We start from the raw sequence: 203,838 nt of genomic DNA, 5'->3' as shown, positions 1-203,838 counted from the left end.
CAGAAGGAATGAAGGATCTCTATTCTCACAGAAAAGAAACAATAGAGAGAATCTTTGGAACAGCAAAAGAGAACCACGGATTCAGATATACGCAGATGTATGGCAAGGCGCGGATGGAAATGAAGGTCGCGCTTACCTTTGCGTGTATGAATCTAAAAAAGCTTGCAAGAATCAAGCATGAATGGCGGTTAGAGATGGCCTGATAGAGGCCGTTTCTATCCTTTATTATCAATAAAACACTCGCGAAAAAGAAAAATGGTCTTGAGAGCTACGCTCTCAGGACCACTTTGTCTACAGTCTGAATCGGAGACAGTTTTCTGTCTCCGATTTCTATTTACATTCGCTTAGGCAAACTTGTTAAATTCCGGCTTGTATTCGTATCCAAGGTCACGCAACTTGATAACAATTGCCTCCATCTCATCGCTACTGATATCAAGTCCTTCTGCCAGTGCATCAAGACTTCCGTATTCATCGCGAAGCTTCATGTTGATAAAGCTTAATAACATCACTGGATCCTGTGGTATCATTTCGTCTCCCTTTTCATGATCAATCCATTTACAGTAATTATCAGTTCTTGGATGCTCTGGCTGTGAGCTCGCCACCTTCTACATCAAACTCTATTGCATCATGAGGCTGAACTCTGTCTTCCAGGATAAGCTTAGCTGACAGCGTCTCTACATACTTCTGAATGTATCTCTTAAGCGGACGAGCTCCATAAATAGGATCATACGCATTCTCTATGACATAGTCCTTGGCTGCAGGAGTCAGACGAACTGTAATCTCTCTGTCTGCAAGACGCTTATTAAGGTCATCTATTACAAGATCAACAATGCCACCGATATTATCCTTGGTAAGAGGCTTGAACATAATGATCTCATCAAGTCTGTTGAGGAACTCTGGCCTGAAGTGCGCTCTAAGGTCCTCCATTGTCTCTTTTTCCGCATCCTCACTAATTGTACCATCGTCCCTGATACCATCAAGAAGGTACTGAGCACCGATGTTTGAAGTCATGATAAGGATTGTATTCTTGAAGTCCACAGTTCTGCCCTGAGAATCCGTAATACGGCCATCATCCAGCACCTGCAGAAGGATATTGAATACATCAGGGTGAGCCTTCTCTACCTCGTCAAAAAGAACTACCGCATAAGGCTTACGTCTTACAGCTTCTGTAAGCTGACCACCCTCATCATATCCTACGTATCCGGGAGGCGCTCCGATAAGACGGGACACGCTGTACTTCTCCATGTACTCACTCATATCGATACGTACCATATTGTTCTCATCATCAAACAATGCCTGGGCAAGACTCTTGGCAAGCTCTGTCTTACCTACACCGGTAGGACCAAGGAACAGGAATGAACCGATCGGCTTGGTAGGATCCTTGATACCTGCCTTTGATCTCATGATAGCTTCCGAAACCTTGACCACAGCATCGTCCTGACCGATTACTCTCTGGTGAAGTTCATCCGGAAGGTGAAGAGTCTTATTTCTCTCACTCTCTGTCAGTTTACTTACAGGGATTCCTGTCCATCTGCTGATAATGCCGGCAATTTCTTCATCCGAAACTCTCTCATGAACGAGGGTTGTTTCAGACTCTCTTTCTCTTACTGCAGCCTCAGCTTCTTCCAGTTCTTTTTTAAGTGCAGGAAGTTTGCCGTACTGAAGTTCTCCGGCCTTCTCATAATCACCGTTTCTCTGAGCTATAGCTATCTCAGAGTTGATGGTATCTATCTGTTCACGCATGGCCGCAAGCTTATCCACAGCCTCTTTTTCATTGGACCACTGAGCCTTCCTAAGATCGAACTCTTCCTTGAGCTCAGCCAGCTCTTTCTGAAGATTGGATAATCTCTCCTTACTAAGGGAATCATCCTCTTTCTTAAGGGCAGCTTCTTCTATCTGCATCTGCATGATCTTACGATTTAGCTCATCAAGTTCAGCCGGCATGGAATCCATCTCGGTCTTGATAAGAGCACAGGCTTCATCCACCAGGTCAATAGCCTTATCAGGAAGGAACCTGTCTGAAATATATCTGTTTGAAAGAACTGCTGCACTCACCAGGGCGCTGTCCATTATCTTAACTCCATGGTAAACTTCGTATCTCTCCTTGAGACCACGAAGAATACTGATGGTATCCTCAACTGTAGGCTCATCCACCATTACAGGCTGAAAACGTCTCTCAAGAGCTGCATCCTTCTCAATATACTGTCTGTACTCATTGAGAGTTGTGGCACCTATACAGTGAAGTTCTCCTCTTGCCAGCATAGGCTTGAGCATATTGCCGGCGTCCATGGCACCGTCAGTCTTGCCTGCGCCAACAATAAGATGAAGCTCATCTATGAAAAGAATTATCTCTCCGTCTGATTCCTTAACATCCTCAAGGACTGCCTTGAGTCTTTCCTCAAATTCGCCTCTGTACTTGGCTCCGGCCACCAAAGCACCCATATCCAGTGAAAAGATCTTTTTGTCCTTAAGGGCTGTTGGCACATCTCCGCTGGCTATTCTCTGAGCCAAAGCCTCAACAACTGCCGTCTTACCAACACCGGGTTCACCGATAAGTACAGGATTATTCTTGGTCTTACGGGAAAGAATCCTGATTACATTTCTGATCTCAGTATCCCTTCCGATAACAGGATCAAGCTTCTGGCGTCTTGCCTTCTCGACCAGCTCAGTTCCGTACTTGTTAAGTGTGTCATAGGTAGCCTCAGGGTTGTCTGTAGTAACGTTTCTGTTACCTCTTACCTCTGATAAAACCTGAAGGAATCTGTTCCTGTCGATGCCGAACTCTCTTAGTATCTCTTTGACCTCTCTGTTGGGCTTCTTGATAACAGCCATAAACAGATGCTCAACAGATACGTACTCATCTCCGAGGGCCTTGGCCTCGTCCTCTGCAGATAAAAGAGCCTTATTAAGCTCAGGTCCTACATAAGGATTACCGCCCTGAACTTTGGTGCGCTTGCCTATTCCCTGCTCAATTCTGTTAAGGAAGGATCCTGTATCAATTCCCATTCTCTCAACGAGCTTGGCTATAAGACTGTCCTCTATAGTCATAAGAGCATACAGAAGGTGCTCCTGTTCTATCTCCTGATTGCCATAATCAAGTGCAACCTTCTCGCAGCTGTTAACTGCCTCTATAGATTTCTGTGTAAATTTCTGTATATTCATAATGCCTCCTCTCCCGTGTAATACACGTAATCAGGCTTTTATTACGCAATAAAGGATTGTTATTGTTGTTCTATTACAACTATAACAATCCTTTTTTCTTATGTCAACACCCTCACGAAAAAATATTCTCTGTATAACAGCTGCAAAGCTTGCCATCCTGCATTTCATCGGAGGTTTCAGTACTCTATGCCGATTCGGGCTTCTACGCCATTATCATAAGGGTGCTTCACCTTCTGCATCTGAGTGATATAATCAGCAGCCTCTGTCATAAAATCCGGCGCATTTCTGCCGGTTAATACAATCTCCATATCCTCCGGCTTATCTTTGATAAGAGCCTTTAGTCTGTCCTTGTCGATAATCCCATAGTTATATGGATATGTAACTTCATCCAGAACAAGAACATCGCACTGCCCGTTCATGATAAGTGTCTCTATTTCAGATAAAATCTCGTTATGAGCCTTAGTGTAACTCTCTATCTGCTGCTGATCATCCTTCCGAAACCATCCAAGGTCTATATTATTCCTAACAATGGTGATTCCAGGGATGTTGCACAGGCTCTTAAGCTCAGAAGTATCCCTGCCCTTCATAAACTGGGAAAAGACAACCTTTTTACCGGCTCCTGCTGCCCTTACAGAAAGGCCAATTGCTGCGGTGGTCTTACCTTTCCCGTCTCCGGTATATAAATGGATCAAGCCTTTACATTCAGACATCTTCTCTCCTCACGCCGTTTCTCTCATGCTGCACTTCGTATTACTGCATGCAGCACACCTTGCATACTTTCTAATTTCTTCTTCCAAAAGAGGTGTGATAAACACCACGCTCTTTTTAGGAATCAGCACATATGCCTCATTGTAAGTTACCATCTTCTGTCCAAGCCGATTCATAAGCCTTGGTAAATCTGTTATAGGAAGTTCCTTATCTCCTGCAAAGGTATAATTTCCAAGAAACTTGCCTGTTAGCTCATGTATCTTTTTATCTATGTCTTCATAGGCCGCCCACAATAGTTCCAGCCCAATGCAATCCAGAATATATCCCTTATGGATATCACCTTTATTCAGAAAGCTCTCCTGATACTCATCAAAGGCCTGTCCAAGAGTAACCAGTACAATTGCCCTTTCCTGTTTCCCATCATTACAATTACTATCCGTGTTTGCATCTACCACATAATGAAACTCGGCATGCACCCTGGGGCTTACACATTTATATAGTCTTGAAATTTCCGCTATATCTTTTTCTTCAAAATGATATCGCCTGATGAAATCAGGCAAACACTTTTCATCAAGCGATACGTTAAGTGGAATAAAATTCATTATTTCTTTTCTTCCTCAACAACTACTGCTTCAACATCTATTGCATTCTTTTCCTGCTCTACCCTATTTGCTGCAGCACCAACCAGTACTGCAGTCACGAGGTTTGTAGCACCATCAACAATAAGAAATACTCCAATAAGGGTTACCGCGATTTCCTTGGCATCTGTCGGATTAAAGAAAAGGAATGCGCCAAGTCCGATGGTTATAATGGCAATGATCAGTGAAATCCACCATTTAGTCGATTTGTACTTAATAAGTGAAGCTGTCTGGCCAAGATTACTAAGCCCGCTCACCAGGATAAATATACCAAAAAGCTTAGGAATGAAGTCTGTAAACTTTCCGGGATTTGCAAATATCCAGGCACCAACTGCAGCTATAATTATGCCGGCTACAAAACCACCTGAGATAGTCAGGCTCTTTTCCTTGCGGAACAAATATCCACCAATTAAGATTATTCCTATAACAATCAAAAGAACTGCCAAAGTCCTGGCAATGACATCAAGGCTTGCCGCTGTCCACACCGCCAGCACTATTCCCACTACTATAAGTACTGCCGCACGAATCAGATAATCAGGTCTTATATTCTTTAATATTTTCATAATAAACTTCCCTTCCAATGCCTATTTCTTTATGTACTGATTGCACTTCGGTCAATCATCTACGAAACATTATACTCCCATCATCTCCAATGTGCTCTTAATTTCTTTGAAATTCACTTTGATTTTCCCATCATATATAGCAATTGGCACTACATCATCAAAAGTATAAATGGTCGGCGTTACTTCTTCTGCAAAAACGTAGGATATAACTATCCTTTTCTTGGGATCAACTATCCAATACTCTCTTACCCCTGCATCTTCATATTTCGCCAGTTTCACTGTCATATCCTTTTTCTTGGTGGAATCAGATATAATCTCAACAATGAAGTCCGGTGCCCCCATAATATTCTTTTTGCCATAGTATTTATCTTTGTCGCACACTATTATAATGTCAGGCTCCACCATAGTCTTATCATCCTTATTAAGTTGAACACCAAGCGGAGAAAAGAAAACCTGACATTTACCTTTTCGAGATGAAATTGAATTAATGAGTGTATTGGATATTTCTCTGGCTACTATCTGATGGTCTAAACCTGGAGCAGACATATCATAAAACTTACCATCGATAAGTTCCTTTCGATTGCCCTCCGGAAGAGCCCAATAATCAGAAACTGTATATTTATCACTTTTCCCTTTTGAACCATATTCTATCTCCGGTTCACACAGCCCATTTTCGCCAAAAGAACTATTTCTTTGCGTAAGTGCAATTTCCTTAGACTCTCTGAGTGTTTCAAATGCTTTCTCGAGAGCTACAATAGTATCATGCCTGGGAGATTTGGTTTTCCCTGTGAATATCTTCTGAATCACAGCCGCCTCAAGGCCTGACAAATTTGCCAACAGTTTGTAAGAATATCCACCGTGCTTTTTTATCTCAATCATCTCTTCGATTGTCATATACATTATTCTCCTTAATGACTAGCCTAATGTTAAATAAATCGTTTTCTTCTCGTAGAATATATGACATTTTCATGTATCTTACTTGATATTATGTGACATTTTTTGACATTTTGCAATCCTAAGCCATTTCCATTACAATAGTGGTGAAGTACGGCAACGTCATCAAAAGAGCGTCAATAAACAACAAAAGAAAGAGATAGATTATGGTAATTAAAAATGTAAACCTGGAAACAGTATGTGGAATAACCAGCACCCTTCCGGAAAATATCCATCCGGAATTCGCCTTCGCAGGCAAAAGTAACGTAGGTAAAAGTTCCCTTATAAACGGCATCATGAACCGTAAGAACTATGCCAGAACTTCACAGGAACCCGGTAAAACTCAGACCATCAACTACTACAACATTAACGACGAGTTCTACCTTGTGGATCTTCCCGGCTACGGCTTTGCAAGAGTGCCCGAAAAGGTCAAGGAGCAGTGGGGCAAGATGATTGAGAATTATCTTCACACCTCCAAGCAGCTCCTCAGAGTGTTCTTGTTAATAGATATCAGACATGAGCCTTCAGCCAACGATGTTCAGATGTACAAGTGGATTGTTCATCAGGGCTTCCAGCCTGTCATCATCGCAACTAAATCAGATAAGATAAAAAAATCCCAGCATGAGAAGCATCTTAACATGCTCCGCAACACACTGGGACTTCCTGATGAAATTAAGATTTTCCCTTACTCAGCCCTTTCAAAAGAAGGTCGTCAGGAAATATATGATTTCATGGATGAACTTTTGGCAGAAGCCAAGGGCATATCAGAAGAATAAAAAATACGCCACCGAGTAATCGGTGGCGTTTACTTTACTATTTACTTTGCCTGCTTAAGCTTCTTCTGATCCTTGTGAACGATCAGTGGCTGACTTGTTCCATCCACGGACGCGTCTGTAATAACGCACTCGCTGATGGTCTCATCTGATGGAATCTCATACATAACATCCATCATAGTCTTCTCCATGATTGAACGAAGACCACGGGCTCCTGTTTCTCTCTCGTAAGCCATCTGAGCAATCTTGTGTACAGCCTCATCCTCGAAGGTAAGCTTTACATCATCGAAATCAAAGAGCTTCTGATACTGCTTAACAAGAGCATTCTTGGGTTCAGTTAAGATTCTCATAAGAGCTTCCTTGGAAAGTCCCTCAAGTGTTACAGTGATAGGCACACGTCCTACAAACTCAGGGATAAGTCCAAACTTAACAAGATCCTGAGGAGTAACCTCTTTGAGTACCTCTCCGATCTCTCTTTCTGACTTATCTGCTATCTCAGCGTTAAATCCAATAGAGTTGCGGTCAAGTCTTGCCTCAACAATCTTATCAAGGCCATCAAAAGCACCGCCGCAGATAAAGAGAATATTGCTGGTATCAATCTGGATAAGCTCCTGATGTGGATGCTTACGTCCGCCCTGAGGAGGAACGCTGGCAACAGTACCCTCTACAATCTTAAGAAGTGCCTGCTGAACACCTTCACCTGATACATCACGTGTAATAGAAACATTCTCGCTCTTCTTGGTAATCTTATCTATCTCATCGATATAGACAATACCGTACTGAGCTCTCTCAATATCATAGTCTGCATTCTGAATAAGCTTAAGAAGAATGTTCTCAACATCTTCACCTACATATCCGGCCTCTGTAAGAGTTGTAGCATCTGCTATAGCAAACGGAACATTGATAATCTTGGCCAAAGTCTGTGCCAGATATGTCTTACCTGAACCTGTAGGTCCAATCATAATGATGTTACTCTTCTGAAGCTCAACATCATTCTTGTCATCATTTTTGGGAGCAAGGACTCTCTTGTAATGGTTGTATACTGATACAGCCAAAACCTTCTTGGCCTCATCCTGACCGATTACATACTCATCAAGGAAATTTCTGATCTCAACAGGCTTAAGAAGATTTATCTGCTGAGCTCTGCCTGTGACTGGCTCGTCCTCAAACTCTTCCTCAATAATATCAGCACATATATCTACACACTCGTCACAGATATACACACCTGCAGGTCCTGCTATTAACTTTTTAACCTGATCCTGTGTCTTGTTACAAAAAGAGCACCTGATCTCTCCGGAATTCTTTCCTGCCATATTACTCCAATCTAAAACTTATATTATTACTATCTCACAAGATAAATACTGACCTTATGGCATCAGTCTTTCTTTTCGCTAGGACGATTCTCGATAATAGAATCGATAAGTCCGTAGTCAAGTGCTTCCTGAGCTGAAAGCCAGTTGTCTCTCTCAGTATCGGCAGCAACCTGCTCGTAAGTCTTGCCTGTGTTTGCAGCAAGCATTCTGTTCATCTTCTCTTTGGTCTTCAAGATGTGCTTGGCAGCAATCTCAATTTCTGTAGCCTGACCCTGCGTTCCGCCAAGAGGCTGGTGAATCATAACCTCTGCATTAGGAAGAGCCATTCTCTTGCCCTTTGCACCGCCTGCAAGAAGGAAAGCGCCCATGCTGGCAGCCATACCAATGCAGATTGTGCTTACATCACACTTGATGTAGTTCATTGTGTCATAAATAGCCATACCGGAAGAAATCTCTCCTCCCGGGCTGTTGATGTACATATGAATGTCCTTATTAGGATCTTCAGCTTCAAGGAAAAGGAGCTGAGCTACAATTGTGCTGGCTGATGCAGCGTTAACTTCTTCCCCAAGGAATACTATTCTCTCTTTTAAAAGTCTGGAATAGATATCGTAAGATCTCTCTCCACGGCTTGTTTGTTCAATGACATAAGGTATTAAACTCATTTCAATCATCCTTTCTAAAATAATGCATAGTAATGCACATACCAACTACATTATAATGCTTTTTTGTACTTTTTTAAAGTTTTTTAGTATAAGTACCAATTGTATCACGCAAATATGTTTTACACAATCTATTTTATGTAAAAAAGGTGCGGGGACGCATATGCATCTCCGCACCTTGAATTTACAAAGAATAATGGATTAAGCCTCTTCCTCTGTCTTCTTCTTTCTAGTTGTTCTCTTTGGCTTCTCCTCAGCATCATTGTCAGCTGCTGCCTTCTTAGTTGTTGTCTTTTTTGTAGTTGTCTTCTTAGCTGGCTTCTCCTCAGCGTCCTTGTCAGCTGCTGCCTTCTTGGTAGTAGTCTTCTTAGCTGCTGCCTTCTTAGCGCCTTCCTTAACGTTCTCTACAAGGAAGTCTGCTGCCTTCTGAACTGTAAGGTCCTCACGCATTGTCTTGAGTTCGCCTTCGCCCATAAGACCCTTAAGCTTGTCAGCATCCATCTTGTACTGCTCAGCCATCTTAGCAAGCTCTGCATCGAAATCATCATCAGATACTGTGATCTTCTCAGCCTCAGCAACTGCCTCAAGAACGAGTCTAGCCTGAATTCTCTCGATAGCCTGTGGTCTAACCTGCTCAAGCATCTTGTCTACAGTGTTACCTGTGTACTGCATGTACTGATCGAAGTTCATACCCTGCATCTGAAGTCTCTGTGCAAAGTCGTTAACGATCTGTCTCTGCTGAGTCTCGATCATAGCCTCAGGAAGCTCCATCTCTGAATCTTCGATAACAGCCTTAACTACGAGATCCTCTCTCTTAGCCTTCTCATCAGCTGTCTTGCGCTCTACGAGCTTATTCTTAACATCTTCCTTGTACTCAGCAAGTGTCTCGAACTCTGAAACTTCGCTAGCGAACTCATCGTTAAGCTCAGGAAGCTCCTTAGCCTTGATAGCCTTAACTGTGCACTTGAATGTAGCAGCCTTACCAGCAAGGTCCTCAGCCTGGTAATCCTCAGGGAATGTTACATTAACATCGCCTTCCTTACCAATTTCAAATCCAACAAGCTGCTCCTCGAATCCAGGAATGAATGCACCTGAACCGATTGTAAGAGGATAATCTGTTCCCTTACCGCCCTGGAAAGCAACTCCGTCTACAAATCCTTCAAAATCAAGAGTTACGATATCGCCATCCTTAACAGCTCTATCTGTAACTTCTACTGTTCTAGCGTTTGTGTTACGCTGCTTGTCGATCTCAGCGTCAACATCCTCATCAGTAACCTCTACGTCCATCTTAGGAACTTCTACGCCCTTATATTTACCGAGCTTAACTGGTGGCTTAAGAGCTACTTCTGCTGTGAAGATGAAATCCTTACCAGCCTCAAGCTGCTCTACATCAATCTTAGGTGAAGATACAACGCTCTCACCGCACTCTTCAACTGCCTTAGGATATTCCTCTTCGATGAGCTCGTTAGCTGCATCCTCATAGAATACTCCCTTACCATACATCTGCTCGATCATCTTACGAGGAGCCTTACCCTTACGGAATCCAGGAAGCTGGATCTTGTTCTTATTCTTCTCATATGCCTTCTGCATAGCCTTCTCAAGCTGATCTGCAGAAACTGTGATTTTAAGCTTAGCCATGCTCTTCTCGAGCTTTTCTACTGTTACGCTCATGTTACTTTTGTTTCCTCCTAAAAAAGTCTTAGCCCCATTTGGGCACAATCGCTTAACATTTTAACATAGAGATTTATTAATTTCCACACTTTTTTGATTAATCTATTGTCTCTCTACTCATTTGTGAATTAGAATATCTGCGATCTCCGGTAACATCCTCATCAAACCATTCTGCAGACCTATAATTTCTTGCAGCTTCTTCACTTGGGAACTCAACTTCTGCCAAAATCCTGCCTTCGAAAGGGGCATGGAACACATCCAGTTCAATCTTGATCTCGCCCTTTTTCAGCATTTCTTTTGTCACCTGGTCTTTTTCCAGATATTCTACAGAAAAAGCGTCTTCGTTAAGGGGAATCAAATATCTCCTCTTTCTAATGACGTTGCCATCTGCCTTGGCCGCCATGTGATCATAGCTTGTCTTATCCAAAGGCATATTATACTCGACCTGTCCGATTTCCCCGGTATTGTTCTCGATATCCTCAAAAGGAGAACCTTTGTATGTCATATAATAAATATCATCTTCTCTTCTGACTCTGATAGCCGGATGCACATTTAAATATCCCTGCTCAATATCATGGTAGGAATATTTTTCCAAATCAAACGGTATTTCTTTAACCGTGAACTTCTTTTCTATCTCAATTCCCATACTCTTGCTCCTTTAATTTTGCAAAATAACCCGCCCCCAAAAATGTATAACTCAATTTACTCCCATAATAATACCCCTGCAATTATCTGTATATCCCTCTCCGAGAATATGCTAGAATAAATCTGATATTACTTATATAAACAACGTGGAGGATACTATGGCTAAAACAGCTATTTTTCTTGCAGACGGATTCGAAGAAATCGAGGCTCTTACAGTGGTTGACCTTCTCAGAAGAGCAGGCATAGAGATAACCACCGCTTCCATAATGGGAAGAAAAGAGGTAACCGGTTCCCACAACATCACTGTAATTGCCGATGCACTAATAGAAGACATCGACTTTGATGACATTGACATGCTGATACTTCCAGGCGGCCAGCCCGGCACCACCAATCTGTTTAATTGTGAACCATTAAAAGAAAAAATCAAAGAATTTGATTTTAAGGACAAAATGCTCTGTGCAATCTGTGCTGCCCCTACCGTATTTGGCAGGATGGGCCTTCTTAATGGCAAAAAAGCCTGTTGCTATCCGGGCTGTGAAGTGGACCTTAACGGCGCTGATGTTCAGACTACTGCTGTTACAGAGGATGGACATTTTATTACAAGCCGCGGAATGGGAACAGCTATCGAATTTGGTCTTGCAATCATCGCGCATTTGCTTGATGGAAATGCGGCTGCAAATATGTCTTCCAAGATAGTATATAAATAACAAAAAGGCGGTTCCGGATTCATTCTGGAACCGCTTATTATTCATCACTTCTCAAATACTTTCTTAACATTCTCATAGCTTTCTACATCACCGATATCATATCTCTTTCCCGGCATAACAAAAGCGTACATTGTCTTTTGTCTGCTAAGCCATGCTGCAAAGCTGCCTGGTGCATCATATCCGCAGCCATCATCCAAAGCATCCTGAATGCTACCCAGATCCTCTGCTTTGTAGAAATAGAACGGCGGAACAGCGTGATTTCCCTTGGGCTCCATGGGCTTTTCTTCGTAAGAAGTAATCTTTCCGTCCTCTTCCATAGTTATAACCGCAGTTTTCCTCAGGGCTTCCAGTCGGTTTTCTTCATGGCACATAACACAGGAAGCATCCTTACTTACTGCAAAATCCACGAATTTCTGCAAAGAGAAATCCAAAAGATTATCCCCTGCCATAACAAGACAATCCTCTTTAATATTAGCCTCTTTGGCCGCAAGCTGAATATCTTTAACTGCGCCAAGTCTGGTTTCGTTACTGATAGTGCCATCATCCACAATAGTAATATTGCCGCCTCTTTCTCTGGCCCATTCCTCGAATATGCCTGCAAACTTATGATTAGAAACTACAACAAATTCGTCTATCTGGTCCTTAATATCATCAATAAGCCAGTCCAGAATTGCCTTATCACCAACCTTAAGAAGTGGCTTTGGAAAATTCTCTGTAAGGGGATACAGCCTTGTAGCATATCCGGCTGCTAAAATAATACACTTCATAGTTTTACTCCATCCGCAATATCACAAATATATGATGAGTACTTGCCTTCTAATCCGGGGTACTCTGAAAGATAATTCTGCTTCACAAAGGCTTCAATTGAATCCGCCTTATCAGGATCTATCAAGGCCATACAACAGCCCTTAAAGCCTGCTCCGCTAAATCTTCCTCCGTAAATACCTTCAGTCTTTGTCATTATGTTATACAAAGATATTAGTTCAGGGCATCCGCATTCATAGTTTTCTACAGAGCTCTTTCCGCTGGCAAACACCAGCCTTCCGTACTCCTCAAGGTCTCCGTATTTCCAAGCTTCCGCTCCTGCCTGAGCTCTTTCTATTTCAGTAAAAAAGTGCTCTGCTCTTCTTCTGAACTTCTCCGGAAGTCGATCTTTATAGCTGTCATAGACTTCTCTTGGCACGTCACGAAGCCTGGTATCAGCAAACTTTCCGTAGGGCATTCCTGCATAAGATAAAAGACTATATGCAGCCGCCTTACATTCATCCTGTCTAAGGTTGTAGTCACTGTTAGCAAGAGATCTCTCAAGTCCGCTAAAGAATATTGCAACCTTGAAAGGCTTCATGGCATCATTTCTTGGGATTAGTTCAAAGCTGTCATCTGCACAATCAAGATAAAGAAGATGATTCTTTTTGCACAGAACCTCGCAGGACTGATCCAACTTACCGCAGTTAACGCCAACATATTTGTTTTCGGCAGCTTTCGCCATCATAATGGCTTCCCACTGACCAAGTGATATGTTATTAACCTTGGCAAGGGCTGACAAAAAAGCTATGATAACCGCTGCTGAAGAACTAAGTCCTCCGATAGGGAGGGATCCTTCTATTACAGCTGATAAGCCGATTCTAAGAGGATACTTCTCTGAAAGCTCTCTGGCAGCACCTCGTAAATGGTCTGCCCAATCTCCCACTTTTTCATCAGGAATAGACATAACATGGAACTGAGCTCTCTTGGGAAAATCCACTGACTGGACTTCTATTACTCCATTCATCTTGGCTGAATAGGCCATGTGAATGCCTTTATCAATTGCAAATCCATTGATCTTACCATACTGATGATCAATGTGAGCCCCAAGTGGTGATATTCTGTATGGACAAAAAGATATCCCCTCAGGCTCTTTATGATAAAACTGGTTGTAAACCTCAATACATTTCATGTAGTTATATTTCCTTTTTCATCATATTTTTCTGGTGGATTCAGCCTCAATAAGCTCTCCAGGGAAAATAAGATGCTTGTGGCCTCTCTTTTCCTCAATGAGGTCAAATATTAGTCTCATGGTCTCCTCTGAAATGTCAGAAAGAGGCTGACGTATTGTAGTAAGTCTTGGAATAGAGAAGGTTGCTATATCCTGGCCGTCAAAGCCAGCTACAGAAACGTCTTCAGGAACTCTGATACCTGCATCAGCAAGTGCTCGCAGTGCTCCCACAGCCAATACATCCGAGATGCAGAAAATAGCCGTAAATTCTGCACCTGATTCTATCAGTGATTTAGTAGTCTCATAGCCGTTCTGCATAGCATAAATCCTACGATCTACGTATTTGACCAATCTTTCATCCAGTTCTATACCGTGTTTTCTGAGAGCGTCGCAGTATCCATCATAGCGAAGTCTTACAACAGATGGCTCATCATTACCCTCTGTAAGAATTGCAATTTTCCTGTGCCCCAGGCCTATAAGATATTCAACCATCTTACGGCTTTCTACGGCATCATCAACTGATACTGTGGAATATGCGTTTCTTCCGAGATTATCTGAAATATCAGATCCAATGGTTGCAAAAATAACAGGAACATTAAGTTGCTTCAATCTGTTAGCATCCTGTTTGGAACTTCCGCCAAGGAAAATTATTCCGCGAAGTCTTTTTTCTTTTTCCAGCTCAAGAGCAACATTAACCTCGTTCTCATAGGCTTCAACGTGTCTAAGGACCACGGCATAACCCTTATTCTCTGCCTCCTGCTCAATCGTTTCAATGATAGGAGTAAAGAATGGGTTCGTAATACCCTTTACCAGAACTCCGATACACTTAGCATCGGTTCTCTTAAGGTTTCGGGCACTATTATTTGGAATATACCCTGTTTCCTTTATCACATCCATTATTCGCTGCTTGGTTTCAGGATTGATATCCGAGTGGTTATTGATTGCTCGTGATACCGTGCTGACTCCGACGCCGCAGCGCTTTGCTATTTCTCTGATTGTTATCTCCGCCATTTGTTTTCCCTTTATAAAATAATAAGTTTCCATGCATGCTTATATCCACACACATGGAAACTCTTAATTTACATTCACACAATTTGTCTGTGATATATATGCAAAAACAAGTACAAGCCTATTTATAATATCAGATATCACTTAAGTCTGCCATAGATTCTGGCATAATCATGCATTTTACTGCAAAGTTCGTCAGTAAGTGCATTCTTATCCATTCTCCATACCCAGTTTCCTCCAAGAGTTGAAGGAGTATTTATTCTGGCTGACATGTCGAGTTCAAGATAATCCTGCATAGGAATAATTGCTGTATCCGAAACAGATGCAAAGGCTGCTCTTATACACTCCCAAACAGCATCCTTGGCATAGTGAATTCCCAAATACTCCTTACAGAATTTTTTATCATTCTTGGGAAGACGGTTGTACCAACCTCTTGTGGTCTCATTGTCATGAGTTCCCGTATAAACAATACAATTCTTGGTGTAGTTATGAGGAAGGTAATCACTCTCCTCACGGGAGTCAAAGGCAAATTGCAAAATCTTCATTCCTGGGAAGCCGGTTCTCTTAACAAGCTTGATAACAGAAGGTGTAAGATAACCAAGGTCCTCAGCAATAACCTTCTTTTCACCGAGCTCTTTTTTCATAGTATCGAAAAGATCATATCCTGGGCCCTTTCTCCACTCGCCGATCTCAGCAGTTGGATTTCCGTATGGTATTGCGTAATACTCATCAAAGCCTCTGAAATGATCAATTCTGACTACATCGTAGAGCTTATAGCAGTGAGCAATTCTCTTCATCCACCACTTGTAGCCTGTCTTCTTGTGATAATCCCATCTGTAGAGAGGATTGCCCCAAAGCTGACCTGTTGCAGAGAATGCATCAGGAGGACATCCTGCCACGTCGATAGGTGTATTCTTCTTATCAAGCTGAAATAACTCAGGGTTAGCCCAGGTATCAGCACTGTCAAAGGCAACATAAATCGGGATATCACCGATTATTTCAATTCCCTTGCCATTAGCATATTCCTTGAGCGCGGTCCACTGTTTAAGGAACATAAACTGAAGGAATGAATAAAACTCAACCTCAGCTGCATACTTAGTAAAAGCAGCCTTCATAGCAGCGCTCTTACGAAGTCTGATATCCTCATCCCAGGTAATCCAGGATCTGCCGCCATTTGCATTTTTAAGAGCCATGAAAAGAGAATAATCCTTAAGCCAGTCATTGTCAGGGCTCTTCTTGAATGCCTCAAATTCCTTTTTAAGAGTCTTGGCATTCCTCGCCTTATCCAGATTCTCAAAAGCCTTCTGCAGAAGTTTATATCTTGATCTGTAAAGTTTCTCGTAATCTATATACTCGTCAGAGCTTCCAAAATCATATTTGTCAGCTTCTGCCTTGGTCAAAAGACCTTCCTCAATAAGTTTGGTTATATCTATGAAATATGGATTTCCGGCAAATGTTGAAAAAGACTGATAAGGAGAATCGCCATAGCTTGTAGGTCCCAAAGGAAGGATCTGCCAATAGCTCTGTCCGGCCTTTTCCAAAAAGTCCACAAACTCATAAGCCTGCTTGGAAAATGCTCCTATGCCATATTCAGATGATAATGAAAAAATAGGAAGGAGAACACCACATGCTCTTGTCTGTTTCTGTTTACTCTTTGCCATTTTTTACCCTCTCATTCTATTAAAAAATAAGACTATATATCTAGAAAATATAAATCCGGAAATTATTGCATATTCCCGGTAACGTTTCCATAAACTAACTTTACCACCATTCATGGTCCATCGCAACAACTATTTTAAGTGCCTTCAACGTAAAAGAGAACAATGTCGAATCCTCTGAATAGCACGAAATAAAACATTGTTCTCTTTTTGAATGCATTATGAGTTCTCTTCAAATACGTTCTTCTTGATGCCCCAGATAAGGTTTCTCCACTGTTCAAGCTGATCTGTTGTCATAAATCCGTTTGATGTTCCCATGTAACCGATCTTGTAGGATGCAAAAAGAAGTGCATTCTTTATAGCATTTACACTATCCCCAGTTTCCATGTAATAGTGAAGGAAACATGCAAACAGCGCATTACCGGCACCGATTGTATTTACAACCTCATTGGTCTTAACGGTCTTGTAGTGAACCCTCACATTCTGAGTCTTATCAAATAGTATAAGTCCTTCGCTACCCTGCCCTAGAATAATGATCTCTGTACCGTAGGTTCCCGACATTCTGTCGATGAACTCATATGGGTCCTCAGCGAGAGTATCATCACTAAAGTAAAGAACCTTAGCAGGCTCAAGGAAATCTGTATTATATTTTTCCTTTTCAGGCTTATAGTTTCTGATATTTACAGCGATAGGTTTTTTCCTTGCCGCTGCCTCCTTGGCAAAAGGTCTGCAGAAATTAGCATTAGCAAGAACCATCATGTCACAGCTCTCAGCAATAGGCGCCACCATGGACATATCGTAAACATTGTCACGAAGATCCTTGATATCCTCAAAGATCTGCTGCTTTCTGTTTTTATCATACAGAACAACCTCAGTAGGCGTTTCCAGCATCTGTGGGACAATATATTCTGTGGAAAGAGTAATCTTTCTGTCAGGAGGATTGATCATGCCCAAATCCTGGTTTCTTCCAACTATGGACATAAATGTAACATCGTCTCCAAGCCATTTCAGCGCCAGTGATTCATTGTAAGCATCTCCGCCCATGGCTGTAAAAATCGAGTCAGTGGCACTTGTAAGCGGCGCATAGCTAACCGGAATATTATCCACTCTGACGATTGTCTCGATCTGTGTTACTCCTGCTACTAAGAACTTGCTCATGTATTTGCCTCCTTATTGAATAGACATGCTCCTGATCATGTCTATATACTCTAAAGCTTCCTGCATAAATATATCTGCTCTAAAAACCTCACTTTTAATATTCTCTCTCAATAGGCCATCAACTGTATAATCCAGTATGTAGCCAACTTTTTTATAATCAACTCCCGGGGCAAACCTGGTTATATCAGCTCTTTCCCGAAGAGCCTCCATTATTCCATGATACTTATCCCTTCTCTCGCTGATTTTTCCCACAGCTTCGAGATAATCCTCCTCATCAGCCTTATTAAGGAAAAGAAATATATAGGGATACTTATTCATTGCTGCCACTTTGGCCGCAAGTATCTGATTATAGAGTTCAAAATAATCGGTTTCATTTTTTTCTACATTATTGGTAAGCTCAAGTGCGACAAATCTTGTGGCATAGTCATACAAAAAATCGTACACTCCTATTTTGCTTCCAAAGTAATGAAAAAGCAGACCTTTACTGATTCCTGCAGTCTTAACGATTTCATCGGTACTGGCATGATAATACCCATACTGAGAAAAGACCTTAAGCGCCGCATTTATCATTCTGTCCTGCTTTTCTTTTTTTAAATCCCAAAATTTTTCATTCATTCTTAGAGCCCACCATAGAAGTCCGTAGTTGACCATACCAGTCTAAAACTAATATATCATTTTTAAAAAGTCACTTCAAACGATTTACCGTTATTTATCAAATTTTAATCAATAATGCTTTTATTTGTGATTAAATTGTATTAAAATTATTTTATCGCTTGATAGGAGGGGCTTTTACATGTCCAAGAATAATGGATTTGGTAAGTTTATTGTATTTTGCGCTGCGATAGGTGCTGCTGCAGCTGGAGCATATTACTACTTGTCCAAGAGAGACGAGGCAATTGCTGACGATTTTGACGATGACGATTATGAGGATTTCGATGATTTTGAGGATGACGATGACTATACCTCAGAGATCAAATTTGGTCGTAAGTATGTAGACATCAGTCCTTCAGATGACAAAGAGGATTCCAAGGAAGACCTTGATGAAGACGACAGCAAGGAAGAGACACCTGAGAAATCAGAAGAATTCTTCGACGACGAAAAGTAAATAACAATTATTAAAGCCCCGTATCTTCACGATACGAGGCTTATTATTTGTAATCCTTATTCGGGGCTCACACCCTTCTTTTCTGCAATCATATCCTTGAGGAGCCTTGCCTTATCTTTTATACGGCTATTGGCAACTCTGGATGTGAGGAGCTCAGAAACCATCTTGCTGGCTACATCATACTGATCAGTCTCCACCGCCAAAGCAGCAATAAGATAATCCAGTGTAGATGAATCCATTCCGGCAATAGGAAATTCCTCAGACTGTCTTGCCATTACAAATCCATCAAGGGCATTGGAAAGCAGCTCTTTTTCCTGGGCATCATTGTCCGCCCTCTTCTGATCATAGCCTTCTTCCGCAGGGTCAAGACGCTGCGTCTCTCCTCTGATTACCCATGCAGTCTTAAGACATATGTACGCCTTCTCGCTATTCTTGGCCTTCTTGACAACTGCATTTGCCAGTGCCAGCTGATACAGGCTTCTAGCATATTCATAGCTGTAAGTAGGATCTTTATAATCCTGCTTCCTGTAGTTCATGCTGATCTTAACTCTGATATCCTCAATCTGATACTTATTAAGTGTAGCAAAGTATCTGCCAAGAGCTGCATATCCACAAGAAGGACAAGCTATGACATCGTATTTATTCTGGTCAAGTTCATCATAATCAGGACGAAGATCTATATCTACATTCTTCATCCTAACCTTACCCGTTCTAACGGTCTTGGTTTCAAATTCGCTCTCACAAACAGGACATTTATACTTTTTCAGAAAAAGATAATCCTCTTCATTAACAAGCTGTAGTTTAGGTTTTGGAGCTTCCTTTTTTACAGCAGTTTCCTTTTCCTTAGGATCCTCGAAAAGTTTACCACCGCCAATGTTTCCAAGTCCAAGTTTTTCAAGTCCAGAAAAAATACCAGCCATAACATAACCTCTCTTTAAGCGAAAATTTGTTTTGGTGACATTACTTCCATTACTTCTGTTACTTCTACTTCTAAATCACTTCTTAGGTACTACAAATGAGCTCTTAAGTGAAACTATTCTGTTAAATACAGGTGCACCGGGCTTGGAATCCTTACTGTCTACGCTAAAGAAACCATTTCTTACAAACTGGAATTTGTCGTAAGCAACTGCATCTCCCAGTTCAGGTTCAAGCTTGGCATCATTGATTACTGTGATTGAATTAGGATTAAGGTTGAGGGATCCGTCCTCATTGTAAACACCCTTTTCCTCATCAATAATATTCTCATAAAGACGAACCTCTGCTGTAACAGCCTCTTTTGCTGCAACCCAGTGGATTGTTCCCTTTACCTTTCTGCCGTCAGCGCTGTCGCCGCCCTTAGTCTCAGGATCATATGTACAGTGGATCTCTGTTACCTTGCCGGTTTCATCCTTAACAAAGCTTGTGCAGGTTACAAAGTAAGCATTCATAAGTCTTACTTCATTACCAGGGAACAAACGGAAGTACTTCTTGGGTGGTTCCTCCATAAAGTCGTCTCTCTCAATGTAGAGCTCTTTTCCAAATGGAACTTTACGTGTTCCCATCTCAGGAACTTCCTTATTGTTCTCAATCTCGAGGTACTCTGTCTGTCCCTCAGGGTAGTTATCGATAATGAGCTTAACAGGATCAAGAATTGCAAGCATTCTCTTAGCCTTATTCTTGAGGTCCTCTCTGATGCAGTACTCAAGCATCGCATACTCTGCAGTAGAGTTAGCCTTGGAAATACCGCACATATCAACAAACATCTTGATAGATTCAGGCGTAAAGCCTCTTCTACGAAGAGAAGCAATAGTTACAAGTCTCGGATCATCCCATCCGTCAACTATTCCTTCCTCTACAAGCCTCTTGATATATCTCTTACCAGTAACAACATTGTTGAGATATAACTTTGCGAACTCAATCTGACGTGGAGGATTCTTGTACTCACACTCATTCTTTACCCAGTCATAAAGAGGTCTGTGATCCTCAAATTCCAGTGTGCAAAGAGAATGTGTAATTCCCTCAATCGCGTCCTCGATAGGATGAGCGAAATCATACATAGGATAGATGCACCACTTATCGCCGGTTCTGGCATGTGTCATGTGTGCAACTCTGTAAATGATAGGATCTCTCATGTTGATATTAGGAGATGCCATATCAATCTTGGCACGAAGAGTAACTGATCCGTCCTCAAACTTGCCATTCTTCATATCTTCAAAAAGCTTAAGGTTCTCTTCAACAGATCTGTTTCTGTTAGGGTCATCCTTACCAGGCTCTGTGAGTGTTCCTCTATACTCACGCATCTCATCAGTTGAAAGCTCTGAAACATAAGCCTTGCCCTTCTTTATAAGCTTAACAGCATCCTCATACATCTCATCAAAATAATCTGATGCATGGAAAAGACGATCTTCATAATCAGCGCCAAGCCACTTAACGTCTTCAATGATGGAATCCATGAACTCAGCCTTCTCCTTGGTAGGATTGGTGTCATCGAATCTCATGTTGAACTTGCCGCCGTATTCCTTGGCCATGCCATAGTTAAGAAGAATACTCTTAGCATGTCCTATATGTAAGAATCCATTAGGCTCAGGAGGAAAACGTGTATGCACATGGTCATAAACGCCCTCTGCAAGGTCCTTGTCAATTGCCTGCTCAATGAAATGTCTGGAAGGAGTATTGTCGCCCTCTGCATTCTCATTTAAATTCTTAATTACTTCATCTGCCATTACTCAAAAAACCAACCTTCTAAAAAAGTTTTTGTCAATTCGACGTATAGTCGCGACATATTATATTATCATAAATTATACCATATTTCCAAGATGTTTAAATATCACCGGATGACACCGGAAAGTCACTTATTGTATACGTACTTTTCCTCAAACGCAGCCCGTCTTAACGGCTTGTCGTAGTAGAAGCCCTGTATATACTTAACTCCCATATTCTTCAAGGCATCAAGCTGTTCCTTTGTCTCTATTCCCTCGACGCAAATATCCGCCCCGATTGTTTCGCCAAGCTGTGCCATCATGCGAACAAATGCCTGAGAATAATCGTCTGTCGCGATATCTTTTACGAAATCCTTGTCCACCTTGATAATATCAAAAGGAAGAGCCCTGATACTGCTAAGAGCAGAATACCCTGTACCGAAATCATCAAGAGCAAGCCTTACACCAAGGGCCTTTATATCCAAAAGAGTCTGCTTAGTTCTTGCAAGGTCGTTTATGGCAAGTCTCTCAGTAAGCTCAAGAACAAGGTTCTCCGGTTTAAGGTTGTTATCTTCTATACATTTCTTAATAATATCCACAATATCAGTCTGCATGATCTGTACAACAGACAAATTTACGCTCACGGAAAAATCACCTGTTCCCGACTCATTCCACTGTCTGCAGCACTCACAGGCCTTCTGCAAAACATGATTTCCAATAGGATTTATAAGTCCAAGATACTCTGCCAGAGGCACAAATTCGTCAGGATTAAGGAAGCCCAACTGAGCACTGTTCCATCTTACCAGTGCCTCAGCACCGATGTGTTTAGGTGCTATACTGCTCTTTGAGCCCTTCGTATTTGTAATAATAGGCTGGAAATATACTTCAAACTCCTCGCAGCTCTTTCCAATGGCGTCAAACATGTTCTTTTCAAGATCAAGCCTGTGGATAGATGAGGAATCAATGTTGTCGGAGTACTCAGCAATTCTGTTCTTACCAGACTTTTTTGCCTCATACATAGCAACATCAGATTTTCTGATAAGTTCAGGTACATTATCACCATTATCGGGGAATCTTACAACGCCCATACTCATAGTGCAGTAATAATCCGTATCCTTCAGATACCATGGCGTTGCAAAGGCATCTTTTATCTCTTCAACAATCTTATCCATCCTGCCATAGCTCTCAGGAGGAACAATAATTACAAATTCATCTCCGCCCATTCTGTAGCAGGAATTACTGATTCCCTCAATCCTGCTCATGGCCTTGGAGATATCCTGAAGCAGCACATCGCCATACTGATGTCCCAGGCTGTCATTGATATGCTTAAAGTCATCCAGATCAAGATACATAAGAGCACCGGTTTTGCCGGTATTTCTTGCCTCGTCCACATATTTGGCCAGATCCTTTTCACAGCACATTCTGTTGTAAAGACCTGTCAAGAAGTCTGTATATGCCTGCTGCTCAATTCTCTTTTGATACAGTTTCTTCTCAGTAATGTCGTAGATAGCGCACAAAGAAACCGGTCGGCCGTCCACCCACTTGATTCTTGTGTAATATACGTCATACCATTTGGATCTTGCCTTGTGATTAACCTCGTAGTTACCACTGTGGCTCCTTGACGGAATATTAGATTCAAAAAGCTCAATAAGCTTGTTCTCCGCCAGTTCCTTACTAAAGTTCTTTTTAAAGCTCCTATTTGCAAAAAGAAGCACTCCCGTACCGATATCTCTTACATAGATTGAACTTCCCACATTATCAAGAACAGCTTCCAATGAGGCAAAAGAGCTAGCTAGAGAGTTAGTCTGAATTCTCTTGGTGATAATACTCTGTAAGATCCTGATAGTATCATTGACAAACTTTATGTCATCTATAGACCATATTCTGCTTTCTCTGGTCTCGCAGAGGCATGCATAGAACCTTGGCGCACCATTAATTACTATTGGCATGGCAACCAAAGCTTTGATACCAAGCATATCAAGCTGTTCATGCTCTCCGGCATTCATCTGAGTATCGCTTGATATGACAATTGCCTTCTCTGTTCCAAGGAACCAGCAAACCTCCTGGTCAGTAGTCTCTGCAAAAAGTTTTTGTGTATCCTGAGCAGTCCACTGAACCACAATATCCATCAGGGTATTGTGATGAATCCTGCAGGTGAAGCCATTACTTATCTGCAGATAGCTGCAAAGCTTTGACAGAATGTCCACCATGATCGTCTCAATTCCCTCATCGCTGTCAAGAAGAGATACTATCTCTGTCATGGTCTCAGCGCGATGAAAAGAGGTGGTCATTTCAAGCTCCTGAAGCTTTGACTCCTCACTTTTGGCAACAGCAAGTGACCTTGAAGTTTCTATGGAAATAAAAACATTCAAGGATGCCCTGAGCAAATCAAGCACTCTATAAAATTTATCTTCTGAGATTTGATAACCAAAAGAATCTATTGGTGGGATATGGAAAAACTCAGCCTCATACTCTGCGTTAGTGAATACGCCGCAGACTATCCACACTGCCGAAGTCTGTTTTCCATTTTTAACAGCAACAGCAGCGAGCCGCAGGTTAGGAACCTCCGTTATCTCAACGGCCTGATCCTCCAGCTCGCTTTCTGATACTCTTTTGAAAATATTATGAATACGTATATCTGTAACGTATTTCTTGATTATTTCTATTTCGTGGGGATTGCCGGAAAACTCGCTTATAGGCATGCCCTCTGAATCAAGGCACATGGCATACACTCCGGACATCTCACAGAACTTATCCTGCCAGGACTGTAAAACGCCGGTGTTTTTAAGCGCAAAATTACCAAGAGCTCCTTTTTCTTCGTTTAAAGAGCCCATTTCTGTGGCATTTTCAAATTCCACTTTGGTAAATGTCTCCTGCATTGTCCCCCCTCAAGGAAAATGTAGTTACATCGTAAGTTTAATTAGTTGTTGTCAACACTGTAGTTAGGAGCCTCTTTTGTAATCTGAATGTCATGTGGATGAGACTCACGAAGAGCTGCTGATGTCATCTTGATGAATCTGCCGTTCTCTTTAAGTTCGTCGATTGTTTGGCATCCGCAGTATCCCATACCTGATCTAAGGCCACCCATAAGCTGGAATACTGTATCCTCTACAGTGCCCTTATATGCAACTCGTCCTTCTACGCCCTCGGGAACGAGTTTCTTGGCATCTTCCTGGAAGTAACGATCCTTGGAGCCATTCTCCATGGCTGCAATAGATCCCATTCCACGGTATACCTTATATTTTCTGCCTTGGAACAATTCAAATTCACCGGGAGCCTCGTCGCATCCTGCGAACATTGATCCCATCATAACAAGGTTTCCGCCTGCAGCGATAGCCTTAGTAATATCTCCTGAGTACTTGATACCACCATCAGCGATGATCGGGATACCATACTCCTTGGCAACTTTGTAGCAATCCATAATAGCTGTGATCTGAGGAACACCGATACCTGCTACAACTCGTGTTGTACAAATAGATCCTGGTCCGATACCTACCTTAACAGCATCCGCGCCAGCCTCAATAAGAGCCTTGGTAGCTTCTCCTGTAGCAACGTTTCCAGCTACAACCTGAAGATCAGGGAATTTCTCCTTGATCATTCTAAGGCACTTAAGAACGTTCTCAGAATGTCCATGAGCTGAATCAAGGACAATCACATCAACCTTGGCATCAACAAGAGCTGCAACTCTCTCAAGGCAGTTAGCTGAAATACCAACACCTGCGCCACAAAGAAGTCTTCCCTGATCATCCTTGGCAGCAAGAGGATACTTAATAGTCTTCTCAATATCTTTGATTGTGATGAGTCCTACAAGGTTGTAATCATCATCAACAATTGGGAGTTTTTCCTTTTTGGACTTGGCAAGAATGTTCTTTGCTTCCTCTAAAGTAATTCCTGCCTTAGCTGTAATAAGATTCTCGCTTGTCATTACATCCTTGATCTTCTGAGAGAAATCTTTTTCAAACTTAAGGTCACGGTTTGTAATAATACCAACAAGCTTTCTGCCCTCAGTTATAGGAACACCCGAAATACGGAACTTTGCCATAAGAGAATCCGCATCAGCCAGTGTATGTTCCGGAGAAAGTGAAAATGGGTCTGTGATGACGCCGTTCTCTGATCTTTTTACCTTATCAACCTCTTCAGCCTGAGCCTCGATTGACATGTTCTTGTGAATAATACCAATACCGCCCTGTCTAGCCATTGCTATAGCCATTCTATGCTCAGTAACGGTGTCCATTCCTGCACTCATCATAGGAATGTTAAGTCTGATCTTCTTGGTCAAATAAGTACCAACATCCACCTGATTAGGTATAACCTGTGAATAAGCAGGTACCAAAAGTACGTCATCAAAAGTAATTCCTTCGCCGATAATCTGTCCCATTCTCTACTCCCATTCTTAAAATAAAAAATGTTTACTTGGTATCAATGTATCCCCATACATTAATAAGCTTTAACTATCTGTGCAAATCAATATTCAGTTATAATCAGTCAACAAATACTTTTCTTGGTGCTACGTTTCTGACGGCATCCACAAACTCTTTCGTAGGCTCAAGAATAATCTTCTCTTTACCATCATAATAAATAGTATATGTTGGATCCGGCTGAGGATTCTTCTCTCTTGCGGAGAAATCCAGCACCTTGTAGGTCTTGTTCTTGTACTCGTCAAGATGATAAGAACGAGAAGGAGCCATAGCCTCAATTCTGCCTACATCATACTTGCCGATATTCTTACGTCTCTGCTTGTTAAGAACCTTATCAACAGTGATTTCTCTGTCACAGTACTGATACTCAAACTCAATACTGGCATTAAGAGAAGCAAAGTAATAACCTGCTCCGAAGGCAATTGCAAGAATCATGCCTACAATACCTGTGCCCATTAAAAATGTTGATAAAAAGGAAATAACTGCGAGTGTAATTGCGACTCCCTTGAGAACAACCAGAATCGGAGACGCCTTACTAGAGACAAGACATTCTACATAACTGTTATCACTAACCATTTGTAATAATAGCCTCCCATATCATTTTATCGACTATCTTATATTACTTTGTCTAATCTTTCAAGGGCTTTAACAAACAATTCAAAGATTTTGTCCTGCGACTATTTCTCGGCATTTTCACATAATTATCATAAAGAATGGATTGACACTTTTCTTCATTATTTCTATTATTGTTTTTATTATGATTTAGGCAAAAGGATAAAAAGCGCCTACTACCATTATATATGTTTTAATGACAAAAATGTATTATTTTTCTGTTAATTAATAGCAGGAGAAACAATGATTCATTTTCGCAAAACAAGAAATAAATGCATATTTTATTTTTACCCGGTATCAATTGGAGGATAATGCCATGTCAGTACATGAAGAAATAAGAGAACAGCAAAAGAAATTAAAAGGACAAGGTTTCAAAGCTCACCTGGAATACTTCTGGGAATATTATAAGATTCATACCCTGGTTGCTATTTTTGTGATAATCCTTATATCAATGCTTGTCCACGACATTCGAAACAACAAACCTTACGGTTTCTACGCACTTATGCTCAACTCCGGAATGTCCAGCGCGCAGGATACATTGGAAGAAGGCTTTACTCCCTACGCAGAAATAGATACAGAAAAATATAGCTGTTTCATAGACACTTCCGTAACCTATAATTTGGAAGTCATTACAGAAACCACCATTTCTACTGCCCAGAAAATTATGGCAAATGTAGCCGGCGGAGACCTCGATGTCATGGTAGCAGATTCAGATATCTTTTCGTATTATGCCAATCAGCAGATTTTTGGTGACTTAAGAGACATCTTGTCTGCAGAGCAGCTTTCCAAATATGAAGACCGCCTGGTTTACGTAGATCAGTCATACCTTGATTACCTTAATTCAGATGAATATCAGGATTATGTCAGCACCGGCGAATTTGATCCAAATAATAAATACGCTGTAATAGCTGATAACTACAACAAGAACTTTGTATTCCCTACAACAGATAAAGCTGAAATGGATAACCCTGTTCCTGTAGGAATCAGACTTGATGGTTCAGAAAAGCTTTCAGAATCCGGAGCTTATACTCTTACAGGTACAACTCCTGTACTTGGAATAATCATTAACACCAAACGTCCGGAACTTGGAATTAAGTTTATTGAATATCTGCTTGGATAAGTAAATGAGATATTCAAAATGATGTATTTTACGAAGTAAATTCATAGCCGCTTGCGGTTATTAGAACATCCCAGATATCACTGTCATGGGAATCGCGGAATACCACAGCGGGCACGGCCCGCGAGGATATGCCGCGAAAGTCCCATTGACTGAGATACCTGGGATGTTCTACTAATCGTAAGAGGCTATGAATTAAACAGCTTAAATCTGTGTCGTTACAAAGATATCGTAGATTGCACGAATTGCTTTCTCGAAATCACGGTTCTCAACGCCGATGATGATATTAAGCTCTGATGAGCCCTGGTCAATCATTCTTACGTTGACACTTGCATGAGCAAGGGCTGAGAAGATTCTTCCGGCAGTACCTCTTGTAGACTTCATACCGCGTCCAACGACAGCGATAAGTGCAAGGTCTGATTCGATCTCAAGCATATCAGGATGAGCCAGTCTGTGGATTTCTGATACAACTGCCTGCTCTTTTTCTATGAATTCATCCTGCTGAACAAATACGGTCATTGTATCTATTCCAGAAGGAACATGCTCAATTGAAATACTCTGGTCTTCAAAAGCCTGAAGAACTCTTCTGACAAAACCAATCTCGGAGTTCATCTGATCCTTGAGGACATTGACACAGCAGAATCCCTTTTTGCCGGCTATACCGGTGATGACATACTTAGATTTCTTGGCTGTGGATTCAACAATCCAAGTTCCGGGATCCTCGGGCTTGTTGGTATTTCTGATATTGATCGGAATACCCTCTTTTCTTACAGGGAAAATAGCATCTTCATGAAGAACGCCGGCACCCATATATGCAAGCTCTCGAAGCTCTGTATATGTGATTGTCTCAATGTGCGGTGGCTTCTCAATGATTCGTGGATCTGCAACAAGGAATCCTGAAACATCAGTCCAGTTCTCATATACGTCTGCCTTGATAGCTCTTGATACGATAGAACCGGTTATGTCAGAGCCGCCTCTTGAAAATGTCTTAACACTTCCGTCAGGGTAAGCTCCATAGAATCCTGGGATAACAGCCTTAGGGGATTTCTCAAGCTTTTTAGCCATGAGCTTGTTAGTCTTTTCGCTGTCAAATTCGCCGTTCTTGTCAAATGCAACAACTGTAGCCGCATCAATAAATTCGTATCCAAGGAAAGCTGCCATGATAATACCGTTAAGATATTCTCCACGGCTTGCTGCATAGTCTTTTCCGGCTTTTGCTTTGAAATTCTTCTCAATAGTCTTAAACTCTTCAGCAAGGCTAAGCTTAAGTCCAAGACCCTTTATAATCTCATCATATCTGGCCTTGATGTCAGAAAGCTGCTTCTTAAAATCCTTATCAGCCTCTGCAAGAGCATAAGTCTTATACAGCATGTCAGTCACCTTAGTGTCCTTGGAATTTCTCTTTCCGGGAGCAGAAGGAACAACATATACTCTGTCAGGATCTGCCTTGATTATTTCTCCTACTTTCTTGAACTGCTCTGCACTCGCAAGAGAACTACCACCGAATTTAACTACCTTTTTCATAATAATGCCACTCTCTCTTCCACTTAATTCTTTATTTTTTTATCAGTAAAGTCTGATATATCCCTTAACACTGTCCATCTTCCAAAGCTTCTCTTCAAAATCCTTCTCTGAAATAGGCTCAGTTACAAAAGCAAATTCTCCGGGAATACTGTTTCTTTTTACTTCCTCAACATTGTTTCCGAATATCTCTTTGGCCTGATCTTCCAGGTTTTCAGGAACTCTTACGAAGAAGTTTCTAACAGCATTGTCCTTGGGTGAAAGAACTGCCTTCTCAGCCTTCATGTTGACTTCGATGTGTTTTCCTTTGTGCTTGACTATATCAACAACATCTGCAACAACTGCACTGGCTGTAGCATTCTTGCCTGCGCCCTTTCCATAGAACATTACATCTCCCAGCATGTTGCCATGTACATCAATCGCATTAAACACTCCATTTACACTGGCGAGAGGATTCTCATTGGGAACAAGGAATGGAGCAACTATAGTAAAAAATCCATTCTCATTTCTTTTACACATTGCAAGGAGCTTGATTGACATATTCAGTGCCCTTGCGTATTCAAAATCATGAATATTGATCTTTGAAATTCCTTCTGTGTATATGTCTTCATATTGAACGTGCTTGCCGCTCATAAGGCTGGCAAGGATTGCAATCTTACGGCATGCATCATATCCTTCAACATCCGCCTCGGGATTTCTCTCAGCATAGCCCCTCTCCTGAGCCATCTTAAGGACTGTTTCAAAGCCCATTCCCTCTTTATCCATCTTGGTGAGGATATAATTGGTAGTTCCGTTAAGGATACCTGTAATGGCATCGATTTTCTCATGTTTAAGAGAATCATTAAGTGATCTCAGAACTGGAATTCCGCCTCCGACACTCGCCTCAAACAGATAGCTTACATTGTTCTTTTTGGCAAGTTCTACGAGCTCAGGTCCGTGAGCTGCAACAAGCTCCTTATTGGAAGTGCAAACGCTCTTTCCGGCCTCCAATGCCCTCTTTTCAAAAGTAAGAGCAGGCTCAATACCTCCCATGGTCTCACATATTACCTCAACCTCAGGATCGTTTAAAATCACATCAATATCATGAACAACCTGTGCTTCATGCTTATCTCCAGGAAAATCACGAAGATCAAGAATATACTTAAGTTCAAGCGCTTCCCCTGCGCTCTTTGCCACCTCTGCGGCATTAACATCAAGTACTTCTACCACTCCGCTTCCTACTGTACCATATCCCAAAACTGCTACCTTTGCCATGTCATCCTCCATTTTATGATAATGCTGCGCTTCGTCCCGTAATATGGACCTTGTGCACGCCTTCTGCCTTTTCCATTTTGGAAATCATTTCCATTATGTCTCTTGTAGTTGGTAAAACCTGAATAGTAATTGAAAGTGACGCCACACCATTGAGCGGAATTGACTGATGAATTGTGAGAATATTGGCCCCGAATTCCGCAATGAGGTTAAGAACATAAGACAAAAGACCTACCTCATCATTCATCTGAAACGTCAATGTCAGTGTAGTGCCCTGTAGACTATCATGAAATTCATATATATCTTCTTTATACTTATAAAAAGAGCTGCGGCTGATTCCAAGCTTGGCTGCTGCTTCTGCTGCAGTCTTAACCTTGCCGGATTCCAACAGTTTCTTGGCTTCTACCACCCTGAGAAGCACATCCGGAACCGCCTGCTTTTTTATAACGTAATAACCTGTATCCTGTTGCATTACAGAGGTTTCTCCCATAGATTATCAGTTATTTTGTATCGCATGCATAAAGATTGTATAGTCTTTCCACCAAAGACACATGTGCGTATATAGCATATTTTGTTCTTCTCACACGGACATGTGTTTGCGATACAAAGAGTTTAGCACAGTAAAGTCCCAAAGGCAACTATAAAAATGCATAAAATAATTATATTTATTCACCTTTTGTTGTGATTTTTATACATTCCCACCAAAAAAGAGTGTTACAAGCCACTCTGTCCCGGCTCGTAACACTCTCTATTCCTTAATTTACTTGTCCTATGAATATCTCTTACTTGGAAGCATTCTCACCTGCAATCTTGCCAAATACAACGATATCAGCTACAGCATTTCCTCCAAGTCTGTTGGCACCATGGATGCCTCCTGTTACTTCTCCTGCAGCATATAGCCCCGGGATAGGATTTCCCTCTGTATCAATTACCTGTGCATCAGTATTTATCTTTACACCGCCCATACAATGGTGTATTCCGGGGCCTACATTTACTGCGTAGTAAGGTCCCTGCGAGAGATCCGTCAGAACATCTCCTATTTCCCTTCCAAACTCCGGATCTTCTTTAGCTGCAACACATGCTACCCAGGTATCTATTGTATCTTTTAATGCGGCTGAAGCACTGTCATTAAATTCCATGGCCTTGGCCAAATCTTCCAACGTATCACCCTTTACGAGATAGCCACCCTTATCAAGCTTCTTGATAACAGCGGAACCATCATACATATCCTGGTTTGCTATAAGCCATACATTTCCGCCTGTCTGGGCAACTTCCGCTGCAGATACAGCATCTCTTGTGCCGGTTTCATTAGTGAAACGAACACCTTCCCTGTTAACAAGGATAGCTCCGTCTCCTCTTAAGGCCTCACCAACAAGTGCACCATCTGTAGGAATAACCGTAGGATGAAGCTGAATCTGCTCCATATCTACAAAGTCAGCACCAACTTCCGTCAAAAAATCTATCGCATCGCCGCTGGCTGTCGGAACATTAGTAGATATATATCCAGCAAGATCAGGCCTTAACGCAACGATTCTGTCCATATTTCCGCCAAATCCGCCTGTTGCCACAATGACTGCATTAGCATGAACGGTAATTGTATTTCCGTATTCACCTGCAGCAACCACTCCTGAAGCCTTACCACCGTCCATAATGATCTTATTTACTGTGGCGCCATAGATAATCTCTACACCAAGCTCATCAATTCTTCCGGAAAGTGCAGAAACCAGAAAGTTTCCTACAGAGGTTACGTTACCCTCTTCGTCCGTAGGGCGATGAGTTCTCTTTGCACTAAGACCGCCCATAGTTCCAAGAGGTCCTGACAAAGGTACATTTTCCTTATCTAGCCAGTCTATGGCTTCTGCTGATTTCTCCGCCAAAGTTCTTACAAGCTCCGGATCATTTATCTCTTTTCCGCTCTTCATAGTATCTTCCACAAAAAGATCTACAGAGTCCTCGACGCCCTGTTCGGCCTCATAGTGCGTCTCTGCTGCGTTCATTCCAGAGCTCGCTCTACTGGTATTTCCGCCAAGGATTTCATTCTTTTCTAGAAGTATTACTTTCTTGCCATTTTCTGCTGCAGCAATGGCAGCTGTCATTCCGGCACCGCCACCACCCACAATGACAACATCTGCTGTAGCTTCATAGTCTTCCTCTGCCACAGCGCCACTTCCATCAGCTACTATACCTCCCTGTGCAAGGGCCATATCTATAGCTGACAAGAATCCTTTTGAAGTATATGTTGCTCCGGAAACCGCATCAATTTTCGTGCTCTGGGTTTTCAGAATCTTGGTTCGCAGCGCACGTATAGCACTTATACCAACTGATGGGGTCTCTCCTTCTGTCTGGTAGGTGATATCCGTTATGGTGTTGCCCTCTACAAAGACAGATACTTTTATCTCGCCTCCAAAGCCCTGTGCAGATCCATCAAACTGTTTGCCTTCTCTCTCTACAACGTAAGTACTGCCCCATATGCAGAACAAAACCAATAGTATACATGCTCCGCAGGATATAATTCGCTTTGTCATTGTATTCATGTACTTTTCCCTCTCATAATACATAAAACGGTGAACGAAAATACATCTATATATTAACTATAATATATATCCATGTTTATTGCCACTATATTTGTAATAAGAAGGAACTACTATTTTTAGACAAAGCGAAAGCCATGGCATCGGGGAATGCCATGGCTTTCTATTAACGCTTATAAAAGGAAAGAGTAACCTTTATCCTGGAGGTATGGCCAAGGATAAAGAAAGGAGGATATCAAATTCCCGTGTATCCAACTATACTCGTGAAACTCCCAAATTACTTAGAAGCCTTCCATGTGTTGTACTGGTTCTGGAACTCAGCAAGAACTTCCTGATATCCAGCGCCATCAAGAGCTGCCTGATATGCTTCGATTGTAGACTCAACGTCTGCAGAAGCAACACCACCGTTCTCAAGAGCGAATCCGAACTCACCAGCTACGTTAGCGCATGCTGTGTACTGAGCCTCTACAGGAGTCTTGTCGAATCTGAATCCAGCTGCTGAAGATGTGTTAGCGCCACCGTTGAATGCATCATAGAGATCAGCCTTGTTAGCTGGCTCGTTTGCAAGAGGTGTAACGATTGTAGCGTTAGCTGACTCCCACATTGAGTGGTTGTACTTTTCAGAGTTCTGCACAACCTGGTGGTTAGCATCGTATGTGAAGTCCTCACCCTCGATACCGAATGTATAGATATCAGCAAGTGTTGAATCTGTGTAAAGAAGTCCAAGGAAATCTACACAAGCCTGAGCCTGCTCAGGTGTTGAGTTTGCTGTTACGCAGTAGCAAGAACCAAGAGCTGATGTTGAATGAGCCCATCTACTTGTTGCAGGCTGCATTACAACTTCCTGACCATAACGAGCATTAGCCTCGTCGTTAACTGGGATATCTGTCCACCATGTTACTGCCCAATCCTGAGTCTGTGTTGTCTGATCGTTAGTTGTCTTTGTAGCATCATCCTCTGAGATGTAGCCTTTTTCTGCCCAATCAGCCATAAGCTTACAGAACTCAAGGTACTCAGGTGTAAGGATTGTGTCAACAACTTCATCTGACTTACGATCAACTGCTACGAAGTTTGCGCCAGCATCAGCTGTGAAGAAATCGAAGCTGTCGATGTACCATCTGTAGAACATAGCTGTCTTCTGTGTAAGGAAAGGATACTTAAGTCCGTCAGCCTTAGCATCAGCGAGCATTGGCTCGAGGTCAGCAAGCTTCTTAACTGTTGTGATATCCCAACCATGAGCATCAACAACATCCTTACGGAACATGAAATCATAACCTTCTACGTTGTCCTTATAAACAGGTACGAAGTAGATCTTGCCATCATACTTAGCTGCTTCCCACTGTCCTTCAGCCATTGAACCATAAAGTGTTGATCCCTGGATGAGGTCTGTAAGATCGTAAACAGCCTTTGCAGGATAAAGGTCGTTAGTTCCAATTGTGCCTTCCCAAGAAGCTGTCCAAAGAAGGTTGATCTCGTTGTTTGCAAGTGCAAGGTTAGCTTTTTCTGTGTACTCACCAGAACCGATGTCTGTAAGTTTGATCTGTACAGGAATCTTGTCAGCGATGTATGCGTTGATAGCATCCTGAACCTTCTGAACCTGTGCGGAATCTGGGTTAGCTACGTTAAATGAGCATCTGTAAAGGCTGATCTCTGTAACGTCGCCTGATGCAGCAGGAGTCTCTGTAGCAGCTGCTGTGTCTGTGTTTGTGTCTGCTGCAGGTGTCTCTGTAGCAGTTGTGTCTGTAGGAGTCTCAGTTGCTGTAGCTGATCCTGAGCTTCCGCAGCCTGCGAGCAATGAAAGAGTCATTGCTGTAGCCATCATTACTGATAAAACTTTTTTCTTCATATTAACCTCCCTTATTTAGTGGTTTAGTTTTTTATATCAACCCCAAACGGGTAGATATCATGTTATGGAACCTTCCGCTCTCGCATTCGCTCGCCGGAAGACGTTCGAACTAGCCTCGTAAAAAACCTTGGCAAGTTCTCTCAGCCCTTTACTGATCCAACAGTAAGACCCTTGATGAAGTACTTCTGGAAGAATGGGTATACTACCATGATAGGTCCAATAACTACCAGAACTGTTGCCATTGTTGATGAGTACTGTGGAATAGTACCACCCATGGCAGCTCTTGCTGATGCAGGAACGTTTGCGTTATTAAGAAGGAACTCGATACTCTTCTGAATGTTGATAAGAAGGAGCTGCAAAGGCTTCTTGGCATCTGTATCAATGTACAAAAGAGCGTTCTGCCAGTCATTCCAGTAAGCTGTAGCCATCATGAAACCTACGGCTGCAAGTGAAGGCTTAAGAAGTGGAAGTGTGATCTGGAAGAATGTTCTATATTCACCTGCTCCATCGATCTTGGCAGCTTCCATAAGCTCTCCCGGAATACTGTTTGCTATGTATGTTCTCAGAATGATTACATTCATGGTCGAAACACAAAGTGGAAGGATAAGGAGCCATAAGCTGTCTTTCAATCCATAGTAACTTGTGAATACGATATATCCTGAAAGTGTTCCACCATTGAACAACATAGGAATCAAAAGATAAATTGATAAAAATCTTGCAAGTCTGAACTCCTTACGACTGATTGAATATGCGAACATACTCATGAAAAGAAGTCCCACGAAAGTACCTACTACAGTAACAAAAATTGTTACCAGGTATGACTGTGCCAGCTGCTTACCATATTTAAGAACTGCAGCCATACCATCAAGTGACCAATCCTTAGGCCAGAATCTAAAGCCGTTTACTGCGATTGATTTTTCATCTGTAAAAGCAGCTACGAATGTAAGCTCAACAGGAAGGAATGCAAACAGCGTGCATGCAAGAAGGATAATTGCCAGAATAACCTGTCCTACTGTTACCTTCTCCTCTTTAGAAGGAGCTATATCAAGTTTGTTGTTTTCTCTTTTTAACTTAGCCATCTCTTTCCCCTTTCTAGCCAATTATCAGAACAATGCGTTTTCCGGTGCAATTCTGCGGACTGTTGTATTTGCGAACAACATCAGCAGAAGTCCTACAATTGACTGGAAGAAGGACGTTGCGGCTACAAATCCAAAGTTCGAACTACTAAAGATAGCATTCAGAACGTAAGAGTCGATAACCTGTGTTGTTGAATAAAGCATACCGTTGTTACGTGTTACCTGATAGAAAAGACCTGTATCGGAATGCATTACTGAACCAACAGAAAGAAGAAGCATTACTGTTACCATAGGAATAAGTGATGGAATAGTAACATGGAGAATCTTCTGCCAGGAGTTAGCTCCGTCAATGTCTGCTGCTTCGTAAAGCTCTGAGTCGATACCGGCAAGCACTGACATGTAAAGAACTGAACCATATCCGGTGTCCTTCCAGATCTTAACTACAAGGAGGATCCAAGGCCAAAGCTTAGCCTGTGAATAGAATCTTGTTGTAGTACCAAGCATGTGGTTAATAATACCTGTGTCAGAGCTGATGAATGCATATACGATGAACTGAACGGCTGCATATGAAATAAAAACCGGAATGATCATCAAAGTCTGCATTGTCTTGGCCATTTTCTTGAACACAAGCTTATCGATCATGATAGCCAGTGTTACATTAAGGAATGTACCAACTGCTGTAAACAACAGATAATATAAAATTGTGTTCTTGGTGATTGAAATGAATGTTGCCTTGGAAGCTATCAGGAACTTGAAGTTATCAAGACCGTTCCATGGGCTCTTCCAAATACCATCAACATAGTTGAAGTTCTTGAACGCCATTACCAAGCCGGCCATAGGCACATACATGATAAAGAATAAGATGAGGAACACAGGCAGTGCCATAACAACGTGAGCTCTGTGTTTCCAGGTGTTTCTTAAAAATTCTTTCATACTGCTACTCTCCCTTTTATTTACTGGCTAATTCTTGCTACTGACTCTCCCATCTCAATATTCCCCTTTACTACAACCTGTTCAACGATTGTCCCCTTGGGATTATTGATAAGATCAATCAACTTAGAAGCAGCAAGCAATCCAATCTGTTCAGTGTCCTGTACCATAGTAGTCAGGATTGGGCTTATCCTTCTGGCGATCTCAATACCGTCATACCCCACGACTGAGATGTCTTCCGGAATTCGTAAACCTCTTTTTCTAATAGCATTTATTCCGCCGAAAGCTGCAAAATCATCTGGGTAAAAAATACACGTTGGCGGCTCTTTTAAATCAAGAAGCTTATTAGTCGCTTCATAAGCTGCATCTGTATCTCTGTATGGAACTGCCGGAACATATTCATCAGGAATCTCAACTCCAAAATCCTGTAATGTCTTGTAGAAACTTGAAAGTCGGCTTTTTGTTACCGAAGATTCCATTCCGGACTCTTTACCATGTATATAAGCTATTCTTCTGTGTCCCTGCTCATATACATAAGTGGCAAGTTCATTTATTCCATTTACATTGTCAGACATTATTGCTGTTCTGTTGTAAAACAGGTGGTCAATTGTAACCACCGGAATCTCACTCTTTATAAGTTCATCTACCTGAGGATCTGAGAAATCCACACAGGCAATCACGATTCCATCGAAACCTCTGTATATCGCGTGTGATAAATAGGACATGTTGTTTAGTCTCTTATTACCACTGTTGATGAAGGTTATGTCATAGCCGTTTTCCTCAGCTGTGCGTTTGAAGCTGTCCAGAACATGATTGAAATAGTCATGTGTAAGTCCGCTATTAGCTTCATCAACAAAGAGGACGCCAATATTATTTGTTTTGTTCGTCTTAAGAGCCTGTGCTGCAGCGTTTGGTCTGTATCCAAGCTTCTCAGCCACCTCTCTGACATGTTTCTTGGTCTCCTGGCTGATATCACTATGATCGTTAAGTGCCTTGGATACTGTCGCAACGGATACTCCACAAGCCTTAGAAATATCTTTTAATGACACCATTCTATTTACCGTTTGCGCCTTGTTTGTTACTAAATCGTTTTCGTAGTTTCAGAGTACAACATTATTACCCCAAAAGCAATATGTTTTTATATTTTTTTGTGCATGTTTTATACTTTTGGTACATTTTTATAAAATCATTGTCGCTTTTTCATACACTTTTATAAATTCCAGTTTATATTCATAAAAATTTTATTAAACGTTTTCGATAGTGTTTCGTAAACTTATATTCATTGATATTTTGATACCGGTTTCACTGGAAGCTATTGTCTCATCCCCAGTATTTATGCGACTTTAAACTTTATTTTTTTCTTGTTGCATTATATGGATTTAGCATATATAATGTCACTAGAAATTCCGAAAACGTTTAAGTTTATTTATATGTATTGGGAGGTTTTATATGAAATACGGCTTCTTTGATGATGCAGCCCTTGAGTATGTCATCACCACACCCAAGACTCCATTGCCATGGATCAACTACCTCGGCAACAAAGAGTTCTTTTCACTGATATCCAACACATGTGGTGGATACACATTCTACAAGGACGCCAAACTGCTGAGACTCACCAGATATCGTTACAACAACGTTCCATACGATAATAATGGTAAGTACTTCTATATTAAGGACAACACAGATTCCGCCTGCAGCGTAGTATGGAATCCGGGTTGGCAGCCTGTCAAGACAGCACTTGACCAGTATGAGTGCCGTCATGGTCTTGGATACAGCACATTTACATCCAGCAAGAACAACGTGGAAGCTAAAGTTCTCACCTTTGTTCCTATGAATGATAACTGTGAGATTTCCAAGGTTACTATTACCAATAATAAAGAAACCGCAGCTAAGTTATCTCTTTTCTCATATGTTGAGTGGTGTCTCTGGAACGCAGACGACGACATGAAGAACTTCCAGAGAAATCTCAGCACAGGTGAAGTAGAAGTTACAGATGGTGGTTCTACAATCTACCACAAAACAGAATACAGAGAGAGACGTAACCACTACGCTATTTACAGTGTCAACTCTGCAGTTGATGGTTTTGATACCAGCAGAGATGCTTTCCTTGGCGCATACAACGGACCAGATAGTCCTGACGTAGTTGCAGAGGGCAAGTGCACCAACTCTGTAGCAAGTGGCTGGTCACCTATCGCTTCTCACCAGATCAACATTGATCTTGCAGCTGGCGAGTCCAAGACTTTCATCTTCGTTCTTGGTTATATCGAGAATCCCGAGGATGACAAGTGGGAAGCTCCGGGTGTAGTTAACAAGAAACCTGCTCTTAAGATGCTCGAAGCATACAAGACAGAGGCTGCTGTAGATGCTGCACTTGTAGAACTCAAGAACTATTGGAAAGAGCTTCTTTCCAATTATCATATTTCATCTTCTAATGAGAAGGTTGATCGTATGGTCAACATCTGGAACCAGTACCAGTGCATGGTTACATTTAACATGTCACGTTCTGCTTCTTATTATGAATCAGGAATCGGCCGTGGAATGGGCTTCAGAGATTCTTGCCAGGATCTTCTTGGTTTCGTACACCTTATTCCGGACAGAGCAAGACAGCGTATCATTGATATAGCTTCCACTCAATTCCAGGATGGTAGTGCATACCACCAGTATCAGCCACTTACCAAGAAGGGTAATTCAGATATCGGTTCAGGTTTCAATGATGATCCGCTCTGGCTCATCGCAGGAACAAGTGCATATGTAAGAGAAACAGGTGACCTTTCTATATTAAAAGAAATGGTTCCATTCGATAATGATATGAGTGTTGCTAAGACACTCATGGGACACCTTAAGTGCTCCTTCGATTTCACAGCAACTCACAAGGGTCCTCACGGTCTTCCACTTATCGGTCGCGCTGACTGGAATGACTGTCTGAACCTTAACTGCTTCTCAGAGCACCCTGGTGAATCATTCCAGACTTTCGGGCCTTCTGAGGGACCTGTTGCTGAATCAGTATTCATCGCTGGTATGTTTGTTAAATACGGTGAAGAGTACGCTCAGCTTGCAGAACTTCTCGGAGATGACGCTGAAGCTAAGAGAGCACGTGAAGAGATTGCCAAGGTTTACCAGGCAGCTATCACAGCCGGATGGGACGGCGAATGGTTTGTTCGTGCTTATGATGCATATTCCAACAAGGTTGGATCAAAAGAGTGTGAAGAAGGCCAGATCTACATCGAGCCTCAGGGCTTCTGCGTACTTGCAGGCATCGGTGTTAAGGAAGGTCTTGCAGAGAAAGCACTTAAGAGTGTTGAAGAGAGACTTGATACCAAGTATGGCGTAATGATCCTTCAGCCTGCATACACCAAGTATCACCTTGAACTCGGTGAGGTTTCTTCTTATCCACCAGGATACAAGGAGAACGCAGGTATCTTCTGCCACAACAATCCTTGGGTATCAATTGCTGAGACAGTTCTTGGTCACGGTGACAGAGCTTTCGAGATTTACAAAAAAACTTGTCCTGCTTATATCGAGGACATCAGTGAAATTCACTGCACTGAGCCTTATGTATATTCACAGATGGTTGCAGGAAGAGATGCTAAGTTCTTTGGCCAGGGCAAGAACAGCTGGCTCACAGGTACTGCAGCATGGACTTTTGTTAATATCTCACAGTACATTTTGGGTGTATATCCTACACATAACGGTCTCTCAATCAATCCTTGTATCCCTGAAGGATTTGGTGATTTCGAGATTACAAGAAAATATCGCGATGCTGTATATAACATCAGCGTTAAGCAGAACGGCGCTCAGAAGGGCATCAAGAAGCTTACCGTAAATGGCAAGGAAGTATCTGGTAACGTTATTCCTTACGAGGCTGGTGTAAAAGAATACACAGTAGTAGCTGAAATGGGTTGATCCGCTATATGCGATTAACATTATGAGGGGTGAAATAGCCATGGAATCCGTGTATTCCGTGGCTATTTTTGTAAGTATTGCATAAATGACGGTTGTTATGTTAAAATTAGGCCTTGAGGGTGAGAAAAAGTAATGCGAGGTTATTATGGGTAAAGAAATAAAACCTAAGAAACACAGACATAAAAGGCATTATACTTTTATGATCATCTCGGGGGATTCTGACGGCAGCACAAAGCGTCTTCATTTAAACCACTTCAAAACCCAGGTATTGGCGTATACATGCTTCATTATAGTATTGGCTCTTGTTTGCTATTTTATCTATTCCGCCATGACTATAAATGCACTGAAGGATATTGAAGCTCAGCAGAAGGCGCAGATTGAAGAACTCACGCAGAAAAGCACTACCTTATCCGCTGAGAACACTAAACTGGAAACAGAAATCGAACAGCTATCTGCCGCAATCAATAAGAGAATTGAGGATGAACAGTCCTCTGCTGAGGAAGCGGAAGCACTTGCTATTCCATCCGGCTTCCCTCTTTCAGGAACAGCATCTATGACAAATGCAGTTGACGATCCAACTGCTACTACTGTTACTGAACTTACAGACGACAACAAAGACAGCGCAACAGGCAATGCTATTATGATATTTGCGGCCGGTGAAGGCAGCAACGTTATAGCATCCGGATCAGGAACAGTTACTACTGTCACAAGCGATGCCAAATTCGGAAACCTAATATCTATAGATCACGGAAACGGCTACGTTTCTATATATAGAAATTCAGGTAACCCTCTTGTTTCCGAAGGCGATTCAATTGACAGAGGCGACATATTATTCGTTGTTGGCGAGGATAACACCACTCTTGGTTATCAGATTCAACAGGACGATGAATATATAAATCCAGAAACACTAATTGAGATAAATGGATAAATGGAGGAAAAAGTATATGTTCGGAAGTAAAAAGGATACTTCACTTGATCCATCACTGGAGCAGGTTGGAACCATCATCGGACCGGGTGCGGTTATAGAAGGTCCCCTTACAACCAAGGATTCTGCCAGAATAGACGGAACCATAAAAGGAAACGTATCTGTTAGCGGCGCACTTATCGTAGGTCAGGAAGCTAAGATTACAGGAACTGTTTCTTGTCTCAATGCTTATATTGCCGGTGAAGTAAACGGAAATATTTCTTCCCCTCAAGGAAAGGTTGAAATCAGTGATACCGGAAAGGTAATCGGAGATGTAACCTGCAAAGGAATCATCATCGATGAGAACGCGGTTTTCCAGGGCAGATGTGACATGGCAAATCTCGATAAGAGTTCTGCATCAGTTGCCAAAGAAAGAGCTGCATCTGATAAAGCTTCAGAAGAATCAAAGAGCTCTGAAGAGAAAAAAGAAGAAAAGAAAGACGACAATAACAAGAAAAAATGATAAACAAAATGAGCCTTACGCATCCATCCGAATGCGCAAGGCTCTCTTTTTACACAAAAATACAATCGTTAATCAGTCCTGCATTCTCTCGAACACAAGCTCGTATCCGTCATCGCCATAGTTAAGTGAACGATTAACTCTACTAATTGTCGCTGTAGAAGCGCCGGTTTTCTCTGCAATCTCAAGATAAGTCTTATGGTCTCTAAGCATAGAAGCAACTTCAAATCTCTGTGAAAGAGAAAGAAGCTCATTTACTGTACAAAGATCCTCAAAGAAGCTATAACACTCCTCCTTGTTCTGGAGGCATAGTATTGCATTAAACAGGTGATCAACTGCATCTGTCCTAATCTTTTTGTTCATATTAGAAGTCTCCTTAATAATATTTTTTTCGCCATAATTAATCTGTATTCCGATAATAATACTTTCGTGCTTAAACATTTTATCACTCTGAACTAGTAAAGTAAAGTACTCAATTCCGTAAATCGTAAAAATACCTCAAAATGTTATATTTTTGCGTAAAATATGCGCGTATAAACAATTAATTACCTTTACTTTTGGATTTTTATGTGTTAGCATTAATATGTTGTCGTGGACAACAGAACGATTATTTTTTTATTTTTAGTGGAGGTATTACAATGAACAAAGGTACTGTTAAGTGGTTCAACAACCAGAAGGGTTACGGCTTCATCTCTGACGAGGCTGGAAATGATGTATTCGTACATTATTCAGGACTCAACATGGAAGGTTTCAAGTCTCTCGAAGAGGGCGCTTCTGTAGAGTATGATGTAATCCAGGGCGAAAAGGGACCTCAGGCCGTAAACGTAAACAAGCTTTGATTCACAGGTGAGTTAAAGGCTAATTAATCAGACTACATAGTGCCTTATTCTAATATAGATATATATTTTGAATTCGCAAGATTGTAACAATGATTAATCAACAAAAGCCATCCGATTTAATCGGATGGCTTTTTTGAGCGATTGGGTTACTGTCATTTTCAATCAACTATTCACGCTTTGCATGCATCTAACACACTCTTAAATTTAAGTTCGCCGCCAAAAATATCCAGCGCACTTCCTACGGTAACATCGACCTTTCCACTGCCAATGCGCTTTAATAATTCAATGTCTTTAAGATCGTGAACTCCACCGGCATAGGTAATTGGTTTCTTTGCCCAAGTTCCCAGAATCTTCGCAACATTTTCCTCTATACCGTTTTGCTTGCCTTCCACATCTGCCGCATGGACAAGGAATTCATCGCAGTATTCAGATAACTCGTCGAGAGTGTCAGCATTTAATTCTACAGAAGTTTCCTTCTGCCAACGGTCTGTAACTACAACATACTTATTAGTTTTCTTATCATCATCGCATGCTGCCTTACAGGACAGATCAAGAACCAGTCTTTCTTTTCCCACTGTTTTTACCATCTTTTTGAGATTAGTCATACTGATCTTGCCATTTTTGAATACGTAGGAAGTAACAATAACATGGGACGCTCCGGCATCAAGAAAATCTGCTGCATTATCCGGATTTATTCCCCCTCCGATCTGCAGGAGGCCAGGAGTTGCAGAAAGGGCCAGCAGTGCCTGTTTCCTGGTAATGTCATAGTATGGACTCTCTACCGGATTAAGGAGAATAATATGTCCCCCGGAAAGCCCCAGTTCTCTGTACATCCGAGCATAAAAATCAGCCCCTTTTGTGGAGGCAAAGTTCTCTTTTGCTCTATCTCCTTCATCTATAAGGCTGCTGCCTACAATCTGTTTAACTTTTCCGTTATGTATGTCTATACAGGGTCTAAACCTCATTTGATTTATCCTTCCATATATAAAATTAAAGCGGTTTTCACTATTATACATGAAAACCGCCTATCATCATAAATTACGCCAGTACATCAGCCATATCGTACATTCCGGGGTTCTTTCCCGCAAGGAACTTGGCTGCCTGAATAGCGCCCTTTCCAAAAATGGCTCTTGAATATGCTCTGTGAGAAAGAGTTACAACCTCGTCGAGACCAGCAAAAATAACATCGTGGTCGCCGACAATTGTTCCACCTCTTACAGCTGAGATACCAATTTCCTTAGGACGTCTCTTCTCTCGTCTCTGGCTTCTGTCATAAGTATATTCGTATTTTTCATCAAATGCATCATTGATTGCATCAGCAAGTGCAATAGCTGTTCCGGAAGGAGCATCGAGCTTTTGATTATGATGCTTTTCAACTATTTCAATATCAAATCCAGCCTCTGCAAATAACGGCGCCACTTCCTTGAGTACCTTAAGAAGTGCATTAACACCAACTGACATGTTTGCGGAGCGAAGAACTGCAACTTTGGAAGATGCCTCTTTTACCTTGGAAAGCTGCTCCTCAGAAAGCCCTGTTGAACATAAAACAACCGGTACGTTCCCCGCTACAGCATAATCAAGAAGTCCCTCTACTGCAGATGCATTTGAGAAATCCACGATGACATCTGCTTCCACGTTGCATTCTGAAAGGCTTTTAAACACAGGAAAATCATAAGTGTTTTCGCCAAAAGCATCAACACCTGCAACTACCTGAATATCAGCATCCTCTTTTACCAGATCTACAATAACATGTCCCATACGGCCATTGCAGCCGTGCATGATCATTTTTGTCATTTAGCGCACCTCCAGTCCGTACTTCTTCATCTCATCTCTAAGAACTTCCTGGTGAGCAGGCTCCATCTCTGTAAGTGGAAGACGAAGTGGACCAGCCTCAAAACCAATCATCTTAAGAGCGCTCTTAACAGGAATTGGATTAACCTCTGAGAAAAGAGCTTTCACAAGAGGAATAGCATTAAACTGAAGCTTTCTTGCTGCAGCAAAGTCTCCGTCAAGGCACTTCTGGCAGATATCGTGAGTCTGCTGTGGTGCTACGTTTGAAAGAACTGAGATAACTCCAAGTCCACCAAGAGACATGATTGGAACTATTTCATCATCATTACCTGAATAGAGATCAATGCATCCATCTGCAAGCTGCATCATTCTGGAAGTCTGGGCGATATTGCCTGTAGCATCCTTGATACCAACGATATTCTTCTTGTCGCGGCAAAGCCTTACTGCAGTCTCCGGAAGGATGTTACAACCTGTTCTACTTGGAACATTATAAAGAATAATAGGGATATTAATGGCATCTGCAATAGCACTAAAGTGAGTATAAAGGCCTTCCTGAGTAGCCTTGTTGTAATATGGAGTTACGCACAAAACGCCGTCTGCGCCATATTCCTCTGCGAGCTTTGAAAGCTCAATTGCTGTCTGTGTGCAATTTGAACCGGTTCCGGCAATTACAGGAATTCTCTTGTTAACCTTATCAATACAGAACTTAACTACTTCCATGTGCTCTTTTTCTGACATGGTTGCTGCCTCGCCTGTAGTGCCACATACTATGATGGCGTCTGTTCCGTTTGCAATCTGGAACTCTATGAGTCTTGCGAATTCCTCATAATTAACTGATCCATCCTGATTAAACGGTGTTGCAATTGCTACTCCTGCTCCCTTAAAAATTGCCATGATATCAATATCCTCCTTTGATATAAACCGACTAAAGAAAAAGGCTCAACAGATAAATCTGATGAGCCGCAAATACTATTCCATTCCCAATATAACATAAAATATAAGAATGAACTTGATAGCGCCCCATCTTACGATGACAGTCATGCAGCTCTTAACTGCATGCCCAAGCATTTGGAGTTCAGGCCCCAAACCTTTCGGCATATTCACCTTTCGCTTTGCTTCTCCTGCGCCTGACGCATTTGCAAAGTTACTCATTAAATACGCAACCTCTATCTAAAGTCTTATGTTTGTTTTTTAAATAGTACAACTTGTGTCAAGTTTTTGTCAATACAATTGCACTTTTTCCAATAAAGTGCGCATTATGTGCTACTGTCCAAGAAACTGAACAGTAGCATCTTATGTTTACTTCTATCATTCCGCTCCGGAAATGGTCACATTTTCAATCTTAACAACTGATGGAACGACAATGTTGTTGTACTGCTTGAGTTCCTTGGATAATCTTACATTCTTCATAAGTTCGTTAAGATTTCCTGATACAGAGCCTCCGCTAACTGCTGTTACGTTGTCGCCGTCATGGAGATATGCAAGACGGATTTCTCCAGCAATCTCTCCGGTTATTGGATTAACGCTAAAGTCAGAGAACTCAACTGGCTCGAGGTACTTGCCACTTCTAAGCTCTTTTTCTGTATACTCTCCGCCCTCTGCTGTGAAGTTACCCACGATGTAGGAATCTTTTACGCCAAGATAATAGCGGAACTGTACATCGCCCCAATAGCATTCTGGCACATTGTCTTTAACGAGGTACATATCTTTGACAACAGCACCTTCTGAATCCACTGCACTGTTATTAGCAGAATTTGGAAGTTCTTTAACTGCCTTGATAGTAAGCTTGTCTCCCTTTACGTCCTCAAAGACTTCCTTGCCAAGTTCCCACTTGGAGTAGCCCATGTACTTATATGCTGCATGCATATTCATTGCAGCCCACTTATAGATCTGCTCAACATCGTTAGTAGAAAAAAGAACTGTTGTCTTTGAAAGATTTGGAGTAGGCTTTGTATCCAGTCTGTCTTTACCAAACTTAAGGGTATTAGAGATTTCTTTTACCAGATGATCCTTATCACAGGTTCCGGCTTCATACATACGGTAAAGCTCGATCTCATGTTCCTTGTTTCTGGCATTAACAACAACCTCTACCATTGACTTAGGATATGTAACTGTAACATCAATTTCCTCAGAGTTTACATATCTTCTCTTATTGCTCTCAGCAAAAATCTCATAAGAGTTGATATCCTCACCTGATGTCTCAGGAACCTGCTGCAGGGCTTCAATGAAATCCTGTGCCATCTTAGGAACGTCGATAGGTTTGTTTTCAACCTCTACCTTTTCTTTATTCAGCTCGTAGTATGGGTTTGGAGCAAAAGTAGCTCTTACACACAGCGCATCAATAATTTTTTTTGCTTCCTCTAATGAAGCAGTTGGAGCAATCTCCTCAGAAGCTTTACCGATGAACTTTCCATCTGCAATCTTTTTGTAAACTTCTACAGTGATATGTTCTACATCGCGAACTCTGTTCTGATCCAGCTGGTGCTTAATAAAATAAAACTCCCAGCCCTCTGTAACTTTATCTGTAACACTCCAGGCATCAGCACCAGACTGTTTTAATAATTCAATAATCTTATCTGTCATGTCATCCTCCCGCTTAGCCAAGTCTTACTCTGCACTTAAGATATGGGCCGCCGTCTGCAGTCTTAACCCATTCCTTATGGCCTTTACCGCACATTCCGCTTCCAAATGAAACGTAGTCTTTACTTGCCATAGAAATTGAGCCAAGAAGATCTGGCACATAGCCTGTAAGTACAAGTGGCGCAACGACCTTGCCAGTCAGCTTACCATCAATAATCTCATAGCCTCTTGAAATGATACACTGAATTCCCCAGTGCTTAGGATCCTCCATACCTGAGTTGAAGCCTTCCAAAAGGTATCCCTTTGCAATAGAAGCAATCATCTCTTCCTTGGTGCTGTTGCCGCTGTCAAACATAGTGTTTGTCATTCTGGTATAAGCCTTATGCTCAAAGTTCTGTCTCTTACCATTTCCTGTAGGCTTTGTACCAAGCCTGAGGGCAGAAAGAGCGTCACATACGCCAGTCTTAAGAATACCCTTATCGATTTCTATTACGTCTCCAGCAAGAGTTCCCTCATCATCAAAGGCATAACTGGATGTATCTTTACATACAAGAGCTCCCTCATGCATTGAAACAAGATCAGATCCAACGCGCTTATCAATATATTCCTGACCAAGCGCTCTCTTTTTAACAAACATATCCATCTCAACGCCGTGGCCAAAAGCTTCGTGGGCAATAAGTCCCGAAACCTCAGGAGATGTGACAACATCATACTCACCAGGGACAACATGCTCTGCGCCAAGGCAGTCATTAAGTTCTCTGAATGATTCATTGATAAGATCTTCCAGACCATCGAAGATTGCAGGACCTTCTCTGTCAGAAATCGCCTGGTAGCCGTTATCTGTCTTGCCATTTCTGGATCCAAATATTATAACTGCGCCAGTGGACTGAACATAGCTCTGACGAAGATCCTTATTGGCTGTAAGGAACATCTTGCTAACATGAGTAGATTCTCCTCTTACATTACAATCAATGATTTCCTCCGAAAGAGCAGCTCCTTTATCACTAAACTCTTTAAACTTCTTGATCAGTGCATCAAGATCTGTCTCCTCTGGAAGATCTGTGGTCTCCATCTCAACAAAGAGCTCCTGAGGCTCATCAGAGAGCTTATCTGTGTTGTAAACTTCCGTCTTTGCCATCTTTAATACTGCAAGCTGCTTATCAAGAACTTTCTTGATCTTGCCAGCCTTCTCTGCCACATTCTCGCAGTCAAACAGGTTAAAAGAGTACTCGCTGTATAGGCCATCTTTATAGACTCTCACAACGTTTCCTCTCTCCACCATAAGTGTGTTTGCACTAATACTCTTAACCCTCTGGGACGCCGCCATACTGAATCCTACAGAATCTGTTGAAAGAACACTGACATAGTCATAGTTCTTACCCAGCTCAGCGATCAGCTGCTTAATGCCCGGAGCAATAGTGCTTAAATACTCTGAAAACTTCGCTTTCATACCATTTCCCCTTTACAATATATTCCTCTACCATCCGCTTTGGCGTTTTTATGTTTTATCTGTTTAAACCGTCAAAGCCAACGAATGACTTCATTATATATGTTGGTGCAATGTCACACAAGGAATTTTCAGCAGAAATCTGCGGTTATTCTGTGAATTTTTATCAACATTTAATTACGGCATAATAAAAAGATATTGAATAACAAAAAAGTGCGTGCTATAATGCGTTAGTTTGAAAATAGTGAATGTGTTTTTTCTATATTAAGGAGACAAAGAAATTTATGAAGCAGACTAGAAATGATGTAAGAAACGTAGCTATCATTGCCCACGTTGACCATGGTAAAACAACTCTTGTAGACGGACTTCTCCGCCAGAGCGGTGTATTCCGTGCAGGTCAGGAAGTTGTTGAGCGTGTAATGGATTCCGGCGATATCGAAAAAGAGCGTGGAATTACAATCATGTCTAAGAATACAGCTATCACATATAAAGATATCAAGATCAACGTCATTGATACTCCAGGCCACGCTGATTTCGGTGGTGAGGTTGAGCGAGTTCTTAAGATGGTTAACGGCGTTATTCTTGTTGTTGATGCTTTTGAAGGGCCAATGCCACAGACTAAGTTCGTTCTTGGTAAGGCTATGGACCTTGGACTCCCTGTTATCGTTTGTGTTAACAAGATTGACAGACCTGAGGCAAGACCTAAGGAAGTTATCGATGAAGTTCTTGAACTTCTCATGGATCTTGGAGCAGATGACAATCAGCTTGATTGCCCATTCGTATTTGCTTCAGCTAAGGCTGGAACCTCCTCTCTTTCTATCGAAGAGCAGGGCACAGATATGAAGCCTCTTCTGGATACAATCATCAACTATATTCCAGCACCTGTTGGTGATCCAGAGTCCAGCACACAGGTACTTATCAGCACAATCGACTACAACGAGTACGTTGGTCGTATCGGTGTAGGTAAGGTTGATAATGGTATCGTTAAGGTTAACCAGGAAGTTGTTGTTGTTAACCACCACGAGCCTGAGAGACGTATCAAGACCAAGATCAGCAAGCTCTATGAGTACGATGGACTTGGAAGAGTAGAAGTTCAGGAAGCCAAGATTGGTTCTATCGTTGCTATTTCAGGTATCGAAGATCTCAAGATTGGTGACACTCTTTGCTCAGTTGATAATCAGGTTGCCATTCCTTTCCAGAAGATTTCAGAGCCAACAATTTCAATGAACTTTATTGTTAATGACTCTCCTCTTGCAGGTCAGGAAGGTAAGTATGTAACAAGCCGTCACCTTCGTGACAGATTATATAGAGAGCTCAACACAGACGTATCACTTCGTGTTGAGGATACAGATACAACAGAGACTTTCAAGGTTTCAGGACGTGGTGAGCTTCACCTCTCAGTTCTTATCGAGACAATGCGTCGTGAGGGCTTCGAGTTTGCAGTCAGCAAGGCTGAGGTTATCTACCACACAGACGAAGCCGGCCACAAGCTTGAGCCAATGGAGAAATGCTACATTGATGTTCCTGATGAGTTCTCTGGTTCAGTTATTCAGAAGCTCGGTGAGCGTAAGGGCGAACTTGTAAACATGGGTGCCGGAAATGGTGGCTATACTCGTCTTGAGTTCAACATTCCTTCACGTGGACTTATCGGTTACAGAGGTGAGTTCATGACAGATACAAAGGGTAATGGTATCATCAATACTATTTTTGATGGATATGCTCCATACAAGGGAGATATGAACTATCGTAAGACTGGTTCTGTTATCGCATTTGAGACTGGTGAAGCTACAGCTTATGGTCTTTTCAATGCTCAGGACCGTGGACAGCTCTTCATCAAGACAGGTGACAAGGTTTACTCCGGAATGGTAATCGGAACCAGTGGTAAGAGTGAGGACGTTGAGGTTAACGTATGTAAGACCAAGCACCTTACTAACACAAGAACATCAGCCTCAGATGAAGCTCTTAGACTTGTTCCACCTCGTGTTATGTCTCTTGAGCAGTGTATCGAATTCATCGACACAGACGAGCTCCTTGAAGTAACACCTACAAGCCTTCGCATCCGTAAGAGAATTCTTGATCCTACACTTAGAAAGCGTGCAAGCTTCAAGAAATAATTACTGACCAATATAAAACTGCCGGTGTTTTACACCGGCAGTTATTTTTATAATATGTAATATCCTTTATCGCCCTCAACGATTTCAATCTGTCCTTCACATTTTTGGACAAGCCCGTCGCAGATGCGCTGTCTGTCAGCGTCACGGACGCAGATATCGAATTGAACATCAGCCTCGTAGCGGGAATCTGCAATAGAGATTTCGTTCTGAGAAAGGTAATACTGCACATTGTTGATCATATTGTAGCCAACCTTAAGAGTCAGTTTCTGAGAGAGAACCTTCTCTCCTACCTGACAGTTCGCAATACCTGCCTGGGCGGACTGGGTGTAGGCACGGACAAGACCTCCGGTTCCCAGAAGAACTCCGCCAAAGTATCTGGTGACTATAACCAGTGTATTGGTAAGACCTGCTCCGTTTATTACTTCCAAAATCGGCTTACCGGCTGTACCTGAAGGCTCTCCGTTATCACTGCACTTGGTATTCTCTCCATTTACTCCGATTACGTAGGCATAGCAGTTATGTCTGGCATCCCAGTATTTCTTGCTGATCTCTGCTATCTTTTCCTCAGCCTGCTGCTGAGTTTCCACAGGGAATACATTTGCAATAAAGCGGGATTTCTTTTCAACGATTTCACCGCATCCTTCTGAAATTGTTATCTTAAAAGATTCTCTTTCGCTCATGAGCATTATTATAACACGAGACTAATATTTTTCACCTGTATAAGCCTATAGACGTACCTGACAAACCCGAAATTTTACTTTCCTAGGGCGCAGGTGTTATAATAAGGTGTTGTAGTATGGATTTTTATCGCATGCTATATATCATTTAATCAATATGACAGCATATATGTTTAGCGAGGATTACTTATGAATTATGGAAAAAGAGGTATCGTAGAACAGGCAAGAGCCCTTAACTCCGGTACTAATAAATGGGGCAAAAAGATCAGTCTTTTTGGCTTCTATATCATATTATCGCTCATTATAGGCGGCGTTATCATCGGTGCCAGCGCCGGAATCGGTGTATTCAATGGTATCAGAGACACCGCTCCTGACATCAGTAATATCAGCGTTACACCTAAGGGATTTTCAACCTTCGTATATGACACTGATGGCAACCAGATAGCCAAGCTGGTTTCAACGGATTCAAACCGTATCCCTGTAACCTGGGACATGATTCCGGATCACCTTGGTAAAGCCTTCGTAGCTATCGAGGATGAGAGATTCTATGAACATAACGGAATCGATATTCAGGGTATCATAAGAGCCGGTGTTGTAGGACTTACCTCAGGTAATTTCTCACAGGGTGCCAGTACAATTACTCAGCAGCTCCTTAAGAACAACGTTTTCTCAGGTTGGACCGATGAGAGCAAAATCCAGCAGGTAAAGCGTAAGATTCAGGAACAGTATTTGGCTGTACAGCTTGAAAAAAGCATGAGCAAGGAGGATATTCTCCTTAACTACCTCAACACCATCAACCTTGGTTCCAATACACTTGGTGTTCAGGCTGCTTCACTTAGATATTTCAACAAGTCCTGTAGTGAACTTAACATTTCAGAGTCAGCTGTTATTGCTGCTATTACTCAGAACCCCAGCCGTTTCAATCCTATTACTCATCCGGACAAGAACGCTGAGAGACGTAAAAAAGTTTTAGGCAACATGCTCAAGCACGAGTACATTACTCAGATTGAGTATGATACAGCCATGACAGATGATGTATATTCAAGAATTCAGAACGTCAACCAGGAGACCGGTGGCGACTCTACCATCAACTCCTACTTTGTCGACGCTTTGACCAACGACATTTTGGATGATCTCATAGAGGCTGGATACAACGAGACTCAGGCCTACACTCTTTTGTACAGTGGCGGTCTCAAGATTTATTCAACTCAGGATCCTGAAATTCAGGCTATCTGTGATGATGTATTCCAGAATGAAGAGAACTATCCTTCCGGCACAAAATGGCTTCTTAGCTACGAACTGTCTGTTCAGGCAGCTGATGGTACAGTTACCAACCACAGTAGTGAGATGTTCCAGTCCTATTACAAGCAGAGCATTACAGGTTTCAATATGCTCTACTCTTCTCAGGAAGCTGCCGAGGAGGCTATAGAGAACTACAAGGCCGCTGTTATGAACGAAGGCGACACCGTGCTTGGTGAGAAATATACACTTACTCCTCAGCCACAGGTTTCAATATCTGTAGAGGAGCAGAGTACAGGTTACGTTGTAGCTCTTGTAGGTGGTCGTGGTCAGAAGACAGCCAGCAGAACCCTTAACAGAGCAACCGACTCCTACCGTCAGCCAGGTTCAACCTTTAAGGTTCTTTCAACCTATGCTCCCGGTATAGATAGCGCAGGCCTTACTCTTGCAACAGTATTTAATGATGCTCCGTTTGCTTACGATAACGGTACCCTCGTAAAAAACTGGTGGGGATCAGAATACAGAGGTCTTAATACTGTAAGAACGGCTATTAAGGATTCCATGAACGTTATTGCCGTTGAGGCATTTACCCTTATCACACCTCAGCTTGGTTATGATTACCTCAAGAACTTTGGATTCACAACCCTCACAGACGGTGTGACCATCAATGGTAAGGTTTACTCAGACATTCAGCAGTCTACTGCTCTTGGTGGACTTACCTACGGTGTTAAGAACTACGAACTTAATGCCGCTTACGCATCTATTGCAAATGGTGGTGTTTACGTAGAGCCCAAGCTTTATACAAAAGTTGTGGACCATGATGGCAATGTAATCCTTGATAATACAGAAGCCAAGACTAAGCGTGTATTAAAAGAAACTACAGCTTTTCTTTTAACTAGTGCAATGCAGGATGTTGTTACTTCCGGAACTGCTACTTCAGTTAACTTTGGAACAACTGCTATTGCCGGTAAAACCGGTACAACCACAGACTATAAAGATGTTTGGTTTGCAGGCTACACCAATTACTACACAGCCACAGTTTGGACCGGTTACGACAACAACGTAAGCATGAAGGATTCAGCTGAAAAGAACCTCTCCAAGACAATGTGGAGAAAGGTAATGTCCAGAGTACATGAGAATCTTCCGGCATCTTCCTTCTCAATGCCATCCGGTATTGTAGTCGGAACAGTATGTTCAAGATCAGGCAAACAGCCAATAGAGGGACTTTGCAGTGGAACACTTATGAATGAGTACTTTGAAGAAGGCACAATTCCTACCGAAAGCTGTGATGTTCACTATCAGGGAACAATGTGCGGTATAGACGGATGCCCAGCAACAGAGCTTTGTCCATTCAAGACAGCCGGTGTATTTGAACTTACCCCAGAAGTACCAGCAGCAATCCAGTCCGGATTTGTAAATTACACTCCAGGCAATTCTGCTTACACTACAGTTACTGATGAGGAAGGCAATGAAGTCCGAGTTCTCAACACCTGTCATCATACAGTTGAGTTCATGACTCAGCCAGGAATCGAAGGTATCATCGCTTCAGAACAAGCCGCTGCTGTAGCAGCTGCACAGGCAGCCCAGGCCGCAGCAGAAGCCGCAGCCGCAGAAGCCGCAGGCGAGGCAGCACCTGCCGAAGCTGCTCCTGCTCAGCAGACAGAATCAGTAGTTAACGAAGTTCCCGCAGACGTTTCTGCCGGCAACTAATAAATTCCCAAACAATCACAAAGGCTTAGAGAAAGGTAACCACCTTATCTCTAAGCCTTTTTATTATCCCCTCCACCATCGTTTGCCAAGCTCCGCTTCTGCCCATCAGATCAGGAACGCGGCTTTTCAAACACCGTAGCAATCAAATTCGGGGATAAAGCTTTCCTTGGATGTTTCGCCCACCTGCATAAAGCCATTTACGACACCTATTTGGGCCGCATAATCTATCAGGCTGTCATAGTCCCTATCAGATACCTTTCGGTCGATTTCGGGATACTCTGACAGTTCTCCGTTGGGGGTGAACTGATTCATTAGGCTGATATAAATACTGTCCCCATATTTTTCATAGAGGTAGCGAACAATCATTTTAGCCTGTATTAGCATTCCGGGCATCAGAAGGTGTCTTACTACTACCCCCTTCTTCATTATCTCAGTATCATTTGTCGTATCTTTTTGGGGCTCTATAGCATTAGAAACATCTAAGCGTTTCTCACGTTCAAAGATACATTCTGGGCACTGCCTGACCATCTCATCAATAGCTCTTTTGGCAGCATCCACATATCCATGAGCCTTACTATATCTGACCGCATCCTCTTCCCTGATGTACTTAAAATCCGGAAGATATATGTCAATAAGCCCGTCAAGGCTCTTAACTGTCTGGAGCTCAAGATATGATGATGTATTAAAAAGAAATGGAATTCCAATCCCTCGGTTTCTGGCCTTCTCTATAGCTACTCTAATGGTGGGGACAAACATATCCCCGGTCACCAGGTTGATATTATTAGCCCCTTTATCTTCCAGTTCAAAAAAGATATCCACGAGCCTGTCTACGGAAATATACTTACCTACCTGGCCTCTGCTGATGGCCTTATTCTGACAAAAAACGCACCCCATGTTGCAGCCTGAAAAAAACACTGTTCCGGAGCCATTATTTCCGGAAATACAGGGTTCTTCCCACATATGAAGCGCCGCCCTGCTCACATGCAGATCACTCTTTTCCCTGCAAAAGGCTGTAGCCACAGTCCTGTCTAGGCCGCACTTTCTTGGGCACAGCCGGCAATTCTTATATTCTGTAAAATCCTTGTCACCACTTGTCATAAAAATATACCTAATAAGCTAACCTGCTTATTTCGAAATCTCTTTATTACGATCAGTAGCAGTTCCCTTTATCTTATGTCTTCTTACATAGTAGACATAGTAAATAAGAAAAAGAACTGAAGTTGTCATCCAGGTAATCGGGTAGCTTACTTCCACCATCTCTATAGTTCTGTTCACAGGAAATGCGATGAGTATCCAGGATACTCTGAGAAGGCATATTCCGCTTAAGGTAATAAGCATCGGCACCAGAGCTGATCCCATTCCTCTTAAGACACCGGAAAAAATCTCCACTCCAATGTACATAAAGTAAAATGGTGCAAGAAACTTAATCATTTGTATTCCTATATTGATAACATTTTCATCATTAACAAAGACATACAAAAAGCCCTTGCCCCAGAAATACAATACTATACTAAGAGGTATGGTAATAATTGAAGCAATTATAAATCCCTGCCTCGTGCTGCTGCGCACGCGGTCGTATTTGCCGGCTCCGAAATTCTGTCCCGCAAAAGTAGTTACTGAAGTTCCCAGAGAACTGATTGTCATCCAAAAGAGAACATCAATTTTTCCGTATGCCGCCCAGGCTGCAGTCGCATCCTTGCCAAACTCATTGATAGAAGCCTGGATCAGGATGTTAGAAAGGGTATACATAGTTGTCTGAACGCCTGCGGGAAATCCAATTCTAATAATTCTAGACAGCATCTGACCATCAATGCCTATTTCCCTAAGAATCAGTTTGTATGAATTTTCGCTGCGCATCAGCATCACTACGATTATCACTGCGCTTATGACCTGGCACATCACAGTGGCTACCGCTACTCCTATAACGCCCTGAGTGATACCAAGCTTTCCAAGGCCAAGTACAATAACAAAAAAGACATCTAAAACGATATTCACAAAGCAGCTTATTATCAGCACATACAGTGGTCTTTTGGAGTCACCGACTGCTCTTAAAATAGCGGCTCCCATGTTATAAATCAGGTTAGCAATCATCCCAACGAAGTATATCCTCAAATAGACCGTAGAGGCCTCAATTACCTCCACAGGAGTCTTCATAACACCAATTATCCAGTTCGAGATAAAAAAGCCAATAATGGTTATCAGAGCGCCTCCAGCGATGGACATGGCAATAGCAGTATGTACCGCCTTTTTAACTTCTTCTCTCCTGCCAGCACCATAGAACTGCGCTATAACTACAGTCGCGCCCGAGGATAATCCCATGAAAAATCCGACAAACAGGCTAACTACCATAGCGGCAGACCCGCCAACAGCCGCAAGGGCGTCACTTCCAACAGCCTTACCTACGATAATCGCATCTACCGTATTATAAAACTGCTGGAAAAAAGCCCCCAAAAGAAGGGCCCAGAAATATCCCAGCATATTCTTCCATATGGAGCCTTCGGTAATCTTATTTTTTTCTATAGTCTTCGTTTCGTTTCCCATATTTACACCATAGCACCCTAATCAGACACATACAATAAAGAAACTATAAAGCTTCAAGACCTGTTATCAGTTTCCTAATTCATAATAAAAAAGGATTATTCGTGAACCCACGAATAACCCTCTTATGCTGCGGATAACAGGACTTGAACCTGCACGGTCGCCCACTGGAACCTAAATCCAGCGCGTCTGCCAATTCCGCCATATCCGCATAAAAATAATGAAATCCCTATCTTCCTAAGAAGCTAGGGATTATTACTGAGACACGGGGGATTCGAACCCCCGACAACTTGATTAAAAGTCAAGTGCTCTACCACCTGAGCTAGTATCCCATATTTCATTGTAAAACAGCGACGTAGTAAATCCATCGCTTAGCTGGGCTAGCCGGATTCGAACCGTCGTATGCAGCAGTCAAAGTGCTGTGCCTTACCGCTTGGCGATAGCCCAAGATCGTAAGAGCTTAAGCCACATTTAGCTGGAGCTTCTACAATTATAATTTTATGCCATTTAAGAGGCATATTCAAGAAAAAACGCCGATTCTCATCGGCACTAATTCTCAGGGTGGCTAGAGGGACTCGAACCCTCGATCTCCAGAACCACAATCTGGCGCGTTAACCAACTACGCTATAGCCACCATATTTTTAGCTAAAATAAAAGTGTGCCCGAAGGGATTCGAACCCCCGACCCACGGCTTAGAAGGCCGTTGCTCTATCCAGCTGAGCTACGGACACACGGTTAAGTGAAATAAATTCACTAGAGCGGGTGATGGGAATCGAACCCACGTATCCAGCTTGGAAGGCTGGTGTTCTACCATTGAACTACACCCGCAAGTGTTGCGTTACGTTAGTCGGGGTGACAGGATTCGAACCTGCGACCCCCTGCTCCCAAAGCAGGTGCTCTAGCCAAACTGAGCCACACCCCGATTTGTTATTCGTTATTGCCTTTTGCCGTAACGCAAGAAGTATTATATAACGATTTGAGAGCATATGTCAACACTATTTTCACAAGTTTTTTTTCGTATTTATAAGTACTTTATTTCATATTCTATTTTACCATCATCATCGATGAAAAGCAGCAAATAGCTGGGTCTTCGGCCTTCCTGTCTTGGATAAGATAAGCTTCCAGGATTAAAAAGATATACTCCGTCAATTTCTTTTGCCACAGGTTTATGACTGTGTCCAAAAAGAATTATATCTGCTCCTCTAGCAATTCCTTCACTCTTAATACTCTCATAATCCATACTTACATAATAGTGATGTCCATGAGTTACAAAAAAGTTGTGACCATCCAGTTCAAATTCAAGCTCTCTATTGAGGTCGGAAAAGAAATCATTATTGCCTGCCACAAAATATACAGGGCAATTGGCCGCCAAAGCAAATTTTTCTTCTGAACCTTCAAAATCTCCGCAATGGATTATTCCATCCAAAGGCTCCTCAATATCAAGAACATCATAAAAATTCTGATCTCTTCCATGAGTATCACTAACCACAAGATACTTATGCATTGGTCCCAAGTTCCTTTCGAAGTACCTCTTCCATCTCCCTGAGAGCCTTGCCCCTATGGCTTATTGCATTCTTCTCATCAGCAGATAATTCAGCGCTGGTCTTGCCATATTCAGGGAGGAAGAAGATCGGGTCATAGCCAAAGCCATTGCTTCCTGCAATCTCATGAGCAATATGGCCTTCCATTTTACCTAAAAAGCTAAATTCCCTTCCATCAGGGAATACTGCGGAAATTGCACATACGAATCTTGCTGTTCTCTCATCCTCAGGCACTCCTTCGAGTTTATCGATAATAGCCTGATTCTTGATATCATAGGATGTATCTTTTCCCATATATCTCGCTGAATAAATACCCGGTTCACCATTTAAATAATCAACCTCAAGTCCGGAATCGTCAGCAAGAACAATACTGTCGTCCTGGGAATTACGTTTCTTAAGGCTTCCTTGAACTGACTTTGCTTTGATCATGGAGTTTTCAGCAAAAGTTGTTCCGGTTTCCTCTATATCGTCCGCAACACCTGCTTCAGCCATAGACAATATCTCCATGCCAAGATCCCCAAGTATTTTATGAATTTCTTTTAACTTACCCTTATTACCTGTAGCAAAAACTATTCTCATTTCATCTCCTCAAAAGCATCCATTATTCCCTGATATAAACCGGATGAAAGCTTCATTATATATGTCTTATCCTGTAACCTGTTGTGATCTGCGCTGCCATTTAAAGCACCAACAGAAACTTTTACAGCCGGAACCTTAGCCTGTGAAAGAATCGCATCATCCTCAAACTCCGGATAGATTCCTACTATTCCGGTTCCCGCGCTGCTCATACATGCATTTGCCAGATTTCCTGCAAATTCAGCATTATTAAGGCTTCTTAAAAAGAATTCGTCGTTATAATATGCCCTGATGCCATCAGCACCATCAGCATATGTATCAGCATCAATTCTAACCACCAGATCAGCCTCAGTATCCTCTATAAGTTTAAGCCTCTTGTCATCATCAGTAGATACATCTGACAACCTTGTGTAATAGAATTTAATGTCGTTGTTCTCATCCTTGTCAGTGGATGCCTTAAGCGCAAGTGCCACATTAAGCGCTATATCTTTTTCCGAAATTCTGTCAAAAGAACTGCCGGCCTCACTACCGCCACAAACAGGATCAATCACAACCACCCTATCATATTCCTCACTGGGTTTAAAAAACCTGACTTCGATAGTGCTGGATTCTGTTAAAGAGCTTTCATTTGCATATATGCCATCCAGCTTAAAATCAAGACAAACACTGCCGGTTTCATTCTCTGTAATGCAGATTGCATCCTCGAATATATCCAGATCGGAAACAACTGCATTATCAAGATAAAAACCTTCTTCCCTGCCATCGATGTAAATTCTGAGCTCATGATCCATATATCGGTCTTCCATAACGATATCATCTGAGCTTACACTCTTTGACAGAGGAATAGTGAGCTTACCGGCCTGCCTGTCAGATACATTTCTATCTATCAGAAGATTATAGGACTCGCTGCTAAACTCTCTGTCCACATCCTGACCTGCAGCATCGGTTATGAGAATATGCTTGGTGGCTGATCTATGTAACATCATAGTTACGGAAAGAACAGTAAATATCGATGCCCTTATCAGCATCTTTTTCATATCAGCATTATTCATTTATTCTCATCCATTCCTTTTAGGAGGTTTAGGTCCCATAAACTGGTAAAAATATGTCTTTATCATACCGTTGTATATCTTGCGGTTCTTATCAGCTTTTTTGCCAATATACTTCTCGGCCTGATCAAAGCCTGTTATCAAATACATAGACCAGGCATCAAGCTCTTTGTACCTTGCTCCAATGGTCTTGTAAAGTGCCGGCAATTCGCCCTGCTCACCGATTCTTTCGCCGTAAGGCGGGTTTGTTATAATAAAGCCGTATTTCTTACGATGGCTAAGATCAGCAATATCTCTCGCCTGGAAGTGAATCATATTCTCTACTCCGGCTTTTTTGGCATTGATTCTGGCTATTTCCACCATCTCAGGATCCAGGTCATAACCCTGGATATCTGTCTCCACACCGGTGTCAATTTCATCTCTAGCCTCGTCCCGGACATCCTGCCAGTTCTGAGGTGTAATAATGTGAGTCCAGCTCTCAGCAGTAAAATGTCTGTTCATACCCGGAGCGATATTTGCTGCCATCATTGCAGCCTCAATCGGAATCGTTCCACTACCACAGAAAGGATCAACCAAAATCCTGTCCGCATGCCAAGGAGTAAGCATTATAAGAGCCGCAGCCAAATTCTCAGCAATAGGAGCCTTGGATTCAAGTTTACGATATCCCCTTTTATGGAGAGAATCACCGGTTGTATCAAGAGCCACCGTAACTTCGTCTTTCATAATAAATACTCTGATAGGGAAGCTCTCTGCATCTTCCTTGAACCAGTCGGTATGATAGCTCTGCTTCATCCTCTCAACAATGGCTTTTTTAACAATAGACTGAATATCTGAGGGGCTAAAGAGCTTACTCTTAACGCTGGATGCCTTCTTTACCCAGAACTTACCTCTCTCAGGAATAAACTCTTCCCATGGAAGATTCTTAACTCCCTGAAACAGCTCTTCAAAAGACTCCGCATGAAAACTCCCAACCTTAATCAGAATTCTCTCAGCCGTTCTAAGGCAGATATTTGCGCGGCAAACCGCATCAGCGTCTCCTGCAAAGGTTATTCTTCCATCCACAGATTCAGTGATATCATAACCAAGATCTATTATTTCTTTCTTCAATACTGCTTCCAAACCAAAATGGCAAGGAGCTATAAGTTCCATCTTTTTCATAAACTGTTTTCTACTACCTTTTCACCAAAACAAAAACTAACTTACAATCCGTATCATTATAACATAAAAACGAGCTCGCTGATGTAATCAGCGAGCCCGCGTAATAAACCTTATTTCTTTACAACTGTAAGAATACCTTTTGCGTTAGCTTTATAAGTAACTCCATCTACTGTAAATGTACAATTAGTGTAAAGAACTCCGTTCTCATCAAGGTAATACTTGCTGAACCACTTTGTCATGAAGCCTCTAACCATAACTCCGTCTGATCCAAAGTAATATGTCTTATCACCAATTGTTACAAAGTTTGATGTTACACGCTGTCCATTTGCATTGAGGTAATACTCTTTACCATCAACTGTTACAATTGCATTCTTAACCTGAACACCGTTCTCATCGAAGTAGTATACAGCTCCCCACTTTGTCATGAAGCCGGTTACCATCACGCCATTTCCATTGAAGTAGTATGTCTTACCATCAACTGTAGCGTAATTCTGCTTAACAACAGCGCCCTTAGCATTTACGTAGTACTTGTTGCCATCTACTTCTACAATACTATTCTTAACCTGATGGCAATCCTGGTCGAAGAAGTACTGGGTTCCCCACTTTGTCATAAAGCCGGTTACAGCCTTACCGTTCTGGTCAAGATAGTAAGTATAACCATCTACAGTAGCGAAATCTGACTTAACCATTGCGCCATTAGACTTAAAGAAGTAAAGTGATCCTTCAATCTTATTAAGTCCTGTAAGTTTCTCACCATCTTCTGTTACAAAGTAAACTGTTCCCCACTTTGTAACAAATTCACCCTTAATTTCAGGTTCTTCTGGCTCTTCTTCCTCTTCATCTTCCTTAGCAGCATCAGCTGAACCAGAGATTTCTCTTTCGTCTCTAACTGCATCGTATGAGCCGTCAAGACCTGCTGCAACATCCTTAGACTCAATACCTGCCGCTGCAAGAGCTGCAAGACCTGTGTCTGAGAGTTTCATGAAGTCACCAAGGTTAATTGATCCGTCAGGAGCTCTTAAATATGCTGCTACTGCATATGGATCTGCAGGATTAGCATATGGAGCATTCAGTGATACAAACCAATCATCAGAAACCTTAAGGTCTTCGCTATTAGCGCTTGCGCCATCATTCCAGAAGAAGTTAAGCTTGCCGTAGATGTTGTTCTTATCCTGTGTTCCCTTAGCTTTAATATTCTCGTTTGTGCCAGTTCCTGTTGTACGGTATGAAATAACACCGTCTACATAGTAGTTAGTATTTGCTGTGTCATTTGTATAAAGAGCTACGTTGTTAGCACCATTATTGAATGACATTGAGTTGTAAACCTGGATATCCGGGCCAGAGTTAGAATCAATACCCTTAGCCTTGTTACCCCATGCTACAGAATTGATAAGCTTGTGAGGGCCTGACATGCTTGATCCGCCCATCTTAAAGCCGTTACCATTTCCTTCGTTAGTTCCATCTACTCCGTAACCGTTTGCAAATGCTACTGAGTTCTGGATTGTAACCTGACCGATAGAACCAGTCTCAACCTTAGCAAAGAGATCCCATCCATCATCTGCATTGTTGTATGCGATACATCCGTCAAATACAACACCATCGCCAACTGTAAGCTTAGCAGCAAATCCGTCTGCATCCTCATAACCAGCATCAGCGTTGCTGTATGATGTACAGTTAAGGATCAGATCATAACTTGGCCACTCGCTTCTGTCATCAGAACCAAGATATCTGCTTACCTGAAGACCTGTGTTGCCGTTCTCATAAGTACGAACATCTTCAATTGTGATATGGCTTCCTGATACCTGAATACCCTTAAGTGAGTTTCCAGAATGTGTACAGTCAATACCGTTTACATACCAGTAGTCACCTGCAAAGATGAATCCAGCGCACTTCTTATTGAAATCAAAGATTGCTCTTCCGCCTTCTGTTACAAGCTTTATTGGCTTAGAAGGTGTTCCATCAATACCTCTTTCAACAGTTACTGTCTTGCTCAAGCTGTATGTACCAGCCTTAACAACAATTGTCTGACCTGGCTGAACATACTTAACAGCTGTATAGATATCTACAGGATCATTTTCTGTTCCTGCTGCATCAAACTTACCGTCTACACTTACGTAAACCTTCTCATCATCGCTGATTGTGTCATATCTAACTGTATGAACAAATTCAGCTGCTTCATAAGAAGAAAGTCTCTGATACTGATCGCCGTCTGGGCAGAAGCTCTCGTCTGGCTTAAAGCTTACATTGAATGTGTTATCACCCTTGGCAAGCTTAACAACTGCGCTTACAACCTCATTAGCTGTTACTGACTGATTATCAACTACCGCCTTGCCCTTTGCATCTGTGATAGTAAGAACGCCATCAGCGTTACCAACATAGTTAAGAGTATACTTGGCAGTATTTGAATATGTTGCTGAAATCACCTTGTAACTTGGAGCTACATAAGTTACAGGTCTCTCCTCTGCAGGTTCATCATCAGCAGGATCGATCACTGTAAGTTCGATATTACTAAATGTTGCCTTAAATGTTCTTGACGCAAAGAATCCAACATAAACATTGTCTGCATCAAGCTTATTAAGAGCCTCTGTATCATAGAACTTCTTAACTGAAAGAACATTGTCATTCTCATCAAGATAGCTTACAAAGTATCCTGTATTGTTCTTCTGGATACGAAGTCTTATCTGAGTGAGAGGATTAGCTACTGTACCAACAACTGTTCCTGAACTTTCCTTACCAAACAGGTTATATGTGCCTGTTCCGTTAGGACCACAGCTTGTCTCGAGAGAGTACATGTGAGTTGAGAACTCGCCTGTAACAGTTGCTGTATCATTAGCTTCGAGGCGAGAAAGGTTCTCTTGTGTAACACCAGCCTTCTCCTGTGCACCAAGACCAAGCTTCATTGTAATCTTGTTAGGTGTTTCATCAAGAGTTGCAACCTGTTTGTCAGCATCATAGTAATACTCAACCTTAGTACCTGAAGCCATATATGAGTTATTCCAGAATACCGCGTTGTTGCCATTTACGCCAACTCTGTCGGCAGCCATAAGGCCGAAGCCTTCCTGACCATTTGTAAATGCCCATGTATCAATTGTAGCTGTTGCAGTAAGAGTAAAGTTCTTATCTGCAGGAATAGCTGTGTAGAAGAATGAAAGTCCGTCTGTAGAAGCAGGAACAATCTTACCCTTATTACCTGTATTCCATACTGTTACAGAACCATCATCATTTGCCTTATAGCCACAATTTGAACCCTTAGATACGCCCTGGCCAAATGCTGAGAATACCCACTCGCGCTCACCTTCAGATGTGATTTCAACGTCCATTGTGTTGGCCTTTGACTTATCATCTCCGCGAAGAGCCACAAGTGAAAGTTCATATACATGTCCAACATTGAGTCCAACAAATGTGTGTGAGTACTCAGTTGAATCATTATCAACAGCTTCTGTCTCAACTGTTGCCTTAACCATTGATGCTGCATCAGTCTTATCTGTTGCAACAAGTAAATAAGAAGTTGCTTCAGGTACTGAATAGAACTTAACTACTACAGTTCCTTCGCCCTTGTTTACAGCATTCTTGAATGCAGGTGCTGCAAGAGGAAGAACAAATGTAAATGCACTTGTTGCTTCGCTTGTCTTAACAGCTTCTTCGTCTTCGCGGCTAAGCTCTGCCACAAAGTGATAATCGCCGCTCTTTGTAGGAGCAAATGAAAGTGTAAACTCATCCTTCTCAGCAAGTGACTTAGCTGAAGCAATTTCCTTATCCTCAGCATCAAGCATCTTAACAACGAGAGAATCTCCACCGTCAAGTCCGATTACTGCATCAACTGTTACATCGATCTTGCCTGAGTCAGAAGAATTAAGTGCAACATTCTTGATAACAGGCGTCTTAACCTCAGACCACTCAGCTCTCTTAACTTCTACAGGAGCACCATCTGTAACTTCTACCTTGAAGATGTAGTTGTTACCTGTAGCACCGCCGAGATAATATGTTCCAGCTGCACCAGCCTTAAGAGTTGATGTGTAAGCTGAATTCTTAACTGCTGCTTCTTCTGAAACTGCAACCTGACTTCCGTTAGAATCAAGAAGTGCCATCTGGCGACCTGTGTCTCCACATGCCCACCATACCTTAACTGTTGCTTCATCAGCAGATGTAGTGAATTTAACTGCGTTCTTTTCTGTTGATACTGCTCCACCAAAGTTGATTCTCTGGCTTGATGTGTATCCATCGTCCCAAGTCTTTGTAGAAGAATCTACCTTAGACTTAGCACTGTAAACAAGTGTGAAGTACTCATCTGTACCAGCCTTCTCTGTCTCTCCATCAGCCTTAGCTCCTGCAGCAAATGCTGTAAGATCTGCAGACTCAAGAGTTGAAACAACAGGCTCTGCAGCCTTATCTTCAGTTACTACAACCTTGAAGATATAGTTATTGTTAACGACATTTCCGAGATAATATGTTCCTGCAGCATCTACCTTAAGAGTAGAAATATATGGAGCATTCTTGGTATATGTACCCTCTGTTACTGCCACCTTATCTCCTGCGCCGTTAAGGATAGCTATCTGACGGTTGTCATCTCCGCCCTGTGCCCACCATACCTTAACTGTTGCAGAATTGGATGTTGTGAACTTAATAGCATTCTTTTCTGTAGAAGCCACTCCGCCAAAGTTTACTCTAACACCTGATGTATACTCATCGTCCCAAACCTTGGTTGATGTATCCACCTTAGACTTAGCGCTGTAGATAAGTGTAAAGTAATCCTCCGTTCCTGCCTTCTGTGTATCTCCGTCTACCTTAGCCCCTGCAGCAAATGTATCAAGGCTTGAAGACTCAAATACAAATTCTGTAGTCTCAGAAGCAGGTGTTTCTGATGGAGCCGGAGCAGGAGCGTCCTGACTTGTTCCATCAGGGAAAGTAATATTCATATCATCATTGTGATCTGCAAATGGATCCCAGTCTCCAAGGAACGCTGCTACAGAAATAGCTGTGCCATCTGCAAGAACTGCTTCCTTAGGCTGCTGTACCCATGATGCACGTGCAGCACTATTATCTTCACCTGATACCTCAAATGTACCATACTCAACGCATCTTGCTGACTGTCCGCTAAGAGATGTGTTCCAACCTACAGGCTGAATAAGTGAAGTATTGGCATCTGCACTATAAGCTCCGTCCTTCCAGCTTGTAGCCTCAATAACTGTATCAAAGAATACTGCCTCTGATGTATTAGCAGCCCATGGTCTTCCGAACTGTCCAGGCTTGGAGGTGTACTGTGAAGCTGTATCAACACCTGGAGTTGTGCTCTTTACTGTACAGTTATACATGAGATAACCGCGGCTTGAGCTTGATCCCTGCTGAGGTGCTGTAATATAAGCTACATCATTCTTATCTTCGCTTGTGTTGAGAACAAGATCACACTTTGCAAATACTGCTGTCATTCCGCCAAAGATGTAGTCTGTTCCGCCATATACTGCGCAGTTATAGAAACCTGCTGTAGTTCCTACTGCTCCGTAAAGAGTATCCTGACGTCCGATAATACGGCATCCCTCAAAATACGCTTCCTTAGCTGATGCTGTAAGAGCAAGAGCTGCTGCTCTCTCAACATATTTCTTTTCCTGAACCTTTATGTCACCGGCTGACATAGCGCTTCTTGCTACAGTGCCCTCTTTTGCTGAGCTCTGAGCTACGATAACGTCCTCAGCTGCCTTCTGTGACATGTACTGGTTAAATGAGTTTTCAAAAATAATATTCTTAGCTTCGAATCCTGAAGCATTTACTACTACTGAAGCATTCCAGTAAGTAGCTGTACCTGAACCAGGATTGATTACAGATGCATATCCGTTAGCCTTGTTAGCCTCAAGAAGCTCTGCATCATACTTGTAATCGCTGCCCATGCTGTAGTATGTATAGCCATGTCCATAATACCAGGTAATACGTACTGCGTTGTCATCAATGTCAACGCCGCTGTTTACAAGTGTGTTTGTAGGGTTAGCACTTGCGTTTGCAAGAGTAACATTTGGAACGTCAACAACGAGCATTTCTTCGTAGTTGCCAGGCTCGATGTTAATTGTTACTCTCTCACCGTCTTTTCTGTTCATGAGGCGAACAGCTGCAATAGCCTCACCTACTGTAGCATAATCAGCCTTGTCAGATGATCCGACTAAAAGCTCTGACTTGTACTCTGTCTGATAAACAGTAGCAATCTTAGTAATATAGGAAGTTCCAAGAACTGTTATATCAAAAGTTCCTTTACCACCCTTGTAATCATAAGTAAATGTATCATTCTGGCTTGTTGATCCGCTCTTAACATTAACTGAAGCCTCAGATTCACTTTCAAAATAGTATGAATACTGATAGTTAGCTGTTACCTGAATCTGGCAAGCGCCCTTAACAGGAACGGAAATTGTTCCGGCACCTGAATAAAGGTAAGTTGCGTTGTGAGATCTTCCGTTTGTCCAGGACAGACCGTTGTAAGTTCCCTCTGTGGCTGTTGCAAACTTTGCTGCAAAAGCTGCGTCAGAGAAATCCCACTCTGTGATATCTGATGAGAAGCCAATTGTCTTGGAAACATCTGCACCCTTAACAATAAGGTTGCTTGTAAGTTTCTGAACATATGCACCGGAGTTAGTAACCTCAACTACATACTGACCATCTCTGAGAGCAATAGCATCAGTACCTGTAAACTCATATACATATCCATCAGCTACATAATCTTTTTCTACATCAAGTCTTGTGAATTTGAAGTTTGCCTCTGCAAGGTCTGAAAGTGTTGCTCCCTGTGGAACAATTGTTACCTTATATACAGGCTTTGCTTCGAAAACAATCTCAGCATCTTCAAGATCTTCAGCTACTGTCAGCTGTGTTGTTACAAGATCATAGTCATCAACAGCTGCATAAGATGCTGAAGCTGTATCTTCCTTGTCTGCTACAGTAACATCATATGTTACATCCTTCTGAAGCTTAACTTCATATTCAATAGCATCCTCTGAAACAGAAAGAGCTATCTCAGGAACATATACAGAATTCTTGTCCTGAGGAGTGAATTTGAATTCAGCAGCTGATGCAAATTTCTGCACATCCTCGTCTGCGATTCCTGTAAGTTTACCTGAAACCTGAACAAGGCTGATAGAACTTACAGTTACATTCATCTCTGAATCAGATGAGATATTAACAGTCTTGTCTGAAGAAATAACATACTCATCTGCGCCTGCAAGGCTCATCTCATAATCAAAGCCCTCTGCAAGTCTTGCTGTAAATTTGCCATCGGCAACTGTAGCCTTAACCTCATTACCATTAAGAGTATTCTTAAATACAAGGTCAAAAGAACCTGTACCCTCAAATCCCTCTACTGAACCTGTCAGATATGAATATCTGGCATGCTCACGAAGAACTCTGGCTACAACAAGCTTCTCATTTGCTGAGAAGATTTTGTACTGAGCTGATGCTGATGGATAGAATACCATCTTGGTCACAGTGCCACTGCCGTTCTGATGAAGAAATGCAGCATCATCACTTGAATCTTCCATGTTCTGGAAATGAACCTGTGAATCTGTACCATTACTTGCAACATAAGCAGTAACCACATCATCTGTCTGGCACTGAAGTGCTACATAAACATTCTCGTTGCCGCCCTTATTTGAATAGATATATCCGCTATAAACATTGCCATCCGCATCCTTGAGGCTCTTGGCATCATAACGGGTCAAAGCAGTGTTTGTTGTTCTAAGTCTGTGGGCAGTAGAATAACCACCATCTGCAAACACAAAATCCCCATCATCAACCGAGAAAGATGCAAGATTAACGCCTGTAGTACCGGCTGCTACTGAATAAAAACCGTTAATTGTCTCTGCGTCAAGTCTGTTATTGAACGCATCTCCAAGATTTTCTGCACCAAAATCCCATACGTCAGTCTTGGATTCATCGAAGTTTCTGCCTGATACTTCCTTTTCTTCCCCCTGATCAGACAAAGCCTCTTCTAAATCAGTTTTTTCTCCCTCGTTCTCTGGCTTGGCTGTAGATTCACCGCCTGCCTCAACTACTTCCTCTGAATCTGCTGTTGTTGCCTCAGATTGCTCTGTAGCAGATGAATCTGCCTCTGAAGAAGCAACGCTTGAAGCCTCAACTGACTCAGCTTCACTTACTTCAGATGTAGCCTCTGAAGAAGCTTCTGAGCCTTCAGCTAATGGCTCATAATTTTCTGCATAGGCTACGCCGCCCGGCAAAGCCGCAGAAAACGATGAAAGTCCCATAGCTGCTGACATCGCCAAAGCGCTAGCCTTGGTGAAAGCCTTGTGCCATCTCGTCTTTCTAATCATACTTGTCCTCCCAAAAATACTTGTAAGTTTATACTTTTTTAATTATGTAACCGCTTACATTAACATATGAAATGTGCCTTTATCTTAGCATATTCAGTTTGACGAAAACAAGAGAGAAATGTAAGTTTCTTTCATCTATTTCGCTCAAAAGTAAACAAAATTTCACTGGGATTTTTTGTATACTTTGCACAGATTATTCCTATCTTCATTCATGTTGAATCAAGTAAAAAAACTAATCGATAAAATGTATGCGGTTTCATGGGAATGATTTGAATTGTCAGATAACAGAAATGTATTAAAAAAATATAAAAAAATAGCACTCAGAAGCAAATCTGAGTGCCATTTTATTAGAAGTGTGCGTGACAGGATTCGAACCCACGACCTTCTGGTCCGTAGCCAGACGCTCTATCCAGCTGAGCTACACGCACAAGTCGCCTTCGCAACAAAATATATTATATGCATGAGCGCCATTCTTGTCAACAATTATTTTTCTTTTGCGCCGCCGGAATATACCTTGTCTGAATTTTCTTCAGCTTTGGTTTGGGCAACAAGCTTCTCCATATCTGGTCTTGCGAATTCAAAACAAGCAAGGATCTTGGGTGAAAAGACACCGCACTCGCCATTTTTGATCATATCGTAGGCCTTATCCACAGGATATGCAGACTTATACACCCTATCGCTTACAAGGGCATCATAGACATCGGAAATTGCAGTAAGCTGAGCCGCAATGGAATTTTCATCTCCCTTTAGGCCATCAGGATATCCGCCCCCATCATATCTCTCGTGGTGATGTCTGCAAATATCAAGACACAGTTCATAATATTCCTTATCCTGCACATCCTTGATCAGCTCAATAACCTCGCTTCCTCTTGTAGTATGCGATTTCATCATCTCAAACTCTTCGCTTGTAAGCCTTCCGGGCTTAAGGAGTATAGAGTCGGGAACAGATATCTTTCCTATATCATGCATAGCCGATGCCTGAGTAATCACATCTATAAGATGCGGATTCAGCCCCAGCTCCGGATAGTTGTTCATTGCTGTAAGAGCCAGTATTCTTACAAATCCTTTTATTCTCTTAAGATGGAAGCTGGATTCCATACTTCTGAATTCAACTATCGTAGCTATAGTATCAATAACTCTTTCATTACTGTACTTTAAGCGCTCTTCCTGCTTTTTGAGATACAGGAACTGCTTTTTAAGCACTCTTGTCTGATCATCTACCTGATCTTCAAGATTATTCTTGGAATCAAAGAGTTCTACAGTTCTTGAAACTCTTTTATCAACAATAACAGGATCGAATGGCTTATGAATAACGTCCGCAGCGCCTTTCTGATAACTGGTACGTTCCGCATCCGTAGAAGTATCCGCCGTGATCATAAGAACAGGGATAGAGTCATTGAGGTTATCCTTCTTTTGCATAGCCTCCAAAACTTCATATCCGTCCATTTCAGGCATGACAATATCAAGAAGAATGGCAGCAAGTTTATCTTCATTTTTCTCGATCATGGACATGGCTTCCTTGCCATCACCAGCCTCAAGAATTTCATACTTCTCCTTGAAGATCTCGCCAAGAATTCCTCTATTGATCTCATTGTCGTCAACTATAAGAATTGAACGATCAGCCATCTAAGCCTCCAATAAAACTGCGCCTATTATCTTTCAACAATAGCTGCGCAGCCCATTCCGCCGCCTACGCACAAAGTTGCAAGTCCCTTATGTACATTTCTTCTCTGCATTTCATATAGAAGAGATACCAAAATTCTGTTTCCGGAGCATCCAACAGGATGTCCAAGAGCAATGGCACCGCCATTTACGTTAAGTACGTCATTGCTAAATCCAAGATCATGCTGAACTGCAACTGACTGAGCTGCAAACGCCTCGTTTGCCTCAATAAGATCGAAGTCTCCGATTGTATATCCGGCTTTCTTCATAACCTTCTGAGTTGCTGCTACAGGACCGATTCCCATGATACTTGGCTCAACGCCTGCAAGTTCACCTGCGATCCAGGTTCCAAGTGGCTTAACTCCGAGCTCTTTAGCCTTTTCTTCACTCATTACGATGATTGCAGAAGCAGCATCGTTAATACCTGAAGAGTTAGCTGCAGTAACCACGCCACCGTCCTTTTTAAATGCAGGCTTAAGTCCTGAAATACCCTCTACGGTTACACCCTTTCTAGGGCCTTCATCTGTATCAAAAATAATTGTTTCTTTCTTTTTCTTGATTTCTACAGGAACGATTTCTTCCTTGAACTTACCTTCTGCAATGGCTTTTTCTGCCTTATTCTGTGACCAGGCTGCAAACTCATCAAGCTGCTGCCTTGTAAGATGCCACTGCTCCGCAATATTCTCAGCAGTGATTCCCATATGGTATCCGCCAAATGCGTCTGTAAGTGCGTCCTTGATCATGGCATCCTGAAGTTCTCCGGATCCCATTCTGTATCCATAACGGCCCTGCTGCATAAGATAAGGAGCCATGGACATATTCTCCATACCACCTGCAACAATGATATCTGCATCACCCATTCCAATAAGTTTAGCTGCCAGGTTTACACAGTGAAGACCTGATCCGCACAGTACATTTATTGTAGTTGCAGGAACCTCTACAGGAATTCCCGCATTGATTGCTGACTGTCTGGCTGGATTCTGTCCAAGACCCGCCTGGATTACACAGCCCATATATACTTCATCAACCTGCTCCGGCTTAACGCCAGCTCTTTTCAACGCTTCCTTAATAACGATTGCACCAAGTGCCGGTGCCGGAGTTGTGGAAAGTGTTCCACCCATTGTTCCAATCGCTGTCCTACATGCTCCCGCCAAAACTACTTTTCTTGCCATAACACCCTCCATAATTTTTTCTACGATACGCGGACCTTTTGGCCGCAGTACCCCAATAGTTATATAGATTATTTTATCACTTTACTGTTTCTTGCTCAACGAAACATTGTATAAACTCATTATTTCTGTAACCGAAGCGGAAGTTCCAAACCGTGCTCCGTCAAAAGAGCTTCATCAGAAAGAATATCCTTGCTGGCGCCATCTGCAATGATTCGTCCCTCATCCAAAAGAACCGTCCTCTCACAGGTATCCATAATAAAATCCAGGTCATGGGAAGTTACAATTTTAAGAGATTTAATCTCATTGAGAATCTTTATCAGATTCCTCCTGTTCCTGGGGTCCAGTGCGATAGAGGGCTCATCCATAATGATGATATCCGGCTCCATGGCCAGAATCGTAGCTATGGACGCAAGCTTCTTTTCACCGCCTGAAAGCTTATAGGTCTGTTTTTTGCGAAGCTCGGTAATATGCACCTTTTCAAGGGCCTCAGAAACTCTTTTCTCTACCTCTTCATCAGAAAGGCCATAGTTCTGTGGGCCGAAAGCCACATCATCTTCCACCGTCGATAAAAAGAGCTGACTGTCCGAATCCTGAAAAACATATCCAATATGCTCTCTTACATGATTCAGATTCTTTTTGTCCACAGTGTGCCCTGCAACTTCCAACACACCCTTATAGTCAAGGTAAAGCCCCACCAGGAGCTTCATCAGTGTAGACTTTCCAATGCCGTTGGCTCCTATAATTCCAATACTCTCACCGCTATAGGCCATAAGATTTATATCCGCCAGCACCTGCTGCTCTTTTTCATAAGCAAAGCTCAAATGTTCAATTCGAAGTATTTCACCCTGAACTCCGGTATGCATAATAATCTCCTACCACTTATAATCATCTTCCGCTGCAATTTATCACCCAAAAATACCTGAATGTCTGATAATCACAAAGATCACGCACCATATCAAAGGATACAAAACATCAGCAATTCGGATTTTCTTTTTCTTGATCCTGAAATCTCCGGTAAAGCCCCTAAGCAGCATGCTCTCATAGACAACCTCTGCCTTATCCATACTGCGAAGAAGCCACTGCCCAACCAACGTTCCCCAGGCCTTGTAATGTATACCGTTCTGGGAAGGGGCCCGAAGTTTATAAGCTGTCATTATCCTGTCTGCTTCAATTGCCATTACTCCAAAGTACCTGTAGATCAGCATTATGACAATTACTATAATCTTGGGAACATGGACCGCTCTAAGAGCATAGCAGATATCATCGATAGAGGTTGTAGCAATAAGGATATACACCGACAGCACGCTATAAAAACCCTTCAGCATCACCGTGAACATGGATATGATTCCTCCGGATACCTCCATGCCTGCAACCATCACTATGTTTTTGTCAAAAAAGGGATTAAAGATTCCAACGAACAGAACCAGTGGCAGGATAAGTCTCATACGGTAGAGTCCCTCTTTGAAGGAAAGCTCTCCCACAATAAAACCGAATATCGGATAAACAGACATAACAAATAGCGGAACAAGCGCATATTTGTCAAAAGAAACCACAGTAAAAATGTACAGAATGCTAAGAAGCAGCTTTCCCAAAGGATGAAGGTCATTCATCCAATGAGAACGCTGCTGTAAATTCTGAATTTTATTAAGTTCGCCTATGTTTTTTTCAATAGAATTCATACACTTAGCTTAGCATATTTCCAAGAACTTTTATATCTTAAGCTGCAGTTTCCTTTTTGCGGAAGAATCTGAAAGCATAGGATGCGCCAACGCAAACGCCTACTACCACAAGAGCTCCCACAATTCCGGAGAAGCTTGTTCCAACTGCTGACTCGCTGTTCTTAAATGCATAGTCAGGTAAAAGAGATGTTGTCTCCTGAATACCTGCTGCTGTCTCATAAGCTCCGCCCTGCGCCTCAAGCTCTGATGTTCCTGCTACCTGCTCCATAGACCACTCAAGGCCATCAGGGAATGCAGAAGCGAAAAGAGAAATTGCGCCGCCGCAGATAGCTGCTGCAACTGCGATAGCGATGATTGTTCCCTTGAAAGAAAGCTTGCCTTCCTTAACAGGCTCTTCTGACTTGCCAACGCCCCAAAGAAGCTCAGGTCTTGCCTCATGAACAAATATAAGAACTGCAGCTGTGATAAGACCCTCAACAAGACCAATTGCAAGGTGAATTGGCTGCATTGTTGCTACAAATACTGAGAATGGAAGCTCTGTTACTCCTGAAAGAAGTGTCTCGATTGTTACAGAGAAAGCTCCCATCTGAAGAGTCAGAACACATCCCAAGATAGATGCAAGTATTATCTTAGCTCTCGTTGCTCCTTTCGTCATGATAGGCTTCCATATCAGAAGTGCTCCCACAAAGCACCCATAAAAGGCCATATTCCATATATTACATCCAAGAGCCAGAAGTCCTCCGTCAGCAAATAGTAAACACTGAACCAAAAGAACTCCAATCATAGTAAGGAATCCTGCAAAAGGTCCAAGGAGTGCAGAAAGCATCATACCTCCGCAAAGATGTCCTGATGAACCTGTTCCGGGGATTGTAAAGTTCAGCATCTGTGTAGCAAATACAAATGCTCCCATTACACCCATTACAGGGATTTTCTTAGGATCGTTTTCCTCTCTTACTTTTTTAACAGAAACTCCCGCTGCTCCTGTTGATAAAACATACATTGTTCCAGCTACTGCTGGTGCCACAAGGGCGTCTGCCATATGCATAAAAAATGCCTCCTCCATACTATTTCTTTAGATTAAAATGGTGCGTTAGCACGCTGCCTGTCGGACCACAGGAAGCGCACCACACACCTTGGCAACATCATAAGTATAATCTACAGAAAATGGGGCCTACAAGCCCCCTGGGGGGATAAAATTTTACGCAATTTATTGACTAAATCCCCTTATCAGTTCCGTGAACCTTTAGTTTTTCTTGTGTTCCTCAAAAAGCTTTTTGATAGCCTCATCATATGGAGCACGAAGAACTCCGTACTCAGTAACAATACCAGCTATAAGCTCATTGTCTGTTACGTCAAAGGCAGGGTTATATACCTTAACTCCCTCAGGAGCCATGCGCTCCTTGTACCACATTTCAGTTACTTCCTCAGGCTTGCGCTGCTCAATGTTGATGTCATTACCTGTAGGAGTGCTGATATCAATTGTAGATGTAGGGGCACAAATATAAAAAGGCACACCATATCTCTTAGCTGCAAGAGCTACCAGGCTGGTCCCGATCTTATTGGCTGCATCGCCGTTGGCTGCCACTCTGTCGCATCCTGTAAATACTGCATTTATAGCACCACTCTTCATAAGTGAAGCAGACATGTTATCGCACAGGAGTGTAGTATCAATTCCTGCAGAATGAAGCTCATAGGCAGTAAGTCTTGCTCCCTGCAAAAGAGGCCTTGTCTCATCACAATAAACCTTGATATTCATGCCTTTTTCATGAGCAAGATACATAGGAGCTGTGGCTGTTCCGTACTTGCAGGCGCAGAGCTGACCCGCATTGCAGTGCGTAAGAAGTCCATATCCATCCTCAATGAGTGTTAAGCCATACTCACCAATTCTACGACACACATCGATGTCCTCAGTCTTAATGCGCTCGGACTCATCTCTCATTTCAGCTAAAATGCCCTTTAAATCATATTCTTTTGCCTGATCCAGGTTTACAGAACCATCCTCTGAAACTATAATATTGCAAAAGTCAAAGATATGACTCTGCATTCTCTTAAGTGCCCAGGAAAGATTAACAGCTGTAGGTCGTGAGGAATTAAGGAAATCACTCTTTTCCTGAAGCTCTTTAATAAACTCCTGATAGTCTGCTGCCTTTGAACTCTTCATAAGAAGGTAAATTCCAAATCCAGCAGTCACACCTATAGCCGGCGCTCCCCTTACCTGTAAAAGATAAATCGCATCCCAGATTTCCTGAGCTGTATGGAGCCTTATCATCTCAGTCTTACCAGGCAAAAGAGTCTGATCAATAATCTCTATGGCGTCGTCATCATCTTTAAGAGCCACTGTTTCGTAATCTAAAATATTAGCCATTATCCAATTCTCCCGTTGTATCTAAAGTTTATCCTTAATTATACGTGGTGCCTATTACCAATTAAGCTTATGCTCACCGCCTGTCAGCTCTTTGGTCTCGCCACCGGGAAGCATAAGTGTACATGTAGAATTCTCAGGTACAGTCACCGATATCTCTTTTGACGTGGAATTCCAGGACACTTTAATAAGTCCGTTTCTTGTCTGAAGTGATCCTTCTGCACTCTCAAGGCTTTCCGTCACAGTGGGCGCTACAAAAAAGTGCTTGTATCCCGCAGCCTTTTCATCAGGCTTTATTCCCAGAATATCGCTGTAGCAAAATGCCAAAACGCTTGAATATGCAGCATGGTTAAGAGATCCCGTAACCTCATATGCGCCATTAGGATAATCATTTCCTTCTCTATCCTGGTATCTGAATACCCCCATATCCTCAGGATTCGTAGTAAGCCCCATAGAAAGAGGATGTGCTATTCCACCGGGAGCAGTATTAGTCAGCACCCTGACAGCCGTATTGCCGTAGCCGTTTTGTGCTAGTGCAGGCAGATACTGAGCCATTCCTGAATATCCCGGATAGAAGAGGTTTGCACCATACTCACTAAGCATATTAAGTCTCTCTGCTGCGTCTTTTTTCATATCCTCAGGGAAAAGATCAAAGGCTATTCCTAAAGCATATGCTGTCTCAGATTCTACATCTGCAATCAGAATTCCTGCCGCAACGCTTGGATCCTGTCGTATGAAAGTCTCCTGCCATTTCTTTGTAAACTCATCAGCATAACCATCAAAGATTTCTGCCAGCTGCTCATCTTCTCTAACCTCATGCATTCTTGCAACCAGCCTTGCAGAATGCGCAGCCCAGGCAGTGTCTGTCAGACTTTCAGGCGTTGATTGTCCTGACAAGTGGTCGCCGTAACCTTCCGTAGTTAAAAGAAAATCTTCCGACCTGTCCATCAGATAATACACCCAGTTCTCAGCTGCATCTATATTATCAGCAATTATAGTCTGATCTCCATATTGAAGATAGGCATTCCAGGTGATCTGGGTGATGCTGTCCCCCCAGCAGCTATGTCCTCCAAAGGGATTGTTGGTGGGCGCCACATCATTTATGGAGCCATCCCCGCCCTGCTGAGTTCTTAGTTCTTTTAAATAATTGCGATAAAAAGCTTCTGTATCATATGCATACATGGCAAAACCGGACACTGCCTGTGCATCTCCGGCCCAGCCAAGTCTTTCATCTCTCTGAGCACAGTCCGTAGGGTTGTCCATCATGTTTGCCCTAAGACTATATATAGAATTCTTATAAAGCTTATTTATGATCTCATCTGAGCAGCTAAACTCTCCTGTCTGCTCCACATCGGAAGAAATCGCTATTGCTCTTATAGCATCAACCGGAATTTCCTGGTCAAGTCCTATAACTTCCACGTATCTAAAGCCATGGTAGGTATGAGAGAAACAAACTTGGCTATCAGCTTTATCAGCGCTGCATACGTAATAATCCGTACTCTTAGCAGATAACAGGCCCTTGGTCCAGACAGAAGCATCCTCGCCATCATGGTATCTCCAAAACATCTTGTCGTCATTGAGAATCTCACCATATCTGAAGGTAATTACCTGACCATCCTCAAGACCAGTCAGCTTACTCATATCAATCTCAATAGTTCCCGCAATGTTCTGTCCGAAATCATATACAAAATGTCCGCCATCAGTCTCGCTTACATTTACATACTCAAAGCTATCCCACTCTGCGATAGATTCGTTTTCCTTATGGCGAATCTGCGCGCTCAGGAATTTATCATCCACAGCGTCAACTACCGGATTGCTCCAGTCATTGGCAGTATTAATGTCCCTTCTGTCATCAACAAACTCGCCCTGATAGATATCATCAAACCTGTATCTGCTGCCTCTGCTGACAGAAAAGCTCTCGTCCGTTGGAATAATCTCTTTTGACCCATCCTTGTAATTAACTACAAGTTCACCCTTAACTGCCAGAGTATCTCCCCAGGGCGCTGCCACCTCCGGATAACCCACACCTCTGTCAAAAAAGCCGTGGAAAAGATATATATTCATTTCATTGGTATCTTCCAGCATGTCCGTCACGTTATAAGAAACGTAGTTCAGATACTTATCAAATACCATTTTACCCGGGTCAAAAAAGTTATCTGAAACCCTCTGTCCGTTTAGCTCTATATCGTATGAGCCTAGGGCAGTCATATATAAATAGGCGCTATCCACCTTATTTTTTTCAATATCAATTTCGCGTTTAAATACTCTTGCCGGATCTTTGTCTGTCTCTGACAGTAAGAATCCGGAGGTAATGATCATGCTCTTTCCCTTGGAATCATAGGAATACTTATAATACATTGGGTCAAAAGCACTTCCATGGTAATTTGCATAATCATATCCATGGAGTTTATTTACAAATACTCCATCGAAGGATTCACTAAAGACCTCCTGTCCCTCTGAAGTCACCTTGATATCATCAATACCGGCAGTATCTGTGCCTCTTGATTTGTAAGTACCAACACAGGCAAGTGGGAACTTTGGAACATCAATTTCACCAAGGTCCTTATCATTAACAGTAACCCTTGCTTTATCATCTTTTACAGCTATGCTGACGTTATAAATACCGAAGTTTTCCCCTTCAAGCGGAATCTCCAGCTTATAACTGTCATCCTCAACGCCCCCATTAAAGCTTCTAAAGGTAAAGCATTCATTTCCTTCTACAGCTCTGATTCCATAAAGGGACACTCTTCCATACTCGCCATTGGAATCACCCAGGGCAAAACTGGCTTCAGTTCCATCAACAGCCATAAGAAAAGATGCCTCATACTCAGTGGGACGTACAATACCGTCCTCCAATTCAGCATCTGTCTCCTTTGGTGCACTGATAAAATGTGCCACACTCATGCCAGGGTCGTATTCATCTATAAGAGGGAATACTACATTTTCAAATTCATCTGCCTTTAAAGATGCTTCTTTATCACTGCCAGCGCCACAGCCCATTAACGCAGATACGGTCATAACCACACCCAGTAGAGCAGCCCCTACGCGTCTTCTATTTCGTCCCATCATAATTTTCCTAATAATTCCTGTGCTACTTCACTTCCATGTTTAGCAGCATAAGATGCCCACTTCTTGGCCTTAGCCGGATTTTTTCCTCCAAATTTCCCTTCAAAGTATCCTACTGCAATTTCCTCTGCAGCCTCGATGCTTCCTTTACCGGCCATATCAATTAAATCTAATAATCTCTGTTTCTTGTCCATTAAACTTCTTTCTCCATTACCTAAAACTCTTCAAATATTCCTTGTGTTCATCTGATACCCTGTAGCTCTCTACAGCCTTTTGTATTGCCTTCTTATGAACCCAGTCATCTAGCTTTTTCTCTTCGATGTACTTTACGCTCTCGTCGTATCTTTTTGCAAGAGCTGTTGCGAAGTACCAGGCCACCATCATCTTAAGGTAGTAGTCATCACCCTTTTTAGAAGCCACAAGCTCAAGATACTCCTCTTTAAAATCATCTCCAAGATACTCATTCATAAGCATACGTATGCCAAATCTGGCAGTATATACCTCATCTGAAGCAATCCACTTCTTCACATAGGGAAGAAGCTTTTCATGGTTCTTCTTAAAAGATTTGGGCGTTGCCTGATCAGATACAGGCCAACAGTCTACGTAGGGAAGAAACGCCTCTGTTTTTTGAACCGTCTCATCAAAATCTTTTATCATCGAAACGATAAAGAAATGAACCAGATTCTCCTCGTAGTATTTGTGGGGAAGCTCATTTAAAAACTCATCCCTCTCCTGGCTTCCAAACACCTCTTTGGCTATTGCTCTCATAGCCGGGGTTCTGACGCCAATGATCGTAGATGGATCAATGTTCGGAACAAGCTTTGCCTGAAACTCTTTGTATTCGTCGTCTTTTTCTTTTAGAAGTCTTTTGTAAACGCTCATATAGTTTTCCCCTTTACTCGTCAATTATATAGTACAAAGGAAAATTTAGAAAGAATAAGGCATCAAAAAACTCCTGATGCTGTTTTCACAACATCAGGAGTTTATTCTCATTTAGATTATATCAGCCCTTTGCAGCAAGTGCCTCTTTAATCTTCTTGGTAAGAGCAGGAACGATCTTGTTAAGATCTCCTACAACACCATAATCAGCTACGTCAAAGATAGGAGCATTCTCATCCTTGTTGATAGCGATGATGATATCAGACTCTTCCATACCGGCAACGTGCTGGATAGCTCCGGAAATACCGATAGCGAAGTAAAGCTGAGGACGTACTGTCTTACCTGTCTGACCAACCTGGAGATCCTTTGGCTTCCAGCCTGAATCTACAACGGCACGTGAGCAGGAAACTGTTCCGTTAAGAGCCTCTGCAAGATCCTCAAGAATCTTGAAGTTCTCAGGGCTGCCAACTCCACGGCCACCGGATACAAGGATCTTAGCAGCCTGGATATCAGCTACAGAAGATGCTTCCTTAACGATCTTAACGATCTCTGTATAGCAATCATTCTCTTCGAAACCAGGATTGAACTCTACAACCTCTGCCTTAGCACCCTTGATAGGATCGATCTTCTGCATAACGCCTGGACGAACTGTAGCCATCTGAGGACGGAAGTCAGGACAAGCGATAGTAGCGATTGTGTTTCCACCGAAAGCAGGTCTTGTCATAAGGAGCTGTTTGTGCTTGGTCTCTCTAGCTGGTGATGGCTCAAGAGGGAAATCACCTATATCAAGACTTGTACAGTCAGCTGTAAGACCTGTATGTACTCTTGATGATACTCTAGGGCCAAGATCTCTACCGATGGCTGTTGCACCAACAAGGAGGATCTCAGGCTTGTACTCATCAATTACAGATGCAAGCGCATGTGTGTAAGGCTCTGTTCTGTAATCCTTAAGTGCAGGATCATCTACTAAAATTACTCTGTCAGCACCATACTCTGCAAGCTTGTCTACAAGACCCTTAACATCGCTTCCAAGAAGTACTGCTGTTACTTTTTTCTCATCAAGATCTTCTGCAAGATTCTTGGCTTTGCCCAGAAGCTCAAGTGCGATGCTTGAAAGCTCGCCATCTACCTGCTGAGCAAATATAAATACACCCTTATATTCTTCTAAAGACATGACTCTTCTCCTTTATCATTAAAATATTTACTGTAATGTGTGATATACGCATGGCTTCACTTCGTTCTCGCCATGCTACAGCCATTCGGAAAACGATATGTTCATTTCATTCACATATCTTTTTTCCTCATATCTGTTCGGTCCTCAAGGTTTCAATTACATGTCTGCAAGCAGCCATAATTGAAACTTTTCGTCCCTATATCACTCAGATTACATGTTTCTCTGTAAGCTTACCTACAAGATACTCTACTGCTTCATCAGCTGAATCAGGAGCAACCTTTTCGCCCTGACCCTTCTTAACCTTATCAGAAGCCTTAGCAATCTGTGTAGGTGATCCCTTAAGACCAAGGTTTGAATCGTCAACGTCCTTAAGATCTGCTCTGCCCCAAACAGTTACTTCCTGCTCGAAAGCATCGAAGATTCCGCCAGGAGTCATATATCTAGGCTCGTTGAGCTCTGAAAGAGCTGTAACAAGGCAAGGCATCTTAGCCTTAACGATGTGATATCTGTCCTCAAACTGTCTCTTAACTTCTACAGTCTTAGCCTTCTCATCAACCTTGATTTCCTCAGCGTAGGAAATTACAGGAATATGAAGGTGCTCAGAAATCTGAGGTCCAACCTGAGCTGTATCTCCATCGATAGCCTGACGGCCTGTGATGATGAGATCATACTCAAGATTTCTAAGTGCACCGGCAATTGTAGAAGATGTTGCCCATGTATCAGCGCCGCCGAGTACTCTGTCTGTAACAAGGATTGCCTTGTCTGCGCCCATAGCAAGAGCTTCTCTAAGTACAGCGTCAGCCTTAGGAAGTCCCATTGTAAGAACTGTAACCTCAGCGCCATACTGATCCTTTAATCTAAGTGCTGCCTCAAGACCTGCTTTGTCATCAGGATTCATGATAGCAAGCATTGCACCTCTATCCAATGTTCCATCGGGTTTGAACTTAACGCCGCCCTTTGTATCAGGGACCTGCTTAATGCAAACTACAACTTTCATTTTTATTCTCCTTCTATTCTCAAATTAGTAGTGATTACTTAAGTAAAGCACCAGAGATAACCATTCTCTGAACCTCAGATGTACCCTCGTAGATCTCAGTGATCTTAGCATCACGCATCATTCTCTCTACTTCGTACTCTCTGATGTAACCATAACCACCATGGAGCTGAACTGCCTTAGTTGTAACATCCATAGCAACCTCAGCAGCAAAAAGCTTAGCCTTTGCAGCTTCAATTCCGTAATAGTCCTTATTCTTCTTTGCATCAGCAGCCTGGTAAACAAGGAGTCGTGCAGCTTCACACTGTGTAGCCATGTTAGCAAGCTGGAACTGTGTATTCTGGAAAGCACCGATAGCTCTGCCGAACTGCTTTCTCTCTTTTACATATTCAACTGTTCTGTCAAGAGCACCCTCAGCAATACCAAGAGCCTGAGCAGCGATACCAATACGTCCGCCGTCAAGAGTATGCATTGCGATGTTGAAGCCCTTTCCACGAGCACCGAGAAGGTTCTCTGCTGGGATATGGCAATCCTGGAAGATAAGCTCGTATGTGCTTGATCCACGGATACCCATCTTGTTCTCCTTGGTTCCGAATGTGAATCCAGGAGTATCCTTCTCAACGATGAATGCTGAGAACTTCTTCTGCTTTCTGCCCTTCTTGTCTTCTACGATATCTGTGTAAGCGAAGATGATGTAAACATCAGCCTCCTTACCGTTTGTGATAAAGCACTTAGATCCGTTAAGAACCCACTCTTTACCATCTTCTGTAAGAACAGCTTTGGTCTGAACGCCCTGAGCATCTGTACCAGCCATAGGCTCTGTAAGACCAAATGCGCCGAGCTTCTCGCCCTTTGCAAGAGGTACAAGGTACTTCTGCTTCTGCTCTTCTGTTCCGTATGTCATGATAGGATCGCAGCAAAGTGATGTGTGAGCAGATACGATAACTGCCGTTGTACCACAAACCTTCGCAAGCTCCTCAACACACATAACGTATGTAAGAGGGTCACAACCCTGTCCGCCATATTCCTTAGGAATCGGAATACCCATGAAACCATACTTCTGCATCTTTGCAACAGTCTCTCTTGGGAACTCCTCTGTCTCATCAACGTCTATTGCATGTGGCTTAACTTCTTTTTCTGCAAAATCCTTGAAAAGAGCTCTTGCCATTTCATGTTGCTGACTAAGCTGAAAATCCATTATTATTTCCTCCGTTTATTTTCTATCTATTTATTATTTACAAGGAAACACTTGACACCATGGACTCGAAAGTACCTCGTCTCATGTTCAAGTGTACCTGATTGCTATGCTCGATAATACCTCGCTGAGCACTCAGGCATCAGTTGGAACCTTGTTTCCATCAGCATAGTTGTAGAAACCGATGCCAGTCTTAACACCAAGCTTCTTGCCACGAACCATCTTACGAAGAAGAGGGCAAGCACGATACTTGGAATCGCCAGTCTCTGAGTAAAGAACGTCCATGATAGCAAGAACGATATCAAGTCCGATGTAGTCACCGAGTTCAAGTGGTCCCATAGGATGGTTACATCCAAGCTTCATAGCTGTATCGATACCCTGGATATCTGAAACGCCTTCTGAATATACAAAGATACCTTCGTTGATCATAGGAACAAGAATTCTGTTAACAACGAAACCAGCTGCCTCGTTAACCTGAACAGGAGTCTTTCCAAGATCCTCAGAAATCTTCTTGATCTTCTCAACCATATCGTCTGGTGTGTTAGCACCCTGAATAACCTCAACAAGCTTCATAACAGGAGCTGGATTGAAGAAGTGCATACCAATGATAGGCTTAGCAAGGCCAGATCCGATCTCTGTGATTGAAAGAGATGATGTATTAGAAGCAAAGATACAATCAGGATTCTTAACGATATTGTCCTGAAGCTCCTTGAAAAGATTCTTCTTGATGTCCATAACCTCAAGAGCAGCCTCAACTACAAGATCAGCGTCAGCACAGATGTCATTAAGACCTGTCTGAATCTTAGCTGTGATCTTGTCAGCCTCTTCCTGAGTCTTCTTTCCCTTAGCAACCTGCTTATCAAGACCCTTCTTGATCTTAGCAAAGCCGCCCTCTGCAAACTCTGTCTTGATATCGCAAAGATATACCTTCTCAACACTCTCAGCCTGAGCAAATGTCTGAGCAATACCTGATCCCATTGTACCAGCGCCAATAACAGCTACCTTCATTTTATGTTCCTCCTAAATTTTAATATTCTATGTTTATTCGCATGATACGCATGACTCCGCTTCGCTTTCGTCATGCTGCTTTTATTCGGAATCCGCACTATCGTGCTACTTCCTCATAAAAACGCCGGTCTTCAAGTTCGTGAAATGTTTCTTGCAAGCAAGACATTTCACGACTTTGAATCCCTTATCATGCGTTTTTAAATGCTACTACCTTAACCTTAGCCGGATCATCTTTCTTTCTGAGGAAGTTAGCCATTCCCTCTCTCTGATCCTCTGTCTCGAAGCATGAGCCAAAGAGCTTCTCTTCGATAACAAGTGCATTGTCGATATCTGTCTGAAGACCATCGTTGATTGCCTTCTTGCAAGCGCGAACTGCGATAGGTGCGTTTGCAGCAATCTGTGAAGCCATCTTCTCAGCTGCAGGAAGAAGCTCTTCCTGTGTGTAAACTGCATTAACAAGACCGATTCTGAGAGCCTCGTCTGCCTTGATATTACGTGCTGTGTAGATAAGCTGCTTAGCCATTCCTGCACCGATAAGTCTTGCAAGTCTCTGTGTTCCACCAAATCCAGGTGTAATTCCAAGGCCTACCTCAGGCTGTCCAAACATAGCATTATCTGAACAGATTCTAATATCACAACTCATAGAAATTTCGCAGCCACCACCAAGTGCAAATCCATTGATTGCAGCAATTACCGGAACAGGGAACTGCTCAATCTTACGGAATATATCATTACCCTTTTTACCAAAAGCCTCTCCCTCTGCCTTTGAAAGAGTACTCATCTCTCCGATATCAGCACCGGCAACAAATGACTTCTCACCGGCACCTGTAAGAACAACTGCTCTTACAACGTTTGTGTCGATACCATCAAAAGCAGCAGCAAGATCATCTAGCACCTGTGAATTAAGTGCATTGAGAGCCTCTGGGCGATTGATTGTAACAACAGCGATGTTTTCTTTTACTTCGCAATTAACAAAACCCATTACTATTTCCTCCTGTGAATTATTTTGATAACAGCCTGCCGTGCAAGCACAGCAGGCCGAATTAAACTAGGGTTAACCCTCGTAAGCTTCTACGATTGTAGCGCAGCCCATTCCGCCGCCGATGCAAAGAGTAGCAAGGCCCTTCTTAGCCTCAGGTCTCTTGGCCATCTCATGAAGAAGAGTAACAAGGATACGGCATCCTGAAGCTCCAACAGGATGTCCAAGTGCGATAGCACCACCATTTACGTTAACCTTGCTCATATCAAATCCAAGGTCCTTAGCAACTGCAACTGACTGAGCTGCAAATGCCTCGTTAGCCTCGATAAGATCGATGTTGTCAAGTGAAAGACCTGTCTTGTTAAGAACCTTCTTGGTAGCAGCTACAGGGCCAATACCCATAACTTCAGGCTCAACACCTGCAAGAGCGCCGCCAACCCATGTAGCCATAGGCTTAACACCAAGCTCTTTAGCCTTCTCTTCGCTCATAACAACGACTGCTGCAGCACCATCATTGATACCTGATGCATTACCAGCTGTTACAAGACCGCCCTCTTTACCAGAGCAACATTTAAGTTTTGCAAGAGTCTCAACAGTTGTTCCGGCACGAGGGCCCTCATCTGTCTTGAACTCAACGATTTCCTTCTTAACCTTAACAGGAACAGGAACGATCTCGTCGTTGAACTTACCATCAGCCATAGCCTTCTCGCACTTCTGCTGAGAATTAGCTGAGAACTCATCAAGCTCTTCTCTTGTAAGGTTCCATCTGTCGCAGATATTCTCTGCTGTGATCATCATGTGATAATGATTGAAAGCGTCTGTAAGAGCATCGTTAACCATTGTATCTACAACAGTTCCGTTGTTCATACGATATCCAAAACGTGCATTAGGAAGTGCGTAAGGAGCCATTGACATGTTCTCCATACCACCGGCAACTACAATATCAGCCTCGCCAGCCTTGATAAGGTCAGCTGCCATATTGACACAGTTAAGACCAGATCCGCATACTACGTTAAGTGTTACTGCAGGAGTCTCGATAGGAAGACCAGCCTTGATAGATGCCTGTCTAGCTACGTTCTGTCCAAGACCAGCCTGGATAACGCATCCCATAAGTACCTCATCTACCATCTCAGGCTTAACACCTGCTCTGTTAAGTGCCTCCTTGATTACGATTGAACCAAGTTCTGCTGCAGGAGTATTGCTGAGAGCTCCTCCCATCTTACCAATGGCTGTTCTGCATGCGCCTGCTATAACTACCTTCTGTGCCATAAAATATTACCTCCGTTTAACTCGTTAAATTTTTATCAGAACAGATTTATTGTAGCACAGCGATTAGGCAAATGCAACAAAAAATGTCGAAGTGACGTGAATATTTTATTTAAAAGCCATAAATTGACAATCTTTTAACACGATATTGATAAAAAAATAACAGTGCCGCAATATCGCAGCACTGTTACTTCTTACGTTCTATTCAATTGTAGAAACCACCTCTAAGTGAGATAGTTTCCGAGCCGATTTATACATCAGGTTCAAGTAAACCGTAAGTATTACCTTTTCTCTTGTAAACTACGTTAATCTGATCTGTCTCGGCGTTAACAAATACAAAGAAATTATGTCCCAGAAGTTCCATCTGTACGCAAGCATCCTCAGCATACATTGGCTTAGGATCAAACTTCTTCATACGTTCGATACGGATGTCTTCATCATCCATATAATCTGTCTCAAGATATTCTTTCTTGAAATTGCTGGCCTCTGCCTGCTGTTTATCTACCAGTTTGCTCTTATACTTCTTGAGCTGTCTCTCAATAACCTCCTCTACCAGATCAATTGATACATACATATCATTGCTGACCTGCTCTGCACGGATAATTTTTCCTTTAACGGGAATGGTAACCTCAATTTTATGTCTCTCTTTGTCCACATTAAGAGTGACATTTGCGTTAGTATCGGGAGTGAAATACTTCTCCAGCTTGCCTATCTTTTCCTCAACTGCGGAACGAAGGCCGGGTGTTACTTCGATGTTCTTTCCTACGATTGTAAATTTCATGCAATCATCCCCTTTTCGATAGCTCTTTGAATATTTCAGAAAAAAGAAATATCTGTAGCCATTATTTAAGACAATTCGCGTCTTTATGCGGTTTTTGTCTATACGCTATTATACCATTGAACAAAGCTTATATGCAATTTCAAAGAGTAATGTTAAACATAATCTTTTTATTAACAAACCGAATTTGTACAACATGCACAAAAAATATCTATTGCTTTCAATTGCTTAAAATCCACTTGATTAAGACTCATTTTGTGGACAATGTGGATAACTTCGTGTATAAGTCCTTAAAATCTACATTTTTATCTTGTGGATTGTGGATAACTAATAAAGAAATTGTTAAAAAAAAATATTAATTTCATGTTGACTTTTCAATTTATGTGCAATAGTGAGAAATGCACACTCGAAATTGCTTCGCAATTCCTCGTTTCATGGCGTTCGCCATATGTAAATAAAAAAATACAGGTTATCAAGAATAAATTCTCGATAACCTGCATTATTTATTTACGCATTTCTCACTTTTAGAAGATCCTACGAACGGCTAATACTGTTCTGTAGTCTGCATTAGAAACCTTGATACCGGTCTTAGCTGTAGAAGCATGTACAATCTGGCCATTACCAATATAGATAGCAACGTGACCTGAATAGCATACGATATCACCAGGCTGTGCATTAGCAAGTCCATCAACAGCTGCACCAACAGATCTGTCAGCACCTGAGCTATGAGGAAGACTAACACCAAAGTTGTTATAAACACTCATTACAAATCCTGAACAGTCAGCACCGTTTGTAAGTGATGTTCCACCATATACATATGGATTGCCAACAAACTGAAGCGCGAACTGAGCAACAGCAGAACCAATAGAGCTTGTAGCTGTAGTATAAGAACTAGCTGAGTTATAGTTGCTTGATCCTGAAGAGCTTGAAGACTTGGAAGTATTGCTCTTAGCTGCCTTATTAGCTGCTGCTCTTGCTGCCGCCTCCTTAGCAAGACGAGCTTCCTCTTCAGCCTTGGATTCAGCCTTAACAAACTCAGTAGAAAGTGTTACGTAATCAGTAGAAACGTATCCGTCACCTTCCTCGATACTAACCTTAACCCAACCATCGAGTTCTTCCTCTACAACAAGTTCGTCCTCGATTGGAACAAGACCGATAACCTCAGCATCAAGGCCTGCACCATTTCTAACCTTAAGGGTTGTGGTTGTAACTGTAGCGATTCTGGTTCCAACTTCCTTGGCAAGTTCAACAGCATCATCACCTGTTACGCAGAACTCAGCCTTAACGAATCCTTCTACAGAACCTGACTGAATCTTGTACCAGCCATCCTGCTCCTCTATATAAGTACCTACTGACTTATCATAGAGCTTACCTACTATCTCACCTTCCTCGCTAGGAATATCTCTTACGTTAACGTAATTGGTAACCTTAGCGATAACAAGTGACTTAAAGAGTTCCTCTTCTGACTGCTCCTCATCCTCAGATGCAGCTTCTGCTGCAGCATCCTTGGACTTCTGAATAACAGCACCTGTAGCGTTCTGAATATCTGAAAGAACACTATCTGTAACAGTAGAAGCTAGTGGTGTCACATCTGTTACAGCATCTGCTAAATCTACAGTATCACCTGAAGTACTACTGCTAGAAGAAGTTTCTGCCTGAGCCTTATCAGCCGCAACTGACTGCTGAAGAGTTGAAAGAGATACCTGATTATTTCCAAGGGCATAAGTAATACCTGCCTGAGGCATTACACTAGTCACCTTATTATTTGTAGCAGCGTAGGCGTCTATGTTTGAACCTAAAAAAGTAATAGCAGCTGTGAATGATAATGCTACGAGCTGCATTTTCGCTTTTCTCAAAACTGACCTCCAAATTGTTACGAAATTTGTTACATCTTTTTAGAATATAAACTAATTCTAAACTTTTGTCAACCCTAAAATAATTTAAGAAGTGACGAAAATCCGATATTTTCGCCACTTCTTAGATACGAATTGTATTTAATTTAGTTTCTGCATTATTGCTTAATCGTTTTCACTTCTCTTTTCCAACCAGAAAATCTTGCACAGATGTTACAGCATTTGCGCCATCTGCAACAGCTGTCACAATTTGACGAAGTCTCTTTTTTCTGGAATCACCTGCAACAAAAATTCCGGGCGCAGAGGTCGCTCCATCTTCTGACGCAATTACGTAACCTTTTTCATCGCAATCTATCAAATTTTCGAATAAATCTGTTGAAGGAACAATACCAATTGCCACAAATATTCCATCTACATCCAGATTATTTGTTTCTTTATTCTTAACGTTTTCCACAACAAGGTGAGTAACCTTATCTTCGCCCTTAATTTCCTTAACAACGCTGTCCCAGATAACCTCAATATTATCCAGTCCAAACAGCTCTTCCTGAAGGATTTTGGTAGCTCTTAGCTCATCTCTTCTGTGGATCAGGTAGACCTTGCTGCAAAATCTTGAAAGGAAAATAGCATCTTCCACTGCCACATCGCCACCACCATTTACCGCTGTAACTTTTCCTCTATAAAAAGCACCATCACAGGTAGCGCAATAAGATACACCCTTTCCTATAAATTCCTCTTCTCCCGGAATCTGGAGCTTAGAATGGTGTGCACCGGTCGCGAGGATGACTGTATGAGTCTCAAACTCACCATTATCTGTAACAACCTTATATACAGGTGCCTTAGTATCAGAGCCCTTGTCTACACACTCAACTCCTGTAACTGTGGCATCAACAAATTCAGCTCCCAGCTTATCAGCATGCTCTCTAAACTTCATGCCAAGGTCAAATCCGTTAACCCCCGGAATACCAAGATAATTGTCTACCTCATAGGTATCAATGATCTGTCCACCGCTGACAGGATTCTTTTCAATAATAATCATGTTAAGTCCTGCTCTCTTTGCATAGACAGCAGCTGAAAGTCCTGCAGGGCCTGAACCTATAATAACAAGATCGTACATATTAACCTCCTTATAAGACACGTATCATATATGAAACTTTAATATAAATTGTGTGCAATTTAATTTTATATTACCATTTTTTTGAATTTTGTAAATACCCATATTATAAAAAGTATATTAACTTTTGATCATATCCATCCTCCGTCAATTGTAATGATCTGCCCAGTCATATATGAAGGCGCCTGTGCAACCTTTAGCACAAGTTCTGCCACTTCAGAAGGATTTCCCAATCTGTCCATGGGAATTTCCCCTCTAAGTTCCTCAAGGTCTTCATCAGTGAGATGTTGTCTGTTCATATCGGTATCTATAACGCCGCAAGCTATTGCATTCACCGAGATACCGCTTGGAGCCAGTTCTTTTGCCAGAGCCTTGGTAAAAGAATTAACGCCACCCTTGGATGCTGAGTAAGCCACTTCACAGGATGCCCCAACGTTTCCCCAGACTGAAGAAATATTGATAATCCTTCCGCTATGTTTCTTAACCATCATTGGAACAGAAAGCTTGCTAATATAGAAGAGAGAGTCCAAATTTGTAGACATTAGTCTCTTCCAATCCGAAATCTCCATATCTGTCAAAAGACCTATCCACGCAACTGCGGCATTATTTACCACTATGTCAATATCGTCAATTTCCGCAAACACGCCTTTTAAGCTCTCCATATCACCCACATCGCACTGAAAAGCTTTGGCTGTAATAATTGACGTCTTGGAAAGCTCTGCTGCGAATTTCTCCAAATCCGCTATATTATTCCTACATAAAAGATACAGATCATATCCTTCGGCAGCAAAACGCTCGGCGATGCTTCGTCCTATTCCTCTGGATGCTCCTGTTATAAGAACTTTTCCCTTCATCATTCAAAACCTCAATTATAGTTTTTATAACAACAAAACCGAGGAGTAATACTCCTCGGCTACTATTGTCGCAAATATTCTGCATATTAGCAATGCGCAAGCGCAGATAATACACTTTCTTCCATAAATGGCTTGGCAATAAACTCTGTTGCTCCGAATTTTACAGCCTCCACCATCTTCTCTTTCTGCCCCGCAGCAGTGATCATTATTACTTTCGCATTAGGATCAAACTTCCTGATTAATTTCAGGGATTCAATGCCATCAATAACCGGCATGGTTATATCCATTGTAACGATATCAGGCTGAAGCTTAACATACTGATCATAGCCTTCCTGCCCGTTTACAGCCTCTCCGATAATCTCATAACCTGCTCTTTCCAGCATGTCTCTTAATACTCTTCTGGATGTTCTTGAATCATCAACTATAAGTACCCTCTTCATGTACTACCTCCGGCCTATATTAATAATTTTCATCCTATGCTAACATCATCACCAGTAGCAGTAAGTAAAACAATCTCTCCACCACTAAGGCGAACAGGTAAAGCCACAATCGGACTTCCCTTTGTCTCAGTGTATGTAACAGAGAACTCCGGTGGTTCAAGCTCGATTTTTACACCGATCTTACTTCTATCCGTTGCATAAAGACCATTGATGCAATTGATAAACTCACAGGTTGCATCCAAGGCATCTTCTTCGGTTTCAATAAATTCTTCCTTGGTATACGAAACCGCCAGCTTTTCAACATCCTGGTATTTGCCGCAAATCGCCACTGTAGCCTTTTCATCACCATGGAACTTCTGATATCCGATCACTTCACTTCGAAGGGATTCTACTCTGTAGGCTTTTCCGATGCACACATGACTATCTATCAGTCTGTACATAGTCTTAATTGCCATGACAATGAGCTCCTTATTGGCAAGCATATCATCATCAAGGAAAATAGATACTATCCTTTCAACATCATTGGACTTAAGATCTACAATATCAGTCTCGGTATACCCATACTCTTTCTGATACTCAAGCTCTGCATTGTGAACCTGTTCCATAGAAAGGAAATTTTCATCGACTATAGCCTGGATAAATGCCAGATAAGAATTTCCCTGAAGCTCCAACAACCTTCCAAGCTGCGTCTGTGAAAGATACCCCTTTTCTAAAGCAATGTCGCCGAATCTCATATCCATAGTAGCCTGAAGTGCATTAACCTGCTCTGCCTGCGCTATGGTCATAAGCTTTTCGGATACAGCAATAACACCAAGCTTAACTCTGTTATTTTCCTGAATACTGTAAGCTTTTTGCAGCTGCTGCTTGGTCAAAAGACCTTTCTCCAGCATGTAATTACCCAGTAATCTATCCAGCATATTTTTACCTCAAAATAGTAAAACGGATATTAGTCTACATTATATATTTTAGACTAATATCCGTATACAAACAAGCTGTTTTGAGTTTACTCTTTATCTTCTTTATCTTCTTTATTTTCGTTCATACGCTTCATTGCCTGATTAAGGGCCTTCTGAACCGCAACTTCTTCTGAATCTGATGCTGTTCCACCTGTAGGTGCACCGGCCATTCCTGCCTTCTTCCTCATCTGGTCAGCGTGCTGTCCTGCCATCTCAAGCATCATCATTCTATCCTTAGGAAGTACAACACTCTGTCCCTCAGGATTGATTGTAATACCATCCTTGTCACTCATGAATTTCAGGATGTCCTGATATTTGAATACAGCAGCATTCCACTCAGAGCCTCTGAGCTTTTTACCAAATTCAATTCCATCAGTGAATACAGGTAAAAAGTGTTTGTCGTCCTTGGTGTTAAGAACCAGGAACTTAAACTTGGTGTCCTTATTAAACTGCATTTTGCCGTCCTCAAGAACTTCCACAGGGCCTTCATGCTGCATTGGAACAATAAAGCTGCTGGATCTGATAAGTGAAAGCATTCTCATTTCTTTTGCTTTTACAACATCATCTCTCTTCTCGTATTTAACTGGCCATCTCAGCTCTTCCATGAAATCCAGCATTGCAAAGTTAAGTGCTGGGTTCACAGGATTATTTCCAAGATCCTCACTGTTCCAGTCTCCCGGAGCAGCTACAATCTCACTTCTCTTAAATCTGGCTCTGTATGCACCATTATCCACAAGAATATTCTCAATGCCGATATAGTACAGATAATCAAAAAATCCTCTTTTTACAGCTGAGGTATCATCAGGATTCTCCACCTTGATTTCTTTTACCATAAGACGTCTAAACTGCCTTGCAAAAATCTCAGCTGCCTTTTCTGCCATCTCTTTTTCAAAATAAACATTACCAAAGCCGTGGTCGATGAAAGGATAGCCTGTTGTTGCATCATATAATACATACAGGATTTCCGCGTCTCTTACTCTTCCAAGAAGCTCGTTGTACACCTTTCTGTGATTCTTCTCAAATCCCGGAAGGGGAGCCTTCTTATTAAATACCTCAAGAGCAGTCAAAAGAAAAAGAATCTCCTGGTTAGATAAAAATCTAAGAGAATCAGCTGACAGATCCGAGTCATAGATCATCTCACCGATTTCATTCTTTCTCTCTTCAGAAACAGTCTCAGGCATCTGTGCTGCCTCAAGCTCAGGCGCATTTACAGGATTGAGCTTAGGAAATCCCGGCCACTCCATATCCGCATGAGCATCCATTGCTGCCTGCATCTCTTTTTCCTTCTGCGCTGCTGCGCTAAGTTCCTCTTTGTTCTCAGCGCCTCCGGCGTTTTTCTTCCCACCAAACAAATCAAAAATTCCCATTAAATCCAAAATCCTCCTAAAAACATTGCTGCATCCCTGCACCTAAATATATAAGCAATCAGCTCTCGTAAAATACCTGTGATACAGCTGCAAGATACTCAGGGTCCTTGCTTCCTGCAGTCTCGTAAGGAGAATGCATGGCAAGCTGTGCCAGACCGATGTCAACTGTATTAACAGCAACCTGAGAAGTTGAGATATTACCAAGTGTAGATCCACCCGGCATATCTGAGCGGTTTGTAAAGCTCTGGAAAGGCGCCCCTGCCTTCTCACACATAAGTTTAAAAGTAGCTGCAGAAACCGCATCAGTTGTGTATCTCTGATTGGCATTATACTTAATAACAATACCCTTATTCATAACCGGTCTGTTAACAGGATCTGCCTTATCCGGGTTATTAGGGTGCATTGCATGTGCATTGTCAGCAGAAATCATGAAACTCTGAGCAACTGCTGTAAAATACTGCTCATTAGTTCTGCCAAGGCACTCATTTATTCTTGTCAGAGTGTCCTTAAGGAAGGTTGAAGCTGCGCCCTGCTTGGTTCCGCTTCCTACCTCTTCATTATCAAATACGCAGTGAACAGCCACGTTATCGGAGTCCGCTGCATTTAAAAATCCCTCAAATGTGGTATATACGCATTCCTGGTCATCAAGTCTCGAGCTTGCAATAAACTCATCGGATGCGCCCCATACTGTAGGCTTAACCCTGTTGTAAAGGAAAAGATCATGTCCCAGAATATCTTCTTTTTTGACTCCGGCAGCCTTAGCAACAACCTCGAAGAACTTGTCCTTGGCGCTGTCATCACCGAAGATTGGAAGCATATCCTTCTGTGCATTGTACTTGTAGCCGTCATTGGCCTCGCGGTTCATATGAATTGCCAGGGCAGGCAGCATCAAAAGATCTCTATCCACGTTAACAAGCTTGGTTACAGCACCTGCCTTTTTGTCTCTTACAATAAGTCTTCCCGCAACAGAAAGCGGTCTGTCAAACCATTCTGCGCAGAGCATTCCGCCATACTTCTCAACATTGAGCTTAATATATGCTCCCGGCATTTCCATCTCAGGATTTTCCTTGATCTTGAAGGAAGGAGAATCGCTGTGGCTTGCTATCATGTAAAAGCCCTTGAAATCCTTCTTGGGAATTCTGAATGAAATGATTGAAGAATCATTTCTGGTAACAAAATATTTGCCACCCTTTCCGCCCTTTGCAGGAGCAAGCTTCCATAGATCTGACTCTTTGAGCTCAACATATCCTGCCTTAACAAGACGTTTTTTGAGATTATCAATTACCTGAAAACAGGAAGGACTCTCATCGATAAAGTCCAGCATTCTTCCGGTAATATCCTTATATAAACTATTATTTGAAGTCTTTTTTGTTGCCATAATTACCTCTCATTCTTATACCAAACTATCTTATTATTTACAGCCCTTTTAGTCAATGATTCTCTGATTTACCGCAAACCAAGGTAGCTTCTATCTTTATGGACTTTTTCTTTAATATGACAAAAAATATGTTGGTAAAACAATGCGACTATGCTAAAATGTAAGCACTTACATTTTATACAGTTTATTTTGATTATTTAGATGGGATGGAGAAAAAATGACAAGAGAAGAAACCTTCAAAATGCTCAGCGAATATGTAGATTTTCTACTTGAGAAATCCGACGCAGAGCACCCTTACTGGAACATTGAAAATGTACTTAGCGGGAAGCCAAATAAATGGAACTATATTGATGGATGTATGATCACTGCTGTTCTTTCATTATATGAGATGACCGGCGATCAGAAGTACCTTGATTTTGCTGATAAGTTTGTGGGCTGGTTTGTTCAGGAAGATGGCTCAATCAAAACTTACAGTACCGAAGAGTACAACCTTGATAATATCAATCCATCCAAGAATCTTTTCAAATTATATGACCTTACCGGCAAAGAGAAATACAGAAAGGCAATGGATACTGTAAGAGCTCAGCTCGATACCATGCCTCGTACCAATGCAGGTAACTTCTGGCACAAGAATATCTACCCTTATCAGGTGTGGCTCGACGGAATGTACATGGCTCAGCCATTCTACATGGAGTATGAGCGCCGCTACAACAAGATGCAGGGATGCCTTGATTCCTTCAAGCAGTTCAAGAATGTAGAAGCTCTTATGAAGGATGCCAAGACCGGTCTTTACTACCATGGCTATGATGAGAGCCGTGACATGTACTGGGCTGATAAGGATACTGGCTGTAGCCCTAACTTCTGGCTCAGAGCTCTTGGCTGGTTCACTGTAGCCCTTGTTGATACAGCGCAGGCCATGGACGAGTCCATGTACTATGAATACAGATACCTTCAGACAATGCTTGAGAATCTTGCCAATGCACTTATTCCTTTCCAGGATGAGAGTGGCATGTTCTACCAGGTTGTAGACAAAAAAGATGATTCCCGCAACTACCTTGAGACATCCGGTACAGCACTTATCGCCTACGGTCTTCTCAAGGGGGTTCGTCTCGGATACCTTCCAAAGCGCTTCGAAGAAGTAGCCATGAAAGCCTTTGATGGAATCACAGAGAAATACCTCTCTCGCAACGAAGACGGTTCACCTAAGCTTGGAGGCATCTGCCTCGTAGCAGGTCTCGGCGGAGCTCAGCACCGCGACGGCTCTCTCGAATACTACTTCTCAGAGCCCGTCGTAGAAAACGAAGCCAAGGGTGTTGCACCCCTGATCCTCGCCTACACAGAGATCCTTCGCCGAAACAACTAATCCGCTTTCCATTCACAGCTGTTTTCCGGAGGCCGCTTTCGCATCCCAAGCCAGGGGACGCAAGCGACTCGCAATGAGATATTTTTTCGCCTTGTGAGTGTCGGGGAAAGTTCATGAGCCGAAAAAGTCCGGTCCATAATTCCGGTTTTGGCTCAACATGTCTGAGCATCATAGGCCCTTGTCTGCGCAGTATTTTCGCCAGCTCGTCACTGAGAAATGAAACATTTCTTAGATGTTCGAGCACACTTTCTTTTAATGCGCCATCTACGGCCAAAACTTGCAGGGCGGTTGAAAAGTGTCTAGTAGAAAATGCCATAGCTCGCAAAGCGAGCATATAAAAAGAGAAGAAATCTATCTTCCAAGCTAGCTTGAAGAAGTAGATTTCTTCTCTTTTTTAAGGTGCTACGCACCGATATGGCATTTTCCTTTATAAATATTTCTTCCGCCCTGCTTCAAACAAGTCCTCCGAGGCGCGGGAAAGTGTGCTTTTCGAACATCAGAAATTGTCATTTCCCATCTCAGACTCGCCGGGCGCAAACACCTGCTCGAATACGGGCCGAGAATGCGAGTTTTGAGCCATGGAATTATGGACCGGACTTTTGAGGCCATGAACTCCCGGCAAGGAGCGGCGAAAAAAATCTCTTGCGTGAGCGAAAGGCCCCTGGCTTGGGATGCGAAAGCGGCCTCTGATAACGGCTGTGAGTGGAAAGCGTTTCACTTTAGTTCGTAGGAGATGTTGAGTTTGTTGTCGGTAAAGGTTACCTGGGCCATGGCTCCGCAGATAATTGGGAGCATAGGCGGGTGATGGCCGATGTCGAGGTCCATGAGGATTGGGACGTCGAACTCTTTGAGGACGTCTACGACAGCGTTGTATTGGTTAAGTCCGAACATTTCCTGGCCGAAAGCTGCCATAGGGCGTCCGATCAAAAAGCCTTTAACATGTGAAAACCAGCCAGCTTCACGAAGGTTCCAAAGTGAGCGACGGATACTGTAAACGTTGAGGTCACAGGCTTCCAGGAACCAGATGATTCCGTCGCCCGAGTACCTTTCGGAAAAGCCCTTGGCATCTTCGTAGGGTGTGCCAACAAGATTGACTAGGCAGTCGAGGCAGCCACCGATAAGACGGCCGGAAAATCTTATTTCATCGTGAATATCAGAGCCGTCGATTATAGGTTTTTCAGCGGAAATTACATTTTGTCCGCCCACTGGGTAGACCTTCATTCTGTTAGGTTCAGTTACGTAGTAACTGCACAGATTATCAGGGTCCTCAGGAAGCTCCATCTCCCACTTATCATAACTTTCAAATGAAAGCTTCTTGCCGGTAATAAGGTCCCAGGCATCTGAAACTGCAGGATGCCACTTCACCATTCCGAAATCCCCTGCGCAGGGTGCGTAGATAGCCGCAGTGTCAGCCAAAGTTACAGATGGAAAAATAAAGTTTGTATTGTCGGAATAGCCCATATACCACTTTGGTTTTGCTTCCGATACACCCTTAAAATCAATAAACGGAACGACCTCATCCATAAGTTCTCCACCGCCTACGGACATGAGGACATCATTTTGATCACTCTTATAATAATCATTTAGCTCAGCGCCACATTTTTCCGGGATGTTGCTGATGCCGATTCCCTCTGCCTTGTCGCAGTTAGGACCGATATCAAGCTTATAACCCATTTCGGTAAAATTCTTTCTGGCATTTTCAAATCTGCTGATATAAGGTTCAAAGGTACATCCAAAGGATGGAGCAACAAAACCGATTGTTCCACCCGGCTTCAAGAACTCAGGATATCTCATAATCTTCCTCCTATCTCACGGAAAGAATCTTATCAAAAGCCCCGGCATATCCTCGCAGGCTTCGCCGCATAATCTCTTCAGCTCTTCAAAATAATTTCCTAATCTATGCTCAGCAAACTTGGAATTATAGAAGACCACATTCCATTCATCCCCAAACTCCCTGAGCGCATCATTAAAAGCATCAAGGTTTTTGCCATAATAATCCGGAAGAGGCAGTTCTTTTACCAATAAATCCTGCAGATCTTCCTTGCTGTAAACTTCCATAAGATCAATATAATAGACCTGTTCCATCTATGCTCCTATCAAACAAAACTCTGATAATCCACCTAAGTGCTAGGGTTCTCCGTATAACAGCTCAAAGGATTCGTAGTGATCCCCGGTATAATAAATAAGCCCGTCATTTGAATAAATGATTCTCTTTGATCCGCGCTTACTCTTTCCCTTAGTATCTATGTCGCACTCATGGTACTCTCTTCCCTTTTTCTTAGGTAAAAGACCTTCATAGTTGCCAAAGTAATCGCCGCCAATGCTCTTTCCGGGAGCATATTCTTCAAGACTTCCTCCGGGCCAGCCAAGCTTCTTGGCAGCTTTCTTGGTGATGAAATTCGAAGGAAGCTTCCCATAGGTGTGTATATACAGTGCAACATCTTCCCTGGAGGTATATTCTCCATTCTCATCCGGGATATTTGCAGCTTCTGTCGTGGCAGCAACAGCTGCTTCCTCACTTGTACTCTCAGTAGCTGCGATTACTGCTTCTTCACTAGTACTCTCGGTAGCTGCGATTACTACTTCTTCACTAGTTCTCTCGGTAGCTGCAATTACCGCTTTTTCACTGGTACATCCCGTAAGGCAAAAAGCAAGAACCAGCGCAAGCCATATTGTCGTAATCTTAAACTTTCTCAGAAATTTAAGCATTTTAATATCTCCAAATATTACAAGTCACCTGACGACCATCTCTTTTTCAGGCTGCAAGATTATAGAACATGTAGAAAATAAGTGACCCTGATAGAGAGAGAACTACACTCCAAACCGATACCCAGGCAATAGCCCTTGTAAAGTAGTTTTTACGTCGATTTTCAAACACATCCACAAGGCCCAAAGCGACAAACACCAAAGATGCCGTCATATATCTAAAGTCACTGCTACAGGTATATGGATACTTAAATACATACAGGCCAAAGCTTAGCAGCATAAATACATAGGTAAAAAGAAGAAATGTTGTTCTAAGACAGTCCTCTTTTTCTCTGATTTCACCCAGCAGTCTTCCGGTATAACCTGCAATAAATACGATAGTTAAAAGAACTCCCGCAATGATAGCTCCAACATATGCTATCTGAGTTATTGCCAAAAGGCCTCTTCCGATATCCGCCGGAAATGCCTCCGAAAACAGCCCGGTCTGGAATAAGATAACCCATGTATTATGAATTGAAGCGGCGCTTAACACATGGAAAGGAAACTCCACATGAAGATCCGTCAGTGTAGGAATACCAATTATTGACCAAACTGAATATGGGCCTGTGTACATCACAGACTCGTTTGGAATAAGAGCCGGCGAAGGAATTCCTGGCTTTTCTCCAAAGAGAACAATATTTCTAACTATGTATGACAGACCGATTGGAATGCAGATCACTCCAAATACCACATACTCAAGGAAAGCATTCCTGATTCCAACTCTGTTTCCAGTCTTTATAACCTGTACCAGATAAATAAAGAAAATAAGGGCTATAGAGAATGCGCATATAGCGGTATTCAGCTTACTGATCATTCCAAAGCCAAGAGCCAAGGCAATCTTAATTATATTGGCAAAAGATTTATCCTCTATCCACTCCAAGGTTCTCCAAATGGTTACCAAAAGAAGTAACAGTGCAAGAATATCATTGTTGATAGATCCTGCCAAAACCAGCATTTTGGGATAAAAAGCAAAAAAGCTCATTCCGAGAATCCAAAGCTTTTCAGTTACTCCACTCTTTTCCAATATATGAAGCATAACCACCATGCAAAGACCTGAATAAATAAGTGTTGGCACCTGCAGGTTTTCAAAAGCCAGCTTCTCGGGAACCCCAATAAGTCTTTGTAATGTCATCCAGACAGCTTCTATAGTATGGTGAAGCGGTGGATGGTAATATCCAAAATGATCATATGGATCCATATCAGGCAAATGGAAAAACTTATAAATATACTCAATATATCCGATGTGTCCGTTGTTTATGGTATCTGTACCAAATCCGGTATAGGTACCAGCATCATTTTGAAGAGTATATATATCATAAAAAAGAACGTATCCTGCCCTTATCAGCATTCCAAGCCAGACAGTCCACAGAATCCCCTTCTGAGTATCCAGGTTTCCTTTCATCTTCTGACTTACAATAATAGCGAGACTTACAAAACCTATAAGAAATAGTAGTGCCAGCTGTACCTGGCCATACTCACCGTAAGTAATTGATGTTAAGTAGTTACCCTGTAAAATAGCCACAAACAAGGCAACTACCACCACTATCAAATTTGCTTTTACATACACAGACTTTTTCTTAGACACCATAACATTATCTCCCGGCAACTTTTACATCTCCCAAACATCCGAATATCCAGCTATCAGTTATAGGATACTCCCTCAAGACTTGCCTTTTCTACCCCAATAAGCTCCGGCTCTTTATCAACACTGCCGGTAATTGTCATATTTGAAACCACTAACTCTTTGACGTTCTTGGCATAAATACTTCTGCCACTCATCTCGTCAAAATTATCCATCATGACAGGTCTTTCCGGAACACGCTCATTTTCCGGAAGGAAACTTGCAGTAATATTCTCAAACACAAGCTTTTCTATTGGTCTTTCAGGAAGACCTACTGCGCATACAATGCTTGCGCTTGCTCCCTTACATTCAATATTTCTGCCTGTTATAGATCCAATGACCGGTGTCATCTCGTCAACCGGAGCAGGATTCTGATTCTGAACATAGTCTGTATGTCCGTCAGGATCACAGAAGTAGAACATATTCACAGTAAATGGCATATGTACGCCATTCATATCAATGTTCTCAAAAAGAATATCATCCAGAACAGATCTCTCGCCTCGTCCACGTCTTGTCTTTATACGAAGTCCTCTGTCTGTACCGTCAAATATACACTGTGATACTCTGACATTTTTAACTCCACCGGCAACCTCGCTTCCAACTGTAACGCTGCCATGTCCTCTTTCAAACTTACAGTTGCGGATGATTATATTCTCAGTAACCTTGTGATGTTTAAGGCTCATGTAATACTTGCCGCTCTTAATAGCCATGCAGTCATCGCCAACTGAAATTGTAGTTCCAAGAACCAATACATTTTTGCAGCTCTCAGGGTCAAGACCGTCAGTATTAGGTGAATCTGATGGATTGTGAATATAAAGGTTAAGGAATGCAAGATCATCGCTGTAATATGGATGGACTGTCCAGCATGGAGAATTCTGAATGCGCACATTCTGAACCCTTACCTTCTTGCACCTTACAAGATACATGGCATTTGGTCTCCATGCTCCTCTCTTAACCTTGGCGTTAACCCACCAGTCACTGTTTCCGGCATTTCCGTCAATGGTACCAGGTCCGATGATATCAAGGTTCTCCGCATCAATAGCTGTTATCAGTGAAGCATAGCAGTTAAGCGGATTTCCTTCCCAGGTTCCAAGGTTGTATTCGCCCTTTTCATCTGTATCTCTTATCATTCCCGGAAGAATCGGATAGTGATTTCTATCGGTATCTCCCAAAATCACAGCTCCTTCATCCAGGAACAAAGTCATATTGCTCTTGAGAAAAAGAGGTGTCACAAGATACTCTCCCTTTGGAAGATAAACTGTTCCATCCTTGGGGCATGCCATTATTGCTGCCTGAACTGCAGCAGTATCAAGAGTTTGTCCATCTCCCTTCGCACCAAAGGCCTTAACATCAAGAAGGGTTGATTCATGCTTTGTTGTAAACTTCTGGCATTCCTCGGTGCCGCCAAATCTCACTGTAATTGTATATTCCTGATCCGGTAAAAGCCCTGTCATTGACACCACGTTCTGAGTTCCCCTATAGACTTCTTTTCCGTCAATATCTATTATATATTCCTGATTCTGCTGAAAAATTGAATCAGATTCAAGCTCTATTGTCACACTCCTGTTAAATACTTCTACAATCTTAAACTTCATAATATTCTCCCTTAATACAAACTAAAAATGCTATCATGTAATACTCTTACATGATAGCATATTTAATCTTAACAAAAATCGATTTTTCTGAACAGAAGTGCTATTATTCGCCAATAAATCCGGTTATAACATCCGCAGCATCAACGATCTGTTCTGTGTTTGTTATAGATGGAATGCCGTCTCCATTCTGGATTCCATAATTGCCAAAATAAGAATGTATACCACCCTTGATTACATATTCCTGAGCATCATCCGGCCACTTGGATTTACTTTCATTATAGCTGTCCATATTAAGGACTTTGTCCTCTGAGCCATAAATGGATAAGAGTTTTAGATCACTGCTGCTAAAATCCGTTGTGGTAAAGGAAGCACATAATATTATTCCGGCGTAGCTGCCATCAGCATGTTCTCCCAGATACTGGCTTGCTGCCACTCCGCCGAGAGAATGTCCCGCCAAATACCACTTAAGCCCTTCTGCGCCCTTAATCCTATCAGGGTACTTATCTTTGATAATATCCACCGCATTTAGTCTTAAGAAAGCCAGGTTCTCCGGCATTCTTGGAAGCAGGCAAGCATAACCTCTGTCCGCAAGCTCATACATAAGCCCACTATATGCTGTGTATTCTACCTTTCCACCCGGATAAAAAACTATTATTGCCTTTGCTTCTTCATTATTCGGAACAAAAACAACCAGATTCTTATCTGAGTATGTGCTGACTCTGTCTCCAATCTCCTGTTTGATTTCAGCTATTGCCTCATCATCAGCCTTATAATAATTTAATGTGTAGATCTTAAAACCTATAGCAAAAACAACCGCCAGAAACAATAACACTCCCAGAATATATCTTATGGGCTTTTCTACCTTTTTTAGGACAATCTTTCCTGACAATGGTTCAATCCCCTTTCATATTGTCATCAATTATTCTAAGGAGTTCCATCGCACTTGAAAAGGATTTTTTTTCATTGGTATTAACTATCACAACATGTCCCTGCCAGGTAGCATTTTGTCTGAAGGCCACATGCACTATGAATGTAGCAAGTTTACCCTTTTTCCCTTGAATGTTACGAGTGCCGTGCTGCTTTTGCACCTTGTCGATTACAAGCTCATCATCTTTGACCACGTCTCTTTTGTGAGCATGATGTTCCTTGGGAATGAACTGTCTTTGTTCAAGACTCTTTTGTGGAAAGTCCCAATTGTCCATCAGGTCGTCCATGGTGGAAAACATGCCTGTGGCACTCTCGAATCTGATAGGGTCATCCGAGTATTGGTGCCACAAACATCCTTGATAATCAGCATTCTCGTCACTATCAACACAAATGCTTATTAAATTTCTGGCAAATAACATTTGCTTAGCTTCGCCCATAAATTTTAGTCTTCCCTCTGTTCGTCATCTTTTTTTCTGGACGTCATCAAAAGCCCTGCTGCCACTGCTCCGGCTGCTACTATAGCAAGCACTCTCAGTGCCAGATTTGTTGTATCCTCAGTTCTGGCTCTTCTTGCTCCAAGAACTGCCTGACCACTACCTGTTTCTCTCCTTGCTCCAAGAACCTGTCCTGCCGGAGCCGCTGTAGTTGTTGTAGCAGGCTCTGCCGGAGGATTTTCCGGAGTTGATGGTGGATTATCCGGAGGTGTTGGCGGATTATCCGGTGGTGTATCCGGCTCAATATACCAGATCGCGTACAGATCATTTGGTACTCCATCATTATCTGCAGCTATATTGGCTCCCGGATCCGCAAACTTGTATGCTCTGTTATCACCTGGTCTCTTACTCCAACCAAGGAAAGTATATCCCGGTCTTTCAAATCCGGCCTCTGCAAGTGTAAGAGCCTTAACAGCCTCATTAACTTTAAGCTTTGTAACTCCATCCGGTCCAAGAATAACATCTCTTGTAAGATTTCTTGGATCATTGGAATGATAGGTAATAGTTGTATACTCAGGATCGATCTTAATTTCGCTTCTTGAGTTATACTGAGCAACCAGAACAACCTTCTTCATTTCAAGGCCGTCTACCACGCCATTATCTACCAGGTAATCTTTCTTGATTCCAAAATAGTTGTTTGGATAATACAGGATGTTGGTGCTGTCATTGGTAATCTTCCAACCGATAAATACCCATCCGTCTTCTACTTTTTTAGGAGGTGCACCTACTACAGCCTGCGAATCCACTGCATAAATATATCCGTCATCAGGTACAGTGGATTGATCGCCGTGTTCACCCGCATCATATTCAACAGTGACATTACCGGGTCTTCTCCACATAGCTGTCAATGTAATATCATTAAGAATTTCACCATAACCATATGGGTTCTGACCATTTGAATCCTCAAACCAGCCTACAAACTCATATCCCGGGCGTTTAACACAGTTGACCATGGTATCTTTCTTAAGAGATTCTCTGTACCACTTATAGAATTCATCCTTCTGACCAGGAATAAGTGTACCGCCGTTAGGAATAAGCGTTACTTTACACTTGATTTTCTCATATTTAGCATACAGAACCTTATTGGCAAGTGGCATCTTTTCTTTCCAGTCATACAGCTTCTGTCCGCCTTCATCAACACACCAGCCCACAAACTTGTAACCCGATTTGTCATAAGCAGGATCTGTGCTCAGATCTGGAGCAAGGCTCTCGTATTCAATTCCGTTAACGCTTCCATCAAGAGGCATTTCATACAGAATATTGCTAAATACAGGATCTGCCGAAACTAAAGATGTATTGCCATCAAAATTATCCTTAAATTCAATCTTACTGGATAATCTCTTAAAATAAAGATGAAGGTCATCAGTATTATCATCAGTAAACTGACCGATTATCTCTGTTCCCACATCCATTTTATGTTCTGCGCCATTCTGAATGTAGTACTCCGGCTTAAAACCTGTGTAATAATCATCACAGTAGAAGTAATAATTCTTTCCTTCCGTACCATAGTGAGTGATCTTCTTATCCAGTGTATAAGTTATACCATCAAGTTCCTGATAATAGTAATAAACATCATGGGATGATTCACCATTATGGATATCGTACAAGACAAGAGTATTACCGGTAACATAAGCATCGAAAATAAATGCATCAACAAAGTCTATGTGCAAATTTACTGTTTTACCGGGCTCAAGCACATTATTTTTGTATGCCCATGGAGCACCTTCTACCGGCCATACATAGTTATACATAGACAATCTCTGTCCGTAAAGTCCTGTGAACTCCAAGCCTTTATAAGAATTGCCATTTTTGTCCTTAAAGATAATAGTCATCAGATCACGATCATAATATAGATTAATGATTGTGTCTTCCTCAGCCCTTATTGTGTCGCAGGATACAGGACTTCCATTTTCAATTCTTACGCCTTCAAGCCAACTATACTGGAATCCTTTTTCTATAGATGCCCAGTCACCTGCAATAGCCTTAGATACAGGTGTTCCAACCTTCGCTTTCTTGGTATAAGTCTCCTGATAGTCGTAATTCTTGGCACTGTTATCCGTTATGGTCTTACTGTCTCCAATATTCTGCTTCCAGATAACAACTGTGAATTCCGCTTCCTCTTTAGGTTCCCACTTTGCATAAAGAGTGATATCCGGATCACTATCCGCGAAAACTTTACCCCAATCAAACGCTGAAGACTCATCAACTGTACCAACCTTAGAGCCTTGCTTCTCGTACCAGCCCTTGAAATCGTATCCATGCCTTTCAGGGTCAGCTGGCGGTGTGGCCGTCTTTCCAGTCTGAACATGAATAGGATCTGTATAAGTGGCACCGCCGCCCTTTACACCGTCATTTTCGTCAAAATAAATCCAGTGAACACCGGTTACTACTGCATATACTTCATGAACGGAGGCAATATCGATCTTTTCCTTAATTAACGTCTTGCTGTTCTTATCACGGCTCCAGCCAAGGAAAGCCTGTGTATCATGCTTAGGCTCAGTTGTAACGTCATTTACATCCACCATAGTAGAATCACCGGTTACAACAACTATCTTTTTAACATGAACTACTTCGCCATCCACACCGATGTATGTAAGGTAATAGGTAGTCTGTATCTTTGAAAAAACTTCAACCTTACTATTAGCTACTACATGCTCAACTTTTCCAAACTTAACTTCCTTGTCGTCTGCAGTAAACCATCCAAGGAACTCCTCGTTTGAACCGGTTTTAGGAATACCGGGATGAGCTAAGTTGTCGCCTTCCTTAACGAGCTGTGTGTTAAACTCAGTTCCTCTGTCAGTGAAAACATATGTACAAATAGCTCTCTTGTCAGTAGTATCATCCTTTGAATTTCCGGATCCTGCTACGATATATACTGAGAAAGAATTTGCACTAAAAGAAGCTCCATCGGAACTTGCATCTGCCACCTTTTCGGTGTTACCTGCATCATCCTTATGGATTACGCTAAAAGATTCTCCGCTAAGATCGTTACCAAGTGAAATTGACACCTGAACACACTTAGAATCTAATGGTTCAATCTCTTTTCCATCAGCATTATAGAATGTAATATTAACACCTCTTGCCTGCTGAACATCTTCGCCAAGAGCATCCTTGGCTGCATCAATAGCATCAAGGTCTGATACTGCAACAACAGTCATTGTTGTGCCTGCAGGGAATACTCCCTCACCAGCCTCTACTTCTACATGGATTCCTACTGAATCTCCTGAGAATTTCTGGGCAGGACTATTTACCTTTTTATCTTTATCAGAAGCTTCTGCACTTGCTGCATCTGATGAGCTTTCCGTTGCAGCTGATGAAGAGCTCTCTAAGGCAGCCTCATCTGATGAACTGCTACTTGCAGCATCCTCTGATGAACCCTCAGCAGAACTTTCCTCAGTAACCTCTGATGGAGTGTTATCTAAAGGAACATTTTCCTCAGAAATAGTTGTCTCCTCTGCAGGAGCTACTTCCTGGGATTTTTCCTCGACAGTTTCCTCTACCACAGTTTCCTGATTTTGAGCTTCGGAAACTGCCTCATCAGTAGCCTCCTCTTCCGGTATGGAATTATGCTCTTCTTCGTCAGCCCCAGCCCCCTGGCCTGACAAATCCTCATTATTTACATTTTCTGTGTCCGAAATGTTTTCCCATTCAACTGTGGAAATATCTTCCTCAGAAGTAATTTCCTTGACGGTTTCTTCGTCCGCAGCAGAAACTTTTGCATAAGAAAAATCACTACCAAAGGTAGTGATTGCAAAAGCTACTGCCAGACATACCGCCAGTAAACGTTTAGATTCTTTAAGCATCACATTACCCCCTCTGAATACTTAATCTGTATTTGGTTGTATGCACATAAATATTATCCAATAAATAAGCGCGGATATACAACAAAAAAACGATTGTTTATCGTTTTTTAATATTTAAGCAGTCCCCTGATCTTTCTTACTGCTCATTTCGTTGTTCTTTATGGCATTATCCATTAGCTTAAACAACTCCAGCGCACTTCTGAAATGCTCTGTTTTGTTTTCATCTGCCCAAACGACTCTCCCCTGCCAAGACTCGTTTTGGCAATCATCTACCTTTACTATAAAGGTCCCCTTGTTATGTCTCATAATACTTCCTTTCGTTACACTTAATTTTAGCTAATGACAATCATATACCTAATCATAATTCGTATATTTTTTGCAGATTTTTTAGTAATCCATTTCAATATACATATTGTCCTTTAATTCCTGTCTTGGCAGAAATGGGGCCAAATCTTCAAGAGGAGGACTATAAAGTGTTCCATCCGGATTTTTTCTGGCTGAACTCTTAGGCTCCCAGACCTGCGTAGTATCAGTAAATACCTCGCACAATACTGCCCCCGCAGCATCCAAAGCTTCCCCCAGCTTTTCCTCGAGTTCATCACCATTTTTAATTCCTATGTATTTAAAGCCAAAGGCATCTGCAATCTTCTCAAATTTCGGAAAAGCCAGATCCCCACTCTCCGGTCCTATACCAACCTTTGAATACTCAGAAAAAATGTTATTCTGCGTAATCCTGATTGAATGGTAGCCATCATTATTGATAAGAAAAATCTTTATAGGTAGTTTGTTAGTAATAATTGTCTGAAGCTCCTGAAGATTCATCATTATACTGCCATCCCCTTCAAGGCAGATAGTTTCCTTCTTCCCGGAACTTATGCACATACCGATTGAAGCAGGCAGTCCGTATCCCATACTGGCTACGCCGTTATTATTAAAAAATCTTGTGTCTTCCTTGATGCACCAGCTCTGATGTCCAGCAACGCAGCAGGCTCCGTTACTAACAGCAGTCAGGCTCCCTGCCTGTAATTTCTCGGAAAGGATTCGCATAAATCCATATACGTTTACAGGGCCACTTCCTGTATTCTTCTGCCCATCGGAAACAACAGGATACTTTTCCTTCCATGCTACGCACTGTTTTCTCCAGTCATCACATGGACTTACCGGAATATTCTCACCTGCGTTTTCTGCCATCACCATGCAGAAATCCTTGGCATCAGCCCATATTCTCTCATCTACATGGATTGTGTGTTTGGTCATCTCAGCCCTGTCCACATCAACCATGATTACCTTAGCTGCTCTGGCCCAGCTCTGCCAGTTATAGCCAACCTGTCTTATAGAGAGCCTGCTTCCTATTACCAGCAAAAGATCTGCATTCTGTACTGCAAAGTTTCCTGCCCTGTCACCCATGTTTCCGCCTCTTCCGCAGTAAAGTGGGTTAGCATCTTCCATAAGATCAATAGAATCCCAATAGGTACAAACCGGAACTCCCAGTTTATCTACCATTTCTCTAAAAGCATTAAAACCGCCTGAAACTCTGATTCCTGCTCCTGCATAAATAACAGGCCTTTTGGCATTACGGATCTGATCAAGAATCTCTTTTGCCTGCTCTTTTCCAACGCTTGGAGGAAGGAGTCTCTCCATTTTCTCCGCCTCCGGGTCAAAGCCTCGCAGCTTCTCCACATCCACGTCAGTGTTTTGGAAGTTAACAGGAACATCAATCCATACCGGACCAGGTCTTCCGTTTTTCATAAGAAACCAGGCTTTTTCCATATGATATCTGATATCCTGCGGATCCTCCAGCATAACGGCATACTTACAGATATGCTCTGTCATCCTGGTTATGTCATACTCCTGATCACCAAGGGACCTTAAATCGCTATAGTCATTCCCGAAACCATTAGCATCTTTTTCTAGTTTTTTCCAATATCTTACCGTTGTGTCGTAGCGCACCTGCCCACTTACAACAAACATGGGGAGCGAATCAAGCCAGCCACCCATTACGCCCGTAATTGCGTTCGTTCCCCCCGGGCCGGAGGTTACGCAAAGAGCTGCCACTTTGTTTTCAAGCCTTGAATAACTTTCGGCCGCCATGGCTGCGCCCTGCTCGTGATGAAACTGAGTACAAGCGATTCCTTTAGCATGTCCAAAAGAATTATCTAAAAACATAGCGCCGCCGCCAACTACCATAAAGCAGTCTGTGACGCCTCTTTTACTCAAAAAATCGACTATATAATCTGAAATCTTCATATTACTCACCACTTTATCCAAGGAGCTCTGCCTGTCTCGATCAGGCTGGACAGCTCATCCCTTTCACGAGCTGTGTCCATGCATTTCCAGAAACCATTGTATTCGTAGGCAGCCATCTGACCGTCCTTAACAAGGTTATGCATAGGCTCTTTTTCAAAAAAGGTATTATCGCCCTCAATGTAATCAAATACACCTGGCTCAAGCACCATATATCCGCCATTAATACGAGCACCATCAATGCTGGCTTTTTCTCTGAAATCTCTAACGATAGACTTATCGTTTCTGTCTATATCAAAGACGCCAAATCTCTGTCCTGCCAGAATAGCTGTTACAGTAGCAATCTTTCCATGCTCTTTGTGGAATTTCAAAAGATCATTCATATCAATGTCGCAGACGCCGTCACCATAGGTCATAAAGAAGGTCTCGTCTCCCACATGTTCTCTGATTCTCTTGATACGTCCACCGGTCATTGTGCTATATCCGGTATCAACCACAGTAACCTTCCATGGCTCAGCCTTCTGAGAATGAAACTCCACCTGTCCGCCATTGGCAAAATCAAAAGTCACATCACAGTTGTGGAGATAATAATTTGCAAAGTACTCCTTGATTACCTCCTGCTTATATCCTGCGCATATTACAAATTCATTAAAGCCATGATATGAGTATTCCTTCATAATGTGCCAAAGAATTGGCTTGCCGCCGATCTCAATCATTGGCTTAGGTCTCAAATGGCTCTCTTCACTTATTCTTGTACCAAAACCACCTGCTAAAATAACTACTTTCATTTCTAAACGCAAATCCCTTTCCCAAAATGAACATAAAAATGATTGTAGCACACCAAAAGGCGTTTAAACCATTTTGACCATAATTTTCACATAATCCTCAGATTTACGTTTCATTATGTCCAGACCCTTATGCATATCCTCCAAGGAGAAGCAATGAGATACCAGATTTTCAGGAGAAAACTTAACAAAATACTCCTCTCCGTCTGCCGTTTCTTCGTAATGCCCGGGGCCGACTCTCTTTCCGCTTTTCCACTCCACGAGCCTGTTAATGACATACTGCCAGTCGTCCTGATAGCACTTTTTGCGGGCATTTCTTCCCTCATAGGAGGAATTCCAGGTTCCGAGAACCCTCATCTGATTACGCAGTATTTTCCAGTAAGTTTCTCTTGAAAGCTCCATATCGGAAGCAGGATTTCCAACCAGCATAACTGTACCAAGAGGTGCTGTACTTTTTATGGCCTGCTCGTAGCTTTCAGATCTTCCTATACACTCAAAGTAATAATTCACGCCATTTCCGCCGCGAAGGCTTTTAACAAAATCATAGGTATCCTCATATCTGACATCACAGAAATTATATTCACTGTAGCCCATCTCAAAGAGCTTTTTCTTTTGTATATCCTTATTCCCTATGCAGTAGGTCATTGGAAATCCGGCATCACTCAAGAACATAGCCGTCAAAAGACCTATGGTACCCAGGCCGCATACCAACACCGTGACATCATCATGGTCAGGATTTATTTCATACTTATCAGTAAGAAGTCCGCATCTTCTGAGAGAGTGTACCGCAACACCCATTGGCTCCAGCATTGCTGCTTCTATATCAGACACTTCATCCGGCAGAGGAACAAGATTCCAGATCGGAACTGTGACATATTCCGCAAATCCGCCGTCGCACCTGGATCCCAGGTAGTTATAGTTCTGGCACATCTCGTAATGTCCGCTTTCACACTGCGCGCAGCCCATACATGGAATCAGCGGATATATTCCAACTCTTTTTCCTACAAGTGCAGGCTTATCTTTACAATCCTCCACCACACCTGAAAATTCATGTCCCGGAATAATCGGCATGTTATGAGCACCGCTCTTATATATCCTGGGAATATCAGAGCCGCATATTCCGCAATGGCTAACTTTAACTAAAGCCTCTCCTTTTTTGGGAACCGGCATATTGGTTTCTGCATATTTGATATTACCTATGCCATAGAGCACTTGAGCTTTCATTTTCACCATCCTGTGTTATCCAGAATCTGTCTTGCTCTTTCCATATCCTGAGAAGTTGTAACCTTAAAGTTCCTCTGATCTCCCGGGATCATTGCCACATCAAGACCGGCCATTATAGCAACCTCCGTGGAGCCTTTTATTAAAAGAATCTTATCCGGCAAAAGATCTTCATTGGCCTTTAAATACTTCTTGTACCAAAAGGCCTCCGGAGCCTGTCCTGCATATATTTGATTTCTGTTAAGAAGTTCGTCTACTTTCTGACCTGTTCTGCTAAAGTAAACCGTATCATTCATAGGAAGTACAGGCATTGCGCCATCATGGCCATCAAGGGTCAAAAGACATTCATTCACCGTTTCCACTGTCACAAAGGGCCTTGCTGCATCGTGAATTATTACTCCGTCAATATTATCCTGTCCCAGTATCTGTCCTATGTCTTTCAGTGCATTGTATATAGACAGCTGTCTGTTTTCTCCCGGATCAGAAAAGCCAAGGAACTTTTCCGCAATAGGACTATCTCCATCCTCAAAGATTGCATCCTCTACTTTTTCCCGAAAAGCACTGTCTGCTACAATCTGTATATTTCCAACGTACTCTGACTCAGCAAAGGCTCTCATACTATGAAGTATCATCATTTGTCCCGACAACTCAAGAAACTGCTTGGGTATATCACCTCCAACCCTTGTTCCGGTTCCTCCTGCCAGAATAATCGCTATATTCATAGAATATCCCCTCTTAACTATCAAAAAGCCTATTTTCGCATCATCGTAAATATATACAATAATTATACGAAATAAAGCACCGTATCGCAAACAGCAAACGGTGCTTTAATATAACAATCCTATTAAATTTCAGTTCATCTTATTCATTCGCCAAAGAAGACTATACCCTCATCCGTTTTAGTCTCTGTCTTTGGTTCTTCTTTCGGTTCTTCCTTTGGTTCTTCTTTCGATTCTTCTTTCGTTTCTTCCTTTGGTTCTTCAGTTAATTCTTCTGCCTCGTCGTCTCCTGTATCTATTACTTCTGCTTCCGTATCTTCATCTTCAGGAATAAGCTGGTCTTCATCTTCTTCAGACGTAATATCTTCTGTCAGCTTTTCTGCCATCTCTTCCTTATAGGAGAGAATCATATCCGCTTTTATTGATTCGAACTGCTCAAGGGCAAGTTTGTCAACTTCCTCTTCCACAAGCCTGTTCAGTTCTTCTTCTATAAGCTCCTTAAACTTCTCGGTAACAAGCTTAACCAGTTCTGCCTTTCTAAGTTTTGCAATCTTCTCGCTTCGGGTCTCTTCCTGAGTCTTTTCCTCGACTCTTTCAGTGTAGTGTTCTACATAGAATGGTTCTTCTGAAGATATCTCTTCTGAGGCTATATCAGAATCTTCCTCGACAACTTCTTCAGAGGTTAACTCGGAAGAAGCATCAGTCGCCGCATCCACATTCTCAGCTTTAGGAACCTCTTCTTCCTGAATATCTTCCACAGAGTCGCTATTCGCTGCTGTCTCTGTTTCTTCTATTATCTCTACGGAGCTTTCATCGGAACTTGCATCTGTCGTTTCTTCCGTTGCTTCTTCGATAAAGTCCTCTGTCTCCTCTTCTGTTTCCTCTTTTTCTACAGGAACAGTTTCTACGACAAATTTCTCGATTACAGGTGGATTATATGTCTCAAGGAATGCAGTTACATAATCATCTATTTCTGTCTCATAATCTTCTATTTCCTGATCTATGGCATCCTTGTCAGGTTCAATAGGCTCAGTCTGCCACGAAACGGCAATTCTCGGGGCACTACGCAGGTGGCTCCAGCTGGCCTCTGTATTACAATCTGCGCAGATATAGAAGGAGAATGAATCATATACTGACTCATCAACCTCTTCCTTCAGAGTATATTCATATTTCTGTTTCTCCTCATTCCAGGAAAAGCTATACGCATCATCAGGAACCGCCTTAAGAACCACATCGATTCTGGCTTCACCTGCTTCGGTCATTACAGCTGCGATTCCATTCTCATCACATAATGCCATGAAAATGCTGGGATCATTCCCAGTAAGTTCAGCCTTGCTGTTTGCAAATACAATGCCGCCAGCATTTGTTATATTGGCCTTAACTGTTAATCTAACAGGAACATTACCTTTATTAACTACTGTAAGCAGATCACTTTTACTGGAAAACTTATAGTCTCCGCTGGTATTGGCGAAAAGAACTGTCGCTTTCTCTTCAACTAATCCGACCTCTTCACTATTCTCAGAAGTAGCATAAAGAAGTTTCATAGGATCAACTATGAAATCAAAAGGACTCTTTTCTCCAAGTATAGGAAGCTGAGCATTAACAACATCAATAGGGTGCTTGTCGGTATCAACCTGTCTGGCAAGGTCCACCTCATCAATCTGTTTTACTAGTTCGTCCAGATCTATAGTTTCAAGAAGTGCCCTTTTATCTATAGACTCTCTAAGTGAGTCCACGTCAACAAAAGATCTAAGGTCATCTCTATCAATAAGCGCCCAGATCTCATCTTCATTTATTCTTTGTTCAATTTCCTCATCCGTGATTAGTGCGTTTAAAGCAGCTTCTTTGACTTCTTCCAGATCAGACGCACTACTACCGGAGCCGAAGACCGTTGCGCCATCGACTTCTGTGGCATATGTCATGACCGGGCATGTTGCCATGATCACCGCTGACAATATAACGCTTATTCCCATCCTTAGGCATTTTCGAGTAAACATCCATGTTCCTCCTTGTTACAAATGCACACTACCAGTTCATATATTATATCGACAAAAAATTTAGAATCATTACAATTTATAGTAATTTTATTAAAAGTTAATACCTGCTATATTTCGCCTTGCCTTTTATGTAGTTTGATGTTATATTATATGTAGTAATCAAAACTACATGTGATTACTTTTAAAACCAAATTGGAGGTTGCATTATGACTTCAAAAGAACTCAAGAAATACTTCAAAGATCATCTGGTACCTAAGAAACTTTACAAAATAGGTGGCCATCACAAGAATAGAATTTGCCTCGATAAGACTGATAAGGGCTGGGCTGTTTTCTTCCAGGACAACAAAGAGCGAATCGGCGTTATGAACTTTGTAGACGAAGCTTCTGCCTGCAACTCCATGAAGGAAGAACTTAGAAAGCTTATGGAACAGCTCTACGGAATTACGTGGGCTCCTGCAAGATAAAACTCACTTCAAACACAAAGGGAATGTCAGTTATCTGACATTCCCTTTTTTATACGTTATATTCTGTCGATCACAGACAGAGCCGCAAGAACTGCTCCCTGTCCCCACGGATAATTTCCATAAATCTGATAATGGACAGCAAAGTCATCACAGGAGCTCAGTACATCACCCACAACTCCATTGTCAGTATGGGCATACATTGCCTCCTTCGCCTTTAGAAGAGATTTTCTTACTTTCTCTTTTAATTCTGTATCATTATCGAAAAGACCATTTACATATCCTCTGGCAACGGAATATGCGATCATTCCTGTCGCAGACATATCCACATGTCCATCAATGGCATTAAGCTGCCAGCTGAAGGCTCCGTCAGGCCTTTGATACTCAAGTGCAACTTCGGTTAGTTCTTTGAACCAGGTAGAAAGCTCCAGTATTGCACCAAATTGTCCTGAAGGTATTCTCTCTTTTATTTCCTTTTCCAAATACGCAGCTTCTGAAAGTCCCATCATCATCCAGCCATGGGCTCTTCCCCATCCAAGTATACCCTTTCTTTCACAGGTAATATTGGCACCGGGACCTTTTTTATCAGCTGTTACAACATAGCCATGGTACAAAAGTCCGGTCTTACTATCTCTTCCATATTTGTAATAGTTAATAAACTGAGCATATATCTTGCCCACGGCACTGATATAGTCTGACTCACTATAATACAGGACATCGCTTTGAGTATTATTATCAAAAGAATTTTCACCTGCCCTAAGCGTCGTAAGAACATCCGCTGCCATAAACAAGGTTGCCTGTCCAATTCCATCTGCAAATATATATTTATTGTTCTTTCCCGGATTGTAGATTATGGATCCAAGGTCATCAACCGCTGCTCTCTTAACATAATCCCTTATCCTGTCACAGCCTCTTTGATATAATTCACCGTCAGCACCATTTGAGAGTCTGATCATGGAATACCCGGAAAGTGCATCGTCCACAAATCTTATCTTATATTTATACTGATCCGCCCACAGCTTCATATGGCCTTTAAGAGAAAAGACAATAAAGTCATCCTCATGGTTATCCCAATCACCCGCGGAAAGTGCTTCTGTAAGCCCAAGCATCAGCATTCCGGATGGCCAAAACATAGGATCTGAAGTTCTAACGCTTCTTCCCATAAGCTTCTTGGCATAATCCTTCACCCTTTGGGAAGTGCTGACCTTCATAATGTTATCAAGTTCAGAAGTGGTTCTGCTTACAATACGCTTATAATCGTTCATCGTACTCTTTCCTTTATCTTTCCGAACAGATACTTAAACTCCTCAGTTCTGCCATATAAAAGAATATATACACCATTAAAGATTACTGTAATGATAACTGCCATCAAAAGAAATGTACCAATATTGAGAGTTGCCAAAACTCTGTTTCCGATCACATTACATACCACAAGTACAAACACAAGACTGGCCAGATATTTAAAGCTGTCGATAAAGTATTCCCATGCGCCCTTGTCAAAGCAAGCCCTGTAAATAATCACAGGCTTTGTAATGTTGGCAATGAGACCTGAAACTATAGTTCCAACATAGACACCGGTAATTCCAAGAGGTGTCTGTACAAGGCATATTGAGATTACCAGGTTAACCGCTCCCTGGATAAGAGCCAGATATTTGTCCTGTTCAAATACCCCTGCTGCCGTCTTGTAATTACTAAGAACAATCCTGTCGCCTTTAAAATAGTAATCTATCAGTATGCAATAAACTGCAGCCGGCGCCAAAATCCAGCTATCTCCCAGCCATATCCTGATAAGTGGTGTCAAAAGAACCATAAATCCCACGCAGGAAAAACCATAAACCCAGGATGCAAAAAATCTGTACACCCTGAACATTCCAAACTGTTTTTCCTTGGACTCTGTGGCTATAAGATTTCCAAAGCTTGAAATAACCGAATTAAAAATAATGTTTACAAAGTTTGATACTGTACTGATGACCATGTTGTAGTTATCTACGACTCCGGCCATAGCTACCTCTATAAAGGATGAAATGATAATGGCATCCGTCTGGAGTCTTGCCACGTCTCCAACCTTATGGAAAACAAGGGCTTTTGTCTTGTTCCAAACGTTGTCACTCTCCTCTTTAGAGAGTCTCTCCACATTCTTTTCCCTAAGGTAAGGATACATATTATCAAGAAATCTTGATACAAATATCTTCTGAGCCAGCTGTATAAAGGCATCTGTAAGAAGATATAAGAGGAAATTTTTGGTAATAACAAGAACTATGATCTGTACAAATACAGTAATTACCTTGGTTATGGTAATAATATTGGTCTGAATGTAGTTCTTTTGCTCAGCATTTACAAGACTATACTTGTAGGCCACAAAATAGCTGCTGACTGTGTTGAAAAGAAATATGAAATAATATAAAAGAAGTTCTTTATGGGTAATATTACCCGGCTTTTTGACAAGCAGTTCCAAAAAGGGTGCAAGACAAAGGCCTATAGCAGCCACTACCATGGCAATGATATAATATGCCTTCCTATAAAGCTGCATATAGGATTTGATCTTTTCTTTTTCTCCTCTGGCAACAGGCCCATAAAGGCTGAAATTAAGCGCAGTACCTATTCCAAGTTCAGCCATATTCAGGATTGAAAGGACATTGCCGTAAAGAGAGTTAACTCCAAGAAGCTTTTCATCCAGATAAATGATGAAGAGCTTTCTGAGGATAAAAGACATAATGGCTGTTGCCATCTGTCCCACATATCCAAAGGCTATATTTCTTGTCGCAGATTTAACTCTACCCATTTAAACAATCTTCCCGTCTTTATCCATTAAAATCCAGCCATTCCAATAATCATGCATGATATCTGGTTCACAGTGCTGATTATTACGCATGGTAAAGGTTCTGATAACCTCGTGATCCTGCCTTTTGTTAAGCCTTGCTCCCCAGAAGCTGAAAGTTGAATTAGCACAAATATTGCCTCTGCAATGACTCATAAGCATAAGATCCTGCACACTGTCCTTGCCGGTGTTCCAGTCAATAATTGTGTACAGACTCTCATCCCTGAAATTTTCTCTGGCATATTCATGATCACTTGTAAAAATATAGAAATGAGTATCCGGATATTTATCCATGAAATATTTCATGGCGCTGTCATAATACTCGCTGGTTGAAATATTACCCAGAACCTTGAAATTCTCCGGATCAAGATAATCGCCTCTTCTGATATGCACACTTACAGAGTTCTCTTTATCCATCTTGGATGCCAGGACCATATTCCTTTGATGGAGCTCAGGAATAGAGTGTTCAGGAAATACAAACAGCTCCCTAAGTTCATCCATAATGTCTCCATAGTACTTCTGGCAGGCAAAATAACCATCAATATATTTGTCATCGAAATCAAAAATTTCCGGATGATACATCTGAGTTTCCACAAAGACATTCTTATTGTCAGATGCCTGCTTACCCAGCTTACGACGCACTTTCCCTGAAACCTTCTCCCAAAAGCACTGTTCCAAAAAAGCATTTACTTCTTCTGTAGTAGCAACCTCGTATGGAAGATTTACAAAAAGAGGTAACTCAAAATCTCTTTTTGCCAGCATCTTCTCCTGAATCTTCGGTGAAAACCACGAAAGATCAAGCTTTACTTCCTTCCCCATACTAAGAAGCTTTCTATATAACGAATACTGTTGCATTTGGTTTCCCAGGCCGCCTGCAATCTTAACTATAATCATTCCCCAATACCCCCGGTAATATCTTTACTGACTTTTATTATTTGTAACAATCCATTTATAAGCCTTTATCATTTCATCAGCTTCTGTGAGCTCCTGGACAGGAAGAACATATTTATCACAGGTTCCAAACAAGTCCGTAGCGATGCCCCTGCTCTTAACCGAATAGCCAATAACCAGTGTCGGAACACCGCTGCTATAGGCTGCAATTGTTGAGTGGGTTCTTGCTCCCACAAAAAAGCTGCACATGGAAATATATCCCTTAAGCTCCTCTGCAGGCGCATCCTCAATAAGCGTCACCCTGTTTGTATTCTTAAACTCAAGATACAACTCCTCAAGTGGGCCTCTGTCATCGTTATTGGCCCATACAACATGAGGAATAAGTGCAATATTCTGATCAGTCTCACCAAGAATATACTTAATGAAATTCTTGTAGTTCTCAATTGTAATTCCCGGAACCTTCTCCTTATTCTGAACCATAGGGCTAAGGTTAACCCCTACAGTCTTTCCGGGCAAAAATGTCTTGGGAACAGTCACCTTACTGGTACCAAGTTCAAAGGCAGGGTCCTTTCTAAGAACCAGCTTATCCTTGGATATTCCGGCATCTATAAGTGCATTAAAGGTGATGGATTCTCTTGCATATATTTTGGAATAGGAATCCAGATCCTTAACCAGTTCCTTGTCCTTAAGAGACTCCGGCTCTATTGAGCATCCCCATAAAACTGTTTCAAACCCTCTTTTTCTGAATACGTTATGTGCAAGAATAAGGTCTGTCACCATTTCCGGGTAACAGTAGTTGTCTCCGCCAATTGATACCGCCAGGGGAGTAACATCCTTGTAATCCGCTGTAAGCTTTTTAAACAGCGCAAAGGCATCCTTGTACTTGTATCTCAAAAAAGATTCTCTGTCACCGCTTAGTTTGCGGTAAACATAATATAAAATATGAGGAATAGCATCTCTGTCAATGTGCCTATCCTCTACAAGGCGGCAAAGTCCCTCTTTTTCCAAGTGAGAAAGAGAATACTTACGGTCTTCATCCACACTGTTAGTTACTACAATAACAGGAATGTGGGTATCCACGCTGGCTTCCTGTCTCTTTTGGGCAATCAGCTTAACTGTACTGTTTGCTATAGCTTCACAGCCGTGGTTGCCGCTGCCTGCATGCATATATAGAATTATTGGTCTGTTGAGATCCATGCTCATCCTTTTGCCCCTTTATGTCTGGCATATAAATCAAGATATAGTTTCGGACTTATTCTGAAGATTATTACCTTCAGCTTATGGCCTGCAGGTAGTCCCGCAAAAGCTCCTCTTGTCTTAAGTGCATGTCTGATCTGCTCTGTAACCTGTGACACTGCCATTGCATCAAGTCCGGCATCTCTTTCATCACCCTGAACTGCCACTTTTCCTACAACCAAAAGAGCTGTAAGTATCTGGCTTACTGCTACAGAAACAAAAGCATAGGGAGATACACTACCCTTAACAGCCAGGAGCTTCTCCTCTGCCATCTTCCAGCATCTGATCTGGTCCAGATAGCTCTTTTTGAATGCCCTGTTCATGGCGCTGTTCCCATTTTCTGTATAGATATAATCCCCGTCGGCAATACATTTGATGCTGTGTTTCTTATCAACAAGCAGTGCAAAATCAAGAAGGAATAACAGATCCTCCCCGATAGTAAGGCCCTCTATGAAACATAGATTTCCGGATACTATTGTATCTCTGTCAAAGAGCTTGCCCCAGACATGGGTGTTCTCATTCAGTATCACATTTTCAATGTAGGCGTAACCATTGATTTTCCCTGAGGCTGAATAGTTATTAGTCTCATCCACCAAAAGAGTGCTCTCATCTGCGTGCTTGATCATATTGCCAAGAAGACCATCTGTTACGGCATCATCAGCATCCACAAAAACAACAAAGCGTCCCGAAGCCTCTTTAATTCCTGTATTTCTCGCATGGGATACACCGCCGTTTTCTGTATGCCTTACAATTATCCTGTTTAGCTTATCCTCTGCTGCAAGTTCATCGCAAAGCTCGCTGCTTCCATCCGTGGAGCCATCATCCACCAGAATTATTTCCACTTCCTTCGGGTCTAAATCCTTCTGATTTAAACAAGACAAGACACACCTTCTTAGTGTGTCTTTTGCCTGATATACAGGAATTATAATGCTGATAGTCTTGTTACTAGCTAAAGACATAAATTTCCCAAACTCCAATTAATATAAAGTCCATTCTTCTCTGGGAACTCCATGAATAGTACCCAGACCATAGTGCTGTGCTGTAAAGAAATTGATCCAGAACTGCCAATCCTCCTGAATATCAACCTCATATGCAACTGTAAATCTATTCTCCCACTGAGGTCTCAGCATAGGCGCCTCAACATTATCGGCTCCCTGCTGCCCCATCTCAGTCAGATATGCATCTCTTTCGTCAAATTCTCTTTTGATCCTGGCAAGATTAGCTCCGTCATCCACATATCCCAGGAGGAAAAGAGCTGCAAACACACTTACAATTGATACCAGAATGCCCTGAACAAGGCCTTCCTTGGAATCAGTTATAATTCCAATTCCCTGAGCAACAGAAGTCATCAAAAAGATACTTGCTCCATAGTAGGACCTGAGCTCAGAAGATGGGATCATAATAAGTGCATAACATGTAGCAAGGAATAATCCGCCAAAGAGCGCTACAGTCTTGAGCTTTCCGGCAGCCTCTGACTCTTTTCCAAAAAGAAACAGTGTCAGGATAACAACCACTATAAATGCTGCAACAAGCACGAAATAATTGTTCTTGATTGCCAGTGTAATCTTGAGGAACCTTGCCATGAGAGCAAGAAATCCTGTATGTTCCTCCTCTGTAACAGCCAATCTTCCATAGTTACCGGGAGCTATGATCATCATAACAAAACCTATGACGCTTCCTACAAGTCCTGTTATCATAAACGGCTTAATAAAGCTAAAGCTCTTATTGCTTGTAACATAATGATAAACCAGCTCAATCAGCATAAAGAGAATAAGTCCGCCGGAAGTATTCTCATTGCACCATCCGGCTGCTATTCCATATAAAAACATTCCTATAGCAAAACCTATGCCCTTATTCTGATTCTTGATACCACGCCTGTACAGAGTCACAAAACCCATGATAATTGTGGTAGTGAACAGATAGTTACAGGCTCCGTCTTCCCAGAATACGGTATTGGCAATAGCCGGATCAAAGAACCAGAGCATTGTAAGAATAAAGCCATATATCCTTACATCATATTCTCTTTTGGCATCGACATTTGCGTAGATAAGAAGCGATAAAATCACAAATACCGCTCCGGCAACCACGTTGAATACTCCCTTGATTCCTATAAAGAGAAAAACTCTGAGTATTATGTGAGATACACTTCTACCGGTATGAGAGATCCAGTGTTCAACCTCCTGACCAAAGAGATCAAAGAAGTTCCCCGCCTTAGCAACCTCATCCATGTAGATGATGTCATCTGACATATATGGAGTCAGAAATTCATAAATAGTTACCGCAAGGAAAGCAACTAAAACCATTATGTAAAATAAAGTTTTCCTAGCCTTCAAAGACATTATTTTTTGTCATCCTTTCGCTGATTGAACAAAGGTACACTCCAAATATCGGAAGCATTATATTTCTTCCGATGTAAACCGAAATAAACGTCGCTTCAATAACCGTATAAATTGAAAGTGCAAGCAAAAGAACAATGCTCCATGCATCTCTTCTCTTGTAGCAGATATAGATAAACACTATAACCAAAAGGCATATGATAGCAGTCGGTATTATTCCATACCAGTAAAAGAGCCTTACCCAGCCCATATCAAAGTACTCTTCTGAGATTTTATCAGAAAACAACTTCCAGGTCTCGATAGAACCTGCATGGCGCTCATTTGCTCTGTACAGATTATGGATTCTGTTATTTAACAGCTCGTCTATAAACTCAATTTGCTTGTAATATGGATGCTTAAACTCATATCTGGAAACATAACTTATACACGCTCCCCATATGGAAAAAGCCACACAAAACGCCGGAGTCACCAGCCCCGTAAAGATATATATTATCTTTTTGCTACTAAGAAGTGGCAGATATCTGATGATAAGCGCCATCACTATAGTAATGATACCGATCAAAAAAGCTGTCCTGGATGCCGTGATCTTATACATACCAATGACAATTGCTAAAAGGATTGCAAACATCCACAGCCTTGCTTTGCTGCCATAAATCCACAGCCACAAAAGCATAAGTGCAAACACACAGCCCCAAAGAGTATTGGGATGTCCAAAACCAAAGACATATCTGAGTTCATTGGCATCTCCCCTGCCGTAATCAGTAGTAACTGCGATACTTCCCAATATCCCGGTAACTGACAAAAGAGCTATACTTGCAAATCCCACAAGGCTTACCCAAAAAGAAGCCTTCATAGTCTTACCAAGATTAATACTCTTGGCAGCCATCATAAATGTGGCAAATCTAAGAAGTTCGTTCCTACCTGTTATCCTGTAACATATAAAGGTAAAAATCCAGGTAAGTACTATGACCACCCATTCTTTTTTGCTGTGGTCATTTACAAACACAGAAAGGAGAGTAAGTACAAAGGTCACTCTGAAAACATAGCTCTCAAAATCGAAGTAAAGCTCGCTCTTCTCGGCAATCATCAATACCAGTTCTATCAAAAGAGCCAGATAGAAAAGTCTGTTCGCTATTTTCTTTCTATTCTCTAAGGTCAAAAAGTCCATAAGTAGTCTCTTATTTTCTGATCGTTCTAAGTATCTTGTGGTACGCTTTGCGGCAGAACCTGCCTACAGTAATATCCAGCTTATGATAACACTTTGAAAGAGCTGTAATCTTGGGCATTACAAGGTAGCTATAATCATCAACATGTTCTCTTAGATACTGAGGATAGGTATCATCAATCTCTACTCTCTCAAACCTTGCATTTCTTCCGAAAATATCCTGCCCGAGAATCAGTCTGTCCATGGTCTCAGCCAGAATTTCTCTATCGTTATACTCCTGGTGAGCTGCTGCCTTGACCTTAACACCTATGCGCTCCACAGGATTTTTTTCTCCTCTTCCTCCCATGTAGCCAAAGTGCCAACCGCCATCAGCCACTCTTACTGATCTCTTATCAGTTACAGGAACAAGATCTCTTAACCTTACTATTCCCTCCTCAGGAATATTAGACAAACTAGTAACCTTTGTTCCAAGCCATTTTCTGTCTGAGCTTGCTATCTCAGGAAAATCTCCTGTTATTGATAAAAGCTCTCCTGACTTTTCTTCCATATTAAGGAATGCGTAGAAATTACGCTGAGCCAGATGATAAACTTTAGTCTTATCAAACTCAGTTATTATCTTTTCCAATACCTTGGGATTAGGGATCTCATCCACATCCCCAAAGATTATTACATCGCTATCTGTTGCACCGACTTCTTCCAGACCTTTTATGAGATGGTTCTTTTGATAATAATCCCTCTCATGTGTCAGTGAAAAATTCTTATCCTCAGAAACCACTACATAAGTGATCTTATCCAGATACTCCTTGAAGAGATCCTTGTTCTTTTCAAAGCAAAGCTCTTTAGGTTCACCGGAAAAAGTGGTGGTTGCCTCTTCGATAATGAACTTATCTACATATGGATTTAATATATTAAGGCGAAGCTTTAATATGTCCACCTCGTTAAAAAATGGTACGCAGTCAATTACCATTATTCACATCCTCTTTCCAGCCAAGTATCTTTTTTACCTTGCTCTTAATAGCAAACTTCGAAGCTGAACGCATCATATTGCTATAAGGCTTATCCGAATTCATAAGCTTATACACAAATACGTCTGCCTCAGGTGCCCACTCGGGAAGGGGCTCACCTGCATATTCCTTATAAAATGGCATATCCATCATCTCTTTAAGGAAACGAGCTATATCTGCCCTCCTGATTCCGGAGTAAATAAGGCTCTTTACAGCTATTGCGCAGGTAAGAGTCTTACGTCTCGCAAGGATATCCCAGTATCCATCGCCATCCCTATGCCATTTTTCAATATACTTATCAAACTTTTTCCAGGCCGTTATCTGATCATCCATATATTCCTTATGAAAAGAGCCTGTAAGACCTGATGAATTCTGATTGTAATAATACAAAGCCTTGTCTATATAAACTATAGTCTTAGCCTTATCAATAAATTCTGCCGTTTGCAGAAGATCTTCCCCGTGATTAAGTAATACTCCTTCAAAGCTGTCAGTTTCTCTTATAAAGTCCCTTCTGACCGCCTTATTCCACATAGCATTTAAGGCATCTGAAGAACTCATGATATCATAGAAAACTCTTTTTTCTTCCCCTGAATAGACCTTGCCCTCTTCAAATGGAAAAGAAAAAAGCTTGCCGTTTCTATCCTTGGAATCTGCAGCATTATAAATAATCAGATCCGGAGTAATACTCCTTTCTCCGTAAAAAGATATGCAATCTGATAACTTGTCAAAATTATCTTCTGCTAATTCATCATCAGCATCAGCAAAAATCAGATACTCTCCGCCCGCAAGCTTCATTCCTTCAAGTCTGGCTCTAAAGGCTCCGATCTTGCCAAAGTGACTTGTTCTAATAAAATCGTACTTATCAGCGTAACGATCACAGATTATAGCACTGCCATCCTCTGAACCATTCTCCACAAGGATAGCCTCAAGGTCACAGCCCTTTTCACCGGCTGCAATCACAGGCTTAAGTGCGCTATCTATGTACTTTTCAGCATTATAAACCGGAATAATTACTGAAAACGTCATTGAACGTTATGCTCCTCTTTCCATTTCCTGGACCTTCTCCAGAATAAGAGCGGTCTCACAGCTTTCTTAAATCTCTTCCCGGGGCTGTAGAACCTTGGATAGTTCTCATTCTCTCCCCACCATTTGTGAAAAACAAAAGGCTCTATCCCCTTGTTTTCCGGAAGTGGATGCTCTCTTCCAAATAAAACCGCCTTTTCAAGCGGCGCCCACTTCATACCTGCTGCTTCCATTTCATTCTTGTGCATGCAGCAAAGGAATATGTCCTCGTTATAAAAATCATCAAATCCCTTTTCCCACAAAAGATCATGGGTCTTGGGATAATCCATCAGTCTCTTGGACCTGATAGATACTGAGTTACCTACGCGGCAGATTTCTCCCTTGCTATCCCTGTAGGCATAGTCGTTAGTAGGGAGTGGCCAGGGTGATCCTATATAGTCATACTCAAGGAACTCATCTCTCCAGTTCTCCGGATGTATGACAAATCCATCTGCATGAACTATAAGTGCAAAATCAGTGCTGATATGACTTCCCAGTTCATAGGTCATCTTGTAATTAAACTTATCAATGTTATCGAGCTTATCTGTGTGACTATACCTTATTCCCTTAGGCATGAAAAGAGGCTTCTTGTCAGTGACGATAACAGCATCGCCAAACTCGATTCCCCTCATGCTATATTCCATAGCCTTTAAGGTTTCATATATATCCACGCTGGTCATTGCAACCAGTGTCACATTTGGAAGCTTGATTTTTTCTTTATTATCCATATATAACTCTACAATCTGCTTCTGTAATTCACAGGTTATCAGCCGTGAAATACTTTTATGATTCCGGTTCGCCTCTCAAGGCTTCTCCATATCTTTTTCGTAAAGAACCAGGCATAAATAAGTCTTCTGCGTATATTCTGGGAAAATGTCCTTACAGCCCCGGGTCTTTTATTTCTTCTTGCATATAGCTTAGAACGCTTCTTGTACTCTTCAAGTTCCTTCCTGCATTCATCCGCTGTAAAAAGCTTTCCCTTTTTATCCTGATAGGTTAAAAAGCTGTAGATATTCTGCTCAGATGACCAGAAACCATCTGATACATTATGTCTTGCCCAGTATTTGGGAGCAATAGCGTATTTAAGCTCTGTGCTGGACATTACGGGCATAAGTGAAAAAGATGAATTGGACAATATCAGATATCTGGCATTCTTAATTGTCACGTAGTCCTTGCCCATATCGAAATGGTGACACTCGTACTCAGGAAGTACCTTCTTGGCTGCCTCCTCATCCTCTGTAATGATCATAAAGCTCATATTGGGATTTATCTTTTTCATATTCTTAATAGCATTTAGCCAGTAGCGCCTGTCAAGGAACAGTTCCGGGCAGCTTGTGTACTCCCCACCTCGCATGTTGATAATGCAAAGATCATCAGCGGTGTACTCATAGGATTCAGCCTCTTCCCTAACATGAAGCCACTCCCTAATCTGATCGCGGTACTTCTCAAAATATGACTGATCCTGCATATTGCCGTAAACAATTGTATTATCTTCTACTTCGAATAACTTGGGATCAGCTCCGCTAATATAACATCCATGGGTCATATCATGAACTGAATCTCCAAGGTATAACCTGTCGTCCTGCTCATGATAGATCTTGAAAGACTCCATTTCCTCCCTGGATATCTCTTTACCCATATCAATATCCATGAAGTACATGCCCTTCTGGGAATGAAAAACATTTCCCACCTGCCCGGGATTAACGAAACCAAAGTCTACTCCCTTTTCCAGAGCAAGGCATCTGGTAACTATATAAAAAAACAGCTGATTTCCCAGACCATACCCAGGAATAAACTCAGTTCCAATCATCTGCTAACTATACTCCTAAAACAAATCAACTAATGGTATTGTATAATACTCATACAGCAAAGACTTTACCTTTACTGGATAATAGTTCTACCCTCCAGAGTAGTCTCTTTTATCTGTTCATCCTTAACCTCATAGATAACGTCACAGTTTGCTATTGTATTAAGTCTGTGGGCAATGATAACCATTGTCTTCTTGCCATGGAAACCATTGATAGCTTCCATAACTGCTGCCTCTGTTTCATTATCAAGAGCGCTTGTAGCCTCATCAAACACCAAAATCTCAGGATTATGATAAAGAGCTCTGGCAATACCGATACGCTGTCTCTGACCGCCGGAAAGCCTTACGCCTCTGTCGCCTATCGTAGTATCAAGTCCCTCAGGAAGAGTTCTCACGAAGTCCGCCAGCTGAGCTTCCTCCATAACTTCCCAGATTCTGTCCTCGTCTATCTTGTCAGCATCTATACCAAATGCAATGTTCTCTCTAATGGTCTCATCAACAAGATAAATTGACTGTGGAATATATCCAATCTGAGCCAGCCATGAATCATAGTTACTAAAGATATTGGCGCCGTCGCACAAAATCTCTCCGCCCTGAACATGCAAAAGTCCAAGAAGAACGTCAACGATTGTAGACTTACCTGCACCTGATGGTCCCATGATACCAATGGACTTGCCCTTAGGTACTACCATGTTTGCCTTAGTAAAGATGTTTCTGTCCGCATCGGGATATTTAAAGGTAATATCCCTAAGCTCGATCTTATCCTCCAAATGGAGCTCCGGACCGGCTATGGCAGCTCTTTCTGCTCTCATTGCCTTGTCAGTCTTCATGGACTCTGTAAGGTTCTCGTATACATAATCAAGAGAATACTGCTCGTAAGCAATCTCAGTTATATAAGTGTTAATACGGTTAGCAGAAGGCATAATTCTGACCGCTGCTACACCAAACGCTGTCAGCTGTGGGATCAGAAGGGTAACATCTCCCCCCCTTAAGATATACACCAGTATGAACAAAAGAACTGTAGCCATAAATACAGTCTCTATCATAAGTCTTGGCACGCTGTTAAGGACCGCATAGTCTCTTGCTATATTGGCACCAACTCTTCCTGATTCATAGTAGTTGCGAATATAGAAATCCTGTCTGTTAAGTACCTTAACATCCTTGAGACCGTAAATAGCCTGAATTCTCCATCTGGCAATCCTACTCTGGGTTTCCTGATTCTTTCTGCCTATATCATTGAGTTTTGGCTTTAATACCTTGACGCTTATAAGTGTCATGATTAAAAGAACTGCCACCATAAGCACAGTCATCTGCCAGTTTACAAATAAAAGTACAATTCCAAGGCATGTGGATACTACAAGTTCTGTAGAAAGAGAAAGTGCTGCAAGAACCAGTGAGAATACTCTTGGAATATCACTGTCTGTTATTCTGAAAACAGTTGGAATATCTGCTCCGAGATAATCTTCGTAAGGGCGGTTCAAAAACTCTCTCATGACACGACTGATCATGTCGTTTCTAGCCCTTGCTACAAAGGTGTTCTGCCTGTGAATAAGGAATAAAAGATATGCATTCTTGATTACAAAAATAACTATCATCAGAGCCAAAAGAGCACAGGCAATCTTCTTGTCACTATCAAGATGCAGTATATTTATAATTTGCTGCAGATATTCATGATTTTCTATAAATTCATGTAACGAATCCGGAACGATAATGGTTGAAACCACAGGAAGCATCATAGATACACCCAGTGTTTCAAAAACACCACCAATCAGTATAAGGACAGCCAGTATAACCAGCTGTCCCTTTTGCTTTTTATCAAATATGTAACTAATCTTTTTTAAAAGACTAACCTTTTTACTACTACTGTCCATAATTTTCCTTTTAGATAGCTATCTTTTTCATCCTTGAAGTATAGATATCGTCCATCTTTCTGTTGTTGATCCACTTAGACGGAGCAATAACTATCTTACTGGGATTATCGTTAAGCCATGTAGCCCACCAGCTAAATGAACTGTTAGCCATTATGTGGTGCTTGCATCTGCTCATAAGAGTCATCTCTGCAATATCAGTATTGGTATCCTCATCCAGATCAACCACAAAGAAATTCGGGCCTCTGAAATGGGCTCTGCACCATTCCTTATCATCTGTAAAAATAAAGAATACAGCACTTGGATATGTATTTCTCACTTCATCAATTGCAGACTTATAGTACTTTTCAGTACAAATATTGTGAATGTGATTGTGCTCCGCATCCACATAATCTGTTCTTCTGATATGAAGACTTACAGACTCACAGCACTCTATTTGCTGCAGAATTGTCCAGCTTACGCTGTCCTGCATGATATCCTGAGGTCTCTTCTCGAAAGCATCTCTAAGCTCTCTTTCTACCTCTTCATCGGTAAAATATTTATCACTCTGCCAGTAGCCCACAAGATAAGCATCCTCAACCTCAAGGATCCTGGGATCAAACATTCCCTCTTCCTCATCTATCCTGAAGGTCTTTCTGCCGGTAAGCTTTCTTCTGATTCTGCTAAAAATATCCATCTTGGAATCAGTAAGCTTAACTACTTCTGCCTTGCTGGCCCTGTCATACTCTATACCAAATCTCTGCAAAACAGGAATGCGAAGCTTGTCGTCAACAAATCCTGTCACGTCATCGATCTTAACTTCACGGCCAAGCTTCTTGAGCTGCCTATATAAAGCGTACTGGAACATCTGATTGCCCATTCCGCCCTTCAGCTGAATAATTATCATAAACTAGTCACCCTCAATAGAAATTTGCACAAATAATCAGTTTAATTATACTCTAATAGGCTGTTTTACTCAAACCACTTATTATCTGCCTTTTATTTTCTCTCATATTCCGCTTCATACCACTGCTGGAACATAAGAATGTACCATATCTGAATTCGGTAGATTCCTCTTTCTGTGAAATCTCTCCACATTCCCTCTACAACATCAGCATCAAGTATTCCCTGAGCTCTTATCTTATCCTTATCAAGCAGATCTTCAGCCCAAGGTCTAAGTTCCGGATCAAGAAGCCATTTTTCTATTGGTATGGCAAATCCCTTTTTTGGCCTCTCCATCATTTCCCTTGGAACATACTTGTAGAGAACATCTCTAAGTACCAGCTTACCAACGCCGTCTTTTCTAAGGTAATCGATAGGAAGTGACCAGGCAAATTCCACCACATCCCTGTCCAACATAGGAACTCTGGTTTCAAGAGAAACAGCCATTGCTGTTCTGTCCACCTTCACCAGGATATCGTCCGGGTGATACACAAGCATATCCATCAGCATGCATTCATGATTAACTTCGCTCATGAAGTCATTGGCAAGCTGCGTATACTTGTAAGGAAGTCCGCTATGGGTAAGTGCAATTTCTTTTGTCAAAGGATCCGTCTCATGCTCCATTCTGTGAAGGTCACAGGGGCCTTTTGCACCGAGAAGTGTTCCCTTTATTCTATAGATTTCCTTCTTTGCAAGAGGACTGTGAAGCACAATGGAGCTGGCCGGTTTTCTGATCCAATATGGAATATTATGCATCTTTCCCCAGATTCTGCTTATGGAATCATAGGAAGTATATCCGCAAAACAGCTCATCGCCGGCATCTCCGGACAAAGATACCGTAACATGCTGCCTTGTCATCTTGCTTACCAGATATGTGGGAATCTGTGATGAGTCTGCAAAAGGCTCACCAAACATTCTTGCAAGAGACGGAATAACATTCTTGGCATCTTTTTCTGTTATGTACTGCTCTGTATGGGTTGTGCCTAAATGTTTTGCTATTTCTGCAGCAATATGGGCTTCGTTATATTCTTTATCCTCCATTCCGATGGTAAAGGATCTTACCTTTCCCGGTGCTATGGACTGCATCAGCGCAACTATAGTGCTGCTGTCTATTCCTGCAGAAAGAAATGCTCCAACCGGAACATCAGCAACCATCTGATCTTTGATGGACTCCTTTAACAGTCTCTCCAGCTCAATTGCCGCTTCCTCTCTGGAACCTGTAAAAAGATTACTCTGTCCCTTATGGGCAACCTCTTTCATGGACCAGTAGCTTTCAGTCTTTGTCTCAAAGCTGTCAACATCTACAGTGAGGATTGTTCCGGCCTCCAGCTTGCTTATTCCCTTGTAGATTGAATAAGGCGCCGGGATGTAGCCTTCTGTAAAATAAATATCAAGTACATCAGTATTTATCTCATTGTCAAAACCATCAACAACTCTAAGGCATCCAATGTCAGAAGCAAAAGCAAAGGCACCGTCAACAATTCCATAGTAAAGAGGTTTCTCACCGACTCTGTCTCTCGCCAGAGTTACTGTGTTTTTCTCCTTATCATAGACAGCTATTCCAAACATACCCTTGCTAAGAGTCAGGGTTTCTTTTATTCCATAATGCTCAATGGCCTCCAGAAGGACCTCCGTATCGGAAGTACTCCTAAACTCTGTGACTTTACCTTCTCTAACAAGCCTGTCCTTCAGAACTTTGTTATTATAGATCTCTCCGTTATAGACCATCACCAGTCTGCCGCTGTGGGAGACCATGGGCTGGGCACCATTTTGTGACAGGTCCAGAATAGACAGTCTTCTGTGTCCAAGAGCAACCTTGCCATCCTGGCTGATAAATACGCCATCTGCATCAGGTCCTCTGTGGATCATCCTGTCATTCATCTTCTGTATATTTTCTTTTGCATCCTTTTTGTACCTAATAAGTCCCGCTATTCCGCACATAAACTTTCCTCATCATTTAAGAAGTTGACCATAGTCAAAGGAATTCAAATACTCTTTTTCCATCAAAAGATATTCATCCTTATTGCCGGCTGTAATCCTGCCAAATCCTGTGTATTCACTCTGCTGTGCTTCTTCCCCATCAGCAATATTCTTCATGATAAAATCATTAACTTCGGGACAGTAATGGGCTACGTCCCTATAATTATCAAGATTGGTAGTAATATCAGTAAAAAGAGTGAAGCTGTAAATATGAATGTTATCACACTCAAGCATCTGCTCTATTGCTGCCTTTTTGTACTCCAGCATCTGATTTAACTTACCCTCACTTCTAAGTCCGCCCCAATATGCCATTGAATAGGGTGGAAAGAAATACAGAAATGTTGTCTCAGGGTGCATTCTGGCAAGCGACACCACATTCTGTTCCATATTCTCCGTGAGTATTGTGTAATCTTCACTTGTAGGTGCAACCTCCGCGCCCTGCGTGAATTCTTGCACATTCTGAAGTATCAGTTCTTTACTGAAAACATTATTGTCTCCGGTGTAGCTATACTCATCGAAACTAGTATATCCACCTTCTACGCCCCTGATGTACCTTAGGATTACAGGAAGAGTATAGTTAATTATAACATCTCTGTTCAGCAGGTATTTCACATCATCAAAGGGATTACTGTTTGTAAGCCATACAGGATACTCTCCCATATCAGTTCTTATTTCATCCTTATCCACCACCAGTAGAGAATAATCCAGGGGCCTTAGAACATATTTGGGGTCATGCCCTGATCTATAGGCAACCATAAGGTCATCATTAAGTTCCTTGTAGGTAGCACCTGAATAGGAAACCTTAACGGAATTAGTACCCATAAGTTCATCAAAAAGAGAAGCCTTAAAATTCTCTGCCATGGAGGTTCCTATGATCATAGAATCATAATCAAAGTACTTGGTAATTCCATCATTCTGAGATCTTTGCTCATAGAGCTCATAATAGAACTTGCCATTTGGGGCTCTATAGTGGAAAAACGGATCAATATAGAAAACCATGCCGCCAAAAAGCAGGAAGATTCCCAATATCAATATTAAACTTGTGATAAAGAACTTTTTACCCGACATTATTTCCTCATCAGTTCAAACTATAAAATCAAAAATTAAAATACAAAAACGTTGATACTTTGCCAAGAGACAGAACGCATATTACAAAGAGAACGCAGGTACCCACAAGGTTCCATACATTTCTTTTTTTCTTGCTCTCGTAATTATTCGGAAAGGCCAGTACCAGGATCAGTGCCATAAGCATTATGAAAACGGTACAGAAAATCAGTGTCCAATGCTCTGAAGGATTTGCACCTATAAGTGCAAACAAATACCTGATTTTGGGAATTCTGAAATACTCCAGTACCTCATCTCCCAAATAATAGTAAGGAACAAAGAGTCTCTTTATCAGCTCGAGGAACTGTTTAACACTATCTGCCCTAAACAAAAGCCATGTCACATTAATAAATACAAAGGTAACGCACCACTGGACCACCTTAAGTACAAAGAGCCACAGACGGCCTGTTTTAAGCTTATTAAGAGTATCACATATTTTCACGTACAACCCATGAGTCAGCTTATTGAAGCACTGGCCAAGACCATGGATAACACCCCAAAGAATGAAGGTCCAGTTGGCCCCATGCCACAATCCGCTTATAAGAAATACTATCATTACATTGATATATGTTCTTACCTTACCCTTTCTGTTTCCACCAAGAGGAATATAGATATAATTCGTAAGGAATCTGGTAAGAGTCATATGCCATCGCTTCCAGAAATCAGCAACGGATAAAGCCTTGTAAGGAGAATTGAAGTTCATTGGAATCTTGAAATTAAACAATCTTCCAAGACCAGTGGCCATATCACTGTATCCGCTGAAATCAAAATAAATCTGGAATGTATAGGCCAGCATAACAATCATTATTTCTCTTGGAGTAAGCGCATTTTCACCGGTAGCATACAGTGCTGCCTTTGAAAAGCCGAAATCAACTGCGTTTCCAAAAGTATCCGCTATCAGTATCTTTTTCGCAAGACCTCTGGTAAATAGAATAAGGCCCTCCGAGAGATTATCAAAATTAACAGACCAATTTTTCTTATCCTTAAACTGTGGAATCAACTCAGAATGAAGAACTATAGGACCTGCAACAAGCTGTGGGAAAAAGGATACAAAAAGAGCATAGTCCAGGAAAGAATAATCTTTTGTCTCCCCCTTATAGGAATCCACAACGAAGGATATCTGCTGGAATGTAAAAAAGCTGATTCCCAGAGGAAGCATTATATTTCTAAGAACAAAATCAGTTCTGAAAACTGTATTTATATTACTCAAAAAGAAGTCATAGTACTTAAAGTAAAAAATCAGAGCCACGTTAAATACTATGCCTACCCAAAGATAACCTTTTTTATTTTTAGCAGCTGCGTTTGCCATCCTCCTGGATATCAGGAAGTTCACACAAATACTCACGCATATGATGGCAAGATATGAAGCATTAAAATAGCCATAGAACCAAAGGCTCATACCAAGAAGGTATGCCTTGGCCCATTTATCCTTGCCGAAATGGTGAAGCGCAAAGTATATGATCAGTGCGAGAGGCAAAAAGCACAGTATAAAAATATAAGAATTAAACTGCATTAAGCTTTTCCCTTTTTCTTTGCGAGTATCTCTTCAAAATACTCTTTCCATTTCCTATTAACTTCTTCAGGACTGTATTCGCCCTGAACATAGGTAGCATTTTGGCCAATCTTGTCGGCCATTTCTTTATTCTTGATAAGACGCAAAATTGCCATCTTCATAGCATCCTTATCTGCAACAGGAACAAGAAGACCAGTTTTACCGTCTTCAATCAAATCCCTTGGTCCGCCGCAGGGGCAATCTGTAGAAATGCATGGAAGTCCAAGACTCATTGCCTCTATAAGAGCGTTAGGCATACCCTCCTGGCTTGAAGCCAGAACAAACATGGCTGCCTTCTCTATGTGTTCTGCAACGTGTTCAACGTTGCCTGCAAACTCTACATTGGAGCCAATTCCCAGAGACACTGCAAGTCGCTGCAGTTTAAGCCTGTCAGGGCCATCTCCGTAAAGCTTAAGTTTATAGTCGCTAAAGCCTTCACGAACAATCTCAGAGAAAGCTTCCATTACCATGGCCTGATTTTTGTTCTCATCAAGCCTTCCCACCATAACAATACTTTTTTCCCTTTCCCCTACATATCTTTTCCTGATAAAGGATGGATTTATAGAGTTGGGGAGTATAGTACATTTTCTCCTGATGTAGGCAGGGAAAAACTTTTCTGCCTGAGTGGTCTGCACAACGACACCTGCTGCCTTCCCGAAGGTCATCAGCATTCCGGTCTTAAGTGCCTTTGTATCATACTCCATATAGGGATCGGCACGAACAGATACAACAACCTTGATATCCTCTCTGGTTGCTGTCGAAAGTGCCATGATATTATTCTTGCCTATAAAGCTAAGAACAATGTCAGGTTTAAGCTCTTTCCAGATTTTCCGAAGCTTTTCTTTTCTAAGCTTAAGATTGGCTGCCCTGCTCTTCTGCTCCTCCTTAAGAAGTGCAGAAAAGACTCTTCGTATTCCGCCCTTCTCGTCGCCTTCAAGGTTTACCCAGACAGGGTTTTCCTCTGTGTCGCAGGCTAAAGTTGCACCGTCGGCTCCTGCAGGAACCACCTTCCAGCAGGCGTGCTCAACCTGATACTCTTCATGGGCAAGATAGGTAGTAACAAAAGTAACCTTGTAGCCCTGGCTCCAAAAATACTCCGCCAGATTTACCATTACTCTCTCTGCACCGCCCTTTTGAAGAGATCCTATATACATGGCTATATGCTTTTTGCTTGCTTTGTTATTAGTCATCATAAAATGTGGTAGTTATACCATTGCTGGAAAATATAGAATGACCAGGCAATCTTACTGTAGTTTGCACCTGTTGCCGGGCCGGCATCTCCGTTTACTACGTAGTTGTTTATAAATCTGGATACATAATCCGGATCAAATACTCCCTGCTTTTTAAGGAAGGACGTACTACTGTAATCAAGCAGCTGCTCCCTTAAAGGGCCTCTGAGCCACTGATCCATAGGAACACCAAAACCTGTCTTTGGTCTGTCCAAAAGCTCCTTAGGAATGTAATCATAAGCAATATCCTTGAGGATATGCTTCTTATCGCCATTACAATACTTGAACTTATGAGGTATTCTGAAGGAATACTCCATTACATCAGTATCCATGATCGGGCATCTGGCCTCCAACGAATACTTCATGGAAGCTCTGTCCATCTTAACCAGAATATCCTCAGGAAGATAAGTATCCATATCAAGAAGCATCCTTCTGACCTGGAAGTTATCCACCTTATATATGGACTCCATAGGATAAAGAACAGGAGCAATATTATCCCCAAGATTATAATCTGTCTCCAGATACTGCCTTGCTGTCATTGGAATATCCAGGGTTTCCTGTCCTGTAATAAAAGCATGGGATGCTCTTACATATCCTTCGGAAACAAGCTGTGTCTTGGTCTCCGGATCTCTGTTTCCGGCAACCACCTTAACCCTGAATGGCATCTTATCAATCAGTCTGCCACCGGGAACAGGTATCTTGCCGATCCCGTTTACGATTGCTCCCGGAATCTCAAGCATCTGTGCCTGTCTTACGTTGTCATAAATATTATAACCGCAGAAGAACTCATCTCCACCGTCACCTGAAAGAGCAACTGTTACATCTTTTTTAGCCAGCTTACACACCAGCATTGATGGGATTTCTGAGTTGTCTGCGAAAGGCTCATCATAATACTGCGGAATACTGCTGACCAGCTCGAACATCTCTTTTTCCGAAATATAGAGTTCTGTATGGTCACATCCAAGGTGGGCAGCTACCTCCTTGGCATAAGCAGCCTCGTTATACTGAGGAACATCAAAGCCAATACAAAATGTTTTTACAGGCTTATCTGAAAGTTCCTGTGCAATCGCTGTTACAAGAGATGAATCATATCCGCCTGACAGGAATGTTCCTAGAGGCACGTCAGCTATCATTCTTCCGGCAACGGAATGTCTAAGGCGCTGCTTAAGGCCCTCTTTGGCCTCTTCATAGCTGGTTACAGGGTTTGCACTTTCCCTTGCGTAAACTTCTTTAACATCCCAATATTTCCACTTTTTGATATTTCCGTTTCTGAACTTGAGAATTGTACCGGGTTCAAGCTTGTACACATTCTCAAAAATTGTATCGGGAGCCATTATATACTGCTGATACAGATATCTTGGAAGGAGCTGTCTTCTGATTTCTCCCTTAAATCCGGGGCACTTCATAATAGGCTTAAGCTCTGAGGCAAATACGATATTGTTATTATCAATCCAGTAAAAGAGTGGTTTCTTACCTATTCTGTCTCTTATCAGGTAAACATCCTGAGTTTCCCTATCATAGAGAGCTATAGCAAACATACCATGGATATGGTCCACCATCTGAATGCCCCAGCGAAGGTATGCCGCAATGATTACCTCAGTGTCGCAGTTTGACTTAAAAGGGTATCCGTTAAGTTCTTCTTTAAGCTCGAGGAAATTATATATCTCACCGTTGAAGACAATGGTTATTCTGCCATTTTCCGAATGCATTGGCTGATGACCAAGAGGAGAAAGATCAAGTATCGAAAGTCTTCTCTGGGCAAGGCCGATGCTGTAACCATCGGTTCCCTCATAGATAGCAACACCACTATCATTAGGACCACGATGATACATGGTATCATTCATGATCCTGAGGTCATCTTCTGATATTCTCTTTTTAGATATGTATCCGCAAATTCCACACATAAATAATCGTTTGCTCCGTTATCATGTTCTAGTCACTTTTTCCAGATAGTCTTTCCACTGAACAAAGATAGCTTCTACGCTTGCGATCTGCTCAATTTCTCTGGCCTTTGCTCCCATCCTGTTTGCCAGCTCTTTGTCCTCGATGAGCTTACAGATTCTGTCAGCAAGAGCATCTTCATCTCCCACCGGGATCAAAAAGCCATTTTCACCATCTCTGATTACAGCCTTAGGGCCGCCGCAAGGACAATCAGTTGAAACCACCGGCATTCCCATAGCCATGGCTTCAAGAAGTGAATTGGGCATACCTTCATAATCCGAAGAATATGCATAAACCTCACCCTTAGGTATCTCCTCGTCAAGCTTATCACAGGGGCCCATAAGGTGAATAAAGCTTTCAGCCTTGTTGTCAGCTATTATTTTCTCCAGAATTTCCTTGGTGCCGTCAAAAGAATCCGGTCCGTATACCTTAAGTTCATAGTCCGGATGCTTTTCATGTACCTTAAGGAACGCCCTAAGAAGCATCGGCTGGTTCTTAAAATCCACAAGCCTTGCGTGGTGAACTACGCACTTATCAGGGGTATCACTCCTCTTAACCTTGAAATACTTGGAGTTAATAGGATTCATGATTACTACTGAATTGTCCTGCAAATATGGCTTAAAGAACTCCTTTTGCTCCTGAGTCTGGAAAACGCATCCGGCAGCCTTTGGGAACAGCCATTTTATCTGAATCTTATCCGAAAAGGCATCGTAATAGCCAATCGGATTAATTCTCACGGAAATAACCACCGGCATTTTAGTGTTTCCTGCCGCCATAAGAGCCCTGTAATTGGCTCTGTGGGCAAATGCCACCAAAATATCCGGCTTATACTCTCTAACAAATTCCTTTAAGTACTTAACCCTTAAAAGAAATTTCGTAACTCTGCTCTTTTTTTCATCGCCTTCTCTTAGTCCGACATGAACTCTCGTGACTCTTTCATCAAGCTCAAATTCATTCTCGTCATACCATTCTGTGGCGACATATACTTTTATGCCTTCCTCTGCAAAGCGGTTTGCCAGGTTAGTAACTACTCTTTCCGCTCCGCCCTGACAAAGGCAATTTAAATGGAATGCTATTGATTTCATATATTTTCTGCCTTGCTAGCATTATTCATATTCTGAAAGTATCTTGTGGATGCTTTCTTTATAGTTATCAGGGGCATAGTCAAGGGCACGCTCATATGCCTTATCACTATAATACTCTCTGGACTTATCACTCTCAAGTAAACTGCATATCTCATCAGCAAGTATTCTCTCGCCGTCAGTGATATACTCAGGGTCCATATTTACATTCTCATCCATATCCGGGATCAGAATGCCATACTCGCCGTGAACGCACTCCGAAACGCTTGCTCCGTCAGGCTTTTTGGCAACCAGTTCATTGTACTCTTCATCAGAAAGAAGAATTTCTCTTGGACCGGTCTTACAGTCCGCGGAAATAACCGGCTTTTTTAACGCCATTGCTTCAAGCACTGCGTTTGGAAAACCTTCATGATTGGAGCTGCATACATAGATATCTGATTTTCCAACATATGCAAAAGGATTCTTTTTAAGGCCGGCAAAAGAGGCCTTTTCGCCAACTCCAAGTTTATCGGCAAGTTCCTTGTATTCATCCCAGTTTCCGGAGCCCAAAACCAATAGGCGCGCTTCTGGATGCTTTTTATAAACAAGGGCAAATGCCTTAAGAAGATGCCATATTCCTTTTATGTAATCATTTCTGCCAGAGCAGGATATAACCTTAACTCCCTCTTCATTTTCAAAGGGGTAATCTGTGATTTCTTCAAGGCTCTTTGCCTGAATATCCTGCACATCAAGCGGATTGTAGATATAGGAGCTCTTATCATAATTATAATCTGATGAAAGCTGCCTCATAATTTCTCTTGAACAGGACAACACCTGATCTGATCTGCTGCAAAAGAGCTTAATCTGATCCGGTCTTTCCATATCTGTCTGGCATCGAAGTCCTGTCAGCACCTTTTCTTTGCCTCTGGAAAGAACATTTACGTAATTTGCAGAACTTCCAAAGCTGTAAGAAATATCTATCTTCAATTCTTTTTTAAGTTTTTTAACCTTGTTGACGCGCTTAAATACATTGAGGATTTTGTTGACTGTACCTTTCTTGGAAGGCACATCTATATCCACAATATTAAGTCCTGTAACATCGTAGTTGATATCCTTGGAGCTGAATATACAAACCACAACATTATAGTAGTCCTGCATCAGCTTGGCGGTTGCGACGCACACACGCTCAAATCCACCCTGATGAAGCATAGGGACCATAAGCATCAAATTTTTCTTTGTGCCATCCATTAAAAATGTCCTCTTTCGTAGAAAAAGCCCATAAGCTTAGCCTGGGATTTAACATCAAAGCCTGCTGCCTTAAGTTTTCCCTGTATATATGCTGAAGACTGCTTTCTATCTCCGATAGAATACTCTATAGATCTGTGAATATCTCTATCCGCATGTTTGGGAACATTAACCTTTTCAAAGCCTGTGCCCTCATCAAGAAGATCAAAGTCAGGCATATCTTCAGTTTCAAATATACTCTCCGGTCTCTCACCTGCTATTGCGGTCAGAGTCTTGTTGAGCTTGATTTCCTCAGCCAGGGCATCGCTATGATAATCCTCATGAAATAAAAGGTCATCCAATATCTTGCGGGCCCAATCTCTTGGCTCAGAGTTAATACTGCGCATTGAAACAAGTTCTGTAACATTAACCTCAGGGGTTATCGCATCTGAAACAAGGCATTGAAGTCCTGCTGCCTGCGCCTCAACAACGCTTCCAGGAAGTCCTTCATACCTTGACGGGAAGCAGAAATAGTCCATTGCCTGATAGTACTCGCTGGCATTGCTCTTATTACCTGCAAAAATACAGCGGTCATAGATATGGAGTCTGTCTGCCAGATGCTTCATATCATCCATCAGTGGCCCCTTGCCCAGCATTAGTAATCTGACTCTCATGCCGTGAAGCATGCTGTACTGATTAAGATCATCATTATCCAAAATCCTGCACATCTGTGCAAATACATTAAGGAGAAATTCGTGGTTCTTGGCATATCTAAAGCTTCCCACATGACCTATTACAAGAGCATTGCTGACCCCAAGCTCTTTTCTGATCTTATTTCTCACTGCTTCGTTATACGTAAAATGTCCAAGATCAATGGCGTTTGGAATAATACGCACATTTCCGGCATTAACCATATCTTTACCGAACACAGCAATACCGGCTTCCTTGGAGCAGGCGAAATTATAATCTGTGAGACCTTCCCTCTGAAGCGGGGCCCTGAATATCTTGGTGGCAATTCCCTTGACACCATTGTCTACTCCTGCACTTCTGGCATGGGCGATACAAATTGGAATACCTGATTTCTTAGCTATAGGAAGATAAATAGCTGCTGTACTGGTCATATGACCCTGCACCATTTTCCACTCGCCTTGATGCTCCTTAAAAAGCCTCTTAAGCGCAGCCTTGTATTCAACAAGGTTTGTTCCAACAAACTTAGGGACGCAGAAAATTCTGCCTCCCAGCTTTTTTACGCTATTATCAAAATAGTCCGGCTCCCTGACTGCCATAAGTTCATCAGAAGTCGGACTCTTTTTTCCTGTTTTTTCCGGCGAATAGTGTACTAGGAAATCAAATTGTATCTTGTCTCTATCCATATTGCGATAAAGATCAACGATACGGCATTCTGCTCCACCAACGCCAAGTCCCCCTAATACGTGGAGTATACGTATTTGTCCATACCCGTATTCCATCTGGTCCACCCTTATTTCTTTGAAAGGTTTCTTTTTAATCTGACTGCATAAAATTTGGCTTTAGCAGTCAAAAACTCCTGGGCTTCTTCCTTAAGTCCCCGGATTTGTGAATCGTAATGCATGAATTCGTCATAAGATACCACATCCGCTCTGCTAAAGAGCTTCTCAAAGGCATCAAAGTCTCTGTCTGACATAGTACCTGCATGATATACAAATGTAACTATACCCTCTTCCTTACTGGATAAAGTCTTGGCCTTACTAACAGAAATCGGATAAAAGGTTATTCCATCCATCTCATAGGGCTGAGTGCCAAAGCCATCTGTAATTCTGTAAAAGCCGTTTACTTTGAGAGCTTTCAGGGTATTTCTGTCATAGGAATGTGAAGGCGCCATGAAAAAGTCAGTGATTATTCCATGACTCTTAAGTATGCGCTTTCCTTCCCTAATCATTTCATCCTGTCTGGGATAAGCTACGCCTGCAAACTCAGACTTATCGCTTATGGGGAACATTCCTGCTTCCCTTGTAGTATATACATGATTATATCCATGCATTGCTACTACCCAGCCTTGCTGGTGAAGACCTCTGATGTACTCCCAGAAGTCCTCTCTGGGGGCACTCTTTTTTAATTTCTTGTCTTTATTATCAGGCACCACACCAATAAGGGGCTTGATATCATGCTTGTCCAAGATTGCCTTGAACTTGTAGAACTTCTCAAAGTCCATATCAGGTGTGATGTCATCCATTCGAATTGCGATTTTCATATAATATCCGTATCATATGAGGCATCAGCCATCATAGGTTTTCCTTGTACCATTCTATTGCCAGTGTAATTCCGGCCTTGAAATCAAATGATGGGTCATAACCCAGATTCAGTCTTGCCTTGGAAATATCGGCATTTGAATCTCTTATATCACCTGCACGTGGTGGTCCAAAGATAGGCTCAACATCCATTCCAAGTGCATCTGTAAGATGGTGATAAACATCTATCAGGAATTCTCTTCCGCCTGCACCGATATTGTAAGCCTCTCCGGCAGCTTCTGAAGATGCAAGGCAGGCACGAAGGTTACCTTCAATTACATTATCAACATAAGTAAAGTCTCTTGACTGCTTACCATCACCGTTGATAGTTGGTGTTTCTCCGTTCATGAGCTGACGAAGGAATTTAGGAATTACAGCAGCATAGGCACCATTTGGATCCTGTCTTCTTCCGAATACGTTGAAGTATCTAAGTCCGTATGTATCAAGACCATAGAGCTTTTTGTAAAGCTTACCGTATTCCTCATCAGTCTTCTTGGTAAGAGCATATGGTGAAAGAACGTTTCCTTCCTGACCTTCCTTTTTAGGAAGAACCGTAGAATCTCCGTAAACAGAAGAACTGGAAGCATAAACAAACTTCTTAACACCGTTCTGTCTTGAAGCTTCCATCATATTAAGTGTTCCTCTGATATTGATTTCCTCATATAAAAGAGGCATCTCAATACTTCTTGGAACAGAGCCCCAAGCGGCCTCATTCAAAACGTAGTCTACTCCCTTAGTAGCCTCCATACATGCATCAAGGTCTCTGATGTCCTTCTCGATGAATGTGAATTTAGGGTTGCTCATAAAAGGCTGAATGTTCTCGATATGACCTGTAGAAAGGTTATCCATACATCTTACTGTATAGCCCATATCAAGAAGTGCTTCACAAATATTTGATCCGATAAATCCTGCGCCACCTGTTACAAGGAAGACTGAACCTTCCGGAAATTTTAAATCTCTAAATCCCATTTTCTTATATCCTTCCATATATCCATATGATATACGCATGATTTCACTTCGTTCTCGTCATGCTGCAAATTACAGTCTCCAGTAATCAAACTCAGGAGCTTTGTAGTCTTCAAGGTTGTAAATACCCTTGAGGTCCATGAATACCTTTGTAGCATGCTTAGCATTGAAGAACTTAGCAATGTCTGCTGGCTTGTATTCCTTGAAATCTTCATGTGCCACAGCCATGATAACTGCGTCCATATCCTTAACAGCATCAAGTGTATCAAACTCGATACCATAAAGTCTCTTAGCTTCGTCTGCATCTGCCTGAGGATCTACTACTACAGGAGTGATTCCGTACTCACCAAGCTCCTTGTAGATGTCGATAACCTTAGTGTTACGTGTATCAGGACAGTTCTCCTTGAAAGTAAAGCCAAGGATTGCAACCTTAGCGTTCTTGACAGGAATGTCATTAGCAATGAGTCTCTTTACAGCTGACTCTGCAATATATTTACCCATGTCATCGTTGATACGACGGCCTGAGAGAATGATCTGTGAATGATATCCAAGTTCCTCAGCCTTGTATGTGAGGTAATATGGGTCTACACCGATACAGTGTCCACCAACAAGTCCCGGTCTGAATGGAAGGAAGTTCCACTTTGTACCTGCTGCCTCAAGAACGCTCTTTGTGTCGATACCCATCTTGTTGAAGATGATTGAAAGCTCGTTCATGAAAGCGATGTTGATATCACGCTGTGAGTTCTCGATAACCTTGGCAGCCTCAGCAACCTTGATTGACTGAGCCTTATATACACCTGCAAGAGCAACAAGGCTATATACATTTGCTACTTCCTCCAGGGTCTCTTCATCCATACCTGAAACGATCTTGGTAATAGTATCAAGTCTGTGTACCTTGTCACCTGGGTTGATACGCTCTGGTGAATATCCAACCTTGAAATCTACGCCGCACTTAAGGCCTGATTCCTGCTCAAGGATTGGCACACAGATATCCTCTGTAACACCAGGGTATACAGTTGACTCATATACAACTATTGATCCCTTTGTAAGGTACTTACCAAGTGTACGGCTTGCTCCCTCTACAGGTGAAAGATCAGGAGTGTGATCGTCATTAACAGGTGTAGGTACTGCTACAACGTGGAATTTACACTCGCGAAGCTTTTCAGGATCTGCTGTGAATTCTACAGTTGTCTCCTTGATAGCATCGTTACCAACTTCTCTTGTTGGATCAATTCCCTGCTTGTATAGCTCAACCTTGGCAGCGTTGAAATCATAACCTACTACCTTGATCTTCTTGGCATAAGCAACTGCGATTGGCATACCAACGTAGCCAAGACCTACTAATGAAAGTTTCTCTTCTCCTGAAAGGAGCTTTTCATATAAACTCATTGTGTTTCCTCCACACTAAATATGTTCTCTTATCAAAAAATTACATAGCTATTATACTACTTCTGTCAATTCTCGCACATATGCGTCAACCACGCGCATTCTGTCAAAATGCTCTGTGACCCATTTTCTTCCGGCCAGACCCATTTCTTTTCTCTGATCTAAGTCAAGGCTCATAAAACGTTCCAACGCTTCATAAAGGCTCTCTTTATTTCTTGGCTCAAATAGGATTCCGGAAACATCTCTGTTTACTATTTCCTTACATCCGCTTATGTCTGAACAGATAACAGGTCTTCCGGTGGCTGCTGCCTCCATAAGGACATTACTCATTCCCTCATGGTAGGATGGGTGAACAATGGCATCCGCCTCTTTCATATAAGGATGAATATCCTTCTGGAAAGGTATCATCTTAAGATAGCCTTCCTTCTGAGCTTTATTCACCAGTTCCTCGTAATCATCCTCAAAGTATCCAACTGCCGCAAAAGATACCTTGTCTCCATACTTCTCATGAAGCTTTTGAGCACTGCATAGGTACTCCTCGGTTCCCTTTTCCTTCATGAGTCTTCCTATGTAAAGGAATCTTGTTATATCATCCGCATGTCCGGGATATTCTTCAAATCTGTGTTTTTCAAGATTAACTCCCGAACCGCTTACAGTCACATGTTTCCCTGCTCTGATTCCGTGCTGCTCAAATATCTTTCTGTTGGTATCATTCTGGAAAAAGAGACATCTGCATTTCTTAAGTGATACCTTATACATGGCCACTATGAGCTTAAGCAGCATTCCGCCTCTTTCAAAGGTGGAACCAAGTCCTGTAATCGTGGACATATACGGTATATGAAGACATCTGCAGGCAAATCCGCCGTAAATGTTGGGCTTAATAGTATATGTAAGAACAACGTCAGGTTTTTCAGCCTTAAGAAGCTTCTTGTAGGCATTGAAAAGAGCCATATCCTGAATGGGATTAACTCCGCGCCTGTTAATGTCCGTATGAATAACTCTGCAGCCCTCTTCATTAAGTTCTTTGTTTTTTAAATCATCAGGAAGGCTGATCACTACTTCATAGCCTTCCTTTAACAGTCTCAATAGCAGTTCATTTCGAAAGTCATAAAGACCGCTTGATGAATTTGCCAAAATAAGTGCCTTAGGCATACTACTTATCCTTACTTTTCTTAATTATTTCGCTCGGTTATAACAAGCTTTTCTTCCGGAAGAACACAGAGTTCATTGTATTTCATCATGTACACGCCTTCCTGGTAATCGCCAATGTTCACCGGATTCTCAATTCCTTTAAGATTATTGATGATCTGTCTTGGGAAGTTTACTCCGCATGCGTAAGCATGTGGATAACCGCCGCCAAATCTTGGATTAACCTCTGACAGATACCAGGTATCTGTAGCGTTATCGTAGAAAAGATCTATATCGATCATTCCTCTGTAACCAACAGTCTCAACAAAGGATACTATCTGTTTAAAGAGATTCTCATCCTTAACAGATACGGACTTATCAGTCTCGCCTGCTCTCATCTTAATTTTTTCCTTGAGGAAAATTGATGTGCACTTTCCTGAGATCATATCGATATACACATCAGCGCCATACTCCTGGCCCTTCATATACTCCTGAATGATAAGGTCGTCATAATCATGGAAAAGAGCTATCAGCATTTCCTTGGATTCAACTGCATTTATGTTGATAGAAGCGCTTCCCTTTCTTGGCTTAACAAAAACAGGGAAACTAACATCTCCCTCTGACATTGCATTCTCAAAGTCTTCAATTGAAAGATAACACTTTGCTGTTGGAATGCCCAGCTTAACCAGCATCTCATACATCTGGTATTTATCAAGGCTTGTCTCGCAAAGCTCGTAAGAAGACACAATAGGAGTTACCCCTATTTCAGTGAATCTGTCTGCGTTCTCTGCAAGAAGAGACAGCTCAGGGTCAATGAGGCTGAATACTCCATCTATTTTTTCTCTTTTACAAAGTCCCAAAATCTCATCTACATAGAAAGGATCCTTGATCTTGGGAACGATAACAGCCTTATCGGCATCATAAATTGCCGGTCCAATATTGGAACAGTCTGTAGCAATAACCTTTCCGTTATTGGCAAGTTCATGCTTGAAAGCCTGTACTAACTTATTTCTTGTTCCTGCACTCAATACTAATATGTTTGTGCTCATATTCACCTCCGCATTTTATTCAGCTCATCAAAAAACAGTGGTGTTCCTCCGGTGTGGATAAAAAGAATGTTCTTATCAGCTATACTGTTCTGTCTGATATATTTCTCCATACCAAGGAATGCTTTTCCTGTATAGGTGCTATCCAGTGGCATTCCATACATAACAAGTGATTTTTCTATAGTGCCCTGTATTTCTGTACTGTCCACACCATAACCATCTCCGGTATAGTCATCCAGGAAAATGGTCTTGTCCTGAATCTCACCCTCTGAGTATTCACCATTAAGGTAATCTCTAATGCTGTCTATAACCACATCCCTGCCTCTTGGATTCTTCCTGGCAATGCTGATACCGATGATTTTTCGGTCATCCCCATGTATCAGCTGGCCGCATACAAGACCTGCCTGAGTAGTTCCTGTTCCGGAAGCAAAAAAGATATAGTCAAAATGAATCTTATTCTCTTTTTCAAACTCTATGATTTCATCATAGCACTCTACATAAGCCTGAGTACCGATATTTCCATGTCCGCCGCCCATGATGAAATATGGCTTGTGTCCGTAATCTGTAAGTTCCTGCATTTTACTATCTATTGTGGCGCTGACGTCATTTACAGGAACTGTGATGATCTCTGCCCCAAACAGTTCCATCATGCGACTGTTATAGGTACTGTCACTTACTTCCTGCGGGCCGATGATAACACATTTCATGCCCCTTTCTGCCGCCATATTGGCTACCACTCTGCAGTGATTGGAATGGCTGCTGCCATAGGTCACCACATAGTCATAATCTCCCTTATCAATATCCTCAAAAAACAAGAACGCTTTTCTTGCCTTGTTTCCACCAAAGGAGTAGGGGATCATGTCTTCTCTTTTTACATAGAGAGACTTAAACTCATCACTATTAAGTTTGCATATAGGTGTCATGTACGCCATAAATCTGCTCACTCTTTAGCCTGCTGCTGTCTGTATTCGTCAAAATCAGGAAGTGCATTAAGCACAACTCCGTCATGGGACAAAACAGTCTTCACAGTATCAATTATAACCTTCAAATCCATAAGGAAAGTCAAATGTTCTACATAATAAACATCGTATTCAAATTTCTTTTCCCAGGAAATTGCGTTCCTGCCGTTAGCCTGTGCCAGGCCGGTAAGTCCCGGTCTTACACTGTGGCGAAGTCTCTCCCTCTCGTTATAGTAAGGCAGATACTTGACCAGAAGTGGTCTTGGCCCTATAAAGCTCATGTCTCCTTTGAGAATGTTGAAAAACTCAGGGAGCTCGTCAAGACTGGTTGCTCTGAGTTTCTTACCAAAGGAGGTCAGTCTTACTTCATCAGGAAGAAGATTTCCGTTCTCATCCTTCTCATCAGTCATGGACCTGAACTTGTACATTCCAAATATCTTTTCATCCTTACCGGGGCGCTGCTGCTTGAAGATAATTGGGCTTCCAAGCTTAGTCCTGACAAGGATTGCCAGAATAATATACAGCCATGAGAAAAGGATTATAACTATAAGGGATAACACTATATCAAATAGTCTTTTAAAAAAATGTTTATACATAAAACCTCGGCAAATGCGTTAATTATGCAAAGCAGCGCTTAATTATCTCAATGATCACATCCTGCTGCTGCGGAGTCATCTTGTTGTCACTTGGAAGGCATAGACCTCTTTCAAAAATGTCCATACCCACATCAGGAACTGCTCCCTCATTGATGTAAGCATTGCTTCTTGCTCTTCCGTTTCCGCTTTCTGTAATAAACGGATTCATTCTGTAAACAGGCTGCATATGCATAGGTTTCCAGATTGGTCTTCCCTCTGCATTGTACTTGGCAATTGTCTCCAAAATCTCAGTAGGGCAGCTCTTTCCGGGCTCTGTTGAATAAAGAACATCTTTTTCTCCACGAACCTGCTTGCACATAGCGTCCTTATCGATCAGGATACATGAAAGCCAGTAATTAGGCTCACTGCAGCTCTCATCATATGGATTCATGGTCACAGGAAGATCCTTAAAGCCTTCCTTGTAACGCTCATAAATAGCCTTCTTCTGAGCAATGTGCTCCTCAAGATACGGAATCTGTCCTCTAACAACACCGGCGATTACATTGCTCATACGGTAGTTATAGCCAAGCTCCTCGTGCTGATACCAGGTAGCATCTTCTCTTGCCTGGGTTGACCACTTACGAACCTTGTGGGCATCCTCTTCATTATTTGTCAGGAACATTCCGCCAGCAGATCCTGTAATGATCTTGTTTCCGTTAAAAGAAATAATGCCGTAATCACCGAGAATTCCGGTCTGCTTGCCCTTATAGGTTGCGCCCAGAGACTCGGCAGCATCCTCTACAATAAGCGCATTATGCTTATCGCAGATATTGCGGATTTCATCCATCTTGCCTGGAGTTCCGTAGAGGTGAGCAATTACAACAAGTCTAACCTCAGGGTAAATCTCAAAAGCCTTCTCAAGGGCCTTAGGGCTCATGTTCCAGGTGTCATACTCTGTATCGATAAATACAGCCTCTCCGCCTTCATAGGCAATAGGATTAACTGTGGCATCGAAGGTCATATCTGAGCAGAATACCTTGTGTCCCTCAAGACTTCCATGACCAACCTTGGTCTGTCCGTAAAGTCTTTCACCTGCGAGCTTGATTGCAAGATGAAGAGCTGCTGTTCCGGCAGAAAGAGCCACTGCATCCTTGCAGCCAACCTTCTCGCAGATCATCTTCTCGGCCTCGTTGATGTTAGTGCCTATTGTGGACATCCAGTTGGTGTCATAGGCTTCCTGAATGTACTTGATTTCTTCCCCATGCATTGTAGGTGAAGAAAGATAGATTTTGCTTTCGAATGGCTTAAGTTCCATAATATTACTCCTTGTCTCCCATTTTACTGAGAAAGACCACTGTTTATAATTTCAGAAGTTTTTTCAAGCGCTTCTTTTCTGTCTCTTGTCATAACATATCTGTGAACATCAGGATGATAGGTTTCAACAATCTCTTTTACCAGCTCCCTAATGTTTGGAGATTCCTCCTTGGCTGCAACATTAAGCTTCTCAAGCTGCGAAAAGAACTTCATCTCATCCATCTCAATAGGCTTACCGATATGGATCATCTTGTTGGATGTCTCCTGAAGTCCCTCCTCATCCATTAGCATCTCTTCGTAAAGTTTCTCACCTGGACGAAGTCCGGTAAATTCAATCTTGATATCCTCTCCAACCTTATATCCGGAAAGCTTTATAAGGTTTTCTGCAAGATCAAGGATCTTGACTGGCTCACCCATATCAAGGACGAATATCTCACCGCCCTTTGCGTAGGCACCGGCCTGAAGAACCAGTGAAACTGCCTCGGTAATTGTCATGAAGTATCTGATGATGTTAGGGTCTGTAACTGTAACAGGACCTCCTGCAGCTATCTGCTTCTTGAAAAGCGGAATAACCGAACCGTTGGATCCAAGAACGTTACCGAATCTTACAGCAACAAACTCTGTATCATAGTGCTTGTTAAAGGTCTGAACAATCATCTCGCAGATTCTCTTGCTGGCTCCCATGACATTGGTTGGGTTAACAGCTTTATCTGTGGAGATAAGTACAAACTTCTTGGTGCCGTTCATGGCAGCTGCCATTGCAGTCTTCCAGGTACCAAATACATTGTTCTTGATAGCCTCTCCCGGGCTGTCCTCCATAAGAGGAACATGCTTATGAGCAGCCGCGTGATAAACAATATCAGGCTTGTACTGTTCAAAAATAGAGTTGATCCTCAGGGTATTTCTAACTGAAGCTATAAGTACTACAAGATCCATTTCAGGATACTTGCGAACCAGCTCCTGCTGGATGTCATAGGCATTGTTCTCGTAGATATCCACTATGATAAGGCGCTTTGGCTTATGACCTGCGATCTGACGGCAAAGCTCTGAACCGATTGATCCGCCGCCTCCTGTAACCATAACAACCTTGCCGCTTACATATCCGGCAATCTGGTCCATATCTACCGCAATAGGATCTCTTCCAAGAAGGTCTTCTACCTCAACTTCACGAAGTCTTGATACGTTAACCTCTCCGTTAACCAGCTGATACATTCCCGGAAGCGAACGGAGCTTACAGTTTGTATTCTTGCATATCTCCAGGATCTTTTTAAGTTCCGGTCTTGATACTGAAGGCATTGCCACAATGATCTCATCAATATCGTAGAGATCAGCACACTCTTCAATCTTATCTCTGCCACCGACAACTCTGATTCCCTGGATATACTTGCCCCACTTATTTGTGTCATCATCAATGATGCACTTAACGGACATGGTAGAGTAGTTACTTGTAATAATATCCTTGATGATAATGTTGGCAGCTTCTCCTGCTCCGATTATCATTACAGCCTTGCTGTTGTTCCTGTTCTCTACCCTGTGCTTCTGACTGCGAAGGAATCTGTAAGAAAACCTGCTTACAAAGATCATTGACAACAGAATGAAGGTGTACAGGAAATAGTAACTCTGTGGAACCGGCTGTGACTGGGATTTAAAGAACTGAAGGCCAATCGCATTGATAACACCTGAAATAACACAGGCCATAACCAGATTCTGAAGTTCTCTTTCTCCTGCATAGGCCCAAAGGCTGTCATAAAGTTTGAACAAATAGAACACGCCAAAGGTCAGCAGTATGTTTATAGGCAAAAAGGTATTAACCGGAGTTAAAAAGTGATCCGGAATAGTATCAAGCCTAAACTCATATCTCATCAAAATAGCAATATAACTAGCAAAAATTATGCTGATAATATCGTAGATAATAAGGCCCGTTCTTCTATAAAGTTTTTGATAATTAAAAGGCTCTTTTTTCTTACTCATTCTTCTTATCCTTAAAAATCATCCCCGCGAAAGACAGCATCAGTGCAACAGTCATAGGATTGCACAGATGGAATACCCACTCTGTCATTCCTGCCACAACAAAACCTATAGTAATAGCAAAAGAAATAAGCGTGAGAGGATCATTTTCCTTATTTCTCTTGTACATGCTGATGCCTGCGACTATAGCAAACAGAATCAGCATCACAAAAATCACACCTGTGACAATTCCATTGTCATAGGCTACCTGAATATATGTATTATGGGCATGTACTGCAATTTCTCCGTTTGGAAGAAGTGCCCCCATTTCATCATGCCCCTTCATGTTAAGTTCATTAAGATATGATTTGAAAACAGTGATACGTCCGTTGGAAATAACATCAAGTCTGCTATTCTCATCAACATATCCGTTTAGAGTATCCATAAGCATTATGAACTCAGCATGAGTAAATCCGTTTGAAACAAGATAGTCGCCTACAGCCTCCGGAAGAGTTATCCTTCCCTGTTCCTGCTGATAATACTCTTCTACGGAGTTATCAATCGGGTAACCATAGTTATCCAAAATTGGCTGACCATTTCTATCATAGTTATGAACATCGGCAGGGTAGATATAATCTCCTGCATCGATGCCCAAAATCTTAATTCCAAAAAGATTTACAAATCTTTCAACGCACATAAAGTTGGGGTTATCCCAGGATGCGCCGCCTCTGATGGCATAGTCTGCATCATCAATCACATAAAATACAGGCTGTGCAACCATGGTTGGTACAATTCTCTGAAGTGTAAAGGCTGCTGGGAAGCATACAAGTACTGACACCAGCATTACCCCAACGATTCTCAGGAACTGCTTCTTGTACTGGCTTATCACCACAAGGATTACACACAAAACAACCGCGCAGATTGCTGCATATGCTGTTCTTGATACTGTAAATATGGCATATGCCATGATCCATCCAAAAAGAATGATCTCTTTCCATGCTGTCTTAAACAGCTCCGCAAAACGTTGTCCCTTAGGGAAAGCCACAACCTTAATAACCAGCATAACCGTAGCTGCCGCTCCCATAAAGGTAAGGTATTCGGCAGTAACTGTTACTGTGTGGAAGATGAAACCAAATCTTCCGCTTACATATCCCGGGAAATATCTGTGAAGCAAAGAAAATCCCAGTGAAATGGCAAAGTTGAGCATAAGGCCACCGGAAAGAATCTTGTACCAGTCCTTCTTGCCCTTCCAGTAATATAGCCTGAAATACAGACCGCCATAGATAAGTGCCAGGTAAATTCCCCAGGTTCTTGTGTTCCTGAAGATAATAAGCATTGCAAAAAGAATGATCAGCGCACATCCAAACCAGCTAATGCGATAGCTGGTTCCAAAGGCTTTCTTTTTGCTGCGTATATTGTGAGCGATTCTGGAAATCATTGTCCTTACGAGACAAATAACAACAAATCCTGCCAGGATAACAATCCATATGAGATACTTAAGAGCCATGTTCTTAAGATCAAACTCTTTTTCCTCAGGAGTAAAGGAATTTGCTCTGTAATAATTGATGGCTCCCACAATGGATATCACAAGCCAAATAAGATTAAATACATTAAACACATCCTTAAATGCAAAGGTGAGGATAATCAAAAGTAACAGGCAGATTATCATTCTTCTCTCAGATAAGGTGTGATAAATATCATAAAGTCCGTTCATATAATCGCTGGCATGCCATATAGCAAGAGCGATCATCAGCATCTGAAGGACATAGATAACTTTGTTTTTGTCTGATACGCCTTCCCAGAAGGATATTCCATACTTGTGGCTTACAACCTTGTGATTTATTGCATAAAATGTCATACCTGCGGCAATAATAAGACCCAACTCATAAAAAATTATATCCACAGCCCTTGAATCAAAGACTCTAAGCGGAAATACCATAATCATCAGAGTGGCAAAGCACACTGCCGCTATAGGATTAGCCACAACCCTGATAGCGCTTTCGCCTGTTGATAAGGTGTTAAGCTCAGGATGCTTTTTGAAAAACAGCTCTGTAACAAGTAAAACAACAATGCATGCTACAGTCAATGCAAGAATTCCTATAAGAGACAGGCTCTTGGCCATAGGGATCCTGTAGTTATAGGTGGCATAAATATGTCTGCCCGGAATCTCTTCCCAGTTGTAAAAAAGGCTTCCCACATATCCGACTTCATCTGACAGATCCTCAAGTCCCACCGTATATTTGGATCTACATCCCTTAATTCCTATATAGTATTCCTTGCCGACTTCTACATTAAGCTCCATAGGCACATTAACGAAGCCTGGAATCTCGACCCCTTCTGTATCTATAAAAGTCCTCAGTATCTCACCGGCGTTTTCATCATACACAGAAACGCCTATATATCTGCCATTTACCATTTCAGATACATAAACGTCAACACTGCTAAGCCTGTCATATTGAGCTACTATTTTCTGCATCAGGGTGTATTCGTAATTGACTACCCCTGAGTTCTCCGTAAATTTACCTCCGGCAGAATATTCCTGAACACCGGTCCAAATTCTAAACGGAAAAATACTCAGAATAGCTACTAGCGTAATGAGTAATGCAGTTAAAGTAATTGCTGTTTTCTTACTAATAATCTGTCTCATAATCTAAGGTTCCCAGAATTTTTAGGCGCAAAAAGCCATCATTAAATATTATCATACCTATTATTCTTAATCAAATCCGTCACAGAGCCGGTAACCGCAAGGAGCGGAAGGCATGTCCAAAGATACAGAACATATCTTGGCAGATAAGTCGGCCCAAGAAGTACTGTCAGCCAGGTAAGGCATAGTGGAACAAAGGGCAATACTCTCTTGAAATTCCCCTGTGAAAGCCTGTAAAGAACTGCAAACAGATAAACTATAAACAAAAGCCCCGGTGAAAACAAAAGTGACAATACCCTGTTATCTTCATGAAGACTTCCAATGGACAAGTATCTGTATAACTCATCAATTGCAGGTATAAGACTTGTCCTTTCTCCGGGCTGTTCTACCTCATATCCAAAGTAAGAACTTTTCTCATATGTAAATGTAAATACAGTGGTTTCCTTGTAAACGTTAATGTTTGCAGCAGGATACCAGTATCCGTAGGAAGTAAGCATCCAGCTGTTAAGGTAGGTCATTGGGTGCTTTTTAAGTAGTGAAAACCACAGCTTCCAAAAGCTATGTGAATCCTTATCATACTTGTCATTATTAAAGGCAACCTTCACCAGATCGGATACCCTTGGGGTATACAGATCCAAGTTGGTTTCCGGAATATACTCTTTTAACGTGTCTATCTCATCCTGTGTCATACTGTCGCGGTCATAGGTATAGACTCTGGCCATCTGCATAATTGGAACAGTAAGCTTTTCCTGATTATGGGTTCCCTGGCATCCGAGGGCTGCCGATAAAACTGTTGATATGATCAGGTAAAGAACTATCGGAAGCACCAGCATTGGAACCAACACAGACTTGAGCTGTTTTCTGAAATACACCAATGCAAAGGGCACAAACACAAGATATGCATAAAAGCCGTTATGTCTAAAGCATGGAAGAAGCGTTGCAACAAAGATAACTGCAGCTACCTTTCGCTTATCTCCTAAAAATCCCTCTATGTCTTCTGTCATCTGTATCAAATATACAGTCAAAAGAACCATCAGCGCCGAAAAAAGTCCATCCTTGCAGGAACAGAGCGTAAACATTACTATTGTGGGAAAAAGTCCATAATAGAGAATCCAGACTATCTTGCCCTTCCTTGAAACGCCTTTTTTCCTCATATAGGTAATGACGTAAGCAAAGACAGCGGTAATTATCAGCATCTGTATGATAATGTAGGTTGCAATTCCGGCATTCCAGGAACCGGTAAACTTATGCACCAGTGCTATAGTTCCACCAAGGAACAAAACATGCAAAAGCGGATGATGTGTTGTAAAGCTTCTGGTTATAACTTCCATAAGCTCATCCTGAGCATCATACACAAAAAACCCCGGAAAAACGCCCAATAATACCGGAAGTGTAAGAGCAACAAGAACTGCCCAGTTAATCCAAAAGTCATTTTTCCTGACCGGATCCTCCACCTTTTTAAAGTAATTCTCCAGTCTGAAGGTTCCCATAAACTTTCTGCCATGAAAGCTCTGGGTATAATTATCCCAAATATGCTTGGTATCTATAGTAAAGACCAGTATCATCAGGACAAGAACCAATAGTGAGTTCTGATCTGAAAGGTTGATACAGTCAGCCTTTTCAAGCTGATAACCCCAGACAATAAAAATAGCTGATAAAACGCCAAATAAGCCTGACAAAAGCCAGGCTATTTTACTACTCTTATTATTCGTATTTACACTTAATTTCCCCAATTCACTTTTTTCCATCTTCCGTAGTCTCGCGAATTACAAATTGTGGATTCTTGTTCTGAGATATATAAACTCTGCCCAAATACTCACCTATCATGCCAAGCATCAGCATAAGCATGCCCCCAATGAATATTACAGCGCTCATCAGTGCCGAAAATCCTACCGGTACATCAGGATTTACAAACTTCTTGATGATGGTATAAATCCCATATATGAAGCCGATAAAGGCAAAAGAAAAACCTGTGAAAGTAGCAATTCTAAGTGGCTTTATGCTAAACGCCGTAAAGCCGTTTATCCATAGGCCAAGAAGCTTTGAAAATGTATAGCCGCTCTGTCCCACCTCACGTTTTCTGTGATTAACATCCACATTCACAATGTTCTTGGTGGTCCTAAGGACCAGGCCTATAACGTAAGGGTATGAGCTCTCGTACTTGACCATTTCATCCACAACAAATCTTCTTACAGCAAAGTAACTTGATACAAAAAGATCCTTGGGCTTTCCAAGCATTACCGAGGCCATAGTCTCATTCATAAAGGTTCCGAAGTTTCTGAATATGTTGTGCTGCTTGTGTCCATATCTGGCGTATGCAACATCTGCGCCATTTTCCAGAGCATCAATAAGCTTAAATACCTCGTCTGCAGGAGTCTGACCATCATCATCAAGACACACCACATAGTCCCCGGTTGATCTGTTAAGTCCGGCCATAAGCGCTGCATGCTGTCCAAAGTTCTTGGCAAAATTTATGCCGATAATATGTCCATCCCCTGCCTTTGAAGCCTCGGAAAGAATGGTTTCCCAGGTATTATCCGGAGAACCGTCGTTTACAAGAATAATGTCATGGCTAAAACCGTTTCGGGTAGCCATTGTCTTTTCAATTTCCTCTATTACTGAGCCCAGTGTTTTCTCTGATCTATAGCAGGGAATAACAAAGCTGATTCTCTTATCTGTCATTTGGTAAATCACCTTTCGATTTATAAACAATTCTCCATGAGTATCATATCACTTTTTTGACCATCACTGCACTCTACCGCCGGAAGGTCCTGATATTTAACAAAGCCTGCATTCTCATAGCTCTTTATTGCTGCTGTATTATAACAAAAAGCTCTGAGTATAAGTTTTTTGATTCCAAGGGAGTCTTTAGCATAAGCTGTTGCAAGTTTGGCAGTTTCATTGCCGTAGCCCTTGCCGATAGCATCATCCTCACCTATAAAAATGCCGTACTCTGCCTCGGTTTTGTCTTCTGTTGTATATTTAAAATACACACTTCCAACTGGCCTATTGCTGTCCTTTTCAAGGATGATCATCTGAACTACCTTGCCAGCAAATACGAAGTCTTCAAGCCATTTCTCATGTATTTCATTTGTAAAATACTCTCTGTAAACGAAGTTATCTCTAACTCTTGGGTTATTACGCCACTTAACAACAAGGTCAGTATCCTGCCTTGTTATCATTCTAAAGCTTACCAGATTACCCTGGGTCAAAATTTCCATATCACTCATATTACTCAACTCTTTCTAACTTATATATTCCAAAGGTATCAGCAATCATATCCGTCTGTTCTATGCTGATGCCAATTCCCTTTTCCCTGTAATAATTCAATAGCCATTCCGTATCTGAAGTTTTATTCTGAACAAAATAAACACCGTCAGAAATAAGGGCATCCTGAACATTCAAAAAACCTGCGTTTTCCAGCTTATCCTGGTAAATAGGGCTCTTTGATGCCCATCCTCCCAGAAGATCATGGTTTGCAAAGCTGTTATCCACTCTGTCAAACATCTTCTCTGAAAAGGTAGCGGATTCCTCCGTAGCTGCATCTCCAAGTGTCACACTGGTATAAACGTCTATAAAATAGTAGTTGTCTTTGTTGTCGTCAAAATAGTCATATAAAGCCCGGTATTTATCAAGCATAGCCTGACGTATTGTATTCTCATGGTTTATCACGCTACTCTGCATTGGAATTGAAGCAGCTCCGATGAGACCGATGGCAAGTGCCACAAACCAAAGTTTATTCGAATTCTTTTCAGAAGATTTCTCACCCTTTGACTCTGATAACAGTACAATCATCCCTGTAAGAATCAGAAGTTCCATAAGATACAGCGGATGAGTTATGCGGATCGGATCCCTACCTCTCATTATAATATAAAGCCACAGTACTGTTCTGCATGCTAAAAGAGTAATCAGAAGAAGACAGGAAACAACCTTGTAATGCTTATTTTTCTTATGAATTACAAAAAGGGCCAGAGCGGTGGCAATGTACAGCACTATAATCCCAATATTCCAAGGAAAATCTGTCATTGGATACTCATAGGACTTTGGTTTTGACACATGATGAAGTCTGTATATGTATAACGACATGGATTTGGAAAGCCTTGCTGATAATGGCTCATCGGCGCTCTTAGTCTGGGCCGCATATTCTGCCACCTCGCCCACCAAATCGGCATTTATCTCATCATCCAACGCAAAGTTATAATTCTCTAGGAGCTTTTGCTCACTTTCAGAGAGCCCTACACTATCGTAGAAGTCCTTGTTTTCTGCATAGTCAGGAATATATTGGAAGTCATAAAGCTCTGTTCTGTTGTCAAAAAATCTGTTGAATTCCTTCCACTCAGCAGGAGAATAGGCAATCTTATGGATCACAGTGCAGATTATAAGCCCTGCAGCAACCATAAAGCACAGACCAAGGTACTTTCTAAATAGCTGTTTCTTTTCCCCTACAAAAGACATAACTGAAGCCCTGCAGTATTCCTGCATGGATAATGCCCATTTGATCAGTATGGCAACACCTACCATGGGAAGGGTCAAAAGAAGCATCTCCGACCTGATAAGATAGGCTACCAGAATCAGAATGAGGGCAATATAGTTATCTTTTTTATCCTCCTTGTCAGAAAGAAGAATCAGAAATGCCGCTGTAGAAGAGAGCATTCCGCATACAAAGGTATACTGGACAAATAAAAAATGAGGCCAGAAAAAGCCCAGGGTAGCCACTGCTATGCAGGCCGCGTATAACACAGCCCTTTTTGAATCTGCTGCTTTTCTGCAGAGCCTTGATGTAACCAAATACAGGCACAAATACTGCATTGCACATAAAAAGATGCCGTACCAGTCAAGATTTATCCCTGTTTTATAAAATAGCGAGATAAACCAGCTAATTGGATACAGCATCTGTATATTACGCCCCTCAGGAGCACCTGTGTAGGCCCCTGAGAGTATATCTTTCATCAAAACATCATCGTTAAGGTCGAAAAAATAGTCACCAAACATAAGTGTCACTACCATTACAGTCAGTACTGCCACAGCGGATACTATTATGCTCATATTCATTCGTGACTTTTTCATAAGCGCCCCAACCAAGTTTTTGTGTTATTTAGCCTCAAGAAAACTTGTAGTACTCCTTAACTCTCATGACAACCTCATCAAGATCCTCATCTGTAAGCTTGTAGTACATAGGAAGTCTGAGGAGTCTCTCACTTTCTTTGGTTGTATATCTATCCTCTCCTCTGAACTCGCCATAGATAAGTCCGGCCTTAGAAGAATGGAGAGGTACATAATGTGATGCAGGAAGAATATCATTGCTCTGAAGATAATTGATAAGACCTGTTCTCTCCTCCAAGTCCTTACACTTAAGATAAAACATGTGGGCATTGTGAACGCAGCCCTCAGGTACTACAGGAAGCTCTATGAGACCTTTTTCCTGAAGAGGCCTTAAAGCCTCGTAATATCTGTTCCAGTGATCCATTCTTGCATCGTTGATTTCATCAGCCTTTTCAAGCTGTGCATAGAGATATGCAGCATTCATCTCACTTGGAAGATATGATGAGCCTGGTTCGATCCAGCTGTACTTATCAACCTTACCAAGCTTGTAGAGTGTGCGGTTAGTACCCTTTTCTCTGATGATAATAGCATCATCCACGTACTTCTCATCTCTAAGAAGAAGGGCTCCGCCTTCACCCATACTATAATTCTTGGTCTCATGGAAACTGTAGTTACCAAAATCACCGATTGAGCCAAGGGCCTTACCCTTATAGGAAGACATAACGCCCTGAGCAGCATCCTCGATAACAATAAGATTATGTCTCTTGGCAATGTCCATGATGGTGTCCATCTCACAGGCAACACCTGCGTAGTGAACAGGAACAATTGCTCTGGTCTTGGAGGTAATAGCCTGTTCTATAAGATTTTCATCAATATTCATGGTGTCAGGTCTGATATCAACAAAAACAACCTTGGCACCGCGAAGAACAAATGCATTTGCTGTAGAAACAAATGTATAGGAAGGAAGGATTACTTCATCACCTTCTTTGATGCCTGCCAAAATTGCTGACATCTCTGTAGCATGAGTACAGGAGGTTGTAAGAAGTGCTTTGCTTACACCTGTCTTTTTCTCAATCCACTCATTAGCCTTTGCAGTATATGGACCATCACCGCAAATCTTCTGATTCTCAACGCATTCCTTGATATAATCGAATTCTTTTCCTGTAAAAGGAGGTACATTAAAGTTTATACGCATAGTTTACTCCTCTGTGGCAGATTCCTTAGTCTGTGCCGGCTTTTTGAATACTATCAGTTTACTTATAACATAGTTAAGTACAATTACTACAAAAGTTGCCCCAAGCTTAACAGGCATCTTTGGAAATCCCATCAAAGTAATAAAGATAAAAATTAGTAAGTCTTCTACTACCAGGGTAAAAAGTCTTCCAAGTGTAAATGATCCGGCCTGCTTAAGGAAATCCTTCTTGGTATCTACTTTACCATCAAACACCCAGGTTCTGTTGGTAAAAAACTGGAATGCAACGCAAATAACCCAGTCAATACTATTGTTGACAATCTCATTGAGATGCATAACGCTGTCCATGAACCAGAAAAGAAAAATACTAAGGAAGAAAGTCAGTCCTCCGAAGAAGAGGTATAAAAGACCTTCCTTGTACTTTTTATAAAAAGGTTCAAATATATTCAGAACAGGCAGTGACATGATCCTGTCAAAAATATCTTTCTTTGTATCTTCCATAAATATTCTATCATTCCTCACTTTCAAATCCATTTGCGAAAACCATAAATCTTTCGCTCTCAAAGACACTATTATAATCGTGATTATCAATATAGTCCAATAAAATATCATACTTGGCGGCAATGTTGGCATAATCCTGCATGTCCTTGCCAATAATGATAATCGGAGTAGGATTTTCGGAAACGGACATTTCCATCAGTTCACTGTCAAAATTAGCTGTAGTATAGCTGTCAAGATCGGGCCATACCGTGCCAATGGCAGGTTCAAGGTCAAAGAGATACGCAAGCCCCGGAACTCCTCCGAATAACAATACCTGACTGTTATCATCTCTGACTTTTTCAATTACCTGGCTAAGCTCTTCCAAAGAAGTGATGTTACCTTCTGTTGATACCATTCCCCGTGCCTTTTCAATTGTTGTGGAAACAGTATCTCTTTTCTGACCATCAGCGCCGTCAACAAACGCAAATTTGCCATGAAAAATTGTTCCCTGTACCAGAGTTACAATGATAACCATTGTTATCATACTCTGCCAGGCAAAATTGTATTCTCTCTCTCCCAGTCTTTGCATAAGCCTTCTCATGAGCCAGAGAGCTATAGGCGCAACTATGTAAAGATTATTGATTACAGGATAAGTATAATTGTTACTTCCAAGAGGCGTTATCAGTATTATCAAAAGAGTTGTAAACGCCAGTGTCTGTTCCTGCTTACTTCCATTCAAAAAACCCGTGCTGCCAACAATGCTCAAAACCAGAGCTATTATTATAAACATCATTGAGATTTTGAAAACGCTGTCATAATAGTGGTAATTCCTAGTAAGAACTCCCATAGCAAAATAGTATCTTACAATAACCAGAAGTCCCAGGCTAAACAACAGCTTTTTTACCCAGACATACTTATCTTCCCAAAGAAGAAACATCACAAAACCTGCAACCAGGCAAGGCAGTAAAATCAGCATTGCAGAAGCACTGCTTGTGTAACCGGATATAATCATAGAAATCATACCACCGGAAGAATAATCAGAAGCAGTCTCCGTCATTCCAAACAGGCTTGAAATCATGTCAAAGTAGGCAAGCGGTCCATGAATAACACTTATTATCAAATAAGGAATTCCTAGTCCTACCAGATAGCCCCCGATACAAATCCCTGTTTTTCTAAGAGCTCCCAGGAACTCCTCCTTTGTTATGGCACAGTAAAACCACAGAACAAGTATGAATGCCGCTTCTACAACATTGGGAAAACGAGCCATAACATTAAGGCCCAGAAATACACCAGCCCAAAAAAGCAGATGCCCCTGTTTCTCCCAGGCAAATAATCCCTTCAACAGGAAGATCACTCCCAAAGTCATTAGAAGATATGTCAGATAGTTGTACATTATTACTCTTGGGCACCAGGATAAGCTCTCAGCCATAAAAAGGCCGATAAATATCATCCATCCAGGCATGTAATCCTGAAGAGAATAATAAGCAACAAGTGCTATGATACTTATTATAAAGCTGCAGTACACGCTAAAGCCCAGCATTGTTCCTGCAAAAGGAAGCTTCATGATAATGCTTCCTGTCACGTTACTAAGGAATGTGGAAAAAAGCCACATAGGATAAACATGGTCAATGTATTCGTAATTAGCCAGGTTATACATGGTGTCAGTAATATCCAGGCCTGAGTTTACACCTATAAGCGGATACAGCAATAAAACCAATGGAAAGAAATACTTTTCCAAGGGCTTCTGAAAACGCTTATAAGGCATAAAGTAACTTCTGATATTTATTGACATAACTCATCATCCCACTGTCTGATTTTCTTAAAGAGCCATGTACCCTGCAGCACTCTGCCCACATATTCAAATATCATCTTTCTGATCCAGTCCACAAAAACACCGGCTGCAAAAACAATGATCACTGATCTAAGCAGATGCCATACATATAAAATAATACTTCCCGTAGGCACTTCCCCAAGAAGGTGTGTAAGCCAAATAACCCACCTGTCTTTTATTTCCAAATGCATGTGAAGAAGATATACACCAAAAGTAAGGGGTGCCACAAATCTTACTGCATCTGCAAAGCGGCTTTCTCTCATCTTGTAGAACCTGAAAAATGAGAAAAGTCCCAGGGAGCCTGTAAGAGTAAATATGAAATTCAAATGAATAGGAACCTCTGCGTAATAATTGAGGCCGCCAAATCTATAGTTGAAATAGTAAATAGCAATGCACATAAAGCCTATCATAAGGCATGATACGACAAATACCAGTGCGCTTCTCTTTGCATTGTAAAAAAGAACCACATCATATTTTCTGACATAGGCAGCGATAAGATACAGACACAAAAACCAGCCAAAGTCGTATCCAAAATGATCCGTAACAAACATTACAGGAACAATGCTCTTGATAAAGCAGAACCATACTAAGAGTCCCAATATTGAATACTTAAGCTGTTTTCTGGAAAGTGTATTAACTGCAGCGTTCATGATTGGTGCAAAGACGTACATTATTATATAGGCAGTTACAAACCAGTAGTGCTCAGAAGAAATTGGGAAAAGATACTGAACTGTTTTAAAGACAGAGTCATCTGTATGGACAACATATACACCCACAATCATCATGGCAACCGATATCAAAATGGTGTAGAAGTACACCTGACATATCAGCTGTAATATGCGGCTGGGTCTTATCTTGGACTTGGATAAAAAGAATCCGCTGAGAAACACATAGGTATTAAGTCCGGTAATGCAAAAACCCTCTAATATCGTAGCAAAAAGCTGAACTTTGGTGGCCGGAACGCCCAAATGAAGCAGCACATCCGCATGAGAATTATAATGAAGCACCAGGATCATGAGCATAGCCACAATCCTTAGCAGTTCAAAATTCGCATTTCTCTTTTTGGTCAGTCCTTCCCCACCAGACATAAAGCCTCCTTGCCCTCTGCAGACAACGTCCGCTTTTGGCAGTAATTATTCTAAGTATAGTTTAACGGTCCCTTGTTGCCTTACCGTCTTCAATTCTGTAGACCATATCACACTTTTCGATAGTCTGAAGTCTGTGTGCGATGATGATCAGTGTCTTTTTACCATGAAGTTTATTGATAGAATCCATGATTGCTGCCTCAGTCTCATTATCAAGAGCTGATGTAGCCTCATCAAGAACCAGCACCTCTGGGTCCTCAAAAAGAGCCCTTGCAATACCAATTCTCTGTCTCTGTCCACCGGAGAGTCTTATTCCTCTCTCACCAATCTGAGTATCAAGGCCTTCCGGAAGGCTCTTTACAAATTCATCAAGAGAAGCCTCTCTAAGTGCCTGCCAAACCTTGGCATCGTCTATTTCATCATCAGCATAGCCAAAAGCCACATTCTTACGGATTGTTGAATCCACCATGAATATTGTCTGCGGAATATATCCGATATTTTTAAGCCAGCCCTGATAGTTGTTCATAACATCAGTTCCATCTGCAAAAATATTGCCGCTTATTGGCTTAAGAAGGCCAAGCAGCACATCAACGATGGTGGTCTTTCCTGCACCTGAAGTTCCTACGATACCAACAGACTTACCTACAGGAATGCTCATGCAGGCCTTATCCAGAATAAGAGAGTCAGTATTAGGATATTTGTAGCAGATATCCTTCATCTCAATATCCTTGGTAACTGGAAGCTTATCTACAACTACTTTTTTCCTATATGATTCGCTGTCATAAGAAACAGAACCATCATTGATCTCCTGCTGGAGATTATCTGTAACATTCATCATGAATGGCTCAAAATAAGCAATTGAAGTCAGGTAGTTATTGATTCTGTTAGCACTTGGAAGAAGTCTTGCTGCCGCTGCCGCCAGAACTGTAAGCTGTGGCACAAGATCTGAAAGCGCAACTCCCTTGGACATATCAAAGAGCATATAACCAACCATTCCGGCAATAGCTATTGTTTCGATAAGAAGTCTTGGTGTGGAGTTATACAGATTGTACTTCTGAACAGCATACACATAGCCTGCTCCGCAATCAGCATAGCCATTGATAAAATAGTTTTCCTTGTTGGCAATCTTGATCTCTTTGATTCCGGTTACAGACTCATTGATCCACTTATAAAGTCCACTGTAATAATCCTGATTGTCCTGACCGGCCTTGACCATAATAGGCTTGATCACAAACTTGATAATAAGAAGCACTGTCACCAAAAGAGCTGCTATTGTTATTGTCATCTGAGCGTCCTGACTAAGAAGGATTCCTATAAGACACATGAAAACAATCACTTCACTTGTAAGCTGCAGAATGCTTAGAATCAGCGCATACATGTTGTTGACATCAGAGGTAATACTTCTCTGGATTACGCTGGTGTCTGCATTTAGATAGTATTCATAAGGCCTCTGCATGAAATTGATCATCATTCGCCTTGAAGTAGCAAACTGATTAGTGTAGGTAAACTTAAGCTGAACCACATTGATCAAAAACAGCATTAAATTCTTGACTACAAACACAAGGATCAGGCAAACCATAATAAGTTTCGCAAGCTGAGTAGTGTTTGTCATATTAAAGGTATTGTAAACTGTTGAAAGAATCTCGTTTTCCTGAACCTTCTCCGGGTCCATTACAATCTGCATAATAGGTGCGATCAGGGCGATTCCCAAGGATTCAAGGATTCCGCCAATCAGCATAAGAAATACAATTCCTACCATCTGGAGCTTTTGTTTTCTATCAAGCAGTACATTTATCTTTTTTAAAATCCTACGCATAAATAAATATAGTATCCTTCCAAGCGGTTACTTAGTAACTTTTAAAATAAGTTCCGCTATATTCTCAATATTCTTTTCAGACGATATTTCTTTGGCATTCTTGCTCATCCTGGCTCTGAAGCCCTGGTTATCAACTGCTGCAGTTCCCCAGGTAGCAATTTTTTGGAAGAGTCTCTTGTCCTTTCTTGCATCTCCTGCATACTTGGCAGCACCAACACTGTCAAAATACTGGACAAATTCTGCCTCCGGATCAGACATACTAAATACAACAGTAGGCACCCCTACCGAGCAAAGCTGATAAATAACTCTTCCTCCCGCTGATACAGCAAAATCGCAGCTGCTCATCAGTTCAGCCATGTTATCAACATGATCATGTAATATAATAGCGCTAACCTTATCCGCAAGCTCTTTTAGCTGTTTCTTGTATTCACTGTCAAAATTCTCCCCAACCATAACCTCACAGGTCAGGCCTGTAGTGTCTAAAACCTTACGGCATGGGCTGTCTGATACATAAATCTCAGACAATAAATTCCCAAGGACATGATACTCATCAGTATCTCCCGCAGAAAGAAATACTTTTTTGGCGCGGGGATTCACTTCATAGGGTGTCTTGGAGAATTCAGCCACTATTTTTGATACTTCACTAATAACAACATTTTTATCCATTTGTTTTCCTCATGTGTTTGCTACATCAGGTTACAGTGAATACAGATTATTTGTTCTTATTCAGTAATATCTTTGCTTATCAGGTTATATTTAAGTTCTGCAAGCTTCCAATCAACTTCATTATCAATATCCTGAACTTCAAGTTCTGAAAGTTCAAGGGGAAGAATGCTTCCCACAAGAAGGCTGTTTGTTTTCAAAAAGCTCTCGGTTCTTGTCACATAAAACTGACCTGCGTCATGGTAATGAGGTTCAAGATCCTGAGATCTCTTTGACAGATTTTCCGGCTGTCTGAATACCAGTCTTCCATCATGTATTTCCATAGCTCTCTGTGGCGGATACGAGAATCTTACCACAGGAATCAGTGTATCAGCATCTGAGGCACTAAGCTCTTCCACAGCATTTTTAAGCTTCTTGGCAGTGATAAAAGGAGCCGTAGGATAAATACAGGTAATTATATCAAATTTCTTGCCACGTTTCTCATATTCGCTGATTACTTCATTTATTACATCAGCTGTAGTGGCAAAATCATTGGATGTTTTTTCACTTCTAAGGAATGGAACCTGCGCGCCATAAGATTTTGCAATCTCAGCAATTTCATCGTCATCAGTGGATACCATAACCTCATCAAATACTCCCGAGCCAAGGGCAGCCTCTATAGAATAAGCTATAATCGGCTTTCCATTGAAATCCTTAATGTTCTTTCTCGGGATTCTCTTGCTACCACCTCTGGCGGTAATAAGTGCAAGTGCTTTCATTATTTGTTTCCCAGCCTTTTTCTTAGATTCCTATAGCCCCAAAGGAGCTTGTAGTAGATATAAAACAGCAGCGGTGATCCGCATGCCATATGTATAAGCCTTTTCTCTTCCTGATTAAGTCTTTCTACATAATAGCTGTTTTTCTCAAAATCAGGAAATGTTTCCATCATTTCATCAGTCAGTTCTTTTACAAAAGACAGCTTTGCCGGTTTAACGCAGGGCATATAAGTAAATAGTGTATTAACGTAAAAGAGCTGTGTAAAGATAAATTCTATCTCAGGTCTGAATTCACTGATAAAACCAAGTCTTCTGGCTTCACTTAGCATGATTCGTCCCGCTTCCATCCTGTCTCGGCACATTTTCTCAGAGAAAGAATGTACTGTGGAAGCTTCATGCTGATAGTAATAATACCAGGGCTTGTCAATATATTCATAGTGATTGGCAGTTAACAAGTAAGAATTGCTCATGGCATTATCTTCATAGAAGATATTTTCCGGGAAAAAGAGCTTATTCTCCAGGATTGTGGCCCTTTTATATATCTTTACCACAAGTCTTCCGCCATCCAATAACAGTTGTTTCTTTTTCTCATGATCAAGAGCGCCGCATAGCTTTTTGCTTCCGTTGCGTTCAATATCATCGGAGACTTCATAGGTGTGCTCACTAACCAGAGTCAGATCACAGCCCACCATGTCAGCACCTGTTGCCTCAGCCTTTTCAAGCATCTGTCTGTACATGTCCGGATCAATCCAGTCATCAGCATCTATAAAGCCAATCCACTCACCGCAAGCTTCTCTAATTCCAATATTCTTAGCTCCGCCCTGATGTTTGTTGACTTCGCTGTGAATAACCTTTACCTTGTCAGGAAATCTGCTTTCATAGTCTTTTAAAATAACAAGTGAATTGTCTGTAGAGCAGTCATCTACAGCTATTATCTCAAAGTCACTAAGATTCTGCCCAATAAGAGAGTCCATACAGAACTCAAGCTTTTTATCCCGGGCCATGTTATAAACAGGAACGATAATACTTAGTTTCATACCTCTCCTATGAGCGCCTTGGCAATACGGATGGCGCCTTTTCCGTCTGTAATCCCCTGAAGATTATGGGACATTGTAAGTAGCTTTTGTGGTTCATCGAGCCAGTCCATGAGACTTTGCTCAATTACCCCTATAACGCCAGGCTTCGCTGTTTCTTTTGACACATCGCCGGCAAAAACCATGCCCTCAGTTTTCCCCCAATACTGGACGTTATATTTTTGATTATCCGCCACCTGGTAAAAAACAGTTGGCAAGCCGCAGGCGGCACATTCCGTAAGCATTGTACCCCCGGCCATAACTGCTGCGTTGCTGTTTTTCATAAGATATGCCATATTCCTGACAGATCTGTGGACAACAACGTTTGGATTAGCTTCGGCTCTTCCAATTATCTCATCAGGATTATCAACATAATCTCCAACAACAATATGCCACAGAGCCCTACTCCCCAGGGGGCTGTTTTCCAGCATATCAAGTATAGGAAGAAGCATTCCGCACATATCCGCTCCACCTGTAGAAACAAGGACATGGAGCCTATTCTTATCCTCAAAATATTTCTCGTTATCAGTATCTATAACAAGCTTATAAAACTGTTCTCTCAAAGGCGCATATTGCAGCCCAAGGCAGAGGCGGGTCTTTTCGTCATTAAAACCCTTAAGTTCCTTATAAGCCTCCTCATATCCCATTTCATTAGAATAACCACTGTAATTTATCAGAAAATTCACAGGGTACTCATCTTTGTGAAGATCGTCCATATATGCTATTCTGCACACACTTCGTAGCTTTTCAAAATAGTCTCTTGTTACACTGTAAGAATCCACAAGAAGAGTCTGAATATTTCTGTTTCTAAGTTCTGTCTTAAGTTTATCCGCTTCGCCGTCCATATCCCGCCAATCGCTGTCCAGAACAACCACATCAAACTCATCCGATGATGCGTTATTCTGATACAGCCTAAGAGATTCCTGGTCTGCAAAAAAGAATGTGGCTTTTTCTCCCAGTTCTCTAATAGCCTTGGCAATAGTGATGCACCTCATCACGTGGCCTGTTGCGATTATGCTGTTGGCGTCTGCTCTGATTCCAATCATACCTATAGTTATTTAATAAGTTCCCAGCTAAGTGGGGTGCCTTTCTCAATGTCACAAACAGCTGTCATGCCAAGAACCTCTTCATAGTGCTTGGTATGCATTCCGTTTCCGGGTCTTATTGATCTTACATTCTCCGGAGTAAGCTTGTCTCCGGCCTTTATATCCTCTACTACAAAAAGAGATCTGCTGAGCCTTCTCTCGGAAGCCTGCTTATCGGATATAGCATATTCCTTTTGTCCCAGAGCCTGCTCCATAATACGAACATTCTTGACCATCTCTGCAAACTCGGCCGGTTCCATTGAGAAAGCATCATCAACACCGCCTGCGGATCTGTTAAGTGTCAAGTGTTTCTCTATCATCTTGCCTCCAAGAACAATGCTTCCTGTGGCAACAACACTTCCCGGTGTATGGTCTGAAAGACCTACAATACATTTGTACTTATCTGCAAGGTCTTCCATCATCCTAAGATTAACCATGTCATAGGGTGTAGGATAAGCACTTACGCACTTAAGAAGAATTACGTCCTTATTTCCTTCCTCTAGACAGGTATCAAGAGCAAGTCTTATGTCCTCTTCATAAGCAATGCCTGTCGCAAAAATGATTGGCTTATGAAGTGCTGCAATTTTCCTGATCAGCGGTATATCATTGATCTCAAAGCTGGCAATCTTATAAGCAGGAACATTTAAATTCTCAAGATAATCAACTGCAGTAAAATCAAATGGAGAAGAAAAGCACTCAAGGCCAAGCTTATTTGCTTCCTCGATAAGACCTGCGTGCCACTCCCATGGAGTATAGGCCTCCTTGTACAAATCGTGCAGTGTTCTGCCTTCCCATAAGCTTCCCTCGGAAGTCATAAACCAGGGTTTATCGCAGTCAATTGTTATTGTATCCGCTGTATAGGTCTGAAGCTTAACTGCATCTGCTCCCGCTTCTGCGGCAGCATGAATGATCTCAACTGCTCTGTTATAATCCCCGTTATGGTTACCGGAAAGTTCAGCCACAATCATGGTCTTCTGATCTTTTCCGACCGATAAATTTCCTATCTTGATACACTCGTTAAACATTTTATTCCTCGTAGTCTATTTGTATTCAGTATTCATCATCTAGTTTTAATATAGCAATAGATATTATTTGCTATCAATTTCACATATCCATTACTCTCAAAGCATTTTGCGGAAGCCGGATTACTCTCATTTACAAATCCAACCAAAGACTTAATTTCCCCGGCCTCTGATGTCTGCTCCACAAGCTTCAGGATTTTCTTGCCATATCCCTTGCCTCTTTTATCGGGAGCGATCATGTAACTGATCTCTCCGATATTATCTGTCACATCAAGTCTGATACTGCCAACCGATGTTCCATCTTCAAGGATATACATAATGCAATTTTCGTCCTCAAGTTTTCTTTTAAACCATTTCAGATGATCTTCCTGTGATATTAAATCCTGGGTAAAAGAATTTTGTCTGGTAGTCTCATCGTTTCTCCAAACCAGAACATCCAGGGCATCATCCATTGTAGCCCTTCTAAGCTGCATATATATCCCCCTGCAAATAACAACTATTATTTATCCAACAATTCGGTTTTCCTGTGGATGCTTGGGTCCTCGTATTTATCAAGGAAATCCAATCCCAGGTAAACAATCTCCTCTGCAAAGTACACATTATCCACCTGAGTAATTACCGAGACAAGCTTATCCACCTTAAAGCCCTTGATATCTCCGAGAACTTCCATCGGGAATCTGTCTTTTACGACCACTACCCCCGGAAACTCATGCTCATAGTCAAGTAGATCTCTAGGATGAGGTTTAATGATTATCCTGTAATTATCCTTGTACTCATCCACAATATCAGCAAACATCTGCTTTCTGACATCCAGTTCACACAAGGGTTCTGTTAATATCATAACGTTTGGTTTGTTTGCATCCTCCGGGTTCTTTTCAAGAAGCTGGTTAACCAGTCTGTCCGGATCAGGTAGGAATATTTCCACCAGTGTTCTGTGATCTTCGTCTGTAAGCTTCTTGTTCAAGCCTTCCCTGGAAATCTCCACCACATTTGGAGGAAGGCTATGGTTTGCACTAATATCATTAACTTCATAATCCAGGCAATACTTGCTATATCCGCTCTCAATAAATATAAGACCAAGCTTTGCCATAGCCTTCTTAAGAGGCCATGCACCTCTGTTGGCGTTTCTTGCCTGATCATCCAAAAGACCTGAATTAAGCCCATCCTCTACGGCATGATAATGTATCTTTTTGTAATTGAGATAGTATCCTATAGGATCAGAATCGCAGAACACATAAACATCGCTGTACTGTGAGATATCAGTTGGTATATAACTTTCCTGAAGTTTACCAAGGAGCTTTGTATAAGTAATTCTCTGTACCAAATTAAGGACGATGTTTCCTCTGTCTCTGTGATACTTCATCACTTCCTCCGAGGTAACGTCCTCCTGCTCATCATAGGTATAAATATTGTCAAATACGTTTGCTGACCTTAGTCTGTCCTCAAGGCTCTCGAAATCATTGGACATGGTGCTGAGAATAATGTCAGCACTTCCACTCTTTTCACGCCTTCCGATCAGCTCTTTTACTACTGCAATATACGCATGGTAATATGTGTGGCAAATATATACTCGCCTATTAGATTTTTCGCTATTCATGCCATTTATTATATAATCAAAAGGTTTCCTTGTCATCCACTTGCCTTACCTTATTATTTAGATGTAAAATAAAGCGACTTAAAAATAGCCCAAAAAAGGAGAATACGCACATGAAAATGCGATATTGTAAGCGTTGTCTGCAGCCGGACACAAGACCAGGTATTGTTTTTGACGATGAACAGATTTGTTTCGCCTGCAGATATGAAGAATCTAAGGCAACTATAGATTGGGCTGCCCGTGAAGCTGAACTTAAGGGATTTGCTGAAGAAGCAAAGGCCGAGGCCAAGAAGCGTGGTAATACCTATGACTGTATTATCGGTGTTTCAGGTGGTAAGGATTCCACATTCCAGGCAGTATACGCCAAGGAGAAGCTTGGACTTAATCCACTTCTTATCAACTGTGTGCCTGATGAAATCACAGATATCGGTCGTCACAACATAGATAACCTTAACAACCTTGGATTTGATATTATTTCTATCAGACCAAATCCTGTTGTTGCCAAGAAGCTGGCTAGAAAATCATTCTTCGAAAGAGGAAATATCATTGCGGCTTCAGAATACTGCCTGTGGGCATCATCCTACATTATGGCGGTTAAGTTTAACATCCCTCTTATCATTCAGGGTGAAAACGCAGCTCTTACCCTTGGCGCTGCCAAGAACCAGGAAGCTACAGGTAATGCATTCTCTGTAATGCAGCTTGAGACAATCCGTGGTGCCAGCGTAGACAGCTTCGTTGATCTTTCCAATAACATTACCGAGAAGGATCTTTTCCTTTACAAGATTCCTACTGTAGAAGAGATGCAGGCTAAGGGAATCAAGGCAATCTTCCTTCAGTACTACACCAAGGAATGGTCACAGGTAACAAATGCTGACTTTGCTATCGCAAGAGGTCTTCAAGGCAGAACCGGAGATCTTCATGATCTTGGTCGTTACAGAAGATATACAGCCCTTGACAGTGACCTTCAGATTCCTAACCAGATGATCAAGTATCTCAAGTTCGGTTTCGGCTATGCTACAGACGAAATCTGCTATGACATCAGAGAAGGACGCTTCAGCAGAGAAGATGGTAAGTGGTATGTTGACGAATATGACGGACGTTGCGGTCAGCAGTACATCGATGCCACATGCAAATATCTGTCCATCACAGAAGAAGAATTCTGGGAAGTTGTTGATAAGTACGTAAACAAGGATCTCTTTGAGAAGAAAGATGGTAAGTGGGTTCCTAAGTTTACCGTAGGAGAAGATTACGAATCATGACTAAGATAAATACTATCAAAAAGTATTGGTATCTATATTTAACAGGAACACTGCTGGCTATTCAGGCCGCAGTGTTCCTTATATTTAGAGGTGAAAGCTATTTCCAGATTCACGACAACCTGGACCTTTTTATGGCTCACTACGAAATGCTCAAAAAGGCAGGCCTTTGGTTCAAACAGGGTGCTGATGCTCCGATTCTTCACGGAGTCCCAAGAGATTTGTTCGGATCGGAGTTCCTTGTCTACAATCTGTTCTATATTCTGCTTCCAGGAGTTTGGGCATACCTTGCCGGATATGCTGCCAAGATAGCAGTTGGTATCATTTCTTTTACATTACTTGCCAAGGATGTCTACAAGGACCGCTATGAGCAGTATAAGCCCCTTATCATTGTGATAGCAGCAGCCTATGGAATGATCCCTGTATTCCCAACCTATGGAATTGCCTTTACTTCCGTTCCGTTTATCATTCTTCTGCTCAGAAAGCTTTACTTTGCAGAAACCTTCAAAAAAAGGCTTCCACTTTATATAGGAGTATTTTTATATCCATTGTTATCTTATTTCTCATATCATGGATTCTTCATTCTCTCCTATATGGTAGTTGCCGTAATAATTCTCTGGATCAGAGATAAGAAGTTTCCAAAGAGCACCTTTGCTTCAATTGTGATTCTTTCAGCCGGATACATTCTCTTTGAATACAGACTCTTCAAGGAAATGCTCTTATCCGACACAATTACCATCAGAACCACCATGGAACACGGTGAGATCAGCTTTGGTCAGGCAATGCTTACTGCACTTACAGAGTTTGCAGATGCCTCCTTCCACTCAGAAGATTCTCACACCTACATTGTTCTTGGCGTAGTTTTAATTGCAATCGTTATTATAAACGCAGCTTACATTAGAAATAAGCAGGCTGGCAAGATCATGAAGGATCCAATCAATCTTGTAATGCTCTGGATTATCTTCAATGTACTTATCTTCGGCCTATACCAGTATGCTCCATTCAGACATCTCTTTGAGATGCTGGTTCCACCGCTTACAGGTTTTGAGTTTGCAAGAACAGCTTACTTTAATACGTTCCTGTGGTACGCCGAGCTTCTTCTTGTATGCGTCAGAATGTATGACTATGGCAAAAAGAACCTTAAGCCTCTGGCAAATATAATTGTCACCCTTGCGGTTCTGGTAGTTATGTTTGTTCCTCAGGTTTACAATGATTTCTACTACACCTGTTACAACCAGGCCTTCAAGATCATCAAGCACCGTGAAACAACCTATGTAAACTACAACGAGTTCTACTCAACCAAGCTGTTTGATAAAATAATCGATGATATTGATTATAACGGCGAATGGTCTGCAGCCTACGGCATGCACCCGGCAGTTCTTAACTACAACGGAATTGCCACTGTAGATGGATATCTTGGTATGTATGCTCAGGAATACAAAGATAAATGGACCAGTATCATAGAGCCTGCCCTTGAAGGTTCTCCTTCACTTAAATCCTATTTTGAGGGATGGGGCGCACGAGTAAGTCTTTACTCAGGTTCTGATGAGAACACTTATGCACCGCTTCGAAACCTTGAAGTAACGGACACAAGACTTGTTGTTAATCTAGACGAGCTCAAGAGCCTTGACTGTAAGTACATCTTCTCAAGAATTGAGTTTTCCAATGCAGACGAGCTTGGAATCACATTGATCGGAATTTATACCGATGAAAGCAGTCCATACACTATCTACGTATACAACTTAGACTGAAATATACGATTTGTTCGCGTTTCCTCGTCGTAATTCATGGCATATAATCAAAGAGAAGTTATTCCATGGTTCTAAAATCAAACGAACCATAAACGGAATAACTTCTTTTTTCTTATATACTCATGAATTATCTTCCTCGTGCAAATGTCTCACAAATCGCATATTTTCAGCCCATATCTGCTGCATTCACTTCAATTCATATGTAACCCACATATCTTCAAACGATTGCAACTCCATCTGTTCCTTTCCTGTGGATTTCTTCAGATTATCCAGTGCCTCATCCTGACTCTCATCATCTGCCACATACAGTATGATCTTCCCAGCATTTATCAGATTATCTTCCGTTATAGGTTCCGTATTCTCTTCATCCATATAGAAGACCTTATCATACTCAAGGAGCTCATCTGTGAGCCTCCAGACGTTATGCGGAGTAGCAGGATTATACATGACAACAGCCACCTGATCATGATTCTCAGCGGCATAAGCAATTTTGTCTTTATCCTCCGGATACATGAAAAGTACTCTATCATCTACCACTATACCTTTAAATAGCAAAACTGCTCCTGCAGCCAGCATCATTATTTTTCCTGCGAGCTGAACGCCTTTTGAAGCACTTGTATCAAGTCGTAACGCCCTCTGCAAAAGTACTGCAACTATCACTATCACAAGCCCATATGCAGGCATTTCGTATCTATTCGAGGCACTTCCAACTAAAAGCGCAGCTTTGGCGGTAATAAGAAAATACCCTATTACTCCAACTGCAAATATCACAAATTCAGGTGCTAAACCATTTGCCTTCTTAAGATACAACTTGTATCCAAGTCCTACAAGGATTACAATACCCAAAACCCACAGTACTCCGGCAAATACAAAGTCATTAAGAAGCCCTGCAAAGAAAGACAGCCTCATCACAGTATTTCCAATATCAAAAATACTTCCTGCGGCCTCATTTCCTCTGTAGCCTCCCAGCATATGATGAACACTGGCAGGGTATGTAAAAACTGCCAGGGCCAGAGAAACGGCGCAGCTGATCACATATATAGCCCCAAGCCTTATGTCTTTTCTTACAAATACCAGCCATGCGGCAAAGGCTACTCCAATGGAAACGAAGAAAAACAGGTAAAAATACTGGGTAAGAAATCCCAAATATGATGTGATCATTATGGGCAGAAACATCGTCAGAAAGAATCTTCCAAAGCCCTCTTTAGCTTTTTTCTCATCATATTCCTGAACCATTCTGATGTGGAGATAGGCGCAAAGTGCCACAAAAAGAGATAACCAGGCATACATTCTGATAAGCATATTACAGGAAATCGTCTGGGGATTAACTCCGTAGAATAAAAGAGCCATAACCTCAACGAAATATGATGCCCTGAGCCTTCTTAGGATGAGGTCAAGGACCAGAAACGTTAAGGAAAAAGCTATAAGATTGGTTATGATACCTGGCCATTTTGTAAATACACCCGTGGCGAATGAACAGATAGTATGAAAAATCATGTAGTAAAGCGGCGGGTGAACATCCCAGGATTGAACAAGCTTAACAAGCCCATAGTTAAAGCCCTCTCCCGGTTTAACTACAAATTCATCAAGTATGGTCTGTCTGTCCTGCCACTGTCTGTCAGGCTGGTATAGCCCGATACTTCTATTGGTAGAATAATAGGTATAATACTCGTCTTCGTGAAAACCTGACTTCTGGAAGCCAAAGTAAACATTTACCAATATTGAAAATACGAAAACCAGTATTATGCCCAATCTTTTCATGAAAATTTATACCTACCTCTATAAGCCGCGAACTTTAGCATGAAGTGCACGTATTCCTCTGGGGTTAAGCGCAAGTATCATAAGATATATCTTCTGCTTACCTGTTAAATATCTATTGCCAAGTATCCGGCCCAGATTTCCTCTGACATTTCTGACAACGTCCCTATAAAAATCATTGTCTCTTGTCATTTTTGAAACCGGAATATGCAGCAGATAGTCAAGCCTCTGCACATATCCAAAACGTCTTGCCACATCAACCAGTTCAGGATAGTTCTTCCCCACCAGTTCCAGGGCCACATCAGCATTTCTGACAATATCCGTAAATACAGACGGAAAATAGTCCTTATCCTCTGCTTTCTTCCTGGAATTACTGCCAAGTCTGTAATAAACGTGATAATACTGCTGAGGAAGTATCACCACCTTGTTGACCTTTCCAAGCATATGTATCATCAGATAGAAATCCTCATTAAGCTCTCCTTCAGGAAAGAGCATATCTTCTGTAAAAAAAGCTCTCTTAACAAGCTTAGTGCAAAAAGATGCATCACCTGTGTGCATCAAAAGAGTTCTCAAATGCTCTTTTGGCTCAATTACCAACGGTTCACTTGGAGGGATTACCACATCGGGTCGTTTCGTCCCATCCTCGGAAATCTCGTCTCTGGAAATTTGGACCATATCAGCATCGTAGGTAGTTGCTGCCCTCATAAGAGTGCTATACATGCGACCATCCACATAGTCATCACTATCCACAAATCCGATATATTCACCGGTTGCATGACTAATTCCCAAATTTCTGGCACTGCTGGATCCGCCATTTTCCTTGTGGAGGCAAAAGACATTACTATACCTATCCGCAAGTTCATCAGCAACCTTACCGGTTCCATCTGTCGATCCGTCATCCACCACAATTATCTCAAGAAGTTCTCCCGGATAATCCTGATTAACAATAGACTCCACGCACTTTCCAAGCAGGTCCTCTATATTATATGCAGGGATAACAACCGATATCTTTTTGTCAAATTCAGACATTTGCTCCCTCCGGAATCTGCATCTGCTTGTAGAGATCATAGCCAACTGTAAGGATAATTACCAGCATCGCAACTGAAAGTGGCCACAAATAAGACACTGTAGCGCCAAACAGGTATCTGGTATAGGTGATCATGGAGATAACCTGAAGGAATGCACAAATCGGAAGTCTCTTGTAGCTGTACAGAGCATATACTACCGCCAGCATCTCAGGCATATAGCCATATCTTTCATGCATAACAGGAAGACAGAAGCAGCAAAGCTCCGCTGTAAAAATAACCAGCGTTATCATGAACTTACCTGTAATGGCAAACTTCTTTTTATACATGTAGTACGCTATCATACCGAATATGATAACTGTTGCCATAACACCGCCTCGGATAATGAGCTTTCTGATACTTCTATCAAGATCAGATGTTATGATTGTGTAAATACTAGGATAATTCATGGAAAGTCTTGTGAACATTTCAACCTGATTTCCATAGATTCCAAGAAGGTCTCCCCATTTTCTTCCGGCAATTGCTGCAGGAATCATAGCCACAACATGGAACACGGGGATTGCAAGTATATATCTGATCTTTATCTTATTCTTAAGCCACATCAGTATTATGAATGGCATAAAGAATATTGCCTGCTGCTTAAAGCTATAGGAAATAGCTAGGTACATAAATGCCCTGAAATCATTTCCCTTAAGTACATGCAAAAGAGAAAGCAAAATAAAGGCTGTATAGATTGAATCATTCTGGGCCCATGCTGCGCTGTTAAGTACCACTGTAGGAAGAAACAGTACTGCAAAATAAGCAAGCATAGCCTTCTGAATGTTTTTACCTGATACATGATATGCTATTCGCGCAAGGTTAATAGCACAGACAAAATCAAAAATCACAGACAATGTCTTAACCAGATACATATCAGACATATTTCCGCCGATGTAATGCAGAATTACGATCAGATACTGGAACATACAGTTATAGTCAAAAGTGCTGGCATCTGATACTCCCGGCTTAATACCAAGATATGCAAAACCGCCTGCGGCGTGGCATTCACTCATCCAATCAGCAAAGGCTGTCTTATAATCTCCTGATACAACATCATATAAAGAGAATCTGAACATCAGCCCCAATGCTGTGAGCACAATAGCCACAAGCACGTCAAAGCACTTTATCTTCACATCTCCAATTTTAAATTCAACATCAAAAATCTTATCAATAGTTCTCATTCTTTATTCCAATCTGTTTTTTTCCTGCATGGTTCTAATAAGTCCCGCAGGTTTGAGATTTGGCGCTACGCTCATAGGTCCTTCTGCACTGGGCTCCGGCTCTTTTCCGTTTAGGGCTTCCCTGGAAAATCTAACCAGTTCTTCGGCTCCGTTTTCCGCATTCCACCATCTTGTTATGGTTTCTTTTGCCCTTTCGCCAAACTCTCGAATTTTATCTCTATTTTCAAATAAATACAATACCTTTGACTCTAAAGCCTTAAGGCTTCCACCACCATAGCTTAGTCCATTTATGCCATCCTGGATCAGATAAGGTACAGAACCTGCTTCCCTCGAAGCAACTACCGCGCAGCCGCTTTGCATAGCCTCGTTAACTACTGCGCCCCAGCCTTCAAGATAATTACTGGTAAAAAGAAATACATCTGCCCTCTGCATAAATTCCAAAACTTCCTTTGGTTTCTTGGAACCATGCATAGTCACTTTATCTTTTAACCCATATTTATCAATAAGACTCTCTATATCCGCTCTCTTGTTGCCATCTCCAACAATATCAAGGTGATAGTCATAGCCCTTATCGGACAATAGCTTTGCTACCTCAATTGCATATTCGCAGTGCTTAAGTTCAATGATTCTTCCTGCCCAGCAGATATTTATTGCATTTCCAAGTTCAGGCTTTTTGAATTCACTGATTTCCTGCTGTGGAAAATATCCCCATTTGAGCTTCTTACCCGGGTAACTTCCGATCAGATCAAAATCAGATGCCACATATGCTCCTGCGCATAGCAGGTACACAGGCTTTTTTCTGTATTTGACGTGCTCATTATACTTGGAGGCAAGGCCCCTTGGACTTATAGCCTTCCATTGACCTTCCCTATAGATTCTTTCACTAACCCTGAAGGTAAGCCTTCCGGAAGAAAGCCTCTCTTTTTCCAAATCTGCAATGAGTCCATCCGACCAGCCAAGAATCGTCACATCACTACCTAAAATGAGCCTTCTGCATTTTTCCTCATCCTGATAATAAAGTGAAACAAAGGAAATATCCGAAGGATCCATCCCCCAGCCCATCTGAACACGTTTTTCTTCCATAGGCGAAGTCTGGATGAAATGGAACTCAACATCCTCCATTGCATCCATAGCATTGCAAAACGGAAGCTGGTGATGATTTATGTAGTTGGAAACAAAGGTAACTACCATGCCTTTATCCACCTGTATATCATTCCTGATTATTTATCTTCTCGTAAATCTCTATAAGTCTCTTGTAATTAGCATCGGGATCATGTGTAAAATGCGCATGTTTCCTTGCATTATCGCCGTACACACCGGATATAACCGGCTCATCCCACATCTGTATCACAGCATCAGCAAGCCCCTCGGCATCTCCTGACTCAAAGAAACTGCACTCTTTATTCCCCTGAATCATGCTGGGAACGCCGCCAACCTTTGCTGCCACAATGGGCATTCCAAGAAGCATGGCCTCAGCCAGCGAATTAGGAGAATTCTCCACAACAGAAGCACATACAAACAAGCTGCTCTGTAGCATCTGCTGTTTCATCTCTTCTTCACTCAGCATGCCAACCATTGTCACCTTTTTCTTGAGCTTATTTGCCCCAATGATTGACTTCAAATACTTGCCGTAAGCACTTGCCCTAAGAAAATACGGGTACTTACTCTGGCCTTTTCCGATTATGTTATTTCCTGCCACATACAAATGGGCATCAGGATATTTCTCCAGAATCCTAGGCATCGCACTCAGCACAAAATGGAATCCCTTAAGAGGGTAATCACCTTGAGATAAAAAGATGCTGTGAGGCCTAACGTTCTTTTCCTCCCATTTATCTTCGTAGAAGGAAGGTCTCATAGTCTCATTCATTGCAAAATACCTGGCCGAGGGATTGATCTTTGCAGTCTCTTCCTTGTCGAAAGCAGTTCTTCCGGTAATATTTCCGGTCAAGAGAATCGCTTCCCTCTCATGCTCGGCACGGATCCTATACTTCTCCTGCTGCTGCAAAAGAGAATCCTCTTTAAGTTTATCCCTCAAAGTAGCACTTTTCTGTACTTCCTCAGGAATACCTGCCATGTATTCTTCAGCAATCTTCCCGCATACTCCCTGGATTCCCACGAGAGCCTTTGAAGGATTGCCGAAACAACGGAGCATTGCCAGTGTATGTGGAAACTCAGTGCCGAAAATGTGAATCACATCCGGCTTAAAATCATCCAGAATCACATGAAACCGATTCTCTACCGTCCCATCATACTTCTCCGGATGGTTTAAATCCTCCCAAAAACCATAATATGTGACGCCGTCGATTACTTCCTTGGAAGAAGCAATCTCTCCTGTAGCAGGAAAGCACACTCCAAGCTCAATCTTTCTTTCCGCAAACGGTTCTCTGCACAATCTGTCAAAGCATCCCGACAGCCATCCCTCTCTTACTGAATGCTCAAGGTTATGAGCTTTGGCATACGCCGGGAGCATAATATTACATAGCCATAAAACCTTCAATATTACTCCTCCTTACCACCCTTAAGCCCATAGATTGCAGTCTTAACGGCATTATAAAAACCTGCTGTTATCTTATTGGATGAAAGCACTGTACGTAGTCCTGACAGCGTGGCTATTCTAAGGAAGTCATACTTCCTTATCTGAGCCCCGGTCAGATAATGCTTAATAATCTCTTTTCTCTCCTCCTCGGAAAGCTTCTTGTTCTGGTCAGAGTAGCCGCCTCCCTCGTAGCTTGAAACCACCATCGGCACATAGTAAGTAAGGGCCTTATCCCTGTAAAAGCACCTAAGGAACTGTTCGTAGTCAGCTCTCACCTTATACTTGAGGTCAAAGGGATTCTTATAGATCAGCCTCTCGTCATAAAAGCACGCCTGATGAGACGGAAGATTTCTATAACATGCGTAATCATTTATTTGCGGATTTGATGCGACTTTATAGCCTGTCTGTCTATCAAAAATATCTCCGTAAAAAATGGCTGGAAGAGTTGTTCCTTCCTTCTCGATCTTGCCCTTTATGGCTTCATACATGTTTCTAAGGACATTTTCATCATAGAATCTGTCACCGCAATTAAGGAAAAAGACATATGATGGGCTCTCTCCTGCTCTAAGGAGCTTTACATCCTCAGTGCTTGCCGCATCCTCCTTGATTGCCCTGTTCTCTATGATCCTGCCCTTAAGATAAGCAGTTGCAATATTCATCCCATGATAGATACCGTTATCACAGCTCTCCAAAAGTGTAATGGTCTTATCCTCATCAGTTCCGGCCATTGCCACGTTATAAGCCTCTTTAAGCTTATCAACAGAACCGTCTGTAGACATGCCATCTTTTACCAGAATCCTGTAATCTGTAAAAGTCTGCTTCTCAACGCTTCTGATAGTCTCAAAAAGCTTCTCTCCCGGGTTATAGGACACTATGATAATTGTAAAAAAGGTTTTCTTCATAGAATTATTCTCCCTTAATAGTAGCCTCTCTCAGAAAGCGTAAGTGGCAGGTCATGGAAAAGAAATGTCTGGTACGGAAGTATTCGAATACCATCATTTCCTGCCCCTCTCATATAAAGAACGAAATAAATAACGCAAGCTATCATTGTGGCGGCGGTAGCTATTTTTCTTTTGTCCTCATCCTTAATTCCAACCACCAGGGCAGGTACAAACAGGATATGGGTAACTGTCAGGTAATAGCCCACTCTGGAAATAACCGGTATGAAGGATCCGAAAACATACAAAACCAGCGCCATTATATTGCATATAAAATAGAATCTGTTCTCTCTGCTGTCTTTTATCACGTCCTTATAAAGCCACATGGAAAAAGCAAAAATAACAATGCATCTGACTATGTTTACAATGCTTGTTCCTCCCTCAAGGTACTCTGTATTCTTGTAGGAGGGATATAGGTAAATCACAATCTTAAGATAGAAGTCCTTGAGAAACAGACAGGAAATACCAAGTATTCCAAGACCTGCGTACATCCATCTCTTCCATTTCAGCTGTGCCACCACGTATAAGAGCAGTATCAGCAAAAGAGATTTATGAAAAAGGCTCCCTAACAAAGTAATAAGTACAAATCTTGGCCAATCTCTGTTAATCACAAACTTTACAGCATAAAGGGCAATAGACAGTGCCAGATAATATCTGACTGTGCTAAGTGACTGAAAATAATAGCCCAGCAGCATGAACATTACAAAACTCAGCGTAAACCATTTGCTCTGTTCATACATTGCCTTCATAAAAAAATATATTGTTGCAAAAGCAAAAATAGCAAAGATCAAAAGATAGTTCTCAAAGCCGCAGAGAAAATAGATTATCTTAGCCAGCATGTTAAAGCCAATCTCTGTGGGAACATAGGCATTACTATAGGCCAGATGCATAAACTCAACATATTTGAGATAATCGTTACCTACATTAAGTCTAAGAGCGGAAACAGCAAATAATAGCACAAAAATAACAAGGCAGGTGACAAGATTGATCATCTGTTGCCTGCTCATCCCTTGATATATGCGCATTACGCCGCATTTACCGTCAGTCTGTTTAATTAAAAGTGCCAGTAGCAGCACTATCACTGTAAGAGATAAATACACTGACATTTGCTCTTAAATCGTCCTCCCATGCCTGACTCCGGACATCAGTAACCTGTAGCACTTAAAAAGTCCAAGTTCAGAACACATCTCAGTTCTGTTCTTGAATAAAAATCTAAATCCCAACGCAAAAGCCATTTTCCCATACAGAAAATGGTATAAAACTCCCCTGTCAAAGAAGAATTTCTCTGTGTATCCCTTAAACCATGTAGACTCGCTTACTCTCTCATGTCCTATAGCAGTAGTAGTCCTATATACACAAAGCCCTGCTTTCAGACAGTCATGTAAAAAGAGACTATCCTCACCGTTCATATATGGCGCTCCGCCACCGAATAAAAGAGAATATCTCACATTGCTCGCAAGAAGCTTATCTCGCCTTGCACAAATGGCATATGCAGGATATCTGCCGTAGTTCTTCCAGGTAACCCTGGCATAGTCCTCGTTCCAGTAGGTCTCTCTTCCGGGCTGTGCCTTGACGTTGAACAAAAGAACATCCGCTTCCTTATGGGCATCGAATTCAGCCAGTATCCTGTCTGAATATCCACTATCGTAAACAATATCATCATCCCCGAACTGGATGATCTCATGGTCAGAATTATCAAAAGCAAGATTTCTCGATCTGCCTACACCCTTTTCACGCCTGTTAAGTATCTTGGCCTTATGTGTTCCAAAGCTTATCTCTAAATCCTTGCCCTGACTATCATTCCCGTCCCCCGCGGTATCATCCTCACCGATAATCTGGTTAACGATAACCGCATCAGACTCTATATTCATCATTTCCGGAAGCTTTTCAGCCTCCTTATTTACTGCTGAGATCAAAATCTGCAGCCTGTTCTCGTCCATATCTTTTACCATTTATCTGATGCCGTAGTAGGCACGCATAAACCTGCCGTCCGCCCTGACAATTATCATTCCAAGCACAGGACATTCGTGCTTTTTGAGCTGTGTCAGAATGTGCTCTGTCATGGCTCCGTTTCTGATTCCAAACGGAACACAAACAATCACTCCGTCGCAGGTGCCTATTTTTCTGTAATTATCAAGAACCGTTCCGGGAACTGACATTGGAACAAGTCCCACATGCTCTGATGCCTCAGTGCCTGCTATCAAAGCCTTAATGTGCTCTGTATCCTCTGCAGAAGCCTTATCGCTGTCTATACTGTCTACAGAAATAACCGCAACCTTGCCTGTTCCCTCAGTAGCCTTTCCAAATGCTGCCACCAGTTCATTATTAAAGAACTCTATAGGTTTTTCACACTGGATTCCCAGAACATTTACGCCATAGCGCTTCTGCGCATCTTCCTGAATAAAGATTGCATCATCTATAGCTGCTATTAAGAGCATTATCAAAATAGCCACTACAGCTGCGCATATAGCTCCAAACAGAACTGCCGCCACACTTCTGTCAGAATAGGTAACGAGCTTTGCTTCATCTATACTAAGACACTTGATTGAATCAAAAGCCTTATTTGTATTGCCGTAATTTTCAAGAGACTTAACACTAGCTCTCAAAATAGCATCCGCAAGCTCCTTGTCCGCATTCTCCGCTGAAAGAAGCATCAGTCTTACATCCGAAGGAGTATCTGCATTTATAGAAGCTAAAAGTTCATCCTTGGTGATCGACTTGGCATTTCCGTAGGTAGCGGAAGGGCCATCATTCTCTGTTACAAAAATCTGCTCTGCCTCAAGCTCTTTGATGATGGGATTAAGGATATCATCTGTGGGCATCAGCATATGCTGCCAGGTATAGGCATTGTAGTGATCTACCAGCGTACCTTTATTCTCATCATAAGCAAAGCTCACATATAGCCTTGCATCTGCCTTGTAGCTTCTGGCCGGCCCATAAGTCACCGTAACAAGCGTATATATTCCAAGGCACAGACATGCGCCAACAATTGCAGCCACAGGAACTATCCAAATCTTCCTAAGGAGCCTTAAATAAAAGCACCGTAAATTCAGAGTTTCTTCTCTATGTCCCTTACTTCCTCTTTCCATACCCTTCTCCCAAATCAGAACTTATGCCTTTTTCTGAGCAGTAACCTGATCATCATCAACACCCTCTGTGCTATCAGGCGTAAACAAAATCTTGACTGTTAAGAGCATCAACTTAATATCAAGCCAAACAGAATAATTTTCAATATATGTAAGATCCAGTTTGAGCTTATCATAAGGCGTTGTATTGTACTTGCCATAAACCTGCGCATAGCCTGCAAGTCCGGCCTTAACCTTCATTCTGAAGGCAAATTCCGGCATTTCCTCAAGATACTGAGCAATTATCTCAGGTCTCTCAGGTCTTGGTCCGATAAATGCCATATCTCCCACAAGAATGTTAAACAGCTGTGGAAGCTCGTCTATTCTGCATGTTCTGATAAACTTACCTATAGGTGTGATTCTTGAATCATTCTTGGAAGCAAGACGCGCAACACCATCTTTTTCAGCGTCCACACGCATGCTTCTGAACTTCATGATCTTGAACTGCCTCTGATACTGAGTACATCTAACCTGCTTGTACAGAACAGGGCCTCCGTCATAAAGCTTAATGGCAATAGCTGTAATAAGCATGACAGGAGAACAGAGAACTATCAGTAAAAGAGATAACACAATATCAATCAGTCTCTTTATAGCCCTCTTCTCGATCTTAATAGCATATTCCCTAAGAAGCAGAACAGGAGTATCAAACAGGTGAAGCTGTGTTGATCCCTTCAAAAGAACATCCGTGATCTTGGGCATTACATAAATTCTTATGTTTCTGCCGTAGCAATACTTAACAAGACCGTTCCTGTACTCACTCGGAACATCCCAAATAATAACGCCGTCATAGTTTCCAAGGCACTCTTCATAAATCTTTTCAATTCCCTCGGAAATATTCATGTACTTGGCAATATGATACTTATCTTTTCTTGTGTTGAATTTCTTGGTTATATCGTCTACGGGATAAATACCACTTACCAAAAGAAGCTGCCTTGGCTTAAATATCTTCATATACAAGCCGTTTGTAGCATAGGCCCACAGGAAAGAAATCGCCAGCTGGATAACAAATATCATCACCATTGGCCAAGCCTTAACAAGCCAGTTTCTCAAAAGTGAAATCTGAAAATAAGATATGAAATTCACCATAAAGAGGGCGAAAATCTGTGAAAAGAACACATCCATAGGCTTAAGATAACCTATTTTCAGTCCTCCATAGGTATTTGAAAAGAACAAAAGAAGTATGAAGTAAATTCCTAAAATAAGAACATGACCTCTGAAATACAGCTTAAGTCCACCACCAAGGACATATCCATCCTGGCTTATACGGGTCGCAGAAACAATAGGATAATACGTTCTAAACCAAAAGAAAGCATATACAGCGGTCTGCATCCCCAAACCAATAAACCCCAGAAAAAGAACCAGAATTCTCTTGGCTGATTCAACGTTTTTCATACAAAATCCCCTTTTACCGGTCACAGTCTGCGAAGTGTTGCTCTGACAGCCCATCCCACAAAATAGTAAAAGGACTGCACAATCGACAGATCTGCAATATTTCTATACAAGAACCAGATTCTTTGTATAGCTATAAATTTATTAGATGACAAGGATTTAGCCGGCCTTCTGTAAATGGCCATATTCTCGTCAAGGCCATAAGCCACATACCCGCTCTTAAGGATTCTCCACCAGGTGGCTGTATCCTCACTGGGTACCTGAGGCATATGGATAATCTCCATGTCTATCTTCTCTGTGTCGAACATAACAGTTGTCGTAAAGATCACGGTTCTGGACAAAGCCTGCCTGAATCTGAGCTCCTTAGGTGCTCTGACAACTCTGCCCGTCGGATTGGCATCCTCATCTCCAAACTCATAGGAGTGAAAAGAAAATGCTGCTCCGGTCTTTTCCATGAATGCCACCTGTTTCTCAAGCTTCTGCGGCATCCAGACATCATCTGCATCAAGGAATGCGATAAATCTTCCTGAAGAAGCATCAATACCTGTGTTTCTGGCAGCTGCTGCCCCTTCATTGTTGTTCTTCCTGATGAGTCTGATGCGCTTACCCTGGCCTTTTATAATGTTCTCGATCACATCAGCGCTTCCGTCGGTTGATGCATCGTCCACCAGAATAAGCTCCCAATCATTGTAGGTTTGATCACTCACCATCTTTATGGTGTTCTCAATATATTTAGCTGCATTGTAAACGGGAACAATAATGCTGACCATTATAACTCCTCTTTTACAATGTACATAGGACGTTTTTTAACCTCAAGGTATGTCTTGGACAGGTACTGTCCGATAATACCCATGCAAAAGAGCTGTACACCGCTTACCAGGGAAATAATGCAGACAGTTGATGCCCATCCTACAGTATTATAAGGATCACCAACTGTGAGCTGCCTTACAACAATGAAAATAATAAATATCAGAGCAATAAAGCAGAACAAAACTCCCAGTACCGATGCCATTGCAAGAGGTGCTGTTGAGAATGCCACAATACCGTCAAGGGCATAGAGGAACAGCTTCCAAAAGGACCACTTGGTCTCTCCCTTCTTCCTCTCGATATTCTCAAACTCAAGCCACTTGGTCTTAAATCCAACCCATCCGAAGATACCCTTGGAGAAACGATTGTACTCCTCAAGGGAAAGAATAGAATCCACAAACTGTCTTGTCATAAGTCTGTAATCCCTTGCTCCGTCAACAATCTCAGTCTTGGACATCTTATTGATCAACTTATAAAACTGTCTTGCAAAGAATGATCTGATAGGAGGCTCACCCTTTCTGTCCACACGTCTTGTGGCTACGCTGTCATAGCCTTCCTCCACAATACATCTGTACATCTCAGGTAAAAGAGCCGGTGGATCCTGAAGATCACAGTCCATAACTACTACATAGTCGCCCTTAGCCTTCTGAAGTCCGGCGTACATTCCGGCCTCTTTACCAAAGTTCCTTGAAAAGTTGATAAGATGTACTCTTCCGTCCCTCTCATGAAGCTCTTTTACCACAGGGACAGTATTATCCTTGGAGCCGTCGTTTACGAAAATCAGCTCAATATCTACATTTCTCTCTTTAAAAAAGCTCTCTGTCTTAAAAAGCTCATCATAAAAATCAATTATGTTGTCCTGTTCGTTATAGCAGGGAACAATAACACTCAAAAGTTCCATTGTACTTCTCCCAATAAATTATATTAGCGTCTTATAAGCATAATAACGCAATCCTACCAAACATTTTACACTTTTAGGCCGTTTCTTTCAATGACTTGGCTCATTTCCACTGTAGTCTGTACTCCATAGGGCTTATGCCTTCTATCTGCTTAAATATCCTGGAAAAATAATAAAGTGGCGATATGCCGCACTTATTTCCAACCTCTTCCACAGACTCATCCGTAAACCTCAGCATCTGCTTGGCATGGGTGATTCTGGTTATCAAAAGATAATTGATTATAGAGGTTCCATACTGTTCCTTAAAGCCTCTAGAAAGAGAATACTTATTTACAAGGAAAGTGTCCGCAAGCATATCAAGAGTTATCTTTTCCTGATAATGCGTATCAAGATAGTCCTTAAGATTTATGATAGTCTGAGAATTATTGGAAACAGGTTCCGCCTCTGGATTCCAGCTAAAGCTCATAAGAAAAGTGATAAGCCTTGAAAGGTTCTCATTGATTCGTATGTCCCTGATATAATCCGAAGATCTGGCGGTAGAATTTATATCTTCCCATATCCTCTCCGGTGCAAATCCACTTTCCGGCCTGAACACCGGCTGTCCGCCTCTTTCCACATACTTAAGGTATATAGGAAGCACACTTTCTCCGTTAAAATGGATCCACTCCAGAGTCCACAGATCTTCCGAGGTTCTGTGCATATATGGGTTTTTGCAGTTGATAAAGACACAGTCACCGCTCTTTACCGTATATTCCCTTCCGCCATAGTCCAGGATTCCACTGCCCTCTTTTACATAGAAAAACAAAAATGAATCAAGATTTTGTCTCTTACTGGTATGAGTTTTCTTAGCTTTTAGCGAACCAATTTCCTGCAAATACATCAGATTAGACTTGGCAAATTCCGATGGTGTATACAGCATTCTGTTTGAAGAAACATATTCACCTTGAAACAACTGGTCTTTCAATAGGGCCTCCTTGATATATGCTAAACTATAAATATAAGTCTACATAGTCAGGTTATAAGCTATGAATATGTAAATGTATCGATTATAGTTCTATGTAGATGAGACAAATCCATTGATTTGGCTCATCGAAATGTTCAGAACTACGAGATACATTCACATATTTATAGCGCATAACCGTACTCATATCATAAGTTTAGCTTCCATGTCAAGATAATGCAAATCAAAATCAAGAAAGTGAATTTAAATAGTTAAATTTAGCATTTATAATTAGTTGGAAATATGCAAATGTTTTATTTTTTATCGAGAGGAAAATAATATGGCTAAAAAAGCACTTATTACAGGTATAACAGGTCAGGATGGTTCTTATCTTGCAGAGTTCCTTCTTGAGAAGGGCTATGACGTTCACGGAATTATCCGTAGATCATCCGTTGACTACAGAGAAAGAATCGCTCACCTTGAAGGACACGAGCATTTCCATCTTCACTACGGTGATCTTGGTGACTCAATGAGCATTCTTGGAGTAGTAGGTAAGGTTCGTCCTGATGAAATCTACAACCTGGCTGCTCAGTCACACGTTCAGGTATCCTTTGATTCACCTGAGTTCACAGCTGATGTAGACGCTACAGGTGTTCTTAGAGTCCTTGAGGCTGTTCGTCAGTGTGGACTTGCTGATACATGCCGTATTTATCAGGCATCAACATCAGAGCTTTATGGTAAGGTTGAGGAAGTTCCTCAGAGTGAAAATACTCCTTTCCATCCATACAGCCCATATGCTGTAGCTAAGCTCTATGGCTACTGGATCATCAAAGAGTACCGAGAAGCTTACAACATGTTCTGCTGCTCAGGCATCCTTTTCAACCACGAGTCAGAGAGACGTGGTGAGACCTTCGTAACACGTAAGATTACTCTTGCTGCCAGCAGAATTGCTCAGGGCAAGCAGGATAAGCTCTATCTTGGTAACCTTTCATCTCTTCGTGACTGGGGATATGCCAAGGATTATGTAGAATGTATGTGGCTCATTCTTCAGAACGATAAGCCTGAAGATTTCGTTATCGCTACAGGTGTTCAGCACTCTGTTCGTGAATTTGCACAGCTTGCATTCCACTATGCAGGTATCGAGCTTGAGTTCAAGGGTGAAGGCGCTGATGAGAAGGGTTATGACAAGGAAACAGGTAAGGTTCTTGTTGAAGTATCTCCTGATTTCTACAGACCTACAGACGTTGTTAACCTTTTAGGTGATCCTACCAAGGCAAAAGAGAAGCTCCACTGGAATCCACAGACAACTTCCTTCGAAGAGCTTGTTAAGATCATGGTTGAGCATGATATGAAGAAGGTTGCAGTAGAAAGAGCCAACGAGCACGTTAAATTCAACCTTGCTGAGTTCCTTGAAAAGGGTATCGACAAGTAATTCTTATAAGCGAAATTGTTTCAGAAAGGCAAATAAAGTGGAAAAGAACGCTAAGATATATGTTGCAGGCCACAGAGGAATGGTTGGTTCTGCAATCGTAAGAGAACTTAATAAACAGGGTTATACAAACATCATTACCCGTACACATAAAGAACTTGATCTCACAAGACAGGATCAGGTTGAAAAGTTTTTCGAGGAAGAAAAGCCTGAGTACGTATTCCTTGCAGCTGCTAAGGTTGGCGGTATCATGGGTAACTCAGAGGCTCTTGCAGACTTCATGTATGAGAACATGATTCTCGAGATGAATGTTATTCACTCAGCTTGGAAAAATGGATGTAAGAAGGTTGAATTCCTTGGTTCATCCTGCATCTATCCAAGAATGGCTCCTCAGCCAATGAAGGAGGACTGTCTCCTTACATCAGAGCTTGAGAAGACCAACGAGGCTTATGCTCTTGCTAAGATTTCCGGACTTAAGTACTGCGAGTACCTTAACAAACAGTACGGCACAGACTACATTTCAGTTATGCCTACTAACCTTTATGGTCCTAACGATAACTATCACCCAACACATTCACACGTACTTCCGGCTCTTATCCGCCGCTTCCATGAAGCCAAGGAGCAGAACCTTCCATACGTAACCTGTTGGGGAGACGGAAGCCCACTTCGTGAGTTCCTTTATGTTGATGACCTTGCTAACCTCTGTGTATTCCTTATGAACAACTACAGCGGTGACGAGACAGTCAATGCAGGAACAGGAAAAGAGCTTACTATCAAGGAACTTACCGAGAAGGTTGCAGCTATTGTAGGCTACACCGGAGAAATCCGTTGGGATCCTACTAAGCCAAACGGCACACCTCGTAAGCTTCTTGATGTTTCCAAGGCTGAAAAGCTTGGCTGGAAATACACAACAGAGCTTGATGACGGTATCCGTCTCGCATACGAGGACTTCTTAAACAATCCTATGCGTGCCGAGAGATAATTCTTTTAACAACACATAATAAAACCCAGTCTTCGATCAAAAGTCGAATGACTGGGTTCTTTTTATTCATACATATCAATTTAAAATCCATCAGCGAAACTCACATGCTATATAGGTATCTCCATTGTCCCCCACATAATAAGCTATTCCAACCGAGGTAAAAGAGTTCCTTACGAGATTAGCATAGTGCTTAGAACTAAGGGTCCATGCATAGACCACATTTTCAGGCTTCTGCTGATTATAATTTCTAGCATGGGCCAGGTTTTCACCATTTGTGAGGTCGGATACAGTATACCAGGCCTTACCGTTAGGCCTTATATGCGAGAATTTCTGGGAACACTCCACCGCTCTGATCTCTGCAATATCCTGCAGATCCTCATCAATAGTAAGAGCTTCTAATCCAGCTGATTCCCTGACAGCATTCATCATCGTAAGAACGTCGTCCTCGTTTGATGCCTGTGCTGTAACCGGAACAAAGAACATTGCCGCCATCAAAAAAGTCATTAGTAGTAATAAAACCTTCTTCATAAAGCTCCCCCTTATCTAACACATCGGGTCGTCCTTTTATCTACTACTATGATACTTCATTTAACTGTACGCAGTTCATTTGTATGCGATATTTAATATATTTTTATATTTGCTTTATAATCACTTAATAATATTTTTATTATTCAGCAATCGGCATAAAGCCGCTTGTTATATCATATCCGATAAACTTGATTTCTTTTGTCATATCCCTTGTTGCCGCTGGGAAATAACTATATCCTATCCTGTCGCCTTCATTTGGATAGTAAAAAGTAACACCTGATATTTCAAATTCAGACACTTCATACTGTCCATAATCTTCCTGAACCAGCAGATTAACTGGGTTAAAGGATGGAATATCAGCCTTTACAAGGTTAATGCCCTTGTACAAAAGCCACAAGCTCAAAATCATGACCGCAATGTGAAGAGCTCTTTTGGCAATTTCCGATTCATAACCTATATGGTTAAACAGTCTTATCAACAATCTTCCGAATATAATTGCAAATGTAAGGCAGACATAGACCTCACCATATCTGATAAGAGGCGCTGTAAAGAGCCAGAACACAAGGCAAGCCACCATAGTGCCGCTTATGGTCAAAAAATCCGCGAAATTAACCATTCTTCTGTCACTGATACTAAATATCTTATTATCCCCCAGCTTAGCCTTTTTATTGATAGCCACAGCAAAGAAATAAATAAGAAATACAATGTAGGCCGCCACTGCAAGGATATCAAGCACAAGCATAATCTTGTTTACACCGTGTATTCCTTCAAACCAGCTTCCTATCCACTGATCAAAGGGCATATCCCCATAGGTTGCCACGTCGGTAAAACCTCTTCCGTAGGTCTTTATCTCCTTGGCATCGTAAGCTGCAAGTCCCTCAGGAATCTTCCAGCTAACATTAAATAAATCGATGGAAGTAACAGGATATACCAACCATCCGGAAATGATGATGTTTCTAATGAAAAACGGCACCGATATTATAAGAGCAGTAAGTACAGACAGTCCAAATACCTTAAGTTTATTGGGATTCTTACTGGAAAAGAGTCTGTAGATCGGAATAATGGCAAGTATCATAATAGGAGCGGCTGAAAGTTTGATGGTCACAGCAAACACCCCTAAAAGAGACAGCATAATATATGGCACATATGAACGTTCATGCTTAACGTTCATATCAAGCCACCTTATCACAATATAAAAAACAATAGTAGAAAGGAAATAATCAGATGCCGGAGCTACCATCTCATCGAAGATAGTAAAAAGATAGTAAATAGCCATCACTCTGGCAAAATCAGATAATATTGGCTGGCCTCGTCTTAACAAATCCTTTAGATCAAGGCATTCCCAGGCAAGCATCAAAGCGCAGAAACCTGCCATCACATGAAAAGATCTGCCTGCTATAAAACTCATACTGTATAAAGCAGACAACGCAAAAGATGCGCTATTGTAGGCCAGTCTCACATGAAGATTACCAAGCCCCTTTATCACACCGTAGTCTTCTATCCAATGGATTGCCTGCGCATGATAAAGGTCGGAATCATAGTGCATGATTCCATGTGAGGTGCCATAAGCCATCAAAAGAAATACCAAAAGATAATAATATCCATTCCTTCCGGAAACAAAAAGGCGAAGTACATCCACTAAGTCCCCGAAAAGTTCATCTCTGTAATAAACCGCTATAACTACACAAACAGCAACAAGCAGGATGTTGGCTACAAGCCCAACCCCGCCAAATAAACTATATATCTCTGCGTATACTGTATTAACAACCAGTCCGGCAATAATATAGCTGGCCCTAAAATGAGCATTATATTTCTTGTATGTACCATTCCCCTTTTTGGAGTGCATACATTCCAGGGAGGTTATGAACTTAAGAAATGCAAAGCCTGTCAAATAGGTTGTGGCTGTTGCATATATCCAGATAAGTACAACTGATAGCACGTACTATATACCCCCGCTTACTATTGTTTAGTAAAGGTTACACACAATAAATCCGACTATAACGCCAAGAATAGCTCCAAACAAAACCTGAAGAGGTGTATGGCCTACAAATTCCTTGAGCTTTTCCTCAGCAGGAATATCACTGTCAAGCTCCTGAAACCAGTCCATCATATTGTTGATTACCTTGGCCTGAATACCGGTTTCTCTTCTTACACCCATAGCGTCGTGCATGACAATAAGGGCCATTACTCCGGCAATGGCAAATTCAAAGCTTCCTGCGCCATAATAGTAGCAAGCGCTTGTCACAAGGGCCATTACCGTAGCAGAATGTGAACTTGGCATTCCACCATCACCGGTAAGTCTTTCCGGGTTAAATTCCTTGTTAACCAGAACGTAGATAATTGTCTTGAGTACCTGTGCGGATAACCATCCAAAAAATGACGCCACAAGTATCTTATTACTTAATAAATCACTAAAAAACTGCATACAAAATCTCCGATACTTCCTAAAAACAAATTACAGAAGCTCTTTTAAATATTCCTCAATAGCATCATGCCAGTCAGCAAACATGTAGTCAGAAGTAAGTTTCAGCATATAATTCTCAAGAATACTGTAGGCTGGTCTTGGAGCTGCCTGAGGATTTTTCTCAATATACTGTGCTGTAGTAACATGGTTAACCTTAGTAGTCTTTCCGGCAATTCTAAAGATCTCATCTGTGAAATCAGCCCAGTTTGTTGATCCTTCACATGTTCCGTGGAATACACCGTAGTTATCTGTTGGGCAAAGGAAAGCAATTGCCTTAGCCAGTTCCTTGGCACTTGTCGGAGTTCCCTGCTGATCCATAACAACGCTGATCTCATCCATCTTCTCTGAAAGACCAAGCATAGTCTTAACAAAGTTCTTGCCATCACCGTAAAGCCATGCTGTTCTTACAATAAAGAATCTATCTGCGAACTGCTTAACAAACTCTTCACCTGCAAGCTTTGTCTTGCCATATACACTTACAGGGCCTGTTTTATCGAACTCAACGTATGGTCTAGTTCCGTTTCCCTCAAACACATAGTCTGTAGAAACATGAACCAGCTTAGCACCTACCTCTGTTGCTGCAATAGAGAGGTTCCTAGGTCCGATTGCATTGATCTTGTATGAAAGATCAATATCTGATTCCTGCTTATCTACCGCAGTATAAGCAGCACAGTTGATAATTGCTGCAGGCTTAACCTCTCTTGCAAGCTTCACTACATTATCTACATTAGTGATATCAAGAGGAGTAATGCCATCTCCTTCAAAAACATCTGTGTTAACAAGCTCGTATTTACCTGCCAGTTCCTTGTTAATTGCTCTACCGAGCTGACCATTGCATCCTGTTACAATTATCTTTTCCATGCAAAATTACCTTTCTCAATGTAAACGGACGGCATCTCTGCCGCCCGCAGTATATTCCCTAATAAACATCAATCTTCGTAAGTAGTTCCGTTAACCTCAAACTTAGAGAATGAACCACCCTTTTCCTGAATAACAAAGATCATTGTCTTACCTGTATTAAATGTGATTTCCTGGCCGTTATCATCATAATACTTGGTTGGAGCATAATCTGCTGTCTTCTCCCAAGTCATATGAATCATTTTGCCCTTTGTGATGTAATATCCATCCCTTGTCTTATCATGCATCTGATAAGCCAGGTATCCGTTAGCATCACGAACTTCATGGTATGTTCTCTGGATAATAACATTAGTAAATGCGAGCTGCTCGCCTGTTACAGCATCCTTCTGGGCATCACCGTAAAGAGTCTTAAGATATACTTCCTTCTCGGGATCATACTTAAGTGCTGACTTGGTTACAGGATAGCATCCTGCCATATCAATCTCAGTTGCCTCTACAGCATCTGCATAATCTTCCAATGTATTAGGATTTGTATAACCAGTAAAAGTAAAGTGTGAACCTTCCTGGAAATACTCAGTTCTGTGTGTCTTGGAGTATCCGGCTTTCTCCATAGCAGATGCTACATGTGAGCCATCTGTAAATGCAGTGTGCTCAGAAGTACTTCCCTCAGGAACACGGAAGAACGCGCCATAATCAGAGCCCATTGCCTTACCGCCTACACCGTTAAGGTTCTCTACATCATCAACACCATCAGGTCTGTTCTTGCCTGTAAGGACACCACTTACATAAAGCTCAGGTCCGCCATAGTGAACGATAACAGGATCATACTCAAGTGCTGCATAAATGAAGTAGTCACGAATACTTCTGATATTTCTGATTCTATCAAGTCCTTCCCAGTTCTCAAGAATACCCATCTGACGGCTCATGCTGCCCTCTTCCATGATTTCATAGAATACTGCTACATTGCTAAGCCCGTACTGTGGCTGAGCTTCCTTGTTGATAGGATACATAACTGCAAGTGGTCTGTTTGTATTAACAGATTCATCAACCCACTCATTAGTAAAATAACTTCTAACCATGCCTTCCTGAGGTGGCATGTCTTCATTGGACTCCTCTACGGAAGCCTCAACGCTAGCCTCCACTACAGGAGCTACATCCTCAAGCTTCTCAATACTGATTCCAACAACAGCATCATCACTAGAATTCCCGCAACCAATTAGCATAGCAGCTGTTATTCCTGCCAATACTAAAGCCTTAAATCTTTTCATAATACCTAATTACCCCTTTATTATTTATTACTCACCAAGTCCGCTCTCAATTGCTTCAACGAGAGCATCCATAGCTTCCTGTTCATCCGGCCCTTCACACTTGAATACAAGCTCATCGCCGCATTTAATACAAGCGCCAAGAACACTAAGAACACTTTTAGCATTGGCGGTATTTTCACCATAGCTAAAAGTAATATGTGATTTGTAGTTCATTGCAACCTTACACAGATTTCCTGCCGGTCTTAAATGCAATCCTGTAGGATTAGTAATAACTACTTTCTGGCTAACCATATTACAGCATAACCTCCTCAATGAGCTTAGCAAGTTTTTTGGCTTCGTCTTCAATCTTTTTCTGGTCTTTTCCCTCGATCATAACTCTTACGAGAGGCTCTGTTCCTGAAGGTCTGATAAGGACTCTTCCGTCTCCGGCAAACTCTTTCTCAAGATTTGCGATTGCTCCTGCAACCTCAGGATACTCCATATACTTATCCTTCTTGTGTGTAGGAACATGAGCATTAACCAGCGCCTGAGGCATAACCTCCATTACCTTGGCAAGCTCTGAAAGTGGCTTACCGGTCTTAACCATTACCTCTAAGAGGTGCAGTGCTGATAAAAGACCATCTCCTGTAGTATTGTCATCAAGGAAGATAATATGTCCTGACTGCTCTCCACCGAGATTAGCCCCGATTTCCTTCATGTGCTCAAGAACATATCTGTCACCAACCTTGGTCTTGTCGATCTGAATTCCTTCTCTTTCGCCCATCTTGAAGAAGCCCAGGTTACTCATAACAGTTGCTACTATTGTATTCTTGGCAAGCTTACCGTTATCCTTCATAAACTTGCCGATGATTGCCATGATCTCATCACCGTCAACCATTTTACCATTCTCGTCAACAGCAAGGAATCTATCTGCATCACCGTCAAATGCAAGGCCAATATTAGCCTTCTCTGTCACAACTCTGCCCATGAGCTCTTCCATGTGAGTTGATCCGCAGTTTGAATTGATATTAACTCCATCAGGATTGTTGTGTATTACAATTACTTCAGCGCCAAGCTGTCTGATAGCTTCTACGGAAGTGTAATGTGAAGCTCCCTCAGCACAGTCCATAACTATCTTCATGCCGGAAAGGCTGATATCTACTGTCTTAAGATTATGGTTAATATACTCTTCTCTGGCATCGGTACGAGTCTTGATTCTACCTACGCCTGCTCCGGTAGGCATCTTAACGCCTTCCATATTGTTACGGATAAGCACTTCGATTTCATCCTCCATTGCATCAGGAAGCTTGAAACCATTGCTATCAAAGAACTTGATTCCGTTAAACTCCATAGGATTATGTGAAGCAGAAATAACTACTCCTGCATCAACACGGTACTGCCTGGTAAGATATGCTACTGCAGGTGTAGGAATAACACCAACATTAACAACATCAGCGCCTACTGAACATGCGCCTGCCATAAGAGCGCTTGCCAGCATGTCACCAGAAAGTCTTGTATCACAGCCAACCATAATTGTAGGTCTGTGATTTACCTCTTTAGAAAGAACATACGCGCCTGCCTGTCCAAGCTGCATAGCAAGGAGTGGAGTAAGTTCATCATTAGCTACTCCTCTTACGCCGTCTGTACCAAATAATCTACTCATAATAAAAACCTCTTTACTCTAATTCTTTAACTGTAACGTAAACGCTGACAGCAGATTTACAATATACACCATCCGGTATATTCCAAGCAATAGGTGCTGTATATGTGCCAGGTGTCAGCTCCGTCAGCTCATTGAATGATAAAATATCACTCACTTTGGTTGTTCCCGTAATATTTTCCGGATTGATCGCATTTATATTACTGCGAAGTCCCTGGAGTGTCAGCGAAACCTGATCGTACTCACTGTCATCCACATATATTTCGTATCCCTCAACTTCACCTTCAACAGAAATATTGTTCACACTGATCTCGAAGGTTTCTTCAACAACTGTTCCGATATAAACAACAACTGATGCTGTACCGTTAAAATCACTATCGCCAAAGCTAACGCCTGTAGGAAGTGACTTGCTAAGGTCTATGGTTGTAGTCAGGTTTCCGGTGTATCCGGATACATCCAGACTGTCATCATCTACAGTAAGTACACTCAGTCCTGAAATAACACTGCTTCTTCCTGCCACCAGCACCTCTGACGGTGTACTGTCTATCTGACCTGTAAGAGCATAACCTGATGCCGGCTCACCTGTCACATTATACTTGACCGGAATATACTTGGTTTCAAGAATCTGAATGTTAACACGAACAGTCTTGATATTCATTGATACTCCCGCCTGAGAAGTATCAAGAGGATTACCGTCCGCATCATACAATACAATGTCCGCATCTGTTCCGATGTTGGAAGTAAAACCTGTAACATCAACATCTACTGAAGCCTTGGACACACTGTTGATAAATGACTCAGGTCCGCTGATTCTGACCATGTTCTGTTCTGTTGTCACATCACCAATAATATATCCGTCAGACAAAGTTCCTGAGGTTGTCGCTGTTAGAGCAAGGCTCTTGCTGGCTTTTCTCTCAACGTTTAACTTCACCACATCAGAACTTGGAATAATCTTTTCAATCTTGTCGTAATACTTGTTGGTAACTACATCAATGCTGACAGTATTAAGACTTGATAAGTTACTTATGTCGGCTGTAGCCACAATATTACTCTGGCTAAGAGAGTCTATAACTGCTCTTGGCGCATAGATAGTAACGGAACTGATAGTGTCACTTCCATCAAGTACTGTGTACACCTGTCCCTTATCCGTTATAACATTTCCATTTTTGATTGTTACAGGGATATTTGTGTATCTGACCGAAATAATCGGATCGTTAATGTTGGTTACCAGGAACCAAACAATTACTGCAAATATAAGCGAAGCCAGTTTCAATCCCCAATTGGCTGTTATTCTCTTCATTTCTTAGCCCTGGCCTTTCTGGCAAAATGCTTGACCGGAGCTTCAGTCTTGTGCTTGTTCTGAATAAATCTCAGACGCTCGCGAAGTCTGTCGCTGTCTACAGCTCTCTCAAGCTCTCCCTCATATGCAACACTTATCTTACCAGTCTCCTCGGAAACAATGATTGTAAGGGAATCTGTCGCTTCTGAAACACCGATACCGGCACGATGTCTGGTACCAAGTTCCTTACCGATTCCCATGTTATCTGACAAAGGAAGGTAACAAGTTGCAGAAGTGATACGGTTTCCTCTGATAATAACTGCACCGTCATGAAGCGGTGTATTGTGCTCGAAAATATTGATAAGCAGCTGGCTTGTAACTATGCCGTCTACGTCAATTCCTGTACGTTCAAATTCAGTAAGAGGATGATTCTGCTCGATAACAATAAGCGCACCTGTTCTAACCTTGCCCATTTCTACACAGGCTCTGGTAATCTCATTAAGAGTCTTGTCAGAGAATCTCTCCTCTGTTCTGCCATCTCCGATAGCAAACAGATTGGCAAAAAAGTTTTTACGCCCCAATTCTTCCAAAGCCTTTCTAAGTTCAGGCTGCAAAATAACTACCATAGCTGTAATAGCGATTCCGATTACCTTCTCAACAATCCACAAAATGGTGGACATATTGAATATTGCTGCAATAAGTATAAACACAACAATAACTATGACCCCTTTTAAAAGGGACCATAGTCTGGTATCCTTCGCCCAAACCAGAATGTGATATACCAGAAACGCGATAATAAAGATTTCCAGTATATCAAAGAACCTGATCGTAGGCATATGTAAAGTTGTTCTGTTAAAGTCAAAAAGAAAATCCATATGCTACTATATTTCCTTTATATCATCTGCGCCTTTCCTTGGCACGATTAATTCTCTTAACCCTTCTCTCAGGAGCAGAAACAGTAACCTTAGGCACAGCCTTCACATAATAGTAGTATTCATCATCTTCAAACTGAACCTTCTCAGTTCTGCTATAGTCAACATTAAAGGCAAAAAACTCTACCACAATCATCAGCGCTGCTGAAACGATTGTGCCGAGAATTACGCCAAAGAATGAAATCTGTGTCTCCAGCACAAGATCTCCAACCAATGTACAAACGATAATGCTTATTGCTCCTGAAGCAATTGCGATTCTCCAGGAATGATCGATTGATGATCTGCGAATAATATAAACAACGATAAGAGCCACTGCGAAAGCAATGATCATAACAAGCATGGCCTTATCTCCAAGAATTCCTTTAAGTACTGACTGGAACTGGTTAGAAGTCTCTTCAACATCTGTTCCGATCTTGCCTACGCTGTTTCCTGCTGCAAAGTAATTGATCATATACGCAATCACAAGGCCGAAGGAAACTGAAACTACTGATGTAGGAAGTCCCAAAAGTCCCATTGCCAGTGGCATTACATACGGAATATGCATAAAGAAAAACAGTGGTGTCAAAAGAACTGCCAAAGTATCCTTAGGTGAAAATCTGAAATACAGAAGAAACATCAAAAGGAAAATGATGGCTACAATAAGAGCACTTTCAACAGCTGCTGAGTATAAATGTCCCAGAATGAAAGCTGCTGCAATAAACACAATAAAGTTCGCCGGCAAAATTGCGCACAAAAGTGAAGCCATCAAAACAATAGCGATGTTATTGAGAGGCTGCATATATCCCAGTTTATTGTTGATCATTGCAATAGTGATAAGTGCCAGAAGAAACTTCCACACGTATGCGATATATGTCTCGTTCTTAATATAAAATTTGCTGATATATTGCTTAAGTTCCAGTAATGAAGTCATATTATCAATCCTTTTTCTCGTACATTCTAGCTAGTTTTTTTAAATTGCCATAATATGCCTTCATACTCTTTCGCATTTTGGTATATCGAACGGAATAAATGACATATGTTGCAAGACAATACACGCCAACAAGCAGGAGGTAGTATATCAACCACTTCCTGCCTACTGACAATAAATTCTCTGTATTATAGAGGTTAGACAAAACCTCCTCAAATTTACACAGAACATAGGTCCCAAGACATATAGCGTACACGATAGTGGCACTTATTACGGATTTGATTATGTTGTAGCCCACATAATCACTCTTAAAATATGTGTTTATCGCATCGTTTTTCTTGCCTTCACGGTCTATGAACGCAGTCATTTTGGTCATCAAAATGACTTTTTCTTCATCTAACATTGCTGCTCCTTATGTATCCAGGAAGCGCATACCAGCCTTCTGCTCCTTCTTAACCGGCTGCTGAACTGCAGGCTGCGGCTTTGCGAAAGTCTGGTTCAGATTATTAGCCATTGTTCCTTTACATTTTGCGCAAAATCTTCCTGTCTGAATAAGTTCTCCACAGTTCTCACACTGAAGCTGAATTGGAGAATCACTTGTAAACATGAGACGCTCTTCGCGAATCCACTGCTGAATCTGTTTGGTAGTTACGCCATTGTCATCAGCAATCTGTTTAAGTCCTGCACGCGGATTATCGACGATGTACTGCTTTACCTTTTGGAAATCTTCCTCGATGGCCTTCTTGCATGGATCACAAATAGGCTGACCACCGATGTAGTTAAACATTTTACCGCATCTTGCACAATTCCGTAAGTTCATAAAGTGACCTCCGTTTATTTTAAGTAGTTTGCCCGATTGCCAATGTCAGAAAATAGATTTTCTCAACTCCTGCAATCCGAAACTCGTGGGCGATCTCATCAATAGTACTTCCAGTTGTATAGATGTCATCGATAATAAGTATGCATTTAAATTTTACATCATTTCGGGCTATATTAAAAGCCTTTTTCAAATTATTGCGGCGGCCGCGAGCGTCTAATTTCTTCATTGGAAGCGTATTTTTATTCCTTTTTATAACATTTTTATAAACTGGAATTCCAAGCTCTCTTCCAACGCTTTTAGCATAAACATCCGCCTGGTTGTATCCT

169 protein-coding genes, 8 tRNA genes, 1 pseudogene and 1 riboswitch (1 of these 179 running past the window's edge) are annotated in these 203,838 nt (G+C 41.8%); of the genes and pseudogenes, 17 read left to right on the top strand and 161 right to left on the bottom strand.

Annotation, left to right across the window (positions count from 1 at the left end):
- Positions 1-185, top strand: a pseudogene (locus G613_RS0107235) (transposase); the annotation flags it as partial.
- A 159-nt stretch (positions 186-344) separates the two neighbouring features.
- Here G613_RS0107235 and G613_RS0107230 read toward each other — a convergent pair.
- The 6 genes from G613_RS0107230 to G613_RS0107205 all read right to left on the bottom strand — a co-directional run bounded on the left by G613_RS0107230 (position 345) and on the right by G613_RS0107205 (position 5,965).
- Positions 345-527 carry a DUF4250 domain-containing protein gene (locus tag G613_RS0107230; RefSeq protein ID WP_029232024.1) on the bottom strand — a complete coding sequence of 61 codons (183 nt, stop codon included), beginning with the start codon at positions 525-527 and terminating at the stop codon, positions 345-347.
- Between the two features lie 40 nt (positions 528-567).
- The gene (clpB, locus tag G613_RS0107225) at positions 568-3,162 is read right to left on the bottom strand and encodes an ATP-dependent chaperone ClpB (RefSeq protein WP_029232023.1); all 2,595 of its coding nucleotides are present in this window, start codon (positions 3,160-3,162) and stop codon (positions 568-570) included.
- A 176-nt stretch (positions 3,163-3,338) separates the two neighbouring features.
- Positions 3,339-3,872 carry a cob(I)yrinic acid a,c-diamide adenosyltransferase gene (locus tag G613_RS0107220; protein ID WP_029232022.1) on the bottom strand — a complete coding sequence of 178 codons (534 nt, stop codon included), beginning with the start codon at positions 3,870-3,872 and terminating at the stop codon, positions 3,339-3,341.
- Positions 3,873-3,881: 9 nt separating this feature from the next.
- Positions 3,882-4,472, bottom strand: a complete 591-nt coding sequence (locus G613_RS0107215; protein WP_029232021.1) for a hypothetical protein — start codon at positions 4,470-4,472, stop codon at positions 3,882-3,884.
- The gene (locus tag G613_RS18560) at positions 4,472-5,071 is read right to left on the bottom strand and encodes an HdeD family acid-resistance protein (RefSeq protein ID WP_029232020.1); all 600 of its coding nucleotides are present in this window, start codon (positions 5,069-5,071) and stop codon (positions 4,472-4,474) included. Before G613_RS18560 ends, G613_RS0107215 begins: the two co-directional genes overlap by 1 nt.
- Before the next feature lie 69 nt (positions 5,072-5,140).
- On the bottom strand, positions 5,141-5,965 hold the full coding sequence (locus G613_RS0107205) for a Uma2 family endonuclease (RefSeq protein WP_029232019.1): 825 nt from the start codon (positions 5,963-5,965) through the stop codon (positions 5,141-5,143).
- Between the two features lie 206 nt (positions 5,966-6,171).
- Here G613_RS0107205 and yihA point away from each other — a divergent pair, with 206 nt between their 5' ends.
- Complete coding sequence (yihA, locus tag G613_RS0107200) at positions 6,172-6,780, top strand: ribosome biogenesis GTP-binding protein YihA/YsxC (protein WP_029232018.1); 609 nt, start codon at positions 6,172-6,174, stop codon at positions 6,778-6,780.
- A 41-nt stretch (positions 6,781-6,821) separates the two neighbouring features.
- On the opposite strand, the gene clpX is transcribed toward yihA, so the two are convergent.
- The 4 genes from clpX to G613_RS0107180 all read right to left on the bottom strand — a co-directional run bounded on the left by clpX (position 6,822) and on the right by G613_RS0107180 (position 11,066).
- A complete protein-coding gene (gene clpX, locus G613_RS0107195; protein WP_029232017.1) occupies positions 6,822-8,090 on the bottom strand; it encodes an ATP-dependent Clp protease ATP-binding subunit ClpX in 1,269 nt (422 codons plus the stop codon).
- A gap of 62 nt (positions 8,091-8,152) precedes the next feature.
- Positions 8,153-8,752, bottom strand: a complete 600-nt coding sequence (clpP, locus tag G613_RS0107190) for an ATP-dependent Clp endopeptidase proteolytic subunit ClpP (protein WP_029232016.1) — start codon at positions 8,750-8,752, stop codon at positions 8,153-8,155.
- Positions 8,753-8,950: 198 nt separating this feature from the next.
- On the bottom strand, positions 8,951-10,420 hold the full coding sequence (gene tig / locus G613_RS0107185; protein ID WP_029232015.1) for a trigger factor: 1,470 nt from the start codon (positions 10,418-10,420) through the stop codon (positions 8,951-8,953).
- A 97-nt stretch (positions 10,421-10,517) separates the two neighbouring features.
- Complete coding sequence (locus G613_RS0107180; protein WP_051151043.1) at positions 10,518-11,066, bottom strand: hypothetical protein; 549 nt, start codon at positions 11,064-11,066, stop codon at positions 10,518-10,520.
- A gap of 157 nt (positions 11,067-11,223) precedes the next feature.
- Between G613_RS0107180 and G613_RS0107175 the strand changes: the two genes are divergently transcribed.
- Positions 11,224-11,772 carry a DJ-1 family glyoxalase III gene (locus tag G613_RS0107175; protein WP_029232013.1) on the top strand — a complete coding sequence of 183 codons (549 nt, stop codon included), beginning with the start codon at positions 11,224-11,226 and terminating at the stop codon, positions 11,770-11,772.
- Between the two features lie 44 nt (positions 11,773-11,816).
- On the opposite strand, the gene G613_RS0107170 is transcribed toward G613_RS0107175, so the two are convergent.
- The 6 genes from G613_RS0107170 to G613_RS0107145 form a co-directional block, all read right to left on the bottom strand.
- Positions 11,817-12,539, bottom strand: coding sequence for a nucleotidyltransferase family protein (locus G613_RS0107170; protein ID WP_029232012.1), 723 nt, complete (start codon positions 12,537-12,539; stop codon positions 11,817-11,819).
- A complete protein-coding gene (locus G613_RS0107165) occupies positions 12,536-13,708 on the bottom strand; it encodes a galactokinase (RefSeq protein WP_029232011.1) in 1,173 nt (390 codons plus the stop codon). The genes G613_RS0107170 and G613_RS0107165 overlap by 4 nt, the downstream gene beginning before the upstream one ends.
- Positions 13,709-13,729: 21 nt before the next feature.
- The gene (locus tag G613_RS0107160) at positions 13,730-14,758 is read right to left on the bottom strand and encodes a LacI family DNA-binding transcriptional regulator (protein ID WP_029232010.1); all 1,029 of its coding nucleotides are present in this window, start codon (positions 14,756-14,758) and stop codon (positions 13,730-13,732) included.
- Between the two features lie 137 nt (positions 14,759-14,895).
- On the bottom strand, positions 14,896-16,416 hold the full coding sequence (malQ, locus tag G613_RS0107155) for a 4-alpha-glucanotransferase (protein ID WP_029232009.1): 1,521 nt from the start codon (positions 16,414-16,416) through the stop codon (positions 14,896-14,898).
- A gap of 216 nt (positions 16,417-16,632) precedes the next feature.
- Complete coding sequence (locus G613_RS0107150; RefSeq protein ID WP_029232008.1) at positions 16,633-17,571, bottom strand: carbohydrate kinase family protein; 939 nt, start codon at positions 17,569-17,571, stop codon at positions 16,633-16,635.
- Positions 17,572-17,583: 12 nt separating this feature from the next.
- Positions 17,584-18,186 (bottom strand): TetR/AcrR family transcriptional regulator, encoded by a 603-nt coding sequence (locus tag G613_RS0107145; protein ID WP_029232007.1) that lies wholly within the window; start codon positions 18,184-18,186, stop codon positions 17,584-17,586.
- 178 nt (positions 18,187-18,364) lie between these two features.
- On the opposite strand from G613_RS0107145, the gene G613_RS0107140 reads away from it, so the two are divergent.
- Positions 18,365-18,676 carry a hypothetical protein gene (locus G613_RS0107140; protein ID WP_029232006.1) on the top strand — a complete coding sequence of 104 codons (312 nt, stop codon included), beginning with the start codon at positions 18,365-18,367 and terminating at the stop codon, positions 18,674-18,676.
- A gap of 56 nt (positions 18,677-18,732) precedes the next feature.
- Here the strand turns inward: G613_RS0107140 and G613_RS0107135 are convergent, their stop codons facing one another.
- The 5 genes from G613_RS0107135 to G613_RS0107115 all read right to left on the bottom strand — a co-directional run bounded on the left by G613_RS0107135 (position 18,733) and on the right by G613_RS0107115 (position 26,348).
- A complete protein-coding gene (locus G613_RS0107135) occupies positions 18,733-19,596 on the bottom strand; it encodes a DUF2225 domain-containing protein (protein WP_029232005.1) in 864 nt (287 codons plus the stop codon).
- A gap of 75 nt (positions 19,597-19,671) precedes the next feature.
- Positions 19,672-21,378 carry a glutamine--tRNA ligase/YqeY domain fusion protein gene (locus tag G613_RS0107130; RefSeq protein ID WP_029232004.1) on the bottom strand — a complete coding sequence of 569 codons (1,707 nt, stop codon included), beginning with the start codon at positions 21,376-21,378 and terminating at the stop codon, positions 19,672-19,674.
- 125 nt (positions 21,379-21,503) lie between these two features.
- Entirely contained in the window at positions 21,504-24,233 is a 2,730-nt protein-coding gene (locus tag G613_RS17945) for a bifunctional diguanylate cyclase/phosphodiesterase (RefSeq protein ID WP_029232003.1), read from the bottom strand.
- 41 nt (positions 24,234-24,274) lie between these two features.
- Positions 24,275-25,732: an IMP dehydrogenase gene (guaB, locus tag G613_RS0107120; protein WP_029232002.1), complete on the bottom strand. Its 1,458-nt coding sequence runs from the start codon at positions 25,730-25,732 to the stop codon at positions 24,275-24,277.
- Between the two features lie 103 nt (positions 25,733-25,835).
- Positions 25,836-26,348 carry a hypothetical protein gene (locus tag G613_RS0107115; protein ID WP_029232001.1) on the bottom strand — a complete coding sequence of 171 codons (513 nt, stop codon included), beginning with the start codon at positions 26,346-26,348 and terminating at the stop codon, positions 25,836-25,838.
- A gap of 352 nt (positions 26,349-26,700) precedes the next feature.
- Between G613_RS0107115 and G613_RS0107110 the strand changes: the two genes are divergently transcribed.
- Complete coding sequence (locus G613_RS0107110; RefSeq protein WP_029232000.1) at positions 26,701-27,504, top strand: hypothetical protein; 804 nt, start codon at positions 26,701-26,703, stop codon at positions 27,502-27,504.
- Positions 27,505-27,705: 201 nt separating this feature from the next.
- Here G613_RS0107110 and G613_RS0107105 read toward each other — a convergent pair whose 3' ends face one another.
- The 8 genes from G613_RS0107105 to G613_RS0107070 form a co-directional block, all read right to left on the bottom strand.
- A complete protein-coding gene (locus G613_RS0107105) occupies positions 27,706-29,025 on the bottom strand; it encodes an aspartate kinase (protein WP_029231999.1) in 1,320 nt (439 codons plus the stop codon).
- 42 nt (positions 29,026-29,067) lie between these two features.
- The gene (locus tag G613_RS0107100; protein WP_029231998.1) at positions 29,068-30,276 is read right to left on the bottom strand and encodes a homoserine dehydrogenase; all 1,209 of its coding nucleotides are present in this window, start codon (positions 30,274-30,276) and stop codon (positions 29,068-29,070) included.
- A 13-nt stretch (positions 30,277-30,289) separates the two neighbouring features.
- Positions 30,290-30,745 carry an ACT domain-containing protein gene (locus G613_RS0107095; RefSeq protein WP_029231997.1) on the bottom strand — a complete coding sequence of 152 codons (456 nt, stop codon included), beginning with the start codon at positions 30,743-30,745 and terminating at the stop codon, positions 30,290-30,292.
- Between the two features lie 310 nt (positions 30,746-31,055).
- Positions 31,056-32,807 carry a flavocytochrome c gene (locus G613_RS0107090; RefSeq protein WP_029674640.1) on the bottom strand — a complete coding sequence of 584 codons (1,752 nt, stop codon included), beginning with the start codon at positions 32,805-32,807 and terminating at the stop codon, positions 31,056-31,058.
- A gap of 274 nt (positions 32,808-33,081) precedes the next feature.
- Entirely contained in the window at positions 33,082-34,650 is a 1,569-nt protein-coding gene (locus G613_RS0107085; protein ID WP_029231996.1) for an ABC transporter substrate-binding protein, read from the bottom strand.
- A 140-nt stretch (positions 34,651-34,790) separates the two neighbouring features.
- A complete protein-coding gene (locus tag G613_RS0107080; protein WP_029231995.1) occupies positions 34,791-35,729 on the bottom strand; it encodes a carbohydrate ABC transporter permease in 939 nt (312 codons plus the stop codon).
- A gap of 24 nt (positions 35,730-35,753) precedes the next feature.
- The gene (locus tag G613_RS0107075) at positions 35,754-36,659 is read right to left on the bottom strand and encodes an ABC transporter permease (protein WP_029231994.1); all 906 of its coding nucleotides are present in this window, start codon (positions 36,657-36,659) and stop codon (positions 35,754-35,756) included.
- 20 nt (positions 36,660-36,679) lie between these two features.
- On the bottom strand, positions 36,680-37,708 hold the full coding sequence (locus G613_RS0107070; RefSeq protein WP_029231993.1) for a LacI family DNA-binding transcriptional regulator: 1,029 nt from the start codon (positions 37,706-37,708) through the stop codon (positions 36,680-36,682).
- 397 nt (positions 37,709-38,105) lie between these two features.
- Between G613_RS0107070 and G613_RS0107065 the strand changes: the two genes are divergently transcribed.
- From G613_RS0107065 to G613_RS17940, 3 genes are all read left to right on the top strand, one after another.
- Positions 38,106-40,559 carry a GH36-type glycosyl hydrolase domain-containing protein gene (locus G613_RS0107065; RefSeq protein ID WP_029231992.1) on the top strand — a complete coding sequence of 818 codons (2,454 nt, stop codon included), beginning with the start codon at positions 38,106-38,108 and terminating at the stop codon, positions 40,557-40,559.
- 145 nt (positions 40,560-40,704) lie between these two features.
- Complete coding sequence (locus tag G613_RS0107060) at positions 40,705-41,487, top strand: murein hydrolase activator EnvC family protein (protein WP_029231991.1); 783 nt, start codon at positions 40,705-40,707, stop codon at positions 41,485-41,487.
- Between the two features lie 16 nt (positions 41,488-41,503).
- On the top strand, positions 41,504-41,986 hold the full coding sequence (locus G613_RS17940) for a bactofilin family protein (RefSeq protein WP_029231990.1): 483 nt from the start codon (positions 41,504-41,506) through the stop codon (positions 41,984-41,986).
- A 72-nt stretch (positions 41,987-42,058) separates the two neighbouring features.
- Here G613_RS17940 and G613_RS0107050 read toward each other — a convergent pair whose 3' ends face one another.
- On the bottom strand, positions 42,059-42,346 hold the full coding sequence (locus tag G613_RS0107050) for a YerC/YecD family TrpR-related protein (RefSeq protein ID WP_029231989.1): 288 nt from the start codon (positions 42,344-42,346) through the stop codon (positions 42,059-42,061).
- Between the two features lie 275 nt (positions 42,347-42,621).
- Here G613_RS0107050 and G613_RS0107045 point away from each other — a divergent pair, with 275 nt between their 5' ends.
- Positions 42,622-42,822, top strand: a complete 201-nt coding sequence (locus G613_RS0107045; protein WP_013281837.1) for a cold-shock protein — start codon at positions 42,622-42,624, stop codon at positions 42,820-42,822.
- Positions 42,823-42,992: 170 nt separating this feature from the next.
- On the opposite strand, the gene hisA is transcribed toward G613_RS0107045, so the two are convergent.
- The 5 genes from hisA to G613_RS0107015 form a co-directional block, all read right to left on the bottom strand.
- On the bottom strand, positions 42,993-43,787 hold the full coding sequence (hisA, locus tag G613_RS0107040; protein ID WP_029231988.1) for a phosphoribosylformimino-5-aminoimidazole carboxamide ribotide isomerase: 795 nt from the start codon (positions 43,785-43,787) through the stop codon (positions 42,993-42,995).
- Between the two features lie 73 nt (positions 43,788-43,860).
- The gene (dapB, locus tag G613_RS0107035; RefSeq protein ID WP_029231987.1) at positions 43,861-44,616 is read right to left on the bottom strand and encodes a 4-hydroxy-tetrahydrodipicolinate reductase; all 756 of its coding nucleotides are present in this window, start codon (positions 44,614-44,616) and stop codon (positions 43,861-43,863) included.
- The gene (gene dapA, locus G613_RS0107030) at positions 44,617-45,507 is read right to left on the bottom strand and encodes a 4-hydroxy-tetrahydrodipicolinate synthase (RefSeq protein ID WP_029231986.1); all 891 of its coding nucleotides are present in this window, start codon (positions 45,505-45,507) and stop codon (positions 44,617-44,619) included.
- Between the two features lie 111 nt (positions 45,508-45,618).
- A riboswitch (Lysine riboswitch) is annotated at positions 45,619-45,790 on the bottom strand.
- Between the two features lie 131 nt (positions 45,791-45,921).
- Entirely contained in the window at positions 45,922-47,196 is a 1,275-nt protein-coding gene (locus G613_RS0107020; protein WP_029231984.1) for a metallopeptidase TldD-related protein, read from the bottom strand.
- Between the two features lie 13 nt (positions 47,197-47,209).
- Positions 47,210-48,643 carry a TldD/PmbA family protein gene (locus tag G613_RS0107015; RefSeq protein ID WP_029231983.1) on the bottom strand — a complete coding sequence of 478 codons (1,434 nt, stop codon included), beginning with the start codon at positions 48,641-48,643 and terminating at the stop codon, positions 47,210-47,212.
- Positions 48,644-48,924: 281 nt separating this feature from the next.
- Between G613_RS0107015 and typA the strand changes: the two genes are divergently transcribed.
- On the top strand, positions 48,925-50,754 hold the full coding sequence (gene typA / locus G613_RS0107010) for a translational GTPase TypA (protein ID WP_029231982.1): 1,830 nt from the start codon (positions 48,925-48,927) through the stop codon (positions 50,752-50,754).
- Between the two features lie 47 nt (positions 50,755-50,801).
- Here the strand turns inward: typA and G613_RS0107005 are convergent, their stop codons facing one another.
- On the bottom strand, positions 50,802-51,434 hold the full coding sequence (locus tag G613_RS0107005; protein WP_081647814.1) for a YigZ family protein: 633 nt from the start codon (positions 51,432-51,434) through the stop codon (positions 50,802-50,804).
- A 186-nt stretch (positions 51,435-51,620) separates the two neighbouring features.
- Between G613_RS0107005 and G613_RS0107000 the strand changes: the two genes are divergently transcribed.
- Entirely contained in the window at positions 51,621-54,380 is a 2,760-nt protein-coding gene (locus tag G613_RS0107000; RefSeq protein WP_029231980.1) for a transglycosylase domain-containing protein, read from the top strand.
- Positions 54,381-54,506: 126 nt separating this feature from the next.
- On the opposite strand, the gene G613_RS0106995 is transcribed toward G613_RS0107000, so the two are convergent.
- The 38 genes from G613_RS0106995 to G613_RS0106810 all read right to left on the bottom strand — a co-directional run bounded on the left by G613_RS0106995 (position 54,507) and on the right by G613_RS0106810 (position 95,718).
- Positions 54,507-55,478, bottom strand: coding sequence for a radical SAM protein (locus G613_RS0106995; RefSeq protein WP_029231979.1), 972 nt, complete (start codon positions 55,476-55,478; stop codon positions 54,507-54,509).
- 27 nt (positions 55,479-55,505) lie between these two features.
- Positions 55,506-56,921, bottom strand: coding sequence for an MATE family efflux transporter (locus tag G613_RS0106990; protein ID WP_029231978.1), 1,416 nt, complete (start codon positions 56,919-56,921; stop codon positions 55,506-55,508).
- A 128-nt stretch (positions 56,922-57,049) separates the two neighbouring features.
- Positions 57,050-57,129: transfer RNA gene (locus tag G613_RS0106985), tRNA-Leu, on the bottom strand.
- 48 nt (positions 57,130-57,177) lie between these two features.
- Positions 57,178-57,250: transfer RNA gene (locus G613_RS0106980), tRNA-Lys, on the bottom strand.
- A gap of 43 nt (positions 57,251-57,293) precedes the next feature.
- Positions 57,294-57,365: transfer RNA gene (locus tag G613_RS0106975), tRNA-Gln, on the bottom strand.
- Between the two features lie 113 nt (positions 57,366-57,478).
- Positions 57,479-57,552: transfer RNA gene (locus G613_RS0106970), tRNA-His, on the bottom strand.
- A 23-nt stretch (positions 57,553-57,575) separates the two neighbouring features.
- Positions 57,576-57,649 (bottom strand) — tRNA-Arg (locus G613_RS0106965).
- A gap of 26 nt (positions 57,650-57,675) precedes the next feature.
- Positions 57,676-57,746: transfer RNA gene (locus G613_RS0106960), tRNA-Gly, on the bottom strand.
- A 19-nt stretch (positions 57,747-57,765) separates the two neighbouring features.
- A tRNA-Pro gene (locus tag G613_RS0106955) sits at positions 57,766-57,840 on the bottom strand.
- A 99-nt stretch (positions 57,841-57,939) separates the two neighbouring features.
- Positions 57,940-58,422, bottom strand: coding sequence for a metallophosphoesterase (locus G613_RS0106950; RefSeq protein WP_029231977.1), 483 nt, complete (start codon positions 58,420-58,422; stop codon positions 57,940-57,942).
- Complete coding sequence (locus tag G613_RS0106945) at positions 58,415-59,038, bottom strand: XTP/dITP diphosphatase (RefSeq protein WP_029231976.1); 624 nt, start codon at positions 59,036-59,038, stop codon at positions 58,415-58,417. The genes G613_RS0106950 and G613_RS0106945 overlap by 8 nt, the downstream gene beginning before the upstream one ends.
- On the bottom strand, positions 59,035-60,087 hold the full coding sequence (locus G613_RS0106940) for an N-acetylmuramoyl-L-alanine amidase family protein (protein WP_029231975.1): 1,053 nt from the start codon (positions 60,085-60,087) through the stop codon (positions 59,035-59,037). Before G613_RS0106940 ends, G613_RS0106945 begins: the two co-directional genes overlap by 4 nt.
- A 6-nt stretch (positions 60,088-60,093) precedes the next feature.
- Entirely contained in the window at positions 60,094-61,242 is a 1,149-nt protein-coding gene (locus G613_RS0106935; protein WP_029231974.1) for a THUMP domain-containing class I SAM-dependent RNA methyltransferase, read from the bottom strand.
- 110 nt (positions 61,243-61,352) lie between these two features.
- Positions 61,353-69,545, bottom strand: a complete 8,193-nt coding sequence (locus G613_RS17935) for a pectinesterase family protein (RefSeq protein WP_029231973.1) — start codon at positions 69,543-69,545, stop codon at positions 61,353-61,355.
- 354 nt (positions 69,546-69,899) lie between these two features.
- Positions 69,900-69,973, bottom strand: a tRNA-Arg gene (locus G613_RS0106925).
- A 55-nt stretch (positions 69,974-70,028) separates the two neighbouring features.
- Positions 70,029-71,171 (bottom strand): HD domain-containing phosphohydrolase, encoded by a 1,143-nt coding sequence (locus G613_RS0106920; protein WP_029231972.1) that lies wholly within the window; start codon positions 71,169-71,171, stop codon positions 70,029-70,031.
- A gap of 26 nt (positions 71,172-71,197) precedes the next feature.
- Positions 71,198-72,379, bottom strand: a complete 1,182-nt coding sequence (locus G613_RS0106915; RefSeq protein ID WP_029231971.1) for an acetyl-CoA C-acetyltransferase — start codon at positions 72,377-72,379, stop codon at positions 71,198-71,200.
- Between the two features lie 119 nt (positions 72,380-72,498).
- The gene (locus G613_RS0106910) at positions 72,499-73,242 is read right to left on the bottom strand and encodes an energy-coupling factor ABC transporter ATP-binding protein (RefSeq protein WP_029231970.1); all 744 of its coding nucleotides are present in this window, start codon (positions 73,240-73,242) and stop codon (positions 72,499-72,501) included.
- 42 nt (positions 73,243-73,284) lie between these two features.
- Positions 73,285-74,058: a cobalt ECF transporter T component CbiQ gene (gene cbiQ / locus G613_RS0106905; protein WP_029231969.1), complete on the bottom strand. Its 774-nt coding sequence runs from the start codon at positions 74,056-74,058 to the stop codon at positions 73,285-73,287.
- A gap of 37 nt (positions 74,059-74,095) precedes the next feature.
- On the bottom strand, positions 74,096-75,103 hold the full coding sequence (locus G613_RS0106900; protein ID WP_029231968.1) for an energy-coupling factor ABC transporter permease: 1,008 nt from the start codon (positions 75,101-75,103) through the stop codon (positions 74,096-74,098).
- Positions 75,104-75,301: 198 nt separating this feature from the next.
- Positions 75,302-76,423 (bottom strand): S-methyl-5-thioribose-1-phosphate isomerase, encoded by a 1,122-nt coding sequence (mtnA, locus tag G613_RS0106895; protein ID WP_029231967.1) that lies wholly within the window; start codon positions 76,421-76,423, stop codon positions 75,302-75,304.
- Positions 76,424-76,477: 54 nt separating this feature from the next.
- The gene (locus G613_RS0106890) at positions 76,478-79,486 is read right to left on the bottom strand and encodes a family 78 glycoside hydrolase catalytic domain (RefSeq protein ID WP_029231966.1); all 3,009 of its coding nucleotides are present in this window, start codon (positions 79,484-79,486) and stop codon (positions 76,478-76,480) included.
- Positions 79,486-79,680 (bottom strand): hypothetical protein, encoded by a 195-nt coding sequence (locus G613_RS0106885; RefSeq protein ID WP_029231965.1) that lies wholly within the window; start codon positions 79,678-79,680, stop codon positions 79,486-79,488. The genes G613_RS0106890 and G613_RS0106885 overlap by 1 nt, the downstream gene beginning before the upstream one ends.
- A 16-nt stretch (positions 79,681-79,696) precedes the next feature.
- Positions 79,697-80,368 (bottom strand): DNA alkylation repair protein, encoded by a 672-nt coding sequence (locus tag G613_RS0106880; protein WP_029231964.1) that lies wholly within the window; start codon positions 80,366-80,368, stop codon positions 79,697-79,699.
- Between the two features lie 121 nt (positions 80,369-80,489).
- The gene (locus G613_RS0106875) at positions 80,490-81,539 is read right to left on the bottom strand and encodes an electron transfer flavoprotein subunit alpha/FixB family protein (protein ID WP_029231963.1); all 1,050 of its coding nucleotides are present in this window, start codon (positions 81,537-81,539) and stop codon (positions 80,490-80,492) included.
- Positions 81,540-81,744: 205 nt separating this feature from the next.
- Positions 81,745-82,536 (bottom strand): electron transfer flavoprotein subunit beta/FixA family protein, encoded by a 792-nt coding sequence (locus G613_RS0106870; protein ID WP_029231962.1) that lies wholly within the window; start codon positions 82,534-82,536, stop codon positions 81,745-81,747.
- A gap of 34 nt (positions 82,537-82,570) precedes the next feature.
- Positions 82,571-83,731, bottom strand: a complete 1,161-nt coding sequence (locus G613_RS0106865; RefSeq protein ID WP_029231961.1) for an acyl-CoA dehydrogenase — start codon at positions 83,729-83,731, stop codon at positions 82,571-82,573.
- A gap of 132 nt (positions 83,732-83,863) precedes the next feature.
- The gene (locus G613_RS0106860; RefSeq protein ID WP_029231960.1) at positions 83,864-84,736 is read right to left on the bottom strand and encodes a 3-hydroxyacyl-CoA dehydrogenase family protein; all 873 of its coding nucleotides are present in this window, start codon (positions 84,734-84,736) and stop codon (positions 83,864-83,866) included.
- A gap of 187 nt (positions 84,737-84,923) precedes the next feature.
- Positions 84,924-85,718 carry an enoyl-CoA hydratase-related protein gene (locus G613_RS0106855; protein ID WP_029231959.1) on the bottom strand — a complete coding sequence of 265 codons (795 nt, stop codon included), beginning with the start codon at positions 85,716-85,718 and terminating at the stop codon, positions 84,924-84,926.
- Positions 85,719-85,790: 72 nt separating this feature from the next.
- Entirely contained in the window at positions 85,791-86,984 is a 1,194-nt protein-coding gene (locus G613_RS0106850; protein ID WP_029231958.1) for an acetyl-CoA C-acetyltransferase, read from the bottom strand.
- Between the two features lie 247 nt (positions 86,985-87,231).
- Positions 87,232-87,762 carry a ribosome hibernation-promoting factor, HPF/YfiA family gene (gene hpf, locus G613_RS0106845; RefSeq protein ID WP_029231957.1) on the bottom strand — a complete coding sequence of 177 codons (531 nt, stop codon included), beginning with the start codon at positions 87,760-87,762 and terminating at the stop codon, positions 87,232-87,234.
- Between the two features lie 521 nt (positions 87,763-88,283).
- Positions 88,284-89,615: a C40 family peptidase gene (locus G613_RS0106840; protein ID WP_029231956.1), complete on the bottom strand. Its 1,332-nt coding sequence runs from the start codon at positions 89,613-89,615 to the stop codon at positions 88,284-88,286.
- 172 nt (positions 89,616-89,787) lie between these two features.
- On the bottom strand, positions 89,788-90,726 hold the full coding sequence (gene trxB / locus G613_RS0106835; protein ID WP_029231955.1) for a thioredoxin-disulfide reductase: 939 nt from the start codon (positions 90,724-90,726) through the stop codon (positions 89,788-89,790).
- 128 nt (positions 90,727-90,854) lie between these two features.
- Entirely contained in the window at positions 90,855-91,580 is a 726-nt protein-coding gene (gene ymfI / locus G613_RS0106830) for an elongation factor P 5-aminopentanone reductase (RefSeq protein ID WP_330361448.1), read from the bottom strand.
- An 83-nt stretch (positions 91,581-91,663) separates the two neighbouring features.
- Positions 91,664-92,017: a response regulator gene (locus G613_RS0106825; RefSeq protein WP_029231953.1), complete on the bottom strand. Its 354-nt coding sequence runs from the start codon at positions 92,015-92,017 to the stop codon at positions 91,664-91,666.
- A 29-nt stretch (positions 92,018-92,046) separates the two neighbouring features.
- Positions 92,047-92,934, bottom strand: a complete 888-nt coding sequence (locus G613_RS0106820; protein ID WP_029231952.1) for a chemotaxis protein CheX — start codon at positions 92,932-92,934, stop codon at positions 92,047-92,049.
- An 86-nt stretch (positions 92,935-93,020) separates the two neighbouring features.
- On the bottom strand, positions 93,021-94,340 hold the full coding sequence (locus G613_RS0106815; RefSeq protein WP_029231951.1) for an SseB family protein: 1,320 nt from the start codon (positions 94,338-94,340) through the stop codon (positions 93,021-93,023).
- A gap of 58 nt (positions 94,341-94,398) precedes the next feature.
- On the bottom strand, positions 94,399-95,718 hold the full coding sequence (locus G613_RS0106810) for a M18 family aminopeptidase (RefSeq protein WP_029231950.1): 1,320 nt from the start codon (positions 95,716-95,718) through the stop codon (positions 94,399-94,401).
- 217 nt (positions 95,719-95,935) lie between these two features.
- Between G613_RS0106810 and G613_RS0106805 the strand changes: the two genes are divergently transcribed.
- Positions 95,936-97,081: a glycoside hydrolase family 88/105 protein gene (locus G613_RS0106805; RefSeq protein WP_029231949.1), complete on the top strand. Its 1,146-nt coding sequence runs from the start codon at positions 95,936-95,938 to the stop codon at positions 97,079-97,081.
- A 714-nt stretch (positions 97,082-97,795) separates the two neighbouring features.
- On the opposite strand, the gene G613_RS0106800 is transcribed toward G613_RS0106805, so the two are convergent.
- The 14 genes from G613_RS0106800 to G613_RS18555 all read right to left on the bottom strand — a co-directional run bounded on the left by G613_RS0106800 (position 97,796) and on the right by G613_RS18555 (position 115,232).
- A complete protein-coding gene (locus G613_RS0106800; RefSeq protein ID WP_029231948.1) occupies positions 97,796-98,875 on the bottom strand; it encodes a S66 family peptidase in 1,080 nt (359 codons plus the stop codon).
- Between the two features lie 15 nt (positions 98,876-98,890).
- Entirely contained in the window at positions 98,891-99,166 is a 276-nt protein-coding gene (locus G613_RS0106795; protein WP_029231947.1) for a barstar family protein, read from the bottom strand.
- A 42-nt stretch (positions 99,167-99,208) separates the two neighbouring features.
- Positions 99,209-99,790, bottom strand: a complete 582-nt coding sequence (locus tag G613_RS0106790; protein ID WP_029231946.1) for a ribonuclease domain-containing protein — start codon at positions 99,788-99,790, stop codon at positions 99,209-99,211.
- A gap of 46 nt (positions 99,791-99,836) precedes the next feature.
- Positions 99,837-101,414 (bottom strand): hypothetical protein, encoded by a 1,578-nt coding sequence (locus tag G613_RS0106785; RefSeq protein WP_155828044.1) that lies wholly within the window; start codon positions 101,412-101,414, stop codon positions 99,837-99,839.
- Between the two features lie 53 nt (positions 101,415-101,467).
- On the bottom strand, positions 101,468-103,042 hold the full coding sequence (locus G613_RS0106780) for a glycoside hydrolase family 28 protein (RefSeq protein ID WP_029231944.1): 1,575 nt from the start codon (positions 103,040-103,042) through the stop codon (positions 101,468-101,470).
- A 103-nt stretch (positions 103,043-103,145) separates the two neighbouring features.
- Positions 103,146-103,931, bottom strand: coding sequence for an alpha/beta hydrolase (locus G613_RS17930; protein ID WP_029231943.1), 786 nt, complete (start codon positions 103,929-103,931; stop codon positions 103,146-103,148).
- A gap of 4 nt (positions 103,932-103,935) precedes the next feature.
- A complete protein-coding gene (locus tag G613_RS0106770) occupies positions 103,936-104,406 on the bottom strand; it encodes a hypothetical protein (protein ID WP_029231942.1) in 471 nt (156 codons plus the stop codon).
- Positions 104,407-104,411: 5 nt separating this feature from the next.
- Positions 104,412-108,266: an InlB B-repeat-containing protein gene (locus tag G613_RS0106765; RefSeq protein ID WP_029231941.1), complete on the bottom strand. Its 3,855-nt coding sequence runs from the start codon at positions 108,264-108,266 to the stop codon at positions 104,412-104,414.
- A gap of 114 nt (positions 108,267-108,380) precedes the next feature.
- Positions 108,381-108,572 (bottom strand): hypothetical protein, encoded by a 192-nt coding sequence (locus G613_RS0106760; RefSeq protein ID WP_029231940.1) that lies wholly within the window; start codon positions 108,570-108,572, stop codon positions 108,381-108,383.
- 81 nt (positions 108,573-108,653) lie between these two features.
- On the bottom strand, positions 108,654-110,513 hold the full coding sequence (locus G613_RS0106755) for a thiamine pyrophosphate-binding protein (RefSeq protein ID WP_029231939.1): 1,860 nt from the start codon (positions 110,511-110,513) through the stop codon (positions 108,654-108,656).
- A gap of 5 nt (positions 110,514-110,518) precedes the next feature.
- Complete coding sequence (gene rfbF / locus G613_RS0106750; RefSeq protein WP_029231938.1) at positions 110,519-111,298, bottom strand: glucose-1-phosphate cytidylyltransferase; 780 nt, start codon at positions 111,296-111,298, stop codon at positions 110,519-110,521.
- 63 nt (positions 111,299-111,361) lie between these two features.
- Entirely contained in the window at positions 111,362-112,519 is a 1,158-nt protein-coding gene (locus tag G613_RS0106745; RefSeq protein WP_029231937.1) for a galactitol-1-phosphate 5-dehydrogenase, read from the bottom strand.
- Positions 112,520-112,521: 2 nt separating this feature from the next.
- Entirely contained in the window at positions 112,522-113,238 is a 717-nt protein-coding gene (locus tag G613_RS0106740) for an IspD/TarI family cytidylyltransferase (protein WP_029231936.1), read from the bottom strand.
- 143 nt (positions 113,239-113,381) lie between these two features.
- Complete coding sequence (locus G613_RS18555; protein WP_155828043.1) at positions 113,382-115,232, bottom strand: hypothetical protein; 1,851 nt, start codon at positions 115,230-115,232, stop codon at positions 113,382-113,384.
- Positions 115,233-115,438: 206 nt separating this feature from the next.
- Between G613_RS18555 and G613_RS17920 the strand changes: the two genes are divergently transcribed.
- A complete protein-coding gene (locus G613_RS17920) occupies positions 115,439-115,696 on the top strand; it encodes a hypothetical protein (RefSeq protein ID WP_029231934.1) in 258 nt (85 codons plus the stop codon).
- 56 nt (positions 115,697-115,752) lie between these two features.
- Here the strand turns inward: G613_RS17920 and G613_RS0106725 are convergent, their stop codons facing one another.
- From G613_RS0106725 to G613_RS0106495, 47 genes are all read right to left on the bottom strand, one after another.
- On the bottom strand, positions 115,753-116,958 hold the full coding sequence (locus G613_RS0106725; protein ID WP_029231933.1) for a glycoside hydrolase family 88 protein: 1,206 nt from the start codon (positions 116,956-116,958) through the stop codon (positions 115,753-115,755).
- A complete protein-coding gene (locus G613_RS0106720; protein ID WP_029231932.1) occupies positions 116,955-118,475 on the bottom strand; it encodes a lipopolysaccharide biosynthesis protein in 1,521 nt (506 codons plus the stop codon). Before G613_RS0106720 ends, G613_RS0106725 begins: the two co-directional genes overlap by 4 nt.
- Positions 118,476-119,405: an alpha-1,2-fucosyltransferase gene (locus tag G613_RS0106715; protein ID WP_029231931.1), complete on the bottom strand. Its 930-nt coding sequence runs from the start codon at positions 119,403-119,405 to the stop codon at positions 118,476-118,478. It lies immediately after the preceding gene.
- Positions 119,406-119,429: 24 nt separating this feature from the next.
- On the bottom strand, positions 119,430-120,605 hold the full coding sequence (locus tag G613_RS0106710) for a polysaccharide pyruvyl transferase family protein (RefSeq protein ID WP_029231930.1): 1,176 nt from the start codon (positions 120,603-120,605) through the stop codon (positions 119,430-119,432).
- A complete protein-coding gene (locus G613_RS0106705) occupies positions 120,602-121,597 on the bottom strand; it encodes a glycosyltransferase family 2 protein (protein WP_029231929.1) in 996 nt (331 codons plus the stop codon). The genes G613_RS0106710 and G613_RS0106705 overlap by 4 nt, the downstream gene beginning before the upstream one ends.
- An 18-nt stretch (positions 121,598-121,615) precedes the next feature.
- Positions 121,616-122,977 (bottom strand): DUF3329 domain-containing protein, encoded by a 1,362-nt coding sequence (locus G613_RS0106700; protein ID WP_035774357.1) that lies wholly within the window; start codon positions 122,975-122,977, stop codon positions 121,616-121,618.
- Positions 122,961-124,142, bottom strand: a complete 1,182-nt coding sequence (locus G613_RS0106695; RefSeq protein WP_029231927.1) for a hypothetical protein — start codon at positions 124,140-124,142, stop codon at positions 122,961-122,963. Before G613_RS0106695 ends, G613_RS0106700 begins: the two co-directional genes overlap by 17 nt.
- Positions 124,143-124,152: 10 nt before the next feature.
- On the bottom strand, positions 124,153-125,106 hold the full coding sequence (locus G613_RS0106690) for a glycosyl transferase GT17 family protein (protein WP_029231926.1): 954 nt from the start codon (positions 125,104-125,106) through the stop codon (positions 124,153-124,155).
- Positions 125,096-126,169 (bottom strand): glycosyltransferase, encoded by a 1,074-nt coding sequence (locus G613_RS18550; RefSeq protein ID WP_029231925.1) that lies wholly within the window; start codon positions 126,167-126,169, stop codon positions 125,096-125,098. The genes G613_RS0106690 and G613_RS18550 overlap by 11 nt, the downstream gene beginning before the upstream one ends.
- Complete coding sequence (locus G613_RS0106680) at positions 126,166-126,933, bottom strand: DUF5672 family protein (RefSeq protein WP_029231924.1); 768 nt, start codon at positions 126,931-126,933, stop codon at positions 126,166-126,168. Before G613_RS0106680 ends, G613_RS18550 begins: the two co-directional genes overlap by 4 nt.
- Positions 126,934-126,971: 38 nt before the next feature.
- A complete protein-coding gene (locus G613_RS0106675) occupies positions 126,972-128,015 on the bottom strand; it encodes a glycosyl transferase (protein WP_029231923.1) in 1,044 nt (347 codons plus the stop codon).
- A gap of 71 nt (positions 128,016-128,086) precedes the next feature.
- Positions 128,087-129,883, bottom strand: a complete 1,797-nt coding sequence (locus G613_RS0106670; protein WP_029231922.1) for an ABC transporter ATP-binding protein — start codon at positions 129,881-129,883, stop codon at positions 128,087-128,089.
- Positions 129,884-129,893: 10 nt separating this feature from the next.
- On the bottom strand, positions 129,894-130,766 hold the full coding sequence (locus tag G613_RS0106665) for an alpha-1,2-fucosyltransferase (RefSeq protein ID WP_029231921.1): 873 nt from the start codon (positions 130,764-130,766) through the stop codon (positions 129,894-129,896).
- Between the two features lie 92 nt (positions 130,767-130,858).
- Positions 130,859-132,742, bottom strand: coding sequence for an asparagine synthase (glutamine-hydrolyzing) (gene asnB / locus G613_RS0106660; RefSeq protein ID WP_029231920.1), 1,884 nt, complete (start codon positions 132,740-132,742; stop codon positions 130,859-130,861).
- Between the two features lie 12 nt (positions 132,743-132,754).
- Entirely contained in the window at positions 132,755-133,849 is a 1,095-nt protein-coding gene (locus G613_RS0106655) for a hypothetical protein (RefSeq protein WP_029231919.1), read from the bottom strand.
- Positions 133,850-133,877: 28 nt separating this feature from the next.
- The gene (locus tag G613_RS0106650) at positions 133,878-135,398 is read right to left on the bottom strand and encodes an MBOAT family O-acyltransferase (RefSeq protein ID WP_029231918.1); all 1,521 of its coding nucleotides are present in this window, start codon (positions 135,396-135,398) and stop codon (positions 133,878-133,880) included.
- Positions 135,398-136,591, bottom strand: a complete 1,194-nt coding sequence (locus G613_RS0106645) for a glycosyltransferase (protein ID WP_196805044.1) — start codon at positions 136,589-136,591, stop codon at positions 135,398-135,400. Before G613_RS0106645 ends, G613_RS0106650 begins: the two co-directional genes overlap by 1 nt.
- A gap of 35 nt (positions 136,592-136,626) precedes the next feature.
- Positions 136,627-138,570 (bottom strand): asparagine synthase (glutamine-hydrolyzing), encoded by a 1,944-nt coding sequence (gene asnB, locus G613_RS0106640; RefSeq protein WP_029231916.1) that lies wholly within the window; start codon positions 138,568-138,570, stop codon positions 136,627-136,629.
- A 21-nt stretch (positions 138,571-138,591) separates the two neighbouring features.
- On the bottom strand, positions 138,592-139,692 hold the full coding sequence (locus tag G613_RS0106635) for a glycosyltransferase (protein ID WP_029231915.1): 1,101 nt from the start codon (positions 139,690-139,692) through the stop codon (positions 138,592-138,594).
- Positions 139,693-139,713: 21 nt separating this feature from the next.
- Positions 139,714-140,916 (bottom strand): glycosyltransferase, encoded by a 1,203-nt coding sequence (locus G613_RS0106630; RefSeq protein WP_029231914.1) that lies wholly within the window; start codon positions 140,914-140,916, stop codon positions 139,714-139,716.
- Complete coding sequence (locus tag G613_RS0106625; RefSeq protein WP_029231913.1) at positions 140,916-142,361, bottom strand: glycosyltransferase; 1,446 nt, start codon at positions 142,359-142,361, stop codon at positions 140,916-140,918. The genes G613_RS0106630 and G613_RS0106625 overlap by 1 nt, the downstream gene beginning before the upstream one ends.
- A gap of 11 nt (positions 142,362-142,372) precedes the next feature.
- Positions 142,373-143,122 carry a DUF2334 domain-containing protein gene (locus G613_RS0106620; RefSeq protein ID WP_029231912.1) on the bottom strand — a complete coding sequence of 250 codons (750 nt, stop codon included), beginning with the start codon at positions 143,120-143,122 and terminating at the stop codon, positions 142,373-142,375.
- A 31-nt stretch (positions 143,123-143,153) separates the two neighbouring features.
- Positions 143,154-144,128 (bottom strand): SDR family oxidoreductase, encoded by a 975-nt coding sequence (locus tag G613_RS0106615; RefSeq protein WP_029231911.1) that lies wholly within the window; start codon positions 144,126-144,128, stop codon positions 143,154-143,156.
- 69 nt (positions 144,129-144,197) lie between these two features.
- A complete protein-coding gene (locus G613_RS0106610; RefSeq protein WP_029231910.1) occupies positions 144,198-145,514 on the bottom strand; it encodes a nucleotide sugar dehydrogenase in 1,317 nt (438 codons plus the stop codon).
- 51 nt (positions 145,515-145,565) lie between these two features.
- Positions 145,566-146,663 (bottom strand): glycosyltransferase family 4 protein, encoded by a 1,098-nt coding sequence (locus G613_RS0106605; protein WP_029231909.1) that lies wholly within the window; start codon positions 146,661-146,663, stop codon positions 145,566-145,568.
- Positions 146,664-146,683: 20 nt separating this feature from the next.
- Positions 146,684-147,688, bottom strand: coding sequence for an ATP-grasp domain-containing protein (locus G613_RS0106600; RefSeq protein WP_029231908.1), 1,005 nt, complete (start codon positions 147,686-147,688; stop codon positions 146,684-146,686).
- A 2-nt stretch (positions 147,689-147,690) separates the two neighbouring features.
- Positions 147,691-148,629: a 1-aminocyclopropane-1-carboxylate deaminase/D-cysteine desulfhydrase gene (locus tag G613_RS0106595; RefSeq protein WP_242826128.1), complete on the bottom strand. Its 939-nt coding sequence runs from the start codon at positions 148,627-148,629 to the stop codon at positions 147,691-147,693.
- Positions 148,626-149,240: a sugar transferase gene (locus G613_RS0106590; protein WP_029231906.1), complete on the bottom strand. Its 615-nt coding sequence runs from the start codon at positions 149,238-149,240 to the stop codon at positions 148,626-148,628. Before G613_RS0106590 ends, G613_RS0106595 begins: the two co-directional genes overlap by 4 nt.
- A gap of 22 nt (positions 149,241-149,262) precedes the next feature.
- Entirely contained in the window at positions 149,263-150,534 is a 1,272-nt protein-coding gene (locus tag G613_RS0106585; RefSeq protein ID WP_029231905.1) for a DegT/DnrJ/EryC1/StrS family aminotransferase, read from the bottom strand.
- Positions 150,535-150,557: 23 nt separating this feature from the next.
- Positions 150,558-152,504 carry a polysaccharide biosynthesis protein gene (locus G613_RS0106580; RefSeq protein WP_029231904.1) on the bottom strand — a complete coding sequence of 649 codons (1,947 nt, stop codon included), beginning with the start codon at positions 152,502-152,504 and terminating at the stop codon, positions 150,558-150,560.
- Complete coding sequence (locus G613_RS0106575) at positions 152,497-155,127, bottom strand: O-antigen ligase family protein (RefSeq protein ID WP_029231903.1); 2,631 nt, start codon at positions 155,125-155,127, stop codon at positions 152,497-152,499. Before G613_RS0106575 ends, G613_RS0106580 begins: the two co-directional genes overlap by 8 nt.
- A gap of 41 nt (positions 155,128-155,168) precedes the next feature.
- On the bottom strand, positions 155,169-156,872 hold the full coding sequence (locus tag G613_RS0106570) for a DUF6020 family protein (RefSeq protein ID WP_029231902.1): 1,704 nt from the start codon (positions 156,870-156,872) through the stop codon (positions 155,169-155,171).
- On the bottom strand, positions 156,859-157,806 hold the full coding sequence (locus tag G613_RS0106565; RefSeq protein WP_029231901.1) for a glycosyltransferase family 2 protein: 948 nt from the start codon (positions 157,804-157,806) through the stop codon (positions 156,859-156,861). The genes G613_RS0106570 and G613_RS0106565 overlap by 14 nt, the downstream gene beginning before the upstream one ends.
- 20 nt (positions 157,807-157,826) lie before the next feature.
- Positions 157,827-158,354, bottom strand: a complete 528-nt coding sequence (locus G613_RS0106560) for a GNAT family N-acetyltransferase (protein WP_029231900.1) — start codon at positions 158,352-158,354, stop codon at positions 157,827-157,829.
- Between the two features lies 1 nt (position 158,355).
- The gene (locus G613_RS0106555; RefSeq protein ID WP_029231899.1) at positions 158,356-160,191 is read right to left on the bottom strand and encodes a hypothetical protein; all 1,836 of its coding nucleotides are present in this window, start codon (positions 160,189-160,191) and stop codon (positions 158,356-158,358) included.
- A 34-nt stretch (positions 160,192-160,225) separates the two neighbouring features.
- Positions 160,226-161,362, bottom strand: a complete 1,137-nt coding sequence (gene rffA, locus G613_RS0106550) for a dTDP-4-amino-4,6-dideoxygalactose transaminase (protein WP_029231898.1) — start codon at positions 161,360-161,362, stop codon at positions 160,226-160,228.
- A gap of 3 nt (positions 161,363-161,365) precedes the next feature.
- The gene (locus G613_RS0106545) at positions 161,366-161,860 is read right to left on the bottom strand and encodes a GtrA family protein (protein WP_029231897.1); all 495 of its coding nucleotides are present in this window, start codon (positions 161,858-161,860) and stop codon (positions 161,366-161,368) included.
- 10 nt (positions 161,861-161,870) lie between these two features.
- Positions 161,871-163,631 carry a hypothetical protein gene (locus G613_RS0106540; RefSeq protein ID WP_029231896.1) on the bottom strand — a complete coding sequence of 587 codons (1,761 nt, stop codon included), beginning with the start codon at positions 163,629-163,631 and terminating at the stop codon, positions 161,871-161,873.
- Entirely contained in the window at positions 163,622-164,758 is a 1,137-nt protein-coding gene (locus G613_RS0106535) for an acyltransferase (RefSeq protein WP_029231895.1), read from the bottom strand. The genes G613_RS0106540 and G613_RS0106535 overlap by 10 nt, the downstream gene beginning before the upstream one ends.
- Positions 164,759-164,819: 61 nt before the next feature.
- A complete protein-coding gene (locus G613_RS0106530; protein WP_029231894.1) occupies positions 164,820-166,571 on the bottom strand; it encodes an ABC transporter ATP-binding protein in 1,752 nt (583 codons plus the stop codon).
- A 27-nt stretch (positions 166,572-166,598) separates the two neighbouring features.
- Positions 166,599-167,237 carry a hypothetical protein gene (locus G613_RS0106525; RefSeq protein WP_029231893.1) on the bottom strand — a complete coding sequence of 213 codons (639 nt, stop codon included), beginning with the start codon at positions 167,235-167,237 and terminating at the stop codon, positions 166,599-166,601.
- Positions 167,238-167,293: 56 nt separating this feature from the next.
- Positions 167,294-167,992, bottom strand: a complete 699-nt coding sequence (pseF, locus tag G613_RS0106520; protein ID WP_029231892.1) for a pseudaminic acid cytidylyltransferase — start codon at positions 167,990-167,992, stop codon at positions 167,294-167,296.
- Positions 167,992-169,026: a glycosyltransferase gene (locus G613_RS0106515; RefSeq protein WP_029231891.1), complete on the bottom strand. Its 1,035-nt coding sequence runs from the start codon at positions 169,024-169,026 to the stop codon at positions 167,992-167,994. Before G613_RS0106515 ends, pseF begins: the two co-directional genes overlap by 1 nt.
- Positions 169,023-170,108 carry a UDP-2,4-diacetamido-2,4,6-trideoxy-beta-L-altropyranose hydrolase gene (gene pseG / locus G613_RS0106510; RefSeq protein ID WP_029231890.1) on the bottom strand — a complete coding sequence of 362 codons (1,086 nt, stop codon included), beginning with the start codon at positions 170,106-170,108 and terminating at the stop codon, positions 169,023-169,025. Before pseG ends, G613_RS0106515 begins: the two co-directional genes overlap by 4 nt.
- A gap of 8 nt (positions 170,109-170,116) precedes the next feature.
- A complete protein-coding gene (gene pseI / locus G613_RS0106505) occupies positions 170,117-171,172 on the bottom strand; it encodes a pseudaminic acid synthase (RefSeq protein ID WP_029231889.1) in 1,056 nt (351 codons plus the stop codon).
- 35 nt (positions 171,173-171,207) lie between these two features.
- Positions 171,208-171,642 carry a GNAT family N-acetyltransferase gene (locus G613_RS0106500; protein WP_029231888.1) on the bottom strand — a complete coding sequence of 145 codons (435 nt, stop codon included), beginning with the start codon at positions 171,640-171,642 and terminating at the stop codon, positions 171,208-171,210.
- A gap of 26 nt (positions 171,643-171,668) precedes the next feature.
- Positions 171,669-172,802: a glycosyltransferase family 52 gene (locus tag G613_RS0106495; RefSeq protein ID WP_029231887.1), complete on the bottom strand. Its 1,134-nt coding sequence runs from the start codon at positions 172,800-172,802 to the stop codon at positions 171,669-171,671.
- A gap of 74 nt (positions 172,803-172,876) precedes the next feature.
- Here G613_RS0106495 and G613_RS0106490 point away from each other — a divergent pair, with 74 nt between their 5' ends.
- Together G613_RS0106490 and G613_RS0106485 are read left to right on the top strand one after the other, a co-directional pair.
- Positions 172,877-174,022: an N-acetyl sugar amidotransferase gene (locus G613_RS0106490; protein ID WP_081647804.1), complete on the top strand. Its 1,146-nt coding sequence runs from the start codon at positions 172,877-172,879 to the stop codon at positions 174,020-174,022.
- Positions 174,019-175,770 (top strand): DUF6044 family protein, encoded by a 1,752-nt coding sequence (locus tag G613_RS0106485; RefSeq protein WP_029231885.1) that lies wholly within the window; start codon positions 174,019-174,021, stop codon positions 175,768-175,770. The genes G613_RS0106490 and G613_RS0106485 overlap by 4 nt, the downstream gene beginning before the upstream one ends.
- A 186-nt stretch (positions 175,771-175,956) precedes the next feature.
- On the opposite strand, the gene G613_RS0106480 is transcribed toward G613_RS0106485, so the two are convergent.
- The 13 genes from G613_RS0106480 to G613_RS0106420 all read right to left on the bottom strand — a co-directional run bounded on the left by G613_RS0106480 (position 175,957) and on the right by G613_RS0106420 (position 190,430).
- Positions 175,957-177,531, bottom strand: coding sequence for a hypothetical protein (locus tag G613_RS0106480; RefSeq protein ID WP_029231884.1), 1,575 nt, complete (start codon positions 177,529-177,531; stop codon positions 175,957-175,959).
- A gap of 18 nt (positions 177,532-177,549) precedes the next feature.
- Entirely contained in the window at positions 177,550-178,557 is a 1,008-nt protein-coding gene (locus tag G613_RS0106475) for a glycosyltransferase family 2 protein (RefSeq protein WP_029231883.1), read from the bottom strand.
- Positions 178,550-179,773 (bottom strand): hypothetical protein, encoded by a 1,224-nt coding sequence (locus G613_RS0106470; RefSeq protein ID WP_029231882.1) that lies wholly within the window; start codon positions 179,771-179,773, stop codon positions 178,550-178,552. The genes G613_RS0106475 and G613_RS0106470 overlap by 8 nt, the downstream gene beginning before the upstream one ends.
- A 3-nt stretch (positions 179,774-179,776) precedes the next feature.
- Positions 179,777-180,964, bottom strand: a complete 1,188-nt coding sequence (locus G613_RS0106465; protein WP_029231881.1) for a glycosyltransferase family 4 protein — start codon at positions 180,962-180,964, stop codon at positions 179,777-179,779.
- A 19-nt stretch (positions 180,965-180,983) separates the two neighbouring features.
- Complete coding sequence (locus tag G613_RS0106460) at positions 180,984-182,270, bottom strand: glycosyltransferase family 4 protein (protein WP_029231880.1); 1,287 nt, start codon at positions 182,268-182,270, stop codon at positions 180,984-180,986.
- A 2-nt stretch (positions 182,271-182,272) separates the two neighbouring features.
- Positions 182,273-183,211, bottom strand: coding sequence for a glycosyltransferase (locus G613_RS0106455; protein ID WP_029231879.1), 939 nt, complete (start codon positions 183,209-183,211; stop codon positions 182,273-182,275).
- A gap of 14 nt (positions 183,212-183,225) precedes the next feature.
- Complete coding sequence (locus G613_RS0106450; protein ID WP_029231878.1) at positions 183,226-184,353, bottom strand: EpsG family protein; 1,128 nt, start codon at positions 184,351-184,353, stop codon at positions 183,226-183,228.
- 6 nt (positions 184,354-184,359) lie between these two features.
- Positions 184,360-185,199: a glycosyltransferase family A protein gene (locus G613_RS0106445; protein ID WP_029231877.1), complete on the bottom strand. Its 840-nt coding sequence runs from the start codon at positions 185,197-185,199 to the stop codon at positions 184,360-184,362.
- Positions 185,200-186,336 carry a YveK family protein gene (locus G613_RS0106440; RefSeq protein WP_029231876.1) on the bottom strand — a complete coding sequence of 379 codons (1,137 nt, stop codon included), beginning with the start codon at positions 186,334-186,336 and terminating at the stop codon, positions 185,200-185,202.
- Between the two features lie 21 nt (positions 186,337-186,357).
- On the bottom strand, positions 186,358-187,764 hold the full coding sequence (locus G613_RS0106435; protein ID WP_029231875.1) for an exopolysaccharide biosynthesis polyprenyl glycosylphosphotransferase: 1,407 nt from the start codon (positions 187,762-187,764) through the stop codon (positions 186,358-186,360).
- A gap of 20 nt (positions 187,765-187,784) precedes the next feature.
- A complete protein-coding gene (locus tag G613_RS0106430) occupies positions 187,785-188,531 on the bottom strand; it encodes a glycosyltransferase family 2 protein (protein WP_029231874.1) in 747 nt (248 codons plus the stop codon).
- Positions 188,531-189,469 carry a glycosyltransferase family 2 protein gene (locus G613_RS0106425; RefSeq protein ID WP_029231873.1) on the bottom strand — a complete coding sequence of 313 codons (939 nt, stop codon included), beginning with the start codon at positions 189,467-189,469 and terminating at the stop codon, positions 188,531-188,533. Before G613_RS0106425 ends, G613_RS0106430 begins: the two co-directional genes overlap by 1 nt.
- A 100-nt stretch (positions 189,470-189,569) precedes the next feature.
- The gene (locus tag G613_RS0106420) at positions 189,570-190,430 is read right to left on the bottom strand and encodes an AraC family transcriptional regulator (RefSeq protein WP_029231872.1); all 861 of its coding nucleotides are present in this window, start codon (positions 190,428-190,430) and stop codon (positions 189,570-189,572) included.
- Between the two features lie 316 nt (positions 190,431-190,746).
- Here G613_RS0106420 and gmd point away from each other — a divergent pair, with 316 nt between their 5' ends.
- Both gmd and G613_RS0106410 read left to right on the top strand, forming a co-directional pair.
- Positions 190,747-191,838 (top strand): GDP-mannose 4,6-dehydratase, encoded by a 1,092-nt coding sequence (gene gmd, locus G613_RS0106415; RefSeq protein WP_029231871.1) that lies wholly within the window; start codon positions 190,747-190,749, stop codon positions 191,836-191,838.
- 37 nt (positions 191,839-191,875) lie between these two features.
- On the top strand, positions 191,876-192,817 hold the full coding sequence (locus G613_RS0106410) for a GDP-L-fucose synthase family protein (RefSeq protein ID WP_029231870.1): 942 nt from the start codon (positions 191,876-191,878) through the stop codon (positions 192,815-192,817).
- A gap of 90 nt (positions 192,818-192,907) precedes the next feature.
- Here G613_RS0106410 and G613_RS18545 read toward each other — a convergent pair whose 3' ends face one another.
- The 13 genes from G613_RS18545 to G613_RS0106345 all read right to left on the bottom strand — a co-directional run.
- Positions 192,908-193,345 (bottom strand): CAP domain-containing protein, encoded by a 438-nt coding sequence (locus G613_RS18545; RefSeq protein ID WP_029231869.1) that lies wholly within the window; start codon positions 193,343-193,345, stop codon positions 192,908-192,910.
- Positions 193,346-193,484: 139 nt separating this feature from the next.
- Positions 193,485-195,284 carry an LIC_10190 family membrane protein gene (locus tag G613_RS0106400; protein WP_029231868.1) on the bottom strand — a complete coding sequence of 600 codons (1,800 nt, stop codon included), beginning with the start codon at positions 195,282-195,284 and terminating at the stop codon, positions 193,485-193,487.
- Positions 195,285-195,311: 27 nt separating this feature from the next.
- Positions 195,312-195,770: a divergent PAP2 family protein gene (locus G613_RS0106395; protein WP_029231867.1), complete on the bottom strand. Its 459-nt coding sequence runs from the start codon at positions 195,768-195,770 to the stop codon at positions 195,312-195,314.
- 30 nt (positions 195,771-195,800) lie between these two features.
- Entirely contained in the window at positions 195,801-196,670 is an 870-nt protein-coding gene (gene rfbD / locus G613_RS0106390; RefSeq protein ID WP_029231866.1) for a dTDP-4-dehydrorhamnose reductase, read from the bottom strand.
- 68 nt (positions 196,671-196,738) lie between these two features.
- Positions 196,739-197,935: a DUF3048 domain-containing protein gene (locus tag G613_RS0106385; protein WP_029231865.1), complete on the bottom strand. Its 1,197-nt coding sequence runs from the start codon at positions 197,933-197,935 to the stop codon at positions 196,739-196,741.
- 27 nt (positions 197,936-197,962) lie between these two features.
- Positions 197,963-198,226, bottom strand: a complete 264-nt coding sequence (locus G613_RS0106380) for an HPr family phosphocarrier protein (protein ID WP_029231864.1) — start codon at positions 198,224-198,226, stop codon at positions 197,963-197,965.
- 1 nt (position 198,227) lies between these two features.
- Complete coding sequence (gene glmM / locus G613_RS0106375) at positions 198,228-199,577, bottom strand: phosphoglucosamine mutase (RefSeq protein ID WP_029231863.1); 1,350 nt, start codon at positions 199,575-199,577, stop codon at positions 198,228-198,230.
- A gap of 13 nt (positions 199,578-199,590) precedes the next feature.
- On the bottom strand, positions 199,591-200,874 hold the full coding sequence (locus tag G613_RS0106370) for a CdaR family protein (RefSeq protein WP_029231862.1): 1,284 nt from the start codon (positions 200,872-200,874) through the stop codon (positions 199,591-199,593).
- Complete coding sequence (gene cdaA, locus G613_RS0106365; RefSeq protein ID WP_029231861.1) at positions 200,871-201,728, bottom strand: diadenylate cyclase CdaA; 858 nt, start codon at positions 201,726-201,728, stop codon at positions 200,871-200,873. The genes G613_RS0106370 and cdaA overlap by 4 nt, the downstream gene beginning before the upstream one ends.
- Before the next feature lie 22 nt (positions 201,729-201,750).
- A complete protein-coding gene (locus tag G613_RS0106360) occupies positions 201,751-202,695 on the bottom strand; it encodes a hypothetical protein (protein ID WP_029231860.1) in 945 nt (314 codons plus the stop codon).
- Between the two features lie 4 nt (positions 202,696-202,699).
- Positions 202,700-203,095 carry a hypothetical protein gene (locus G613_RS0106355; protein ID WP_029231859.1) on the bottom strand — a complete coding sequence of 132 codons (396 nt, stop codon included), beginning with the start codon at positions 203,093-203,095 and terminating at the stop codon, positions 202,700-202,702.
- Positions 203,096-203,104: 9 nt separating this feature from the next.
- Complete coding sequence (locus tag G613_RS0106350; protein WP_029231858.1) at positions 203,105-203,512, bottom strand: hypothetical protein; 408 nt, start codon at positions 203,510-203,512, stop codon at positions 203,105-203,107.
- Positions 203,513-203,531: 19 nt separating this feature from the next.
- Positions 203,532-203,838, bottom strand: partial view of a ComF family protein gene (locus tag G613_RS0106345; protein WP_029231857.1) — the end only. 464 nt of this gene lie beyond the right edge of the window; 307 of the gene's 771 nt are visible here — the last part of the coding sequence; the start codon falls outside the window, past its right edge — the gene reads right to left on this strand; its stop codon occupies positions 203,532-203,534.

This window comes from Butyrivibrio sp. VCB2006 (assembly GCF_000420945.1).
Taxonomy (GTDB): Bacteria; Bacillota; Clostridia; order Lachnospirales; family Lachnospiraceae; genus Butyrivibrio.
The sequence above is the reverse complement of the archived record's forward strand: the minus strand, read 5'-3'. Positions and strand labels throughout refer to the sequence as shown.

Excerpts from the sequence above, each read along its gene's own strand:
- G613_RS0106870 (WP_029231962.1), bottom strand. The coding sequence starts at position 82,536 with ATGAAAGTTGTAGTTTGCATTAAGCAGGTCCCTGATACAAAGGGCGGC.
- G613_RS0106815 (WP_029231951.1), bottom strand. The coding sequence starts at position 94,340 with ATGGGAATTTTTGATTTGTTTGGTGGGAAGAAAAACGCCGGAGGCGCT.
- G613_RS0106465 (WP_029231881.1), bottom strand. The coding sequence starts at position 180,964 with ATGGTAGTTACCTTTGTTTCCAACTACATAAATCATCACCAGCTTCCG.
- G613_RS0106385 (WP_029231865.1), bottom strand. The coding sequence starts at position 197,935 with ATGAAAAGATTTAAGGCTTTAGTATTGGCAGGAATAACAGCTGCTATG.
- G613_RS0106695 (WP_029231927.1), bottom strand. The coding sequence starts at position 124,142 with ATGGACTTTTTGACCTTAGAGAATAGAAAGAAAATAGCGAACAGACTT.
- G613_RS0106950 (WP_029231977.1), bottom strand. The coding sequence starts at position 58,422 with ATGCATAAGTATCTTGTGGTTAGTGATACTCATGGAAGAGATCAGAAT.
- G613_RS0106890 (WP_029231966.1), bottom strand. The coding sequence starts at position 79,486 with ATGGGACGAAATAGAAGACGCGTAGGGGCTGCTCTACTGGGTGTGGTT.
- G613_RS0107000 (WP_029231980.1), top strand. The coding sequence starts at position 51,621 with ATGAATTATGGAAAAAGAGGTATCGTAGAACAGGCAAGAGCCCTTAAC.
- G613_RS0106745 (WP_029231937.1), bottom strand. The coding sequence starts at position 112,519 with ATGAAAGCTCAAGTGCTCTATGGCATAGGTAATATCAAATATGCAGAA.
- G613_RS17920 (WP_029231934.1), top strand. The coding sequence starts at position 115,439 with ATGACTTCAAAAGAACTCAAGAAATACTTCAAAGATCATCTGGTACCT.
- G613_RS0107045 (WP_013281837.1), top strand. The coding sequence starts at position 42,622 with ATGAACAAAGGTACTGTTAAGTGGTTCAACAACCAGAAGGGTTACGGC.
- G613_RS0106855 (WP_029231959.1), bottom strand. The coding sequence starts at position 85,718 with ATGGGTTTTGTTAATTGCGAAGTAAAAGAAAACATCGCTGTTGTTACA.
- ymfI (WP_330361448.1), bottom strand. The coding sequence starts at position 91,580 with ATGATGAAGGGAAAAGTTCTTATAACAGGAGCATCCAGAGGAATAGGA.
- G613_RS0106940 (WP_029231975.1), bottom strand. The coding sequence starts at position 60,087 with ATGAATAATGCTGATATGAAAAAGATGCTGATAAGGGCATCGATATTT.
- G613_RS0106535 (WP_029231895.1), bottom strand. The coding sequence starts at position 164,758 with ATGTCTGGTGGGGAAGGACTGACCAAAAAGAGAAATGCGAATTTTGAA.
- G613_RS0106380 (WP_029231864.1), bottom strand. The coding sequence starts at position 198,226 with ATGGTTAGCCAGAAAGTAGTTATTACTAATCCTACAGGATTGCATTTA.
- G613_RS0106440 (WP_029231876.1), bottom strand. The coding sequence starts at position 186,336 with ATGGAAAGAGGAAGTAAGGGACATAGAGAAGAAACTCTGAATTTACGG.
- mtnA (WP_029231967.1), bottom strand. The coding sequence starts at position 76,423 with ATGGCTAATATTTTAGATTACGAAACAGTGGCTCTTAAAGATGATGAC.
- G613_RS0107105 (WP_029231999.1), bottom strand. The coding sequence starts at position 29,025 with ATGAAAAAGGTAGTTAAATTCGGTGGTAGTTCTCTTGCGAGTGCAGAG.
- G613_RS0107085 (WP_029231996.1), bottom strand. The coding sequence starts at position 34,650 with ATGAAGAAAAAAGTTTTATCAGTAATGATGGCTACAGCAATGACTCTT.
- G613_RS0107130 (WP_029232004.1), bottom strand. The coding sequence starts at position 21,378 with ATGGCAGATGAAGTAATTAAGAATTTAAATGAGAATGCAGAGGGCGAC.
- G613_RS0106865 (WP_029231961.1), bottom strand. The coding sequence starts at position 83,731 with ATGGATTTTCAGCTTAGTCAGCAACATGAAATGGCAAGAGCTCTTTTC.
- G613_RS0106820 (WP_029231952.1), bottom strand. The coding sequence starts at position 92,934 with ATGCTGGATAGATTACTGGGTAATTACATGCTGGAGAAAGGTCTTTTG.
- G613_RS0107070 (WP_029231993.1), bottom strand. The coding sequence starts at position 37,708 with ATGGTGTCATTAAAAGATATTTCTAAGGCTTGTGGAGTATCCGTTGCG.
- G613_RS0106725 (WP_029231933.1), bottom strand. The coding sequence starts at position 116,958 with ATGAACGATTATAAGCGTATTGTAAGCAGAACCACTTCTGAACTTGAT.
- G613_RS0106665 (WP_029231921.1), bottom strand. The coding sequence starts at position 130,766 with ATGATAATTATTCAGCTGAAGGGCGGAATGGGCAATCAGATGTTCCAG.
- rfbD (WP_029231866.1), bottom strand. The coding sequence starts at position 196,670 with ATGGAAAAGATAATTGTAACAGGATGCAATGGTCAGCTCGGTAGAGCA.
- G613_RS0106945 (WP_029231976.1), bottom strand. The coding sequence starts at position 59,038 with ATGAGAATAGTTTTTGCTACAGGTAATAAGGGTAAGTTAAAAGAAATT.
- G613_RS0106355 (WP_029231859.1), bottom strand. The coding sequence starts at position 203,095 with ATGTTAGATGAAGAAAAAGTCATTTTGATGACCAAAATGACTGCGTTC.
- G613_RS0106580 (WP_029231904.1), bottom strand. The coding sequence starts at position 152,504 with ATGAGTAAGAAAAAAGAGCCTTTTAATTATCAAAAACTTTATAGAAGA.
- G613_RS0106770 (WP_029231942.1), bottom strand. The coding sequence starts at position 104,406 with ATGGGCGAAGCTAAGCAAATGTTATTTGCCAGAAATTTAATAAGCATT.
- malQ (WP_029232009.1), bottom strand. The coding sequence starts at position 16,416 with ATGGCAAAGAGTAAACAGAAACAGACAAGAGCATGTGGTGTTCTCCTT.
- G613_RS0107005 (WP_081647814.1), bottom strand. The coding sequence starts at position 51,434 with ATGAGCGAAAGAGAATCTTTTAAGATAACAATTTCAGAAGGATGCGGT.
- G613_RS0106530 (WP_029231894.1), bottom strand. The coding sequence starts at position 166,571 with ATGCGTAGGATTTTAAAAAAGATAAATGTACTGCTTGATAGAAAACAA.
- G613_RS0106350 (WP_029231858.1), bottom strand. The coding sequence starts at position 203,512 with ATGAACTTACGGAATTGTGCAAGATGCGGTAAAATGTTTAACTACATC.
- G613_RS0106860 (WP_029231960.1), bottom strand. The coding sequence starts at position 84,736 with ATGAAGGTAGCTGTTATTGGCGCTGGTACAATGGGATCAGGTATTGCT.
- pseG (WP_029231890.1), bottom strand. The coding sequence starts at position 170,108 with ATGATTGGAATCAGAGCAGACGCCAACAGCATAATCGCAACAGGCCAC.
- G613_RS0106490 (WP_081647804.1), top strand. The coding sequence starts at position 172,877 with ATGAAAATGCGATATTGTAAGCGTTGTCTGCAGCCGGACACAAGACCA.
- G613_RS0106650 (WP_029231918.1), bottom strand. The coding sequence starts at position 135,398 with ATGCAGTTTAATTCTTATATTTTTATACTGTGCTTTTTGCCTCTCGCA.
- G613_RS0106720 (WP_029231932.1), bottom strand. The coding sequence starts at position 118,475 with ATGGGTAGAGTTAAATCTGCGACAAGAAATATAGCCTTTGGATATGTG.
- G613_RS0106630 (WP_029231914.1), bottom strand. The coding sequence starts at position 140,916 with ATGGATGGCACAAAGAAAAATTTGATGCTTATGGTCCCTATGCTTCAT.
- G613_RS0106600 (WP_029231908.1), bottom strand. The coding sequence starts at position 147,688 with ATGAGCACAAACATATTAGTATTGAGTGCAGGAACAAGAAATAAGTTA.
- hpf (WP_029231957.1), bottom strand. The coding sequence starts at position 87,762 with ATGAAATTTACAATCGTAGGAAAGAACATCGAAGTAACACCCGGCCTT.
- G613_RS17945 (WP_029232003.1), bottom strand. The coding sequence starts at position 24,233 with ATGCAGGAGACATTTACCAAAGTGGAATTTGAAAATGCCACAGAAATG.
- G613_RS0107090 (WP_029674640.1), bottom strand. The coding sequence starts at position 32,807 with ATGAATACAATGACAAAGCGAATTATATCCTGCGGAGCATGTATACTA.
- G613_RS0106540 (WP_029231896.1), bottom strand. The coding sequence starts at position 163,631 with ATGTCAATAAATATCAGAAGTTACTTTATGCCTTATAAGCGTTTTCAG.
- hisA (WP_029231988.1), bottom strand. The coding sequence starts at position 43,787 with ATGAGGTTTAGACCCTGTATAGACATACATAACGGAAAAGTTAAACAG.
- G613_RS0106455 (WP_029231879.1), bottom strand. The coding sequence starts at position 183,211 with ATGAAGAAAACCTTTTTTACAATTATCATAGTGTCCTATAACCCGGGA.
- G613_RS0107215 (WP_029232021.1), bottom strand. The coding sequence starts at position 4,472 with ATGAATTTTATTCCACTTAACGTATCGCTTGATGAAAAGTGTTTGCCT.
- G613_RS0106360 (WP_029231860.1), bottom strand. The coding sequence starts at position 202,695 with ATGACTTCATTACTGGAACTTAAGCAATATATCAGCAAATTTTATATT.
- G613_RS0106425 (WP_029231873.1), bottom strand. The coding sequence starts at position 189,469 with ATGGAACTTTTGAGTGTTATTGTTCCCTGCTATAACGAACAGGACAAC.
- G613_RS0106990 (WP_029231978.1), bottom strand. The coding sequence starts at position 56,921 with ATGGGAAACGAAACGAAGACTATAGAAAAAAATAAGATTACCGAAGGC.
- G613_RS0106500 (WP_029231888.1), bottom strand. The coding sequence starts at position 171,642 with ATGCAGCTTAGAAGGGCTACAATGGATGATGCCCTGGATGTTCTGGTT.
- G613_RS0107110 (WP_029232000.1), top strand. The coding sequence starts at position 26,701 with ATGTCAGTACATGAAGAAATAAGAGAACAGCAAAAGAAATTAAAAGGA.
- G613_RS0106885 (WP_029231965.1), bottom strand. The coding sequence starts at position 79,680 with ATGGACAAGAAACAGAGATTATTAGATTTAATTGATATGGCCGGTAAA.
- G613_RS0106780 (WP_029231944.1), bottom strand. The coding sequence starts at position 103,042 with ATGAAGTTTAAGATTGTAGAAGTATTTAACAGGAGTGTGACAATAGAG.
- G613_RS0106555 (WP_029231899.1), bottom strand. The coding sequence starts at position 160,191 with ATGAAAAAGTCACGAATGAATATGAGCATAATAGTATCCGCTGTGGCA.
- rfbF (WP_029231938.1), bottom strand. The coding sequence starts at position 111,298 with ATGAAAGTAGTTATTTTAGCAGGTGGTTTTGGTACAAGAATAAGTGAA.
- G613_RS0107050 (WP_029231989.1), bottom strand. The coding sequence starts at position 42,346 with ATGAACAAAAAGATTAGGACAGATGCAGTTGATCACCTGTTTAATGCA.
- glmM (WP_029231863.1), bottom strand. The coding sequence starts at position 199,577 with ATGAGTAGATTATTTGGTACAGACGGCGTAAGAGGAGTAGCTAATGAT.
- pseI (WP_029231889.1), bottom strand. The coding sequence starts at position 171,172 with ATGTTTAACGAGTGTATCAAGATAGGAAATTTATCGGTCGGAAAAGAT.
- G613_RS0107170 (WP_029232012.1), bottom strand. The coding sequence starts at position 12,539 with ATGAAGTGTATTATTTTAGCAGCCGGATATGCTACAAGGCTGTATCCC.
- G613_RS0106715 (WP_029231931.1), bottom strand. The coding sequence starts at position 119,405 with ATGATTATAGTTAAGATTGCAGGCGGCCTGGGAAACCAAATGCAACAG.
- asnB (WP_029231920.1), bottom strand. The coding sequence starts at position 132,742 with ATGTGCGGAATAGCGGGACTTATTAGGTACAAAAAGGATGCAAAAGAA.
- G613_RS17940 (WP_029231990.1), top strand. The coding sequence starts at position 41,504 with ATGTTCGGAAGTAAAAAGGATACTTCACTTGATCCATCACTGGAGCAG.
- G613_RS0106485 (WP_029231885.1), top strand. The coding sequence starts at position 174,019 with ATGACTAAGATAAATACTATCAAAAAGTATTGGTATCTATATTTAACA.
- G613_RS0106910 (WP_029231970.1), bottom strand. The coding sequence starts at position 73,242 with ATGCATACCGGAGTTCAGGGTGAAATACTTCGAATTGAACATTTGAGC.
- G613_RS0106475 (WP_029231883.1), bottom strand. The coding sequence starts at position 178,557 with ATGTCTGAATTTGACAAAAAGATATCGGTTGTTATCCCTGCATATAAT.
- rffA (WP_029231898.1), bottom strand. The coding sequence starts at position 161,362 with ATGCGTATAAACTTTAATGTACCTCCTTTTACAGGAAAAGAATTCGAT.
- G613_RS0106920 (WP_029231972.1), bottom strand. The coding sequence starts at position 71,171 with ATGGCTGATCGTTCAATTCTTATAGTTGACGACAATGAGATCAATAGA.
- G613_RS0106430 (WP_029231874.1), bottom strand. The coding sequence starts at position 188,531 with ATGGTCAGCATTATTGTTCCCGTTTACAATGCAGCTAAATATATTGAG.
- G613_RS0107165 (WP_029232011.1), bottom strand. The coding sequence starts at position 13,708 with ATGAAATGTATTGAGGTTTACAACCAGTTTTATCATAAAGAGCCTGAG.
- G613_RS0106570 (WP_029231902.1), bottom strand. The coding sequence starts at position 156,872 with ATGGAAAAAAGTGAATTGGGGAAATTAAGTGTAAATACGAATAATAAG.
- G613_RS0106370 (WP_029231862.1), bottom strand. The coding sequence starts at position 200,874 with ATGAAGAGAATAACAGCCAATTGGGGATTGAAACTGGCTTCGCTTATA.
- G613_RS0106525 (WP_029231893.1), bottom strand. The coding sequence starts at position 167,237 with ATGGATAAAAATGTTGTTATTAGTGAAGTATCAAAAATAGTGGCTGAA.
- G613_RS0106585 (WP_029231905.1), bottom strand. The coding sequence starts at position 150,534 with ATGGAACTTAAGCCATTCGAAAGCAAAATCTATCTTTCTTCACCTACA.
- G613_RS0106445 (WP_029231877.1), bottom strand. The coding sequence starts at position 185,199 with ATGGTAAAAGATATGGACGAGAACAGGCTGCAGATTTTGATCTCAGCA.
- G613_RS0107150 (WP_029232008.1), bottom strand. The coding sequence starts at position 17,571 with ATGAGCAAGTTCTTAGTAGCAGGAGTAACACAGATCGAGACAATCGTC.
- G613_RS0106655 (WP_029231919.1), bottom strand. The coding sequence starts at position 133,849 with ATGTCGGGTAAAAAGTTCTTTATCACAAGTTTAATATTGATATTGGGA.
- G613_RS0106495 (WP_029231887.1), bottom strand. The coding sequence starts at position 172,802 with ATGACAAGGAAACCTTTTGATTATATAATAAATGGCATGAATAGCGAA.
- G613_RS17935 (WP_029231973.1), bottom strand. The coding sequence starts at position 69,545 with ATGATTAGAAAGACGAGATGGCACAAGGCTTTCACCAAGGCTAGCGCT.
- G613_RS18560 (WP_029232020.1), bottom strand. The coding sequence starts at position 5,071 with ATGAAAATATTAAAGAATATAAGACCTGATTATCTGATTCGTGCGGCA.
- G613_RS0106875 (WP_029231963.1), bottom strand. The coding sequence starts at position 81,539 with ATGTCTTTAGAAGAATATAAGGGTGTATTTATATTTGCTCAGCAGGTA.
- G613_RS0107180 (WP_051151043.1), bottom strand. The coding sequence starts at position 11,066 with ATGGGAATTGAGATAGAAAAGAAGTTCACGGTTAAAGAAATACCGTTT.
- clpP (WP_029232016.1), bottom strand. The coding sequence starts at position 8,752 with ATGAGTTTAATACCTTATGTCATTGAACAAACAAGCCGTGGAGAGAGA.
- G613_RS0106395 (WP_029231867.1), bottom strand. The coding sequence starts at position 195,770 with ATGCAGTTTTTTAGTGATTTATTAAGTAATAAGATACTTGTGGCGTCA.
- G613_RS0106450 (WP_029231878.1), bottom strand. The coding sequence starts at position 184,353 with ATGTCAGTGTATTTATCTCTTACAGTGATAGTGCTGCTACTGGCACTT.
- G613_RS18550 (WP_029231925.1), bottom strand. The coding sequence starts at position 126,169 with ATGACGTTTTCAGTAATTATTCCGGTTTATAATGCTGAAAAGTACATA.
- G613_RS0106470 (WP_029231882.1), bottom strand. The coding sequence starts at position 179,773 with ATGAGAACTATTGATAAGATTTTTGATGTTGAATTTAAAATTGGAGAT.
- clpB (WP_029232023.1), bottom strand. The coding sequence starts at position 3,162 with ATGAATATACAGAAATTTACACAGAAATCTATAGAGGCAGTTAACAGC.
- G613_RS18545 (WP_029231869.1), bottom strand. The coding sequence starts at position 193,345 with ATGAAGAAGGTTTTATTACTACTAATGACTTTTTTGATGGCGGCAATG.
- cbiQ (WP_029231969.1), bottom strand. The coding sequence starts at position 74,058 with ATGAATTCTATTGAAAAAAACATAGGCGAACTTAATAAAATTCAGAAT.
- G613_RS0106805 (WP_029231949.1), top strand. The coding sequence starts at position 95,936 with ATGACAAGAGAAGAAACCTTCAAAATGCTCAGCGAATATGTAGATTTT.
- clpX (WP_029232017.1), bottom strand. The coding sequence starts at position 8,090 with ATGGCAGGAAAGAATTCCGGAGAGATCAGGTGCTCTTTTTGTAACAAG.
- G613_RS0106565 (WP_029231901.1), bottom strand. The coding sequence starts at position 157,806 with ATGACAGATAAGAGAATCAGCTTTGTTATTCCCTGCTATAGATCAGAG.
- G613_RS0106760 (WP_029231940.1), bottom strand. The coding sequence starts at position 108,572 with ATGAGACATAACAAGGGGACCTTTATAGTAAAGGTAGATGATTGCCAA.
- G613_RS0106605 (WP_029231909.1), bottom strand. The coding sequence starts at position 146,663 with ATGCCTAAGGCACTTATTTTGGCAAATTCATCAAGCGGTCTTTATGAC.
- G613_RS0106610 (WP_029231910.1), bottom strand. The coding sequence starts at position 145,514 with ATGAGTTTATATGAAAAGCTCCTTTCAGGAGAAGAGAAACTTTCATTA.
- G613_RS0107020 (WP_029231984.1), bottom strand. The coding sequence starts at position 47,196 with ATGACAGATAAGATTATTGAATTATTAAAACAGTCTGGTGCTGATGCC.
- G613_RS0106635 (WP_029231915.1), bottom strand. The coding sequence starts at position 139,692 with ATGAAATCAATAGCATTCCATTTAAATTGCCTTTGTCAGGGCGGAGCG.
- G613_RS0107140 (WP_029232006.1), top strand. The coding sequence starts at position 18,365 with ATGTCCAAGAATAATGGATTTGGTAAGTTTATTGTATTTTGCGCTGCG.
- G613_RS0107095 (WP_029231997.1), bottom strand. The coding sequence starts at position 30,745 with ATGCAACAGGATACAGGTTATTACGTTATAAAAAAGCAGGCGGTTCCG.
- G613_RS0106705 (WP_029231929.1), bottom strand. The coding sequence starts at position 121,597 with ATGTCTTTAGCTAGTAACAAGACTATCAGCATTATAATTCCTGTATAT.
- G613_RS0106795 (WP_029231947.1), bottom strand. The coding sequence starts at position 99,166 with ATGGAACAGGTCTATTATATTGATCTTATGGAAGTTTACAGCAAGGAA.
- G613_RS0107075 (WP_029231994.1), bottom strand. The coding sequence starts at position 36,659 with ATGAAAGAATTTTTAAGAAACACCTGGAAACACAGAGCTCACGTTGTT.
- G613_RS0106545 (WP_029231897.1), bottom strand. The coding sequence starts at position 161,860 with ATGGAAGATACAAAGAAAGATATTTTTGACAGGATCATGTCACTGCCT.
- G613_RS0107065 (WP_029231992.1), top strand. The coding sequence starts at position 38,106 with ATGAAATACGGCTTCTTTGATGATGCAGCCCTTGAGTATGTCATCACC.
- G613_RS0107160 (WP_029232010.1), bottom strand. The coding sequence starts at position 14,758 with ATGGCGGAGATAACAATCAGAGAAATAGCAAAGCGCTGCGGCGTCGGA.
- G613_RS0106810 (WP_029231950.1), bottom strand. The coding sequence starts at position 95,718 with ATGGCAACAAAAAAGACTTCAAATAATAGTTTATATAAGGATATTACC.
- G613_RS0107230 (WP_029232024.1), bottom strand. The coding sequence starts at position 527 with ATGATACCACAGGATCCAGTGATGTTATTAAGCTTTATCAACATGAAG.
- G613_RS0106615 (WP_029231911.1), bottom strand. The coding sequence starts at position 144,128 with ATGGGATTTAGAGATTTAAAATTTCCGGAAGGTTCAGTCTTCCTTGTA.
- G613_RS0106880 (WP_029231964.1), bottom strand. The coding sequence starts at position 80,368 with ATGAGCGTTTACAAAAGACTTCTAAAAGAAAAAGACGACGAATACAAA.
- pseF (WP_029231892.1), bottom strand. The coding sequence starts at position 167,992 with ATGAAAGCACTTGCACTTATTACCGCCAGAGGTGGTAGCAAGAGAATC.
- gmd (WP_029231871.1), top strand. The coding sequence starts at position 190,747 with ATGGCTAAAAAAGCACTTATTACAGGTATAACAGGTCAGGATGGTTCT.
- cdaA (WP_029231861.1), bottom strand. The coding sequence starts at position 201,728 with ATGGATTTTCTTTTTGACTTTAACAGAACAACTTTACATATGCCTACG.
- tig (WP_029232015.1), bottom strand. The coding sequence starts at position 10,420 with ATGAGCGTAACAGTAGAAAAGCTCGAGAAGAGCATGGCTAAGCTTAAA.
- asnB (WP_029231916.1), bottom strand. The coding sequence starts at position 138,570 with ATGTGTGGAATTTGCGGATACATATCTAAAAAGAGAATATCAGAAGAT.
- trxB (WP_029231955.1), bottom strand. The coding sequence starts at position 90,726 with ATGTACGATCTTGTTATTATAGGTTCAGGCCCTGCAGGACTTTCAGCT.
- G613_RS0106785 (WP_155828044.1), bottom strand. The coding sequence starts at position 101,414 with ATGGTGTCTAAGAAAAAGTCTGTGTATGTAAAAGCAAATTTGATAGTG.
- G613_RS0106480 (WP_029231884.1), bottom strand. The coding sequence starts at position 177,531 with ATGAAAAGATTGGGCATAATACTGGTTTTCGTATTTTCAATATTGGTA.
- dapB (WP_029231987.1), bottom strand. The coding sequence starts at position 44,616 with ATGACAAAAATGATCATGCACGGCTGCAATGGCCGTATGGGACATGTT.
- G613_RS0107015 (WP_029231983.1), bottom strand. The coding sequence starts at position 48,643 with ATGAAAGCGAAGTTTTCAGAGTATTTAAGCACTATTGCTCCGGGCATT.
- G613_RS0106620 (WP_029231912.1), bottom strand. The coding sequence starts at position 143,122 with ATGAAAATCGCAATTCGAATGGATGACATCACACCTGATATGGACTTT.
- G613_RS0106575 (WP_029231903.1), bottom strand. The coding sequence starts at position 155,127 with ATGAGACAGATTATTAGTAAGAAAACAGCAATTACTTTAACTGCATTA.
- G613_RS0106590 (WP_029231906.1), bottom strand. The coding sequence starts at position 149,240 with ATGTATAAACATTTTTTTAAAAGACTATTTGATATAGTGTTATCCCTT.
- G613_RS0107100 (WP_029231998.1), bottom strand. The coding sequence starts at position 30,276 with ATGGCAAAGGTAGCAGTTTTGGGATATGGTACAGTAGGAAGCGGAGTG.
- G613_RS0106625 (WP_029231913.1), bottom strand. The coding sequence starts at position 142,361 with ATGGAATACGGGTATGGACAAATACGTATACTCCACGTATTAGGGGGA.
- G613_RS0107060 (WP_029231991.1), top strand. The coding sequence starts at position 40,705 with ATGGGTAAAGAAATAAAACCTAAGAAACACAGACATAAAAGGCATTAT.
- G613_RS0106935 (WP_029231974.1), bottom strand. The coding sequence starts at position 61,242 with ATGAAAAAGATGGAACTTATAGCTCCTTGCCATTTTGGTTTGGAAGCA.
- G613_RS0106680 (WP_029231924.1), bottom strand. The coding sequence starts at position 126,933 with ATGGATAATAAAGAAAAAATCAAGCTTCCAAATGTGACACTGGTTGCA.
- G613_RS0106560 (WP_029231900.1), bottom strand. The coding sequence starts at position 158,354 with ATGAGTGATATGGAAATTTTGACCCAGGGTAATCTGGTAAGCTTTAGA.
- G613_RS0106790 (WP_029231946.1), bottom strand. The coding sequence starts at position 99,790 with ATGCTTAAATTTCTGAGAAAGTTTAAGATTACGACAATATGGCTTGCG.
- guaB (WP_029232002.1), bottom strand. The coding sequence starts at position 25,732 with ATGGGACAGATTATCGGCGAAGGAATTACTTTTGATGACGTACTTTTG.
- G613_RS0107220 (WP_029232022.1), bottom strand. The coding sequence starts at position 3,872 with ATGTCTGAATGTAAAGGCTTGATCCATTTATATACCGGAGACGGGAAA.
- G613_RS0106675 (WP_029231923.1), bottom strand. The coding sequence starts at position 128,015 with ATGATTGGAACTGAGTTTATTCCTGGGTATGGTCTGGGAAATCAGCTG.
- G613_RS0106825 (WP_029231953.1), bottom strand. The coding sequence starts at position 92,017 with ATGAAGAGGGTACTTATAGTTGATGATTCAAGAACATCCAGAAGAGTA.
- G613_RS0106900 (WP_029231968.1), bottom strand. The coding sequence starts at position 75,103 with ATGCATATGGCAGACGCCCTTGTGGCACCAGCAGTAGCTGGAACAATG.
- G613_RS0107135 (WP_029232005.1), bottom strand. The coding sequence starts at position 19,596 with ATGGCTGGTATTTTTTCTGGACTTGAAAAACTTGGACTTGGAAACATT.
- G613_RS0107205 (WP_029232019.1), bottom strand. The coding sequence starts at position 5,965 with ATGACAATCGAAGAGATGATTGAGATAAAAAAGCACGGTGGATATTCT.
- G613_RS0106435 (WP_029231875.1), bottom strand. The coding sequence starts at position 187,764 with ATGAAAAACGTTGAATCAGCCAAGAGAATTCTGGTTCTTTTTCTGGGG.
- G613_RS0107080 (WP_029231995.1), bottom strand. The coding sequence starts at position 35,729 with ATGGCTAAGTTAAAAAGAGAAAACAACAAACTTGATATAGCTCCTTCT.
- dapA (WP_029231986.1), bottom strand. The coding sequence starts at position 45,507 with ATGGCAATTTTTAAGGGAGCAGGAGTAGCAATTGCAACACCGTTTAAT.
- G613_RS0106700 (WP_035774357.1), bottom strand. The coding sequence starts at position 122,977 with ATGTCTTTGAAGGCTAGGAAAACTTTATTTTACATAATGGTTTTAGTT.
- G613_RS0107115 (WP_029232001.1), bottom strand. The coding sequence starts at position 26,348 with ATGGTTAGTGATAACAGTTATGTAGAATGTCTTGTCTCTAGTAAGGCG.
- G613_RS0106800 (WP_029231948.1), bottom strand. The coding sequence starts at position 98,875 with ATGAGATATCCTGAGTTCTTGAAGCCGGGTGGAACAATCGGTTTTGTT.
- G613_RS0106690 (WP_029231926.1), bottom strand. The coding sequence starts at position 125,106 with ATGGTAATTGACTGCGTACCATTTTTTAACGAGGTGGACATATTAAAG.
- G613_RS0106740 (WP_029231936.1), bottom strand. The coding sequence starts at position 113,238 with ATGAATATAGCGATTATTCTGGCAGGAGGAACCGGAACAAGGGTTGGA.
- G613_RS18555 (WP_155828043.1), bottom strand. The coding sequence starts at position 115,232 with ATGTTTACTCGAAAATGCCTAAGGATGGGAATAAGCGTTATATTGTCA.
- G613_RS0107175 (WP_029232013.1), top strand. The coding sequence starts at position 11,224 with ATGGCTAAAACAGCTATTTTTCTTGCAGACGGATTCGAAGAAATCGAG.
- G613_RS0106710 (WP_029231930.1), bottom strand. The coding sequence starts at position 120,605 with ATGAGCATGGATCTCAACAGACCAATAATTCTATATATGCATGCAGGC.
- G613_RS0106765 (WP_029231941.1), bottom strand. The coding sequence starts at position 108,266 with ATGCTTAAAGAATCTAAACGTTTACTGGCGGTATGTCTGGCAGTAGCT.
- G613_RS0107145 (WP_029232007.1), bottom strand. The coding sequence starts at position 18,186 with ATGAATGAAAAATTTTGGGATTTAAAAAAAGAAAAGCAGGACAGAATG.
- G613_RS0106755 (WP_029231939.1), bottom strand. The coding sequence starts at position 110,513 with ATGAAGATTTCAGATTATATAGTCGATTTTTTGAGTAAAAGAGGCGTC.
- G613_RS0106995 (WP_029231979.1), bottom strand. The coding sequence starts at position 55,478 with ATGACAAGTGGTGACAAGGATTTTACAGAATATAAGAATTGCCGGCTG.
- G613_RS0106850 (WP_029231958.1), bottom strand. The coding sequence starts at position 86,984 with ATGGCACAGAAGGTAGTTATAGCAGGCGCATGCAGAACAGCCATTGGT.
- G613_RS0106515 (WP_029231891.1), bottom strand. The coding sequence starts at position 169,026 with ATGAAACTAAGTATTATCGTTCCTGTTTATAACATGGCCCGGGATAAA.
- G613_RS0106645 (WP_196805044.1), bottom strand. The coding sequence starts at position 136,591 with ATGTATATAGGATCTCTTCAAAAGGGCGGTGCAGAGAGAGTAATGGTA.
- yihA (WP_029232018.1), top strand. The coding sequence starts at position 6,172 with ATGGTAATTAAAAATGTAAACCTGGAAACAGTATGTGGAATAACCAGC.
- typA (WP_029231982.1), top strand. The coding sequence starts at position 48,925 with ATGAAGCAGACTAGAAATGATGTAAGAAACGTAGCTATCATTGCCCAC.
- G613_RS0106670 (WP_029231922.1), bottom strand. The coding sequence starts at position 129,883 with ATGGACAGTAGTAGTAAAAAGGTTAGTCTTTTAAAAAAGATTAGTTAC.
- G613_RS0106915 (WP_029231971.1), bottom strand. The coding sequence starts at position 72,379 with ATGGCAAGAAAAGTAGTTTTGGCGGGAGCATGTAGGACAGCGATTGGA.